Source organism: Phytomonospora endophytica (genome assembly GCF_014202425.1).
Classification (GTDB): domain Bacteria; phylum Actinomycetota; class Actinomycetes; order Mycobacteriales; family Micromonosporaceae; genus Phytomonospora; species Phytomonospora endophytica.
This window is the reverse complement of record NZ_JACHGT010000003.1, coordinates 284,124-510,402: the sequence shown is the minus strand read 5'-3', so window position 1 is coordinate 510,402 and position 226,279 is coordinate 284,124. Positions and strand designations below refer to the sequence as shown.

General features: G+C 70.0%; 224 protein-coding genes and 3 pseudogenes (2 of these 227 only partly in view). 126 read left to right on the top strand and 101 right to left on the bottom strand.

Features of this window, described 5'->3' with window-relative positions; translation table 11 throughout:
* On the bottom strand, nt 1-1,016 hold the 5' portion of the coding sequence (locus HNR73_RS08700; RefSeq protein WP_184786778.1) for an elongation factor G. 952 nt of this gene lie to the left of the window's left edge; 1,016 of the gene's 1,968 nt are visible here — the first part of the coding sequence; it begins with the start codon at nt 1,014-1,016; the stop codon falls past the left edge of the window.
* A gap of 401 nt (nt 1,017-1,417) precedes the next feature.
* Between HNR73_RS08700 and HNR73_RS08695 the strand changes: the two genes are divergently transcribed.
* The 19 genes from HNR73_RS08695 to HNR73_RS39600 all read left to right on the top strand — a co-directional run bounded on the left by HNR73_RS08695 (nt 1,418) and on the right by HNR73_RS39600 (nt 27,406).
* Nucleotides 1,418-3,115 carry a phage tail sheath C-terminal domain-containing protein gene (locus HNR73_RS08695; RefSeq protein ID WP_184786777.1) on the top strand — a complete coding sequence of 566 codons (1,698 nt, stop codon included), beginning with the start codon at nt 1,418-1,420 and terminating at the stop codon, nt 3,113-3,115.
* 9 nt (nt 3,116-3,124) lie between these two features.
* Nucleotides 3,125-3,514: a hypothetical protein gene (locus HNR73_RS08690; protein WP_184786776.1), complete on the top strand. Its 390-nt coding sequence runs from the start codon at nt 3,125-3,127 to the stop codon at nt 3,512-3,514.
* A 6-nt stretch (nt 3,515-3,520) separates the two neighbouring features.
* Entirely contained in the window at nt 3,521-4,792 is a 1,272-nt protein-coding gene (locus HNR73_RS08685) for a hypothetical protein (RefSeq protein WP_184786775.1), read from the top strand.
* Nucleotides 4,789-5,466, top strand: coding sequence for a hypothetical protein (locus tag HNR73_RS08680; protein ID WP_184786774.1), 678 nt, complete (start codon nt 4,789-4,791; stop codon nt 5,464-5,466). The genes HNR73_RS08685 and HNR73_RS08680 overlap by 4 nt, the downstream gene beginning before the upstream one ends.
* Nucleotides 5,466-6,434 carry a contractile injection system protein, VgrG/Pvc8 family gene (locus tag HNR73_RS08675; protein ID WP_184786773.1) on the top strand — a complete coding sequence of 323 codons (969 nt, stop codon included), beginning with the start codon at nt 5,466-5,468 and terminating at the stop codon, nt 6,432-6,434. The genes HNR73_RS08680 and HNR73_RS08675 overlap by 1 nt, the downstream gene beginning before the upstream one ends.
* Entirely contained in the window at nt 6,431-7,081 is a 651-nt protein-coding gene (locus HNR73_RS08670) for a phage baseplate assembly protein V (protein WP_184786772.1), read from the top strand. The genes HNR73_RS08675 and HNR73_RS08670 overlap by 4 nt, the downstream gene beginning before the upstream one ends.
* Complete coding sequence (locus tag HNR73_RS08665) at nt 7,081-7,554, top strand: GPW/gp25 family protein (RefSeq protein ID WP_184786771.1); 474 nt, start codon at nt 7,081-7,083, stop codon at nt 7,552-7,554. The genes HNR73_RS08670 and HNR73_RS08665 overlap by 1 nt, the downstream gene beginning before the upstream one ends.
* A gap of 82 nt (nt 7,555-7,636) precedes the next feature.
* Nucleotides 7,637-9,349, top strand: a complete 1,713-nt coding sequence (locus HNR73_RS08660; protein WP_184786770.1) for a baseplate J/gp47 family protein — start codon at nt 7,637-7,639, stop codon at nt 9,347-9,349.
* Nucleotides 9,349-10,614, top strand: coding sequence for a hypothetical protein (locus tag HNR73_RS08655; RefSeq protein ID WP_184786769.1), 1,266 nt, complete (start codon nt 9,349-9,351; stop codon nt 10,612-10,614). Before HNR73_RS08660 ends, HNR73_RS08655 begins: the two co-directional genes overlap by 1 nt.
* 9 nt (nt 10,615-10,623) lie before the next feature.
* Nucleotides 10,624-11,121, top strand: coding sequence for a hypothetical protein (locus tag HNR73_RS08650; RefSeq protein WP_184786768.1), 498 nt, complete (start codon nt 10,624-10,626; stop codon nt 11,119-11,121).
* An 11-nt stretch (nt 11,122-11,132) separates the two neighbouring features.
* Nucleotides 11,133-12,092, top strand: a complete 960-nt coding sequence (locus HNR73_RS08645) for a hypothetical protein (RefSeq protein ID WP_184786767.1) — start codon at nt 11,133-11,135, stop codon at nt 12,090-12,092.
* 1 nt (nt 12,093) lies between these two features.
* Nucleotides 12,094-13,878 (top strand): hypothetical protein, encoded by a 1,785-nt coding sequence (locus HNR73_RS08640; protein ID WP_184786766.1) that lies wholly within the window; start codon nt 12,094-12,096, stop codon nt 13,876-13,878.
* Complete coding sequence (locus tag HNR73_RS08635; protein WP_184786765.1) at nt 13,875-14,768, top strand: hypothetical protein; 894 nt, start codon at nt 13,875-13,877, stop codon at nt 14,766-14,768. The genes HNR73_RS08640 and HNR73_RS08635 overlap by 4 nt, the downstream gene beginning before the upstream one ends.
* Nucleotides 14,765-16,264 (top strand): hypothetical protein, encoded by a 1,500-nt coding sequence (locus HNR73_RS08630; RefSeq protein ID WP_184786764.1) that lies wholly within the window; start codon nt 14,765-14,767, stop codon nt 16,262-16,264. The genes HNR73_RS08635 and HNR73_RS08630 overlap by 4 nt, the downstream gene beginning before the upstream one ends.
* On the top strand, nt 16,261-19,509 hold the full coding sequence (locus HNR73_RS08625) for a hypothetical protein (RefSeq protein WP_184786763.1): 3,249 nt from the start codon (nt 16,261-16,263) through the stop codon (nt 19,507-19,509). The genes HNR73_RS08630 and HNR73_RS08625 overlap by 4 nt, the downstream gene beginning before the upstream one ends.
* Nucleotides 19,506-24,671, top strand: a complete 5,166-nt coding sequence (locus HNR73_RS08620; protein ID WP_184786762.1) for an RHS repeat-associated core domain-containing protein — start codon at nt 19,506-19,508, stop codon at nt 24,669-24,671. The genes HNR73_RS08625 and HNR73_RS08620 overlap by 4 nt, the downstream gene beginning before the upstream one ends.
* A gap of 111 nt (nt 24,672-24,782) precedes the next feature.
* Nucleotides 24,783-25,553 (top strand): CPBP family intramembrane glutamic endopeptidase, encoded by a 771-nt coding sequence (locus HNR73_RS08615; RefSeq protein ID WP_184786761.1) that lies wholly within the window; start codon nt 24,783-24,785, stop codon nt 25,551-25,553.
* A 15-nt stretch (nt 25,554-25,568) separates the two neighbouring features.
* Nucleotides 25,569-26,801: a sensor histidine kinase gene (locus HNR73_RS39605; RefSeq protein ID WP_184786760.1), complete on the top strand. Its 1,233-nt coding sequence runs from the start codon at nt 25,569-25,571 to the stop codon at nt 26,799-26,801.
* A complete protein-coding gene (locus HNR73_RS39600) occupies nt 26,765-27,406 on the top strand; it encodes a response regulator transcription factor (protein ID WP_184786759.1) in 642 nt (213 codons plus the stop codon). The genes HNR73_RS39605 and HNR73_RS39600 overlap by 37 nt, the downstream gene beginning before the upstream one ends.
* A gap of 479 nt (nt 27,407-27,885) precedes the next feature.
* Here the strand turns inward: HNR73_RS39600 and HNR73_RS08600 are convergent, their stop codons facing one another.
* Nucleotides 27,886-28,068, bottom strand: coding sequence for a hypothetical protein (locus tag HNR73_RS08600; protein ID WP_184786758.1), 183 nt, complete (start codon nt 28,066-28,068; stop codon nt 27,886-27,888).
* Nucleotides 28,068-28,874, bottom strand: coding sequence for a hypothetical protein (locus HNR73_RS08595; RefSeq protein WP_184786757.1), 807 nt, complete (start codon nt 28,872-28,874; stop codon nt 28,068-28,070). Before HNR73_RS08595 ends, HNR73_RS08600 begins: the two co-directional genes overlap by 1 nt.
* Nucleotides 28,875-29,153: 279 nt before the next feature.
* Between HNR73_RS08595 and HNR73_RS08590 the strand changes: the two genes are divergently transcribed.
* Nucleotides 29,154-29,795 carry a mycothiol-dependent nitroreductase Rv2466c family protein gene (locus HNR73_RS08590; protein WP_184786756.1) on the top strand — a complete coding sequence of 214 codons (642 nt, stop codon included), beginning with the start codon at nt 29,154-29,156 and terminating at the stop codon, nt 29,793-29,795.
* Here the strand turns inward: HNR73_RS08590 and HNR73_RS08585 are convergent, their stop codons facing one another.
* The 4 genes from HNR73_RS08585 to HNR73_RS08570 form a co-directional block, all read right to left on the bottom strand.
* Nucleotides 29,796-33,122 (bottom strand): hypothetical protein, encoded by a 3,327-nt coding sequence (locus HNR73_RS08585; RefSeq protein ID WP_184786755.1) that lies wholly within the window; start codon nt 33,120-33,122, stop codon nt 29,796-29,798.
* A gap of 16 nt (nt 33,123-33,138) precedes the next feature.
* Complete coding sequence (locus HNR73_RS08580) at nt 33,139-33,639, bottom strand: DUF2398 family protein (RefSeq protein ID WP_184786754.1); 501 nt, start codon at nt 33,637-33,639, stop codon at nt 33,139-33,141.
* Between the two features lie 32 nt (nt 33,640-33,671).
* A complete protein-coding gene (locus tag HNR73_RS08575; protein WP_184786753.1) occupies nt 33,672-34,652 on the bottom strand; it encodes a DUF2397 family protein in 981 nt (326 codons plus the stop codon).
* Nucleotides 34,653-34,714: 62 nt separating this feature from the next.
* Nucleotides 34,715-35,653: a COX15/CtaA family protein gene (locus HNR73_RS08570; RefSeq protein WP_184786752.1), complete on the bottom strand. Its 939-nt coding sequence runs from the start codon at nt 35,651-35,653 to the stop codon at nt 34,715-34,717.
* A gap of 251 nt (nt 35,654-35,904) precedes the next feature.
* On the opposite strand from HNR73_RS08570, the gene HNR73_RS08565 reads away from it, so the two are divergent.
* Genes HNR73_RS08565 through HNR73_RS08530 form a run of 8 tightly spaced genes read left to right on the top strand, consistent with a single transcriptional unit; the run spans nt 35,905 to nt 42,613 of the window.
* Nucleotides 35,905-36,642, top strand: coding sequence for a helix-turn-helix transcriptional regulator (locus HNR73_RS08565; RefSeq protein WP_239121956.1), 738 nt, complete (start codon nt 35,905-35,907; stop codon nt 36,640-36,642).
* The gene (sufB, locus tag HNR73_RS08560) at nt 36,639-38,072 is read left to right on the top strand and encodes a Fe-S cluster assembly protein SufB (protein ID WP_184786750.1); all 1,434 of its coding nucleotides are present in this window, start codon (nt 36,639-36,641) and stop codon (nt 38,070-38,072) included. Before HNR73_RS08565 ends, sufB begins: the two co-directional genes overlap by 4 nt.
* 57 nt (nt 38,073-38,129) lie before the next feature.
* Nucleotides 38,130-39,317: a Fe-S cluster assembly protein SufD gene (gene sufD / locus HNR73_RS08555; RefSeq protein WP_184786749.1), complete on the top strand. Its 1,188-nt coding sequence runs from the start codon at nt 38,130-38,132 to the stop codon at nt 39,315-39,317.
* Nucleotides 39,317-39,673: a non-heme iron oxygenase ferredoxin subunit gene (locus tag HNR73_RS08550; protein ID WP_184786748.1), complete on the top strand. Its 357-nt coding sequence runs from the start codon at nt 39,317-39,319 to the stop codon at nt 39,671-39,673. Before sufD ends, HNR73_RS08550 begins: the two co-directional genes overlap by 1 nt.
* Nucleotides 39,674-39,691: 18 nt before the next feature.
* Complete coding sequence (gene sufC / locus HNR73_RS08545) at nt 39,692-40,468, top strand: Fe-S cluster assembly ATPase SufC (RefSeq protein ID WP_184786747.1); 777 nt, start codon at nt 39,692-39,694, stop codon at nt 40,466-40,468.
* A 2-nt stretch (nt 40,469-40,470) separates the two neighbouring features.
* On the top strand, nt 40,471-41,775 hold the full coding sequence (locus HNR73_RS08540; RefSeq protein ID WP_184786746.1) for a cysteine desulfurase: 1,305 nt from the start codon (nt 40,471-40,473) through the stop codon (nt 41,773-41,775).
* On the top strand, nt 41,775-42,233 hold the full coding sequence (sufU, locus tag HNR73_RS08535) for a Fe-S cluster assembly sulfur transfer protein SufU (protein ID WP_184786745.1): 459 nt from the start codon (nt 41,775-41,777) through the stop codon (nt 42,231-42,233). Before HNR73_RS08540 ends, sufU begins: the two co-directional genes overlap by 1 nt.
* On the top strand, nt 42,230-42,613 hold the full coding sequence (locus HNR73_RS08530) for a metal-sulfur cluster assembly factor (protein ID WP_184786744.1): 384 nt from the start codon (nt 42,230-42,232) through the stop codon (nt 42,611-42,613). Before sufU ends, HNR73_RS08530 begins: the two co-directional genes overlap by 4 nt.
* Nucleotides 42,614-42,661: 48 nt before the next feature.
* On the opposite strand, the gene HNR73_RS08525 is transcribed toward HNR73_RS08530, so the two are convergent.
* Nucleotides 42,662-43,345, bottom strand: coding sequence for a DNA alkylation repair protein (locus HNR73_RS08525; RefSeq protein ID WP_184786743.1), 684 nt, complete (start codon nt 43,343-43,345; stop codon nt 42,662-42,664).
* A gap of 64 nt (nt 43,346-43,409) precedes the next feature.
* On the opposite strand from HNR73_RS08525, the gene HNR73_RS08520 reads away from it, so the two are divergent.
* The gene (locus HNR73_RS08520) at nt 43,410-44,120 is read left to right on the top strand and encodes an acVLRF1 family peptidyl-tRNA hydrolase (RefSeq protein WP_239121957.1); all 711 of its coding nucleotides are present in this window, start codon (nt 43,410-43,412) and stop codon (nt 44,118-44,120) included.
* Here the strand turns inward: HNR73_RS08520 and HNR73_RS08515 are convergent.
* Complete coding sequence (locus tag HNR73_RS08515; RefSeq protein ID WP_184786741.1) at nt 44,117-44,860, bottom strand: nucleotidyltransferase domain-containing protein; 744 nt, start codon at nt 44,858-44,860, stop codon at nt 44,117-44,119. The genes HNR73_RS08520 and HNR73_RS08515 overlap by 4 nt on opposite strands.
* A 94-nt stretch (nt 44,861-44,954) precedes the next feature.
* Between HNR73_RS08515 and HNR73_RS08510 the strand changes: the two genes are divergently transcribed.
* Nucleotides 44,955-45,542, top strand: a complete 588-nt coding sequence (locus HNR73_RS08510) for a TIGR03086 family metal-binding protein (RefSeq protein WP_184786740.1) — start codon at nt 44,955-44,957, stop codon at nt 45,540-45,542.
* Nucleotides 45,543-45,941: 399 nt separating this feature from the next.
* On the opposite strand, the gene HNR73_RS08505 is transcribed toward HNR73_RS08510, so the two are convergent.
* Nucleotides 45,942-46,655, bottom strand: coding sequence for a M23 family metallopeptidase (locus HNR73_RS08505; RefSeq protein WP_184786739.1), 714 nt, complete (start codon nt 46,653-46,655; stop codon nt 45,942-45,944).
* 336 nt (nt 46,656-46,991) lie between these two features.
* Here HNR73_RS08505 and HNR73_RS08500 point away from each other — a divergent pair, with 336 nt between their 5' ends.
* Entirely contained in the window at nt 46,992-48,617 is a 1,626-nt protein-coding gene (locus HNR73_RS08500; protein ID WP_184786738.1) for an ABC-F family ATP-binding cassette domain-containing protein, read from the top strand.
* 495 nt (nt 48,618-49,112) lie between these two features.
* On the top strand, nt 49,113-52,361 hold the full coding sequence (locus tag HNR73_RS08495) for a TIM-barrel domain-containing protein (protein WP_184786737.1): 3,249 nt from the start codon (nt 49,113-49,115) through the stop codon (nt 52,359-52,361).
* 25 nt (nt 52,362-52,386) lie between these two features.
* Here the strand turns inward: HNR73_RS08495 and HNR73_RS08490 are convergent, their stop codons facing one another.
* Both HNR73_RS08490 and HNR73_RS08485 read right to left on the bottom strand, forming a co-directional pair.
* Complete coding sequence (locus HNR73_RS08490) at nt 52,387-53,169, bottom strand: endonuclease/exonuclease/phosphatase family protein (RefSeq protein WP_184786736.1); 783 nt, start codon at nt 53,167-53,169, stop codon at nt 52,387-52,389.
* Between the two features lie 17 nt (nt 53,170-53,186).
* Nucleotides 53,187-54,524 carry a hypothetical protein gene (locus HNR73_RS08485; protein WP_203685797.1) on the bottom strand — a complete coding sequence of 446 codons (1,338 nt, stop codon included), beginning with the start codon at nt 54,522-54,524 and terminating at the stop codon, nt 53,187-53,189.
* A gap of 135 nt (nt 54,525-54,659) precedes the next feature.
* Between HNR73_RS08485 and HNR73_RS08480 the strand changes: the two genes are divergently transcribed.
* The 3 genes from HNR73_RS08480 to HNR73_RS08470 all read left to right on the top strand — a co-directional run bounded on the left by HNR73_RS08480 (nt 54,660) and on the right by HNR73_RS08470 (nt 57,834).
* Entirely contained in the window at nt 54,660-54,887 is a 228-nt protein-coding gene (locus HNR73_RS08480) for a helix-turn-helix domain-containing protein (protein ID WP_184786735.1), read from the top strand.
* 154 nt (nt 54,888-55,041) lie between these two features.
* A complete protein-coding gene (locus HNR73_RS08475; protein ID WP_184786734.1) occupies nt 55,042-55,800 on the top strand; it encodes an enoyl-CoA hydratase/isomerase family protein in 759 nt (252 codons plus the stop codon).
* Between the two features lie 129 nt (nt 55,801-55,929).
* Complete coding sequence (locus HNR73_RS08470; protein WP_184786933.1) at nt 55,930-57,834, top strand: ABC transporter ATP-binding protein; 1,905 nt, start codon at nt 55,930-55,932, stop codon at nt 57,832-57,834.
* A 56-nt stretch (nt 57,835-57,890) separates the two neighbouring features.
* Here HNR73_RS08470 and HNR73_RS08465 read toward each other — a convergent pair whose 3' ends face one another.
* From HNR73_RS08465 to HNR73_RS08455, 3 genes are all read right to left on the bottom strand, one after another.
* The gene (locus tag HNR73_RS08465; protein ID WP_203685799.1) at nt 57,891-59,084 is read right to left on the bottom strand and encodes a hypothetical protein; all 1,194 of its coding nucleotides are present in this window, start codon (nt 59,082-59,084) and stop codon (nt 57,891-57,893) included.
* Between the two features lie 81 nt (nt 59,085-59,165).
* The gene (locus HNR73_RS08460; RefSeq protein ID WP_184786733.1) at nt 59,166-60,296 is read right to left on the bottom strand and encodes an LVIVD repeat-containing protein; all 1,131 of its coding nucleotides are present in this window, start codon (nt 60,294-60,296) and stop codon (nt 59,166-59,168) included.
* A gap of 79 nt (nt 60,297-60,375) precedes the next feature.
* Nucleotides 60,376-60,951, bottom strand: coding sequence for a TetR/AcrR family transcriptional regulator (locus HNR73_RS08455; RefSeq protein ID WP_184786732.1), 576 nt, complete (start codon nt 60,949-60,951; stop codon nt 60,376-60,378).
* 107 nt (nt 60,952-61,058) lie between these two features.
* Between HNR73_RS08455 and HNR73_RS08450 the strand changes: the two genes are divergently transcribed.
* Genes HNR73_RS08450 through HNR73_RS08440 form a run of 3 tightly spaced genes read left to right on the top strand, consistent with a single transcriptional unit; the run spans nt 61,059 to nt 63,097 of the window.
* The gene (locus HNR73_RS08450; protein ID WP_184786731.1) at nt 61,059-61,706 is read left to right on the top strand and encodes an HAD family hydrolase; all 648 of its coding nucleotides are present in this window, start codon (nt 61,059-61,061) and stop codon (nt 61,704-61,706) included.
* A gap of 41 nt (nt 61,707-61,747) precedes the next feature.
* Nucleotides 61,748-62,170 (top strand): VOC family protein, encoded by a 423-nt coding sequence (locus tag HNR73_RS08445; protein ID WP_184786730.1) that lies wholly within the window; start codon nt 61,748-61,750, stop codon nt 62,168-62,170.
* A gap of 57 nt (nt 62,171-62,227) precedes the next feature.
* Complete coding sequence (locus HNR73_RS08440) at nt 62,228-63,097, top strand: carbon-nitrogen hydrolase family protein (protein WP_184786729.1); 870 nt, start codon at nt 62,228-62,230, stop codon at nt 63,095-63,097.
* 223 nt (nt 63,098-63,320) lie between these two features.
* On the opposite strand, the gene HNR73_RS08435 is transcribed toward HNR73_RS08440, so the two are convergent.
* The gene (locus HNR73_RS08435; protein ID WP_184786728.1) at nt 63,321-64,178 is read right to left on the bottom strand and encodes an alpha/beta hydrolase family protein; all 858 of its coding nucleotides are present in this window, start codon (nt 64,176-64,178) and stop codon (nt 63,321-63,323) included.
* 262 nt (nt 64,179-64,440) lie between these two features.
* Between HNR73_RS08435 and HNR73_RS08430 the strand changes: the two genes are divergently transcribed.
* The 3 genes from HNR73_RS08430 to HNR73_RS08420 all read left to right on the top strand — a co-directional run bounded on the left by HNR73_RS08430 (nt 64,441) and on the right by HNR73_RS08420 (nt 68,454).
* Nucleotides 64,441-66,876, top strand: a complete 2,436-nt coding sequence (locus tag HNR73_RS08430) for a M4 family metallopeptidase (RefSeq protein WP_184786727.1) — start codon at nt 64,441-64,443, stop codon at nt 66,874-66,876.
* Between the two features lie 157 nt (nt 66,877-67,033).
* Complete coding sequence (locus tag HNR73_RS08425) at nt 67,034-68,104, top strand: MalY/PatB family protein (RefSeq protein ID WP_239121971.1); 1,071 nt, start codon at nt 67,034-67,036, stop codon at nt 68,102-68,104.
* Nucleotides 68,101-68,454, top strand: a complete 354-nt coding sequence (locus HNR73_RS08420; RefSeq protein WP_184786725.1) for a hypothetical protein — start codon at nt 68,101-68,103, stop codon at nt 68,452-68,454. The genes HNR73_RS08425 and HNR73_RS08420 overlap by 4 nt, the downstream gene beginning before the upstream one ends.
* Before the next feature lie 59 nt (nt 68,455-68,513).
* Here the strand turns inward: HNR73_RS08420 and acnA are convergent, their stop codons facing one another.
* A complete protein-coding gene (acnA, locus tag HNR73_RS08415) occupies nt 68,514-71,249 on the bottom strand; it encodes an aconitate hydratase AcnA (RefSeq protein WP_203685801.1) in 2,736 nt (911 codons plus the stop codon).
* 158 nt (nt 71,250-71,407) lie between these two features.
* Here acnA and HNR73_RS08410 point away from each other — a divergent pair, with 158 nt between their 5' ends.
* The gene (locus tag HNR73_RS08410; RefSeq protein ID WP_184786724.1) at nt 71,408-71,785 is read left to right on the top strand and encodes a VOC family protein; all 378 of its coding nucleotides are present in this window, start codon (nt 71,408-71,410) and stop codon (nt 71,783-71,785) included.
* 52 nt (nt 71,786-71,837) lie between these two features.
* Here HNR73_RS08410 and HNR73_RS08405 read toward each other — a convergent pair whose 3' ends face one another.
* Both HNR73_RS08405 and HNR73_RS08400 read right to left on the bottom strand, forming a co-directional pair.
* Nucleotides 71,838-72,824: an aldo/keto reductase gene (locus HNR73_RS08405; protein ID WP_184786723.1), complete on the bottom strand. Its 987-nt coding sequence runs from the start codon at nt 72,822-72,824 to the stop codon at nt 71,838-71,840.
* Nucleotides 72,825-72,934: 110 nt separating this feature from the next.
* Entirely contained in the window at nt 72,935-74,413 is a 1,479-nt protein-coding gene (locus HNR73_RS08400; protein ID WP_184786722.1) for an aminopeptidase P family protein, read from the bottom strand.
* An 833-nt stretch (nt 74,414-75,246) separates the two neighbouring features.
* Here HNR73_RS08400 and asnB point away from each other — a divergent pair.
* The 3 genes from asnB to HNR73_RS08385 are packed head-to-tail and all read left to right on the top strand — an operon-like array spanning nt 75,247 to nt 77,914.
* Nucleotides 75,247-77,199 (top strand): asparagine synthase (glutamine-hydrolyzing), encoded by a 1,953-nt coding sequence (gene asnB / locus HNR73_RS08395; protein ID WP_184786721.1) that lies wholly within the window; start codon nt 75,247-75,249, stop codon nt 77,197-77,199.
* A gap of 53 nt (nt 77,200-77,252) precedes the next feature.
* On the top strand, nt 77,253-77,522 hold the full coding sequence (locus tag HNR73_RS08390; protein ID WP_184786720.1) for a ribbon-helix-helix domain-containing protein: 270 nt from the start codon (nt 77,253-77,255) through the stop codon (nt 77,520-77,522).
* Nucleotides 77,519-77,914: a hypothetical protein gene (locus HNR73_RS08385; RefSeq protein WP_184786719.1), complete on the top strand. Its 396-nt coding sequence runs from the start codon at nt 77,519-77,521 to the stop codon at nt 77,912-77,914. Before HNR73_RS08390 ends, HNR73_RS08385 begins: the two co-directional genes overlap by 4 nt.
* Here HNR73_RS08385 and HNR73_RS08380 read toward each other — a convergent pair.
* Nucleotides 77,911-78,291 (bottom strand): thioesterase family protein, encoded by a 381-nt coding sequence (locus HNR73_RS08380; RefSeq protein ID WP_184786718.1) that lies wholly within the window; start codon nt 78,289-78,291, stop codon nt 77,911-77,913. The genes HNR73_RS08385 and HNR73_RS08380 overlap by 4 nt on opposite strands.
* A 47-nt stretch (nt 78,292-78,338) precedes the next feature.
* Here HNR73_RS08380 and HNR73_RS08375 point away from each other — a divergent pair, with 47 nt between their 5' ends.
* On the top strand, nt 78,339-79,100 hold the full coding sequence (locus HNR73_RS08375; RefSeq protein WP_184786717.1) for an SIR2 family NAD-dependent protein deacylase: 762 nt from the start codon (nt 78,339-78,341) through the stop codon (nt 79,098-79,100).
* Between the two features lie 22 nt (nt 79,101-79,122).
* Nucleotides 79,123-80,178 carry a phosphatase PAP2 family protein gene (locus HNR73_RS08370; RefSeq protein ID WP_184786716.1) on the top strand — a complete coding sequence of 352 codons (1,056 nt, stop codon included), beginning with the start codon at nt 79,123-79,125 and terminating at the stop codon, nt 80,176-80,178.
* Here HNR73_RS08370 and HNR73_RS08365 read toward each other — a convergent pair.
* Genes HNR73_RS08365 through HNR73_RS08355 form a run of 3 tightly spaced genes read right to left on the bottom strand, consistent with a single transcriptional unit; the run spans nt 80,105 to nt 82,148 of the window.
* Nucleotides 80,105-81,394: a PH domain-containing protein gene (locus tag HNR73_RS08365; protein WP_184786715.1), complete on the bottom strand. Its 1,290-nt coding sequence runs from the start codon at nt 81,392-81,394 to the stop codon at nt 80,105-80,107. The genes HNR73_RS08370 and HNR73_RS08365 overlap by 74 nt on opposite strands.
* A 26-nt stretch (nt 81,395-81,420) precedes the next feature.
* Nucleotides 81,421-81,918: a PH domain-containing protein gene (locus HNR73_RS08360; RefSeq protein ID WP_184786714.1), complete on the bottom strand. Its 498-nt coding sequence runs from the start codon at nt 81,916-81,918 to the stop codon at nt 81,421-81,423.
* Between the two features lie 23 nt (nt 81,919-81,941).
* On the bottom strand, nt 81,942-82,148 hold the full coding sequence (locus HNR73_RS08355; RefSeq protein WP_184786713.1) for a hypothetical protein: 207 nt from the start codon (nt 82,146-82,148) through the stop codon (nt 81,942-81,944).
* 197 nt (nt 82,149-82,345) lie between these two features.
* Here HNR73_RS08355 and HNR73_RS08350 point away from each other — a divergent pair, with 197 nt between their 5' ends.
* The 6 genes from HNR73_RS08350 to HNR73_RS08325 all read left to right on the top strand — a co-directional run bounded on the left by HNR73_RS08350 (nt 82,346) and on the right by HNR73_RS08325 (nt 88,036).
* Nucleotides 82,346-83,425: an AAA family ATPase gene (locus HNR73_RS08350; RefSeq protein ID WP_184786930.1), complete on the top strand. Its 1,080-nt coding sequence runs from the start codon at nt 82,346-82,348 to the stop codon at nt 83,423-83,425.
* Between the two features lie 49 nt (nt 83,426-83,474).
* Complete coding sequence (locus HNR73_RS08345; protein ID WP_184786929.1) at nt 83,475-84,413, top strand: DUF58 domain-containing protein; 939 nt, start codon at nt 83,475-83,477, stop codon at nt 84,411-84,413.
* Nucleotides 84,410-85,360, top strand: coding sequence for a VWA domain-containing protein (locus tag HNR73_RS08340; RefSeq protein WP_184786712.1), 951 nt, complete (start codon nt 84,410-84,412; stop codon nt 85,358-85,360). Before HNR73_RS08345 ends, HNR73_RS08340 begins: the two co-directional genes overlap by 4 nt.
* 94 nt (nt 85,361-85,454) lie before the next feature.
* Nucleotides 85,455-86,159, top strand: a complete 705-nt coding sequence (locus HNR73_RS08335; protein WP_184786711.1) for a beta-ketoacyl-ACP reductase — start codon at nt 85,455-85,457, stop codon at nt 86,157-86,159.
* Nucleotides 86,160-86,249: 90 nt separating this feature from the next.
* Nucleotides 86,250-87,017, top strand: coding sequence for an enoyl-ACP reductase FabI (fabI, locus tag HNR73_RS08330; protein WP_184786710.1), 768 nt, complete (start codon nt 86,250-86,252; stop codon nt 87,015-87,017).
* Nucleotides 87,017-88,036 carry a ferrochelatase gene (locus tag HNR73_RS08325; RefSeq protein ID WP_184786709.1) on the top strand — a complete coding sequence of 340 codons (1,020 nt, stop codon included), beginning with the start codon at nt 87,017-87,019 and terminating at the stop codon, nt 88,034-88,036. Before fabI ends, HNR73_RS08325 begins: the two co-directional genes overlap by 1 nt.
* A gap of 58 nt (nt 88,037-88,094) precedes the next feature.
* Here the strand turns inward: HNR73_RS08325 and HNR73_RS08320 are convergent, their stop codons facing one another.
* Genes HNR73_RS08320 through HNR73_RS08310 form a run of 3 tightly spaced genes read right to left on the bottom strand, consistent with a single transcriptional unit; the run spans nt 88,095 to nt 90,405 of the window.
* Nucleotides 88,095-88,580, bottom strand: a complete 486-nt coding sequence (locus tag HNR73_RS08320) for a GNAT family N-acetyltransferase (RefSeq protein ID WP_184786708.1) — start codon at nt 88,578-88,580, stop codon at nt 88,095-88,097.
* Between the two features lie 41 nt (nt 88,581-88,621).
* A complete protein-coding gene (locus HNR73_RS08315; protein ID WP_184786707.1) occupies nt 88,622-89,551 on the bottom strand; it encodes an SDR family NAD(P)-dependent oxidoreductase in 930 nt (309 codons plus the stop codon).
* Nucleotides 89,552-89,607: 56 nt separating this feature from the next.
* Nucleotides 89,608-90,405, bottom strand: coding sequence for an Rv1486c family protein (locus HNR73_RS08310; RefSeq protein WP_184786706.1), 798 nt, complete (start codon nt 90,403-90,405; stop codon nt 89,608-89,610).
* 89 nt (nt 90,406-90,494) lie between these two features.
* Here HNR73_RS08310 and HNR73_RS08305 point away from each other — a divergent pair, with 89 nt between their 5' ends.
* Genes HNR73_RS08305 through HNR73_RS08295 form a run of 3 tightly spaced genes read left to right on the top strand, consistent with a single transcriptional unit; the run spans nt 90,495 to nt 92,856 of the window.
* Entirely contained in the window at nt 90,495-90,929 is a 435-nt protein-coding gene (locus HNR73_RS08305; RefSeq protein ID WP_184786705.1) for an NfeD family protein, read from the top strand.
* Nucleotides 90,926-92,026 carry an SPFH domain-containing protein gene (locus HNR73_RS08300; protein WP_239121958.1) on the top strand — a complete coding sequence of 367 codons (1,101 nt, stop codon included), beginning with the start codon at nt 90,926-90,928 and terminating at the stop codon, nt 92,024-92,026. The genes HNR73_RS08305 and HNR73_RS08300 overlap by 4 nt, the downstream gene beginning before the upstream one ends.
* The gene (locus tag HNR73_RS08295; protein WP_184786928.1) at nt 92,023-92,856 is read left to right on the top strand and encodes a TrmH family RNA methyltransferase; all 834 of its coding nucleotides are present in this window, start codon (nt 92,023-92,025) and stop codon (nt 92,854-92,856) included. The genes HNR73_RS08300 and HNR73_RS08295 overlap by 4 nt, the downstream gene beginning before the upstream one ends.
* 491 nt (nt 92,857-93,347) lie before the next feature.
* Here the strand turns inward: HNR73_RS08295 and HNR73_RS08290 are convergent, their stop codons facing one another.
* On the bottom strand, nt 93,348-94,310 hold the full coding sequence (locus HNR73_RS08290; RefSeq protein ID WP_184786703.1) for an N-acetylglucosamine kinase: 963 nt from the start codon (nt 94,308-94,310) through the stop codon (nt 93,348-93,350).
* A 147-nt stretch (nt 94,311-94,457) separates the two neighbouring features.
* On the opposite strand from HNR73_RS08290, the gene ngcE (HNR73_RS08285) reads away from it, so the two are divergent.
* On the top strand, nt 94,458-95,891 hold the full coding sequence (gene ngcE / locus HNR73_RS08285) for an N-acetylglucosamine/diacetylchitobiose ABC transporter substrate-binding protein (RefSeq protein WP_184786702.1): 1,434 nt from the start codon (nt 94,458-94,460) through the stop codon (nt 95,889-95,891).
* Nucleotides 95,892-96,008: 117 nt separating this feature from the next.
* On the opposite strand, the gene HNR73_RS08280 is transcribed toward ngcE (HNR73_RS08285), so the two are convergent.
* Genes HNR73_RS08280 through HNR73_RS08265 form a run of 4 tightly spaced genes read right to left on the bottom strand, consistent with a single transcriptional unit; the run spans nt 96,009 to nt 99,802 of the window.
* Nucleotides 96,009-96,935: an ABC transporter substrate-binding protein gene (locus tag HNR73_RS08280; RefSeq protein WP_311677292.1), complete on the bottom strand. Its 927-nt coding sequence runs from the start codon at nt 96,933-96,935 to the stop codon at nt 96,009-96,011.
* Nucleotides 96,936-96,942: 7 nt separating this feature from the next.
* Nucleotides 96,943-97,764 carry an ABC transporter ATP-binding protein gene (locus HNR73_RS08275; protein ID WP_184786701.1) on the bottom strand — a complete coding sequence of 274 codons (822 nt, stop codon included), beginning with the start codon at nt 97,762-97,764 and terminating at the stop codon, nt 96,943-96,945.
* On the bottom strand, nt 97,761-98,810 hold the full coding sequence (locus HNR73_RS08270; RefSeq protein WP_239121960.1) for a FecCD family ABC transporter permease: 1,050 nt from the start codon (nt 98,808-98,810) through the stop codon (nt 97,761-97,763). Before HNR73_RS08270 ends, HNR73_RS08275 begins: the two co-directional genes overlap by 4 nt.
* Complete coding sequence (locus HNR73_RS08265) at nt 98,807-99,802, bottom strand: FecCD family ABC transporter permease (protein WP_184786700.1); 996 nt, start codon at nt 99,800-99,802, stop codon at nt 98,807-98,809. The genes HNR73_RS08270 and HNR73_RS08265 overlap by 4 nt, the downstream gene beginning before the upstream one ends.
* Nucleotides 99,803-100,083: 281 nt before the next feature.
* Here HNR73_RS08265 and HNR73_RS08260 point away from each other — a divergent pair, with 281 nt between their 5' ends.
* The 5 genes from HNR73_RS08260 (at nt 100,084) to HNR73_RS08240 (ending at nt 105,212) form a co-directional block, all read left to right on the top strand.
* Entirely contained in the window at nt 100,084-101,052 is a 969-nt protein-coding gene (locus HNR73_RS08260; RefSeq protein WP_184786699.1) for a MurR/RpiR family transcriptional regulator, read from the top strand.
* A 63-nt stretch (nt 101,053-101,115) separates the two neighbouring features.
* Nucleotides 101,116-101,868 (top strand): sugar isomerase domain-containing protein, encoded by a 753-nt coding sequence (locus tag HNR73_RS08255; RefSeq protein WP_184786698.1) that lies wholly within the window; start codon nt 101,116-101,118, stop codon nt 101,866-101,868.
* A gap of 24 nt (nt 101,869-101,892) precedes the next feature.
* Nucleotides 101,893-103,344 (top strand): N-acetylglucosamine/diacetylchitobiose ABC transporter substrate-binding protein, encoded by a 1,452-nt coding sequence (ngcE, locus tag HNR73_RS08250; RefSeq protein WP_184786697.1) that lies wholly within the window; start codon nt 101,893-101,895, stop codon nt 103,342-103,344.
* A gap of 39 nt (nt 103,345-103,383) precedes the next feature.
* Nucleotides 103,384-104,310: a carbohydrate ABC transporter permease gene (locus HNR73_RS08245; protein WP_184786696.1), complete on the top strand. Its 927-nt coding sequence runs from the start codon at nt 103,384-103,386 to the stop codon at nt 104,308-104,310.
* 11 nt (nt 104,311-104,321) lie between these two features.
* Nucleotides 104,322-105,212 (top strand): carbohydrate ABC transporter permease, encoded by an 891-nt coding sequence (locus HNR73_RS08240; RefSeq protein ID WP_203685805.1) that lies wholly within the window; start codon nt 104,322-104,324, stop codon nt 105,210-105,212.
* Between the two features lie 596 nt (nt 105,213-105,808).
* On the opposite strand, the gene HNR73_RS08235 is transcribed toward HNR73_RS08240, so the two are convergent.
* The 3 genes from HNR73_RS08235 to HNR73_RS08225 form a co-directional block, all read right to left on the bottom strand.
* On the bottom strand, nt 105,809-106,903 hold the full coding sequence (locus HNR73_RS08235) for a C45 family autoproteolytic acyltransferase/hydrolase (RefSeq protein WP_184786694.1): 1,095 nt from the start codon (nt 106,901-106,903) through the stop codon (nt 105,809-105,811).
* Between the two features lie 11 nt (nt 106,904-106,914).
* A complete protein-coding gene (locus HNR73_RS08230) occupies nt 106,915-107,922 on the bottom strand; it encodes a phosphotransferase (protein ID WP_184786693.1) in 1,008 nt (335 codons plus the stop codon).
* Nucleotides 107,923-108,056: 134 nt separating this feature from the next.
* Nucleotides 108,057-108,833: a PadR family transcriptional regulator gene (locus HNR73_RS08225; RefSeq protein ID WP_184786692.1), complete on the bottom strand. Its 777-nt coding sequence runs from the start codon at nt 108,831-108,833 to the stop codon at nt 108,057-108,059.
* A gap of 317 nt (nt 108,834-109,150) precedes the next feature.
* On the opposite strand from HNR73_RS08225, the gene HNR73_RS08220 reads away from it, so the two are divergent.
* The 3 genes from HNR73_RS08220 to HNR73_RS08210 all read left to right on the top strand — a co-directional run bounded on the left by HNR73_RS08220 (nt 109,151) and on the right by HNR73_RS08210 (nt 114,483).
* Nucleotides 109,151-109,345, top strand: a complete 195-nt coding sequence (locus HNR73_RS08220) for a hypothetical protein (RefSeq protein ID WP_184786691.1) — start codon at nt 109,151-109,153, stop codon at nt 109,343-109,345.
* Between the two features lie 302 nt (nt 109,346-109,647).
* Complete coding sequence (locus HNR73_RS08215; protein WP_184786690.1) at nt 109,648-113,976, top strand: S8 family serine peptidase; 4,329 nt, start codon at nt 109,648-109,650, stop codon at nt 113,974-113,976.
* Between the two features lie 87 nt (nt 113,977-114,063).
* Nucleotides 114,064-114,483 carry a BP74-related protein gene (locus tag HNR73_RS08210; RefSeq protein ID WP_184786689.1) on the top strand — a complete coding sequence of 140 codons (420 nt, stop codon included), beginning with the start codon at nt 114,064-114,066 and terminating at the stop codon, nt 114,481-114,483.
* 54 nt (nt 114,484-114,537) lie between these two features.
* Here the strand turns inward: HNR73_RS08210 and HNR73_RS08205 are convergent, their stop codons facing one another.
* Nucleotides 114,538-115,434, bottom strand: a complete 897-nt coding sequence (locus tag HNR73_RS08205; RefSeq protein WP_184786688.1) for an SGNH/GDSL hydrolase family protein — start codon at nt 115,432-115,434, stop codon at nt 114,538-114,540.
* 74 nt (nt 115,435-115,508) lie between these two features.
* On the opposite strand from HNR73_RS08205, the gene HNR73_RS08200 reads away from it, so the two are divergent.
* Nucleotides 115,509-115,970 (top strand): PPOX class F420-dependent oxidoreductase, encoded by a 462-nt coding sequence (locus HNR73_RS08200; RefSeq protein WP_184786687.1) that lies wholly within the window; start codon nt 115,509-115,511, stop codon nt 115,968-115,970.
* Here the strand turns inward: HNR73_RS08200 and HNR73_RS08195 are convergent.
* Nucleotides 115,967-116,776 (bottom strand): DUF3097 domain-containing protein, encoded by an 810-nt coding sequence (locus HNR73_RS08195; protein WP_203685807.1) that lies wholly within the window; start codon nt 116,774-116,776, stop codon nt 115,967-115,969. The two genes, HNR73_RS08200 and HNR73_RS08195, sit on opposite strands and share 4 nt — an antisense overlap.
* Before the next feature lie 83 nt (nt 116,777-116,859).
* Between HNR73_RS08195 and HNR73_RS08190 the strand changes: the two genes are divergently transcribed.
* Both HNR73_RS08190 and HNR73_RS08185 read left to right on the top strand, forming a co-directional pair.
* Nucleotides 116,860-118,173, top strand: a complete 1,314-nt coding sequence (locus tag HNR73_RS08190) for a M14 family zinc carboxypeptidase (RefSeq protein ID WP_203685809.1) — start codon at nt 116,860-116,862, stop codon at nt 118,171-118,173.
* 48 nt (nt 118,174-118,221) lie between these two features.
* On the top strand, nt 118,222-118,725 hold the full coding sequence (locus HNR73_RS08185; RefSeq protein ID WP_184786685.1) for a hypothetical protein: 504 nt from the start codon (nt 118,222-118,224) through the stop codon (nt 118,723-118,725).
* A gap of 9 nt (nt 118,726-118,734) precedes the next feature.
* Here HNR73_RS08185 and HNR73_RS08180 read toward each other — a convergent pair whose 3' ends face one another.
* Nucleotides 118,735-119,733, bottom strand: a complete 999-nt coding sequence (locus HNR73_RS08180) for a pirin family protein (protein ID WP_184786684.1) — start codon at nt 119,731-119,733, stop codon at nt 118,735-118,737.
* An 86-nt stretch (nt 119,734-119,819) separates the two neighbouring features.
* Here HNR73_RS08180 and HNR73_RS08175 point away from each other — a divergent pair, with 86 nt between their 5' ends.
* Complete coding sequence (locus tag HNR73_RS08175) at nt 119,820-120,785, top strand: pirin family protein (protein WP_184786683.1); 966 nt, start codon at nt 119,820-119,822, stop codon at nt 120,783-120,785.
* Nucleotides 120,786-120,798: 13 nt separating this feature from the next.
* Entirely contained in the window at nt 120,799-121,125 is a 327-nt protein-coding gene (locus tag HNR73_RS08170; protein ID WP_184786682.1) for an FKBP-type peptidyl-prolyl cis-trans isomerase, read from the top strand.
* A gap of 59 nt (nt 121,126-121,184) precedes the next feature.
* Here the strand turns inward: HNR73_RS08170 and HNR73_RS08165 are convergent, their stop codons facing one another.
* The 3 genes from HNR73_RS08165 to yczE form a co-directional block, all read right to left on the bottom strand.
* A complete protein-coding gene (locus HNR73_RS08165; protein WP_184786681.1) occupies nt 121,185-122,549 on the bottom strand; it encodes a serine hydrolase domain-containing protein in 1,365 nt (454 codons plus the stop codon).
* Nucleotides 122,550-122,559: 10 nt separating this feature from the next.
* Entirely contained in the window at nt 122,560-123,543 is a 984-nt protein-coding gene (locus HNR73_RS08160) for a tyrosine-type recombinase/integrase (RefSeq protein WP_184786680.1), read from the bottom strand.
* A 1,100-nt stretch (nt 123,544-124,643) separates the two neighbouring features.
* Complete coding sequence (gene yczE / locus HNR73_RS08155; protein ID WP_184786679.1) at nt 124,644-125,312, bottom strand: membrane protein YczE; 669 nt, start codon at nt 125,310-125,312, stop codon at nt 124,644-124,646.
* A 58-nt stretch (nt 125,313-125,370) separates the two neighbouring features.
* Between yczE and yczR the strand changes: the two genes are divergently transcribed.
* The 4 genes from yczR to HNR73_RS08135 are packed head-to-tail and all read left to right on the top strand — an operon-like array spanning nt 125,371 to nt 128,129.
* Nucleotides 125,371-126,798: a MocR-like transcription factor YczR gene (yczR, locus tag HNR73_RS08150; RefSeq protein ID WP_184786678.1), complete on the top strand. Its 1,428-nt coding sequence runs from the start codon at nt 125,371-125,373 to the stop codon at nt 126,796-126,798.
* 38 nt (nt 126,799-126,836) lie between these two features.
* Nucleotides 126,837-127,376: a TetR/AcrR family transcriptional regulator gene (locus HNR73_RS08145; protein WP_184786677.1), complete on the top strand. Its 540-nt coding sequence runs from the start codon at nt 126,837-126,839 to the stop codon at nt 127,374-127,376.
* Nucleotides 127,376-127,705, top strand: coding sequence for a DMT family transporter (locus HNR73_RS08140; RefSeq protein ID WP_184786676.1), 330 nt, complete (start codon nt 127,376-127,378; stop codon nt 127,703-127,705). Before HNR73_RS08145 ends, HNR73_RS08140 begins: the two co-directional genes overlap by 1 nt.
* Nucleotides 127,698-128,129, top strand: a complete 432-nt coding sequence (locus HNR73_RS08135; RefSeq protein ID WP_184786675.1) for a DUF5360 family protein — start codon at nt 127,698-127,700, stop codon at nt 128,127-128,129. The genes HNR73_RS08140 and HNR73_RS08135 overlap by 8 nt, the downstream gene beginning before the upstream one ends.
* On the opposite strand, the gene HNR73_RS08130 is transcribed toward HNR73_RS08135, so the two are convergent.
* Nucleotides 128,062-128,826: a dioxygenase family protein gene (locus tag HNR73_RS08130; protein ID WP_184786674.1), complete on the bottom strand. Its 765-nt coding sequence runs from the start codon at nt 128,824-128,826 to the stop codon at nt 128,062-128,064. The genes HNR73_RS08135 and HNR73_RS08130 overlap by 68 nt on opposite strands.
* An 84-nt stretch (nt 128,827-128,910) precedes the next feature.
* On the opposite strand from HNR73_RS08130, the gene HNR73_RS08125 reads away from it, so the two are divergent.
* Nucleotides 128,911-129,477, top strand: a complete 567-nt coding sequence (locus tag HNR73_RS08125) for a MarR family winged helix-turn-helix transcriptional regulator (protein ID WP_184786673.1) — start codon at nt 128,911-128,913, stop codon at nt 129,475-129,477.
* On the opposite strand, the gene HNR73_RS08120 is transcribed toward HNR73_RS08125, so the two are convergent.
* Nucleotides 129,385-130,593: a low temperature requirement protein A gene (locus HNR73_RS08120; protein WP_184786672.1), complete on the bottom strand. Its 1,209-nt coding sequence runs from the start codon at nt 130,591-130,593 to the stop codon at nt 129,385-129,387. The genes HNR73_RS08125 and HNR73_RS08120 overlap by 93 nt on opposite strands.
* A gap of 83 nt (nt 130,594-130,676) precedes the next feature.
* On the opposite strand from HNR73_RS08120, the gene HNR73_RS08115 reads away from it, so the two are divergent.
* The 3 genes from HNR73_RS08115 to HNR73_RS08105 all read left to right on the top strand — a co-directional run bounded on the left by HNR73_RS08115 (nt 130,677) and on the right by HNR73_RS08105 (nt 132,471).
* Complete coding sequence (locus tag HNR73_RS08115) at nt 130,677-131,162, top strand: HIT family protein (RefSeq protein ID WP_184786671.1); 486 nt, start codon at nt 130,677-130,679, stop codon at nt 131,160-131,162.
* An 83-nt stretch (nt 131,163-131,245) separates the two neighbouring features.
* A complete protein-coding gene (locus HNR73_RS08110) occupies nt 131,246-131,800 on the top strand; it encodes a P-loop nucleotide/nucleoside kinase family protein (protein WP_184786670.1) in 555 nt (184 codons plus the stop codon).
* Nucleotides 131,797-132,471: a GOLPH3/VPS74 family protein gene (locus HNR73_RS08105; RefSeq protein ID WP_184786669.1), complete on the top strand. Its 675-nt coding sequence runs from the start codon at nt 131,797-131,799 to the stop codon at nt 132,469-132,471. The genes HNR73_RS08110 and HNR73_RS08105 overlap by 4 nt, the downstream gene beginning before the upstream one ends.
* On the opposite strand, the gene HNR73_RS08100 is transcribed toward HNR73_RS08105, so the two are convergent.
* The 3 genes from HNR73_RS08100 to HNR73_RS39585 all read right to left on the bottom strand — a co-directional run bounded on the left by HNR73_RS08100 (nt 132,454) and on the right by HNR73_RS39585 (nt 134,342).
* Nucleotides 132,454-133,215 (bottom strand): metallophosphoesterase family protein, encoded by a 762-nt coding sequence (locus HNR73_RS08100; RefSeq protein WP_184786668.1) that lies wholly within the window; start codon nt 133,213-133,215, stop codon nt 132,454-132,456. The two genes, HNR73_RS08105 and HNR73_RS08100, sit on opposite strands and share 18 nt — an antisense overlap.
* Nucleotides 133,216-133,278: 63 nt before the next feature.
* Entirely contained in the window at nt 133,279-133,515 is a 237-nt protein-coding gene (locus tag HNR73_RS39590) for a PspC domain-containing protein (RefSeq protein ID WP_239121973.1), read from the bottom strand.
* A gap of 74 nt (nt 133,516-133,589) precedes the next feature.
* On the bottom strand, nt 133,590-134,342 hold the full coding sequence (locus HNR73_RS39585) for a class I SAM-dependent methyltransferase (protein ID WP_239121961.1): 753 nt from the start codon (nt 134,340-134,342) through the stop codon (nt 133,590-133,592).
* Between the two features lie 61 nt (nt 134,343-134,403).
* Between HNR73_RS39585 and HNR73_RS08090 the strand changes: the two genes are divergently transcribed.
* The 6 genes from HNR73_RS08090 (at nt 134,404) to HNR73_RS08065 (ending at nt 139,547) form a co-directional block, all read left to right on the top strand.
* The gene (locus HNR73_RS08090) at nt 134,404-135,441 is read left to right on the top strand and encodes a S66 family peptidase (RefSeq protein WP_184786666.1); all 1,038 of its coding nucleotides are present in this window, start codon (nt 134,404-134,406) and stop codon (nt 135,439-135,441) included.
* Nucleotides 135,442-135,484: 43 nt separating this feature from the next.
* A complete protein-coding gene (locus HNR73_RS08085; RefSeq protein WP_184786665.1) occupies nt 135,485-136,159 on the top strand; it encodes an MBL fold metallo-hydrolase in 675 nt (224 codons plus the stop codon).
* Nucleotides 136,160-136,984 carry an aldo/keto reductase gene (locus HNR73_RS08080; protein ID WP_239121962.1) on the top strand — a complete coding sequence of 275 codons (825 nt, stop codon included), beginning with the start codon at nt 136,160-136,162 and terminating at the stop codon, nt 136,982-136,984. It begins immediately after the preceding gene.
* Nucleotides 136,985-137,037: 53 nt separating this feature from the next.
* Nucleotides 137,038-137,865 (top strand): aldo/keto reductase, encoded by an 828-nt coding sequence (locus HNR73_RS08075; protein ID WP_308441916.1) that lies wholly within the window; start codon nt 137,038-137,040, stop codon nt 137,863-137,865.
* Nucleotides 137,866-137,988: 123 nt separating this feature from the next.
* Entirely contained in the window at nt 137,989-138,339 is a 351-nt protein-coding gene (locus HNR73_RS08070) for a YciI family protein (RefSeq protein WP_184786664.1), read from the top strand.
* Nucleotides 138,336-139,547: an RNA polymerase sigma factor gene (locus tag HNR73_RS08065; RefSeq protein WP_184786663.1), complete on the top strand. Its 1,212-nt coding sequence runs from the start codon at nt 138,336-138,338 to the stop codon at nt 139,545-139,547. Before HNR73_RS08070 ends, HNR73_RS08065 begins: the two co-directional genes overlap by 4 nt.
* 12 nt (nt 139,548-139,559) lie before the next feature.
* Here the strand turns inward: HNR73_RS08065 and HNR73_RS08060 are convergent, their stop codons facing one another.
* The 3 genes from HNR73_RS08060 to HNR73_RS08050 all read right to left on the bottom strand — a co-directional run bounded on the left by HNR73_RS08060 (nt 139,560) and on the right by HNR73_RS08050 (nt 142,170).
* Complete coding sequence (locus HNR73_RS08060; RefSeq protein WP_184786662.1) at nt 139,560-140,495, bottom strand: sigma-70 family RNA polymerase sigma factor; 936 nt, start codon at nt 140,493-140,495, stop codon at nt 139,560-139,562.
* 10 nt (nt 140,496-140,505) lie between these two features.
* Nucleotides 140,506-141,699: an NAD(P)/FAD-dependent oxidoreductase gene (locus HNR73_RS08055; protein WP_184786661.1), complete on the bottom strand. Its 1,194-nt coding sequence runs from the start codon at nt 141,697-141,699 to the stop codon at nt 140,506-140,508.
* Between the two features lie 96 nt (nt 141,700-141,795).
* Nucleotides 141,796-142,170, bottom strand: a complete 375-nt coding sequence (locus HNR73_RS08050; RefSeq protein ID WP_184786660.1) for a winged helix-turn-helix transcriptional regulator — start codon at nt 142,168-142,170, stop codon at nt 141,796-141,798.
* Nucleotides 142,171-142,230: 60 nt separating this feature from the next.
* Between HNR73_RS08050 and HNR73_RS08045 the strand changes: the two genes are divergently transcribed.
* Nucleotides 142,231-142,590 carry a Cif family virulence factor gene (locus tag HNR73_RS08045; RefSeq protein WP_184786659.1) on the top strand — a complete coding sequence of 120 codons (360 nt, stop codon included), beginning with the start codon at nt 142,231-142,233 and terminating at the stop codon, nt 142,588-142,590.
* Between the two features lie 38 nt (nt 142,591-142,628).
* On the opposite strand, the gene HNR73_RS08040 is transcribed toward HNR73_RS08045, so the two are convergent.
* Both HNR73_RS08040 and HNR73_RS08035 read right to left on the bottom strand, forming a co-directional pair.
* Entirely contained in the window at nt 142,629-143,438 is an 810-nt protein-coding gene (locus tag HNR73_RS08040; protein WP_184786658.1) for a class I SAM-dependent methyltransferase, read from the bottom strand.
* Between the two features lie 53 nt (nt 143,439-143,491).
* The gene (locus HNR73_RS08035; RefSeq protein ID WP_184786657.1) at nt 143,492-144,400 is read right to left on the bottom strand and encodes a GNAT family N-acetyltransferase; all 909 of its coding nucleotides are present in this window, start codon (nt 144,398-144,400) and stop codon (nt 143,492-143,494) included.
* Between the two features lie 114 nt (nt 144,401-144,514).
* Between HNR73_RS08035 and HNR73_RS08030 the strand changes: the two genes are divergently transcribed.
* On the top strand, nt 144,515-145,603 hold the full coding sequence (locus HNR73_RS08030; RefSeq protein WP_184786656.1) for an NAD(P)/FAD-dependent oxidoreductase: 1,089 nt from the start codon (nt 144,515-144,517) through the stop codon (nt 145,601-145,603).
* A gap of 13 nt (nt 145,604-145,616) precedes the next feature.
* On the opposite strand, the gene HNR73_RS08025 is transcribed toward HNR73_RS08030, so the two are convergent.
* Genes HNR73_RS08025 through HNR73_RS08015 form a run of 3 tightly spaced genes read right to left on the bottom strand, consistent with a single transcriptional unit; the run spans nt 145,617 to nt 147,367 of the window.
* Complete coding sequence (locus HNR73_RS08025; RefSeq protein WP_184786655.1) at nt 145,617-146,096, bottom strand: MarR family winged helix-turn-helix transcriptional regulator; 480 nt, start codon at nt 146,094-146,096, stop codon at nt 145,617-145,619.
* Between the two features lie 53 nt (nt 146,097-146,149).
* On the bottom strand, nt 146,150-146,563 hold the full coding sequence (locus HNR73_RS08020) for a YjbQ family protein (RefSeq protein ID WP_184786654.1): 414 nt from the start codon (nt 146,561-146,563) through the stop codon (nt 146,150-146,152).
* A 21-nt stretch (nt 146,564-146,584) separates the two neighbouring features.
* A complete protein-coding gene (locus HNR73_RS08015) occupies nt 146,585-147,367 on the bottom strand; it encodes an alkaline phosphatase family protein (RefSeq protein WP_184786653.1) in 783 nt (260 codons plus the stop codon).
* Nucleotides 147,368-147,480: 113 nt separating this feature from the next.
* Here HNR73_RS08015 and HNR73_RS08010 point away from each other — a divergent pair, with 113 nt between their 5' ends.
* Nucleotides 147,481-148,302: an SDR family oxidoreductase gene (locus tag HNR73_RS08010; protein WP_184786652.1), complete on the top strand. Its 822-nt coding sequence runs from the start codon at nt 147,481-147,483 to the stop codon at nt 148,300-148,302.
* Here HNR73_RS08010 and HNR73_RS08005 read toward each other — a convergent pair.
* A complete protein-coding gene (locus HNR73_RS08005) occupies nt 148,299-149,255 on the bottom strand; it encodes an NAD(P)-dependent alcohol dehydrogenase (RefSeq protein ID WP_184786651.1) in 957 nt (318 codons plus the stop codon). The genes HNR73_RS08010 and HNR73_RS08005 overlap by 4 nt on opposite strands.
* A 91-nt stretch (nt 149,256-149,346) precedes the next feature.
* On the opposite strand from HNR73_RS08005, the gene HNR73_RS08000 reads away from it, so the two are divergent.
* Nucleotides 149,347-150,021: a TetR/AcrR family transcriptional regulator gene (locus HNR73_RS08000; protein ID WP_184786650.1), complete on the top strand. Its 675-nt coding sequence runs from the start codon at nt 149,347-149,349 to the stop codon at nt 150,019-150,021.
* Between the two features lie 156 nt (nt 150,022-150,177).
* Here HNR73_RS08000 and HNR73_RS07995 read toward each other — a convergent pair whose 3' ends face one another.
* On the bottom strand, nt 150,178-150,870 hold the full coding sequence (locus HNR73_RS07995; protein ID WP_184786649.1) for a dienelactone hydrolase family protein: 693 nt from the start codon (nt 150,868-150,870) through the stop codon (nt 150,178-150,180).
* Nucleotides 150,871-150,938: 68 nt separating this feature from the next.
* On the opposite strand from HNR73_RS07995, the gene HNR73_RS07990 reads away from it, so the two are divergent.
* Complete coding sequence (locus HNR73_RS07990; RefSeq protein WP_184786648.1) at nt 150,939-151,502, top strand: ArsR/SmtB family transcription factor; 564 nt, start codon at nt 150,939-150,941, stop codon at nt 151,500-151,502.
* Between the two features lie 402 nt (nt 151,503-151,904).
* On the opposite strand, the gene HNR73_RS07985 is transcribed toward HNR73_RS07990, so the two are convergent.
* Nucleotides 151,905-153,005 (bottom strand): coiled-coil domain-containing protein, encoded by a 1,101-nt coding sequence (locus HNR73_RS07985; RefSeq protein WP_184786647.1) that lies wholly within the window; start codon nt 153,003-153,005, stop codon nt 151,905-151,907.
* Nucleotides 153,006-153,200: 195 nt separating this feature from the next.
* Here HNR73_RS07985 and HNR73_RS07980 point away from each other — a divergent pair, with 195 nt between their 5' ends.
* Nucleotides 153,201-154,094 (top strand): aminoglycoside phosphotransferase family protein, encoded by an 894-nt coding sequence (locus HNR73_RS07980; protein ID WP_184786646.1) that lies wholly within the window; start codon nt 153,201-153,203, stop codon nt 154,092-154,094.
* A 3-nt stretch (nt 154,095-154,097) separates the two neighbouring features.
* Here HNR73_RS07980 and HNR73_RS07975 read toward each other — a convergent pair whose 3' ends face one another.
* Nucleotides 154,098-155,000 carry an aminoglycoside phosphotransferase family protein gene (locus HNR73_RS07975; protein WP_184786645.1) on the bottom strand — a complete coding sequence of 301 codons (903 nt, stop codon included), beginning with the start codon at nt 154,998-155,000 and terminating at the stop codon, nt 154,098-154,100.
* A 9-nt stretch (nt 155,001-155,009) separates the two neighbouring features.
* Entirely contained in the window at nt 155,010-156,023 is a 1,014-nt protein-coding gene (locus tag HNR73_RS07970; protein WP_203685816.1) for an agmatine deiminase family protein, read from the bottom strand.
* A gap of 514 nt (nt 156,024-156,537) precedes the next feature.
* On the opposite strand from HNR73_RS07970, the gene HNR73_RS07965 reads away from it, so the two are divergent.
* Together HNR73_RS07965 and HNR73_RS07960 are read left to right on the top strand one after the other, a co-directional pair.
* Nucleotides 156,538-157,023 (top strand): hypothetical protein, encoded by a 486-nt coding sequence (locus tag HNR73_RS07965; protein ID WP_184786643.1) that lies wholly within the window; start codon nt 156,538-156,540, stop codon nt 157,021-157,023.
* A 258-nt stretch (nt 157,024-157,281) separates the two neighbouring features.
* On the top strand, nt 157,282-157,842 hold the full coding sequence (locus HNR73_RS07960) for a hypothetical protein (RefSeq protein WP_184786642.1): 561 nt from the start codon (nt 157,282-157,284) through the stop codon (nt 157,840-157,842).
* 40 nt (nt 157,843-157,882) lie between these two features.
* On the opposite strand, the gene HNR73_RS07955 is transcribed toward HNR73_RS07960, so the two are convergent.
* The 3 genes from HNR73_RS07955 to HNR73_RS07945 form a co-directional block, all read right to left on the bottom strand.
* Entirely contained in the window at nt 157,883-159,022 is a 1,140-nt protein-coding gene (locus tag HNR73_RS07955) for a serine hydrolase domain-containing protein (RefSeq protein ID WP_184786641.1), read from the bottom strand.
* Between the two features lie 69 nt (nt 159,023-159,091).
* A complete protein-coding gene (locus HNR73_RS07950) occupies nt 159,092-159,583 on the bottom strand; it encodes a MarR family winged helix-turn-helix transcriptional regulator (RefSeq protein ID WP_184786640.1) in 492 nt (163 codons plus the stop codon).
* A 9-nt stretch (nt 159,584-159,592) separates the two neighbouring features.
* Nucleotides 159,593-160,261: a DUF998 domain-containing protein gene (locus tag HNR73_RS07945; RefSeq protein ID WP_203685819.1), complete on the bottom strand. Its 669-nt coding sequence runs from the start codon at nt 160,259-160,261 to the stop codon at nt 159,593-159,595.
* A gap of 105 nt (nt 160,262-160,366) precedes the next feature.
* Between HNR73_RS07945 and HNR73_RS07940 the strand changes: the two genes are divergently transcribed.
* Genes HNR73_RS07940 through HNR73_RS07930 form a run of 3 tightly spaced genes read left to right on the top strand, consistent with a single transcriptional unit; the run spans nt 160,367 to nt 164,234 of the window.
* Nucleotides 160,367-162,094: an ABC transporter ATP-binding protein gene (locus tag HNR73_RS07940; RefSeq protein ID WP_184786639.1), complete on the top strand. Its 1,728-nt coding sequence runs from the start codon at nt 160,367-160,369 to the stop codon at nt 162,092-162,094.
* Nucleotides 162,091-163,830, top strand: coding sequence for an ABC transporter ATP-binding protein (locus HNR73_RS07935; RefSeq protein WP_184786638.1), 1,740 nt, complete (start codon nt 162,091-162,093; stop codon nt 163,828-163,830). The genes HNR73_RS07940 and HNR73_RS07935 overlap by 4 nt, the downstream gene beginning before the upstream one ends.
* Before the next feature lie 56 nt (nt 163,831-163,886).
* Nucleotides 163,887-164,234, top strand: coding sequence for an MmcQ/YjbR family DNA-binding protein (locus tag HNR73_RS07930; protein WP_184786637.1), 348 nt, complete (start codon nt 163,887-163,889; stop codon nt 164,232-164,234).
* Here HNR73_RS07930 and HNR73_RS07925 read toward each other — a convergent pair.
* The gene (locus HNR73_RS07925) at nt 164,231-164,845 is read right to left on the bottom strand and encodes a rhomboid family intramembrane serine protease (RefSeq protein ID WP_184786636.1); all 615 of its coding nucleotides are present in this window, start codon (nt 164,843-164,845) and stop codon (nt 164,231-164,233) included. The genes HNR73_RS07930 and HNR73_RS07925 overlap by 4 nt on opposite strands.
* Before the next feature lie 54 nt (nt 164,846-164,899).
* Here HNR73_RS07925 and HNR73_RS07920 point away from each other — a divergent pair, with 54 nt between their 5' ends.
* A complete protein-coding gene (locus HNR73_RS07920; RefSeq protein ID WP_184786635.1) occupies nt 164,900-165,904 on the top strand; it encodes a phosphotransferase in 1,005 nt (334 codons plus the stop codon).
* On the opposite strand, the gene HNR73_RS07915 is transcribed toward HNR73_RS07920, so the two are convergent.
* Complete coding sequence (locus HNR73_RS07915) at nt 165,896-166,300, bottom strand: ankyrin repeat domain-containing protein (RefSeq protein WP_184786634.1); 405 nt, start codon at nt 166,298-166,300, stop codon at nt 165,896-165,898. The genes HNR73_RS07920 and HNR73_RS07915 overlap by 9 nt on opposite strands.
* A 102-nt stretch (nt 166,301-166,402) precedes the next feature.
* Between HNR73_RS07915 and HNR73_RS07910 the strand changes: the two genes are divergently transcribed.
* A complete protein-coding gene (locus HNR73_RS07910; RefSeq protein WP_203685821.1) occupies nt 166,403-167,377 on the top strand; it encodes a tyrosine-type recombinase/integrase in 975 nt (324 codons plus the stop codon).
* A gap of 51 nt (nt 167,378-167,428) precedes the next feature.
* Nucleotides 167,429-167,733 (top strand): annotated as a pseudogene (locus tag HNR73_RS07905) (aminoglycoside phosphotransferase); the annotation flags it as partial.
* Between the two features lie 9 nt (nt 167,734-167,742).
* On the opposite strand, the gene HNR73_RS40645 reads toward HNR73_RS07905, so the two are convergent.
* On the bottom strand, nt 167,743-168,522 hold the full coding sequence (locus HNR73_RS40645; protein WP_184786633.1) for a phosphotransferase enzyme family protein: 780 nt from the start codon (nt 168,520-168,522) through the stop codon (nt 167,743-167,745).
* Nucleotides 168,519-169,988, bottom strand: coding sequence for a M81 family metallopeptidase (locus HNR73_RS07895; protein WP_184786632.1), 1,470 nt, complete (start codon nt 169,986-169,988; stop codon nt 168,519-168,521). Before HNR73_RS07895 ends, HNR73_RS40645 begins: the two co-directional genes overlap by 4 nt.
* Nucleotides 169,989-170,159: 171 nt before the next feature.
* Here HNR73_RS07895 and HNR73_RS07890 point away from each other — a divergent pair, with 171 nt between their 5' ends.
* Nucleotides 170,160-171,221, top strand: coding sequence for a hypothetical protein (locus HNR73_RS07890; protein ID WP_184786631.1), 1,062 nt, complete (start codon nt 170,160-170,162; stop codon nt 171,219-171,221).
* Between the two features lie 79 nt (nt 171,222-171,300).
* Here the strand turns inward: HNR73_RS07890 and HNR73_RS41170 are convergent, their stop codons facing one another.
* Nucleotides 171,301-171,411 carry a DUF397 domain-containing protein gene (locus HNR73_RS41170; RefSeq protein WP_375791756.1) on the bottom strand — a complete coding sequence of 37 codons (111 nt, stop codon included), beginning with the start codon at nt 171,409-171,411 and terminating at the stop codon, nt 171,301-171,303.
* 34 nt (nt 171,412-171,445) lie between these two features.
* The gene (locus HNR73_RS07880) at nt 171,446-172,309 is read right to left on the bottom strand and encodes a helix-turn-helix domain-containing protein (RefSeq protein WP_184786629.1); all 864 of its coding nucleotides are present in this window, start codon (nt 172,307-172,309) and stop codon (nt 171,446-171,448) included.
* A 310-nt stretch (nt 172,310-172,619) separates the two neighbouring features.
* On the opposite strand from HNR73_RS07880, the gene HNR73_RS07875 reads away from it, so the two are divergent.
* The 6 genes from HNR73_RS07875 (at nt 172,620) to HNR73_RS39580 (ending at nt 175,037) form a co-directional block, all read left to right on the top strand.
* Nucleotides 172,620-172,817, top strand: coding sequence for a hypothetical protein (locus HNR73_RS07875; protein WP_184786628.1), 198 nt, complete (start codon nt 172,620-172,622; stop codon nt 172,815-172,817).
* 2 nt (nt 172,818-172,819) lie between these two features.
* Entirely contained in the window at nt 172,820-173,014 is a 195-nt protein-coding gene (locus tag HNR73_RS07870) for a hypothetical protein (protein ID WP_184786627.1), read from the top strand.
* Between the two features lie 202 nt (nt 173,015-173,216).
* Nucleotides 173,217-174,038 carry a DddA-like double-stranded DNA deaminase toxin gene (locus HNR73_RS07865; RefSeq protein WP_184786626.1) on the top strand — a complete coding sequence of 274 codons (822 nt, stop codon included), beginning with the start codon at nt 173,217-173,219 and terminating at the stop codon, nt 174,036-174,038.
* Complete coding sequence (locus HNR73_RS07860) at nt 174,031-174,297, top strand: hypothetical protein (RefSeq protein WP_184786625.1); 267 nt, start codon at nt 174,031-174,033, stop codon at nt 174,295-174,297. Before HNR73_RS07865 ends, HNR73_RS07860 begins: the two co-directional genes overlap by 8 nt.
* A gap of 3 nt (nt 174,298-174,300) precedes the next feature.
* The gene (locus HNR73_RS07855) at nt 174,301-174,762 is read left to right on the top strand and encodes a DUF4279 domain-containing protein (RefSeq protein ID WP_184786624.1); all 462 of its coding nucleotides are present in this window, start codon (nt 174,301-174,303) and stop codon (nt 174,760-174,762) included.
* 140 nt (nt 174,763-174,902) lie between these two features.
* A complete protein-coding gene (locus HNR73_RS39580; protein ID WP_260336997.1) occupies nt 174,903-175,037 on the top strand; it encodes a hypothetical protein in 135 nt (44 codons plus the stop codon).
* A gap of 438 nt (nt 175,038-175,475) precedes the next feature.
* On the opposite strand, the gene HNR73_RS07850 is transcribed toward HNR73_RS39580, so the two are convergent.
* Both HNR73_RS07850 and HNR73_RS07845 read right to left on the bottom strand, forming a co-directional pair.
* Nucleotides 175,476-176,243 carry a recombinase family protein gene (locus tag HNR73_RS07850; protein WP_184786623.1) on the bottom strand — a complete coding sequence of 256 codons (768 nt, stop codon included), beginning with the start codon at nt 176,241-176,243 and terminating at the stop codon, nt 175,476-175,478.
* Nucleotides 176,244-176,300: 57 nt separating this feature from the next.
* Nucleotides 176,301-176,474, bottom strand: coding sequence for an epoxide hydrolase N-terminal domain-containing protein (locus tag HNR73_RS07845; RefSeq protein ID WP_203685823.1), 174 nt, complete (start codon nt 176,472-176,474; stop codon nt 176,301-176,303).
* Nucleotides 176,475-176,736: 262 nt separating this feature from the next.
* Here HNR73_RS07845 and HNR73_RS07840 point away from each other — a divergent pair, with 262 nt between their 5' ends.
* Complete coding sequence (locus HNR73_RS07840) at nt 176,737-177,042, top strand: hypothetical protein (RefSeq protein ID WP_184786622.1); 306 nt, start codon at nt 176,737-176,739, stop codon at nt 177,040-177,042.
* On the opposite strand, the gene HNR73_RS07835 is transcribed toward HNR73_RS07840, so the two are convergent.
* Nucleotides 177,039-177,449: an NUDIX hydrolase gene (locus HNR73_RS07835; protein ID WP_184786621.1), complete on the bottom strand. Its 411-nt coding sequence runs from the start codon at nt 177,447-177,449 to the stop codon at nt 177,039-177,041. The two genes, HNR73_RS07840 and HNR73_RS07835, sit on opposite strands and share 4 nt — an antisense overlap.
* A gap of 47 nt (nt 177,450-177,496) precedes the next feature.
* Here HNR73_RS07835 and HNR73_RS07830 point away from each other — a divergent pair, with 47 nt between their 5' ends.
* On the top strand, nt 177,497-178,297 hold the full coding sequence (locus HNR73_RS07830) for an exodeoxyribonuclease III (protein ID WP_184786620.1): 801 nt from the start codon (nt 177,497-177,499) through the stop codon (nt 178,295-178,297).
* On the opposite strand, the gene HNR73_RS07825 is transcribed toward HNR73_RS07830, so the two are convergent.
* The 3 genes and pseudogenes from HNR73_RS07825 to HNR73_RS39575 all read right to left on the bottom strand — a co-directional run.
* Nucleotides 178,294-179,145, bottom strand: a complete 852-nt coding sequence (locus HNR73_RS07825) for an SRPBCC family protein (RefSeq protein ID WP_184786619.1) — start codon at nt 179,143-179,145, stop codon at nt 178,294-178,296. The genes HNR73_RS07830 and HNR73_RS07825 overlap by 4 nt on opposite strands.
* Before the next feature lie 247 nt (nt 179,146-179,392).
* Nucleotides 179,393-180,280, bottom strand: a pseudogene (locus tag HNR73_RS07820) (phosphotransferase family protein); the annotation flags it as partial.
* A gap of 102 nt (nt 180,281-180,382) precedes the next feature.
* A pseudogene (locus tag HNR73_RS39575) lies at nt 180,383-180,817 on the bottom strand (NUDIX hydrolase); the annotation flags it as partial.
* Nucleotides 180,818-180,882: 65 nt separating this feature from the next.
* Here HNR73_RS39575 and HNR73_RS07815 point away from each other — a divergent pair.
* Entirely contained in the window at nt 180,883-181,356 is a 474-nt protein-coding gene (locus tag HNR73_RS07815; RefSeq protein WP_184786617.1) for a GNAT family N-acetyltransferase, read from the top strand.
* Between the two features lie 40 nt (nt 181,357-181,396).
* Here the strand turns inward: HNR73_RS07815 and HNR73_RS07810 are convergent, their stop codons facing one another.
* On the bottom strand, nt 181,397-182,062 hold the full coding sequence (locus HNR73_RS07810; RefSeq protein ID WP_184786616.1) for a spermine/spermidine synthase domain-containing protein: 666 nt from the start codon (nt 182,060-182,062) through the stop codon (nt 181,397-181,399).
* A 74-nt stretch (nt 182,063-182,136) separates the two neighbouring features.
* Between HNR73_RS07810 and HNR73_RS07805 the strand changes: the two genes are divergently transcribed.
* From HNR73_RS07805 to HNR73_RS07785, 5 genes are read left to right on the top strand one after another with little or no spacing between them, the layout of a single operon-like run.
* Nucleotides 182,137-182,889 (top strand): RNA polymerase sigma factor, encoded by a 753-nt coding sequence (locus HNR73_RS07805; protein ID WP_203685826.1) that lies wholly within the window; start codon nt 182,137-182,139, stop codon nt 182,887-182,889.
* Nucleotides 182,882-183,460, top strand: coding sequence for a methylated-DNA--[protein]-cysteine S-methyltransferase (locus HNR73_RS07800; protein WP_184786614.1), 579 nt, complete (start codon nt 182,882-182,884; stop codon nt 183,458-183,460). Before HNR73_RS07805 ends, HNR73_RS07800 begins: the two co-directional genes overlap by 8 nt.
* A gap of 38 nt (nt 183,461-183,498) precedes the next feature.
* Nucleotides 183,499-184,089: a GNAT family N-acetyltransferase gene (locus HNR73_RS07795; protein WP_239121964.1), complete on the top strand. Its 591-nt coding sequence runs from the start codon at nt 183,499-183,501 to the stop codon at nt 184,087-184,089.
* Nucleotides 184,090-184,122: 33 nt separating this feature from the next.
* Nucleotides 184,123-184,923: an aminoglycoside 3'-phosphotransferase gene (locus tag HNR73_RS07790; RefSeq protein ID WP_184786613.1), complete on the top strand. Its 801-nt coding sequence runs from the start codon at nt 184,123-184,125 to the stop codon at nt 184,921-184,923.
* Nucleotides 184,924-184,951: 28 nt separating this feature from the next.
* Nucleotides 184,952-185,296: a hypothetical protein gene (locus HNR73_RS07785; protein ID WP_184786612.1), complete on the top strand. Its 345-nt coding sequence runs from the start codon at nt 184,952-184,954 to the stop codon at nt 185,294-185,296.
* Nucleotides 185,297-185,625: 329 nt separating this feature from the next.
* Here the strand turns inward: HNR73_RS07785 and gad are convergent, their stop codons facing one another.
* From gad to HNR73_RS07755, 6 genes are all read right to left on the bottom strand, one after another.
* Nucleotides 185,626-186,993: a glutamate decarboxylase gene (gene gad / locus HNR73_RS07780; RefSeq protein WP_184786611.1), complete on the bottom strand. Its 1,368-nt coding sequence runs from the start codon at nt 186,991-186,993 to the stop codon at nt 185,626-185,628.
* Between the two features lie 31 nt (nt 186,994-187,024).
* Nucleotides 187,025-188,308 (bottom strand): MFS transporter, encoded by a 1,284-nt coding sequence (locus tag HNR73_RS07775; RefSeq protein WP_203685828.1) that lies wholly within the window; start codon nt 188,306-188,308, stop codon nt 187,025-187,027.
* Nucleotides 188,305-189,195: a DMT family transporter gene (locus tag HNR73_RS07770; protein WP_203685830.1), complete on the bottom strand. Its 891-nt coding sequence runs from the start codon at nt 189,193-189,195 to the stop codon at nt 188,305-188,307. The genes HNR73_RS07775 and HNR73_RS07770 overlap by 4 nt, the downstream gene beginning before the upstream one ends.
* On the bottom strand, nt 189,192-190,217 hold the full coding sequence (locus HNR73_RS07765; protein WP_184786610.1) for an aldo/keto reductase family protein: 1,026 nt from the start codon (nt 190,215-190,217) through the stop codon (nt 189,192-189,194). Before HNR73_RS07765 ends, HNR73_RS07770 begins: the two co-directional genes overlap by 4 nt.
* Nucleotides 190,218-190,312: 95 nt before the next feature.
* Nucleotides 190,313-191,086 carry a 23S ribosomal RNA methyltransferase Erm gene (gene erm / locus HNR73_RS07760; RefSeq protein ID WP_184786609.1) on the bottom strand — a complete coding sequence of 258 codons (774 nt, stop codon included), beginning with the start codon at nt 191,084-191,086 and terminating at the stop codon, nt 190,313-190,315.
* 298 nt (nt 191,087-191,384) lie between these two features.
* A complete protein-coding gene (locus HNR73_RS07755) occupies nt 191,385-192,806 on the bottom strand; it encodes an Hsp70 family protein (RefSeq protein ID WP_184786608.1) in 1,422 nt (473 codons plus the stop codon).
* Nucleotides 192,807-192,953: 147 nt separating this feature from the next.
* On the opposite strand from HNR73_RS07755, the gene HNR73_RS07750 reads away from it, so the two are divergent.
* From HNR73_RS07750 to HNR73_RS07740, 3 genes are read left to right on the top strand one after another with little or no spacing between them, the layout of a single operon-like run.
* The gene (locus tag HNR73_RS07750; protein WP_184786607.1) at nt 192,954-193,763 is read left to right on the top strand and encodes a glycerophosphodiester phosphodiesterase family protein; all 810 of its coding nucleotides are present in this window, start codon (nt 192,954-192,956) and stop codon (nt 193,761-193,763) included.
* Between the two features lie 7 nt (nt 193,764-193,770).
* Nucleotides 193,771-195,138: an MFS transporter gene (locus HNR73_RS07745; RefSeq protein ID WP_184786606.1), complete on the top strand. Its 1,368-nt coding sequence runs from the start codon at nt 193,771-193,773 to the stop codon at nt 195,136-195,138.
* Entirely contained in the window at nt 195,063-195,773 is a 711-nt protein-coding gene (locus tag HNR73_RS07740; RefSeq protein ID WP_373316589.1) for a thymidine kinase, read from the top strand. The genes HNR73_RS07745 and HNR73_RS07740 overlap by 76 nt, the downstream gene beginning before the upstream one ends.
* Here HNR73_RS07740 and HNR73_RS07735 read toward each other — a convergent pair whose 3' ends face one another.
* On the bottom strand, nt 195,774-197,261 hold the full coding sequence (locus HNR73_RS07735; protein WP_184786605.1) for a peptide MFS transporter: 1,488 nt from the start codon (nt 197,259-197,261) through the stop codon (nt 195,774-195,776).
* An 88-nt stretch (nt 197,262-197,349) separates the two neighbouring features.
* Entirely contained in the window at nt 197,350-198,390 is a 1,041-nt protein-coding gene (locus tag HNR73_RS07730; protein ID WP_184786916.1) for a glutathione S-transferase family protein, read from the bottom strand.
* A gap of 318 nt (nt 198,391-198,708) precedes the next feature.
* On the opposite strand from HNR73_RS07730, the gene HNR73_RS07725 reads away from it, so the two are divergent.
* Complete coding sequence (locus tag HNR73_RS07725) at nt 198,709-199,050, top strand: RNA polymerase-binding protein RbpA (RefSeq protein ID WP_184786604.1); 342 nt, start codon at nt 198,709-198,711, stop codon at nt 199,048-199,050.
* Between the two features lie 41 nt (nt 199,051-199,091).
* Here the strand turns inward: HNR73_RS07725 and HNR73_RS07720 are convergent, their stop codons facing one another.
* The 9 genes from HNR73_RS07720 to kdd all read right to left on the bottom strand — a co-directional run bounded on the left by HNR73_RS07720 (nt 199,092) and on the right by kdd (nt 209,170).
* A complete protein-coding gene (locus tag HNR73_RS07720; RefSeq protein WP_184786603.1) occupies nt 199,092-199,613 on the bottom strand; it encodes an FxsA family protein in 522 nt (173 codons plus the stop codon).
* A complete protein-coding gene (locus tag HNR73_RS07715) occupies nt 199,610-200,425 on the bottom strand; it encodes a polyprenol monophosphomannose synthase (RefSeq protein WP_203685832.1) in 816 nt (271 codons plus the stop codon). The genes HNR73_RS07720 and HNR73_RS07715 overlap by 4 nt, the downstream gene beginning before the upstream one ends.
* Nucleotides 200,422-202,032 carry an apolipoprotein N-acyltransferase gene (gene lnt, locus HNR73_RS07710; protein ID WP_184786602.1) on the bottom strand — a complete coding sequence of 537 codons (1,611 nt, stop codon included), beginning with the start codon at nt 202,030-202,032 and terminating at the stop codon, nt 200,422-200,424. Before lnt ends, HNR73_RS07715 begins: the two co-directional genes overlap by 4 nt.
* Before the next feature lie 443 nt (nt 202,033-202,475).
* Nucleotides 202,476-203,882, bottom strand: a complete 1,407-nt coding sequence (locus HNR73_RS07705) for a glutamate mutase L (protein ID WP_184786914.1) — start codon at nt 203,880-203,882, stop codon at nt 202,476-202,478.
* A 14-nt stretch (nt 203,883-203,896) separates the two neighbouring features.
* On the bottom strand, nt 203,897-204,286 hold the full coding sequence (gene kal / locus HNR73_RS07700) for a 3-aminobutyryl-CoA ammonia lyase (protein WP_239121966.1): 390 nt from the start codon (nt 204,284-204,286) through the stop codon (nt 203,897-203,899).
* Nucleotides 204,283-205,038: a lysine 5,6-aminomutase subunit beta gene (gene kamE / locus HNR73_RS07695; protein WP_184786601.1), complete on the bottom strand. Its 756-nt coding sequence runs from the start codon at nt 205,036-205,038 to the stop codon at nt 204,283-204,285. The genes kal and kamE overlap by 4 nt, the downstream gene beginning before the upstream one ends.
* Nucleotides 205,035-206,600, bottom strand: coding sequence for a lysine 5,6-aminomutase subunit alpha (kamD, locus tag HNR73_RS07690; protein ID WP_184786600.1), 1,566 nt, complete (start codon nt 206,598-206,600; stop codon nt 205,035-205,037). Before kamD ends, kamE begins: the two co-directional genes overlap by 4 nt.
* Before the next feature lie 3 nt (nt 206,601-206,603).
* Entirely contained in the window at nt 206,604-208,121 is a 1,518-nt protein-coding gene (locus HNR73_RS07685) for an amidohydrolase (protein ID WP_184786599.1), read from the bottom strand.
* Between the two features lie 2 nt (nt 208,122-208,123).
* Complete coding sequence (gene kdd / locus HNR73_RS07680; RefSeq protein WP_184786598.1) at nt 208,124-209,170, bottom strand: L-erythro-3,5-diaminohexanoate dehydrogenase; 1,047 nt, start codon at nt 209,168-209,170, stop codon at nt 208,124-208,126.
* Nucleotides 209,171-209,306: 136 nt separating this feature from the next.
* On the opposite strand from kdd, the gene HNR73_RS07675 reads away from it, so the two are divergent.
* Nucleotides 209,307-210,752 (top strand): KamA family radical SAM protein, encoded by a 1,446-nt coding sequence (locus HNR73_RS07675; RefSeq protein WP_203685834.1) that lies wholly within the window; start codon nt 209,307-209,309, stop codon nt 210,750-210,752.
* A 91-nt stretch (nt 210,753-210,843) separates the two neighbouring features.
* On the opposite strand, the gene HNR73_RS07670 is transcribed toward HNR73_RS07675, so the two are convergent.
* The 4 genes from HNR73_RS07670 to HNR73_RS07655 form a co-directional block, all read right to left on the bottom strand.
* Entirely contained in the window at nt 210,844-211,230 is a 387-nt protein-coding gene (locus HNR73_RS07670) for a DUF4180 domain-containing protein (RefSeq protein ID WP_184786597.1), read from the bottom strand.
* Nucleotides 211,223-211,666 (bottom strand): helix-turn-helix domain-containing protein, encoded by a 444-nt coding sequence (locus HNR73_RS07665; protein ID WP_184786596.1) that lies wholly within the window; start codon nt 211,664-211,666, stop codon nt 211,223-211,225. The genes HNR73_RS07670 and HNR73_RS07665 overlap by 8 nt, the downstream gene beginning before the upstream one ends.
* 175 nt (nt 211,667-211,841) lie before the next feature.
* On the bottom strand, nt 211,842-212,915 hold the full coding sequence (locus HNR73_RS07660) for an ABC transporter substrate-binding protein (protein WP_203685836.1): 1,074 nt from the start codon (nt 212,913-212,915) through the stop codon (nt 211,842-211,844).
* Between the two features lie 330 nt (nt 212,916-213,245).
* Entirely contained in the window at nt 213,246-213,707 is a 462-nt protein-coding gene (locus HNR73_RS07655; protein ID WP_184786595.1) for an Lrp/AsnC family transcriptional regulator, read from the bottom strand.
* Between the two features lie 337 nt (nt 213,708-214,044).
* Here HNR73_RS07655 and HNR73_RS07650 point away from each other — a divergent pair, with 337 nt between their 5' ends.
* Nucleotides 214,045-215,646, top strand: a complete 1,602-nt coding sequence (locus HNR73_RS07650; protein WP_373316588.1) for a DEAD/DEAH box helicase — start codon at nt 214,045-214,047, stop codon at nt 215,644-215,646.
* Between the two features lie 59 nt (nt 215,647-215,705).
* On the opposite strand, the gene HNR73_RS07645 is transcribed toward HNR73_RS07650, so the two are convergent.
* Nucleotides 215,706-216,878, bottom strand: coding sequence for an amidohydrolase (locus HNR73_RS07645; RefSeq protein WP_203685838.1), 1,173 nt, complete (start codon nt 216,876-216,878; stop codon nt 215,706-215,708).
* 154 nt (nt 216,879-217,032) lie between these two features.
* On the opposite strand from HNR73_RS07645, the gene HNR73_RS07640 reads away from it, so the two are divergent.
* Nucleotides 217,033-217,563 (top strand): GNAT family N-acetyltransferase, encoded by a 531-nt coding sequence (locus HNR73_RS07640; protein WP_184786594.1) that lies wholly within the window; start codon nt 217,033-217,035, stop codon nt 217,561-217,563.
* A gap of 37 nt (nt 217,564-217,600) precedes the next feature.
* Here the strand turns inward: HNR73_RS07640 and HNR73_RS07635 are convergent, their stop codons facing one another.
* Complete coding sequence (locus tag HNR73_RS07635; protein WP_184786593.1) at nt 217,601-218,203, bottom strand: CDP-alcohol phosphatidyltransferase family protein; 603 nt, start codon at nt 218,201-218,203, stop codon at nt 217,601-217,603.
* A gap of 12 nt (nt 218,204-218,215) precedes the next feature.
* Entirely contained in the window at nt 218,216-219,133 is a 918-nt protein-coding gene (gene metF, locus HNR73_RS07630) for a methylenetetrahydrofolate reductase [NAD(P)H] (RefSeq protein WP_184786592.1), read from the bottom strand.
* Nucleotides 219,134-219,337: 204 nt separating this feature from the next.
* Here metF and HNR73_RS07625 point away from each other — a divergent pair, with 204 nt between their 5' ends.
* On the top strand, nt 219,338-221,371 hold the full coding sequence (locus tag HNR73_RS07625; protein ID WP_184786591.1) for a TPM domain-containing protein: 2,034 nt from the start codon (nt 219,338-219,340) through the stop codon (nt 221,369-221,371).
* A gap of 26 nt (nt 221,372-221,397) precedes the next feature.
* A complete protein-coding gene (locus HNR73_RS07620; protein ID WP_184786590.1) occupies nt 221,398-222,114 on the top strand; it encodes a PspA/IM30 family protein in 717 nt (238 codons plus the stop codon).
* A 53-nt stretch (nt 222,115-222,167) separates the two neighbouring features.
* On the opposite strand, the gene HNR73_RS40640 is transcribed toward HNR73_RS07620, so the two are convergent.
* Nucleotides 222,168-222,683 carry a YcxB family protein gene (locus HNR73_RS40640; RefSeq protein ID WP_184786589.1) on the bottom strand — a complete coding sequence of 172 codons (516 nt, stop codon included), beginning with the start codon at nt 222,681-222,683 and terminating at the stop codon, nt 222,168-222,170.
* Nucleotides 222,684-222,841: 158 nt separating this feature from the next.
* Between HNR73_RS40640 and HNR73_RS07610 the strand changes: the two genes are divergently transcribed.
* Nucleotides 222,842-223,933 (top strand): polyprenyl synthetase family protein, encoded by a 1,092-nt coding sequence (locus HNR73_RS07610; RefSeq protein WP_184786588.1) that lies wholly within the window; start codon nt 222,842-222,844, stop codon nt 223,931-223,933.
* Here the strand turns inward: HNR73_RS07610 and HNR73_RS38985 are convergent.
* The gene (locus tag HNR73_RS38985) at nt 223,930-224,238 is read right to left on the bottom strand and encodes a lycopene cyclase domain-containing protein (protein ID WP_239121967.1); all 309 of its coding nucleotides are present in this window, start codon (nt 224,236-224,238) and stop codon (nt 223,930-223,932) included. The genes HNR73_RS07610 and HNR73_RS38985 overlap by 4 nt on opposite strands.
* Complete coding sequence (locus tag HNR73_RS38980; RefSeq protein WP_203685840.1) at nt 224,235-224,564, bottom strand: lycopene cyclase domain-containing protein; 330 nt, start codon at nt 224,562-224,564, stop codon at nt 224,235-224,237. The genes HNR73_RS38985 and HNR73_RS38980 overlap by 4 nt, the downstream gene beginning before the upstream one ends.
* Before the next feature lie 409 nt (nt 224,565-224,973).
* Between HNR73_RS38980 and HNR73_RS07600 the strand changes: the two genes are divergently transcribed.
* The 3 genes in view from HNR73_RS07600 to HNR73_RS07590 are tightly spaced (at most 25 nt apart) and all read left to right on the top strand, a layout consistent with a single transcriptional unit that may run on beyond the window.
* Nucleotides 224,974-225,453 carry a hypothetical protein gene (locus HNR73_RS07600; protein ID WP_184786586.1) on the top strand — a complete coding sequence of 160 codons (480 nt, stop codon included), beginning with the start codon at nt 224,974-224,976 and terminating at the stop codon, nt 225,451-225,453.
* A 25-nt stretch (nt 225,454-225,478) separates the two neighbouring features.
* The gene (locus HNR73_RS07595; protein ID WP_184786585.1) at nt 225,479-226,273 is read left to right on the top strand and encodes a class I SAM-dependent methyltransferase; all 795 of its coding nucleotides are present in this window, start codon (nt 225,479-225,481) and stop codon (nt 226,271-226,273) included.
* A protein-coding gene (locus tag HNR73_RS07590; protein ID WP_239121968.1) for an alpha/beta hydrolase crosses the window boundary here: on the top strand, nt 226,267-226,279 show its start. It continues 752 nt past the right edge of the window; only the first 13 of its 765 coding nucleotides appear in the window; its start codon is at nt 226,267-226,269; its stop codon lies off the right edge, out of view. Before HNR73_RS07595 ends, HNR73_RS07590 begins: the two co-directional genes overlap by 7 nt.

The following is a 226,279-nucleotide window of genomic DNA, read 5'->3' as shown; positions in this document are numbered from 1 at the left end:
CGCCGCCCGGCGGCACCCGGCGGTGTCTCACCGACGGTGTCGCCGATCCGGACATCGCCGAGGCCCCAGAGCTTCGCGATCCGGCCGGCGCGGACCTCATCGGCGCGTTCGTCGCCGCCGTCGGCGAAGACCCGGATCCCGGTCACCTTCGCCTCCTCGCGGGTGCCGAAGCGCAGCCGGTCGCGTGTGCGGACCGTCCCGGTGAAGAGGCGGACATAGGCGATCTTGTCGCCGGTCGGGCCGCGCTCGATCTTGAACACGCTGCCCGACACCGGTGCCTGCGCGTCGCCCGCCGCCGGGGGCAGCAGCGTCCGGATGCCCTCGGTCAGGGATTCCACGCCCGCGCCCGTGACGGCCGAACCGGTGTAGACCGGGTGGACCAGCGAGCGCGAGGTCTGGACGGCGAGTTCACCGTGGACCCGTTCGGGGGTGAGGCCGCCGTCGAGCCAGGCGGCGAGGAAACCGTCGTCGTGGTCGGCGAGGACCTCGGCGTCGGGCACGTCGAAGGGGACGTGCCGGGCCGAGCGGCTTCCGGGCGCGACGGTGGAGCCCATCGCGATGACGGCGGGGCTGAGTTTGGCGGTGATGCCGGCGATGCCCCGTTCGGGATCGGCGCCGCCCCGGTCGATCTTGTTGACGAAGATCAGGGTGGGGATGCGCAGTCGTTTCAGGGTCCGCATGAGCACGCGGGTCTGCGGCTGGACGCCCTCGACGGCCGAGACCACCAGGACGGCACCGTCGAGCACGCTCAGGACGCGTTCCACCTCGGCGATGAAGTCGGGGTGCCCCGGTGTGTCGATCAGGTTGACGGTCGTGTCGCCCAGCGCGAAGGACACCACGGCGGACTTGATGGTGATGCCGCGCTGCCGCTCCAATGCCATGGAGTCGGTCTGGGTACTGCCGTCATCGACGCTGCCGACGGCGTCGATCACTCCGGCGGCGTAGAGGAGCCGCTCGGTCAGGCTGGTCTTACCGGCGTCGACGTGGGCGAGGATCCCGAGGTTGAGGGTGCGCACTTGGCGTCATGTCCTTTTGGTAGGCCGAATTCGGAACCTGGTGGGACATGTGAGCTGTACGCAACGGAGTTCTCCTCGCCTTGGTGTGAATGCGTTCGGTGGGAGTAGATCAGGACCGCGGGGGAGCGGCAAGCGGATTTCCCGCGTGGCCCGGCCCGGAAGGTGCATGCACGCTCACACTCCCGGCCGATCTTCGGCGAAGCCGCACCGGCTCGGCGACAGCGCTGGTCAGGGGATCGGGTGGGCCGAAAGTACGAGTGCCCGGGGGGCAGAATCCGTTGATCGAGGCGACCCCATCGGGCATCGGGCCCTGCCCGCCCGGTTGTCCACAACGCCATCCTCGCCCCGCTCGGCGGGAGTGACGCTCTAGTCCGAGCATCCCCGCGGAGAGGACTGAAGCGATGGCCACGCTCATCGTGCCGGGAGTGCGGGTCGAGGCCCGCTTCGACATCCTGCCCCCGCTGCCGAGCCCCGCCGGGATCGTCGGCGTGGTCGGCATCGTCGACCGACCGACCGCCGACGGTTCACTCGTCGGCGTCTCCAAACTCGCCGAGCTCCGCGAGGTGCTCGGCCCGGGCACGGCGGTGACGATGCCCGAAGCCGTGCACGCGCTCGGCAACGGCGCGAGCGAAGTCGTCGTCGCCCCGGTTCTGGGGGGAGCCGCCGCGCGGCTGACCCTCAACAACCGCGACGGTGCCGCCGCCGTGCTGTTGCGCTGCCGTTCGGCCGGCGACTGGGCCAACGGGCACCTGGCCGTGGAGGTCCGCGAGAGCACCGACGCCGTCGGCGAGCCCCTCCGCGTGACCATGCGCGTCCTGCGCGACGGCGTCGTCGTCGAGACCCACAGCGACCTGCGGGTCGCGCCCGGTGAGGCCGACGACCTGTTCGGCACCGTCAACCGCGCGTCCGGCCACCTGGTCGCACTCGACCCGGGCATCGCCGGCGCGACCGCCGTCGGCCTCGACCTCACCTTCGATCCCAACGCCGATCCGGTCGAGATCCCGGTGAAGAACGGCGCCAACAAGGTCCTGGCCGTACTCGTCCCGGCCGAAGGCGCCGACCCGACCGGACTGCGCGTCGTGCTGACCGTCCCGTCGAGCGGCATCGCCATCGACGTGCACCAGAACGGGCTCCAGGAGTCCTTCCGGGGCCTGTCCCTCGACCCCGACTCCGAGCAGTACCTGCCGTTCGTCCTCGCGACCCGCAGCGCCTACCTGCGTGCCAGGAGCGCCACCACCCTCACCGGCGGCGACGCCCTCCCGGCCGCGACGGCCGCCCCGCAGCCCTTCGCCGACGGGACCACGCCCGGCGTCGACGCCTACGTGACCGCCATCGACCGGCTCGGCGACGACACCCGCATCGACCTGATCGTCGCCGCGATCGAACCGACCCGCACGACCGCACAGGTCCGCCAGATCCACCAGGCCCTGGTCGCCCACGCCGTCGCGATGTCCGACCAGGGCGCGCCCAGGATCGCGTTCGGCGCGGTCACCGCCGAGGAGCAGAAGAAGGTCGCCGACGTCCGCGACCACGCCTCCGTGGCCCGCAACCGCCGTTTCGTCCTCGTCTCCCCGGCCGGTGCCGCCGGAGCCGTCGCCGGAATGGTCGGCCGCCTCAACCCGCAGGACGCGCCCACCTTCAAAGGCGTCCCGCTGTTCGGCGTCGCCCCGGCGGGCTACCGCGAGAGCGAACTCAACGTCCTCCTCGGCCCGACCGTCAACGCCTGCGTGGTCGCCGACCGCCGGGGCCGGGGCGTCATCGTCCTCAAGGGAATCGACACCACCGGAGACCAGATCTCGGTCACCAGGGTCGCCGACCAGGCCGTGCGCGAGACGAAGGCGATCGCCGAGAACTTCATCGGCAGCCTCAACACCGAGTCCGCGCGGGTCGCGCTCAAAGCCCAGCTGGTCGCCACCTTCACACGGATGGAACGCGCCGGCGCGCTCGTGCCCTCCACCGACGGAACCGACCCGGCGTTCATCGCCGACGTCTACTCCACGCAGCAGGACTTCGCCCAGGGCATCATCCGCATCGACATCGCGGTTCGCCCCGTCCGGGCCATCGACTACGTGTACGCCACGATCCGGGTCAAGAACTAAGGGGACGCCATGCCGACAATCGTCGCCGCCGCAGAGAGCAAGGTGCAGGTCGACGGCACACCGGTCGACGGGGTGCGGGCCATCGACTACCGGACCCAGCAGGCCCGCACCAGCGTCTACGCGCTCGGCAGCACCGAACGCATCGGCGTCGTCGCCGGGGCCCGCTCCGTCGAGGGCCGCCTGCGGGTCGCCTCCACCAGCGACGCGCTGAACCAGCTCGCCGTCGACCAGTCCTTCGCACTGGTCGCCGAGTTCCAGCACGGCGCGACGAAGCTGACCGTCAGCTTCGAGGAGTGCTTCCTCACCGAGAGCGGCTTCGCCCTCGCCGTCGGGGAGTTCGGTGAGGCCGTCTACAGCTTCACCGCCACCAGGGTCACCGAGACCGTCACCCAGGGATAGGCGGACATGGCCAAGGTCAGCGTCGATCTCGCCACCGGCACCGCCACGGTCGCCGGACACGAGATCACCGTCGGCGAGCACCCGGACGGCCTGCGCCTGCACGGCCCGGACGGGCCGGTGCTGCGGGCGCTGAGCTTCGGGCAACGGCGCTTCGCCGTCCGCGCGGCCGAAGGCTGCCCCGACCCGGCCGACGCCCTCGCGCGCTCGGTCGGGTTCCTCGCCCTGGGCCGCGATCCCGAGGACGCCGCCGTCGAGGCGCTCGCACTCTTCTTGGCCGGCGCCCGCGAAGACGCCGGCGGCCCCGGACTGACCGAGGCCGCACTGGCCGTCCTGCGCGTGACCGGATGGACCGCCACCCAGCTCGACGACGCCGGCGCGGCATCCGTCGACGACCTCGCCCGTGGTCTCATACCGGCCGCGCCGGACGCCGACGACGGCTGGACCCGCCTGGAACTGGCACCCGCGACGGTCACCGAGACCCGCGCGGAACTCGCCGCCGACCTGCTCGCCCGAGCGGCTCGCCGCCCGCTCCCCGAGGACTACGGGCGGGAAGTCCGGCGCGGCCCCGGCGAGGAGTACGGGCGGGTCCCGAACGGACCGTCCACTCAGGACACGCGCTTCGGGGCGGCGCCGATGAGAGCTCCGGGTGCCGGGCCGGGCGCGCCCCCGTCCGGATCCGCCGCCGACGCGCCACGGGCGGCGGAACCGTCCACCGCGGACGGGCCCGGCACCCGGCCGGACCGGCCCGGAAGGCCCGGCAGGTACGTGGGCACCACGCCCGCGAACGCCGAAGGCTCGACACGGTCGCCGAAGCCGGACGGCTTCGACGTGCCGCGTTTCCCGGCCGACCCGTTCTCGGCCACCGGACCGGGACACCCGCCGCCGGGCCGGGGACCGTGGCCCGTCCTCCCCGCCACCGAACCACCCGCCGCCCCCGGTGCCGTCGACACCGAACGGGCGTGGCGTCCCGGCCGCCAGCAGGGCGCCGGGCACCGTCCTTCCTGGACGGCCCGCCGCTCGGCCCCGCCCCTGCCGGCGCCGGGCACGTGGACGCCGATCCCGAAGCCCGCCACCGCCCCCGAACGTGCCGGGACCCTCATCACCGGCCCGTGGGCACCCCTCGCCGAAGGCTCCGGCCCGCCGCTGCCCGCCACGACGCCCGACGAGCGGGCGGCGGGCGACCCGGTCCTGCGCCTCGTCGCCGACGACGAGGACCTCGCCGAGCGCCTCGCCCGCGTCCTCCACGACGAGGCCGACCTGCGAGGGATGGCGCCATGACCAGGCCGACGCCCCTGCTCGGCGACCTCACCCTCGACGCCGTCCAGCACATCGAGCACCTCCTCGACGGCGGCCACACCTCCACACCCATCACCGGACTCGACGGCGAACTCCAGCAGCGCACCGGCCGCCCCTCCCACCGCATCGTCCTGCGCGGCGAGATCTTCGGCGCCGACGCCGCCGACCGCCTCGGCGGGATCCAGACCGCCGCCGCCGAAGGCGCCGAACTCACCTTCGCCGCCGACATCGCCACCGCCCTCGAACTCCAGAAGGTCGTCGTCACACGCCTCCACGTCGTCGCCGTCGCCGGGCACACCGACCGCTACGGCTACGAACTCCACCTCGCCGAGAGCCCCGAACTCCCACCGCCGGCCGAACTCAGCGGCTTCGGTGGCCTCGACGGGCTCGGTGGACTCGGCGACCTCGGCTTCGGCGACCTGGGCGGGGTCCTCGACGACATCGGGGAACTCGCCGGGCAGGTCGCCGGAGCCGTCGACCAGGCCATGGCCGCCGTCGAGGCCGTGCAGGCACTCGCCGCCCTCGCCGATCTCGGCCTGCCCGACCCCTCGGGTCTCCTCGCGCCACTGAGCGGACCCGTGACCGCCGTGGGCGAGGCGGCGGCGGTGATGGGCGAAGCGGCCACCGCCCTCGGTGAAGCCTTCGGAGGTTCCTGATGAGCCTCGCGCCCGCCGCCGGCCTGACCCTCGCCGACCTGCGCTACGACGCCCAGCTCGCCACCGTCTCGGTCACCCTCGGCCTGCTGCCCGAGGTGAACCGCTGCCGGGCGGTGCTCCCCGCGAGCGTCCGCTTCGAAGCCGTACCGGGCGATCCCGGCGAAGTGTCCCTCACCGGCCTCGAACTCACCGGCGGCGCCGCCGAGGAGACCGTCCTGACCGGAACCGTCCACCGGGTCCGCCGCGACTCACGCTGGATCCACGTCGACCTCACCGACGCCTCGGGCGCGCTCGCCGCCGCCCGGCCCGCCGCCGGATACACCGGCACGACGGCGACCGACGTGGTCACCGCACTGCTCGGCGAAGCCTCCGCGACGCCCGGCGAACTGCGGATCGACCTGCCCCTGGCCGGATACGTCGCCGACCAGGCGCGCACCGCCGCCGAACACCTCGCACGCCTCGCCGCCCTCGCCGGGTGCGTCGGCACGGTCGCCGGCGACGGCCCCGTCTCCGTCGCGCCTCCGGCGGCGAGCGCCGAGACCGCGCTGCGCCACGGCCGCGACCTGCTGACCTACCGCGTTACCGAGCACGGCCCGCCGACGACGCGGACCGTCCCGGTCGGAGCGGGACCGGCCTCGCCGGAGGAACTGCGGCCGAGCCCGGACTTCCTGCCCGCCGACGCTCCCGAGGCCGCCGCCGACGTCCAGCGCCACGCCGAACCCGTGCTGCGCGTGCCGAGTGCGGCGAGCACGGCCTCCGACGCCGCCGAGTCGTCGGCGTCCCGCCGCTCCCGCCGCCTGTACGCGCGTTGTGTGCTGCTGCCGTCGCTGCGGCCCGGCACGGTCGTGGAGATCGCCGAGTCGCCCGGCGGCGTACTCGACGGTTCGTGGCTGCTCACGCGCGTCACCCACCGCATCACCGCCGGTCGCCCATCGGGGACCGAGATCGACGGGACGGCCGCGTCATGAGCGGTTTCGTCGAGGCCGTGGCGCGGATCGCGCGCCACGAGTCGGCCGCACGGGCGGTGGCCTCCGTCGGGCAGGTCACCGAGGCGCATTCCGGGGACGCCGATCACGCGGTCACCGTTCGCCTGCGCGACACCGGGCTTGTACTCGCGAAGGTCCCGGTCGCCGTCGGGATCCTCGGCCACGCCGCCATTCCGGCCGTCGACGACCTGGTTTTGGTCGTGTTCTGCGAAGGCGACCGCAACGCCCCCGTCGTCGTCGGCCGCCTCTACCACCCGGGCCTCAACCCACCGGATCACGCCGACGGGCAGGTCGTGCTGAGCCTCCCGGCGGGGGAGACCGAACCGAAGGTGCGGGTCCTCGTCGAACCCGGCGAGAACCGGGCCGTCGTCGAGATCGGCGGCGAGGTCCGCGCCGAGATCACCGACAAGGTCGTGCACCTGCGCATCGACGACGAACTCTCGGCGAAGGTCGACTCCGGTGGGGGAGGGCGCGTCGAGCTGTCGGCGGGCGGCTCCTCGCTGACCTTGAAGAAGAACGGCGACGTCACCCTCAAGGCGGCCGGGAAGCTCGAACTCTCCGGTACCGAGGTGGCCGTCAACGGCACGGCGAAGGTCGCCGTCAAGGGCGCGATCGTGGAGTTGAACTGATGGCCGACACCGACCTGCTGGTCCTGCCCCACTTCGTCGCCCACGACGCGAGCGACGCCGACCTGTCGACCGTGCCCCGGATCGCCGTCCGGGTCCGGCCCGACGGGGGAGTGCAGCCGGGCGGCCGCGCCGAGGTCGCCGACCTCGCCGTCGTCGCCGAGCGCGAGAACCTCGCCCAGGCCTTGATCCTGCGGCTGCTCACCCCCGTGGGGAGCCTCGCCTCGCTAGGGCATCCGGAGTACGGATCGCGTCTGCACGAACTGATCGGCGCACCGCGCGACTCCGCTCGCAGGCACCTGTGCCGGGCCTTCGTGCTGGCCGCCGTGGCCGCCGAACCGCGCGTGGAGCCGGGCGCGGTGGGCTTCGACTTCGATCCGGCGTCGGAAGGCCCGGACTCCCTGGTCTTCACCCTCGTCGTCCAGCCGACGGCCGGCGGCGATCCCCTCGCACTGAACTTGGAGGTGGGGGCATGAGGAACGACGCGCCGGTGGCCCGCGAGACGGGCACGGCCCGAAGGCTCGCGGACGACGAACGCCCCGAGAAGGGCGGAGCGGCATGAGCTACGTCCCGCGCGCCTACCCCGACATCGTCCGTGACCTGCTGACCACGCTGACCGGCGGTGTCGTCCGCGAGCAGATCACCGTGCCCGCCGGCGACGAGCCCGTCCTGGTCCTCCAGCAGCTCGCGCAACGGCCGGTCCGCCGGGTCTCTCACCTGACCGGACGGATCACCGCCGGGAAGGGCGCCAACGCGCGCGAGATCGACTACCGCTTCACCCCGGCCGACTTCGAACTCGTCGGCGGCGAGGGCGGTGAGCCCGACGCGATCGCGTTCCGCCCCGGCGGCCGCAGGCCCGTCCCACTGTCCACGGTGGTCGTCAACTACTACCCGCTGGTCGCGTCGCCCGCGCCTCTCACCGACCTCAACGTCGGCTCGGTGACCCGCACCCTCCTGGAGAGCGTCGCCCGCGAACTCGCCGAGCAGTACGAGCACCTGCGCCTGGTCTACGAGTCGGCCTTCGTAGACTCCGCGACCGGCACCTCCCTCGACCAGGTCGTCGCCCTTGTCGGCGCACAGCGGCTCCCGGCGGGTTTCCCGGTCGTGACCTTGCGTTTCACCCGCGCCGCCGGGGTCCTCGGGCAGGTCACCGTCCCGGCGGGCACGGCGGTCGTCGACGCCGCGGGAAACCGCTACCTCACGACCGCCGCCCTCACCCTCGAACCCGGTGAGCCGGAGCGCTCGGTGCAGGCACGCGGCGAGACGCAGGCGACCCCGGTCGTCGCGGCCGGCGCGCTCGACCGTCCCGCCGTGCTCATCGCCGGCGTCGGCCAGGTCACCAACCCCGAGCCGGCCCGCGGCCTCATCGCTCCCGAGTCCGACCCCGACCTGCGCCGCCGTGCCAAGGCCGCCCTGCACGGCGTGGTCCGCGGCACCACCGACGCGCTCCTGTTCGCCGTCCGCTCGGTCCCCGGCGTCAAGGACGCCACCCTCACCGAGGCGCCCGGCGAGGTGACCTTGACCGTCGTCTACGAACAGGACACCGCCGAGGTCCGCCGCCAGGTCCAGCTCGCCATCGACGACACCCGCGCCGCCGGGATCCGCGTCCACAACGGAGCCGCCGAACCGCTCACCGTCGGCGCCCGGATGCGCCTCACCGTCGCCGGCAAGACCGCGCCCGTCGGCTCCGAACTCGCCGAACTGAGCACGGGAGCCGTCGACCGGATCACCACACTGCTGCGCGGCATCGCGCCCGGCGGGAAGATCCGGCGCGCCCAGCTCGCCGGGCAGGCCCTCGCCGACCCGCGCGTGGTCGACGCCGAGATCACCCTCCTCCCCGAGGGCGGCGCCGAGACCGACGAACTCCAGCTCCCCGAAGGTGTCACGGTCAAGGCCGGGAACGTCGAGGTCACCGGGGTCGAAGCCGAGGAGGCCACCGCCGGAAGCGCGACCAGCGCCGTCGCCGACGTGTTCCTGCCGCTCCACCTCAACGCCGGCGTCACCGCCGCCGAGGCCGAGACCGCGATCACCGCCGCCGTCGACGCCCACCTCGCCGGGCGCGCGCCCGACCAGCCCCTCACCGTCGACGGCCTGCTCGCCGCCGCCCGCGACGACACCCGCTACGCCGTCGTCCGCACCGAGGTCACCGTCACCGTCACCGACGCCGACCGCTTCCTCCAGCTCACCGACGGACAGGGCTCCTTCGCCCCGCAGACCGGGCAGGCCACGGCACGCGGAACCGTCACCCTCGACGTGCGAGAGGGGGCGTGATGGCGCACGCCGCCCGCATCACCGCCCGCCTCCCCGCGCTCTACGCCGACGGGGAACTCGTCCGCGCCCTCGTCTCCCACCCGGCCCTGGCCTGCGAGATCACCGACGAGGACGTCCTGGAGATCCGCCGCGCGCACTTCTTCGACGCCGCCCTCGAACTCACCGAGGCCGCCGGGCTCGCCGCCCTCCTCGACCTGCCGCCCGAACCCTGGCAGGACCTCGGCGCCTACCGCTCCTGGGTCCACGCCCTGCGCGAGGCGACCCTCGACCACGGCGCCGTCGGCGTCCGCGCCCTCCAGGTCTTCGTCGAGGAATACCTGTCGCGACTCACCCTCGCCACCGGCGTCCCCGGTCTGTTCACCGCGATTCCCGACCGCGAGAGCGACTGGGACGCCGAACCCGCCACCGACCGCGCGGCCTTCACCGAGAACCCGAAACGCGAGATCGTCGCCCTGCCCGGAGCAGTCGCACCGCTGGCGCGCTTCAACCTGCGCAACGACGGCCTCGACCCCGCGCCCGTGGGTTTCCTGCTCACCGGCCTGGCCGACGGACCCGAGTACGTGCCCGTCCTGGTCAACCTCACCACGGGAAACGCGCTCGTCCACCTCGACGCCGTCCCCGTCGGGCAACGCCTGTGGCTCACCTCCGACGGCCGCGCGGCCCTGGAGAACCACGACGTCACCGACCGCGTTCGCCGTATCGAACAGGTCGAACCCGGACAACCGTGGACCCCCGCCGAGGCCCTGCCCGCCGGACAACCGCTGACCCTCGCCCGCGGCGACAACGACCTCTGGTTCCTCACCGTCGCCCACCACGACTCGCCCGGACTCGACCGCGTCCTGCTCGCCATGGCCGACCTGGAACTCGCCCAGGGCGCCTACGACGCCGCCCGCCTCGACCACGCCCTGTTCGCGCAGGAACCGGCGGTCGCCGTGTCGGCGTCCTGGCACGAGACGACCCCCGCCGCCGTCCGGGTGACCCTCCCGGCGGGAACCCTGCTCACCCGCCATGACGCCGATCCCGGCCTGGCCGTCCGCGAGCAGACCGGCACCGCGCTCGCCGCGGGCCTGGCCCGCCTCTCGGTCGCCGGGGTCGAGACCACCGTCGACCTCGCGCCCTTCCGCGAGACCCAGCCGCAGCAGGCCTACCTGACCGGCCGCGGCCCCATGATCATCCGCGAGGGCGGACCCACCGGAGCCGACTCCCTGCCGGAATCGGGCGGCCTGTTCGACGTGACCCCGTTCGAGGACTCGACCTTCCGCTGAGGAGTGACCATGCGTGCCCGGATGCGCCTTGAGTTGACCGGCCGGCGCGGCGACCTGCTCGCCGTCCGCGAGGCCCGCAACGCCGTGATGCGCGGCGGCGCGCTGCTCGTCGCGGCCCTGTTCACCGGAGCCGAGGACACCGGCCCGATCAGCCACCTCGGCGTCGGGACCTCCGACGCCGCCGAGAGCGACGCCTACGACACCGCCGCCCTCAGCAACGCCGACCCCGCCCTCGAAGGCGAGACGGAGGCGCCGGTACCGCCCAGCGCCTTCACCGTCGTCCCCGACCCGCAACGGCGGCTCGCCCTCGTCCGGGTCCGCGCGACCCTCCCGGAGACCTCCGCGCTGGGCACCATCCGCGAAGCGGGACTCCTGTCGCGGACCGGGGACACGACCGTCCTCTACAACCGGGTCACCTTCGCGCCGGTCAGCAAGGGCGACGACCACGAGCTGACCCTGTTCTGGGAGATCACCTTCCCCTACGGCGACCTGCACGGCCTGGCCTGAGGAGTACTCGAATGCTTGCCACACTCAACGTTCAGATGCAGGGGCACACCCTGGCCTTCCGCGACGCCGAGGTGCACCTGACCAACCAGGCCACCGGCGCCACGATCACCCGCAAGCCGTTCCTGGACGGCAGCCTCGTCGTCCGCGACATCGACCCGGGCGTCTGGCAGATGAAGGTGACCCACCCCAACCTGACCCTGCCCATCGACAACCGGCCCATCCGGATCTTCGACCAGCGACCCCCGACGCTCGTCCCGATCCCCGTCCCGGCCGACCTGTTCCGCGACAGCCCGATCCGCGACATCCCCGACGCCGACGTCGGACCGGTCCAGGCCCTCGCCACGACGGCCCGCGACCGCGCGCTCCCCCTGGGCGGCAAGGCGTCCGGCGAGGTCATCCGCGCCTCCGACTGGAACGGGCTGGTCGGCACCGTCACCGACCTCGCCAACGCGGTCCTGCAACTGGCCGCCCTGGTCTCCCCGCGCGGGCACGACCACCCCGAGATCGCCGAGAAGATCGCCGAGGTCCAGGGCAACCTCCGCCGCTTCGCCGAGTCCTTCGGGCACTCCCTCCTGGAACTCCGCCGCGAGATCGAGGCGGGCACCCTCCACCAGCGGCTCACCGACGTCCTCGCCAAAGGCCAGGCGGGAACCGACCTCAAGGACCGCCTCAATGGCCGCGTCCTCGACCTCCACCGCAGCCTCCAGGGCGACACGGTCCTGTTCAGCCAGCAGCTGTCCTCGACCGGTTCCGACATCATCACCGGGATCCACGAGCTGGCCACCCAGCAGAGCGACGGCGGCACCGCCTTCCTCGCCGACACCCAGGTCAAACAGGTCCTCGCGATGGCCGGCACCTACTTCGACGCGGGCACCCAGACCCGCCAGGAGAGCGAACTCCAGACCTACCGCCAGAGCACCGCCAAGGGCGGCCCGAAGCTCGGCGCCGTCTTCACGATCCCGGCGGCCTGACATGACCACCTCCGCCGACCTCGACCGCCTCCAGGCGCTGCTCACCAGACTCACCCCGGTCGCCGAACGGCAGCGCGGTGAGGTCATCCGCGCCGACGACTGGAACCTCGTCGTCGGCAGCCTCATCGAGCTCGCCCGCGCCGTCCTCGCCGAGGCGGCGTCGCCCGTCGTCGCCGACCACGACCACACCGACCAGGTCCAGCTGTCCTGGCTGGACGGCCGCCTGCGCACCCTCCTGCAGGCCGGACCGCTCGCCGACCCGGCCGCGCTGGCCCGGCTGTCCACGGTGGAGAAGCGGCTGGCCGGTTCGGGCGGCAACCTCGACACCGTCAAGACCGACCTCGACGCCCTGCGCGACCGGATGACCCAGGTGACCACCCGCGACCTCGTGCGCGAGGCCGACGTGACCACGGTCCGCCGGTCGGTGGCCGCCATCGGCGACACCCGCCGCGACATCCTGTCCCTGCGCGAGACGATGACCGCGATCCGCACCGACCTCACCCGCGCCATCGAGGTCGGCCGCGACCTGGAGGTCGACGGCGAACGCGTCAACATTCCCGCGCTCGTCGCCGCCGTGGCCGCCCTCGAAGTCCTCCGCGACCACCTGACCCTGCCCGACGGCCGTCCCCTCGACGCCGCCGAACTCGAACGCAGGCTCACCGAGCTGACGAACACCCTCGTCACCGAGGAAGAACTCGACGAGGCCCTCGAACCCTTCCGGCGGCCCGTCCCCGACGACGTCCTCGAAGGCGTCAAGGCCGACGTGCTCACCTCGACCCTCGCGCAGGTCAACCCGAAGATCGACGACCTGCGCACCGAGACCGCGTCGACCATCGACGAGCGCCTGTCCGACCTGGACGGACGCATCGGCGAGTCCGTCGACGACCGGCTCCCACAGGTCCGCGACCAGATCCTGGTGAGCGTGCGGGAACTCGTCGACACCGCCGTCCACGACGAGGACACCGCCCTGCGCGGACACCTCGAACAGCGCCTGACGGCGACGGCGAACGGGCTGCGCACCGAACTCGGCGGACGTGTCGACGCCGTCGAGGACGGCGTCCTGCCCACCGCCTCGGCGGAGGCCACCCGGCAGCTCGACCAGCGCCTCCCGCCGGTCCAGACCGCCGTCGTGAACCTCGGCACCCGCACCGGGAAGGTCGAGTCCGACGTGAGCGGGCTGACCGCCCACAACGGCACCCAGGACGCCGCCATCGGGAAGCTCGGCAACGACGTCGGCTCGCTGTCCGGCCGCGTCGACCGGGAGGTTCCGGCGGCGATCGCCACCGCCGACGCCAACGCCCAGGCGCGCATCTCCGAGGCCGCCGGGAAACTCAAGAACGACCTGACGGCCTTCTGCGACCAGCGGATCGGCGAGCGCCTCGACGACGTGCTGAACCAGCTGCGCGGCGAGGTCCGCGAGATCGTGCGCGACGAGATCGGGCCGGTCCGCGACGACCTCCGCAAGTACACCGACGAGCGCATCCGGGCGCGCTTCGAGCAGCTGCCCGACGACATCCTCGCCGTCTTCAAGGCCGACTTCGCCCGCCAGGGCCCGCTGTACCAGCTGATCATCGAACGCAAAGGTCTGCGGTCGGCCGCGCCCGACCCCGCCCCCAAACCGGCCACCGCGACCGCGCTCTCGGCGAAGACGTCCACAAAGGACGAAGCCGCTACGCCCACGACCGCGAAGAAGACCTCCCGGCGCAAGAGCGCCACCACCGACGACGGCGCCGCGCCCGCGAAGCGGACCTCCCGGCGCAAGCGGGACGGCGAGGAGTCCGGATGATCCGCGACCTGGAGGTGCGTCTCGCCGAGATCCTCGGCGAGCGCCTTCCCGCGCCCTTCACCGGCCGTGTCGAGGCCGCCCCCGCGCCGGGCGCGCCCGGCACCGAGCCGCGCGTGGTCGTCGCGGCGGTCAGCGCCGAACGGGTCGTCGGCCAACTCGGCGGCGACGGGCCGCGCATCGTGGCCGGATCATCGCTCCCGCGCCGGGTCCTGCGCCTGGCGTGCGTCCTCACGGCCGTCGTGGAACCCGCCGACGACGCCGGGCGGGAACAGCAGATCGCGGGCCTCGACGCCCTCGGCTACGCCCTCGACGACCCCGGCCTGCTCAAGGCCCTCGATCCGCCGCCCGCCACCGACCCCGGCTTCCAGCTCGACCGCCTCGACCTGACGGGCCTGTCGGCACCCACCGACCCGGCCGACGGACCGGTCACGGCGACCGTGGCGGCGCTCGGATCCTTCTGGCCGACGGGAACCACCGGGGCCTCGGGACCGCAAGTCGTCGAGATCCGCGTGCGCGCCGGGCTCGCCCCGGTCGAACTCGTCCTGCCACCCGACCCGTTCACCGCGGGCGGACCGGCGGGGACGATCACCCTGCGGGTCGGCGGCGTCGGCACCCTGCGCCTGCGCGAGACCGGACCGGCGACCGAGGACTTCGGGAAACTCGCGCTGCGGCTCGTCGCGGCGGGCGGGAAACCCGGCGCGGGCGCCCTCTCCGGCGGCACCGCCGGCGCCCAGCCGGGCGTCCGCCTCGTCGACCTGAGCGGCGGACTGGCGTCGGTGACCTACACGCCTCCCGCCGACGCGGCACGCGACTTCCTCGTCGTGTCCCTCGCCGACGCCGACGGCGGTACCTCCACCGAACTCGGCCGCGCGCTCCTGGAGGTCCGATGACGGTCTTCACGGTCGCCGGGGAGGTCTCCGCCCGCGAGGTCGACGTCATCAGCCTGCCCGTGGACGTCGGCAACGGCGTCGACCTCGGCTACGACTGGGGCGCGGTCCCCGGCACGGACGCGGCCGAGGTCACCGCCGCCGCGCTCACCATCACCTCCGCGCCGGGGGAGGAGTCGCTGAGCCTGCCCGTCACCGCCGACGGCGACGGGCTCATCATCACCCCACCGGCCCACGTGGACGTCAAGACCCTCACCCTCGTCGGCCTGTACCGCCTCGACGGCGAGGACAAGATCACCGTCCGCTCCGAGGCCGACCTCGCCGGGCGCCTCGCCGTGCGCGTCGAACCCGCGACCGGCGGCGGCTTCGCCGCCCCCGCCTACAGCGTCCCGCCCGTCTGGGGCCACGACCTGATCCCGGCGACCCTCACCGGCGCGAGCATGGGCTACTCGCCCTACCCCGCGCTGCGCCTGCCCACCGGACTCCGCGCCAAACGCCTTCGCCTCAGCCTCGTCACCGGCGACACTCCCGAGGAGTTCGAGGAGCGGCCGTTCGGCGTCGACCGGATCCAGGGCCTCCTCGTCCGCCCGCCCCGCGACCTCACCGTCACCGGACCCGGCGGAACAAAAGTCCTCGACGTCCCCGGCGAGACGCCCGCCGGGCGCCGCTTCGACGTCGACCTGACACCCGAGGCACAGAAACTGCTGTCCACCGCGCTCGCCGCCGGGCAACCCCTCACCGGCGCGTTCACCGTGCGCGGAGCGGCCGGTTCGAAGGTCCGCCTGACCGGCGGGAAAGTCCACGGCGACCTGATCAGATCCTTCCCCGGAGTACGCGGTACGACCCTGCGCGGCGAGGCCGTTGTCCCGGCGGAGTTCGCCGCGACGGTTCCCGGCGACGTCCGCGGCGACCTGACCGTCGCCTACCTTGGCCTGCGCGTCCACACCGAACCGTCCGACGCGTTCCCGGCACAGCAGGGCGGGATCGCCGGACCTGTCCTCACCCCCGACGGCCTCCCCGTGACGCGTGCGTTCCCACCCGCCGGGATCGGCCAGCACCCCCTCGCGCTCGTCGGGCTCATCGGCCGCGCCACCGGCGACTGCGCCATCACCCTCACCGTCACCCGCCCGAACGGTGAGCCGCTCGGACCGGCCGCACAGGCCCAGGTCCCCGCCGCCGAACGCGTCGGCACCACCTGGATCACCCTGCCCGCACCGGTCACCGTGACCGAACCGGCCGCCCTCACCGTGACCGTCACCCGCGGACGTTTCCTGTGGGCGGCCGGAGACCGGCCCCTGGCCCGCCTCGTCATCGCCGACCCGGCCCCGCCCGCCACCCCCGTCACACTCGGCGCGACCGTCCTCGCCGCCGTCGACGCCGACGGGATCCACCTGCCCGCCCACCCGCTGCCCCCGAACCTCGCGGCCGGCGCGCCCCTCGCCTCGGACCTGTTCGTCCAGGTCGACCTCTCCGACGTGGTGATGAGGTACCGACGATGAGTCTCCTCGACGACCTCCAGAACATCGACCTCGGCGACATCCTCGACGCCCGCGCCGGGATCAGCGCCTCCGTTTCCGGCGGCGAGGTCCAGGTCATCATCGACGGCGGCGCCGTCACCAGCGCCCTCGGCCCGCTCGGCGAGCAGGTGACCGCCGTCCTCGACGCGCTCGACGACCCCGCCGGTCTCATGGCCCCGCTGATGACGGTCCTCACCGAACTCCTGCGAGGGCTCGGCGACACCGAACTGCCCGTCGCCGAACTCGCCCGCGCCATCGCCGAGGGCACCGGCGTCGTCGTCTCCTTCATCGGCGGCTTCGCCGAGAACCCCATCGGCGCGGCGGGCGTCCTCGGCACCGCCCTCCCGGAGGCGTTCGGGACCCTCAACCGTCTCGCCGACGGTTACCAGCTCGCCGGTGTCGACGCCTTCGGGGCCTTCGACGCGCTCACCGCCCGCGCCGAAGCCGGGATCACCGACCCGGCCGAGCTCATCCGCCTCATCATCGACGTCCTCGCCCCCTTCCCGCGCGAGGCACTGGAAGCGCTGCGCGAAGGCGCCTCCGCCGTGCTCGGCGCCGTCGCCGGCATCTCCCTCCCGGCCACCCGCACCGTCGGCATCACCGCCCGCCTCGATGCCGTCGCCGTCGCCGCCGCGACCGGGGACGCGGCCGCCGTCGCCCGCGCCATCACCGAACTCGACCGCGTGCGCGCGCAGGCGATCGACGCCGTCCGCGCCGACCTCGCCGCCGTCACCGCCGCGATCGACCGGATCCCCGTCCTCGACCTCGCCGGAGCCATCGGCACCGCCGGCCAGGCCCTGGCCGGTGCCGAGAAGACCGTCCTCGAACTCTTCGACGACTGGCGCGGGGACATCGCCACCATCCGCGGCTTCATCGAGGCCATCGACCCGGCCGCCGCGATCGCCCAACTGGACCCGCTCGTCGACAGCCTCGAAGCATTCCTGCGTGAGAACTTCGAGGCCCCCATCGCCGGGATCGCCACCGCCGTCGCCGGACAGATCCACGCCCTGTTCGCCCACATCCCCGTCCGCCCCGTCCGCGAGACGATCCGCACGGCCCTGCACGACGCCGCCCAAGCCGTCGAGGACACCGACCTCGACGCCCCCGCCGAACAGATCCGCGCCGTCCTCCGCGACCTCCGCGACCTCGTCGGCCAGGCCGACCTCGGCGAGCAGATCCAGGACGCGCTCGGCGAGGCCACCGGCGCCCTCACCGGCGCCGTCGACGGCGTCATCGCCGCGATGGAACAGGTCAAGGCCGCCATCGACCTCATCGCCGAACCCGCCGCCGAGATCCTCGACCGCGCCGTCGCCGCCGTCCACGCCTTCGCCGACGCGGTCGGCGTCGTCGCCGGCGCCGTCGACTCCCTCGACCTCACCGCGGCCGCCGACGAGGTGATCGCCAAGATCCGCGAGATCCGCGAGGCCGTCGAAGGCGCCATCTCCGAGGTGCCCCTCCCCGAACCCGTACGGCCGCTGATCACCCAGCTCGTCGAGCAGCTCGAAGCCCTCGACCTCGACGGCGACCTCGCCGGCAACCCCATCATGAAGCCGATGCTCGACGTCGTCGCGAGCCTCCAGCTCTCCGACACCCTCGGCGGCATCGTCCACGAAGGACTCAACGCCCTGCGCGAGGCGGTCGCCAACCTCGTCCCCGCCCGGCTCATCGCCGACATCGAAGCCGAGATCGGCGCGGCGCTCGACGTCGTCACCGGCTTCGACCCCGCGAGCCTCCTCGGCGAGGCCGGCGGATTCATCGACGGCATCGCCGAACAGGTCGAATCCCTCGACCTCGAAGCCGTCGGCGCCGCCGCCCACGCGCCCTTCGCCGAACTCCTCGCCGGCTGGGACCGCCTGCGCCCGAGCGTGCTCCTCGAACCGGTCATCACCGCATACCGCGACGCCCTCGACGCGATCCCCATGCCCGAACCCCAAGAAGCGGCCGCCACCGTCGGCGCACAGGTCAACACCGCCGCCGACAAGGCCGGGCGCGCCGCCACCGCCCCACTCGCCGAGGTCGTCCCCGGCGCCGAACCCCCGCCCGCACAAAGCCCCGCACCGCGACGGCCCACCGTCCCCACCGAGACCGAACTCGCCGACCTGCGCCCCGGCGACGTCATCCGCCTCTTCGGCTACCTCCCCGCCAAACTCCGCGAAGCCCTCGCCGCCCTCGACGCCGGACCCGCCGGACAAGCCCTCGACGCCCTCGACGCCCTCATCGGCGGCCTCGCCCGCGACCTGCGCGCCGCCGCCGTCGAACTCGCCGCCGTGGAGAACCGCATCGACGCCGGCCTCGACGCGCTCGTCGCGCCGCTGGCCGCCGCGCACGTCCGCGCCCAGGTCGCCCTCCAGGCGAACCTCTCCGGCGCCGAGCTCACCGTCTCCCTCAACGGCGTCAACCGCAGCGGACCGGCCGCGTTCCGCGCCGAGATGTCCGTCCACACCGGAGAGGCCCGCGGCCGCGTCGCCCGCACGGGGAGCAGGCACGCGCCGATCTCGGCGAAGCTCAACACCATCGCCGCCGGCCTGGAGACCTCACCGCTCGCCGACCTCACCGGAGGCGTCGACGCACTCCTCGCCGCGCTCGACCCCGAGCCCCTCGCCGTCGAGGTCGACGAACTCGTCTACGCCATCGTCCAGCTCGCCCCGGTCCTCTTCGAGGCGGTCGGGCCGGCCGTCACCTCCGCCGTCGAGCGAGCCAAGGCGCTGTTCGGTGCCCTCAACCCCACCGCACTGGCCCAGCGGATCCTGCTCGCGGCCGTGCGCGCCCTCCAGGAGGAGCTCGCGGTCTTCGACCCCGCCGTCCTCGCCGCCGAACTCGACGAGGTGCACCAAGCCGTCCGCGCCACCGTCGCCGCCTACGACCCGGCGATCCTCGCCACCGAACTGATCGGTGTGCGCGACGAGCTCGCCACCGCACTGCGCGGACTCGATCCCGCCGCCCTGCTCGGCGACCTCGGGGGACTGACCACCCTCATCGAACGCGCCGCCGACGCCGTCCCCACCGACATCCTCAGCGGTTTCCCCGACCAGCTCACGGCCCTCGACGAGGCCTTCGGCGCCGTCGACTTCGACGCCGTCCTCGCATCGGTCGCCGAACTCGGACCGGAACTCCTCGAAGCCTTCGCGCACGCCCTCGACGGCGTGCGCAACGAGATCGTCGCCCTCCTCGAATCGCTCAGGTACGCCACCGCGAGCATCGAGGCCCACGCGGAGGTGAGCACGTGATCCGCTACAGCACCGACGTCCCGGGAACCACGCTGCGGCTGGCCTTCATCCGCGCCGAGGACGACGGGCGCCTCCTCGAACTGCGCTGCGGAGACCGGATCCACGCCCGCTGGGACGGTGAGGCGCTGATCCTCGGCGACGAGCTCGCACGCGTCTCCTCACGACCCGAACCCGACGGCTTCACCCGCACCGTCGAGACCGCCGAACGAACCTGGACCGAGCGCTACTCCTGGGACGCCGACGGGCACATCGTCCACGTCGACGGTGTCGACGTGCGCCGAGACGAGCGAGGGCGCATCACCGCCTGCGTCGACACCGACGGCGGCGACACCTGGCGCTACGGCTACGCCGGGCGCCACCTCTCGGTCATCGACTCCCCGGGCGGCACCCGCCACCTCACGCCGGGCGAGGACGGACGTCCACTCTGGACGCGGACCGACGGGCGGCGGCACCGCCTCGACTACGACGCCGACGGGGCCCGCGCCGCACAGGCGCCGGAGACCTGGCATCACGACGACGCCGGCCGTCTGTGGACCGTCCTGGCCGAGGACGGCACCGTCACGGCGACCTACCTGTGGGACGGCGCGGCCTGTCTCGGACGGATCGACGGACCCGCCGACCATCCACTGTCGACGGTGTACTCGCTGGACCCGGGTGGGACGCCGGTGCGCGTCATCGGCCGCGACGGCTCGGTCCGCGTGCCCCGCGACGCCTTCGGCGAAGGCCTGCTCGCCCACGCCGGGACGCCCGGCCTGTTCGGCGGAGCCGTCCATCGGGGACTCGTGCACCTGCCGGCCCGGGCGCTCGATCCCCTCGCGGGCGCGTTCTGCGCCGCCGACCCCTATGACGGCGGAACCGGTGACCCCCGCCGCGCCGAGGGCTACGACGGCGAACTGCCCGTCGAGACCGCGACCGGGCCCTACGCCGTCTGTCGCCACGACCCCGTCGGCCGCACCGACCCGAGCGGCGCGATCTCCTGGTGGCTCCCGCTGTCGGACTTCACCTGGGGCCTGCAGAACAACATCGTCTCGACCTTCGGGCTCGACTTCACCGTCAACTGGTGGATCAGCCTTCTCGGCTGCCAGCCGGGCCGCTGGTTCAACTTCGCGGGCGCCAGCACCTCCGACCGGATCGGCGCCTACGCCCTCCGCCGCGACGGGATCCTCGCCAGCGACCGCTCCTTCACCTTCGCCCACAACTGGTTCGTCAACGACGTCGGCCTCCAGCGGGTCACCAAGACCGAGCTGTTCGATCCGGTGGAACCCTTCGCGCCCGCCTGCTACGGCACCGTCCTGCGCCTGGCCCGAACGGCGGCCTCCGGACCACCGCCGATGCTGCTGTCCGGTGATGCGACCTTGAGCCGGTCGCCGCTCACCTGGAACCGAGGCGGGGGACCGGGCACGCCCGCGATACCCGGCTCGGCCGCCTCGGTCTTCCTCGACGGCGGGGTCTTCTTCTCCCAGCCCGACGACACGCCCTGGCGCGCCCACACCGACGCGACCCTCACCGAGCTGTTCCCGATCGGCGCCCCGGCCGCCGGGAGCCTCGCCGCCGGGACCGTGGAAGCCCCGATCACCGGCGCCGACGGCCTCGCCGCCGCCCGCGCCGAGCAGTACGGCGTCGCCGACCTCGCCGCGCTGCAAGCCGCGACGCCCGTCGCGAGCTTCGGTCTCGGCACCCTCGACGCGACCGCCCGCACGGTCTCCTTCGACGGAGCGACCACGGGCAGTCCACGGCCCGGGAACATCCGGCCCGGGCAGGTCGTCCTCGTCGCCGGCACACCCGAGGTCGTCACCAACGTCACCGTCACCTGCGAGTTCGACCGCGCCATCACCGACCTCACCGGCACACTCACCCTCACCCAGGTCGTGACGACCGGAAACGCCTACGACGCCGCCGTCCTCCCCGACGGCACCCTCGCCGTCGCACCGACCGTCGGCGCGGGAGCCACCCGGACCCAGTTCCCGCGCTTCACCGCCGGCGAACTCGTCCGCGTCGACTGGACCCACGCCACCCAGCCCGGACCCGACGAGTTCGCCCTCACCACCGTCGACGGCGGTCACCTGACCCTCACCGGCGGGCGGGCACCCGTCCCCGTCGACGCCACCGCCGTGACCGTCACCCGGCTCACGCCGATCGCCGGGCCGAACGGCACCGTGGCGCAGGGCCGCAACGGGCGGCACCTCGCCGGAGAGTTCGCCGACATCGACCTGTGGCGCGGAGACCAGGCCGACGCGTGGTCGGCCACCGCGACGACCCTCGCCCTCAGCGACGCCACCGGCTCCCGTCCCGTCCGGATGAAACCGCCGCCGCCTCCGACCACACCGCCGACTCCGCCGCCCGTCCCGGACTGGCGCCTCACCTTCGGCGCGGTCCCGTCGGCCACGGGCGCGGTCATCGTCACCGTCCCGCCCGCCCCGGCCAGAACCGGCTACTACGCGACGGCGAGCACCGACGACACCGCCACCCGGATCGCCGACCCGAGCGGCGGCACCGAACCGACCGGAGCGAACCTCGTCATCGTCACCGGCTTCGCGCCCGGGGAGACCCCTGTGGCCACCGGCCGCTCGGAGAGCGGCCACAGCCGCACCGCCGAGGCCGACGAGGACTTCGAGACCGACAAGTACCAGGGCCTCGCCGATCACGAACTGATGCACACCGTCCAGTCACAGCGGCTGGGACCGTGGCTGCTGGCGTGCTTCCCGCTCGCCCTCTTCGAGCTCGGCCGGATCGCCCCGGCGCTCCGCGACTTCGACATGCCCGACTACTCGGCCTTCGGAGAGGCGACCATCTCGGCCCCGGAGCCCGGCAAACGGATCCTGAAGGTCGACAACGCGGCCGGAGTCACCTACGGCAAAGGTGACGACGTGCAGATCTGGACCACCGGACAGCCCACCATCGCGACCCTCGGCGAAGCCTTCGGCGGTGGGTTCACCGTCATCGTGAAAGACGTGGCCGACGGTCCGGTCGGCATCCGCAAGGTCAACGTCAGCACCGGCCTGACCACCTACCGCGCCTTCTACGAGGCCCTCAGCATCCTGACCCACACCGGGATCATGAGCCTGGTCAGCGGCACGATCTGGGGCGGTCTGTTCTACCTGATCGGCCGCGGCGGGGAGATGCTCCACCTGCTGCGGACCACCACGAAGTGCGACGCCGACGTCGACCCGTCGGACTCGAAGATCCTGGTGCTGAAACCGGGAGGCGACGACAAGGAGAAGGCGGAGACGCTCGCGAAGTTCCGCAACATCCCCCGGGTCCTGCTGAAGAAGGGCGACGACTCCGTCCTGCGCGAGGTCGCCACCGCCGACCCGCCGACGCTCGTCCTGGCCGCCCCGGTGAACATGTCGGGCCGGATCACGGTCTCCACCGACACCACCCACGGGTCGATCTGGGACGACGTGGACTACTTCCCGGCATCGGTGCCCGACCCGGCCCGGCCCGGAACGGTGAAAATCGAGAAGGTCGGCGACAAGACCCTCACCCTGCACATCCACGACCGGGTCATCGTCGAGTTCGCCGACGCCGTCGGCTCGAAGGACTCCAACTCGGTCCGCACCTACGTCTCCCACGTCCGTGCGGACGGCCTCGTCGAGCTCCAGGACCCGCCGTTCGTGAACAAGCAGCCAGCCGCCGTGGGCCGGATCGCCAAGATCGCGTCCACCGACGGCGCGGGCTGGGCCGACAGCTGGCTCCTCGAACGCATGGGCATGGACTGGATGAAGTGGATCTACGACCCCTACGGGCAGCTCACCCAGCGCACCAACCCGGAGCACAACTCCGCCGGGGAGATCGTGGCCCGCGTCTTCCGCTACCTGATCGGCGGCAAGTCGTGGAGCTTCGTCCCGCCGGTCTTCGGTTACTACTGGTGGGACAATGCCTTCAACCAGCCCAGCAACGGCTACAAGTCCAGGATGGAGCAGGAGGCCTCGCAGGAGAGCGGACGGCTCTACAGCCCCGAGGGGCGCCTGCGCGTCGAACCGAAGGTGGTCGGCGACATCGGCCGCTACTGGTACTTCATCTCCAGCAACGGCAACCCCCTCGTGGCCGGGTTCCAGAACGGCCCGGGCGTCACCGCGCCGCAGGTCCCGACGGTGATGCCGCTGGTCACCGACGAGACCGGGACGACCTCCCCGCCGTTCAACAAGGGCGCGACGGTGCCCGCGCAGACGCCCGTCGCCGGTGCTCCGCCGAACCCCGGCGGCTGTGTGCCCGACGTCTTCTACGTCAAGACGGCCGTCACCGGCGAACCCACCGGCGCCGCCCGGGCCTTCCAGTTCACCGACCAGGGCGCGATCCCGCTGCTGCCGGCGACCGCCTTCAACGCGGGCCTCCACGTGGCCTTCTGCCGCCCGGGGAAGCACCGCATCACCCTCGTCGACGGCTTCTCCGACACCGACAGTGAGACCAAGGCCCGCGACGCCCAGGACCGCGGCATCCAGCGCGTCTTCTATGAGCGCCAGATCGACGACGTCGCCGTCGTCATCGGCGGTCTCCCCGTCGCCGAAGGCGCCACCGTGCGCCTCCTCGCCGGTCAGCGCGCGCCCATGACGGTCACACCGGGCGGTCCTGGACGCAAGCACGCGCTGACGGTCGTGCGCCCGGCCGACGGGCCGATCCGCACCGCCGACGACGGCGACACTCTCATCGCCGCCGCGGCCACCCCGCCCGGCACACCCGCGCCGGCCGAGATCAGCCGCCGCTACCGGCCCGGCCCCGAAGGCGTCCACACCGACGGCGGCCTCGCCGGCCGCCGCGTGCACCTCGACCGCGACGTGCACATCCCCGTGCGCGTCTTCGCCGTCGAGGTCTCCACCACGCTCATACTGCGCTCGGCGACGGTCATCGACCCGGCCGACCCCGAGGCCGGCAAGGTCACCACGATCCACCCCGGTGCGCCCGTATTCCTGATCCTCCCGGTCACCACGACCGGAGCCCCGACCGTGTCGCCCGCCAACGCGGTGACCATGACGACGGAGCCGGTCGACGTACCGCCGGAACTCGCGCCTTTCGTCGGCGACGGCACGATCCTCCGGCTCACCTTCGAGGCACCGTCCGCCGCCACGCCCTTCACCATCGGCGTCGCGGCCTCGATCCCGGGCGCACCCGACGAGGCACCGGTCGCACTCGTCACCGAAGGCCTCACCCTGGAGACCACCTGACCACCGGGGTGTACCCAGGTACACCCCGACCGGGCAGCCCGGTCCAATGTCGACCACCGTTTCACCGGGCATCGTCGAGCCGTCCCCCTCCCGACGGCGAAAGCGAAGCCCATGCACAGCCTCCACACCCCGGTCCGCGCGCCACTCACCCGCGTCCTCCTCCCGGCGACGGTGTTCTTCACCGTCGCCCTCCTCGCCTCCGGCGCGCTGGCCGCTGAGCAACCCGTCACCGGAATCCCCGGCGAGGTCATCGAGCTCGTCCAGTTCGGCCCGGCGCTGGCCGTCGGCGCCGTCGCCCTGATCTGGCGCCGCCGGATCAAGACCCTCCTCGCCGGGACGTTCACCGGCCGCGCCCGCCCGGCGGTCCTGCTCACGGCCCCGCTGATCATCGCCGCCGCCGCGGGCGCCTACGCGGTCCCGCGCGGCGGCATCGGTGTCGATTCCCCCGAGCACTCCTTCGCGCTGATCGTCGTGGCGCAGTTCATCGGCGCCTGCGGTGAGGAGATCGGCTGGCGCTGCTGGCTCCAGCCCCTCCTGCGCACCAGGTACGGCGTGCTGACCTCCTCGATCACCGTCGGCCTGCTGTGGGCCGCCTGGCACGTGCAGATCTTCGCCCAGGACCCGCTCTACGCCGCCGCCTTCGTGCTCGGCGCCGTGTCGATGTCCGTCGTCCTCGGCGTCGCCCTCGACCGCAGCGGACAGCGGCTCCTGCTCGCCGGCGCCTTCCACACCCTCATCAACCTCGGGATGCTGCTCGTCATGGACGAGGAGTCCGGCGCGGTCGCGCCCATGGCGCTGTTCGGTGGATCATGCCTGTTCGCGGCCCTGATCTGGGCCCGGAAAGCGCGGGCTAGCATCCACGGGTCCACCGCACGGTCTTGAAGAAGGCGGGGAGGAATGTCGCCGGTCCGCGCACTCGGCCGCTGCGTGCTGCGCAGCTGGCTGCTGATCGCCGCCTGGGCCGTCGGCGCGGTCGTCGTGCTCGCCGTCCTGCTGCTCCCGGTCGGCCTCGGCCTGCTCCTCCTCCCCGCCTCCGCCGCCCGCCTGCGCGCCCTGTCGGACCGGGCCCGCGTCTGGGCCCGGCCCGTCCGCGAACCCCCGCCCCTCAATCCCGACCGGAACCTCACCCGCAGGAGACAGGCCGGGGCGATCATCGGCGCCGAGTCCTTCTGGCGCGACCTCGTATGGGCCGCGATCGAACCCGCCGTCGGCGGCGCGCTCGTCGCACTCCCGCAGAGCCTCGTCCTCTTCGGCGTCTTCGGCGCCTTCGTCCAGCCCTTCATCTGGCGCGCCATCGACGACGGCAACTGGTACGCCTTCATCCCCGTCAACAGCACACCGACGATGCTCGCGGCCCTCGCCCTCGGGCTCGCCTTCATCGCCGCCGGCCTCCGCCTCGCCGAACCGGCCCTGCGCCTCCACGGACGCTGGACCCGCCTCCTGCTCGCCGCGCCCCGCTCGGCCCAGCTCGCCCGCCGCGTCGAGCAGCTCACCGGAACCCGCACCGACGCCCTCGACGCCCAGGCCGCCGAACTCCGCCGCATCGAACGCGACCTGCACGACGGAGCCCAGGCCCGCCTCATCGCGCTCGGCATGACCCTCGACAACGCCACCCGCCTGCTCGACACCGACCCCGAGGCGGCGCGCGGCCTCCTGCTCGACGTCCGCGCGACCTCCTCGCGGGCCCTGGCCGACCTGCGCGACCTCGTCCACGGCATCCACCCGCCGGTACTGGCCGACCGCGGCCTCGTCGACGCCGTCCGCTCGCTGGCGCTGGACAGCTTCCTCGACGTCGAGGTACGCGCCGACCTCGAAGGCCGCCTCCCCGCGCCGCTGGAGTCGGCGGCCTACTTCGCGGTGAGCGAGGCCCTCGCCAACGCGGCCAAACACTCAGGCGGCCGGAACGTCACCGTCGCGATGACCCACGACGGGGAGATCCTGCGCGTGACCGTCACCGACGACGGGCACGGAGGTGCCGCACTCGACGGGGGGACCGGGCTGTCGGGGGTGCGGCGGCGGTTGGGTACCTTCGACGGCACCCTCGTCCTCCAGAGCCCGCCCGGCGGGCCCACCACCGTGACCATGGAGATCCCGTGCGCGTCGTCCTCGCCGAAGACCTCTTCCTGCTGAGGGACGGGCTCGTCCGGACACTCCGCGAGCACGGCTGCGAGGTGATCGCCGTCGACAACGGCCCGGCGCTGCACCGCGCGCTGGCCGAGGAGGCGCCCGACGTCGCGGTCGTCGACGTGCGCCTGCCGCCGACCTTCACCGACGAGGGGCTCCAGGCCGCGCTGGCCGCGCGGAAGGCGCGTCCGGGGCTGCCGGTGCTGGTGCTCTCGCAGTACGTCGACCAGCTATACGCCCAGGAACTGCTCGGTGGCGGTGAGGGCGCGGTCGGGTACCTGCTGAAGGACCGGGTGACCGACACCGCCCAGTTCATCGACGCCGTGCGGCGGGTCGCCGCCGGCGGCACGGTCATGGACCCGCAGGTCATCGCGAAACTCCTGTCGCGCGGGGACGCGCGCGGCACGATCGGCGGCCTGACCGCCCGCGAACGCGACGTGCTGGAGCTGATGGCCGAGGGCCGCTCGAACGCCGCGATCGCCGCGGCGCTCCACGTCAGCGAGAGCGCCGTCGCCAAGCACACCGCGGGGATCTTCACCAAGCTCGGCATCGGCGCCTCGGAGGACGACAACCGGCGGGTGCTGGCGGTCCTGGCCTACCTGCGCCACTGAAGCGTCCACTTGGTGTGGACGTTGACTTCGATACCCGTCCCACCGCGCCCCGCGGCATCGTGCGGGGCAGCGACACCTACGGCACGACCGCGGTCATCGCCGTCGAGACCGCCCGCCGCCCCATCGCACACCCCGCGCCAAGCCCGGAGTGCTCGCGTCCGCCCAAGCCCCCCACCCGACCGCCTTCCTCGGCCTCCTCGCCCCGCACGGGATCGAGTGGACCGTCGAGGAGCCGTCGGCGACTTGCCGACGAGCTCGCGGGCATGCCCGCACACCCGAGAGCCGAGGCCGCCGGGGCGTCGGACGGGGATGCCGTGAATCGTCGCCGTTGCGACTGTGTTCCGTCCCGCCGGCCGACACTGAAGTAGTCTCCATCACCGCCGACTTCTGGTTCGACCCTTCCTGAGGGAAACCAGAGGTTGGAGGCGCTGAACGGGAGGGAAGTCGCTCTGAGGCTGGGTGAGGCGACTTCCCATGCTCTACTTCTCCGCGATGATCTTCTGGAAGAAGAGGGTTGCGCCGGCCGCCGCCGTGCCGGCGACCAAGAGGGCCGAGAACGGGTCCCGGTTGGACAGGTAGGAAGTGAGTCCGGCGGCCCCGGCGGTGAGGAGCGCGAGGAGGACGATGAGTGCTGAGCGCGGTGTGATCAGAGGGCTGTCCATCAGCGTTCTATCTTGGCGGGCTCGGTGCCGGGCGTGACGGCGAAGGGCGGCAGCAGGCGATAGCTGTTGACGTAGCTGTACCCCTCCGGACTGAGTGCGGCCGTGCGGCGATATCGGTGTTTGGTGAGGATTCCGTGTTCGAGGAGTTCTGTGAAGCCTCGCTCGGCTGTGTCGGCTGACCAGCCGTACCACTGGGGCATCTTCTCTGTTGGTAGTTCGAAGCCGGGTCTCTCCGCGAGCGCTACGAGCAGCATCGCGAGTCCGGGGAGCTTGAGTTTGTCGCACCAGCCGGCGGTCCAGTACTTGTGCGGGAGTTGAAGGAAACGGTCTGGTGCCGCGTTCCCGTCTGGGCGATCGTAGGCATGTCCGGTTCCGTCTTCTCTGAGTAGCGTGATGCGGATCTTGCGTTCGCGTCCGCTGCGGGCGCGGGTGATGAGCTTGCGTTCGCTCAGGCGAGTGAGGATTTTGGTTGTGGCGCTGGAGGCAGAGGAGGGTTCTGCCGTCTCGCTGGCTCCGAATGCTCTCGCCCAGACCTTGAGGGGGTGCGTCGTGCTCCAACCGTCTTGGCCATCGCCGTTGCTCGTCGCACCGATGATCAGGAGGTAGGCCTGAAGGGCGCGGAGATCTCGGTTCTTCACGAACGCGGCCAGAGGACCGCGCCGGTCCTGCCGCCTTACCGCTCGCTGGCTCGGAGCCTGGACGAAGGTCTTGCGGACAGGAGTGGAGGTGCGGCGGGCACGATCGAGGAGGGCAGATCGAGTATCGGCCGTCGTGGCGGCCGGCTCGTCTTCGTGGGCGTCATCCATGACAACCATTGAGCCGCATCCTGGCGTGCGCGGCAAATGGTCGTAGCTCTCAACAACTGCCGCCGCAGCGGGTGTGTGGAAAACCATGTGAATCCATGTGAGTCCAAATGCGAGACCCCATGAAACAACCCCCGCCGAGTGCCGCGTGACATGCCGGAGCCATGCATCGCGGCGGGTGGTTCTGGACTGGCGCTCAGCGGTTGGCTGCAACCTTGCTGGGATCGGTGGCCGCCGCGAGTGTGTTCTGCCAAGGCAGTCGACTGAAGTAGTCTCCATTCCATGTCTGTGCATGAAACCCGAGACCAAACCGCCGACTTCTGGTTCGACCCCATCTGCCCCTGGGCCTGGATGACGTCCCGCTGGGTGCACGAGGTCAAGCGGCAGCGGCCCGAGATCACCGTGAACTGGCACGTCATGAGCCTCGCCGTCCTCAACGAGGGCCGTGACCTGCCGCCGGAGTACCACGACGCCGTCGTCGTCCGGGGCTGGTACTCCGTGCGCGTCCTCATCGCCGCGGCGAAGGCGCACGGTGACGAGGTCCTCGGCGACCTCTACACCGCCCTCGGCACGCGCATCCACCTCAACAAGGAGGAGATGAGCCGCGAACTGCTCGAAGGCGCCCTCGCCGACGTCGGCCTGCCGAAGGAACTGGCCGAGGCCGCCTACAACGAGGACAACGACGAGGCCCTGCGCGCGTCGCACGCCGAGGGCATCGGCCTCGTCGGCGAAGACGTCGGGACGCCCGTCATCGCCGTGGCCGGCGCCGACGGCGCGCGTGTCGCCTTCTTCGGCCCCGTCGTCACCCCGGCGCCGAAGGGCGAGGCCGCGCTGCAACTGTGGGACGGCACGCTCATGGTCGCCGGCATCCCCGGCTTCTACGAGATCAAACGGACCCGCACCCAGGGCCCGATCTTCGACTGATCACCCGGCGGTGCGGGTGCCGTTCCAGCGCAGCCGCACCGCCACCGCGTCGTCCCCGCCCCCGAGGACCTCATAGGCGTCCAGCTCCCGCAACGTCCCGACGTGCCCCCACAACCCGGGCCCGGCGGCGAGCAGGTCGACGTCGAGCACCGCCAGCAACGGCAGCACCTTCTCCACGGTCTCCTCGTCGAGGCCGTCGAGCGCGACCAGCCGCGCCGACCCGTCGGCGCCGGACACGTCGTACAGCGCCGCCAAGGCGCACAACCCCAGTTCCAGCGGGTCGCCGACCGCGTCGAGCCGACCCCAGCCGCGCGGATCCAGCGCGGCCCGCACGCTCGCCGCGCACGGCCGCGCGTGTCCGGCGACGAGCCCGGCGATGATCCCGCGCAACTGCGCCTCCTGCGAGGCATCGCGCTTCGCCCGCAGCAACGCCAGCGCGGTCGCGTGCTCCGGCGCGGTCCACGTGACGGCCCCGTCGCCCGTCCGCTCCAGGATCGCCGCCAGCCGCGCGAGCACGGCGTCGATGAAACCGACCCGTTCGGCCATGTCCCCGGCGAGCCGCCCGTACCAGCGGTCCAGCCGAAACTCCCGGTCGGCGACCTGATCGGCCCGCGCCTCGACGGCCGCACCGAGCCCGTCGGCGTCGTGCACCTCCACGGTCACGATCCCGTCGGCGCGCCCGACGGTCACCGGATGCCCGGCGAGCACCGCCCGGTGCCGCTCGACGACCGCGCGGAACTGGCTCTCGGCGGTCCCCGCGTCCTCCGAAGAACCGCCCGGCGCCTCATCCCCGTCGATACCGAGCCGCTCGGCGACGAGCCGCACCTCCGCCACCGCGACACCGACCGCCTCGGCCCGCGACTCCAGCACCGACCGCGCCACGTCGAGCGCGGCACGCGCACGCGCCAGCGCGTCACGGCGGCATCCGTAGGCGTCGACCAGGTCCGACGGCGGCGGCCAGTGCGATTCCCCCGCCCGAACCGCGCGGTACCCCGCCTCGGCGGTCGCGCGACGCTCCCGCAACCACTCCCAGGCCGAATCACGCGAGGCATAGGCGCCCACCCGCGCGGCGAGCCGGGACGCCGACTCCGCGGCCGCCGCCACCCGATCGGCGAGCCGCTCGGCGTGCACGGCCCGCTCGGCGAGCGCGGCCACGTCGGCCCGCGCCGGATCGGCCCCCTCCCGCAACGCGGCGGCAGCGGACCTGGCACGCGACTCCGCGTCCCTCGCGGCGGCGACCTCCGCGTCGAGACGCTCGGCCTCCGCGCGCGCGGCCGCGAGCCGGGCCGAGGCCCGCCACAGCCGCTGCGGATCCGGTGCGCCCGCGAGCAACTCGCCGAGCCCGCCGCGATCCCGCCGAACCCGCTCACCCACCGACGTCACCGCGCCCAACTCGGCGCCGAGAGCCGCGATGCGCTCATCTATCCGTTCCAGCCGACGGGCACGCGCGTCGGCGCGATTACCGGCACCGATCATCTCGGCGCGAGCCTTGCGCGCCACCCCGCGCACCGGCCCGAGCCGCCAGCGCCCGTCCAGACCGAGCCAATGCGCCGCCGCCGACTCGCCAAGCCCGATCCCGCGCAACATCCCCGCGAGCCGCGCGTCACCCTCATCCAGCGGCCGCAACACATCCGCCAGACTCGCCCCCGCCACCGGTTCACCCACCGCCACCGACACCCCACGCGCGTACGGATCGCTCACCCGCGTGTCCCCGACGAGCCGCGCGTCCAGCAACCCACTCGCCTGCAGCGCGGCCTCCAGTCCGGCCTGCCCCGCCGGACTCACACCCCGCGCGAACTCCACCCGCAGATGCCACGGCGCCACCCCACGCCCCGACTCGGGCGCCGAGACCGCGGCGCGCTCGGTGGCCGCCTCACGCAGCGCCTCCGTCAGTACCGCCAGCCTCGCCCGGGCGGCCTCCTCGTCGGCGGCGAGCCGCGCCAACACCGGCGCAGCCACCGCCTCCGGCGCACCGGCCGGATCGAGCCCAGCCGACTCCGCCCACGCCGCCCGCTCCGCGCGATGAGCGCGCTCGCCCGCGGCCAACCGCACCTCGGCGGCCTTCACCCGCCGATGCGCCTCCACCGCCCGCGCCTCGAACTCGCCCGTGCGACGCGCGGCCTCATGAGCCACGGCCCGTGCCCGCGACCACGCCTCCTGCCCGTCCCGCAGCGCACGCGCCTCCGCCGCCAGCCGCGCCAGATCGCCCGCCGCCGCCCGCACCACCCGCCGCCACCGTTCGAGCGACGGTCCCAGCGCCGCCGGACTCTCCCCGTCCGGCTCGGGCGGTGAACCCGGCAGAACCGGCCCGGACCCGAGCGAACCCGCGAGAGAGACCGTGCGCTCCCAGGCCGCCCGCAAAGCCGCGAGCTCACCGAGGACGAGCGCCGTCTCACCACTGTTCCAGCCACCGATGCGGGCATCGAGATCCCGCACCACCGACAACTCACGCCACCGCGCCCGCAACTCCCCGTCGCCACCCGTCACCGAAGCCGACCGCATCCGCTCGGCCGACTCCCGCGACGCGCACTCGGCACGGGCGACATCGGCGCTCGCCGCAAGCATCCGGCGCTCGGCCTCCCCGTGGGCCGACCGCGCCGACCGCAGACGACCGGCCCGCTCGGCGAGGAGCGCGCGCAGGTAGACGTGATGGGCGGAGGTGATCTCGCCGACGGCCGCGCAAACGTTCGTGACGCGGTCGAGCGCGGTCCGGGAGGCCCGCAACTCGGCCAGCGCGTCGGCGCAGGCCTCGACACCGACGGGGTCGAGTGTCGGCAGGACCGCCCGGACCCCTCCCGCACCCGACAACCGGTCCGGCTCCCGCAGCCCGCGCAAGGCCGACACCACATCACGCAAACGCTCGGCGGCGGGCCCGAACACCGACGCGACCCGCGCCAGATAGTCGGCCGGGTCGTCGAAGACCGCGCCCGCCCCGACCAGCCCCGGCAGGTCGGTGGCGCCCGGACGGCGCGCCGGGTCGTGCAGTGGCAGCGAGTCGCCGACCGGCACCGGCGTCGCGAAGAAACGCGCGCGGCCCATCGTCACGGCCGCGCCGAGGACGTGGACCTCACCGCCGCGGGTGAACTCCAGCCACACCACCCCGGTCCCGCCGGCCCGGCGTGGATCGGCGTCGAGGGGCAGGAACAACGCACGCAGCACCTCCGACGCGCGCGCCCCGCCCCGGAGCAGAAGCCGCCCGCCCCCGCAGGTGAGGACCTCGTCCAGCCCGGCGAGGCCGTGCACACCGGCCCGGCTCAAGCGCCACCGGTTCAGCGGGCCGAGCCTTTCGACGCCCCGCACCGGCCTCGCGATCTCGTCGACGCTCATCGCCCGCCCCTCTCGGTCAGCACACCACCGCGCCCGCCAGCGCCGCGTCGATCCCCAGCAGCGCCTCGGCCGCCGGATCGAACGCGTACGCGGCCGGATCACCGTCCACCTCGAACACCACGCCCCAGTCGCGCAGCACGGCCAAAGCCGCGACCAGCGACGCCCGCCACCGCTCGGGCCCCTCGGCGCCGACGTCGATTCCCGCCTCGACGGCCACGGCGGTCACCCGCGCGGCGAGCTCGGTGACGGGCAGCCGCGAAGGCGCGGCCGACAAGACCACGGCGGTCAGCACCAGACACGCATAGACACGCGGCGACAACGGCACACCGTCGGGGCCCTTCAGGCCCGCCGTCCCCGCATCGACGAGACGCAGAAAGCCCCGGCCCACCCGCAAACCGCGCCCGGACGCCCGCAACCGCTCGTCCACACCGGCCGTGAAGGCACTCAGCGGTTCGAACAGGTCATGCCCGGCCGGGACCAGCGGTGTCACGGAGAGGGCATCGACGAGCGCGGTCACCCGCGCATCCCCTCGCGCCCGCCCGCCGCCCATCACAAGGCCCCCGGGTCCTCAGCCGGCAATACCGACAACCGAAGCTTGAAACCATCCAACGTCAACGTCCCGTCCACACCGAACAAAGACGTCGACGAGCCAGGAGAGTGCAACAGCTGCAGCTCCAGACCACACGACTCATCCGCCACATAGCCATCCGACCCCGGCGACGTCCGCGCCAGCGCACGACCCACCAACCCCACCAACAGCACGAACGCCGACGACGAAAGACGCCGACGGGCAAGGTCAGCACAAGCACCCTGAAGCTCCACCGACGGCGGCGGCGAACGAAACCGCTTGAGAGGCATGGGGTCGGGCTGCGGTCCCGCCGCGGTGTCCGGTCCCCGGCCTGGGCGGGCGAAGGTTTCGCCGCGCCCGGCGTCGCGGGTGGGGGACTGGTCGTCCCCGGCGTGGTGGGCGCGGGACTCGTGGTTCCCGCTTGTGCCTACGTCGGTGAACCCGTCGTGTGCTTCGGTGTCGAAGGTTCCGGGTCCCGGAAGAGGCGTGGGGAGACCGATCGTCGCCGCGTACAGCGCGACCGCCTCGGCATCCGAACACTCATCGAAACGACGCGCCAGTTCCAGCAAGCCCTCGCGATCGACCGGTTCGGTCACCGGCTCAGGCGCCGCCGTGACACTCGTCCGGCACACCTCGCGCCACACCCGGCCGCCCAGCTCCGACAGGCCGAAACGAACCGCGCCCGCCCGGTACTCCGCGACAGTCCGCACCTCGGCACTCCGCGAAACGTCGCCCCACCCGACCAGCTCCACCAGCCGCGACTCCACAATGGCCCGGTCCGCGCCCAGCGCCTCGGCGACCTCCGCCGCCGTCCGCGAACACTCCGGCTCCTCGGCCAGCACACCCAGGATCGCTTGATACGCCACGGAATCGGGCACCAGGAGAAAAGCCAGACCGGTGAGCGCGTCCGCGCCACCGCCGGTCACCCCCGGCGGCGTGGCCCCCACAACCTCGCCGTCCATGGACTGAAATTAGCGTCCACCAGCGACGACGCAGAGGGAAATGCGAATCTTCGTCGGGTCGCTTATCCGACGGAGAGTTCCGCAGGCGTCGTCGCCGGCCGCGGATCGGGCACCGGCGCGTGCGGCGACTCGGCGAGATCACGCACCCGCGTCCGGAACAGCAGCAGCAAGGCCGCGATCCACAGCACCGCCGCACCCAGCATGTGCGCGCCGACCAGGATCTCCGGCAGGTTCGTGAAGTACTGGACATAGCCGATCGCGCCCTGCGCGAGCTCGACAGCGATCAGCCAGTACCCCGCGCGGACCACGGTGGCCGGCGCCTTGAGCGCCTTGAGTGCCAGCAGCATCGCCACCGACAGTCCGATCAGCAGGAACACCATGTCGGCGTGCAACTGCGTGATGAGATGCCCGTCGATGTTCAGGCGCGGGGTGTCGGGGTCGCCGCCGTGCGGTCCGCTGCCGGTCACCATCGTGCCGACCAGGATCGTGGCCGCCGCGGCCGCGACGATCGCCCACGCGCCCAGCCGGATCGGTGTGGGCACGATCAACCGGGCCGGGCCGTCGGGCTCGCCCGAGCGCACCCAGAATGCCACCGCCGCGACGAGCACGACGATCGTGGCCAGGAAGTGCCCGGCCACCGTCCACGGGTTCAGGCCCGACACGACCGTGACCATCCCGATGATCGCCTGGATCGGGATCCCGACGAACAGCATCAGCGACAGCTTCAGCAGCGACTTCCGCCGGGGCTTGCGCAAGATCGCGGCGAGCACGCCCACACCCGCGATGATCCCGACGACGACGCCGAAGAGCCGGTTCCCCCACTCGATCGCGCCGTGAATGCCCATCTCGGCGGTCGCGTGAAAGGATTCGGGGGAGCAGTTCGGCCAGCTCGGGCAGCCGAGCCCCGAACCGGTCAGCCGGACGGCCCCGCCGGTGATGACGATGGCGACATTGGCGATGATGTTGATCAGCGCGATACGCCGGACCCACGTAGGTGACACAACGCCACAGGCTACGGGGCCGGGCGAGCCGCGCCGAGCGCGGGTAGGGGTGAACTTCTACGTCGGGTCGAAATCAGCGATCCGGGGTGAGGGTGCGACGGTCCGAGGGCGGGAAAGCCTTCCCCTCCGGGCGCCCGAACGGGCGACAGGGTGATGACCGCCCAGGTCAGAGCCGGTAAGGGTGCCCTTCGTGATCGCCTTCACGGGACCCCTCCATGGCGTGCTCGGACGAAATAGGTAACACTTGGGTTGTGGAATTCGACCTGGCGATCGAACGGACGGGGAGCGGCTGTGCCACCCCCGACGGTCGCACGCGCCAGCGAGTCGCCCAGCTGCTGCTCGAACGAGGGCACGCCACGGCCGCCGAACTCGCCGCCGTTCTCGGTCTGACCGCCCACGGGGTGCGCAAGCACCTCGACGCGCTGACCGTCGACGGTCTGGTCGAGGCGCGCGAGCCGTCGGCCACGGCGGGCCGCGGTCGCGGCCGTCCGGCGAAGGCCTACCGCCTCACCGACGCCGCGCGCGACACGTTCCCCCACACCTACGACAACCTCGCCGCCGACGCCCTCCGGTGGATCTCCCGCACCTCCGGGCCCGCGGCCGTCGGCGCTTTCGCCGCCGAACAGGTCGCCCGCCTCGAAGAGCGGTGCCGCACCGCGATGGACGGCGCGGGCGAGGACCCCGTGGCCAGGGCGACCGCCCTGGCCGACGCCCTCTCTCACGAGGGGTACGCTGCCTCGGCCTCGGCGATCGCCACCGGCGGGCAGCTGTGCCAGCACCACTGCCCGGTCGCGCACGTCGCCGCGGAGTTCCCGCAGCTGTGCGAGGCCGAGACAGAGGTGATCGGCCGACTGGTGGGTACACACGTACAGAGGCTGGCCACGATCGCCAACGGCGACGGCGTGTGCACCACGCACATCCCCGCCCAGGCGGGCCGGCCTACCGCAGGCAAATCCAGTGTCGACAACTTGAGGACGCGAGAATCATGACGGAGACGACCAGCCCGGCCCCGCTGAGCCAGGACGAGGTACTGGCCTCACTCGGTAACTACGAGTACGGCTGGGCCGACAAGGACGACGCGGGCGCCTCGGCGCAGCGCGGCCTGTCCGAAGCGGTGGTCCGCGACATTTCCGCGAAGAAGAGCGAACCGCAGTGGATGCTCGACCTGCGGCTCAAGGGACTCAAGCTCTTCGGCCGCAAGCCCATGCCGAACTGGGGCTCGGACCTGTCGGGGATCGACTTCGACAACATCAAGTACTTCGTGCGCTCCACGGAGAAGCAGGCCGCCTCGTGGGAGGACCTGCCCGAGGACATCAAGAACACCTACGACCGTCTGGGCATCCCCGAGGCCGAGAAGCAGCGCCTCGTGGCCGGTGTGGCCGCCCAGTACGAGTCCGAGGTGGTCTACCACAAGATCCGCGAGGACCTTGAGGAGCAGGGTGTCATCTTCCTCGACACCGACACCGCCCTCAAGGAGCACCCGGAGCTCTTCAAGGAGTACTTCGGCACGGTCATCCCGGTCGGCGACAACAAGTTCGCCGCGCTGAACACCTCGGTGTGGTCGGGCGGCTCGTTCATCTACGTCCCGCCGGGCGTGCACGTCGACATCCCGCTGCAGGCCTACTTCCGGATCAACACCGAGAACATGGGCCAGTTCGAGCGGACCCTGATCATCGTCGACGAGAACGCCTACGTGCACTACGTCGAAGGCTGCACCGCGCCGATCTACAGCTCCGACTCGCTGCACTCGGCGGTCGTCGAGATCATCGTGAAGAAGGGCGGCCGCTGCCGCTACACGACGATCCAGAACTGGTCGAACAACGTGTACAACCTGGTCACCAAGCGCGCCGTCGCCGAGGCGGGCGCGACCATGGAGTGGGTCGACGGCAACATCGGCTCCAAGGTGACCATGAAGTACCCGGCGGTCGTCATGACCGGCGAGCACGCCAAGGGTGAGGTGCTCTCGGTGGCGATGGCCGGTGAGGGCCAGCACCAGGACGCCGGCGCGAAGATGACCCACGCGGCGCCGCACACGTCCTCCTCGATCATCTCCAAGTCGATCGCGCGCGGCGGTGGCCGCACGTCCTACCGGGGCCTGGTCCAGGTCAACGAGGGCGCGCACCACGCCAAGAGCACCGTCAAGTGCGACGCGCTGCTGGTCGACACCATCTCCCGCTCCGACACCTACCCGTACGTCGACGTCCGCGAGGACGACGTGCAGATGGGCCACGAGGCGACCGTCTCCAAGATCTCCGACGACCAGCTCTTCTACCTGATGAGCCGCGGTCTGACCGAGGACGAGGCGATGGCCATGATCGTGCGCGGCTTCATCGAGCCGATCGCCAAGGAGCTCCCGATGGAGTACGCCCTTGAGCTCAACCGCCTCATCGAGCTTCAGATGGAGGGCGCGGTCGGCTGACCCGCCCGCGCGAAGACCTTGCCTGAAGAGACGAATTCGACCGGAGTAGACACGAGCATGACCACGAACGCGTTGGCGCGCCCACATTCGCACGGAGCAGAGGCCGCTTCGGACGTAGTACCGCCGAAGACCAAGTCCCAGTTGCTGCGGTCCTTCGACGTCGCCGACTTCCCCGCGCTCAACGGGCGCGAGGAGGACTGGCGCTTCACCCCGCTGCGCCGCCTGCGTCACCTGCACGACGGCGCCTGGACCGCGGCTCCCGCCGGCCCCGTCCACGAGTACGGCGACGCCCCCGAGGGCGTCACCATCACCCGTGTGGCGAAGGACGACGCCCGCATCGGCAGCGTCCTGGTGCCCTTCGACCGGATCAGCGCGCAGGCCTACACCGCGGCCGAGGAGGCCCTCGTGGTCTCCGTCGCCCGCAACGCGGTCGTGACCGAGCCGGTCGTGCTGCGGATCGAGGGCAAGGGCGCCGAGGGCGCGAGCTTCGGCCACACCTTCCTGGAGATCGGGGAGTCGGCCGAGGTCACCATCGTCCTCGACCACGCCGGTTCGGTAACGCTCGCCGACAACGTCGAGATCGCCGTCGGCGCCAACGCCAAGGTCACCGTCGTCACGGTCGCCGACTGGGCGCCCGACGCCGTGCAGGTCCAGCACCAGAAGGCCCGCATCGGCCGCGACGCGACGCTGACCCACATCTCGGTGAGCCTCGGCGGCGACCTCGTCCGCCAGTACGTGTCGGCCGAGTTCGCCGGCCCGAACGCCGCCATCGACGCCTACGGCATCTACTTCGCCGACAGCGGCCAGCACCTGGAGCACCGCCAGCTCGTCGACCACGGCGTGCCCGACTGCCGCAGCAACGTCAACTACCGGGGCGCCCTTCAGGGCGCCGACGCGCACACCGTGTGGGTCGGTGACGTGCTCATCCAGGACGTCGCCACCGGCACCGAGACCTACGAGATCAACCGGAACCTGGTGCTCACCGACGGCGCCCGCGCCGACTCGGTGCCCAACCTGGAGATCGAGACCGGCGAGATCCTCAGCGCCGGCCACGCCAGCGCCACCGGGCGCTTCGACGACGAGCAGCTGTTCTACCTCCAGTCGCGCGGCATCCCCGAGGAGTCGGCCCGCCGCCTGGTCGTGCGCGGCTTCTTCGCCGAACTGCTGGAGAAGATCCCGGTCGAGCCGATCCGCGTCCGCCTCCACGACAGCATCGAGGAGCGCCTGTCGAAGGTCGGCATCTGATGGACACCACCGAGACCTTCATCCGGGTGTGCGCGCTGAGCGACCTCCCGGTCGGCACGGCGGTGCGCGCCGAGATCGACGACACGCCGATCGCGCTGGTGCACACCGACACCGAAGAGGTGTACGCGATCTACGACGAGTGCTCACACGCCGCGGTGGCACTGTCCGAAGGGGAGATCGAGGGCTGCACCCTTGAGTGCTGGCTGCACGGCTCCCGCTTCGACCTGCGGACCGGTGAACCCACCGGCCTGCCCGCCACGGTCCCCGTCCCGGTCTACCCGGTCGAGATCCGCGACGGAGACGTTTACCTGAGCACGGTTCCACACAACGGCCCCGCCGCCGCGGGCGACGAGTAATCAACAGGAGCAGTACACATGAGCACCCTTGAGATCCGCGACCTCCAGGTGTCGGTCAACACCGGCGACGAGGACAAGGCGATCCTGGCCGGTGTCAACCTGACGGTGAAGTCGGGCGAGACCCACGCGATCATGGGCCCGAACGGGTCGGGCAAGTCGACCCTGGCCTACTCGATCGCCGGTCACCCGAAGTACACCATCACCGGCGGCAGCGTCCTTCTCGACGGCGAGGACGTCCTGGCCATGAGCGTCGACGAGCGCGCCCGCGCCGGCCTGTTCCTGGCGATGCAGTACCCCGTCGAGGTCCCCGGCGTGTCGGTGTCGAACTTCCTGCGCACCGCCAAGACCGCCATCGACGGCGAGGCCCCCAAGCTGCGCACCTGGGTCAAGGACCTCCAGTCGGCCATGGCCGGCCTGGAGATGGACCCCGAGTTCGCCACCCGCAGCGTCAACGAGGGCTTCTCCGGCGGTGAGAAGAAGCGCCACGAGATCATGCAGCTCGAACTGCTCAAGCCGAAGATGGCCATCCTCGACGAGACCGACTCCGGCCTCGACATCGACGCGCTGCGCATCGTCAGCGAGGGCATCAACCGCGTCAAGGAGAACAACGACCTCGGCGTGCTGCTGATCACCCACTACACGCGCATCCTGCGCTACGTCAAGCCCGACTTCGTGCATGTCTTCGTCGCCGGCAAGATCGTCGAAGAGGGCGGCCCGGAGCTGGCCGAGCAGCTGGAGGCCGAAGGCTACGACCGCTACGTCAAGGGCGCGGGCGCCGCGAAGGTCGGAGCCTGACCATGACCACACCCGGAGCGGCGGTCGCGACGGAGCCCGGCATCGCGGTGCCGAGGCTGGACGTCGCGGCGATCCGCGCCGACTTCCCGATCCTGGATCGGGAGGTCAACGGGCACCGGCTGGTCTACCTCGACTCGGCGGCCACGTCGCAGAAACCGCTCCAGGTCGTCGAGGCCATGCGGGACTTCGCGTTGACGCACAACGCCAACGTGTCCCGTTCGGTGCACACGCTGGGCACCGAGGCCACCGAGGGTTACGAGGGCGCGCGGGCGAAGGTCGCGGCCTTCATCGGCGCGGCCCGGCCCGAGGAGCTGGTGTTCACCAAGAACTCCACCGAGTCGGTGAACCTGGTCGCCTACGCGATGCTGGCCGCCTCGCTCGACCCGAAGGCCGACCCGCGGCTGCGGCTCGGCCCCGGCGACGAGGTCGTCATCTCCGAGATGGAGCACCACTCCAACATCGTCCCGTGGCAGCTGCTGTGCGAGCGGACCGGTGCGACGCTGAAGTGGTTCGGGATCACCGAGCACGGCCGTCTCGACCTGTCGAACCTCGACGAGGTCGTCACCGAGCGCACCAAACTGGTGTCCTACGTGCACCAGTCGAACCTGCTCGGCACGGTCAACCCGACGGTCGCGGTGGCGCAGCGGGTGCGCGAGGTCGGCGCGCTGCTGATGCTCGACGCGTCCCAGTCGGTGCCGCACATGCCCGTCGACGTCGTCGAACTGGACGTGGACTTCCTGGTCTTCACCGGGCACAAGATGCTCGGCCCGACCGGGATCGGCGCCCTGTACGCCCGCCACGAACTGCTGGAGGCGATGCCGCCGTTCCTCGGCGGAGGCTCGATGATCGAGACGGTCGCGATGACCGGTTCGACCTACGCGCCGCCCCCGGCGAAGTTCGAGGCCGGTACACCGCCGATCACCGAGGCCTACGGTCTCGGCGTGGCGGTCGACTACCTCCAGCGGGTCGGCATGGACGCGATCAAGTGGCACGAGAAGGAGCTGACGGCCTACGCGCTGGACGCCCTGGTGACCGTCCCGGGTCTGCGGATCATCGGGCCCGAGGTCGCCGTCGGCCGCGGCGGATGCGTCTCCTTCCACCTCGACGGGATCCACCCGCATGACGTCGGGCAGGTCCTCGACGCCGAAGGTGTCGAGGTGCGAGTCGGACATCACTGCGCAAAACCGACGTGTGTTCGTTTCGGGGTACCGTCGACGACCCGTGCGTCGTTCTACCTGTACAACACCACCGACGAGGTGGACGCCCTCATCACGGCGTTGGACAAGGTACGGAAGGTCTTTGGCTGATGCGGCTCGACGAGCTTTACCAGGAGATCATCCTCGACCACTACAAGCGGCCGCACGGCCGCGGCCTGCGCGAACCCTTCGAGGCCGAGGCGCACCACGTCAACCCGACGTGCGGTGACGAGATCACCGTGCGGGTGCACCTCGACGGCGGGAAGGTCGCCGACGTCTCCTACGACGGCGTCGGCTGCTCCATCTCGCAGGCCTCGGCGAGCGTGTTGTTCGACCTGCTCAACGGCAAGGCCCTGGCCGAGGCGATGGTGACGCTGGAGGCGTTCACCGAGCTGATGGTCGGCAAGGGAGAGGTCGAACCGGACGAGGACGTGCTCGAAGACGCCGTCGCCTTCGCGGGTGTGGCGAAGTACCCGGCGCGCGTCAAGTGCGCACTGCTGTCCTGGATGGCGTTCAAGGACGCGGCCGCCCGCGCGACCGCTGCCGATGAGAGCGGAGAGAGTTCATGAGTGAAGAAGTGCTCGACCAGACCGCCCCGGCCGAGACGCCGGAGGGCGGCGTGAAGAAGGCGGCCGCCGAGGACGTCACCGAGGCCATGAAGGACGTCGTCGACCCCGAGCTGGGCATCAACGTCGTCGACCTCGGCCTCGTCTACGGTGTCCACATCGACGACGAGAACGTCGCGACCCTCGACATGACGCTGACGTCGGCGGCCTGCCCGCTGACCGACGTGATCGAGGACCAGACCCGTTCGGCGCTGTGCTCCGGCCCGGGCGGCGGCCTGGTCGCCGACATGCGCATCAACTGGGTGTGGATCCCGCCGTGGGGCCCCGACAAGATCACCGACGACGGCCGCGACCAGCTGCGCGCCCTCGGGTTCAACGTCTGAGGCCGAGAAGATCCCCCTGAACCGCCCGGCGTACGCCGGGCGGTTCTCTCATGCCCCGATGTTCTTGAGGGCCTCGCGCTTGGACAGCGGCGACAGTTCCGTCCGCGCGACGAACGCGCGGACGGCGGCGGGATCGGTCTTGGCGTACTGCCGCAGGATCCAGCCGATGGCCTTGCGGATGAAGAAGTCGCCGTCGCCGGCCCTTCGTTCGCAGTAGCGGTAGAGGCGTTCGGTGTCGGTGGCGTCCTGGTAGTGCATCTGGTGCAGGATCGCCACGCGCGCCTGCCACAGGTCCGGCGACTCGATCCACTCGTCCATGACGCCCACGAGCGACGGCTCGGCGGCCACCAGTGGCCCGGCGACGCGCGTGGCGAGCCCGTCGACGGTGTCCCACCACGAGTCGGTGACCACCAGGTGCCGCAAGGTCGGCACGAACGTCTCCGACAGGGCCTTCACCCGCTTGATGAGCAGATCCACCGCGAAGTACCGGTACTCCCGCTCGGGCAGCTCCCAGCAGGCCAGCGCGATCCCCGCGACGGCCCGCTCGTCATAGGCGGGCGCCCCGGCCAGGACCTCACGCGTCAGGACCCGCCGCAGGGGCGTGGGGATGCCGAGGTAGGCGAACTTGCCGCGCATGTACGCCGACATCGCCGCCGCCTTCTCCGCGTCGGCGGCGGGCGCGAACACCGCCGTGAGCCGTTCGATCAATGCGCTGGTGTCGCGTGGGTCCATGAGGCTATCCTCGCTGAGCCGTACGACACGGCACCCGGCGAACAAGACAGAAAGGCGGTCGGCGATGTCGAACTCCCGGCCGGCCACCGGCGGCGGGCGCATGATCAGCGTGCCCCCCGAACGTCTCGTGCGCTGGCTCAACGGCTTCATCGGCCGCCACGGCCCCAGCGCGATCGAACAGAGCCTCGACGGCATCACCCTGACCGCCGCCGACGGCGCCGTCGCCGCCTGCGCCCTGCCCCTCGGCGAACGCTTCGAAGACGAGATCGAACCCGAGGCCCTCGTCGAGACCTTCGTCGAGCGCGCCTCGGCCGAACACCTCGTCGCCGTGCTCGTCGTCCGCAAGGGCGCCTTCGCGATGGGCGTCTTCCGCGGCGCCAAACTTCTGGCCTCCAAAGTGGACACCACCTACGTGCAGGGCCGCACCGCCGCGGGCGGCTGGTCCCAGCAGCGCTACGCCCGCCGCCGCGAGAAGCAGGCCAAGCAGGCGCTCAAGAAGGCCACCGACGCCGCCGCCCGCGTCCTCATGCCCTACCTCGGCGAGATCGAGTGCGTCGTGGCCGCCGGCGACCGCCGCACCGTCGCCGACGCGCTCGCCGACAAGCGGCTCGAAGCGTTGCGGCACAAGATGGTCCCGCTCGTCATGGACGTCGGCGAACCCCGCCTGGCGACGCTCAAGGACACCCCGCGGCAGTTCCGGGCCGTCCAGATCCACCTGACCGAGCCGGAGCCGGGTCCCGAAGCGGACGGCGAGAGCGAGGAGCTCGCGGACTAGGCGAGCAGGCGCTCGATGCCCCGCAGCATGAGGCCGCGAGCCAGTTCCGCCCGTTCGGCGCGTTCGGCCCCACTGAGGACGACCGTCTCGCCGCGGCGCCGGGCGGCGATCTGGGCGGCCAGTCCGGCCGGCACGTCGAAGTGGCCGAGGCGTTCGATGGCCTCGCGTTTGGTGATCAGGCGGCCTTCGGTGACCGTCGCCTCGACCCTGGCGAGGGTGATGAGGCCGAGGTCGACGTAGACGTCCTCCAGCCACGCCTCGCGCCGGTGGACCGCCTTCGACCAGTAGCCGCGCAGTTCGTCGAGCGCGGCGGCCCGGATGGCCGCGTCGTCCAGGCCTGGCAGGAGCCCGGCGGGTGGCGGACCGTGCACGACGATGCCGTCCTGCAGTACCTCGGCGCGGGCGATGCCGCTGACGGCACGGGAGTAGAGCTCCCCGTGACCCCAGTAGGGGTGCTCGCGGGTGAGATCGGCCGCGTCGTCTTTCAGGAGGTACGCGCAGTGCAGTTTCCCCGCGACCGCGTCGGCCTCGATGGCGGCCAGGTGAACGGCGGTGAGGCGATCCCGTGCGGCATCGTCGATGCCTCCGATGACGGCGAGTACATCGATGTCGCTGATCCCCGGCCGGTAGTCGCCGAAGGCCAGTGAGCCGCCCACATAGAGGCCAACGAGGTCGACGGCGTCGCGGATGCGCTCGGTGACGCGCGCGACGACCGGGACAGGGGTGAGACGTTGATCCATGGCCTCATCCTCCCGGTTCGCCCGAGCGTGTCGAAAACCGCGGGCCGGTTCCGACCAGGTGGTGAAACCGGAGCAACCCCAGGAGGAGACCGTCATGACCGTTCACGCCGACCACACCGCCGCCATCGACCTCGTCGCCCGTGCCCTCGACCAGGCCGGGGAGGTCCTCGCCGGGGTCGAGCCCGGCCAGGCCGCGCTGCCGACGCCGTGCGCGTCCTGGAACGTCCGCGACCTCGTCGAGCATCTCGTCGACGAGGTCGGTCAGTTCGCGGCCGTCACCGCCGGTGGGACCCGCGGTCCGAACCGTCCCCTCACCGGCGACGACTGGACGGCCGCCTACCGCGAGCAGGCGGACGCGCTCTTGGCCGCATGGCGCTCGCCGGGCGCCTTCGACCGTGTGATCGTGTTCCCCTTCGGGGAGCTGCCCGCCGCCTGGACCATCGACCAGCAGGTGGCGGAGCTGGTGATCCACGCGTGGGATCTCGCCAAGGCGAGCGGCCAGCCGACCGAGCTCGACCGCGAACTGGGGGAGCACGTGCTGGGATGGGCGCCGGGAGTCCTCACCGGTGAGGTGCGCGGGTCGGAGGCCGACGGAATGCACATCGGTCCGGAGGTCGCCGTGGACGCCGAGGCGCCCCTCTACGACCGTTTGGCGGCTTTGGGCGGTCGCGATCCGCGGTGACGGGGGAGTGGCGCGGCTTCCGGAGTGCCGGGCCCCATTTCTCGCGCGGACGCGGAATGAACCCGAAGCGCATATCGAAGTCCATCACTTTGTTGCGGCTCGGCGACTCCGTCACCGTGAGTAGAACGTTTCCGGGCGAACAATCACTTTGCGTGATCATGGAGCCTTCGGGATCGTCCCGCGTTTCCGCACAATGACGCGATCGAGTCCCCAGTGGATCGTCGAAACGGAGCGGCTTCCTTTCGCGACGATCACCAGAACAGTGCAGAATCGGTATCTGTTGATCGCAAACAGACGTATGACGCGCAAATACACTCCGCGCAAAGGATTGGCGGCGGCACCCGAGGGTGCCGCCGCCCATTCATTGTCGTCAGGGTCCAAAGAGGGGATTTCTCGTACTCAGAGGTCGACGCCGTGCTTCTTCAGGAAGGGGACCGGGTCGACGGGAGTTCCGTCGACGTGGACCTCGAAGTGCAGGTGCGGTCCGGTCACATCACCGGTCGAACCCGCCTGCCCGAGAACCTGGCCCGACTTCACCTTCTGACCGACCCGCACGTCGACGTTGGAGAAGTGCCCGTACAAGGTCTGGATCCCACCGCTGTGCTTGATGGTCACCGACAGGCCGTAACCGCCGTTCTCGCCCGCCTGGACGACGGTGCCGTCGAAGGCGGCGTAGTTGTCCTCGCCCTCGTCGGCGGCGAAGTCCGTGCCGTCGTGCTGCACACCGGCGCGCCAGGCGCGCGGCCCGAAGACGTCACTGATCAGCGCCTTCGAGGGCAGAGTCCAGTGCGGCTTGGCCGCCTCCTCTTCCTTCTTCTTCTCCTCGGCGGCCTTGCGCTCGGCCGCCTCCTTCTCCTCCTGCTCCTTGGCCGCCTTGTCGACGGCCTGGTCGGAGGCGTTGTCCAAGCCCCGCTCCTTGTCGCGGGTGACCTGGTCTTCGAGGTCGCGTGTGCTGTCGATCGCGGCTGTGGGGTAGCCGTTGTCCACACTGTCGTCGCCGGCCGTGGCCACGTTGTACCCGGTGAGAACGACCGCCGCGCACATCAGCGCGGCGAACGCGACCCGGGGGGCCTGGAGGCGAGCCTTGGGGGTGAGGCGGAGTGAACCGCGCAACTTCCTTGCGAGGTGTTTGCGATCAAAAGACATAACCCGCTGAACCTAGCGACCACGCAGCGCAGCGAACCGGACACGAAGTCGGCTTCGGGTCGAGACCCGGCATCAAAGGGCCGCACGCAGGAGTTTCTCGGTCCGGACGGACCGTTCACCTCCTCCTCCCGGTGGACGTTGGTGGCACCTTCAGCGCTTTGGTTACACTCGACGCATGCTCCGCCGTTGCGAAGACTGACCGACCCCAGCCGACCGTCATCCCGTGTTGAGCCCTGCTCCACGCGGTCGGCAGATGTCTCGCGTCCACGGTCAGTCCCATTCGTCCGAAAGTGAGCACTTTCCATGATCTCCGTCACCGGCCTCGAACTGCGGGCCGGCGCCCGCATCCTCCTCGAAGACGTCAGCCTGCGCGTGCAGCCCGGCGACCGCATCGGCCTCGTCGGCCGCAACGGCGCCGGCAAGACCACGACGCTCAAGGCGATGGCGGGGGAGGGCACGCCCTACGCGGGCTCCTTCGAGCGGCGCGGCCCCTTCGGCTACCTCCCGCAGGACCCGCGCACCGGCGACCTCAGCGTCTCCGCCCGCGACCGCGTCCTGTCCGCCCGCGGCCTCGACACCCTCATGGCCGACATGAAGAAGGCCGAGACCGCGCTCGCCGAGGTCGTCGACGACGCCGAGCGCGACAAGCTCCTGCGCAGGTACGGCAACCTCGAAGACCGCTTCGCCGCGATCGGCGGTTACGCGGCGGAGTCGCAGGCCGCGCGGATCTGCGCCAACCTCGGCCTGCCCGACCGGATCCTCGCGCAGGCACTGTCGACCCTGTCGGGTGGTCAGCGCCGCCGCGTCGAGCTGGCGCGGATCCTGTTCGCCGACACCGCCGACGGTGAGGGCACGCTCCTGCTCGACGAGCCCACCAACCACCTCGACGCCGACTCCATCACCTGGCTGCGGGACTTCCTCGCCGGTCACAAGGGCGGGCTGATCGTGATCAGCCACGACGGCGACCTGCTCCAGGCCGTGGTCAACAAGGTCTGGTACCTCGACGCCAACCGGTCCACCGTCGACATCTACAACGTCGGGTGGAAGAAGTACCTGGAGCAGCGTGAGGCCGACGAGCACCGCCGCCGCCGCGAACGGGCCAACGCCGAGAAGAAGGCCTCGGCGCTGACCGCGCAGGCCGAGAAGATGCGTGCGAAGGCGACGAAGGCCGTCGCGGCCCAGAACATGCTGCGCAGGGCCGAGCGTCTCACCGCCGGACTGGAGGACGTGCGCGTCGCCGATCGCGTGGCCAAGGTCCGTCTGCCCCAGCCGGCGCCGTGCGGGAAGACACCGCTGACGGCGGAAGGGCTGTCGAAGTCCTACGGGTCGCTGGAGATCTTCATGGACGTCGACCTGGCCGTCGACCGGGGCTCGCGGGTGGTGATCCTGGGCCTCAACGGTGCCGGTAAGACGACGCTGCTGCGCATGCTCGCGGGGCTGCTCGAACCCGACACCGGCGAGGTGATCCCCGGGCACGGCCTGCGGATCGGGTACTACGCGCAGGAGCACGAGACCCTCGACGTCGACCGGACGGTGCTGGAACTCATGCGCTCGGCCGCGTCGACCTCCGGGAGCGACCTGCCGGACACCGAACTGCGGAAGATCCTCGGCGCGTTCCTGTTCACCGGGGACGACGTGGACAAGCCCGCGGGCGTGCTGTCCGGTGGCGAGAAGACGCGACTGGCGCTGTCGACGCTGGTGTGCTCCGGCGCGAACGTGCTGCTGCTCGACGAGCCGACGAACAACCTCGACCCCGCCAGCCGTGAGCAGGTGCTCGACGCGATCGGGCGTTTCCCGGGCGCGATCGTGCTGGTCACCCACGACCCGGGCGCCGTGGCGGCACTGCGGCCCGAGCGGGCGATCATCCTGCCGGACGGGGTGGAGGACACGTGGAGCGAGGACCTGCTGGAGCTGGTGGAACTGGCTTGAGGGGCCGGGGCCGGAATGGGGCCGGGTTCGGCGAGGGCTGAGGCCGGGTTACGGGCTGGGCCTCGGGCTCGGGGCGGCTCCGGAGCTCGGGTGGCCCGGTGGCTGAGAGCGCTGAGCCTGCGTGCTGAGCTGGGAGAATGAGTTGATGAGGGCCGGGCGGCTTTGCTGCCCGGCCCTCATCGTGTTTCGCCGGGAAGTGTCCGGACGATAAGCCTAAGTTATGTCCGCCAACAGTTTCGGACGGGAAGCCAACTACAGGTCAAGACCGCGACGGCGAACTGCGGCTCGCGCCACCCGGCCGCACCATGGCGGGTGCCGCCGGCCCACCCCCGCCACCCGCTCCCTGCGCGTTCGGTCCCGACCGCGCACGCTTTCACGCCGTCGCACGCCGCGATCGCGCGTGGTCGCTGCGCGGTCCTAGGCGCCTCGCCGTTCCCGCGATACAACCGTTCCGACATGAACCCTCGTTCGATGACGTGGAAACGGTGGTCTCCCATGGCACTCTTACTCCGCGAGCGTGGCCGGCGCCCGCATCGGCGTCGCCGTTCGGCGGCGCGTCTCTTCCGTACCGCTCGTGGCCTCAACGCCGCCCGTGCCGTGGCCGCGGCGGCTCTGGTGGTCGTCTTGGCCGTCCCGGCGGCGGTCGCGGCGGCCGAGCCTCCCGGTGACGGGCAGCTCGGCGACGTCACCGGCTTCTCGGCCGACGGCGCGGTCTTCACCTTCTCCAGCGGTACGGCCAAGGCCCGTGTGGCCTTCGACCTCGACGATCAGTTCCGGCTCCAGGTGGCGCCGGACGGTGTGTTCACCGACCCGGCGAACACCCCACCGCAGGATCCTTCGGCGCCGTCGGCGAACATCGTGATCAAGACGGACTACCCGGCACCCGCGGCGTCCCATACCGAGACGGACGACGCGTACGTCCTGGCCACGGCGTCGGTGCGGGTCGTGGCGCACAAGAGTCCGCTGACCTTCGAGGTCTTCCGTTCCGACGGCACTCCGGTGTGGCGTGAGACCTCGCCGGTGTCGTGGGCGGCGGGGGACGGCGGGTGGCGCACCACCCAGCATCTGGCGCGCGGGCCGCGGGAGCAGTTCTTCGGCGGCGGCATGCAGAACGGGCGCTTCAGTCACCGCGGTGAGACGATCCGCATCACCAACCCGGACGGCTGGGAGGACGGCGACGTCCCCAACGCCTCGCCGTATTACATGAGCACGGCCGGGTACGGGGTCCTGCGCAACACGTTCGCCTCGGGTGAGTACTCCTTCGGGGAGCCCTTGTCGACCACTCATGACGAGGATCGTTTCGACGCGTACTTCTTCGTCGGGGACCTGAAGACCTCGCTGGACCGGTACACGGCCTTGACGGGCCGGCCGATGATGCCGCCGGTCTACGGGATGGAGCTGGGCGACGCCGACTGCTACCTGCACAACGCCAACCGGGGCGAGCGCACCCCGGAGGACGCGGTGGCGGTGGCGCAGGGCTATGTGGACAACGACATGCCGCGTGGCTGGATGCTGGTCAACGACGGTTACGGCTGTGGTTACGAGCGCCTGGACTGGATGGGTGATGAGCTGCGCGAACGCGATATCCAGCTGGGTCTGTGGACCGAGGACGGTCTGCCGGATCAGGAGTACGAGGTGGGCACGGCGGGGCTGCGGGTCCGCAAGCTGGACGTGGCGTGGGTTGGTGACGGTTATCGTCACGCGCTGAGTGGTTGCGAGGAGGCACACGGCGGTATTGAGGACTACTCCGACGCTCGCGGTTATTCATGGACGGTGGCGGGCTGGGCCGGTACGCAGCGGTGTGCGGTTCAGTGGACCGGGGACCATGCGGGGTCGCTCGACGCGATCCGGTGGCAGATCCCGGCGATCCACGGTTCGGGCCTGTCGGGTATCGCCTACAGCGCGGGCGACATCGACGGGATCTTCGGTGGTTCGGCCGAGTCGTACGTGCGCGACCTGCAGTGGAAGGCGTTCACTCCGGCGTTGATGAGCATGTCGGGCTGGGCGGCGTCGGACAAGCAGCCGTGGGCCTACGGCGAGCCGTACACCGACATCAACCGTGATTACCTGCGGCTTCGGGAGCGGTTGCTGCCCTACCTGTACACCTATGCGGCCGAGGCGCATGAGACGGGCGCGCCGATCAACCGTTCGCTGGTGCTGGAGTATCCCGACGACCCGAACACGTGGGGCGAGAAGGCGGCCTATGAGTTCTTGGCCGGTGAGGACTTCCTGGTGGCGCCGGTGTACGAGCGTGGGTCGACGCGTGACGGGATCTATCTGCCGGAGGGCACGTGGGTCGATTACTGGAGTGGCCGGCTGTACGAGGGTCCGGTGACGGTGGACGGTTATCACGCGCCGCTGGATCGGTTGCCGTTGTTTGTGAGGGCCGGTGCGATCGTGCCGATGTGGCCGGAGGGGACGAACAACCACGCCGACGTCGATTCCGGTGATCGCTTGACGCTGGACGTCTATCCGCGTGGCGACAGTGAGTTCGTGTTGTACGAGGACGATGGTCTGACCAGGCGGTACGCGGGCGGCGAGAGTTCTCGGCAGTTGTTCGAGGTGTCGGCTCCGGAGTCGGGCCGTGGGACGGTGACGGCGACGATCGGTGCGGTGTCGGGGTCTTTCGAGGGTCAGGCGGGTTCGCGGCCCTATGAGCTGACGATGCACACGGGCGATGCTCCGGTGCTGGCGCAGTTCGGGCGTTCGGTGCTCAAGCGGTACACGGATCGGGAGGCCTATGAGGCGGCGTCGACGGGGTGGTTCTTCGGCGACGGTGTCGCGCGGGTGAAGACTCCGTCGGTCGGTGCGGCGAAGTCGGCGACGGTGACGTTGCGGGGTGCGAGTGCCGTCGGCGGTGCCCACCCCGAGGCCGACGCGGTGTCGACGCGGGTGGAGTTCCCCGACTTCGCGCCGGGTGGGCAGGAGCTGACCGCGAGGGTCTCGTTCACCAACGAGACCGGCGGGACTCTGCGCGGGGTGCGGTTGGGGCTCGACCTGCCGGAAGGCTGGACGTCGAGCCCGGGGACGCGGACGCTGCCGAAGGTGCGCGACGGTGAGACCGTGACCGCGGGGTTCACCGTGGTGCCCGGGGACACCCCTGGAGTGTCCACGGTGGTCGCGGAGGCCGAGTACTCGGCGCGGTTGCGCGAACGCCGTGTGGAGTCGTCTGTGGACACGCTGGTGCCGTTCGCGGGCTTGTCGGCGGCGGTGAACAACACCGGGGTCTCCGATGACGCCGACACCACCGCGGCGAACCTGGACGGCGGCGGGTCGAGCTTCTCGGCGCAGGCCCTGGCCGCGGCCGGTCTGGTGCCGGGGGAGGAGTTCGCCTTCGGTGGTGCGACCTTCACGTGGCCGTCGTCGGCGGGCGGCGGGAGCGCCGACAACGTGACCGGTGCCGGCCAGTCGGTTCTGGTGTCCGGTTCGGGTTCGAAGCTGGCGTTGCTGGCGACGGGCACGGGCCAGAACGCGGGTGGTCCGCTGACCGTGCGCTACACCGACGGGACGAGCGAGACGCTGTCGATGTCGGTGCCGAACTGGTGCTGTCTGCCGACCGGGGACACGCAGGTGGCGGTGCGGGTGAAGGGTAAGAACACCGCGGCGGGGCCGGGTCAGTATCCGACGGTCGAGTACCGGATCTACTACCTGCCCTTCGAGGTCGATCCGGCCAGGACCGTGCAGGCGATCACCTTGCCAGACAACGCGACGGTGCACGTGTTCGCGGTGGCGGTCGGGTGGTGACGGCCGGTTCGTGATCGGAGTGGTCTCACCGGGGGTGCGGTTCGGTGCTCCCGGTGAGACGCAGGTCGACGGCGAGGGGGCGATGGTCGGAGGCGCTGGTGCGGGGGATGGTGGTGGAGACGGCGGCGTATTCGGGGGTGGCGAAGACGTAGTCGATGCGGCGGACGGGCCACATGGACGGGAAGGTTCCGCCGGGGGCGCGGGCGAGGAGCCAGGTCAGCCAGCGGGGTCCGGTGTGGACGGTGGCCCAGCCGTCGTTGAGGACGTCGCGGACGGGTATGAGTTCGGAGCGTCCGGGTGGGGCGTTGAAGTCGCCGGTGAGGATGAGCGGTGCGGGGGTCTCGGTGCGGACGGTGGTGATGAGTTCGCCGATGACGGCGAGCTGGCGGGCGCGTCCGGCGCCGTCCCAGGGGAGGTGGTTGAGGTGGGTGTTGACGATGTGGAGGGGCCCGTCGGGGGTGTCGAGGAGGGCGTGGAGGGCGCCGCGGTCTTCTTCGGTGTCGCGGGTGGGGAGGGTGATGAATCGGTGGGTGAGGACGGGGAAGCGGGTGAGGACGGCGATGCCGTAGCCGCCGTTTTCCCGGGGGATGGTGGGGCCGAAGAGGGGTGTGGCGCCGAGGGCTTCGGCGAGTTCGGCGGGTTGGTCGGCCCAGTTGGAGCGTTCGCCGTAGTGGGCGTCGGCTTCTTGGAGGCCGGTGATGTCGGGCTTGAGTGCGGTGAGTGCGGTGGTGATGCGGTCGAGGCTGGGGCGTTTTCGGATGTCGGTGCCGTGGTGGATGTTGTAGGTGGCGACGCGGAGGCTGGACATAGGCGCAGGTTAGCGGGCTACCAGGGGGAGAGGAGGACGGCTTCGACGATTATGCCGGTGGCGGCGCCGGTGGCGGCGAGGAGCAGGGGCAGGCGTCCTGGTGGGCCGCCGGGTGTGGCGGGTGCGGTGGCGGCGAGGGTGAGCCAGGGGAAGAGGGGGAGCCAGGCGTGTTCGACGCCTCCGCGGGTGAGGCCGGCGGCGATGGAGAAGATGACGGCGGCGGTGGCGCCGATGAGGAAGGGCCAGCCGGGGGTGTTGCGCATTTTTCGGGCGCTGGCGACGATCGCGGGTCCGGTGACGATGATGAGGACGACGAGGCTGAGGGCCGCCCACCAGAGGCCGGGGCGTTGGTATTCGATGCGGTTGGTGTAGTCGTGGTAGGCCATGCGCAGGCCGGTCATCCAGTTGAAGCCGATGAGCTGGGCGAGGAGTAGGGGGGTGAGGGCGCCCAGGCCGGTGGCGATGTTGTGGAAGGGGCGGCGGCGGGCGAAGTTGAGGAAGACCAGGGACAGGCCCATCCAGGCGGCGGCGTAGGAGAACATCGTGGCGGCGCCGAGGAGGAGGCCGGCGGTGAGGGCCCAGGTGATGGCGGGGATGCCGCGGGTGGTGCGGCGGCTGGCGTGGGCGCCTGCGGCCATGGTGGCGGCGAGGATGGTGGCGGTGATGCCGTCCATGCTCACGGCGACCCAGATGGCGTAGGGGGCGAGGATGAGGAGGGGGGCGTAGCGGCGGGCGGCGGGTTCGCCGACGGCGTTCTTGGCGGTGATGAGGGTGAGGGGGACGGTGAGTGTGGACAGTGCGGTGAGGGTGATGCCGAGTCCGAGGCCGGTGCCGAGGAGGGGTGTGAGCAGGGCGAGGAGGAGGAGTGGGCCGGGTGGGTGGCCGACGGAGGCGGCGGTGAGTTGGTCGTCGAGGCTGGTGAAGGTGGCGAGGAAGTCGCCTGGTCCGTCCACGTTGGAGAGGTTGGGGAGGTAGCCGTCGGTGCCGGCGAGGGGGTTGCGGAGGCCGTCTTTGCCGTCGAGGAGGGCGAGGGCGAGGGTCCAGGCGAGGGCGGAGATGTAGGCCAGGCCGAGGATCGCGGGCCAGCGGACGCGGGTGAGTCGGGGGCGTGACGCGGTGTAGACGACGGCGGCGGCGATGAGGGGGGCCAGAATGCTCTCCGGCTTGATTGCAATTCGGTAACGGCCGAAGAAGGGGGCGGCGGCTGTTCCGAGGTCGTCGGCGTAGGCCACGGCGAGGGCTGCGGTGAGTAGGCCGATGAGTACCAATCCGAGCCAGATCGCCAGGTCACGAAGCTGGGCGCCGGTCTGTTCGCGTATTGGGTGTAGGGAACGTTCGCCCGGTCCGGTCGTCACGGGCTCATACGGTATCGGGTTGCCGACAAGGACCGTGTATGGGTTGGGTGGAAATCTAATACTGGCGCATGATCGCCGGGCGCGGTCTAATAGGTGAGACCGTCAACCGCTCACCGTGAGTTGTGAGGGAAAGAAATGGCAGCCACCGACACCAGCACTACCAACGACAAAGGACGCCGGATCGTCGGCGCGGAGCGTGCGACGCTTGCTCGAAACCTGGTACAGCGTTACAGCCAAGGTGAAAGCATTCGTGCGCTGGCGTCTGCGACCGGTAGGTCGTACGGGTTCGTGCACCGTGTGCTGACCGAGTCGGGTGTCCAACTGCGTCAGCGCGGCGGTGCCCGCCGTCGCAAGCAGGCGTAGCCCGATAGCACACGGTACGGTCTGGTGTCAGTCGACGTGCACTTCCGGGGTTTTCCCCAGTGGCAACGTGGGGCGTTCTTTTTGGTTCCTTGTTTTTCCGCCGTCGTTACATGTCGGCGCATAAAACCGGGTTCTATTACGGGGGAGGCTACGTGTGACTGAGATCGAGGCCGTTCGTTTCACCGTGGACGGGCCGGTAGCGCGAGTTGAGCTCTACCGGCCCGCGTCGCTCAACGCGCAGACCCCGCGGATGTGGGATCGCCTGCGTGAGATCGGGCGTGAGCTGCGCGGTGATGTGCGGTGTGTGGTGGTGACCGGTGCGGGTCCGTCGTTTTCGGCGGGCCTCGACCGTGCGGTGCTGGCCGGTGGACTGGCCAAGGAGCTGGTCGCGATGCCCGGTGAAGAGGGCGATGCGCGCATCGGTGAGTTCCAGGAGGCGTTCTCCTGGCTTCGGCGGCCCGACCTGTTGAGTGTCGCGGTGGTACGGGGGCATGCGATCGGGGCGGGGCTGCAGCTGGCCTTGGCCTGCGATTTTCGGGTGCTGAGCGTGGACGCGAAGTTGCGGATGCCCGAGGTGAGTCTCGGGTTGGTGCCCGATCTGGGCGGGACGAAGCGCCTGGTCGAGCTGGTGGGCTATGGCCGTGCGCTGGAGTTGTGCCTGACGAGTCGTGCCGTCGGTGCCGGTGAGGCGACCGCGATGGGGCTGGCGACGCTGGCCGTCGAGGACGCCGAGTTGGAGGGCACCGCCGAGGACCTGGTGGCGGCGTTGCTGTCGGCGCCGCGTTCGGCGGCGATCGAAGCCAAGGCGTTGCTGCTGGGTGCGGTGACGGCGAGTCCCGCCGAGCAGCTGGCCGCCGAGCGGGCCGCGCAGCTGCGGCTGCTCGCCGAGTTGACCGGTGAGGCTCGAAGCTAGGGTCGTGTCCATTCACACCCTTCACTTTCACCGAAATATTTCGACGCCTTTCGAAATTGTCACGGGGGACGACTCACCTCAAAGGTTGGAACAACTGTGGCGATGATGGGCGGACGCGGATTCCCGATGATGGTGCGGCATGACCGCAGCAAAGTCGACGGGGTCAAGCTCTCCAAGGGGACGATGCGGCGAATCCTGCGTTTCGCCGCGCCCTACCGCGGCAAGATCACGATCTTCCTGGCGACCGTCGTGCTGTCGTCGAGCATCGGTGTGGCCACGCCCGTGCTGGCCGGTGACGTCATCAACGCCATCACCGGTGGCGGGTCGGCCTCGGCGGTGGCGCGCATCGCGGTGATCATCGCGATCCTCGCCGTCATCGACGGGGGACTGTCCCTGGTGGACAGGTGGTTCTCGGCGCGAATCGGTGAGGGCATCATCTTCGACCTGCGTCGCGGGATCTTCGGCCATGTTCAGCGCATGCCGTTGCAGTTCTTCACCCGCACCCAGACCGGGGCGCTGGTGTCACGGCTCAACAACGACATCATCGGCGCGCAGCGGGCTTTCACCACGACGCTGTCGGGCGTGGCCAGCAACACCATCGCGGTGTCGCTGACGCTGGCGGTCATGTTCAGCCAGAGCTGGCAGATCACGCTGATCTCCCTGGTGCTGCTGCCGGTGTTCGTGTTCCCCGCGCGCTACTTCGGGCGCAAACTGGCCGCCTTGACCAAGGAGAGCTTCGACCTCAACGCCGGCATGAACGCCCAGATGACCGAACGCTTCGGTGTCGGAGGCGCACTGCTGGTCAAACTCTTCGGGAGCCCCGCCAAGGAGGCCGAGGCCTTCGCCTCGCGCGCCGGGCGGGTCCGCGACATCGGTGTCACCTCGGCGATGTACGCGCGGATCTTCTTCGTCGCCTTGACCGTCACCGCCGGTCTCACCCAGGCGCTCACCTATGGACTTGGCGGGTGGCTCGCGTTCAACCAGGCCATCTCCGCCGGGACCGTGGTGACCCTCGCGCTGCTCCTCACGCGCCTCTACGGGCCGCTGACGGCGTTGTCGAACGTCCGCGTCGACGTGATGAGCGCCCTGGTGAGTTTCCAGCGCGTTTTCGAGATCCTCGACCTCGACCCGCCCATCAAGGACGCCCCCGACGCCGTCGACGTATCGCGCGGTGCCGGGCGGGTGGAGTTCCGTGACGTCCACTTCCGCTACCCCTCGGCGTCGGAGGTGTCCCTGGCCTCCCTGGAGGACGTCGCCACCCTCGACCAGTCCCGCAACGAGCCCGTCCTCAACGGCGTCACCTTCACCGTCGAACCCGGCCAGCTCGTCGCCCTCGTCGGCCCCTCCGGCGCGGGCAAGACCACCACGTCGATGCTCGTCCCGCGCATCTACGACGTCACCGAAGGCGCCGTCCTCGTCGGCGGCGTCGACGTCCGCCACGCCACCGCCGCCTCACTGCGCGCCGAGATCGGTGTGGTCACCCAAGACGCCCACCTCTTCCACGACACCATCCGCGCCAACATGGCCTACGGACTCGACGACGTCGCCGACGACCGCCTGTGGGAGGCCCTCGAACGCGCCCAGATCGCGCCCCTCGTGCGCGGCCTCCCCGACGGCCTCGACACCGTCGTCGGCGAGCGCGGCTATCGCTTCTCCGGTGGTGAGAAGCAGCGTTTGGCGATCGCGCGGTTGTTGTTGCGGTCTCCGGGTGTGGTGATCCTCGACGAGGCCACGGCCCATCTCGATTCGGAGTCGGAGGCGGCGGTGCAGACCGCGTTGGCCGAAGCCCTCGCCGGTCGCACGGCCCTGGTCATCGCTCATCGCCTGTCGACGGTCCGTGATGCCGATCAGATCATCGTTTTGGCCCGGGGCGAGGTCGCCGAGCGTGGGACGCATGATGAGCTCGTCGCCGTCGGCGGGATCTACGCCGACCTGTATCGCACCCAGTTCGCGCGCACTGATTCCCCCGCGCGGCCGGAGGATCCCGATCCGCTCACGGTCGCCGCTCCGGGTGCCTCGGCGGTCGAGCTGTAGGAAGCGGACCGCGGCGGTGGTGGTCCACCGCCGCGGTCCGTGTCAGGTTCGGGTCGTCACAGGCTCGATGCGCGGGTCGCCCAGACGTAGCGCTTGCCGGGGTACTCGCTCAGCGACCACATCATGTCGCGTGGCCCGTCGTAGGAGACGTCCTCGCAACCGATGGGGAGGGTGTCGTAGGCGATGTTGACCGTGCCGGCCGGGGGCTTCCATTTGATGCGGTCGCCGGCGTTGCCTTCGCCGTCGCTGGTCGACACGTGGAAGGTTCCGTTGACGGCGGTGGCGCCCTGCATGCTCGTGAAGTTCACCAGGTGCGCCTCATTGGCGCGGGCGTAGCCGTCGGATCCGGTGACCAGCAGCCTGTTGGTGTAGTCGATGGGGACCCGTGCGAGGCGGGTGCCCGTGCCGGGGCTGGCGTATTCGGCGATGACGAGACTGTCGGGCGTGCTCGTCCGGTCGAGGGACACCGCCGAGAAGCGCAGCTTGGCGTAGCCGCCGGTGGCGCTGTGGGTGTAGGCGGCGGTCTGTGGGAGGACGTAGGCGTAGTTGTAGGCGTGGTAGGTGCCGTCGGACTGGCGGCCGATCTTCGACTCGTCGCCGGTGGACACCTGCCAGAGGTGGTCGAGGTCGAAGACTCGCAGGCCGTTGAAGGTGTCGGCGACGTAGAGCATGTTGCCGTACCAGGCGATGCCGCCGGCGTGGATCCGCACGGGCGCGAAGCTCGGTTGCCCGCCGACCGTCGTGGGCTCGACGAGGAGGATGTGCCGGTAGTTGGGCGTGACCGGGTCGGAGAGGTCGACGACGGTGATCCGTACGCCTTTGTCGGTGCCGGTGGAGGCTGTGCTGTACCAGCTGGCCAGCAGTACCCGTCGGTCCTCATAGGTTCCGGCGCCCAGCGCGTCGGCGCTGGTGGTGATGCCCTGTGGCATCCATTCGGCGGTTCCGGCGTCGCCGGGGTTCCAGCAGAACGACGCCACCCGGTGTTGCGCCGGGGCGCTGCAGGCCGTGGCGGTGCGGTTGCCGGAGTCGACGACGGTTTGCGTCGACACGTTCGGCAGGGCCGCGTCGAGACCGGAGATCAGTGAGGCCGGGGTGCGGGACAGGCTGAAGCGGAAGTTGTTCGCCGTCAGTACCGAGGAGATCGACGGGTCGGCCGAGGCCGGGACCGGGGCGGTGATCGACGCGAGTGCCGTCGCGGCGATCGTGAGCAGGGCGGCTAAGCCGCGGCGGGGGATAGAGGCGGTGGTCATGGGCACCTCCGTGTGCTCGTGGGGTGACTGTGGAGGTTAACCGGGCGGGGCACATATTCGATACAACCGGCCCAATGGGGTTCAACCGGCGCTGATCGCGTAGACGAAGCGCTGTCCGGGATGTTCGCTGAGTGACCAGAGCCGTTTGTCGGGTCCCCAGTAGGAGAGGTCTTCGGGGCCGGGCGGGAACACGTCGTGTTCGGTGACGGTCTTGCCGCCCGGGGTCCAGGAGGAGAGGTCTCCGCCGTTGCCGTCGCCGTCGCTGGTGGCGAAGAGGTAGCGGTCGCCGACGTGGGCGACGCCCTGCATGCTCCCGATCCCGACGACGTGGATCTGTTCGCAGCGGACGAAACCGTCGTCGCCGCGCGCGGGCATGCCCTCGGAGCCCAGGGGGATGCGCGCCAGGCGGGTCCCGTCGCCGGGTTCGGCGAACTCACCGGCGAGCAGCGCGTCCGGGCCGCCGGTGCGGTCCACCGACAGGAACGAGAAGCGCAGGCCGGGTTCACCGTCGTCGGTGGAGTGGCGGAACAGTCCCGACTGGCCGAGGACGTAGGCGTAGCCGTAGCCCTGGTAGGTCCCGTCGGGCTGGAGGCCGAGGAGTTCGGGGGAGTCGCCGTCGACGCGCCAGATGTGGGAGAGGTCGAACACGCGGATCCCGCGCCAGGTGTCGGCGACGTAGAGACGGTCGCCGTACCAGGCAAGGCCTCCGGCGTGGATGCGGATCGGGGTGAAACTCGCGCCGTGGTCACCGTGGGTGGGAGCGGCGAGGATGACGTGGCGGTAGACGGGCGCGGCGGGGTCGGCGACGTCGATGAAGGTGATCCGCGCGCCCTTGTCCTCTTCGCCGCCCGAGGCGGTGTCGTACCAGGAGGTGATGAGGACCTCGCGGCCCTGGTAGGAGCCGTCGGCGGTGGCGTCGGCGCTGGTGGTGATGCCCTGTGGCATCCATTTGCGGGTCGCCGCGTCGTCGTCGTTCCAGCAGAAGGACACTTCGCGGCGCTCCACCGGTGCTTCGCAGGCCCGGCCGGAGCGGTTGGCGCCGTCGAGGACGCCGCCGACCGAGGCGTTGGGCAGCTTCTCGTCGAGTTCGCCGAGCAGTTTCGGGTCGGCGGGTTCGTAGGAGAACTTGTAGCGGCCGGGTTTCGGTGCGGCGGCGTGGGCGGGGGAGGGGGTCTGCGCGATGAACGCGCCACACGTTACGGCGAAGAGCACCAGTATGGTGACATTCCACAATCTATGCGACACAGTTCCACAATGTAGTGTCGATCATGGACTCGGCGGGGGTGAACCGTCAGCTCCGGCGGCGCACCGCTTCCTCGATGAGACCGAGGATCGGCTCGATGTCCTTGGCGTCGCGGCCCATCGCCAGATGCAGCACGAGGCCGTCGTAGGCGAGTTCGAGGAACTGCTGGATGACCTCGATGGGGCGGTCGGCGCGCAGGACCCCGGCCTCGCGCTGGCGTTCGAGGCGCATCCGGGTGGCCTCGGCGATGGCCGCCGAGCGTTGTTCCCAGCGGGCGGCGAACTCCGGGTCGGTGCGCAGGCGGCGGGAGACTTCGAGCTGGCTGCCGAGCCAGCCGGCGGTCTCGGGTTCGTGGGCGCGTTCGGCGAGGTCGCGCATGACCTGGACGAGGCCGTTGTCGGCGACGGTCTCGACCATGGTGGCGGCGTCGTCTTCGGCGACGGCGAGGAAGAGGGAGTCCTTGTCGCGGAAGTGGTGGAAGATGGCGCCGCGGGACAGGCCGATCTCCTGTTCGAGGCGGCGGACGGTGGCGCCTTCGTAGCCGAAGCGGGCGAAGCAGGTGCGTGCGCCGGCCAGGATCTGGCGGCGTCTGGCGTCCAGATGGTCTTGACTCACCCTCGGCACAGTTGCGTTCCCCTCCCGCCGTCGACCCGTGTCGTAGATCGTTCCACTAAGTGGACACCGATGCAATCCGTACGTACGACTTGCCCACCGTCTGTCAGCCTCGCGGCGTGACCTTGCTGCTGATCGACCTCGATAACACCCTCATCGACCGGGACGCGGCCTTCCGGACGGGTGTGCGCGAACTGCTGGTGGCGCACGCTCTGCCGGTGGGCGACGTCGACTGGGTGATGGAGGTCGACGCCTCAGGCTATACGCCGCGTCCGACGGTCGCGGCCGCCGTGGCGGCGCGGTACCGGGAGACGGGACTCGGGCGTGACGAGATCCTGGAAATGTTGTTCCAGGGGGCGCGCGAGCACGCCCGGATCACGTCCGGGACACGGGCGGCGCTGATCGCGGCGGCCGGGGCCGGGCACCGGGTCGTGATCGTCACCAACGGGATGGTCGGACAGCAGGAGGCCAAGATCCGCAACGCCGGGCTCGACGCGCTCGTCGACGGCTGGGTCGTCAGCGAGGGCGTCGGTGTCAAGAAGCCCGCGCCCGGGATCTTCCGCGCGGCCGCCGACCTGGTCGGCGCGTCACTCGACGGTGCCTGGGTGATCGGCGACCGCGACGACGCCGACATCGCCGGAGCGCACGCGCTGGGTCTGTCGAGCGTGTGGCTGAGCCTGGGGCGGGACTGGACGATCACCGAGTTCGCGCCGACGGCGACGGCCCGGACCGTGGCGGAGGCCGTCGGGAAGGCCGTCGCCGGGTGACAATGGGGGCCGGCCCGTACACGCCTTCGGGAAGGACCGCAGTGAACTGGACCCTGGAAGTCGTCATCCTGCCCGTGTCCGACATCGACCGCGCGAAAGAGTTCTACACCGAACGTCTCGGCTTCGTCCTCGACCACGACTCCCACTTCGGCGACGCCGGCCGCGTCGTGCAGGTGACCCCGCCCGGTTCGGGCTGCTCGGTGGTGTTCGGTTCCGGTCCGGGCCTGCCCGAGATGGAGCCCGGTTCGATCAAGGGCGTTCAGCTCGTCGTCAACGACATCCGCGCCGCGCACGCCGAACTCACCGCACGCGGTGTCGACGTCAGTCCGGTGCAGATCGCCGCCCCGGAGGGCTTCCGGTCGGCGGAGGAGTCGGACACCGAGCTGAACAACGTGGGTTTCGTGAGCTTCGCCGACCCCGACGGCAACGAGTGGGCGGTGCAGGAGATCAGTGGGCGGCCGTAGGCGCCTCGACCGCGCCGGTCTCAGGAAGGTCCCGGCCGGCCGTGTCATCATCGGCTCATGACTGCAGATGAGCGACTTCCGCAAGCTCCGGTGACGGACCTGCGGGTGGCCGCGGCGCAGGCCGCGTCGGTTCCCGGTGACCTCGTCGCGAACGTGGCCAAGGCCGCCGACTTCGTCGACCGCGCCGACAACGAGGGCGCCGACCTCGTCGTGTTCGGTGAGTTGTACCTGCCCGGGTATCACCCCGAGAGCCTGGCCGCCGATCCCGATGGCTGCGACGTCGAGGCCGACGGCGAGGGCCTGGTCGCCGATCCGCGGCTCGACCCCTTGCGGCAGATCGTCCAGCATCACCACGTCAGCGTCCTCATCGGTGCCAGCGTGCGGCGAGCCGGGAAACGCCACATCTCGCAGCTGCTGGTCGACAAGTACGGCCTGGTCCACGACGCCTACCACAAGCAGCAGGTGTGGGACGAGGAGCGACGGCTGTTCACCGCCGGCACCGACGGTGGTTCGGTCCTGCTCGGCGACTGGCACCTCGGGCTCGGGATCTGTTACGACGCCTGCTTCCCCGAGCACGCCCGCGCGGCGGCCGTCGACGGGGCGCACGCCTACGTCGTGGGCGGCGCCTACCTGGCCGGCGGGGGACACCGGCGCGACCTGTACCACGCGGCCCGCGCGCTGGACAACACCTTCTACACCGTCTTCGCCGGCGCGGTCGGTGGGGAAGACCCGTGGCGTTTCGGGGGAGGCAGCGCGATCTACGACCCGGAAGGGCAGGTCCTGGCCCACGTCGATGAGGACACCGAAGGTCTCGCCGTCGCCGACCTCGACCCGCAGCGACTGTCCGAGACCCGCGCGGAGCACACGATGCTCGTCGACCGCCCGGGAGATCTCGGTGGCCGGAACGTGACGAAGGCACCCATGTAGGGCGGGATTCGAACCTGATTTTTGGGGCGGCTCACGGTCGCCCCAAACCATCTACTCAGGTTCGGATGATAACCCTAGATTATGTCCACATCGGCGCGGAAACCGACACGACGAAAGCAAAGACCAGCCACAAAAAGGCGTCCCGGCGAGTTGATCTTGCCAGAGGGGGAGACCGGAGCCGTGTCGCGGCGAGGGACGGCCCCACGCGGGCCGTCGTTTGCTTTTACAGGGCGGCGGCGAACTTGGCCACGCGTGCGGCCAGGGGGGCGGCCGCGCGGGCCCACAGGAAGTGGTCGAGTCGCGCACCGGCCTCGCCGGTGGTGTAGTGATGCGCCGCGACGTTCGTCCCGGTGAACTTCGCGACCAGGTGGTCGATCGTCACCGGCGGCGTGAACTGGTCGTCGTCGACGGTGATCGCCTGCACCGGCACCCGGACACCGGCCAGCCCCAGGTCGGGATCACGCCCGTCGACGGACACGAACCGCCCCTTGTGCACGGTGTGGGCCCAGTCGCGGATCACGCCGTGCGTCTGGCGGCCGGCGAAACCCGCGCCCGGCCAGTGGCCCAGGACCTTCGCGGTGGTCCGCAGCGTCGTGGCCATCGTGTGCACCATCGGCCCGCGCCACCCGTACAGCGCGTGGTAGGGGATCCCGCACGCCACCAGTGTCAGCCCCCGGACCGGCGACTCCGGCGCACCGGCCAGATACAGGCTCGCGACGTGACCGCCGAGGCTGTGCCCGAGCAGCATCAGCGGGCGCTGACCGTCGGGGCCGAGGAAACCGTGATCGACCAGGTGGTCGATCACGACGGGCACGTCGGAGACGAGTTCGGCGTAGCCGTAGCGCTGGTCGCGGGACGCCCGCGGGGTGCTGGAACCGGTACCGCGCAGGTCGGCGACGGCGACGTTGAGGCCCTGCTCGGTGAGATCGGCGGCGAAGCGGCGGTAGTAGCCGGCCGGGACGCCCATCGCGGGCAGGACCAGCACGGCCGGGCCCTCGCCGGGGGAGGGGTGGCGGTGGACGCCGAGACGCTGCCCCTCGTGGGGGATGTAGTCCTGGACGTAGGCCTGGGCTTCGGTCACGACCGCAATCCTACCGGCGGGTAACGAGTCGGCCCAGGCCGCCGCCGCCCGAGCGGCGGTATGACAATCGTTCCCGGCAGCGATCTGGGATCACGCGCGTGAGCTGCGGTAACACTGCCGTGACCATGGACTTAACGAACGTTCGGTATTCGCTGACTCACGTACCGCTGTCGATCATTGACACATTGGTGCCTTTCCGACACATTGCGGTGTTACCGGCCCGCTGTCCGGGTCGGCACTCCAATGAAGGAGACGGTCCAATATGAGACGCCTGCTCGTGGCGACCGCCGCGCTCGGATTGTGCGCCGGGGTCGCCTTAACCTCGGGCACCGCCCACGCCGACCCGAACCCGGTTCTCCCCTCCTCGCAAGCCGACGTGCTGGCCGTCGCGGCCCACTCCGCCGACGCCTACGTCAACTCCCGTGCCGCCGAACTGTTCGTCAGTCCGGCCGACACCTTCACCCGAGTCAAGGCCGAACACTCCCTCGGCCTCAACTTCATCTCCTACGGCCGCAGTCACGCCGGCATCCCCGTGGTCGGCGGCGACTTCGTGGTCGTGACCAACGACGTCGGCACCGTGGAGTACACCTCCGTCGCGCAGACCTCGACCCTCAAGGTCGACACCGACGCGAAGCTCTCGGCCCGCGAAGGCACCGCCAAAGGCGCCGACGCCAAAGCCCGCCTGGTCGTCTTCGCCCACGGTGAGCGGCCCGCGCTGGCCTGGGAGAGCGTCGTGTCGGGCACCGACGACGAGGGCGCGCCGATCCTGCGCTTCGTCTACGCCGACGCCGACTCCGGGGCGAAGCTGGCCTCCTATGACCTGGCGATGGCCGGGACGGGCAACACGTACTACAACGGCCGCGGTGGCCAGGTGCCTTTCGGGACGACCTCTTCGGGTGGCTCCTATGTGATGCGCGACCCGGCCCGTCCGGGTGTCTCGTGCGCGCAGCAGGGTGGTCAGCCCTACACCGACGCCGACGACGTGTGGGGCAACAGCACCGGCACGAACCTGGTGACGGCCTGCGTCGACGCGATGTACGCGCTCGGCCAGGAGTGGGACATGCTCTCGGGCTGGCTTGGCCGCAACGGCATCAACGGTTCCGGCTCGGGCTACCCGATGTACGTGGGCCTCAACCAGGTCAACGCGTTCTGGAACGGCAGCTCGGCCACGTTCGGGCACTCCCAGGACAACCAGCGCCAGCTGACGCCGCTCGACATCGTGGCGCACGAGCTCGGACACGGGATCTTCCAGACGACGCCGGGCGGTTCCAGCGGCGGTAACGAGACCGGTGGTCTCAACGAGGGCACCGGGGACATCTTCGGCGCGCTGACCGAGTGGTGGGACAACCAGCCCAACGCCGAGCCGAACGACCCGCCGGACTACCTGGTCGGTGAGGAGGGCGGTCTGCTGTCTCCCGGCACGCCGATCCGCAACATGCCCAACCCGGGTGCCGAAGGCGACCCGAACTGCTGGTCGACGTCGATTCCGAGCACCGAGGTGCACGCGGCGGCCGGTCCGATCAACCACTGGTTCTACCTCACCGCCGAGGGCACGACCGCCGGTGGCGCGGGCAAGCCGGGCAGCACGACGTGCAACGGCACCACGATCCCGAGCGGTATCGGCGTCGATGACGCCGGCCGGATCTGGATGGGCGCGCTGAACGGGAAGAACTCGTCGTGGACCTACGCGCAGGCGCGTCGTGCGGCGCTGAACTTCGCGGCGACCTCGCCGGTCTTCGCGACCTGCACCGAGTACGACGTGGCCAAGGCCGCGTTCAACGGTGTGAGCGTGCCCGGCACGACCGACCCGGTGTGCAACAAGACCCCGACCCGCGACTGGGACCTGGGCGTCACCCCGGCGAGCGGGAGTGTGGCTCCCGGTGGGACGGCGACGGCGACGGTGTCGACGACGACGTTGTCGGGTGCGGCGCAGAACGTGAACCTGAGCGCGTCGGTTTCCCCGGTGGACGCGACGGTGACGGCGTCGGTGTCGCCTTCGTCGGTGACGTCGGGTGCTTCGGCGACGTTGACGGTGACGACCACCGCGGCGACGCCGCAGCGGGTGTACACGGTGACGGTGACCGGTGTTGGTGTGACGGGTACGAAGTCGAAGACCTACGCGCTGACGGTGACCGACGGTACGGGTCCGACGGTGGTGTTCGAGGACGACTTCACCACGAACAAGAGCTGGACGCGGAACTACGCGGGTACCGATACGGCGACCTTGGGTCTGTTCGAGCGTGGTGACCCGGCGGCGACGAGTTACTCGGGTACGACCTTGCAGCGCGCGGACTGCGCGAGTGAGACGCAGTGTCTGGTGACGGGTGCGACGGCCGGTGCCGATGCGGGTGCGAACGATGTCGACGGTGGTCGTACGTCGATCACGTCGCCGGCGATCGTGGTTCCGGCGGGTAAGCCGGCGACGGTGTCGCTGTCGTACTACCTGGCGCACTTGAACAACTCAAGTTCGGCCGACGGGCTGACGGTGACGATCAGCGCGACCGGTGTGGCGACGAAGACGGTGTTGACGGTGGCCGGTGCGGCGACGAACCGCGCGGGTGCGTGGGCGTCGTTGTCGGCGGTGAGCATCAATGAGTTCGCCGGTACGACGATCCGGATCACGGTGGCGGTGACCGACGCTTCGACGGGCAGTCTCGTCGAGGGCGCGGTGGACAACGTCCGGGTGGTCTCGGGCTGACTTTTCTCCCTTCCCGCGATCACCGGGTGCCCGCTTCGGCGGGCGCCCGGTGATCCTTTTCGATGTTTCGATGTCCTGGCAGGATGGGCTGGTGACCGATCCCCTCAGTGATGTCTCCCTGTCCGAACTGCGTTCCCGGCAGAGCGTGAAGTGGCGCATGTACGAGCCGGACGTGCTGCCCTTGTTCGTCGCCGAGATGGACTCGGCGCTGGCACCGCCGGTGGCGGCGGCGCTGACCGCCGCGGTCGAGCGGGGTGACACCGGTTATCCGCATCCGGGTCGCTTCCCGGCGGCGTTCACCGCTTTCGCCGAGCGCCGGTACGGGTGGGTGGTGCCGTCGGAGCCGGTTCTGGTGGCCGATGTGATGGTGGGGTTGATGGCGGCCTTGGACGAGGTGTGCGGGCCGGGGGACGCGGTGGTGGTGTCGACGCCGGCGTATCCGCCGTTCTTCCGGAATCTGGAGTTGTCGGGGCGGCGGCTGGTGTCGAGTCCGCTGAAGGTGTCGGCGGAGGGTTTCGCGCTGGATCTGGATCGTCTCGAAGCGGATTTCGCGTCGGGGGCGAAGGCGTATCTGTTGTGTAATCCGCATAATCCCTGTGGTCTGGCCTACAGCCGTGCGGAGCTGCTGGCGGTGGCGGGGCTGGCGGAGAGGTACGGGGTGCGGGTGGTGGCCGATGAGATTCACGCGCCGTTGACGATGCCGGGTGTGGGGCATGTGCCGTTCGCGTCGCTGGACACCGAGGCTTCGGCGTTGGCGTATACGGCGGTGTCGGCGTCGAAGGCGTGGAACCTGGCGGGTTTGAAGGCGGCGTTGCTGGTTTCGGGTGCGGCTTGTGCGCGGCCCGCCTCGGCGCGGGATCTGGAGGAGCATGTCGGGCACTTGGGTGTGCTGGGTGGGACGGCGGCTTTCGAGGAGGGGGAGGAGTGGCTGGACGGTCTGCGGGCGGCGATCGCGGTGAACGCGGCGTGGCTGGGGGCGGAGTTGGCGCGGCGGCTTCCGGAGGTGGCGTACTTCCCGCCGAGGGCGACGTATTTGGCGTGGCTGGACTTTCGGGCGCTGGGTCTGGGTGATGATCCGGCGGAGGTGCTGCGGGAGAAGGGGCGGGTGGCGTTGGTTCCGGGGCTGGATTTCGGTGCCGAGGGGGCGGGTTTCGCGCGGCTGAATCTGGCGACGTCGCCTGCGATCCTGGCTGAGGGTGTTGACCGGATAGTCAAGGCCGTGCGGTGAGCGGACCCGGTGGCAGCGGCTGGCCGTTGGGGGATCCGCCGCCGGGGACGGCGGCGGGGGTGCGTTCGGCGCTGGTGCGGTTGGCGGTGACGCGCGGGAGGGTCGCGCAGGCGATGTCGGCGGCGGTGGCGGCCGGTGAGCCGGTGCGGGATCTGGAAGGTCTGGCGCACGAGATGCTGGTGTCGACCGATGCCGAGATCCGGCGGGTCGGTGCGCTGGCGCTGGGTCAGCTGGCGCCGCGTGGTATCGACCGGGAGCGGGCTTTGCGGGTGCTGCGGGGGTTGCTGCTGGATCCGTCGATGGGTGCGGTGGCGGGGGAGTCGCTGGGGCAGGTCCTCAATCACGGGTAGTGGGCATGGGAAAGGGGGCGGCGCGTCGGCGCCGCCCCCTTTTTCTTCGTCGTCGGGTGTTACTTCGCGATCAGGGACCGCAGGACGTACTGGAGGATCCCGCCGTGGCGGTAGTAGTCGGCCTCGCCGGGGGTGTCGATGCGGACGACGGCGTCGAAGGTGACGTCGCCGGCGCTGACCTTGACGGTGGCGGGGATGCCGCCGTCGTTGAGGTCGGTGACTCCGGTGATGTCGAAGGTCTCCTCACCGGTCAGGCCCAGGGAGGTCGCGGTGGCGCCTTCGGGGAACTGGAGCGGGAGGACGCCCATGCCGATGAGGTTCGAGCGGTGGATGCGCTCGTAGGACTCGGCGATGACGGCGCGCACGCCCAGCAGGGAGGTGCCCTTGGCGGCCCAGTCGCGCGAGGAGCCCGAGCCGTATTCCTTGCCGGCCAGGACGACCAGCGGCGTGTCGCCGGCGGCGTAGTTCTGGGCGGCGTCGTAGATGGTGGTGACCGGTCCGCCCTCGACGGTGAAGTCGCGGGTGAAGCCGCCTTCGGTGCCCGGCGCGATCTGGTTGCGCAGGCGGATGTTGGCGAAGGTGCCGCGGATCATGACCTCGTGGTTTCCGCGGCGTGAGCCGTAGGAGTTGAAGTCGCCGGGGGACACGCCGTGCTCGGTGAGGTACTTGCCGGCGGGCGAGTCGGCTTTGATGGATCCGGCCGGGGAGATGTGGTCGGTGGTGACGGAGTCGCCGAGTTTGGCCAGGACGCGGGCGCCGGTGACGTCGGTGACGGCTTCGGGTTGTGCGGGCATCCCGTCGAAGTAGGGGGCTTTGCGCACGTAGGTGGAGTCGGTGTCCCACTCGAAGGTGGCGCCGGTGGGGATGGGCAGCGAGGTCCAGCGCTCGTCGCCGTCGAAGACGCCGGCGTAGTCGGAGAGGAACATCTCGCGGCCGATCGAGGAGTTGACGATCGTGGAGATCTCGTCGTGGGAGGGCCAGATGTCGGCGAGGTAGACCGGCTTGCCGTCGGTGTCGGTGCCCAGTGCCTCGTTGTCGAGGTCGAAGTCCATGGACCCGGCGAGGGCGTAGGCGACGACCAGGGGCGGTGAGGCGAGGTAGTTCATCTTGACGTCGGGGTTGATGCGGCCTTCGAAGTTGCGGTTGCCCGACAGGACGGAGGTGACGGCGAGGTCGGCGTCGGCGATGGCGGCCGAGATCTCGGTGGGCAGGGGCCCGGAGTTGCCGATGCAGGTGGTGCAGCCGTAGCCGACGAGGTTGAAGCCGAGCTTGTCGAGGTAGGGGGCCAGGCCGGCGCGCTCAAGGTAGCCGGTGACGACCTGGGAGCCGGGGGCCAGGGAGGTCTTGACCCAGGGCTTGCGGGCCAGTCCCTTGTCGACGGCGTTCTTGGCCAGGAGGGCCGCGCCGATCATGACGTAGGGGTTGGAGGTGTTGGTGCAGGAGGTGATGGCGGCGATGACGACGGCGCCGTGGTCGAGTTCGAAGGCGGTGCCGTCTTCGAGGGTGACCGGGGTGGGGCGGTGAGGGCGGTTGCCGTTGGCGGTGACCGCGGGGGCGTCGGAGGCGGGGAAGCTTTCCTTGCCGGTCTCCTCACCGTCGGAGACGTAGTTGCCGACGTCGTGGCGCCAGGTGGGCTTGGACGCCGACAGGGAGATGCGGTCCTGGGGGCGCTTGGGGCCGGCGATGGAGGGGACGACCGTGGACAGGTCGAGTTCCAGGTATTCGCTGTAGGAGGGCTCGACGGACGGGTCGTGCCACAGGCCCTGGGCCTTGGCGTAGGCCTCGACGAGGGCGATCTGCTCGTCGCTGCGGCCGGTGAGGCGCAGGTAGGAGACGGTCTCGTCGTCGATGGGGAAGATGGCGCAGGTGGAGCCGAATTCGGGGCTCATGTTGCCGATGGTGGCGCGGTTGGCCAGGGGCACCGAGGTGACGCCTTCGCCGTAGAACTCGACGAACTTGCCGACGACGCCGTGGTCGCGGAGCATCTCGGTGATGGTGAGGACCAGGTCGGTGGCGGTGGCGCCGGGCGGGAGGGCCCCGGTGAGCTTGAAGCCCAGGACGCGGGGGATGAGCATGGAGATGGGCTGGCCGAGCATGGCCGCCTCGGCCTCGATGCCGCCGACGCCCCAGCCGAGGACGCCGATGCCGTTTTCCATGGTGGTGTGGGAGTCGGTGCCGACGCAGGTGTCGGGGTAGGCGACGACTGAGCCGTTCTCGTCGCTGCGGGTCATGACGACGCGCGCGAGGTGCTCGATGTTGACCTGGTGGACGATGCCGGTGCCGGGGGGCACGACCTTGAACTCGTCGAAGGCGGTCTGGCCCCAGCGCAGGAACTGGTAGCGCTCGCGGTTGCGTTCGTATTCGCGGATGACGTTGCGTTCGAAGGCGTCGGCGCGGCCGAAGTAGTCGACGATGACCGAGTGGTCGATGACGAGTTCGGCGGGGGCGAGGGGGTTGATGCGGTCGGGGTCGCCGCCGAGGTCGCGGACGGCTTCGCGCATCGTGGCCAGGTCGACGACGCAGGGGACGCCGGTGAAGTCCTGCATGATCACGCGGCCGGGCGTGAACTGGATCTCGACGCTCGGGGCGGCCTTGGGGTCCCAGGAGGCGAGTGCGCTGATGTGGTCGGCGGTGATGTTGGCGCCGTCTTCGGTGCGCAGGAGGTTTTCCAGCAGGATCTTGAGGCTGTAGGGGAGTTTCTGGTGTCCGTCGACGGCGGACAGGTTGAAGATTTCGAACGCCTGGTCGCCGACGTGGAGCTGGGTTTTGGCGCCGAAGCTGTCGAGGCTGGCCACTGGTACTCCCTCGAATGGTTGTTTGGTGATCGTGGTCAAGTTTGCCGTAGGGGGTGGTGCGGGGGTGCGGTAAGGGTTGGTTCGCCTCCACCCTACTACAAACCGTACGTTCGTCTTGCTATGGTCTCGGTGTTGTACGCCGCACGGATGGAGACACCATGAGTTCTTACCGCATCGACCATGTTCAGCTCGCGTGCCCGGCGGGCGCCGAGGACGCCTCGCGGGCCTTCTTCACCGGCCTGCTGGGGATGACCGAGCTGGTCAAGCCGCCGGTCCTGGCCGCGCGCGGGGGCTGCTGGTTTCGCGGGCCCGGTGACGGCGGGATCGAGATCCACCTGGGCGTCGAAGCCGACTTCGCGCCGGCCCGCAAGGCCCACCCGGGTCTGCTGTGGCCCGGTCTCGACGAGCTGGCCGCGCGGCTTGAGACCGCCGGTTATCCGGTGACCTGGGACAACGAGTCGATCGTCGGGCGGCGGCGGTTCCACACCAGTGACCCGCACGGCAACCGCCTGGAGTTCCTCGCTCCCGACGCGTGAACCCCGTCACAAGGCCCCGGTCGCGTGGAGCGGCCGGGGCCTTGCGGTGTGGTCAGCGGCGGCGGTTGGCGGCCAGGACGTTGTAGGGGTAGATCTTCGGTTTGTCGCTGGCCTGCGACAGGCGCGTGAACTGTTCGGGCGACAGTTCCCACCCGGCGGCTCCGGCGCAGTCGCGGTACTGCGTCATGGAGCTGGGTCCGATGATGGGCGCGGTGACGGTGTCGGCCTGGATCAGCCAGCGCAGCGCGACCTGCGCGATGGTGCGCCCGGCCTCTTCGGCGACCTCGCCGAGGACGTCGAGGACCGACCAGGTGTGCTCGTTGGCGTAGTCGTCCCAGGCCCCGGCGTTCTCGGCCAGGCGGGTTCCGTCGGCGGGACCGTCGCCGCGCTGGTAGCGGCCGGTCAGCCAGCCTTCGCGCAGGGGAGCCCAGGGGACCACGCCGATGCCCTCGTTGCGCGCGACCTCGACCAGCTCCCACTCGGTCTCGCGGTCGAGGAGGTTGTAGAGCGGCTGGAGGGCGACGTAGCGCTCCAGGCCGTGGCGGTCGGCGAGGTCGACGGACTTCTGCAGCTGCCAGCCCGACAGGTTCGAGGCGCCCAGGTAGCGGACCTTGCCGGACTTGACCAGGCCGTCGAGGGCCGAGAGGGTCTCTTCGAGCGGGGTGGCGTCGTCGAAGACGTGGGTGTAGTAGACGTCGATGTGGTCGGTGTTCAGGCGCTTGAGGCTCGCCTCGACGGCCGACAGGATGTGCTTGCGGCCCAGGCCGGCGTCGTTGGGAGCCTCGCCGGTGCGCCCGTAGACCTTGGTGGCGATGACGAGGTCGTCGCGTCGGCGGCCTTTCAGCCAGCGCCCGACGACCTCCTCGGCGGCACCGGCGCCGTAGGCGTCGGCGGTGTCGACGAAGGTTCCGCCGTCGGTGGTGAAGGCGTCAAGGAGGGCGTGGGCGTCGGTTTCGGCGACCTTGCCGCCGAAGAAGGCCGAGCCCATCGCCAGTTCACTGACTTTCAGGCCGCTGCGGCCCAGATAGCGCTGTTCCATGGGGCGCACGTTAGGACCTGGAGCGCGCTCCAGGTCAAGTGCGCCAGGAGCGCCCGTCGGTGATGGACGGGCGCTCCTGGCGACTCGGATGGTTTCGCGCGGCGGCCGAATCAGCCCGGCAGGCGGGCTCCGGCGTCGCGCTGTTCGGCCAGCCACGACTCGACCTCGTGCGACTTGCGGGGGAGCCCGTCGGAGAGGTTCTTCGAGCCGGTGTCGGTGACGAGGATGTCGTCTTCGATGCGCACGCCCAGGCCGCGCAGTTCATCGGGGACGAGTTCGTCGTCGGCCTGGAAGTACAGGCCGGGTTCGACCGTGACGACGTGACCGGGCTTGAACTCGCCGTCCTGGTAGTGCTCGCGGCGGGCCGAGGCGCAGTCGTGGACGTCGAGGCCGAGCATGTGCCCGAAGCTGTGCAGGGTCCAGCGGCGGTAGACCTGCGAGTCGGGGTCCATGGCCTCTTCCACCGAGGACGGCAGCAGACCGAGGTCGGCGAGGCCTTCGGCGAGGACGCGCATGGTGACCTGCTGGATCTCCTTGTAGATCAGGCCCGGGCGGATGGCGTCGATGCCGGCCTGCTGGGAGGCGTAGACCAGGTCGTAGACCTGGCGCTGCAGGTCGGTGAAGGTGCCGTTGACCGGGACGGTGCGGGTCACGTCGGCGGTGTAGAGATGCTCGTTCTCGACGCCCATGTCCATCAGCAGCAAATCGCCGGGCGTGGTCCGGCCGTCGTTGGTGATCCAGTGCAGCGTCGTGGCGTGCGAACCGGCGCCGACGATCGAGGAGTAGCCGACGTCGTTGCCGTCGTGGCGGGCGCGCAGCTGGAAGATGCCCTCGATCAGACGTTCGGACACACCCCGGTCGGAGGGGAGGACCCGCGCGACGTCTTCGAAACCACGGACCGTGGCGTCGATGGCGTCTTGGAGCTGGGCGATCTCCCACTCGTCTTTGATGGCGCGCAGCTCGGAGAGGATCTCGGCGAGTTCCTTGTCGCGTTCGCCTTCGCCGGTGGCGGCGATGGCCTTGTCGACGGCGGCGTCAAGGCCGCGCAGGACGCGGGCCTTGGCGTCGTCGAGGGCGGCGAGGACGGCTTCGAGTTCGGCCAGGTCGCGGCATTCGATGCCGAGGAGGGTGGCCTTCTCGTCGAGGGAGAGCTGGCGGCCGACCCACAGTTCGCCGTATTGGGCGCTGCGGAAGAACTCGTCGGTCTCGCGGGACTTGCGGGGCCGGCGGTAGAGGACGGCGTCGTGGCCGCCGCCGTCGGTGGGGTGGAGGACGAGGACGGACTCGGGGTCGTAGTCGCCGGTGAGCCAGGCGAAGTCGCTGCCGGGGCGGAAGCGGAAGAAGGTGTCGTTGGCGCGGCGGTGCTCCGCGCCGGTGGGGATGACCAGGGTCTCGCCGGGGAAGGCGGCCGAGAGCTGGTCGCGGCGGCGGGCGTGGTTGCGGGCCTGGGCGAGTTCGCGCAGGTCGGGGATGGTGCTGTCACCCCAGCCGGTGCGCATGAACTCCAGCAGCTTCGGCGGGAAGCCGGGGTCGTGCTTGCGTTCGCCTTCGACTCCCTTGGCGGGAACGGCGTTGTCCTCAGCGGTCATGCGGGGTGTCTCCATTCACACGAAACCATTGCGCCATTGCAATATTACTGCGCGCGCCGCGCTGTCACCTCGACGGTATCGCCTGTACCCGGCCGGTGGGGCAAAGGTGCAGGGGGAGGTGGGGAAGGTCGCGTGCGGTGGGCGGGGTGAGCGTGCGGCGGGCCCAGGCTTCGGGCGATGACGTGTCCCGGCCGCTTCTCTGTTCGGTGTCACACCGCCCGAGGGCCGGGCCGGGCTCGGTCGGTCGGGGTGATGCCTGCGCGGTGGCGGAGTGAAAGGACCGAGTCCTCGGGTTCCGCGTCGGCCGTCCGGCACAGGTCACGCCGGCCGCCCATGTCGGCGGCCACTTAGGTGACGAGGTCAAGCCGGGAGGCAGGCCCTGCGACGGAGGGCCGGCGGGCCGGGCAACGGTCACCTTCTCGGCCGGGCGCCGTCACGGCCCTTCGCCCCTGGGCGGCGCGGGTCTTCGCGGTGGCGCGTCACGCCTCAGGTGCCGGTCGGCGAGCGCCCGTGTGGTGGGCGGGAGTGGTGTGGGTGCGTTCGTGCTCGGCCGTGGTTCGCGGCCGGTGGTGCGGGTGGGTGATGTGAGTCGTTGAGCCCGCCCGCCTCTTCTCGCGGTGTCTCGCGGGTGTGGCTGGCGGTGCCTGGCTTGGGTGTCTTCGCGCCTCTCCGCCCCGGCCTGCTCGGCCCGGTTGCGTCCTGTTCGGTCCGCTCGGTGGTGGGTGGTGGTGGTTGCATGCGCGGCCGGGGCTTGGTCCCGCTGGACATCTCGGTAGTCTCGACGGAGTCTGTTGACCTGAGATCAACCGCCGTGAAGGGATTACACGTTTTCCATGTGCGGACTCCTTACCTTCATCAGCGCCCACGGGACGGCGAGCCTGTTCAAGGGCCCGATCGGGGATGCCGTCGAGCACCTCCACCACCGGGGACCTGACGAGACCGGCGTGGAACTCATCGACGATGACGCCGTGCTGTCGCACAAGCGCCTGTCGATCATCGACGTGGCCAGCTCCCATCAGCCGATGTGGTACGCCGACGGCCGGTATGTGATGACCTTCAACGGCGAGATCTACAACTACAAGGAACTGCGCGCCGAGTTGATCGCCAATCACGGTGCGACTTTCGCCACCGACGGCGACGGTGAGGTCATCCTGGCCGGGTATCACCACTGGGGCCCGTCGGTGACGACGCGGCTGCGGGGCATGTTCGCGTTCGTGATCTGGGACCGCCGCGACCGGCGCGCCTTCGGCGCCCGTGACCCTTTCGGTATCAAGCCGATGTTCTACCTGCAGACCAATGACGGGGTGTTCTTCGCCAGCGAGAAGAAGGCGCTGATGCCTTTCGTCGACTCGCGTGACATCGACGAGGTCAACCTCTCGCACTATCTGACGTTGCAGTATCCGCCGGAGCCGGGCACGATGCACCGCGCGGTCAAGCGCATCGGCTCGGGCTACCAGGTCGTGTTCGATCCGGGCGCGCCCAATGAGCGGGCCGCTGCGGTCACGTCGGCGCGTTACTACCGCGCCGACTTCCAGCCGCGTCCCGTGGATGATCCCAAGCGTCTCTACGACGAGATCCTCGACGTGCTGCGCGAGAGCGTGCGTATCCACATGCGCTCCGACGTGCCGGTCGGCGCGTTCTTGTCCTCGGGCATCGACTCCACCGGGGTGGTCGCTCTGGCGCGGGAGTTCAACCCCGAGATCTTGACCTTCACGATGGGTTTCGACGTTCCCGGGCACTACAACGAGCTCGACGTCGCCCAGGAGTCGGCGCGCGCGATGGGCGTCACCTCCATCGGCACCAAGATCGGTGCCCGGGAGATGATGGAGGAGCTGCCGCGCATCGTGTGGCACCTCGACGACCCGGTGGCCGACCCGGCGCTGGTGCCGTTGTATTTCGTGGCGAAGAAGGCCGCCGAGTACGTCACCGTCGCCATCGGTGGTGAAGGCGCCGACGAGTTCTTCGCCGGCTACCCGATCTACCGTGAGCCGCTGTCGCTGAAAGGCGTGCAGTCGCTGCCGCAGTCGATGCAGTCGGGTCTTAGGGCGGTGTCGAAGGTCATCCCCGAAGGCGTCAAGGGCAAGAGTTTCCTGGAGCGCGGGACCACGCCCCTCGAAGAGCGTTTCGTCGGCAACGCCAACATCTTCGGTGAGGCCGAGAAGCAGCTGCTGATGCGGCGTTACAACCCCGAGGTGCGCTACACCGACGTGACCGGGCCGGTCTACGCCGAGTGCATGGGTCTCGACCCGACCACGCGCATGCAGTACGTCGACATCTACACCTGGCTGCGCGGCGACATCCTCGTCAAGGCCGACCGCATGTCGATGGCGCATTCGCTGGAGGTGCGCGTCCCCTTCCTCGACCCCGAGGTGTTCAAGGTCGCCGCGAAGGTCCCGCTCGACCAGAAGGTTCCTTCGCGCATCGCCGGGCAGACCAAGCACGCGCTGCGCATGGCCCTGGAATCGGTGGTGCCGCCGGCGATCGTCAACCGCGAGAAGATGGGCTTTCCCACCCCGACGCGCGTGTGGCTCAAAGACGAGATGTTCGAGTGGGCCGACCACATCCTGGCGACCTCCAACGCCGGGGAGTACCTCGACCTCAACTACGCCCGCAAGCTCCTGCGCGACCACAAGGCCGGCGTCGCCGACAACTCCCGCAAGGTCTGGACGGTCCTGGTGTTTTGCACCTGGTTCGCGATCTTCGTGGAGAAGTCCCTCGACCCGGGTATCCGCCGCGCCAACTCCCAGCTCGCCCACAAGCCCGCGGTCGGCTCGGTGGTGGCCTGATGGGACGACATGCGGCTGGCGATGACGAGTATGCGTGGACTACCGTGTCGGGTATGCAGAGCAACAGTCAGCGGATAACCGTGACGATGCCGGCAGACCAGGCCGACCAGCTCAAGCGACTCGTCGACGCCGGCGGCGCCGACTCGGTTTCCTCCTATGTCGCCGAAGCGGTGAAGGCACGTCTCGACCGCGACCAGGGGCTGGCCGACCTGCGTGACCTGTTCGACCGCAAAGGCACCGGCCCCGGCGCCGAACACCTCGCGTGGGCACGCGAACTCCTCGGCGTCGACGAGGCCGGCGACCCCCAGGGTGCCGTGTCGTGATCGGGGGCCGCATCCTCGACTCATCGGCCATCATCGGCTTCGCCGCCAGCCGCCCCTACCCGCAGGCGGTCGTGTGGACCGCGGTGGAACAGGGCATGGTCCTGGCGGTCCCCTCCGGCGCGCTCACCGCCGCCTGGTCGCACGCGCCCCGACGCGACCGCGACGCCCTCACCGTCCTGCTCGGCCTGCCGGTCACCGTCATCCTCGACCTCGACCACCGCGCCGCCAAGGACATCGGCCTGCTGCTGTCGCGCACGAAACAACACGGGAACCTCGCCTCGGGCCACGTCGCCTGGTGCGCGCAACGCCGCCGCGGCTGGCCCGTCGTCACCGGCGAACCCGGAGCCCTCCTCGAAATGGACTCCTCACTGGAGATCGACCGCCTCCCCTAACCCGCGGCCTTGCGCACGAACCTCTCCCGGTCGACGACCACGCGCTCCACCGTGCCCTCGGCGACCACCGCCACCCCGTCGGAGACCCGCACCGAGAACACCAGCCGGCGCTCCTCGGCCGACACCACCCGCGCCGTGGCCCACACACGCCCGCCCACCGGCGTGGGCGCCAGATGCGCCAGGTCGACGCGCGTGCCCACCGTCGTGCGGCCCGGGGCCAGCCGCCCCACCGTCACCGCCACACACGCCGCCTCCGCCAACGCCACCACCCGGGGAGTGCCCAGCACCGGCACGTCACCCGAACCCAGCGCCTGCGCGGTATCGGCCTCGGTGACGATCAGCTCCACACCGGACTCCTGGCCCGCCACGATGTCCATGCCCACCAGCCTAGGCGAGCCTCGCACGCGCCCGGTAGCGTCGCGGCATGACCATGAGCGCCTTCGCCGGGCTCCTCAAGGCCGCACCGTCGGTGACCGTCTTGACCGGGGCCGGTATCTCCACCGACTCCGGCATCCCCGACTACCGCGGCCCACAAGGCGTGTGGACCAAGGACCCCGACGCCGCCAAGTACGTCACGCTCGACACCTACCTCGCCGACCCGCAACTGCGCCGCGAGTCCTGGCTGCGCCGCCGCGACCACCCCGCCTGGGACGCCCGGCCCAACGCCGCCCACGCCGCCCTGGTCGCCCTGGAAAAACGCGGACAACTCGACGCGATCATCACCCAGAACATCGACGGCCTCCACCAAAAAGCCGGCAGCGACCCCGCCAAGGTCATCGAGATCCACGGCACCATCTTCGGCGTCGACTGCATGACCTGCCACGAACGCACCACCATGCGCCAGGCCCTCGACCGCGTCGCCGACGGCGAACCCGACCCCGCGTGCCTCGCATGCGGCGGGATCCTCAAATCGGCCACCATCTCCTTCGGACAAAACCTCGACAGCACCGTCCTGCACGCCTCGGTCGCCGCCGCACAGGCCTGCGACCTGCTCATCACCATCGGCACGTCCCTCACCGTCCACCCCGCCGCGGGCCTGGTCGACGTGGCCCTGCGCGCCGGGGCGCGCGTCGTGATCTGCAACGCTGAACCCACCCCGTACGATGCGGTGGCGCACGCGGTCGTGCGCGATCCGATCGGCGAGGCGCTGCCCTCGGTGGTCGCGGCGACCGAAATCGACGAGTAGCCCCTTATGAGGATGGACGCGCATGACGGCCGACAGCGGTGAGCCGACCGGAACGACCCCGCCGACCGGCCTCGCCAAACGGCGCGCCATCGGCATCGCGGCCTGGGTCGCCGGATTCGTCCTCTACAGCTTCGCGCTGGGACTGCCGACCACCGACCCGGTCTTGGCGTTCCTGTGGCTGTGGGCACTGACCTACGCCTGGAACAGCCACTACCCGCTGCGCAGGCACCTGCGCTTCCTGCGCGACTGGTTCCCGATGATCCTGCTCCTGCAGGTCTACAACGTCTCCCGCGGCTTCGCCGACGACGGATTCGTCCCCCACGCCACCGAACTGATCGCCTTCGACACCTGGATGTTCGGCGGGAACGTCCCCACCGTCTGGCTCCAGCACCACCTCTACGACCCCGACCACGTCCAATGGTGGGACGTCCTGGTCAGCGTCGTCTACTTCTCCCACTTCGTGGCCGCCCTCATCGTCGCGGTCCTGCTGTGGCTGCGCGCCCGCCCCGAATGGGGCCGCTTCATCCGCCGCTGGTTCTTCCTGATGTTCTTCGGCCTGGTCACCTACTTCCTCTACCCGGCCGCACCCCCATGGTGGGCGGCGAAGTACGGCATGATCGAACCGATCGAACGGATCTCCACCCGCGGCTGGGACCTCATCGGCCTCCACGGCGCCGGGAACATGCTCAACCAGGCCCAAATCGGCCTGTCCAACCCCGTCGCGGCGATGCCCTCACTGCACACCGCCTTCGCCCTGCTCGTCGTGGCGTTCTTCTTCCCGAAAGTCCGCACCCGCTGGATCCCGCTCCTGGTCGTCTACCCCCTGGCGATGACCTTCACCCTCGTCTACAGCGGCGAGCACTGGATCATCGACGTCCTCGTCGGCTGGATCTACGTCGGCATCACCTTCGCCGTGGTCGGCTACGCCGAGAAATGGTGGCGCCGCCGCAAACAGCGCCGCGCCGCAGCCGCCGCACAGGCACGCGGCGAAGACGACGGCGAGGTCAGCCGGGAGGAACCGGACGGTTCTGCTGTGAACGCCGGACCAGATCACGTGCCAGCGTCACCGCCTCACTGAGCGGACGGTGCCGGGCGGCGGTGCTCACCGAGATGGTCCCGGCCAGATCGACATGGACGGTGGCCAGCGCCAGCAGGCGCTGCCACCGGCCCTGCGTCACCCGCACCGACAGGATCCGCCCGTAGGGGACGAACGCCTCGGTCGGGCTCCACCGGCCCGAACGCACGGCGTAGTGCTCATCGGTCAGGCACACCCCGAAGAACCGCCACCGCAGCGGCGCCCGCCACCGCGCCCGCCGCGGCAGACCCCGGTAGACCAGACCGTCGATGTCGGCGCCCGGCAGGACCGCCGCGGTGATCACCGCGGCCTCCGCACGCGTCCCGACCGGCAGGAGACTACGCCCGCTGAACGCCTCGGTACCGGCGTTCGTCGCCGAATAGGCCGCACTGGCCACATGCGCACGCACCCAGCCCACCGGGCGCCACAACAGCGGCGAACGGATCGTCACCGCCGTCACCCGCCGCAACGGCAGCGTCTGCTGGCGCTGCTCGAACAACCCATGCCGGATGCGCAACCCGTCATCGGTCACCGAACCGGTGAAGCCGTAGTTGACGAAGGCCTCTTTCACCGGCTGGAACAAGATCCCCGCCACGGCCGTGAACATCCCCGCCAAGCCCAGAATCGACAAGTCGGGGTCGATGGCGAACAGCCACACCGTCACCGCCACCGCGATCGGCAGGAACAGGATCTGCGGCGTCATCAGCTGCGCGGCCAGCAAACGCCTGGCCGGGACCATCACCAACGGCGCGGCGGCCGCCACCGGCTCCAACACGGCCTCACCGTCATCGGCCGCGGCCGCCTCCGGCCGTGAGGCGGCCAGCAACTCCCGCCGCAGATCCCGCGCACGGCCCAGCGTCAAATACGACAAGGGCGCCTCGGTCTTGGCGCCACCGGCGACCTCAAGACGCAACTCCGCCAGCCCCAGCAACCGCGCCAGCAACGGCCGCACCACATCGACGGCCTGCAAACGCGCCACCGGAATCGTCCGCCGGCTCCGCGTCAAGATCCCATCGGCGATCCGCAACTCACCGTCGGCGACCTGATAACCCGTCACGTACCAGCCGATCCACGACCAGATCAGCCCCAGCACACCGAACGCGGCCACGATCATCGCGCCCCGCTCCAGCCCCAGCCGCGCGAAACCCTGCCAGGAGATCGCCGCGATCACGAACCAGAAACTCCGCACGCCCTTCACCAGCGGCGTCAACGGATGCATGCGGTCCATCCCCGCCGCCGCGGGCTTCACAGCCCCTCCGTGCGGGCACCCGACACGTCGGCGAGCCGATCGCGCAGCGCGGTCGCCTCGGCCGGTGCCAGACCCGGAACGGTGGCGTCGGTGGTCGCCGCGGCGGTGTGCAGTTTCACCGTCGTCAACCCGAACAGGCGCGAGGCCGGGTCGGCGGTCAGGTCGAGGTACTGCAGACGTCCATAGGGGACGATCGACAGGCAACGGGTCCAGATGCCGTGCCGGACCAGCAGGTGCTCACCGGTCTCGGCGTAGGCCCACACACGCACCGCGCGGACGATCGCCACGACACGCGCGGCGATGAGGACCAGCGCGCAGGCGGCGACGAGGATCCCGAAACGGGCGCCCCACCACCACGTCGACAAGACGGCGGCGACCACCGTCAGCGGAATCGCGCCCAGCGCGAGGTTGATCAGCCGAACCCACACCAGGCGCGGGTCGACCGGCCGCCAGTCGACTTCGCCGTCACGGCCGTTCCAGATCGGGTGCTCCACACCGCGAGCCTAGCGATGACGCGTCACGGCCCGAACGGTGCGACGTCGAGGGGAAACCCGCGAGCCGACAGGAACGCCCCCAGACTCTCCCGGTGCTCAGCACAGGCCAGCCACGTCTTACGGCGGGTCTCGTCATGGATCTTCGGGTTACGCCAGCGCAACGCGAAGACGGCCGGGCGGCGGCAACCACGCGCCGAGCAGACGGCGTCTTGAGTTTCGGAGGAGTCCATCACCGCGAAGCCTAGAACAGGCGCGGTGGGCGCGAAGACGTCGGGCGGCCACGGGGGAAGCCGCCCGACGTGAGGCTCATGTTACAGGGCTCACCTGAGGGCTTGTCCAGACCCGGGCGCGTAAAAGTTCGCCACTCGCCGACTGTCGTTAGGATCGTCGGCGACGGGTGTTGGAGGTGCAGGTGGCTACCGAGGCCATGACACAAGACGAGGCGGGTCGTACGACCCCCGCGCAGGACGCGGCTTCCCTGGAGAAGGCCCTCTTCGAGGTCAAGAAGGTGATCGTCGGGCAAGACCGGATGATCGAGCGGATGTTCGTGTCCCTGCTCGCCAGGGGCCACTGCCTGCTCGAAGGCGTACCGGGCGTGGCCAAGACCCTGGCGGTGGAGACACTGGCCAGAGTCGTCGGCGGAACGTTCAGCCGAATCCAGTTCACGCCCGACCTGGTCCCCTCCGACGTGGTGGGAACCAGGATCTACCGGCAGTCCAGTGAGAAGTTCGACGTCGAGCTCGGCCCGGTGTTCGTCAACTTCCTGCTCGCCGACGAGATCAACCGCGCACCGGCGAAAGTCCAGTCGGCGCTGCTGGAGGTCATGGCCGAGGCGCACGTCTCCATCGGCGGCCAGACCCACAACGTGCCCGACCCGTTCCTGGTGATGGCCACCCAGAACCCCATCGAGCAGGAAGGCGTCTACCCGCTGCCCGAAGCGCAGCGCGACCGCTTCCTCCTCAAGATCATCGTCGGGTATCCCACCGACTCCGAAGAACGCGAGATCGTCTACCGGATGGGCGTCAAGGCACCCGAACCCGAACCGGTCTTCACCCCCGACGACGTCCTGCGCCTCCAGCGCAAGGCCGACGAGGTGTTCGTCCACAACGCCCTCGTCGACTACGCCGTCCGCCTGGTCATGGCCACCCGCAAACCCGCCGAGTACGGCCTGTCGGCGGCCGCCGGACTCATCCAGTACGGCGCCAGCCCCCGCGCCTCCCTCGGCATCGTGCGCGCCACCAGGGCCCTGGCCATCCTCCGCGGACGCGACTACGCCCTCCCGCAAGACCTCCAGGACATCGCCCCCGACATCCTCCGCCACCGCCTGGTGCTCTCCTACGACGCGCTCGCCGACGGCGTACCGGCCGAAGAGATCGTCAACATGGTCCTGGCGACCGTCCCGGCACCGACCGTGGCGCCCCGCCAGGACGCCAACGCCCGCCCGGTCACCGCCCCGGCGGGCACCGGCTGGGTCGGCCCCGGCGAACCCACCGGACGGCCCCTGTGACCGGCGGGCGCGCGGAGTGAGCCGCGCCGGCCTGTCGGTGTTCGGGCGCATGCGCCGCGACGGCACCACCGGGCACCCATCGGCCGGGCCCGGCGGCCGCGACGAGTTCGTGCTGGCCAAACTCCAGCTGCTCATCACGAACAAACTCGACGGCCTCCTGCACGGCGACTACCTCGGCCTGCTCCCCGGCGCCGGCAGCGAACCGGGGGAGTCGCGCGAATACCGGCCCGGCGACGACGTCCGGCGCATGGACTGGCCCGTCACGGCCCGCACGACCCACCCCCACGTGCGCACCACCATCGCCGACCGCGAACTGGAGACCTGGCTGGCCGTCGACATGTCGGCCAGCCTCGACTTCGGCACCGCCCGCTGCCTCAAACGCGACCTCGCGCTGGCCGCCGTGGCGGCCATGTCGCACCTGACCGTCCGCGGCGGCAACCGCATCGGCGCCGTCGTCGGCACCGGCGCCACACCCACCCGCATACCGGCCATGCCCGGCCGCAAAGGCGCCCAGGTCCTCCTCAAAAAAGTCCACGACACGCCCAGGGCCGGCACCGGCGGCCGCACCGACCTCGCCGCCCTCATCGACACCCTCAACCGGCCCCCACGCCGCCGCGGCCTGGCCGTCGTCATCTCCGACTTCCTCGCCGCCGACGGCTGGCAGCAGCCCCTGCGCAAACTCGGCGTCCGCCACGACCTGCTCGCCATCGAGATCGTCGACCCCCGCGAGCTGGAGCTCCCCGATGTCGGCGTCCTCGAACTCGTCGACCCCGAGACCGGCGCCGTGCACGAGATCCAGACCGCCGACGCGCGCCTGCGCGAACGCTACCGACAAGCCGCAGCCGCTCAGCGCGCCGGCATCGCCGCCGCCCTGCGCAAAGCCGGCGCCGGGCACCTGCGCCTGCGCACCGACTCCGACTGGCTGCTCGACATCGTGCGATTCGTGGCCGCCCGCCGCCACGCCCGCACCGGAGGGACCACCCGATGATCCGTCTGCTTCAACCGATCTGGCTGCTGGCACTGCTGCCCGTGCTGGCCCTGGCGGGGGCCTACATCTGGGCCCAGCGCAGACGCCGCGTCACCGCCGTGCGCTTCTCCAACCTCGAACTGCTGCGCGACATCGCACCCAAAGGCCTCGGCTGGCGCCGCCACGCCGCCGCCGGAGTCCTCATCGCCGCACTGGCCGTCCTCGCCGTCGGCATGGCCCGGCCCTCGGTCGACATCCAGGAACCCAACGAACGCGCCACGGTCGTGCTCGCCATGGACGTGTCGCTGTCGATGATGGCCGACGACGTCGCACCGACCCGCATGGAAGCCGCCAAGGAGGCCGCCAAGAAGTTCGTCACCAGCCTCCCGAAGAACTTCAACGTCGGCCTGGTCTCCTTCGCCAAGTCCGCCAACGTCGTCGTCTCGCCCACCAAGGACCGCGCTCAGCTGTCCACGGCCATCGACGGTCTCGAAATGGCCGCCGCCACCGCCACCGGGGAAGCCGTCTTCGCCTCCCTCCAGGCCATCCAGTCCGTGCCCCCGGAAGGTGCCCAGGGACTGGCGCCGGCCCGGATCGTGCTGCTGTCGGACGGATACCGCACCGCCGGGCGCTTCGTGGAGGAGGCCTCGGCCGCCGCGCTGGCCGCGAAGGTCCCCGTCTCGACGATCGCCTTCGGCACCGACGAGGGCGTCGTGGAGATCGAAGGCCAGGTCACCAAGGTCCCCGTGGACCGCAAGGCGCTCGCCCAGCTGGCCGAGGACACCGAGGGCCGCTACTACGAGGCCGTGTCGGGAGACGAGTTGTCGGAGGTCTACGCCGACATGGGCTCCTCGATCGGCTACCGGACCGTCGCGCGGGAGATCGCGCAGTGGTTCATCGGCTTCGGCATGCTCGCCGCGATGGCCGCGGCCGGCATGAGTCTACTGTGGACTTCGCGCATTCCGTGACGTCCCCGTCCCGGGTGGGGGCGGTTGCCGACCACCCCCATCGCGTACGATCATCGCCGACCGTCTGCGGCCACAACACCGAGGAGAAACCGCCGTGCCTAGAACCGTCCTCGTGACCGGCGGAAACCGCGGGATCGGTCTTGCCATCGCCCAGGCCTTCGCCAAGCAGGGCGACACCGTGGCGGTCACCCACCGCGGCAGCGGAGCCCCCGAAGGCCTGTTCGGCGTCGAATGCGACATCACCGACGGCGCCGCCGTCGACGCCGCGTTCACCACGGTGGAGAAGGAACTCGGCCCCGTCGAGGTCCTCGTCGCCAACGCCGGCATCACCGACGACACCCTCCTGCTGCGCATGAGCGAGGACCAGTTCACCAGCGTCATCGACACCAACCTCACCGGCGCCTGGCGCTGCGCGAAGCGGGCCTCGTCGAAGATGCTGCGCGCCAAATGGGGCCGGATGATCTTCATCTCCTCGGTCTCGGGTCTCTACGGCAACGCCGGGCAGACCAACTACGCCGCCAGCAAGGCCGGACTGGTCGGCCTCGCCCGGTCCATCACCCGTGAGCTGGGCAGCCGCAACATCACCGCCAACGTCGTGGCCCCCGGCTTCGTCGAGACGGACATGACCGCCGCACTACCCGAAGCGCAACGCGACGGCTACCTCAAGGCCATCCCCGCCGCGCGCTTCGGTAACACCGACGAGATCGCCTCGGCCGTCCGCTGGCTCGCCGCCGACGACGCCGGGTACGTGACCGGCGCGGTGATCCCCGTCGACGGTGGCCTCGGGATGGGCCACTAGCCGCGCACCCCCCATACTGACTGCGTAGGCGCGGCAGGTGGGCGAAGACCCCTTGCTTCGCCGAAAAACGACCGTACGAAGGGAACACACGTGACCGGGATGCTTGAAGGTAAGCGTCTGCTTGTGACCGGCCTGATCACAGAGCAATCGCTGGCATTCGGGGTGGCCAAGCTCGCCCAGGAACACGGTGCCCAGGTGATCCTCACCGGGTTCGGGCGGATGTCCCTGGTGGAGCGCATCGCCAAGCGGCTGCCCGCGCCCGCCCCCGTCCTCGAACTCGACGTGACCAACGCCGAGCAGCTCGACTCGCTCGCCGACCGCGTCAAGGAGCACGCCGACGGTCTCGACGGGGTCCTCCACTCGATCGCCTACGCGCCGCCCAGCGCCCTCGGCGGCGGTTTCCTCACCGCCCCCTGGGAGGACGTCGCCACCGCGCTGCACGTCTCGGCCTTCTCCTTCAAGTCCCTGGCCATGGCCACCTTGCCGCTGCTGAGCAAGGGCGCCGGCATCGTCGGCATGGACTTCGACGCCTCGCAGGCCTGGCCGGTCTACGACTGGATGGGCGTGTCCAAGGCGACGCTGGAGTCGACCTGCCGTTACCTGGCACGCGACCTCGGGCCCAAGGGCATTCGCGTCAATCTCGTCGCCGCCGGCCCGGTGCGCACGCTGGCCGCCAAGTCCATCCCGGGGTTCGAAGCCTTCGAGGAGGCGTGGACGGGCCGCGCACCTCTCGGCTGGAGCCTCACCGACTCCGAACCGGTCGCCAAGGCCTGCCTCGCCCTGCTCTCCGACTGGTTCCCGGCCACCACCGGCGAGATCGTCCACGTGGATGGCGGGTTTCACGCGGTTGGGGTCTGATGACCTACGACGCTTTGCTCCTGGTCTCCTTCGGGGGACCCGAGGGGCCCGACGATGTGCTGCCGTTCCTGCGTAACGTCACGCGGGGCCGCGGCGTGCCCGACGACCGTCTCACCGAGGTCGCCGAACACTATTACCACTTCGGCGGCGTCTCGCCGATCAACGCCCAATGCCGGGCGCTGATCGCGGCGCTGCGCGGCGAACTGTCGGTGCACAACCTGCACCTGCCGGTCTACTGGGGCAACCGGAACTGGCCACCGATGCTCGTCGAGGCGCTCCAGCGGATGCGCGCCGACGGCATCAAACGGTCGCTGGCCTTCGTGACCAGCGCCTACGGCTCGTACTCCTCCTGCCGCCAGTACCTCGACGACATCGCCGCGGCCCGCGCGGCGGTCGGCGTCGACGCGCCGATCATCGACAAGATCCGCCACTACTTCGACCACCCGGGCTTCATCACGCCCTTCGTGGAAGGCGTCAAGGCGGCCCTGCCGCACATGCCGTCCAACACGAAACTGGTGTTCACCTCGCACTCGATCCCCTTGTCGATGAACGAGGTGTCGGGCCCCGCCGGAGCCCGCTACACCGAACAGCACGCCGAGGTCGCGCGCATCGTGGCCGAGACCGCCGCCCCGGGAGTCGACTACGATCTGGTGTGGCAGTCGCGGTCGGGTCCGCCGGAGTCGAAATGGCTCGAACCCGACGTCAACGACCACCTCGCCCTTCTCGCGCAGGGCGGCACCGAGGGTGTCATCGTCGTCCCCATCGGGTTCACCTCCGACCACCTCGAAGTGATCTGGGACCTCGACAACGAGGCCGCCAAGACCGCCGAGCACCTCGGCATGGCCTTCACCCGGGTGGCCACCCCCGGCACGCACCCGGCGTTCGTGTCCATGGTGCGCGAACTGATCGCCGAACGCACCCAAGGCGCCCCGGCGCAGCACCTCGGCAAGATCCAGACCTTCGACAACACCCCCGACGGCTGCTGCCCCGCGCGGCGGCCGCCCATCCCCTCACGCTGACGTGACAACGGCCCGGGTCGAGTCGACCCGGGCCGTTCGTTTCGCTGCCGACAGCCTTTCAGGCCGCGAACTCCCGCAGGTCACGACGGTAGGACAGGCCTTTCGGGCCGGGGATCCCGTCGGTGGAGAACCCCGTGCGCGTCAGCACCCCCTGCGAGGCGGTGTTGGTGACTCCCGTGCCCGCCCGCAGCGACGTCAGGCCGTAACGGTTCGCGGCCAGCGTGCACAGTTCCCGCACGGCGGCGGTCGCCAGGCCCTTGCCGGTGGCCGCTTCGGCCAGCCGGTAGCCGAGTTCGGCCTCGCCGTCCTCGGCGTCGACGAGGTTGAAACGGCCGAGGATCGTGCCGTCGTCGTCGGCCAGGACGTGGAAGAAGCAGGTCCCGGTGGCCTGTTCGGCCAGCAGGGCGGCGTGGCGGTCGGCGAATTCGGTGAAGTAGTCGTCGCCGCGGTCGGGGATGGTCTCGGCGAAGAACGCGCGATTGGCCTTCTCGAAGGCGAGGACGGCCGGTGCGTGGTCTTCGCGGAGCAGCTGGAGTGCGGGCATGATCGCGAACCTACCGGGGGAGGTTCGCGGGGCCGAGCGATTTAGGCGCCGAGGCCGGTGAGGGCGGCCGACAGGGCCCACAGGCGCGCGGCGGAGGCGCGGTCACGAGCCCAGGGTTTGACGCCGCCGGTGAGCATGTCGTCGTCTTCGGCGGGGCGGGCGAGGTCGCAGTCCTGGCAGTAGGCGCCGCCGTGATCGTCGAGGTAGGGGCTGGTGGCGGCCCACACAGCCGTGGCGGCGCCCTGCTCGGGTGTCTTGAAGCCCGTGGGGAGCGAGCCGTCGGGGGTGATCCACCCGAGTTCGCTCTGGGTGTCGTGGGGGACGTGGCGCTGGAGCGGGGTGAGGATGCTGCCGGGGTGGACGGCATAGGCGTGCGAGCCGGTGGGCAGGAGCCGGTCGAGGTGGAGGGCGAACAGGGCATTGGCGGTCTTGGCCTGCCCGTAGGCCTCCCACTTGTCGTAACCGGTGGTGAAGTGCGGGTCGTCCCAGCGGATGCCGGACAGGAAGTGTCCCGATGAGGCAACGGCGACGACGCGGGCGTTGTCGTTCAAGGCGGGGAGGAGGCGGTTGACGAGGGCGTGGTGGCCGAGGTGGTTGGTGGCGAACTGGGCTTCCCAGCCGGGTCCGACGCGGGTTTCGGGGCAGGCCATGATGCCGGCGTTGTTGATGATGATGTCGATGCCGCGTCCGGTGGCCAGGAAGCGTTCGGTGAAGTCGTCGACGGAGTTGAGGTCGCCCAGGTCGAGGCGGTCGACGTCGGCGATGCCGCCCAGGGCTTCTGCGGCGGTTTGGGGCCTGCGCGCGGGGACGACGACGTGCGCACCGGCGTTGGTGAGGGCGCGGGTGGTCTCCAGGCCGAGGCCGGAGTAGCCACCGGTGACGACGGCGAGCTTCCCCGACAGATCGACACCGGCGAGAACCTCGCCAGCGGTGGATTCGTGACCGAAACCGGAGTTCTGCTGCTGGATCATGGGCCCGACGCTACGAGCTGGAGTGCGCTAGAGGTCCAATCCCTGTGACCGGCGCCTCAGCCGACCGGGGCGTTGCACGCGGCGGTTAGCGCCTGACGGCACGCCGCCCCGAGGGGGCGCAGGGCCGCGTCACGGGCACCGGCCTCGTGGACGTTGACGGCACCACCGGGCGCGTCGCCTTCGGCGATGGCCAGGACGCGTTCGAGGACTCCGGCGCGCGCGTAGAGGCGGCGGGCGCGCTGGTCGTAGCCGGGCGGGAGGTCCATGCCGTGCTCACTGCGGCGCAGCTGGGTGAGGGCGACGCCGAGTTCGGGACGCCAGCGGGCGACGTCGAGGGCGACGAGCCTGCCCGTGGCGGTGTGCAGGGCTTCGGCGAGTTCGCTTTCGGCTTCGCCGGGGGAGACCGGTGGGACGGGTTTGACGGGGCCGCATTCGTAGACGCGCCAGGTCACCGACTGCCATTGGTCGCCGGAGCCGGAGACGTGGGTGGTGATCTCGGGGACGAGTCCGACGGTGCCGGCGATGACGGCTTCGCCGGTGCCGAGGGCGGCGGCGGTGAAGTCGCCTTTCACGGGGAGTCCGCGTGGGTCGCCGGGGGCGGGCAGGACGAGGCGGATGTCGTCGGGGTGGATGCGGGAGAAGAGCGTGGGGGCCTCGGCGAGCGACACCGGATGCCAGCTGTCGGGGATGTCGGCGACGACGTGTTCGATGTCATCACCGCCGTCGATCTCCTCGACGACGGCGTCGACGACCGCGTCGTAGGGGACGAGCCCGGTGCGCCAGGAACGCAGCCACGGCACCAAACGCGCCGACGGGCGGATCGTCAATCCAGTGTGGGGGGACGGGACCGGCATCTGCCCAACTTAACGGTTCGGTTCGACGGGGAGATCGGCCGCGGTGGCCCAGGTGGGCGAGACGAGCGTGAACATGCCAGGATTTACAGATGGCCCCCTTCATCTGGCTGATCATCGCGGTCCTGCTGGCCGTCGCCGAGATGTTCGCGCTCTCCTTCGTGCTGATCATGCTCGCCGCCGGTGCGCTGGCAGCCGCGGGCGCCGCGGCGCTGGGCGCCGACCCGTTCATTCAGGTCGGTGTTTTCTCGGTGGTGTCGGCGTTCGCGTTGTTCGTGGTCCGTCCTTTCGCCAAGAGGATGATGAACGACCGGACCGGTCCCGACGCCGAGATCGGCCTGGCCGCGCTTGAGGGATCACCGGCGCTCGTGCTGGAAAAGGTCGATGACCAGCACGGACTCGTCAAGATCGGTGGAGAAGAATGGACGGCGAGGGTGTATGAGGACGGGCAGGTCCTCGAAGCCGGTGAACGTGTCCACGTCGTGGAGATCAGAGGTGCAACCGCAATGGTATGGAGGCAACAGTGAGTGACGCCGGCCAGATAGTCGTCTGGCTCTTCCTCGCCGTGATCGGCCTGTTCGTGGTCGTGACGCTGGCGAAGGCCATCCGGATCGTCCCGCAGCAGCAGGCGTACGTGATCGAGCGGCTCGGCCGCTACAAGAAGACCCTCGGCGCGGGCCTGAACTTCCTGGTGCCCATCGTCGACGCGGTCCGCGCGAAGGTCGACCTTCGCGAGCGGGTGGTCAGCTTCCCGCCGCAGCCGGTCATCACCTCCGACAACCTGGTCGTGTCGATCGACACGGTCTTGTACTACCAGGTCACCAACCCCACCGACGCGACCTACTCGATCGAGAACTACCTCCAGGGCGTCGAGCAGCTGACGGTGACGACGCTGCGCAACGTAGTCGGTTCCCTCGACCTGGAGAAGGCCCTGACCAGCCGCGACGACATCAACCGGGTCCTGCGGGGCGTCCTCGACGAGGCGACCGGCAAGTGGGGCCTGAAGGTCACGCGGGTGGAGATCAAGGCCATCGAGCCGCCCCCGAGCATCCGCGACTCGATGGAGAAGCAGATGCGCGCCGAGCGCGACCGTCGCGCGGCGATCCTCAACGCCGAGGGCGTCAAGCAGTCGCAGATCCTGTCGGCCGAGGGTGAGCAGCAGGCCGCGGTGTTGCGCGCGCAGGGTGAACGTCAGGCGCGGGTGCTCCAGGCCGATGGTCAGGCCAAGGCCATCAAGCAGGTCTTCGAGGCGATTCACGCCGCCAAGCCCGATGAGAAGCTGCTGGCCTACCAGTACCTGCAGACCTTGCCGCAGATCGCGGCCAGCCCGTCGAACAAGATCTGGATGATCCCGGCGGAGCTGACGCGGGCCCTGGATTCCTTCTCGGGCGCGCTGGGCAACCTCGGCGGGACCTTCGGTGGCGGCGAGTCCGCGCCGGCGAAGTCGGACAAGACCGAGGAGCCCGCGGCCGGACCGGCCGCCGACGACGAGGGCGAGCGCGCGATCGAGGCCTCGGCGGTGCCGATGGCGTCGACGGGGCTGCTCAAGCCGCCCGCGACGGCCGATCCGGTCCACCCCGAGGCCGCTCCGGCTCCGGCCGCGAACGAAGGCGAACGGAAATAGCCGCGTCGACGCACGCCGAGCCGGTCACCGCCGCGAGCGATGACCGGCTCGGCGATTACCGGGCCTTGACCGATGTCGCGCTGCGTACGAGGTTCGAGCAGCCGCACGGGTTGTTCATCGCCGAGGGCGAGTTGGTGATCCGGCGGGCGTTGCGGGCGGGGTACCGGATGCGCTCGATGCTCGTCGACGCCAAACGGGTGGAGCAGGTCGCCGAGCTCGCGGCGCATCCGTTCGCCGAGGGTGCGCCGGTCTATGCCGCGACGCAGGGGGTGCTGGAGTCGATCACGGGTTTCCATGTGCATCGTGGTGTGCTCGCGTCGTTTCATCGCAGGCCCGTGCCGAGTGCGGCGGAGGTCTTGGCGGACGCGCGACGGGTGATCATCTGTGAGGATTTGAACAACCACACCAATATCGGCGCGTTGTTCCGTGGTGCGGCCGGGTTGGGGATGGACGCGGTGTTGCTGTCGCCGACGTGCGCCGATCCGTTGTACCGCCGGGCGGTGCGGGTGAGTATGGGCGAGGTGTTCGCGGTGCCGTACGCGACTTTGGGTCCGTGGCCGGACGCGCTCGACGAGGTCCGCGCGGCGGGTTTCACGGTCTTGGCGTTGACGCCGGCCGACGACGCCCTGCCGATGCAGCGGTTGACGTCTGAGCAGCGCGCGAAGGCGGCGTTGCTGTTCGGGGCGGAGGGTCCTGGCCTGACGGGCGCGGCGATGGGCGCCTCGGATGTTCGGGTGCGCATTCCGATGCGGGGTGGGGTGGATTCGCTGAACGTGGCGGCAGCCGCGGCGGTCGCGTGCTGGGAGCTGACGCGCGAGGATCCGTTGTAGCGGGAGGGGTGTTCGCGCTCCGCGCTGGCTGGTGCCGCCCGGGTGGTGTGTGGGTGGCGGGACTGCGGCTGGGACAACGTTCGCCCGCGCACGCCGGGAGTCCCGCTAAGGACGACTGTCACTTCGCGGCCCGCTCAGACCGGGGACCCGGCCGCGTTTCCCCGCTTTCGCCGGGATCCGGCACCGGCGGCCCGGTCTAGGGCGTGCTGCTTGGCGGTCTACCTCCGCTGGGTACTCGCCCGCAGCCGCTTCCCGATAGGCGAGTCTCGCTTCGCGGCCCGCCCATCGAGGGCCCGGCACCGGCGGCGGGCCGAGCCCGATCCCATGCCTGTCAGGCGCCAAGGGCGAGCCCTCGCTTCGTGGCTCCCGCAGGCCGGGACCCCGCAACGGTCGCGTGGGCGAGTCTCGCTTCGCTTCCCCGCCGCCCCCGGGAACCCGCCCGCGTTCCAGCACCGCGCAGAACCCTCCCCGCGCCGGGGCCTTGACCCGCCCTAACCTCCCGCGGTGAACACTCCGTGCGCCGCCACCGCGTCCGGCAGGTACGGGTATGCGGCGAGCCACGCGGCGCCGGCGGCGCCGTCGCGAGCGGTGTGCAGTGGCGCGGTGGGGAATCGTGCGGTGAGTTGTGTGCGGACGCCGATGCCGACGCGGGTTGTCTCGGTGAGGAGGCTGCCGCCGAGGACGATGGGGGTGTCGGCGCCGGTGTGTCGCACTGAGGCGATGGTCGTGGTGAGGAGGGTGGCGGCTTCGTCGAGGAGGGCGGTGGCCTGGGGGTCGCCGTTGTCGGCGGCGGTGGTGACGAGGCGGGCGTATGCGGCGAGTTGCAGGGGTGGGCGGTGGGCGATGACGTCGATGAGTTCGCGCGTGGCGGGTCTGGTGGGTCCGGGCCAGGCGGCGGTGATGACGGCTTCGGCGAGGGGCCCGGTGGGGAGGTGTCCGTCGAGGACTTTGAGGGCGACGCGGGCGGCTTGGCGGCCGAGCCAGTATCCGGATCCTTCGTCGCCGAGTAGCCAGCCGTAGCCGTCGGCGCGGCCGGTGAGGTGGCGGTCTTCGATGGCGGCGGCGATGGCGCCGGTGCCGCCGATGGCGACGGTTCCGGTGGGGGCGGGTGTCGCGGCGGCGAAGGCGACGGTGAGGTCGGTGTCGATGGCGACGGGCGCGTCGATGCCGAGGCCGGTCCAGACCTGGGACAGCTGTGCGCGGTTGGCGGGGTCTTCGTAGGGTTGCCCGCCGGCCAGGCCGAGGTGGAGGGCGCGGATCCGGGCGGGGTCGTGGTCGCCGATCGCGGCGGCGGCGGCCTCGCCGATGGCCTTCAGGGAGGCGGGCAGGCCGTGGGATGTCGGGTTGCCGCCGGGCCCTTGAGCGGCGCCGACGCGCTCGCCGTCCAATGTGGCCAGTAGTGCTCGGGTGGACGTGCCGCCGATGTCGAAGCCGAGCACCAGATCCTTGTGCATCGGGCGATCGTACGCGCGGAGGTGTCGCCGGGCTGTTCGGTGGGTGTCGGCGAGGCGGCCGTGTGTGTACGTTGGGCCGCTGTCGGGGTAATTTACCCTCCCAGTCGTGAATTCGTGTCACGCGGTGACGCTCGAAGGAGAACGTCGGTGCCCCCCAAACCGCCGTCAGGCAGTACCCGTCGTCAGATGCTGGGCCGCGGCGCGGCCGTCGCGGCAGTCGCCGGTCCCGCGGCGGGCTGGCTGTCGGGGTGTTCTCCCGCCGAAGAGGAGGGTTCGGCCCCGCTTCCGTTGAGCAACAACGGCGGACCGTCCAATCCGTTCAACGTCGACGGGACCCGTGCCCTCGACGTGGTCATCTTCGACGGCGGTTACAGCGACCGTTACGCCGCCGAGGGCCACGAGGTCATCTACCACAACCGGTATCCCGAGGCGCCCATCGAGCACATCGCGGTCACGCAGATCAGTGAGGTCCTCAATCCGCTGCTGGTCGCCGGCCGCCCGCCGGACGTCGTCAACAACTCCGGTGCCCACCAGGTTCCCGCCGAGCGGCTCTTTCACGACGGTGCTCTCACCGACTTGACGTTGCTGCTCGACGCGCCCTCCTTCGACGATCCCGACGTCAAGGTGCGCGACACTCTGCGGCCCGGGATCGTCGACGACGGGTCTCTCGGACCGTCGGGGCAGCGGCGCATGCACATGCTCTACTACGGCTACACCGCTTTCGGCCTGTGGTACGACAAGGCCCTGTTCGATGAGCGGCAGTGGAAGGTCCCGGCGGGCTGGGGCGAGTTCATCGATCTGTGCGGCACGATCCGCAGCCAGGGCGTCTCCCCGTTCGTCTACCAGGGCCAGTACCCCTACTACCTCCTCGAACCGTTCATGACCCTCGCGGTGCGCCACGGTGGTGTCGACATCGCCGAGGCCATCGACGACCTCGAACCCGACGCTTGGAACAACGACTCGGTCCGCGCGGCCGCGCAGGCCCTCTACGATCTCGGCGCGGCCGGGTACATCCACAACAAGGCCGCCTCGGCCACCCACACCGAGGCCCAGGATCTGTGGAACGCCGGGGAAGCGGCGTTCGTGCCCTGCGGGACGTGGCTGGAGAACGAGCAGCGCGACAAGACTCCACCCGATTTCCAGATGCAGATCATGGCCATGCCCGCCCTCGAAGGCAGCATCTCTCCGGGGACGGTCTGCGCCAGTGGGACCGAGGCGTTCATCGTGCCGGCGCTGGCCCGCAATCAGGCCGGTGGTCTGGAGTATCTGCGGATGATGCTGTCGAAGGAGGGGTCGAAGCAGTTCACCAGCCGGGTGTCGTCGCTGACGTGCGTGGCCGGTGCCGAGGAGGGCCTCGACGCGCCGGGTGTGCGTTCGACCAATGAGCTGCTGAAGTCGGCCGGTGAGGACCTCTACGCGTTCTATTTCGACAAGCGTTACCGGACTTTCGCCGACGACGTGGTGGGTCCGGCGATCCGCAAGCTGCTGGTCAACTCGCTCAAGCCGGACCGTTTCGTGGCCGACATGCAGGAGGCGACCGACCGGCTGCGCAAGAGCGGCGCCAAGCAGAACCTCGTGTGACGGCCGATGTGACACGGCGGGTGCCGGTCCCCGGTGAGAGGGGACCGGCACCCGCCGTGCGCCGTTCGCGGTGTCCAGGCCCCCACCTCGGGCCAGGCTCGTGTCGCGTGGTGGCGGCTATGTCAGTTTCGCGGCGAGGTCGTCGAGGATCATGTTCGCGGCGGTGACGCCGATCCCGGTCATCCAGATCTCGTCGTTGACGGTGTAGGCCTTGCCGTTCTCGACGGCCGACATGCCCTTCCACAGGGAACCGTCGGTGACCTCTTCGAGGGCGGCGGTGGCGTCGGCGCCGTAGGCGCAGTAGAACAGGACGTCGCCGTCGGCGTCGTCGATCTTCTCCTGGGAGACCTTCGCGAAGCGCTTGTCGTCGGCGCCGTTGAGTTTCTGGAAGTCGGGCCGGTCGAGGCCGGCGTCGGCGACGACGATTCCGGAGAAGGAGTCGGGTCCGTAGACGCGGATGTGGTCGGGCATGAACCGGACGATGCCGACTTCGAGGTCGGCGGCGCCGTCGATGTCCTCGCCGACGGTCTCGGCGCGGTTCTCGTAGGCGCCGAGCAGGTCGGCGGCGGTGTCCTTCTTGCCGAGGGCCTCACCGTCGAGGAGGAAGTTCTCCTTCCAGGTGATGCCGACCTTCTCGGTGAACACCGTGGGGGCGATGGCGGAGAGTTCGTCGTAGAACTGTTCCTGGCGGAACTTCGTGCCGAGGATCAGGTCGGGGTGGAGGCCTTCGATGGCCTCCAGGTCGGGTTCGGTGAGGGTGCCGACGACCTGGACGGTGCCGACGGCGTCGCCGAGGTAGGTGGGCAGTCCGGTCTGGTCGGCGACGGCCGCGCCGACCGGGGTGATGCCGAGGGTGACGGCGGTGTCGAGCTTGTCGGTGTCGAGGACGACGACGCGCTGGGGCGTCAGCGGGACCTCGGTGGTGCCCATCGCGTGGGCGACCGGGTGGGTGTCGCCGGTCTGCTGACCGGCGGGCGGGTCGCTCTTCCCGCAGGCGGCGAGGCTCAAGGCCAGGCCTGCGGCGACCAGCACCGTGCGAAGCACCGGACGGCTACGAATGAGTGGGTTCTCCTGTCGTGATGTGGGGTATCACCAGCGGTTTGCCGGTGACGGGGCAGGCGACCACGGCGCAGCGGAGCCCGAAGACGGCCTCCACGTTCGCCGCGGTGATCACCTTGTCGGGTGACCCCTGCGTGATGACGCGGCCGTCGCGCATGGCGATGACCTCGTCGGCGTAGCGGGCGGCCTCGTTGAGGTCGTGCAGGACGGCGACGATGGTCCGGCCGTCTTCGGTGTTGAGGCGCCGCAACAGGTCGAGGACCTCGATCTGGTGGGCGAGGTCCAGGTAGGTCGTGGGTTCGTCGAGCAGGAGCGTGTCGGTGTCCTGGGCGAGGATCATGGCGATCCACACGCGCTGCCGCTGCCCGCCGGAGAGGGTGTCGACGGGCCGTGCGGCCAGGTCGGCGACTCCAGCCAGGGACAAGGCCCGGGCGACGGCCTTTTCGTCGGCGGGTGACCATTGCCGCCACCAGCTCTGGTGGGGGCTGCGGCCGCGCGCGACGAGGTCGGTGACGCTGACGCCTTCGGGGACCAGGGGGCTTTGCGGGAGGACGGCCAGGCGCCGGGCGAGCCGGCGGGTGGGGATCTGGTGGACGTCGGCGCCGTCGAGGGTGACGGTCCCGGCGAGGGGCTTGTGGAGGCGGGCGATGGTGCGCAGGAGCGTGGACTTGCCGCAGGCGTTGGGTCCGATGATGACGGTGAAACGGCCGGCGGGGATCTGTGCGTCGAGGCCGTCGATGACGACGCGGCCCCGGGGCGGTTTGCCGTAGGCGACGGTGAGGCCGTGGACGGCCAGGCGCGGTTCGGGGTTCATGTGGACGTGCCTTTCGCTCCACGGCGGATCAGCAGCAGGATCAGGTAGGGGCCGCCCAGGACGGCGGTGACGACACCGGCGGGCAGGGGAGTGGCGAAGAGGTTGCGGCCGAGGAGATCGGCGACGACCGTCAGCAGCGCCCCGGTGAGGGCCGCGGTGAGCAGGGGCGGGCGTTCGGTGCGAGTCAGGCGCCGGGCGACCTGCGGGGCGACGAGGGCGACGAATTCGATGGCGCCGACGTTGGCGGTGGCCACCGCGGCCAGGGCGATGCCGATGGCGGCCAGGCCGACGCGGCGGCGGGTGACGTGGACGCCGAGGCCGCGGGCGGTGTCGTCGTCGAGGGCGGTGGAGTTCATCGCCGACGACGCCCACAGCAGTGCCGGGAGGAGCACGGTGATCGCCGCGGCGATCATGGCCGTCTCGTTCCAGCCGCGTCCGCTCAAGGTGCCGATGATCCAGATCTGGGCGCGCTGGGCGTCGATGGCGTCGGCGCTGATGAGGAACATCTGGGTGACGGCCCGCAAGGCCACGGCCACGGCGATCCCGGCCAGGACGAAGCGGTTGGCGCCCATCCCGCCGCGCCCGGCTATCGCGAAGACCAGCAGCGCGGCGAGGAGTGCCCCGGCGAGGCTGGAACCGACCAGGACGCCTATGCCCAGGCCGCCGGTGAGCGCGATCGTGGCGGCCAGCCCGGCGCCCTGGGTGACGCCGATGACGTCGGGACTGGCCAGCGGGTTGCGGGCCACCGACTGGATGAGCGACCCGGCCAGCCCGAAGGCCGCCCCTGCCACGACGGCCAGGACCGTGCGCGGCAGGCGGAGGGTGTTGACGGTGACCTGGTAGCCGGTGTCGGCACCCAAGACGGTGTCGAGGACGTCGGGGAAGGCCACGAAGGTCCGCCCGAACGACAGCGACGCGGCCACGGCCGCGGCGAGCGCGGCCAAGAGCAGCATGGTCACCGCGATGGATCGTCGGCGCAGCAGGAAGGAGGCGCCCGACACGCGGATGAGCGTGCGGCCGGTGGGGCGCAGCGTAGGGGCGCTCACGCGGCGACCAGCCGTGCCCGGCGGACCAGGACGATCAGCAGTGGCGCGCCGATGACGGCGGTGACGATCCCGGCCGGGACCTCGCCGGTGGGCAGGACGACCCGGCCGATGACGTCGGCCGACAGCAGCATCACCGGCCCGAGGATCAGCGACAGGGCCAGGATCCACCGGTGGGCGCCGCCGACGAGGGCGCGGGCCAGGTGCGGAATGGCCAGGCCGATGAACCCGATCGGTCCGGCCGCGGCGACCGCCGCGCCGGTCAGCAGCGCCACGGCGAAGGCCCCGGCGAGGCGGACGCGGGCGACTTTGTGGCCGAGGCCCGCGGCCATGTCACCGCCGAGGACGAGGGCGTCGAGTCCGCGCGCGAGCCAGGCCGCCAGCAGCAGCCCGGCGATGAGGAACGGCGCGACCTGCAACGCGATCTGCGGGGTCCGGCCGGCCAGGGAACCCGCGACCCAGAAGCGGTAGCCGTCGAAGGTCGTGGCGCTGGCGGCGAGGATCGCGTAGACCGCGCCGCCGATGGAGGCGTCGAGGGCGGCACCGGCCAGGGCCAGCGTCACCGGGCTGGCCCCGTCGCGGGACCGCGCGGCGACGAGGTAACCGGCCATCCCGGCCACCAGTGCCCCGGCGATGCCGAACCAGACGTACTGGGTGAGCAGGCTCAGCCCGAACACCGACATCGCCAGGACCACTCCGAGACTCGCCCCGGCCGACACGCCCAGGATCCGCGGGTCGGCGAGCGGGTTGCGCGTCAGGGCCTGCATGATCACGCCCGCCACGGCCAGGCCCGCGCCGACGACGAGACCCACGACGGTGCGCGGCACCCGCAGCGAGCGGATCACCTCGGCGTCGGGAGCGTCCGGGTCGAACAGGGCCGCCAGCGCGTTGAGCGGATTTATCGCCCGGGCACCCACGGTCAGTGACAGAACGACCACGGCGAGCAGTAGAACCGATGCCGACAGCAGCAGGGCACCACGCCGTGCACCGGGCATTGGTAACTCCTTTTTTCGCCGCCGGCCAGATCCAGTAAGGCGCACCTTACTTCCTGCCGACGGTGATGGCCCGTGGGCTGACCTCGGTAATCGCCCAGACCACAATCGACACGAACTGTTCGGCGATCAGTGACGAGCGCATGAACGCACCGTTACGAAAAGTCTCGGCTGTGAAAAGATTTCCCGCCCGCTATTGACGATCGCCTCAAGAAGGTAAAAGTTCTTCTCAAGCCGGATCGTGCTTCACGTCACCGGCAAGGCGCAAAGGAGCGTTGCACACCATGACCGAGCACGAAACCGAAGCGGGTCCGGCCACCACGGCCGACGACCCCACCGGCGGCGTGCTGGTCCGCATCCGCACCGCTCAGCACGAACTCACCGGAGCCCTGCGCAAAGTCGCCGAACAAGTACTCGCCGACCCCGCAGGCGCCGCTCGCAGCACCATCGTCGAACTCGCCGAACGCTCCGGCACCTCACCGGCCACCATCACCCGCTTCTGCCGGGCGCTGGGCTTCGACGGATACGCCGCCCTGCGCGTGGCCATCGCCACCGCCTCCGGCCGCGCCGCCGCCTCCAACGGCTGGACCGTCGACATCGGCCGCGAGATCGCCCCCGAAGACCCCCTCGACCTCGTCTTGGGCAACATCCTCGCCGCCGGCGTCGCCAGCCTCCAGGACACCGCCGCCCTCATCGACATCACCGCCGTGGCCAGCGCCGCCGACGCCATCAGCCGCGCCGGCCGCGTCGACGTCTACGGCATCGGCGGCAGCGCCCTCGTCGGCGCCGAACTCCAATCGGGCCTCCACCGCATCGGCATCCCCATCTGGGCCTGGCGCGAAGTCCACGACGGACTCACCAGCGCCGCCCTCCTCGGCGAAGGCGACGTCGCCATCGCCGTCTCCCACTCCGGCTCCACCGTCGAGACCATCGAGATGCTCGCCGAAGCCTCCAGCCACGGCGCCCTCACCATCGCCGTCACCAGCTACCTCGCCGCGCCCATCACCGACGTCGCCGACATCGTGCTCACCACCTGCACCCAGGCCCGCAGCTTCCGCGCCGACGTCCTGGCCGCCCGCCACTCGCAGCTGCTCGTCCTCGACCTGCTCTACGTCGCCGTCGCCCAGCGCACCTTCCGGCGCACCAACACCTTCTTCGCCTCCACCTCGCGCGCCGTCGCCGCGCACCGCACCGACCGGCCCCTCAACGGAGACCCACCGACACCGCGGGACCCCGTGCAAGACAACTCTTAGGTATCTGTAACGTTCAACGACCCCCACACCCCACCCCCCTCGACCAGAAGAGGAGCCCCGCCCATGAGCGTCGACGCCAACGCCTACGTCGAGGCACTCGACAAGGTCCTCAAGACCGTCATCGCCACCCAGACCGACAAGGTCTCCCAGGCCGCCGAACTCATCAGCGCCTCCCTGAGCGACGACGGCGTCCTCCAGGTCTTCGGCACCGGCCACTCCGAAGCCCTCGCCATGGAACTCGCCGGACGCGCCGGCGGACTCGTCCCCACCAACCGCGTCGCCCTCCGCGACCTGGTCCTCCTCGGCGGACACCCCGCCGCCATCCTCGACGGCGGCCTCCTCGAACGCGACCCCGCCTACGCCCGCGAGCTCTACACCCTCACCGGCGCCCGCCACGGCGACGTCTTCGTCATCGCCTCCCAGTCGGGCATCAACGGCTCCATCGTCGAATTCGCGCTCACCGTCGCCGAACACGGCCACCCGCTGATCGCGATCACGTCCACCGACCACAGTGCCAAGGTCCCCCCGCGGCACCCCTCGGGCAAACGACTGCTCGACATCGCCGACGTAGTGCTCGACAACTGCGCTCCGTACGGCGACGCGCTACTGCCACTGCCCACCGGCGGTGCGGTCTGCGCCGCCTCCTCCATCAGCGCGGCGCTGCTCGCGCAGATGGTCGTCGCCGAAGTCGTGCGGCGACAGCTCGACGGCGGTGAGGTGCCACCCGTGTACCTATCCGCGAACGTCCCCGAAGGGGACGCCCACAACAACACCCTCGAGTCGCGGTACGCCGGACGCATCCGGCGCACCGCGTGACCCGAACCCAGGAGAGACAACACCATGGCATCTGAAACCACCCCCAACGAGGCCGGCGACCTCACCCGCCGCTCCGTCCTCAAGACCTCGGCGGCCCTCGGCCTCCTCGCCGTCCCCGCCGTAGGCCTGCTCAGCGCCTGCGCCTCCGGAGGCGACGACGGCGGCGACGACGTCGAGGCCAGCGGCGACGCCAAGAACCCCTTCGGCGTCGACCCCAAGAAGCCCCTTGAGGTCGTCATCTTCCCCGGCGGGTTCGGCAAGGACTACGCCGAGAAGCAGAAGACGGTGTACAACACCAACTTCCCCGAGGCCGTCGTCACCATCAACGCCATCGAGGACCTCCGCGCCGAGCTCGCCCCGCGCTTCCAGGGCAAGACCCCGCCGGACATCCTGCAGAACGAGGGCGCCAACAAGATCCCCCACGGCGAGCTCATCGCCAACAACCAGTACCACGACCTGCAGCCCCTGCTGGACGCCCCGACCCTTGACGACCCCAACGTCAAGATCAAGGACATCCTGTACCCGGGCGTCGTCGAGTCGGGGACCTTCAAGACCACCGACGGCTCCTCGAAGTTCTTCGTGCTGAAGTACACCTACTCCATGTGGGGCCTGTGGTACTCCCAGCAGCTCTTCGACGAGAAGAAGTGGACCGTCCCCACCACGTGGGCCGAGCTGATGACCCTGTGCGCGCAGATCAAGAAGGACGGCGTCGCCCCCTTCACCTACACCGGCGTGCACACCTACTACATCCGCGACATGTTCGTGACGCTCGCCTGCCGCCACGGCGGCACCGACGTCATCAAGAACATCGACAACCTTGAGCCCGACGCGTGGAACCACCCGTCGGTGCTCGCCGCCGCCGAGGCCCTCTACAGCCTCAAGAAGCAGGGCTTCATCCTCGGTGGCTCCGAAGGCCTCGACCACCGCCAGTCGCAGGCCCGCTGGGTCAAGCAGGACGCGGCGTTCATCCCGGTCGGCGGCTGGCTGGAGAACGAGGAGAAGGACATCCTCAAGAAGGAGTTCGAGATGCGCCTGATGGCCGTGCCGCCGCTCGACGGCTCGGTCAACCCCCAGGCCATCAACGCCGGTGCCGGCGAAGGCTACGCCGTTCCCGCCGACGGCAAGAACGTCCAGGGCGGCCTGGAATGGCTCCGCGTCATGCTGTCGGCCAAGGGCCGTGAGGCCTTCGGTGCCGACGCCGGTACCCCGACGGTCGTCAAGGGCGCCAAGGAAGGCCTCCCGCTGGAGGACAAGCCCGGCCTGAAGTCCATGGTCGGCCTGCTGGAGTCCAACGGCGACTTCGCCTTCCAGGCGATGATCGGCGACTGGTACCCGCAGTTCGGCGACGGCATCTGGGGCCCGGCCCTCGGTGAGCTGATGTCCAACGCCAAGAACGCCGCGGAGTTCGTCGAGGCCTGCCAGAAGGGCGCCGACGCCATCGCCTCCGACGACTCCATCGAGAAGCAGAAGCGCTAGGTCAGCGAAGAGGACAAGGGCTTAAGGACGAAGACGGTCATGAAGCAACGCAAAGGCCTGTTCATCACGTCGTTTCTGGTGCTGCCGGTGGCGCTCTACGCCATCATGGTGATCTCGCCGTTCCTCCAGGCGTTCTACTACTCGATGACGAACTGGACGGGGACCAACCCCAACTACAAGTTCGTCGGCCTGGACAACTTCAAGCGACTGTTCACCAACGAGTTGTACTCGGTGTACCTGATCCCGGCGTTGAAACACAACGCCTTCCTGCTCATCGCGATGCCCGTGATCGTCATCGCCCTTGCCCTGTTCTTCGCGTTCATGCTCAACGTGGGCGGACGCAGCAGGGGAAGCCGTATCCGCGGAGTCGGCGGATCGAAGTTCTACAAGATCGTGTTCTTCTTCCCACAGGTCCTCTCGGTGACCGTCGTGGGCGTGCTGTGGGGCGCGATCTTCCGTTCCGACGAATACGGCTTCCTCAACAGCATCCTGGCCCTGGTCGGCATCCCGACCAAGCCCAGCGGCTGGCTCTCCGACCCCGACATCGTGCTCCTGCTGGTCATGCTCGTCATGATCTGGAGCTCGGTGGGTTTCTACCTCGTCTACTTCTCGGCGGCGATGAGCTCCATCCCCACCGAGATCTACGAGGCCAGCATGCTCGACGGCGCCAGCCGGGTCCAGACCTTCTTCAAGGTCACCCTGCCCCTGCTGTTCGAGTCGGTGCAGACCGCCTGGATCTACCTGGGCATCATCGCCCTCGACGCCTTCGCGCTGGTGTTCGTCATGACCCCCGAACAAGGCGGGCCGAACCACTCCAGCGAAGTCCTCGGCGGCGTCATGTACCACTACTTCAGCAGCAGCAAGGCCGCCGTCGCCTGTGCCGTCGGCGTGGTGCTGTTCTTCTTCACCTTGACGCTCGTGATGGTGTCACTGCGGGCAACCCGGCGTGAGCGGGTCGAGTACTGATGGGAGCCACGATGCAGACCGACACCCGCGCGCCGGAGAAGGGCACCGCCACCACCGGAACGCGCAAGCAGCCCAAGAGCGGTGGCGTGCTCAACGTCTTCTCCCACGGCTTCCTCGCCTTGTGGGCGATCATGATCATCGTTCCCCTGGCGTGGGTCGTGATGACCGCGTTCAAGAGCGACGACGAGATCTTCACCGACCCGCTGGGCCTGCCTTCCCAATGGCACTGGGAGAACTTCACCCGCGCCTGGGAGAAGGCCGGTATCGGCGACTACTTCCTCAACACCGTCCTGGTCGTCGGCGGCGGTGTCGCCCTGACCATGCTGCTGGGCTCCATGGCCGCCTACGTCCTGGCGCGCTACGAGTTCAGGCTCAACAAGTTCTTCTACCTGATGTTCGTCGCCGGAATGATGTTCCCGGTCTTCCTGGCCCTGGTCCCGCTCTACTTCATCGTGGACAACCTCGGCCTGCTCGGCACCCACTTCGGCCTGATCCTGGTCTATACGGCCTATTCGCTGCCGTTCACGGTGTTCTTCCTGGCGGCGTTCTTCAAGACCCTCCCGCACGGAGTCGCCGAAGCGGCGATGATCGACGGTGCCGGACACTACCGCCTGTTCTTCCAGGTCATGATGCCCATGGCCCGCTCGGGACTGGTCTCGGTGGCCATCTTCAACATCATCGGGCAATGGAACCAGTTCCTTCTGCCACAGGTGCTGATGCCCGGCGAAGGCAACAACCTCCTCGCCGACGGCATCGCCAGCGTGGCGGTGTCCCAGCGCTATGACCCCGACTTCTCGGGTCTGATGGCCTCGATGGTGATCGCGATGATCCCCGCGTTCGTCGCCTACGTCATCTTCCAGCGCCAGATCCAGGCCGGACTGACCGCCGGCGCGATCAAGTAGGTCCTCTTCCCCGGCGGCGCCGGGCGGCCACTGTGGATGGCCGCCCGGCGCCGTTTGCGTGTGGGGGACGGGGACGGTGAGTTCTCGCCGCCGCTTCACGGCCGCGCACGTGAATACGGACCCGCCCCGACCCGGCTGAGCGCCGTGCCGACGTGTCCACCGGTGGCCGCCGCCTTTAGTCCGGCCGCCGTGCCGCGCATGGCCGGGAGCCCATGATCGGTGTGGGGTGCGCGGCGGGCACGAGCCCTGTGCCGCGTGACCTTTCGGCGAGCGCCCCGCCTGACTCCACCGTCGTCTTGCGCCGGCCTCTGGCTTCACGACCGGCGTGAGTGCGGGATCTCCCGCCAATCCCGCACCCATGAGCCTTCCGCGAGCCCGCAGCGGTCACCGGCTCCCAGCGATCGTGGATCGCTGGGAGCCGGTGACCGCGTCGAAGACGGGGGAAGACGACGGCGCCGGTCATCGCTGAGTTCACCGGCGTCCCGGCCGAGCTGCGGCCTGTAGAGACCCGCGAGGAGGCATCCTCTTCTGCCGCCACCGCGCCGCCAGGCCACGAGCCCTCCCGCCCGCCCCACACCCTTCCCCACAGCGGTCCTCTACAACGCCACCGTCGTGTACTCCGACTCGCACGGCGGTCCGGCCGTGTAGGCCAGTTCCCGCGTGTCGACGTCGATCACGACCGACAGCGCGGTGTGGATCCGCTCGTGCGGGGCCTGCGTCGCGATCGGGTGGCGGCACAGGGCGTTGGCGCCGTTGACGTGATCGCGCAGGCGCTCGCCGATGCCGGCCGGGTCGACGGGGCCGGTGCCGAGGAGTTCGGTGAGGCGGTCGTTGCGGTCGTAGGTGGTGGGCGGCCAGTGGCGCCAGGTCTCGGTGACGCCCAGGGAGGCGGGGTCGGTGAAGTGGTTGGCGTGGACGAGGACGCCGTGGCAGTCGATGCGGTTGGCGGCCACGGGGGACAGTTCGATGTCGGCGACGGCCTCGGGTCCGCCGACCATGAAGTTCGCCGAGTTCGACACGGTCTTGTCGCTCAGGCCGGTGGTGAGGTGGCCGACGGCCTCGTCGACGGTGTCGCTGTGCAGGGCGCGCCAGGTGCGCAGGTGGAAGGGGATCCCGGCGCGGGTCCAGTCGTCGGAGTCGCTGGTGAGTCCGTTGACGCACAGGGCGATGCCGGCGTCGTTGACGCCGATTTTGATGCCGGCGATGCCGGCTTCGGTGAAGCCGAGGATGGTGCGGCCTTCCTCTTCGACGCGCAGGAGGGCGCAGCGCACGTCGGGGAACCAGTCCCAGTTCTGGCCGATGCGCTGGCGGCCGTCGGTGGCGGCGTCGCGCAGGATCCCGAAGGAGGTGCACTCGTCGATGTCGTGGGCGACGCCGGCGGCGCTCCAGGCGCTGTAGAGGACCTCGTAGCGGGCGTTGAGCCACGCGATCGTGGTCAGCGGCTGTCGGCTGCCCTCGGCGATGCCGTCCATCATGGCCCGGTAGTCGGGGTCGGCCTTGGTGAAGACCTCCAGGAACACCTCGGCGCGCGCGCGGATCTCGTCGTCGCCGAGTCCGGCGTCGTCGTGGAGTCTTCGCGTGTAGAGGGCGATGTTGTCGGCGATGTCGGCGGCGAGCGCGCGGCCGTGGGTCAGGCCCTTCTCGTACGGGGTGCCGGTGAGGGTCAGGTGCGGGAGGGGGGTGGTGGTCATGGCGGCCAGTGTTACACGGTGAGGGCGGTCATGACCTCGTCATATCTGGCCGTCCACCACTGGAGCAGCGCCGCCTGTCCGGCCAGGAGGTGGTCGGAGGCGGGGTTCTTGCGCAGGTAGTGCCATTCGACGATCCAGTTCTCGGTGAGGCGTTCCCACCACAGGCGGTGGACGCCGTCGGCGATGGCGGGGGCGCCGATGTCGAAGACGCGGCGGTATCCGGCGACGAAGGTCTGGGCGCGTTCGAGGTCGAAGCCGCGTTCGTCGCCGTAGGTGAAGAAGAAGGTGGCGGCGCGGACGAGTTCGCGGGCGTAGGGGCCGATGCGCAGGCGGTCCCAGTCGAGGACGGCGATGACGTCGTCGGTGCGGTCGAGCAGGACGTTGTGGGGGTGGAAGTCGCCGTGGACGTAGCCGGCCATGGTGGTGGGGATCTGTGGTGGGTAGCGGTCGGCCAGGCGCAGGAGCATGCCGCGTTTCATGCGCAGGGTGCGTTCGGCGAGGCGGTCGAAGTCGGTGTTGCCGTTGCGGCTGTCGACGACGTCGAGGAGGCGGTCGATGTTGGTCAGCGCCTGCACGGCGGGTGCTGCCGAGGCCTGGTAGGGGTGGGGTGGTGTGGGCAGGGTGCGGCGGAGGGTGCCGTGGATGCGGCCGAGGGTGGCGCCGAGTTCGGCGCAGCGTTCGATGGTCATCGACAGGCCGGAGCGGTGGACGCCGGTGACCCAGGGGAAGACGCCGTATTCGTGGCCGGAGATGAGGATGGTGTCGGTGTTGTGCTGGGTGAGTACGGGCAGTGGTACGGGGACGCCGACGGCGGCCAGGGCACGCAGGACGCGGATCTGGAAGGCGAGCTGGGGGCCGCGCACGTCGAGGAAGAGTTTGAGGACGTAGCTGCCGGTGTCGGTGTCGACGCGCCAGTTCTTGTTCATCATGCCGGTGGCCACCCGGTGGATTTTGTGCACCCTGCCCAGTCGCCATTGGGCGATAACGGTGGCCGGGGGCGGCGCGGAGGTCAACACCATGAGGTCACGGTATTCGGTCGGGGCGCGTGGGTGGGCACCGGAGGCGGTCTGATTCGTCGTGGTGGTGCGCGAAACAGGCCCGGTGTGCGCGGTTTCGCGCGGGCACCGGGCCTGTGTGGTGGTGCGGGCCGGGGCTAGTCGACGGTGTCGTCGCCCTCGTCGTCGGTGTCGACGCTCGGCGGGGTGGCCGGCTCGTCTTCGGCGAGGATGCGGTAGAGGCCGCGGCGGGCCTCGCCGAGCAGTTCGCGTGCCTTGCCGAGCTGGCCGGGTCCGCCGGCGGCGGCGACCTGCTGGGCGGCGGTCACGACCAGCCCGATGAGGCGCTGGTATTCGACGGCCTCGTCGTCGACGGAGGACTGGAGGTTTTCCCACGGGTCGCGCAGGCGGTCGGGGTTGGCCTCGGTGTAGGTGCGTCCTTCGTCGGTGAGTTCGAAGGTGCGTTTGCCGTCGATGTCGACGGCCCGGACGAGTCCCTCGTCTTCCATCTGCTGGAGGGCGGGGTAGATCGAGCCGGGGCTCGGGCGCCACATGCCGCCGCTGCGGCTGGCCAGTTCCTGGATGAGCTGGTAGCCGTTGCGGGGTTCCTCGACGAGGAGGCTGAGGATCGCCGAGCGGACGTCGCCGCGCCGCATGCGGGGGCGGCCGCGCCTGCCGTGTTGCGGTCCGAAGCCCCAGGGGCCGGGGGGAGGCATGGGCACTCCCGGCGGCATGGGCGGGAGTGGTGCTCCCGGGGGCATGGGCGGCATGGGGACTCCCGGGGGGAAGCCGCGCATGTCGCGGTCGTGGCCGCGGTGGTGTCCGTCGCGTCCGCGTCCGCGGTGGCCGCGCTCGGAGCGGCGGTGGGCCCGGAGTCGTTCGCGGGGGTCGAAGCCGGGGCCGTTGAACCAGTGTTCTTGGTGATGATCGGTCATCGGAATGCTCCTGTCTATCGAAGTAACTCAACGATATATCGAAAGTGTTCGGGCGGCAAGGGTGACGGCGGTCATGGACCGACCTTTGGCCGGTGACCAGCGGCGCCAGGGGCAAACGGCGGAGACGAAAACGACCACACGGCCGAGTCGGCCGCGAAAGACGAGCGGGGGAGTCCGCACTGCCCGTAACGGCCTCACTTGCGGACCCGACGGCACTGCCCCCACCGGCATACCCCCAGCTCACAGCCCCACCGGGAGCGTCAATCACCTGTCCGGCCGGTGCCGCCGGTGGCGCGGGTGCTCTACCGTCGGTTGCTATGAGTTATGAGCAGTACGGAGGCGGCTACGCCGGGCGCCAGGAAGTCACCGTGTCGGCCGGGACGGCCTTCAAGATCGGCTTCTTCGGGGCCTTCGGCGCCATGGTCGCCGGGATCATCCTCTCGGTCATTTTCTTCGTCGTCGGCCTGCTGCTGGCCGCCGCCGGCGTCGGGTTCCTCAACGAGCTCGGCTGATCGTCGCGGCTGCTCAGCCACTACGGCAACGAGCAGCCGAGGACGCACTAGCCGTTCGGTCGGTTCCATAAACCCTTTGGCGTATCCTGTCCTGGCGTAAAGACGCCACTACAGACCCATTGCCTCTCGGTGTTCGCATAGACGACGATCGTCGGCGAACCGGAATACGCGGGCGACCCAACCCGCGTTCCCGGCACACAACCGAGAAGGGAGCCGTCGTGCATAGCCCAACACGGCGATGGCGAACCACGTTAACCCTCACAGCGGCAGTCGTAGCACTGCCGCTTTTCCTGGGTCAGGGGATGGCATACGCCGACCCCGCCGACTCCGCGGCGCAAGCGGTCGCCAAGAAGGTCGACACCCAGGTCCTGTCCGAACTGTCCACCGACGGCCAGACCGACTTCTGGCTCCGCTTCGATGACAACGTCGACCTCAGCGCCGCGAGCCGGGCCGACTCCAAGGAAGCCAAGGGCGCCGCGGTCTACGAGGCCAAGACCTCCTACGCCGACCGGACCCAGAAGGAAGCCCGCGAACTGCTCACCGATCGCGGCATCGGCTTCCAGAGCTTCTGGATCATCAACACCATCAAAGTGACCGGCGACGCCGCACTCGTCGAGGACCTCGCCGTCCTCAGCGGCGTCGAGCGCATCGAACCCGATGCCGTGGTCCAGATCGAGGAGCCCAAGGCCGGCACCGACGAAGCCACCGTCGACGCCGTCGAGTGGAACATCGACAACATCAACACCCCCGCCGTCTGGGACCAGTACGGCGTCCACGGTGAAGGCATCGTCGTCGCCAACATCGACACCGGTGTCGACTACCTTCACCCCGCGGTGAACTCCAAGTACCGCGGCAAGAACGCCGACGGCACCTACAGCCACGACTACAACTGGTTCGACCCGACGGGTGTCTGCGACTCCGCCGCCGCCCCCTGTGACAACCACGGCCACGGCACCCACACCATGGGCACCATGGTCGGCGGCGAAGGCGCCAACACCATCGGTGTCGCCCCCGGCGCGACGTGGATCGCCGCCAAGGGCTGCTCCACCAACGGCTGCACCGAAAGCGACCTGATCGCCTCCGGTCAGTGGATCGTGGCGCCCACCGACGTCAACGGGAACAACCCCGACCCGTCGAAGGCACCGCACGTCGTCAACAACTCCTGGGGCGGCAGCCCGCCCAGTGACGACCCCTGGTACGAGGAGATCGTCCAGTCGTGGGAGGACGCGGGGATCTTCCCGTCGTGGTCCAACGGCAACGACGGCGACCTCGGTTGCAACACCTCCGGATCCCCCGGCAGGTACCCGGTGTCCTACTCCTCGGGCGCCTACGACATCAACAACGCCATCGCCTACTTCTCCGGACGCGGCCCCGGCCGCAACGGCGACGTCAAACCCAACCTGGCCGCGCCCGGCGTGAACGTGCGCTCGGCCAAGCCCGGCGGCGGCTACCAGTCGATGTCCGGCACCTCGATGGCCGCACCGCACACCACCGCCGTCGTCGCCCTCATGTGGTCGGCGGCACCGGCACTGATCGGCGACGTCGCCGCGACCAAGGCCCTCCTCGACGACACCGCGCGTGACACCGAGGACCTCGAATGCGGCGGCACCCTCGACGACAACCACGTGTTCGGTGAGGGCCGACTCGACGCCCTCGCGGCCGTCGAGGCCAGCCCCCGCGGCGGCACCGGATCCCTCTCCGGGACCGTCACCGGCGACGGCACCGCCCTCGCGGGCGCCACCGTCGTCATCGACGGGCCGATGGACCGCACCCTGACCACCGGCGCCGACGGCAAGTACAACGTGTCGGTCGCCTCGGTCGGCGACTACACCATCACCGCCAGCAAGTTCGGCTACGGCACCGAAACGGCGACCGGCACGGTCACCGAAGGACAGGCCACCGTCGTCAACCTCGCCCTCGAAGCCGTCCCCTCCGGCGACGTCGAAGGCGTCGTCACCGACGGCGGCGGACAGGGCTGGCCCCTGTACGCCAAGGTCTCGGTCACCGGCACCGACATGTTCACCTACACCGACCCCGCGACCGGTGAGTACGCGCTGACCCTGCCCAGCAGCCAGCACGTCCTCCACATCGAATCGGTCATCCCCGGCTACACCGCCGCCGACGTACCCGTCGACGCCTCCACCGGAGGCAGCGTCGACGTGGCACTGACCCCCGCGGCGTCGTGCACCACCCCCGGATACGAGTTCGACTACGGCAACCTCGCCCTGGCCGAGCGCTTCACCTCGACCTCCACCCCCGCGGGCTGGACCGTGGTGAACAACAGCACCACCGGCGGCATCCCCTGGGCCTTCAACGACCCGGGCGCCCGCAAGAACCTCACCGGCGGTGACGGCGGCTTCGCCGTCGCCGACAGCGACGAGTCGGGTTCGGGCAAGAACGTCGACACCGACCTGATCTCCCCGGCCTTCAACCTGTCCACGTCGGCGACGAAGGTCTTGACCTTCAACAGCGACCTGAACATGCTCACCCAGGACGTCGCCTCGGTGTCGGTCACCACCGACAACGGCGCGACCTGGTCGAAGCTGTGGGAGTACACCAACGGCCAGGACCGTCGCGGCCCGCGCGTGGAGAGCATCGACCTCTCCGCGATCGGCACCGCCACCGCCGTCAAGGTCAAGTTCCACTACGTCGGATCCTTCGACTGGTGGTGGGAGATCGACAACGTCCAGATCGGCACCCCCGACTGCGTCGCCACCGACGGCGGCCTCGTCGTCGGCAACGTCCTCGACCAGAACGCCGGCACCACCCTCAACGGCGCCAAGGTCACCGACACCGTCTCGGGAGCATCCGCGATCACCGCGGCCACCCCCGACGACACCCAGCTCGCCGACGGGTTCTACTGGCTGTTCACCGACGCGACCGGGCCGCATGACCTGACCGCGTCCAAGAGCGGCTACGTCGCCGACACCAACACCGTCGACGTCGCCAACCACGGCACGACCGAAGCCGACTTCACCCTCGGCGCCGGACGCATCGTGGTCGACAAGACCCAGCTCGACTCCGTGGTCACCCTCGGCGCCGGCTGGACCCACGACGTCACCTTCACCAACACCGGTACCGCACCGGCGACCATCGAGATCAGCGAGAACGGCGGCACGTGGACCGCGTCGGGCGCAGGTGCTCCCTTCACCGTCCTCAACCCCGACCAGAAGGCCGACCTGTCGGCCAAGCCCGCCACCGCACCGGCCAAGCCGGAGTCGACCACCGACTCCTCGGTGACCGCCGATGACGCCTGGGCCCCGATCGCCGACTACCCCGTCGAGGTGTTCGACGCCACCGCCGCCTACGGCGACGGTGTCCTCTACGCCGTCGGTGGAACCGTCGACGAGGCCCAGACCGGTGCCGGTTACAAGTACAGCGACGGTGCCTGGACGCCGATCGCCGAGATGCCCACCGCGCGCAACCAGCCGCAGGCGGAGTACATCGGCGGGAAGCTCTACGTCGCCGGCGGCTGGCTGGAAAGCGGCGCCACGGCCACCCAGGTCGAGGTCTACGACCCCGCCAGCGACTCCTGGTCGACGGCCGCGGCCAACCCCACCGGCCGTGCCGCGGCGGGCCACGCCTCGGTCGATGGTGACCTGTACCTGGTCGGCGGCTGCGCCGACGACCAGTGCGCCATGAGCGACGACGTGGTCAGCTTCGACCCGGGCAGCAACACCTGGTCGACGCACGCCGCCTACCCGGTGCCCACGGCGTTCATCTCCTGCGGTGGCCTCGAAGGCACCCTGGTGTGCGCCGGTGGCTTCGATGACCAGTCCCCGACGACCGGTGCGTACGCCTACGACCCGGCGGCCGACGCGTGGACGGCTCTGCCGAACATGCCGCTGTCGCTGGCCGGTTCGGCGTACTCGGCGGCCAACGGGAAGCTCGTCATCTCCGGTGGCTGGCTCAACGGTGCCGGCACGACCAACGCCACGGTGGCGTTCGACAAGGCCTCCGGTGCCTGGGAGACCCTGCCGAACAACACCGCCCCGCGTGCGCGCACGACCGGCGCCTGCGGATTCTTCAAGGTCGGCGGCTGGCAGACCAACTGGATCGGCACCAACGACGCCGAAACCCTCGGCGGCCTCGACGACTGCGGCGGAAGCGCCGACGTCCCGTGGCTGAAGGAATCGGTCCAGACCGCCACGATCCTGCCGGGTAAGTCCAAGACGGTGAGGGTCACCACCTCGGCGCGCGCCGCCGACGGCGTGACCCAGCCCGGGACCTACACCGCGGGCCTGTCGGTCAAGACCGGCACCCCGTACGGCGCGCTCGCGATCGGCGTGAAGATGCTGGTGGCACCCACCGCCAACCTCGGCAAGCTGGTCGGCACCATCTCGGGTAAGGCCTGTGACGGATCGATCTCGGTCATCACCGGCGCCCAGGTGCAGGTCAAGAACGTCGCGACCGGTGTCCGCACCGATCTCAAGACCGACGCCAAGGGCAACTACGCCTGGTGGTTCGCAGCCGCGAAGTACCAGGTCATCGTCAGCAAGGACGGCTGGGCGGCCGACGTGGCCGTGTTCACGTTGAAGAAGCAGCAGGTCAACACGCTGTCCTTCACGCTGGACAAGCTCGGCTGCACCGCGACGAAGGTCGAGGGCGGCTGGCTCGTCCCACTCGTCTAAGCAATCCCTGACGGGGCCGCCGTCTCCGCACCCGGCGGAGACGGCGGCCCCCGCCTCCATCCCATGCCCAACGCAAGGAGTGCCCCGATGAAAACCCTCACCAAGGCCGCCTTCGCCGCCGCCGCGCTGTCGATCCTGACCGCGGCCGCCGCCTCACCCGCCCAGGCCGCCCCCACCGAGATCATCGCCACGATCCGCGTGCCCAACCCCGACCCGGCCGGCATCGCCTTCGAAGACTTCCACGTCCGCCTCATCGAAGACGTCGACATCCAAGACGCCTACGCATCCCTCGAAGGCCGCAACGACGACCCCGTCCACGGACGCATCGCCGGCAACGCCGACAACCCCGGCTACATCTGGGGCCTCGACCCCAAAGACGTCGCCTTCGCCTCATCCCACATCGGGATCTGCTTCAACGGCATGCCCAGCGCCGTGGCCACCCTCCCCGGCACCATCGAGTACTACTGCCCGGCCGGGTCCTACGTCACCGCCATCACCGAAGCCTGACCCGCGCCCCTGACTCACCGGCCCCGCGCCCACCGGCGTGGGGCCGGGTGCGTCTCACCAGTCGTACCCGGCCTTCCACAACGCCTCCGCCAAGGCCTTCTGCCCGGCCAGACTCGGATGGAAGTAGTCGATCGCCGACACCTCGTCCAACCCCAGTTGCGCACCGAACACCGCGCCACCGTCGAAACGACACGCCGCGTAGTTGGCACACGCGGCCGCCAAGGCCGCGTTGTACTCACCGATCAACGACAGCACCCCCTGCCGACGCTGCTCCACCCCCGCCTCATCCGAAGCGGCATCACCCAGCATCTGCGCGCACAGATCCAACCCCCACACCCACAACGCCCGCTCGTTGTCCCGCCCGGCCTCCCACAACGCGTACAGGTTCGGGATACTCGCCACCAAAACCCGCACATCCGGCGCCGCCGCCGTCAACACCCCCAGCGACCGATCCACATAAGACCCGAACTCCACCGCACCCACCGGCGTGGCATCACAGGCGTCATTGGCGCCGATCAGAATCGTCACGTACTCGGCCCCACCGGCGGCCAACTCCGCCTGCCCCGGCAAGTCGGCGACCTTCGCACCGTTCTCGGCGAAATTCGACGACACCACCCGCTGCCCGGGATGCGCCGCCTCCAGACGCTGGAAATGACTCCCCACCGCCGGATCGGTCCCCGTCGCCCAGTTCGCCTCCACGCACTCACCGATCGTGGCGCACGCGTTGACACCTCGGCTGATGGAGTCACCCAAGGCCGCGATCGACGTCGGCGCATCCGGGTTGGGATCACCGGCATCGACCGGCGGCAGACTCGACGAACCCGGCGGGGGAGTCTCGGCACTACCCGCAGACTCCAACCCACAGCCCGACAACAGCAACGTCACCGCGACGCCCAGCGCGAGGAATGTACGGCGCATCGTGTGGCCCCCAAAGGTCTCGCGTCCCGCCATGGGGATCGACGATAACCCACAGACGCCCCGGGACTAATCTGTGCGCGGTATCCCGACAGAGCTGAGGAGACACGATGGCGACGGCATCGACGACCACGGTGGCCCGCGAAGAACTCCACGACTTCATCAGGCCACGCCACAAGGCACTCCTGTCGACCACCCGCGCCGACGGCCGCCCGCAACTCTCCCCGGTCTCCTGCGGCCTCGACGCCCACGGCCGCATCGTCATCTCCACCTACCCCCAGCGCGCCAAGGCCCGCAACATCCGCAAAGACCCCCGCGTGTCGGTGTGCGTCCTGTCCGACGACTGGAACGGCGCCTACGTCCAAACCGACGGCACCGCCGAAGTCCTCGACCTGCCCGACGCCCTCGACGCCCTCGTCGACTACTACCGCGTCATCTCCGGCGAACACCCCGACTGGGACGACTACCGCACAGCCATGACCCGCCAGGGCAAATGCCTCATCCGCGTCACCATCCAACGCTGGAGCCCCATCTCCACCGGCGGATTCCCCGCCCACCTCAACATGGACTAAGACGCCGTCACGAAGTCGATGAGCTCCTCCACCCGACCCACCAGCGCCGCCTCCAGATCCCGGTAGTCACCCACCGACGCCAGAATCCGCGCCCACGCCTCACCGGTCTCACAACCCCACCCCAGCGCCTCGACCACCCCCTCCTTCCACGGCCGCCCCTTGGGCACCACCGGCCACGCCGCGATCCCCACCGCCGACGGCCTCACCGCCTCCCACACATCCACGAACGGATGCCCACACACCAGCACATGCTCACCCGACACCCGCGAAGCGATCCGCGTCTCCTTCGAACCCGGCACCAGATGATCGACGAGGACCCCCAAACGCCGACCCGGCCCCGGCGCGAACTCCGCCACGATCGCCTCCAGATCGTCCACACCCTCCAAGAACTCCACCGCCACCCCCTCGACACGCAGATCATGCCCCCACACCCGCTCCACCAAAGCGGCATCGTGGACACCCTCCACATAGATCCGGCTCGCCAAGGCGGTCCTGGCCCGCAACCCCGCCACCGCCGTCGACCCCGACGCACTCAGCAACCGGCCTACACCGGCCCCCTTCGGCCGCGCCAAAGTCACCGCCTCACCATCGATGAGGAACCCACCCGGCAACAAAGGAAACACCCGCCTGCGCCCATGACGATCCTCAAGAGTCACTGAATCCTTCCCGCACTCCACCACCAGCCCACAAAACCCGCTGACGGCCTCCTCGGCCACGACCTCGCCGGTCGCCTCCACCACCGGCACGACCCGCCGCCGCGCCCGGCCACCACCGGCCAGAACGTCGTCTCCATAACGCATCCCCACAGTCTCCCAAACCCACCTCGCCATCGACGAGCACCCATCTTTGCTGACACACTCGTCCACACCAGACGAAAAGGAGCACTCCCGTGCAGCACCGGAGACTGTTCACCACCGCCGCCATCGCGGCCTTAACCCTCGCCCTGACCCCCACCACCGCCGCCACCGCCGCACCTGACACCACCCCCTACTACTGGAACATCACCGGCCCCGCCGCCACCCTGACCACCCTCGGCGACCACGACCTCGACATCGCCCACACCGAACCCGACGGCTCGGCCACCGTCATCGCCGACACCGCCACCGCCCGCGACCTCAAGAACCAAGGCCTCGACGTGTCCTTCATCGACACCGTCTACAAACCCGTCCCACCCGGCACCCAAGCCGCCGACACCTACTACGGCGGCTACCACACCACCACCGCCCACGAAACCCACCTCACCCAGGTCGCCGCCACCTACCCCACCCTCGCCACCGTCTACGACATCGGCGACTCCTGGCGCAAAACCCAAGGCCTCGGCGGACACGACATCAAAGCCATCTGCATCACCAAGAAACAAACCGGCGACTGCTCCCTGGCACCGCAGTCGACCAAACCCCGCTTCTCGATGATCGCCCAGATCCACGCCCGCGAACTCGCCACCGGCGAAGTCGCCTGGAAGTTCATCGACCTGCTCACCACCGGCTACGGCACCAACCCCCGCATCACCGCACTCCTCGACACCACCGAGATCTGGATCGTCCCCATCGCCAACCCCGACGGCGTCGACATCGTCGCCACAGGCGGCAACAACCCCAAGCTCCAACGCAAAAACGCCCACACCGGCGGCGGCTGCACCGGCACCTCCATCGGCGTCGACCTCAACCGCAACTCCACCTTCAAATGGGGCGGCGGCGGATCCTCATCCAGCCCCTGCTCCGAGGTCTACCGCGGCGCCACCGCCGGCTCCGAACCAGAAACCCGCGCCCTGGAGAACTGGTTCAAGGCCATCCACCCCGACCAGCGCGGCACCGGCGACACCACCCCGGCACCCTCCACCGCCCGCGACGTCATGATCACCCTCCACTCCTACGGTGGCTACGTCGTCATCCCCTGGGGCTGGACCGCCGCCGACGCACCCAACGACACCGCCCTGCGCACCCTCGGCCAGAACATGGCCGCCTCCAACGGCTACTACGTCGGCAACGGCCCCGAAACCGTCGGCTACACCTCCGCCGGCGTCACCGACGACTTCACCTACGGCGTCCTCGGCGTGGCCAGCTACACCTTCGAAATGGGCGCCGACTTCGGCACCTGCGGCGGCTTCACACCCGCCTACTCCTGCATCAACTCCCAAATCTGGCCCGGCAACCGCGACGCCCTCCTCACCGGCGCCGAAGCCGCCGACAGCCCCTACAACTAGCCCCCACCCGCCCGCCGGCACCCCCGGCGGGCGGGCACAATGCACACCGTGACCGCCAAACCGGCCCCCGGCCGCCTCATCCTCACCGGCCTCGCCACCTGGCTCATCCTCGCCGTCATCGCCCCACCACTGGCCAGCGGACGACTCCCCAACCCACCCGTCCTCGCCCGCGACACCACCCCCGGCCACCCCATCGCCCTCACCACCGGCGACGGCATCGGCGACTGGATCACCTTCTACACCGACATCCTCACCGTCACCATCGCCTGCGGCCTGCTCGCCCTCATCGCCGCGACCGCGATCATCGCGATCCACCCCGGGATCGGCCGCTTCGCCGCACCGGTCGTGTTCCCCCTGGCGATGCTGTGGCCCGCCCGGCCGCTGATGGCCGTCATCGACCCCGACAACGCCGACTGGCCCGGCGCCTACCTGTCCGGTGGTGCCCTCGTGGCGCTCCTGGCCTGCCACTTCCTCGCCGGCAACGCCTACGCCACCTTCATCACTCTGCGCACAAAGCCCTCCACCGCACAAGCGGTGGAGGGCGTGAACTAGGGGAGTGTCTCAGCCCGTCAAAGGCTCACCCTCGCCGTCACCGTGGACATCGGCGTGCGCCGCCGGGATCGACCCCAGCCGGCCCGCCTGGAAGTCCTCGAAGGCCTCGACGACCTCGGCCTTGGTGTTCATCACGAAAGGCCCGTACATCGCGATCGGCTCCCGAATGGGCAGCCCGCCCAGGATGTACACGTCCAGCGCGGAGTGCCGCGAGTCCTGACGCTCATCGGCCGCGATCGTGATCGAGTCCCCGGCACCGAACACCGCCAGCTGCCCCGCACCGATCGGACGCGCCTGCGCTCCCACACTCCCGTCACCGGCCAGGACATAGGCCAGCGCGTTGAAGTCGGCGCGCCACGGCAAGGTCAGTGACGCCCCCGGCGCGATCGTGGCGTGCACCAGCGTGATCGGCGTGTACGTCGAACCCGGACCGGCGTGACCGTCGACCTCACCGGCGATGACCCGCACCAGCGCGCCACCGTCGCCCGAACTCAGCAACGCCACCTTCTCACCGGTGATGTCCTGATAGCGCGGCGCGGCGAACTTCTTGTCCCGCGGCAGGTTCACCCACAACTGCAGCCCGTGGAACACCCCGCCGGAGGCCACCAGATGCTCCGGGGGAGTCTCGATGTGCAGGATCCCCGCACCCGCCGTCATCCACTGCGTGTCACCGCCGCCGATGAGGCCACCGCCCCCGTTGGAGTCGGAGTGCGCCATCTCCCCGTCGATCATGTACGTCACCGTCTCGAAACCCCGGTGCGGGTGCCACGGCGTCCCCTTCGGCTCACCCGGGGCGTACTCGACCTCACCCATCTGGTCCATGTGCACGAAAGGGTCGAGCGCGCGCAGGTCGACACCGGCGAAGGCCCGGCGCACCGGGAAGCCCTCGCCTTCGAAGCCTTTCGGCGCCGTCGTCACCGACACCACCGGGCGCGCCCGGTCGGTCGAAGGGTCGAGCGTCCTCACCCGGGGGAGGGCGAGGGGGTTCTTGGCGGTCACGGCCGGCATGACGATCCACCTCCACGAAATGTTGTTACGTCAGCAACTCTAGCAAAGGATGCTGACACGTCAACTATTCCCGTACCCTCACCCCCATGAGCAACCTCGACCAACACCCCACCGAAACCACCTGCGGCGGAACCCAACACACACCCACCACCCCCACCCTCGAACTCATCCACGGCCACAACGTCGCCCTCGGCGGCACCCGTCACACCACCGTCCACCGCACCCTCCCCGACCGACAACGCCGCATGATCGGCGCCTGGTGCTTCAACGACCACTACGGCCCCAACCCCACAACCACCACCCCCATGGACGTACCCCCACACCCACACACCGGACTACAAACCGTCTCCTGGCTCATCCAAGGCGCCATCAACCACAACGACAGCGCCGACCACCACCAAACCTTCACCGCAGGCGAACTCGCCATCATGACCGCCGGCCACGGCATCACCCACTCCGAACAAACCCTCACCACCCACCCCACCACCCACGGCTACCAACTCTGGACCGCACTACCCGACAACACCCGCAACACCACCCCACACTTCGACCACCACCCCCACCTCCCCGCAGACGACACCACCACCCTCATCCTCGGCACCCACAACGGCACCACCAGCCCCGCACCCACCTACACCCCCCTCATCGCCCTCCAACTCCAACTACCACCCCACACCACCCACACCACACCCCTCGAACCCGACTTCGAACACGGCATCACCACCGCCACCGGCCACGCCACCATCGACCACACACCCCTCCCACCCGGCCCCCTCCTCTACCTCGGTACCAACCGCAAAAGCCTCACCATCACCACCCACGACCAACCCACCACCCTCCTCCTCATCGGCGGCCAACCCTTCGAAGAACACATCGTCATGTGGTGGAACCTCATCGCCCGCGACCACGACGAGATCACCACCGCCCGCACCCAATGGCAAAACCACGACCCCCGCTTCGGCACCGTCACCGGCTACACCGGAAACGGCCAAAGACTCACCGCCCCACCCATGCCCACCACCCGACTCAAACCCCGCGGCCGCACCCGTTGATACCGTGAACCACATGGCACTAGAGATCACCGACCACCACGTACCCACCGACGGCCCCGAAGCCAAAGCCGGAGACACCGTCGCCGTCCACTACACCGGCACCCTCCACACCGACGGCACCCAGTTCGACAGCTCCGCCGGAGCCGCACCCATCACCTTCACCCTCGGCGCCGGCCAGGTCATCCAAGGCTGGGACCAAGGCCTGCTCGGCATGCGCCCCGGCGGCAAACGCACCCTCGTCATCCCACCCGAACTCGGCTACGGCGACCAGGGCTTCCCCGGCGCCATCCCGCCCAGCTCCACCCTCGTCTTCGACGTCGAACTCGTCGCCATCAAGTAACAACGCACACCAAAAAGGGCCCGGCGGGGTGTGTCCGCCGGGCCCTTCGCCCTATCCGCCTAAACCCACCCCGCCGAATCCACCCCACCCGGCACCACACCCGCCGGACCATACGGCTCCCGCGTGTACACGAACGTCCCCACATCCAAATGACTCACCACACCCACCCCATCACGCACCACCCGCAAAACCTCACCGGTGTAATACCCGTCAAGACCCGTCCACGTCCCATCCCCGTTCGGCCGGAACCGCGCCCCACGCCCACCAGACCGCCCCAACGAGAACAACTCCAGCCACCCCTCCCGCAACAACCGCACCCCCGACGGCGCCGCACCCCAATACCAAGGCCCCACCACCTCCAGCAACCCCGGATCCACACCCACCTCCGGCGACCACTCACCAGGCATCGGCGGCTCCAACTCACCCAACGCCGACAACAACGACGCCGCCACCCCCGACTTCTCCGACGACGTGCAGTTCATCAACGCCACCGCACCCGACGACCACTCCCGATCCACCACGATCCCCGCCAAATACCCCGGCACCGAACCCCCATGCCCCACCAGCCGACGCCCCCCAGAACGCCACAACTGCACACCCAGCCCATACCCACCCGTCCACGCGTCCCCATCAGACACACCCACCGGCTCACACATCTCCGCCAGCGTGTCACCCGACAACACCCCACCGGTATCACCCGACAAGAACACCGCCCACCGCGACAAATCCGCCACCGTCGACCACAACTGACCCGCCGGACCCATCGCACCCAGATCCTGCACCGCCTCGGTCAGCACCACATCCGCCCACGGATGCACCGCGAACCCCCTCGCGAACGCCCCCGACGGCTCCAACACCGTCCGCGACATCCCCAGCGGCCCCAGCAACTCCGCCCCCAGAACCTCCCACCACCCCGCACCCCGCACCCGCTCCACCAGCTCGCCCAGCAACGCGTAACCCGGGTTCGAGTAATGGAAACCCCCACCGGCACGCGACACCACCGGATCAGCCGACAAGCGCTCGTGCATCTCCTCGCGATCCACGCCCGGCACCCGCTCCCACCAAGATCCCGGCAACTCCGCAACGACACCGCCGGTGTGCGCCAGCAACTGACCGACCGTCCGGTCGCCGACCGCCGACCCCGGCACATGCTTGTCCAGCGAATCGGACAGATCCACCAGCCCCTCGTCGCGAAGCCGCATCACCAGCACCGCCACCATCGTCTTCGTCAACGACCCGATCCGGTACTGCGTCCCCACATCGGGAACCACACCCTCGACACGCCCCCGCGCCCCCGACCACGCCAGCCCACCACCACGCGAAACACCCGCCACCAGCGAAGGCATCCGCCCCACCGACTGAGCCTCGGCCACGACCCGCTCGAACCGCCGCGCCGTACCGTCCAGCACACCCTGAGAAGACATGCCGGACACCCTACCCGCGATCACCACCGGTCAACCGGCCCACGAAACCGTAGGTCGGGTTCGCCCGCGCCGCCTCCCGCAACTCCCGCGCCGTCGCCTTGATGTACCCCTGCGACGCCGCCAAAGACCGATGCCCCAGCAACTCCATGATCTCGGTCGCCGAAGCCCCCGACTGACCCAGCTTCGTCGCGAACGTATGCCGCAACGCGTGCACCAAAGCCCCACGCTCCACCCGGTCATCGATCCCCGCCGAGCGATACGACTGCTTCACCAGATACTGCAACTGATTCCGCGTCAACGCCTCACCACGATGATCCACCCACAACGGCGACCGCGGCGGAAGCGGCGAACGCTCACCCGGCAACCGCGCCGCCCGCGTCGACAAGTACTCCGCCAGCAAACGCTCCAACGGCACATCGACCGGAACGACCCGATCGGCATCACCCTTGCCACCACGGACCACCAAACGCTGCTCGCCTTCGGCGCCGGCCAGGTTCCCGACCGACAGGCCCAGCAGCTCCGCCGTGCGCAGGCCGGTGAGGAGAAGCGTCGCCACGACCGCGAGGTCGCGTTCCAGCCAGGGATTGCGGGCCTTGCGGGCGCCGGCGGCGATCGCCGACAGGAGGCGCTCGGCGGCGTCCTCGCCGCGCAGGGGCTTGGGGGAGCGGTCGGGGAGTTTGGGCCGGGCGACTCCCGACATCGGGTTGCCGTCGAGGATCCCGTCGCCGACGCAGAAGGCGAAGAAGGTGTTCCACGTCGACCAGGCCCGCGCGATCGACGACTTCGCGCGGGTGGAGGCGTAGTCGGCGAAGGCCAGCCGCAGGACCCGGGGAGTGAACAGGGAGCAGGGGAGGGGAGTGGTGGTCTTCTGCTGCTCGGTCACGATCCGTGCGATCGCGGTGAGGTCGCGCCGGTAGGCCGCGACGGTGTGGGGGGAGTCCTTACGCGGAGCCCGCGAAATGAAGAAGGCCTCCACCGCCGACTCGAAAAGCATGCGTCCCTCCACGGGAGATGGTGACGGGGCTGACGACACGGCGACAACGGGTTGGCAACGGAACGACGAGGTAAGAATGGTGCAGGGGTGTGACATTCCGGATGGCGGGGTGGGGTTCGGAGGCGGGGGAGCGGGGGAGTAATGGATCTTGCGAGGGGTCTCTGTGCGGCCGGCCGGTCGCGGGGGATCGGTCGAGGGCGCGTTCCGTTCGACGGGGCGGGTCGTTGCACCGCTAGTGCGTAGAGCAGCCACCCTAACGACGTGGCGCGAGGTGGAGGCGCGGCCGGGGACCGCGGTCGGTGGGGAAGTCCCGTCGGCGAGCGAAACTCACCTCTCCCCCTCTCCCCTAGGTCAACATCGTAATTTCCACATAAGGGTAGTTATGTGGAAATTGCGGCAATTTTCGGGTCGAGTGTCCGTTTCGACTCCTTGGCCGGAGCGGCCTTCATGAGAGGTCCAGTGAGGGCCGCGAGTGAACCGTCCCTAGGGGGATCAGCACGGTCCGCAGGGTTCTCGGGCGCTCTGAGGGTCGGGGAGTGCGATTCGGGCATCGCCACGGCGATCAAAGCGGAGCCGCGAAATCCGAGTCAGCGTCACGTCCAGGCCGCACCGGCTCGCGATAACGCGCGGCGGACCCGTCTGGGGTCCATCGTGAGATCCGCTTGGCCACCACGGCTGTCGTCGAGCCTTCGGCGCGGCTGCGTCTCGACGGCCGGGCCCGCACGTACTCTGTCCGTCGTGGAACGCACGGAGTTCACCGGAACCCTCATGGGGCATCACGCGCACGCCGGTGACCCCTCTCGGCCCTCCTCGATTTACGTTTGATAATCACCATTATGTCAATATGTAAAGTTGCGGGCCCTCCCCGCACTACCAAGCTCCCACGCGCCTCTTGACCGCTCAGGGCCGTACAGGCCCTTCTTGTTGGCACCGAACGGTGGACGGGTGCGCGTTCGTGGCGCGATTGGCCGCCAAGGCCGGAAACCCCGCCCGTGCCGGGCCGATCCGCCCAGAGGTTCTCCGGTGCCGGCGCTCCAGAACGCACGGCCGATGTGTCCTCTCCGGCGCCGTCTCCTTGACCCCTCTTGATCTTGACTCGTTCAAGATGCACCCCGCGACGCCTTCCGTCCCCCCGTCGCCACCGCCTCTCCCCCACGCGGCCGGTATGTGAACCGCGGCATGAAGTACTGCGTGATCGGCCCGATCGCCAGGGCGTAGAGCACCGTCCCCACACCGACCGTCCCGCCGAGGAGCCAGCCGACCACCAGGACGCTCAGCTCGATGAGCGTTCGGGTGAGCCGGATGGAACGTCCCGTGGCGGCGGCCGTGCCGGTCATCAGCCCGTCCCTCGGCCCCGGCCCGAGCCGGGCTCCGACGTAGACGGCGATCGACAGTCCGTTCAGGACGATCCCGCCGACCAGGAGCGCGGCCCGTACGTACAGGTCCTCCCTCACGGGGATGACGGCGAGTCCGAGGTCGAAGGCGACGGCCAGGACGGCGATGTTGGCCACGGTCCCGATCCGGGGTCGTTGCCGGAGCGGGATCCACAGTAGGAGAACGAGCACGCCGACGAGGGCGCTGACGGTCCCGAAACTGAGCGGAACGTGCCTCTCGACGCCTTCGTTGAGCACCGTCCACGGGTTGAGGCCCAGGGCGGCGCGGATGGTCGCGGCGGTGCTGATGCCGTAGAGGGCCAGGCCCGCGAAGAGCTGGGTGAGGCGCCTGGCCGGCTGTTGGTGGAGGGGAACGTAGGTGAGCGGGGTGGCCATTGGACCGAGTCTGTAGCGTGATTGGCCTGGGATGCTGGGCCAATTCGAGGAGAGTGGCATGGCCGGTGTGGGAGCGCGACGTCTGGCGGGGATGCTGCCGTCACCGGCGGGGCCCGGTCCGGTCTACCGGCACTGGGCCGAGGCGATTGGCGGGCTGGTGCTCGACGGGCGCATCGGGCTGCACGTACGCCTGCCCGCCGAGCGGGAACTGGCGGCGGCGCTGGGAACGAGCCGCACGACGGTGACGGCGGTGTACGACCTGTTGCGGGCCAATGGTTTCGCGCGGAGCCGCCGGGGCGCGGGGACGTGGACGGCGTTGCCGGAGGGCCGTTCGGCGCGGGTGGCGCGGCGGCTGTTGGGGCCCGACGAGGTGGCGATCGACTTGGCGCGGGCCGCGCCCGGCCTGCCGGAACCGCTGCTGGCCGAGGCCCTCGCCGAGGTCGGTCCGCGTCTGGCCGAGCGGGCGCGGTCGGCGGGCTATCACCCTTTCGGGCTGCCGGAGCTGCGGGCGGCGGTGGCCGAACGCTTCACCCGGCGCGGATTGGCGACGACACCGGAGCAGGTGCTGGTGACCTCCGGGGCGCAGCACGGACTGTCGCTGGTGCTGGGTCTGCTCTGCGGTCCCGGTGACCGGGTGCTGGTGGAGAACCCGACCTACCCCAACGCGCTGGAGGCGATGCGGCGGGCGCGGTTGCGGCCGGTGCCGGTTCCGGTGACCGACGCCGGATGGGACGTGGAGATCGTGGAGTCGACCTTGCGGCAGGTCGTGCCGAGGCTGGCGTACCTGATCCCGGACTTCCAGAACCCGACCGGCCGCCTCATGCCCACCGAGGAGCGCCTTCGGGTGTTGCGGGCCGCGGCGGGTGCCGGGACGTGGCTGGTGATCGATGAGGCGATGGCGGAGCTGGCGCTCGACGTGGAGGCCCCGGCGCCGACGGCCTCGCTGGCGGGTGGCGCGAAGGTGGTGACGGTCGGGTCGATGAGCAAGACGCACTGGGGCGGGTTGCGGATCGGGTGGGTGCGGGCTTCGGCGCGGCTGGTCTCGGAGCTGGCGGCGCAGCGGGTGGCCGTGGACATGGGCGGTTCGGTGCTTGATCAGTTGCTGGCGCTGGTGTTGCTGGAGCGTGGCGAAGGGCTGCTGCGGGAGCGTCTCGCGGGTTTTCGGGAAGGGCGGGCGGCGTTGACCGAGGCCCTCGTCGAGCATCTGCCGGGGTGGTCGTGGCGAGTGCCTGCGGGTGGGTTGTCGTTGTGGGTGGATTTGGGTGAGCCGGTGGCGTCGGTGGTGGCCGATGGTGCGCTGGGGCGTGGGGTGCGGATCGAGGGTGGTGGTTTCTTCGGGGTGGATCCGGGGGTGTTCGAGCGGCGTCTGCGGATTCCGTACACGTTGTCGCCGGGGGTGTTGCGGGAGGCGGTGCAGCGTATGGCGGGTGTGCTGGCCGATGGTGGGGTGGCGTCGGTGGTGGGGCGGGGGCATTGGATCGCCTGAGCTAGGCACTGTACCGTCCAGACGGTATAGTGCTGCGTATGTCCGATACTCGAACGCGGCTTCTGGACGCCGCGACACAAGTGATGTTGACCGGTGGGGCGCAGGCCCTGACCCTCGACGCGGTCGCGGCCGCCGCCGGGGTGTCGAAAGGCGGGCTCCTCTACCACTTCCCCGGCAAGCAGGCGCTGGTGGCGGGGATGGTGGAGCGTTTCGTCGGGCAGTTCGACGCGGCCCTGCGTGTGGCGGGCGACTCCCCCGGTGCGGCGACCCGCGCCTATCTGGAGGCCACGATCTCCCCCGGTGCTTCCCGTGCGGGCGCCGAGGCCGACGCGGTGACGGCGGCGTTGTTCGCCGGGGCGCTGGTCGACCCTGAGGCGTTGGTCCCGCTGCGCGCGGCCTACGAACGGTGGCAGGCGAGGCTGGCCGACGACGGCATCGATCCGGTGGTGGCCACGGCCGTGCGGCTGGCCGTCGACGGGTGGTGGCTGGCGCGGCTGGTGGGCCTGGCTCCCCCGGCGGCCGGTCTGCATGAGCGGGTGCGGTCGTTGCTGCTGTCGATGACCGAAGGGGGCGAGTGATGGCGTGGGGTCTGCTGGGAGTCGCGGTGGTGACCGAGGTGGTGGCCACGCTGTCGTTGCGTGGGATGGCCGGTGGTGGGAAGGGCTGGCTGGTCGCGGTCGTGGTCGTGGGGTACGTCGTGTCGTTCAGTGTGATGGCGCTGGCGTTGCGGTCGCTGAACGTGGGGGTGGCGTATGCGATCTGGTCGGGTGTGGGGACGGCCGGGGTGTCGCTGGCGGCGGTGTGGTTGTTCGGTGAGCGGCTCAACGCCGTCGCGGTGGGCGGGATGGCGCTGATCGTGGCGGGTGTGGTGGTGCTGGTGTCGTCGGGGGCGACGTCGCATGGCTGAGCGCTGGGTGAAGCGGTGCATGCTGGTGACCGATCTCGGTCTGCTGGCGTATTGGGTGGCGACGGCGACGCGGTTGATCGCGCCTTATCCGGCCGAGGTGCTCGTCGACTGGAACTGGTCGTTTCTCGGGCTCGACGTGATGGTGAGTGTGACGGGCTTGGCGGGGTTGTGGTTGCTGCGGCGGGGAAGCGATGTGGGGCGTTGGCTGATGCCGGTGTCGCTGGCCTTGACGCACGCGGCGGGTCTGACCGCGCTGAACTTCTGGGTTCTGCGCGGTGAGTACGCCCTGGGGTGGTGGTTGCCGAACCTGTGGCTGGCGGTGTTCCCGGTGGTGGCGCTGGTGGTCCTGTGGCGGTCTAGTCGAACTGGAAGGAGCGTTTCGCCAGCCCGTACCAGTATCCGTCCACGACGGCCTTCTGGCTGAGGGGTTTGTCCTCGCTGGCGCCGAGCGCGACGAAGAGGGGTGCGTAGTGCTCGGTGCGGGGGTGGGCGATGCGGGCGGCGGGTGCCTTGTGCTGGAAGTCGATGAGGGCGTCGATGTCGCGGGTGGTGACGGCGTGGTTGGTCCACTCGTCGAATTCTTTCGACCAGGCGGGTGCGTCGCCGGCGGCGGCGGGGTCCATTTCGCGGAGGTTGTGGGTGGTGAAGCCGCTGCCGATGATGAGGACGCCTTGGTCGCGCAGGGGTGCCAGGGCGCGGCCGAGTTCGTAGAGTTCGCGGGGGTCGAGGGTGGGCATGGAGATCTGCAGGGTGGGGATGTCGGCGTCGGGGTACATCTCGACGAGGGGGACGTAGGCGCCGTGGTCGAGGCCGCGTTCGGGGTCGTCGTGGGCTTTGCCGCCGAGGAGTTTGCGGATGTCGGCGGCGAGTCGGGGTGCGCCGGGGGCGGGGTAGGTGACGTCGTAGTAGTGCTGTGGGAAGCCCCAGAAGTCGTAGACGAGGGGGATGGTGCGGGTGGCGCCGATGGTGAGGGGTTGGGCTTCCCAGTGGGCGGAGACGATGAGGATGGCTTCGGGGGTGGGGAGGTCGGTGGACCAGTCGGCGAGTTGGCGGGTCCAGAGGGGGTCGTCGGCGAGGGGTGGGGCGCCGTGGCTGAGGTAGAGGGTGGGTGTGCGGGTCATGGGGTGCTCCGGTTTGGTTGAGGGTTCAAGTGTGAGCCTAACGCGGGTTGGTTGAGAGTTCAAGTTTTGGGTTAGGGTGGCGGGATGACGCGATGGCTGGATGAGGACGAGCAGGAGTTGTGGCGGGCTTACCTGTGGAGCTCGCGTTTGCTGTTCGAGGCGCTCGACCGGCAGTTGCAGCGGGACGCGGGTCTCCCCCACGCCTATTACATGATCTTGTCGGCGTTGTCGGAGGCGCCGGGGCGTGAGTTGACGATGACGGAGCTGGCGGGGACGGTGCGGGGTTCGGCGTCGCGGTTGTCGCACGCGGTGGCACGGCTGGAGGAGTCGGGGTGGGTGGCGCGTGAGCGGCTGGCCGGTGACCGTCGTACGACGGTGGCGCGGTTGACCGCCGAGGGGCTGGCGGTGGTGGTGGCGGCCGCTCCGGGGCATGTGGAGACGGTGCGGCGCTTGTTGTTCGATCCTTTGGGTGAGGGGCAGGCCGAGGAGCTGCGGTCGGCGTTTCGGGCGGTGCTGGGGCGGCTGGATCCCGAGGCGGGGTCGCCGGCGGCGCGGTGGTCAGGCCGTGCGGGTGCGGCGGTGGGCTCCGGTGACCTCGATGGCGACCAGGACGGCCAGGATCGCGCCGGTGGCCACGGCGGTGAGGGGTAGTCCCGCGGTGGGTGCCAGTGCGGTGGCGGCCAGGACGGCGAGGGCTCCGGCGGCCAGGAGGCGGACGCGGACCCAGTCGCAGTTGGCTTCGGCGATGGAGTCGAACAGGGCCGACATGCCCAGGAAGACCGCGGCGGGGACGGTGATGGCGCCGCCGAGGATCCAGGCGGAGGGCCGGGTGTGGTGGCCGGCTTCGGCGATGTGCTCGGCGGCCAGGGCGAGGCCGGCGCCGACGGCGGCGACCGCGGCGAAGACGAGGAGGTGCCCGTAGCCCCACAGGTACTGCTGCCAGCGTTTCCCGGCCGGTGCGGTGTTGGTCTGGTAGTCGAAGTAGAGCCACCAGATCGCGAAACAGGTGACCAGGCCGCCGCCGGCCAGGACGAGGAGTTCGATGAGGTGGCCGCCTTTGTCAAGGCCGGCGGTGATGGCCATGGTCGCGGCGGTGATCGTCTCGCCGAGAACGATGATGGTGAACAGGCCGTAGCGTTCGACGAGGTGGCCGGTGTGGCCGCCGGTGCGCGCGTCCCACCCGGCGAGTGCGGGTGTGGCGATGTCGAAGGCGAACCAGATGATCCAGGCGGGGATGATCCATGCCTTGGGGACGGCGAGGAAGGCGATCCAGCCGAGTTGGCATATGCCGTTGAGGATGATCGTGCGGGTGGCGACGGTGCGGAGGGGGTCGGTGGTGTGGCGTCGGGCGCGGATCCATTGGGCGATGTAGGCGGTGCGCATGACGACGTAGGAGATGACGGCGACGCGGAAGTCGAGGTTGGCCATGGCGGGGATGCCTGCGGCGAGGCCGAGGGATCCGGCGATTTGGACGATGGTGAGCAGGCGGTAGGGGACGTCGTCGGTGTCGAAGAAGTTCGCGAACCAGGTGAAGAGCATCCAGGCCCACCAGATGGCGGCGAAGGTCATGAGGTAGGCGACGGTGCCGGTGGGTGTGTGGTCTTCGGTGATGGCGTGTTCGAGGTTTTTGGCGGCTTGGGCGACGGCGACGACGAAGGTGAGGTCGAAGAGGAGTTCGAGGCTGGTGGCGGGTCGGTGGCCTTCGCCGGGGTCGCGGCGGGTCATGGTGGTGATCCAGGGGCGGCCGGGTCGGGCGTGGGCGGGCATCGGGCGTCCTTTGTGGGTCACGGTTGGGTGTCGGAGCATGGTCAGGATAGGCGTATGGGCGCCGGTGCGATTGAATTGGCGCGATGAGTGCCGTGACTGGTTGGGATGAGGTGTCGGCCGCCGCGGGTGTGGCCGGTGCGTGTTTCGTGTGCGAGTTGGTGGCCGGGAATCCGGACTTCGCCCACCATGTGGCCTATCGGGATGCGGCCACGATCGTGTTCTTGAATCGTTTTCCGTGGTGTGAGGGGCATGTGCTGGTGGCGCCGGTGGCGCATCGGGAGCATGTGGTGGGTGATTTCTCGATGGAGGAGTTCGCGTCGTTGCAGCGGGTGTTGTACGCGGCGGGGCGGGCGTTGGGCGAGTATGTCGAGGCCGATGGGTTGCGGGTGTCGGTGACGGGTGCGTCGGGGCATGTGCATTGGCATGTCAAGCCGGGTACCGGGGATGGGCCTGAGGAGCCGGTCGTGGTCGATGAGGCGGCGTTGGCGGCGTTGGCGCACAAGATGAGGGCGCGGATCAGGTGGTTGCTGGCCGCCGGTGGGGCCAGTGTTCCGGTAGTGCGACGGTGATGGTGTCGGGTGGTCCGGCGAGGTAGGCGGCGGCTTTCGGGCGGGTGATCTCGTTGAGGCGCGGCCTCGATTATGGTGGCCGGATGCCGATTCTTGTGGTGGTCACCGGTCCCCCGGCGGCGGGTAAGTCGACGTTGGCGGCGCGTCTGGCCGATGATCTGGGTTTTGTGCTGCTGGCCAAGGACGCGTTGAAGGAGGCGATCGCCGAGGGGTGGGGTGTGTCCACTCTCGATGAGAGTCGCCGGGCGGGGGCGGCGGCGGTTCGGGCGTTGTACGCGATGGGTGCCGAACTGTTGGGGCGGGGTGTTTCGGTGGTGATGGAGTCGGCTTTTCATCGTGGTCTGGCCGAGGCGGATCTGGTGGGGTTGCTGGCGTTGGCCGAGGCGGTCGTGGTCGATTGCCGTGCTCCGCGCGCGTTGTGTCTGGAGCGGTATGTGGCCCGGGCGGGGTCTGTGGAGCGTCATCGGTGTCATTTCGATGCCGAGCGGGTCGCGGCGGGGGCTTTGGACTGGGGTGTGTGGGAGCCGTTGGATCTGGATGTGCCGACCTTGCGGGTCGATACCACTGAGGGGTATGTCCCGGCCTATGACGACGTGGTCTCGTTCACGACGACGGGTGTCGTACCGTTGAGCGCATGACGACGCTGCGACTGGCCGATGAGCTGATGCTGATCGCCTACGACGATGAGAAGGGCAACAACCGGGCCACCGGTCTGGATCTGGGGCTGGCCGGGGCGCTGCTGCTGGAGTTGGCGCACGCCGAGCGCATCGACGTCGACGGTAAGAAGATCGTGGTGGTCGATGCCGCGCCGATCGGCGAGGAGTTCGCCGACGAGGCGCTGGCGCTGATCGCCGCCGACAAGCCGCGCAACGCCCAGGCCTGGGTGACGAAGCTGTCGAAGGGTTTGGCGGCGAAGGTCCGCCAGAGGCTTCTCGACGCGGCGATCCTGCGCGAGGAGAAGCACAAGTTCCTCGGTGTCATCCCCTACCGCTACTACCCGGCGGTGAGCATGACCGCTGAGAACGAGGCCCGTGAGCGTCTGTCGCGCGCGGTGGGCAACGGTGTCGCGCCCGACGCGCGGACGGCCGCGCTGGCGGGGCTGGTGCGGGCGACGTCGCTGCACAAGGCGGCACTGCCGGGCCTGTCGGGTGGGGACGCCAAACGCGCGATCAAGACGGTGGCGGAGAACGGGTGGGCCAATGAGGCCACCCGTAAGGCCATCGAGGCGACCCAGGCGGCGGTGACCGCGGCGATCATGGCGGCCGTGACGGCCAGCACGGTCGCGGCGGCATCAAGCGGCGGGGGCTGAGCCGCGCCCGTCGGCGGGCGCGAACACCTCCAGGGCGTCGACGTCGCTGTAGCGGCCGCGGAGGTACTCCCCCGTCCAGTCCTCGACGCCCGCGTAACCCGATCCGGCGATCACCTCGGCGCACACCGCGTCGGCGTCGAGGGGTGTGCGCCGTAGCGTCACCCCGGGCCCGAGGAGGGCCCAGTAGGCGCCGGGCGGGCCGTAGGGCATGCCGACCGAGCCGGGGTTGACCACGGTGCGGTTGGCGGCCAGACGCGTGAACGGCATGTGGGTGTGCCCGCACACGATGGTGGTGACGGTGCCGGGCAGGTCGGCGAAGACCTCGATGTAGCGTGCCGGGCGCGAGTCGACCAGCAGCATCTCGGTGTCGTCGCGGGGTGTGGCGTGGCAGAACAGCACCTCCCCCAGCCCGTCGACGTGGCGGGTGAGGGTGGTGGGCCACGACCGCATCCAGGACCGCTGTTGGCTCGTGAGCCGCGCCGCCGCCCAGGGGCCGATCTCGTCGGGAAACACCGCGGTCGTGCCGGGGTACCAGTCGGCGAGTTCGCGGTCGGCGTTGCCGCGGATGTAGGAGACGCGTTCGCCGAGTGCGGCGAGGCGGTCGAGGACGGCGGTGGGCTGGGGGCCTGCGGCTACGTCGCCGGTGATGATGATGTGTTCGGCGTTTTTCACGTCGGGTTCGGCGAGGACGGCGTCGAGGGCGGGGAGGACCCCGTGGATGTCGGAGAGTACGGCGATGGTCATGCTCGCAGCCTGCCCGCGGGTGCGGGCGGGCTGCGAGCCGGTTCGCTGCGGGCGAACGGGTGATCAGGCGGTGACGGTGGTGGTCTGCTTGTCTTCGCTGGGGATGAGGATCCACAGGGCGAGGTAGATCAGGACCTGGGTGCCCGGCAGCAGGAGTGAGGCGATGGTCAGGACGCGCATCGTGGTCGGGGTGGTCCCGAAGCGTTCGGCCAGTGCGGCGCACACGCCAGCGATGACGCGTCCCTGCGTGGGGCGGGTGAGGTTTTCATCAGGTGGTGCTCCCTTCCGGTCTGTGTCAATCGTGGCCGGGCCGGGGGCCGGTGGCGTCGTCCTGGGGGTGGGCGGTGCCCTGAGGATTCCCTGACGCGGGGTGCCTAGGGGTCGCGGCGCCAGGCGGTGACGGTGAAGACCGGTTCGGGGCGGGCGCGGTGTTGGTCGGGCAGCAGGCGCATCGCCGTGGCGGCTTCGTCGACGGCGTCTTGGGTCAGGCCGGGTGTCCATTGGAAGTGGCGGCCCGATTCCAGGTGCGCGGTGAACCCGGCGGGGGTGCGGCCTTGCCCGGTGCCGGTGAAGGTGGCCGTGGCGTGGGGGTGGACGCCCAGGGGTGCCAGGACCTCGGTGAGGCGCTGGGGGTCGTCGCCGGTGTCGGGGGGCAGGGCCACGGTGGCGTGGAGGCGGTTGACGATGACGTCGATGTCGCTGCCGACGTCGTGGCCGGCGTTCTTGTCGGTGGTGGTGGCGAAGATCCCGCCGGGGGCGAGGACGCGGGCGGCTTCGCTGGCCACGGCGTCGGCGAGTGCGGAGGGGATCAGGTGGAGCAGCCAGGAGCAGATGGCCGCGGTGAGGGACCGGTCGCCGAAGGGCAGGGCGGTGGCGTCGGCGCGCAGGGCGTTTCCGGGGAGGCGCCGGTCGGCCAGGGCGAGCATTCCGGCGGAGGCGTCGACGACGCAGACGTGGCGGTGGGGGGTGGCCAGTTCGGCCGAGACGATGCCGGTGCCGCCGCCGAGGTCGGCGATGGTGCCGGTGGTGGGGAGGAGGGTGTGGAAGGCGGTGGCGGCGGCGCGGGCGCGTTCGATGCCGCCGCGGGTGGCGTCGTAGACGGCTGCTTCGGTGTCGTAGTCGAGCATCGGGGGTCCCCTGGTCCTTTTCGGCGCGACAGCGGCGTCGATGTTTGGTTAGGGTCGCGTCATGATTGATCACCACTATCCCCCGCCGTTGCGGGCGGGCGACAAGATCGCGGTGCTGTCGGCGGCCGCTGGGCTGCCGGGTGTGCTTCCTCTTCCCTTCGATTTGGGTCTGGAGCGGTTGCGGGCCTTCGGTCTCGAACCGGTGGAGTATCCCACCACGCGTGTCATGGGGGCTTCGGCGGCCGATCGTGCGCGGGACGTCAACGCCGCCTTCGCCGATCCCGAGATCAAGGGTGTGCTGGCCAGTATCGGCGGTGACGACCAGCTCACCGTCATTCCGTATCTGGACGCCGCGGTGATCGCGGCCAACCCGAAGCGGTTCTTCGGGTACAGCGACAACACCAACCTGCTGGACTTCTTGTGGCGGCAGGGGGTGGTGGGTTTCCACGGTGGTTCGGTGATGGTGGAGTTCGGGCGTCCGGTGGGCATGCACCCGGTCACCGAGGCGAGCCTGCGCGCGGCGATGTTCGCGCCGGGCGAGTACGTGCTGAGCGAGTCGGGGTCCTATGGCGACGTCAACCGTGACTGGGCTGATCCGGTGACGTTCACGCTCGAACCGGACAGTGAGGCCGCGCCGCCGTGGGAGTGGCATGGGCCGCCGCGGGTCGTGGAGGGCATCACGTGGGGCGGGTGCCTGGAGATCGTGGAGATGCTCCTGGCCGCCGGGCGCGTCGACGACGGTGCCTTCGGTGATGGTGGGGTGCTGCTGCTGGAGACGACCGAGGAGCTGCCGTCGGCGGATGTGGTGTTTCGTTGCGTGCGCAACATCGGTGAGCGGGGTCTCCTCGACCGTTTCGACGCGTTGCTGCTGGCGCGGGCCAAGGCGTGGTCGTTCGAGGCGCCCAACGATGTCGGTGTCAAGCGCGCCTACCAGTCCGAGCAGGCCGAGGCGGTGCTGCGTGCGGTGGCGCCTTACCGGCCGGACATGCTGGTGGTGACCGGTGTCGACTTCGGTCACACCGATCCGCAGGTCGTGCTGCCTTACGGTGGACGGGTGCGCGTCGACGGATCGGCGCGCGCGATCACCGTCACGTACTGACACGACACGAAGGGGGCCCGCCGTGGGGTTTGCGGAGGTCGCGGTGGGGGTATTCGTGTGGCGCTATCCCGTTCTCGATGTCAACTGCACGTTGATCACCGGAACCGAGCGGGCGGTCCTCGTCGACACCCTCTCCGGCCCGAGCCAGGGCCGGGAACTGGCCGCGGGGGTCCGGAAGGTCACCGCTTTGCCGGTGGTGGTGGTCAACACCCACGCCCACTTCGATCATTGTTTCGGTAACGCCGCCGTCCGCGACGCCCTCGGCGTCACCGACTTCTACGCCCACCCCTCGGTCGCCGAACGCCTCGGTGGCCACGACGCTCATTCCCTGGCGGAGATCGCGGCCGCCTACGGGCACCTCGATGAGGTGATGGCAACAGAACTGCCCGGTATCGAACTCCACGCCCCGGGCCGTGACGTGACCGGCGAGGTCCGTCTCGGCCTGGGGGGACGTTCGGTGCTGCTGAGGCACGTCGGGCACGCCCACAGCCCCGGCGACGTCGTCGTCTTCGCCGACGATGTCGCCGTCATGGGCGACATCGTCGAAGAAGGCGCCGAACCGCAAACCGGTGACGCCGACCTCGACGGGTGGACGCGCGCTCTCGATGCGCTCGCCCCGCGCCTGCCGGGCATCGTGGTTCCCGGCCACGGCGCCCTCGTCGACCCTGAGTTCGTCACCGCGCAGAGCCGCCGGCTCACCGACCGGAAGGAAACCTAAGTGACCGAGACCGTCGCACTCAACAACGGACGGCTCATGCCCCTGGTGGGGCTGGGCACCTCCCGCGCGGGGGACGACGACTCCCTCGCGCGTTTGGTGGCCACGGCCGTCGAGGCCGGGTACCGGCTCATCGACACCGCCGCGGTCTACGGCAACGAGGCCGGGGTGGGACGCGGCATCAAAGACGCGCGCGTCGCCCGCGAAGACCTGTTCGTCACCACCAAGGTCTGGAACGACGCCCACGGCCGCGACGCGACCCTGGCGGCCTTCGAGGCGTCCCTGGAACGCCTCGGCCTCGACTACGTCGACTTGTACCTGGTGCACTGGCCGGTCCCGTCGAAAGACCGCTACGTCGAGACGTGGCAGGCACTGGAGGAGATCGCCGCGCGGGGCCAGGCGAAGTCGATCGGTGTGTCGAACTTCCAGATCGGTCACCTCGAACGCCTCGCCAAGGAGACCGGGACGGTCCCGGCGGTCAACCAGATCGAACTCCACCCCTACCTCACGCAGGTCGCGCTGCGCGGCCACGACGCCGTCAACGGGATCGTCACCCAGGCGTGGAGTCCCCTCGACAAGGCCCGTGGTCTGATGAATGACGCGACCTTGACCGAACTCGCCGGGCGCTATGAGCGCTCCATCGCCCAGATCGTGCTGCGCTGGCACGTCCAGTCGGGCATCGCGATCATCCCCAAGACCTCCACCCCGGCGCGGCTGGCCGAGAACATCGCCCTGTTCGACTTCACCCTCGCCGAGGACGACATGGCCCTCATCGACGCGTTGAACGCCGACCTGAGGCACGGACCCGACCCCGACGTCCACGCATGATGGCATCCTGACAACAACGATCATCCAGCGAGAAGCGAAGGGGTTGGGCACCTGTGGACGTACCCGGCATCACCTTGAACAGCGGCACCGTCATGCCCCAGCTCGGCTTCGGTGTGTGGCAGGTCGGCGACGACGAGGCCACCACGGCCGTCGCCGAGGCACTGCGCGCCGGTTACCGGCTCATCGACACCGCCGCCGGCTACTCCAACGAACCCGGCGTGGGACGGGCCCTGGCCGACTCCGGCATCGCCCGCGGTGAGCTGTTCATCACCACCAAACTCGCCAACCCCGACCAGGGCCGCGACGCCGCGCTGCGCGCCTTCGACACGTCTTTGGCCAAGCTCGGCCTCGACCACGTCGACCTGTACCTGATCCACTGGCCGATCCCGCACCGCGACCGTTACGTCGAAACCTGGCGGGCCCTCGAAGAGATCCACGCCGACGGCCGCGCGAAGGCCATCGGTGTGTCGAACTTCCAGATCGGCCACCTCGAACGCCTCGCCAAGGAGACCGGGACGGTCCCGGCGGTCAACCAGATCGAACTCCACCCGCAACTGTCCCAGGCCCAGCTGCGCGAATACCACGCCGACCACGGCATCGCCACCGAAGCGTGGAGCCCCCTCGGGCAAGGCGGGGATCTGCTCACCGACCCGGCCTTGACCGCCATCGCCGAAGCGCACGGCGTCACCGTCGCCCAGGTCGTGCTGCGCTGGCACCTGCAACTGGGCAACATCGCCATCCCCAAGTCGGTCACGCCCTCACGCATCGCCGCCAACATCGACGTCTTCGGTTTCGCGCTCACCGACACCGACCTCGCCACCATCACCGCCCTCGACAGCGGCCGCCGCCTGGGACCCGACCCCGACACCTTCGGGAAATGACACGACCGGCGACGGTGGCGCAGGAAACTTCTCCGCCACCGTTGTCGATCCCGCCTTCGCCGGCACGTCAACACCGTGAACACCACGGCGACACCCGCCGCGGCGAGGCAAGGAGAGACGGCCATGAAGTACGCACTGCTCATCTACGGCAACGAGAAGAACTGGACCGAAGCCGACGACGCCACCCGTGAGGCGGCCATGGCCGCCCACGGCCGCTTCGGGGACCTGCTCACCGAACGCGGCGCCATGCGCGGCGGTGAAGAACTCGAAAGCTCCGAGGCGGCCACCACCGTCCGCACCGACGGCACCGGCGGATTCGTCCTCACCGACGGCCCCTACGCCGAGACCAGCGAACAACTCGGCGGGTTCTACCTCGTCGAAGCCGCCGACCTCGACGAAGCCGTCGAATACGCCAAGGCCCTGCCCGGCGACATCGTCGAAGTCCGCCCGATCGTCGAGTACCACGGGCCATGACCCACCCGGCCGAGCAGGCGTACCGCGACCACTACGGGCGCCTGCTCGCCCTCCTGGCCGCCGAATACCGCTCCCTCGACACCGCCGAAGAGGCACTCGCCGACGCCTACGCCAAAGCCGTCGCCGGATGGCACGGCCACACCGTCCCGGCCAACCCCGCCGCGTGGCTGCTCACCGTCGCCCGCCACGCCGCCACCGACCGGCTGCGCCGCGACGCCACCGCACGCCGCAAAATGCCCCTGCTCATCACCGGCGACGACGACCAACCCCGCACCGACACCGGACCCGTCCCCGACGAACGCCTCCGCCTGGTCTACACCTGCTGCCACCCCGCCCTGGCGCCCGCCGCGCGGATCGCGCTGACCCTGCGCTACGTCACCGGCCTGCGCACCCGTGAGATCGCCCGCCTCTTCCTCGTCGGCGAGGCCACCATGGCCGCCCGCCTCACCCGCGCCAAAAAGAAGATCGCCGCCGCCGGAGTCCCCTACCGCGTCCCCGCCGCCGCCGACCTCCCCGCACGCCTGGCCACCGTCCTGCACGTGGTCTACCTCGTGTTCACCGAGGGCTACCGCGCCACCGAAGGACGCGCCTTGACCCGCGTCGAACTCGCCGACGAGGCGATCCGCCTGGCCGGCGTCATCGCCGAACTCACCCCCGGCGAACGCGACGTGGCGGCCCTGCGCGCCCTGATGCTCCTCCAGCACGCCCGCCGCGACGCCCGCGTCGACACCGACGGGCGACTGGTGCGCCTGTCGGAACAAGACCGCTCGGCCTGGCACCGCGACGAGATCGCCCACGGCCTTGCCCTGCTCGCCCAGGCCCTGCGCGGCACCGGCGAGAGCCGCTACCTCCTCGAAGCCCAGATCGCCGCCGCGCACGCCACCGCGGCCACCGCCGCCGACACCGACTGGGCCCGCATCGCCGGCCTCTACGCCCGCCTCGAACAACGCACCGGCTCACCCGTGGTCCGCCTCAACCGCGCCGTCGCCGTCGCCGAGTGGCAAGGACCGGCCGCCGGACTGGCACTCCTCGCCGGACTCGACACCGCACTCGCCGGACACCACCTCCTGCCCGCCGCGCGCGCCGAACTCCACGCCCGCCTCGGCGAGCACGCCGCCGCCCGGGCGGCGTTCGACGCGGCCATCGCACTGGCCGGCACCGACACCGAACGACAGTGGCTGACCGGCAGGCGAGCATCGCTGGGCTGACACCACGGTGGTTCACCACGCGGCGATAAGCGGCGCTCCCGGCCGGCATCGCCGCCAGGCGCGCGTGAGGCGGGTGAGCCGAGTAGGGGCGGCGATCCCGCGCACCATGGCGATACGCCCGGCGACAAGGTCGAAGGTCACCGCGCCGGCGACCTCGCCGCCGGATACGAACAGGATCGCCGGGGCATCGTTGACCAGGGCGTAATGCACCGCCGGGCGGCCACCGGCGAACCGGCGTTTCGCCGGTGTGGGCGTGAACCCGGCCCGCGCGATCGCCGCGATGCGCTCGGGGGTGTCGTATCGCAGGAGCGCCGCGGTCAGGCCCGCGCCGTCGGAGACGGCCGTGGCGTCGTCGGTCAGCATCGCCACCAGCCTCCCGGTGTCGCCGGAGGAGGCCGCGGTGAAGAACTCCTCAACGATCCGGCGGGCCGATGCCGGGTCGACTCGCCCGCCCCGGCGCCCGGCGGTGACACGGTGCCTTGCGCGGTGCAGGTGCTGCTGACTGGCCGACTCGGTGACGTCGAGGATTCGTGCGATCTCGGCATGGCCGTAGGCGAAGGCCTCACGCAGGACATAGACCGCACGCTCCACCGGCGACAGGCGCTCCAGGAGCGTCAGCACCGCAAGCGACACCGATTCGCGTTGCTCGGCGGTGTCTGCCGGGCCGAGCATCGGGTCGCCGTCGAGGAGCGGTTCGGGCAGCCAGGCGCCGACGCTGCGTTCACGGCGGGCCCGGGCCGAACGCAACCGGTCGAGGCACAGGTTGGTGACGACTTTCGTCAGCCACGCCTCGGGCACCCTGATCTGCGACCGGTCGGCCGACTGCCAGTGCACAAACGCGTCCTGCACGGCGTCTTCGGCCTCGGCGGCCGAACCCAGCAGCCGGTAGGCCAGGGCGGCCAGCCGGTCGCGGCCGGCCTCGAAACGATCCGTGGCGGTGTCGTCCACGCCGCACACCCTAGGCGGACACGCCGCCGGCTCCGGCGACCGGTTGCTCCTGGGTCGTCCGGCGCGTGCGTGTGGGCAACCCGAAGGTCGGGTGCGACACCGTCCACAGCGAGACCCGGTTGATGCCCTCTTTGACCAGCGCGGCGGCCCGGCCGCCCACGTAGCGTGGTGTGGCCCGCGCCTGAGCGTCGACGGACTGCAGGATCGCGTCGCGCCGCCCGAGAGTGATGTGGTTACCGGAGTAGGCCAGCGCGGTCTCGTCGATCCTCCCGCCGGTCAAGCGCCCCATGATCGCGTTGACGGCCTGCCGCGCGGTGTACCCGGCCGAACCGCACGACATCGGCATCGGCAGGCCGTTGTCGCCGATGGCGTGGACGCTGTCACCGGCGGCGTAGACGTCCTCGTGTGACACCGACCGCATCACGCGGTCGACGATGATGCGGCCGTCGGCGGTGACGTCGAGGCCACCGGCGGCCGCGATCGGGCCGACGGTGAACCCCGCCGCCCACACCGTGGCGTCGCAGGCGTGCACCGACCCGTCTGCGCAGCGCACCCGATCGGCCTCGACCGCCGTGACCTCGGCGTGCTCGACGACGGTCACCCCCAGCCGCGTGCAGGCCCGGCGCAGATGACCGCGGGCCCGAAGCGACAGGCGGGCGCCGAGTTCGCCGCGGGCGAGCAGCGTCACCGACAGACCCGGCCGGGACTCGGCGAGTTCGGTGGCGGTCTCGATGCCGGTCAGGCCGTCGCCGACGATGAGGGCCTTCCCGGCCGTGCCGAGGGCGTCGAGGCGGTCGCGCAGGCGCAGTGCCGAGGGGCGGGCGGCGACGTTGAAGGCGTGTTCGCGCACGCCCGCCACGCCGTGGTCGGCGACGTGGCTGCCGAGTGTGTAGAGGAGGGTGTCGTAGCCGAGTTCGGCTCCGCCGCCGCTGTCGGCGACGGTGACGGTCCGGCGGTCCGGGTCGAGGGCGGTGACGCGGGCGACGCGCAGGCCGATGGCGGTGCCGGCGAAGACGTCGGCGAGTTTCTTCGAGGCGAGGGTCCGGCCGGCGGCGAGCTGGTGGAGGCGCAGCCGTTCGACGAAGTCGGGTTCGGCGTTGACGACGGTGATGGCGGTGTCGGCCGGCGACAGTCCGCGGGCGAGGTTCCCGGCGGCGTAGGCGCCGGCGTAACCGGCGCCGAGTACGACGATGTGGTGCTTCATGTGCTGCTCCTGTCCTTGTGCCGTGGCTTTCGTGTCTTGAGCGGGGCGGCGGCGCGAAAGCTGACAGGAAGCGCGTGTGGCGTGGGCCACAGGGCGTCAGGGGGTGGTCTGGTGCCGGGTTCCCCAGTCCCACAGGGTCTGCAGCACCGGCGCCAGGCGCCTGCCGCTGTCGGTGAGCTCGTAGGACACGCGTACCGGGAAGCCCGCGGTCGCCTCCCGTCGCAGCACACCGCGGGCGCGGAGGTGCCGCAGCCGCTCGGTGAGAACCTTGTCGGACAGGCTCGGCAGCCGCGCGGCCAGGTCGCTGTAGCTTCGCGCGCCCGACAGCAGTTCGCGCACGACGAGGGTGGTCCAGCGGCCCGACAAGACGTCCATCGCGACCTCCACCGGGCAGTCGGGGGCAGGCGCGGTGACCCGCGCCAGCGGGTGCGGCGGGAGCCCGGGTGCGTGGCTTTCGCTTTGGTGAGCCATGGCGGCGCCTCCTAACGTCGTGGTCGCAAGCACCCATGACACCAGACTCTTGGAGCCGAGATGACCATGCCCCTGGCCCGCCGTGCCGCCGACGTCCCCGCGGTGTTCGCCGCCCGCTTCAACAGCGGCGACATCACCGCCGTCGCCGAACTCTACGAGACCGGTTCGGTCATGGGAGGCCAAGACGGCCGGGCCGTCGACGGCGACGGGCGCCTGTCGATCCTGGGCGGGCACATGGCCCTGGGCGCGGCGATCACGGTGGCGCCCCGGAAGGTCTTGGAGGCCGACGGGATCGCGTTGCTGGTCGTCGACTGGGTCATCGGTGAGGACCTGGTGCGCGGTACGGCCACCGATGTCGCCAGGCGCGGCGCCGACGGGTACTGGCGCTACGCCGTCGACAACCCGTTCGGGACCGCCTGAACCGGGCGCGCGAGGACCGCCCGCGCGCCCGGACGGTCTCAGGTGTTGCGGGCGGTGACCAGCAGGTGCGAACTCGCGCCGAGCAGTGAGGGTTCACGCTCGAAGGCGCGCAGCCCGTCGAGGAGGCGCGTGCGGGAGTCGTCTTCGTCGAGGAGGGCCTCCAGCCGCGACACCAGCCACGCCGCGCCTTCCACGGCGTAGGTGTCGGGGGTGAGGCCGGCGGCGGCGAATTCGGCGTCGGCCTGCTCGGGGCGGTGGGCGTAGGCGGTGGTGAAGACGGTGTCGAGACCGTAGTCGCGGGGCCGCAGTTCACCGGTCGCGGCGACCTTGTCGAGCATCGCCGGTGCCCCGTCGAGGGTCAGCAGGTCCCAGCGCAGCCCGTCGAGCCAGGGCGCGAAACGGCCGATGACGGCGGCGACGATCAGCCCGCCGGGTTTGGCGACGCGGCGGGCTTCGCGCAGGGCGGTGACGCGCTCTTCAGTGGTCTGGAGGTGGTAGAGCGGGCCCATCAGCAGCACCGCGTCGAACGACGCGTCGGGCAGCGGGAGGGCGCGGGCGTCGCCGATCCGGGCGTCGACGCCGGGCAGTGCCGCGGCGACGGCGACCTGGGAGGCGATCGGGTCGATGAGGGTCACCGCGTGGCCGTCACCGGCGAGCCAGGCGGCGTGGACGCCGGTGCCGCCGCCGACGTCGAGGACGGTCGCGGGCGCTTCGCCGATGAGGCGGCGCAGGATGTCGCGGGTGCGCAGGAATTCCAGGCGGCCGGTGGCCGAAGCCGTCAGCCGGGTCCGTTCACCGCCGCGTTCGTAGTATTCGTGGACTTCGGGGGCCACCGTCGAATCGGTCATGGCGACATGGTCGCCTCATGGGCGTGTCGCGCGCATCCCGATATCGCCTCGCCTCACCCGAACCAGTGGGCCCGGTCGATGGCGTAGACGACGCGGGCACCGCCGTCGAGGTCGCCGCCGCGGCGGAAACCCGCGCGTTCCAGGGCGCGCCTCGCGGGGCGGTTCCCGTCGGCGGGGAAGGCCACGATGTGTCCGGTGCCGGGGTGGGCGGGGATGACGACCTGGCGCAGGTAGGACCACAGCAGCGTCGCGCCCAGGCCGTGGGAGACCACGTCGGGGTCGGCCAGGAGGAACCCGATGCGCACCGCCCCGGCCAGGGCCTCGACGTCGGCGAGGCCGGGCTCGTCGGCCAGGGCGTGTTCGGCGTATCCGGCGGCGCGCCCGTCGGCCAGGACGATGTGCCCGGTGGCGTGCTCGGTGACCGCCGAGTCCGCCCAGGGCGCGATGTGCGGGACGGCGCGCCAGGTGAGCAGCTCGCCGGTGTCGGCGGGGGTGACCGGGCGGAAGGTGAAGGCGACGCCGGGGACGGTGTCGGCGACGGGGACCTGGCCGGCCACGGCCGACGGCAGGCATGTGCGGCCGGCGGTCTGGGGATCGACCCAGCGGTAGTCGTCGTGTTCGACGTCGATGAGTTCGACGTGGGCGTCTTCGCCGACCTCTGTGTAGAAGCGGGCCCAGCCGTCGGACAGGTCGATGGGGTGGATGTCGGCGCCGTCGATGCCGGCTTCTTCCTTGAGTTCACGCAACGCGGCCGGTTCGACGGCCTCGCCGGGCTGGCGGGCACCGGCCGGTGGGGTCCAGGCCCAGGGCCCGGCGTAGTCGGGGCCGTGGTGGGCGCGGTGGAGGAGCAGGTATTCGAAGCGGTCACCGCCGATCGGGCGGCGAACGACGATGGTGGCTCCGTGGGGTTCGTCGGCGGCGATTTCGAGGCCGTCCCAGGTGGTCGCTGCGGCGGTCGTCATCAACCAAGCCTAAACGAGGGGCCGGGGTGGCGCACATCACGAACCATTGCTGTTCGTGGCACGAACTAATACGGTTCGTAGGGCGAATCAATCTATTAGGGAATGTGATCTGACATGAACGCGACAGTCGCGGTGATCGGCGGCGGATACGGCGGATCGGCACTCGCCAAAGCCCTCGACGACCACGCCGAAGTCACCCTCGTCGACCCCAAGGACGCCTTCGTCCACTCCGCGGGAGCCCTGCGCGCCCTCGTCGACCCCACCTGGGCGCACAACATGTTCTTCCCCTACGACACCCTCCTCACCCGCGGCACCCTCATCCGCGACCGCGCCGCCTCCGTCGACCCGCAAGGCGTCACCCTCGCCTCCGGGACGCGCCTCGACGCCGACTACATCGTCCTGGCCAGCGGCTCCCGCTACCCCTACCCCGCCAAAATGGACACCGACGACCACCACGAAGCCCTCGGCCGCCTCCGCCACACCCACGGTGAACTCGCCGAAGCCGCACGCGTCCTCATCGTCGGCGCCGGACCCGTCGGCCTCGAACTCGCCGGCGAGATCAGCGCCGCCTGGGCCGACAAGACCGTCACCCTTCTCGACCCGGCCGAAACGCTGCTGCCCGCCTTCGCGCCCCAACTGCGCCGGGACCTGCACCGCCAGCTCGACGAGCTCGGTGTGCGACTGCGCCTTGGCACCAGCCTCACCCAACAGCCCCCCGGCCAACCCGGACAGGCCAAGACCTTCACCGTGGCCACCACCAGCGGCCCGATCACCGCCGACATCTGGTTTCGCGCCTACGGCGTCGACGTCAACGGCGACTACCTCGGCGACGGCCGCCTCACCGCCCGCAACGCCCGCAGCCAGGTCCACGTCACCGAACACCTCACCGTCGACGGCCACCCCACCGTCTACGCCATCGGCGACATCACCGACCTCGCCGAGGCCAAGATGGCCGGATACGCCATGCAGCACGCCGAAGTCGCCGCCGCCAACATCCTCGCCCAGATCAACGGAAAGACCCCGCAGGCCACCTACCGGCCCGCCGCGACCCCCTCGGTCCTGCTGCCACTCGGCCCGAAAGCCAGCGTCGGCCAGTTCCCCGGTGACGACGGCCCCCTCATCCTCGACGCCGCCACCGTCAGCGCCTACAAGGGCACCGACCTGTTCACCGGCCGCTTCCACGACCTGTTCGGCACGAACTGAACGACCAGACCCCTCAACTCGGCGAACCGGTACGCACCGGTTCGTCGAGTTCCATGAAGACCTCCGGCGCCTCATTGCCCGTCACGATCCGGCCGAGCAACTCCGCCAGCGCCTCGCGCTCGCCGTCGGCCAGACCCGCCGACAGTTCCTCCACCTTGCGGCAGGTCGCGGCGTAGAAGTCCTCGGCGAGGACCTCACCCGGCCCGGTCAGCGCCACCCGCACCGCCCGCCCGTCGAGCGGGTCGGGCTCACGCCGCACGTACCCGAGCTTCGCCGTCCGGTCGACCAGGCCCGTCAGGCTCGACTTGGCCAGCCCCAGCATCCCGCCGAGCTCGCTCATGCCGTAAGGCTGGGGCATCAATACGCACAGGAGCTGCCCCTGCTGGGGGGTCAGCCCGTATTCGCGGCCCGAGGCCGCGTAAGCGGCGTTGACCAGGAACGTCGTGCGCACCATCGCGGTCACGACGCTCATCTTCTCCTCGGGCCTGCCCATGGAGGAAGAATAGCGCGAATGATTCGCGTACCGAACAAATAAAGAACGCGGCCTCAGCCCAGGAATGACAGCCGGACCGTGCGCTGTGGATTGTCGGCGTTGGTGTCGATCAGCACCACCGACTGCCACGTCCCCAAGGCGATCCGCCCGGCCACGACCGGCAGGGTCGCATGAGGGGAGATGAACGCCGGCACCACATGGTCGCGGCCGTGCCCGGGACTGCCGTGCCGGTGCCGCCACCGGTCGTCGGTGGGCAGGAGGTCGTCGAGGGCGGCGAGCAGGTCGTCGTCGCTGCGGGCACCGGTCTCCATGACCGCCACACCCGCCGTGGCGTGTGGGACGAACACGTTGAGCAGGCCGTCACGGCCGGGTGCGTGCTCGTTGAGGAACGCCGCGCACTCGACGGTGATGTCGAGCGCGACAGGCGCCGAGCCGGTGGTGACGCCGATGGTGATGGTGGTGAACATGCGCCCCTCCGGTCAGGCAGATCAAGCCACGCCGAGGGCCGACAGTACCAAAACGGGGATGTCGGCGTGCTCGTACACGCTGCCGTTCACCAGGCCGGGTCCACGGCCGGCGACCCACGCGGTGCGCTCCAGGTCGGAGTCGCCGCCGTGCCCGCCGCCGTCGACGTGCCCGTGGTCGGTGACCGCCAGGACGGTCCAGGTCTCGTCGGCGAAGGCCGGGCGGGCGGCGACGGCGGCCAGGACCTGCCCGACACGGGCGTCGGTGTCGGTGATCTGCGCGTTGTACTCCGGGCCCGTCCCGACGTGGTGGCCGACCTCGTCGACGGCACCGAAGTAGACGAACGCGACGTCGACGTCGCTCGATGACAGGACCTCGCAGGCGTGGTCGGCGACGGCCTGGTCGGTGTAGGGGTCGCCGCCGGCGGGTTCACCGGGACGCGGGTCGGGCGTGTACGCCACGGTCGGCCGGAAGATCGGGCCACCGGAGTCGCCGGTCAGCAGCGGGGGCCACGCCGCGGCCCCGTAGGTGCTCAGCCCGGCCTTGTCGGCCCGGGCCAGGAAGCACGGGTGCTCGCCGAGGCGGTGGCCGGTGAGGTCGTTGCCGAAGATGTTGTGATCGTCGGCGTGCACGCCGGTGGCGATCGTCGCCCAGCACGGGCCCGAGATCGTCGGGTTGATCTCGCGGATGCGCGTCGGCGCGAGGAAACCTTCGGCGGCGATCGCGTCCAGGTGCGGCGTCGGCGACGACAGCAGCCGGTCATAGCGGATTCCATCGAGTCCGAACACGAGTACCCGTGCGGTCATGGTTGCTCCCGGGGGTGTGATGCGTGGCGCGACGATCTTCGCACGGCACCGGGCGGTGGTCCAGACCACGTCGCGTTGACCTCGACCACGGTTGGGGATCTACCGTCGCCGACATGACCGTCTATCTCGTCACCGGCGCCTCCGGCCGCGTCGGCGCCCACGTCCTGTCGGGCCTGTCCGCGGCCGGGCACGAAGTCCGCGCGCTCGTCCGCGACACCACCGCACTCCCGCCCGACGTGGAAGGCCACGCCGGGGACCTCTCCTCACCGGCGTCGATGGAGGCCGCCCTCGACGGCGTCGGCGCCGTCTGGCTGATGTGGCCCGGCATACCGGTCGTGCCCGAGGTGATCGACCTGGTCACCACCCGCGCCAAACGCGTGGTCTACCTGTCCACCGACGTCACCGACCTCGCCGAAGACGACACGCCCACGTCCTTCCACCAGGACGTCGAACGCCGCATCCGGGCCTCGAAGGCCGAGTGGACCTTCGTGCGCGCCATCGACTTCGCCGCCAACGCCCTGGCCTGGGCGGAACAGGTCCGCAGCGGTGTCGTCCGCTGGCCATACGCGCGGGCCGCCCGCTCCCTGGTGCACGAACGCGACATCGCCGAGGTGGCCGTTGCCGCCTTGACCACCGACGGGCACCACGGCGGCAAGTACGTCGTCACCGGCCCGGAGTCGATCACCCATGAACGCCAGGCCGCGATCATCGGTGAGGCCACCGGCCGCGACGTGCGCTTCGAGGAACTACCGCCCGACATCGACGTCTTCGCCGCCAGGTGGGGCGACCGGGCCTTCGCCGCGGCCCGCCTGGCGGCGTGGAAGTCGTTCACCGAGACCCCCGAGCGCGTCACCGACACCGTCGAACGCGTCCTCGGGCGGCCCGCACGGACATTTCGCACCTGGGCCGAAGACCACGCCGGCGACTTCGCCTAGATCGCGATCACCTGCTTGCCGCGCACACCGCCGTCCTCCAGGGCGCGGTGGGCCACGGCGACCTCCGACAACGGCCGGACGGTGTCGACGACGGGCCTGATCGACCCGTCGCCGACCAGGACCGCCAGCTCGTCGAGCAGTTCACGACGCGGATCGCCACTGAAGAACCGCACCCGCCGCGAACCGTGCACCACCGAGGCGAACAGGTACCCGACGTCGCGCAGGATCCGCGAGGCGTCGAAGGCCACGGCGACCATCCGCCCGCCCGGCGCCAGCAGCCGCCGAAACTCCGGAAGCCGCCCGCCGACGGTGTCGAACACGACATCGAAACGGCCCAGATCCCCCGGACCGGTGACGGCGTAGTCGAGAACCTCATCGGCGCCCAGCCCACGCACGAAATCACCGGTCCGCGCCGAGGCCAGGCCCGTGACGTGCGCACCGAAGACCTTCCCGAGCTGCACGGCGAGGCTGCCGACACCACCGGCGGCACCACGCACGAGCAGACGCTCCCCGCCACGCAACGCCGCCTTGTCGCGCAGCCCGGTCAGCGCCGTGGTGCCACCCGCCAGCAAGGAGACCGCCTCGATCGCGTCGAGCCCCGCCGGGATGGGCGCGACACGCCCGGCGTCGACGGCGACGAACTCCGCGGCGGTGCCCATCCGCCCGCGCGGCAGCACACCCCACACGTCCTCACCGGCGCCAACACCCCGCACACCCGGCCCGAGGGCCTCGATCCGCCCGGCGAAGTCGATGCCCACCGCCTTCGGGAACCGCCGCCCGGTCAGCAACCGCAACCGCCCCGCCCTCGCGAACAACTCACCACCGTTGACGCTCGCCGCGCCGACCCGCACCAGAACCTGGCCCTTGCGCGGCGTGGGCACCGGCGCCCGCCCGACGTAGATCACCTCCGGCGGGCCGTAGGAGTCGTAGAAGGCCGCGCGCATCATCGCCATATCGATCGGTCCCGTCGCTAGTCAAAGGCTTGCGCGCCCACGCTAAACCCAAAAACGGAACAGGCCATCCGGTTGCGTTAAAGTGAGAGACATGCGCGCACGCCCCTCCCGGAAACAGCGCACCGACGCCCGCGACAACCGCGAACGCATCCTCACCGCCGCCGGCGAGGTCTACCGCACCCACGGCATCGACGCACCCGTCACCACCATCGCCCGCCACGCCGGCCTCGCCGTCGCCACCGTCTACCGCCACTTCCCCGGCCGCGACGCACTCGCCGCGGCGGTGTTCACCAAAAACCTCGGCACCTGCCGCGAAGCCCTCGACGACGCGCTCGCCGACCCCGACCCGTGGCGCGGGCTGACCGGCGTCATCGCCACCGTCGCGGCCGAACGGGTCACCGACTCCGGCTTCACCGGGGCCTACCTCGCACGCAACCCCGACGCCGTCGAAGCCCACACGCTGCGCGACCGCGCCGAGACCGCCCTGGCGACGCTGGTCGCCCGCGCGAAGGCGACGGGAAGGCTGCGCGCCGACTTCCACCCCGCCGACATCGGCCTCGTCCTCGCCGCGGCCGACGGACTGCGCGGCGGGTCACCGGCCTTCTCGGTCGCCGCGTCACGAAGACTCCTGGCCTACCTGCTGCAGTCTTTCGCCGCGGAGAACGCCGCGCCCCTGCCGCCACCGGCGGGCATCGCGGTCAACAGGCTCCTCGGGACGGCGTGGACCGCGACCAACGATCGCGCGAAGACCGGCGCCAAGGGGTGATCCCGGTTTGCACGGCGTCGGCTGAGGTGGCCGGTGTCGAAGGCACCGAGGGCGGCATCGTCACGTACCGGCTGGGAGTCGTCTGCCGCGGCGTCACGCCCGGCTCGGGCACGGCGAACGCACCGGCCCGGCCATGCCGCGCACCGATGACTGGCTCTACCGCACAGCGCACCAGTCTGCGCGGCCTGCGACCTTGAGACTCCCGGCCGACCGGTCGCCCATTGACCGGTCGGCCGCTTCGTGTCCTAACGACCCGGTGGAGTGTTCACCGGATCCTTCCTTTGTGGAGGCGAGGAAGGCCTGCACCCGCTCCATGAGCAGCGCGGCCGCCTGCGGGTCGTATGCGTCGAGTGAGGAGTCTGCGAAGAGATGCTGGTCGCCGGGATAGACGAAGAGCTCGGCGACCGGTGTGGAGTCGGCGAGTTCGCGCGCGGCCGGTAGGTCCTCGTCGAAGAACTCATCGCCTTCCTTGCCGTGGATTTGCACCGGCAACCCTTGCGGCCAGGTGTCCCCGTACTCGGTGACGGGCATGCAGGAGTGCATGAGCAGCGCCCCACGGGCACCGGGTCGGGTTTGCGCCAGCCGCTGGGCGATCGTCACGCCGAAAGAGAAGCCGGCGTAGACGAGTCCGGGGGCGAGCTGGTCGGCGGCGGCGATACCGCGTTCCCGGATCGCTTCGAAACCGGCATCACGGGCGAATCCGAAACCCTCCTGGATCGTGGCGAACGTGCGGCCGTCGAACAGGTCGGGGGTGTGCACGGTGTGCCCGGCCTGGCGCAGGTCCTCGGCGAAGGCCCGTACTCCGTCGGTCAGGCCCTGGATGTGGTGGTACAGCAGTACTTCGGCCATGTCAGTGGTCTCCCCATGCTCATTGAACGACTTTCTTGGAACGTTCTGCGATGGTAGTCTGTTTAGTCATGACCGACAACTCCCCTGACTACGAGCTGGCCGATCGGATGGCGCTGTCCACGGCTGACCAGGTCAAGGCCATCGGTCATCCGCTGCGCACCGCGATCCTGCAGCTCCTCCACGAACGGGCCGCGACCATCACCGAGCTCGCCGTCGCGGTCGATCGCCCCAAGAGCACGATCGCGCACCATGTGGGCGTGCTCAGCCGCAACGGCCTGCTCCAGGTAGTACGCACCCGGAAGGTTCGGGCGATCGAGGAGCGCTTCTACGGGCGCACCGCGCGCATGTTCCACGTGACAGCCGAGCCGTCACCCGCAGGTGAAGAGATGCCGGGAGACTTCAACGACTTCGAGGTGGCCGCACGTGAGTCGGCCACGGCGTTCGAGCAGCGAAAGCTCTGGGGCTTCATCCGGCATGCGCGCATCTCGGAGGATCAGGCCTCTCAGTTCTGGGACCGGATGGCCGAACTGGTCGATGAGTTCGACCGGACGCCGAGGTCCGGCGACACCGTGTACGGATTCGCCATCGGCATCTACCCCACCGACCACCCCAGACTCCCGACGGCGGAATGACGCACCGACCCCGAGCCCAGGACGGCCAGCCAGGCGGGCGGCGAGGATTCTTTGCCCCTGAACCACGGTGGCGTCCCGCGATGCGTCCTCTTCGGGCTGTTGCCCGCTAACCAGGACCTCTACCTTGCCGCCGGTGACATGTTCGTGCGGCGGCTTGGAGCCGGTCGAAGGGATCGTCCAGGAACGTACCCAAGTAGCGAACCGTCGTCTCCTCGACGGCGAAACCAAGCCGGTTGGCCATAGCCACGCCGCTCGGCCGGCGCCGTCGGGGAAGAAGAACCGCTTGAGGTCGGCCACCGGTGGCGCTCCACCCACGGACGGCGTGAACGCGGCATTCGCCGTCGTCGAGACTCCTTCGGACAACGGCCGGCCCCGCACACCGAGGCCGGCCCGTCGTCGGGTCTAGGAGCCCTGTTCCTTCTTCTCCAGCCTCTCCCGCTCCGCGAGTGCCGCCCGCTCCCGCAACTCCGCGGTCACCGCCCGCTCCAGCAGCGCGGCGTTCTCCGCCCGCGCCGCCGACAGGCGCTCGCGGTGATCGTCGAGGCGGTCGTCGAGCTGCTGGGCCCGGCGCACCTGCTCGGCGGCTTCGGCACGCGCGCGTTCGGCCTCCGTCGCGGCCGCGGTGACCCGGGCATCGGCGGCCGACCGGACCTCGGCCAGATCCCGCTCGTGACCGGCCTTCGCGTGCTCGATGGCACGATCGTGCGCGGCGGTGGCCTCGGCCAGTGCGGTACGCGCCCGGTCGGCGTCCTGCCGGGCACCGGCGGCCTGGGCGACGGCCTCGGTCGCGCGGGCCTCGGACCGGTCGGCGGCGGTGGCGGCCATGTCGCGTTCGGCCTGCGCGGCGACCACGGCACGCGCCGAGGCGGCCCGGGCGGTCTCGGCGCGGTCGGCGGCGGTGACCGCCTCGTCGCGTGCGGCCTGCGCGGCGGCGGCCAGTCCCCGGTCGCGTTCGGCGTCGGTTTCGGCCCGCTCGGCGCGAACACCCGCGTCGGCGGCACGGCTTTCGGCCGCGTCACGTTCGGCGGCGACGCGCTCGGCCTGTTCGGCGGCCGCGCCGGCGGCCAGACGCGCCTGATCGAGTTCGGCACGCAAAGCGGTGAGTTGCTCCTCGTGGGCCCTGGCGGTGCTGGTCGCCTCGGTCTGGGCGTCGCGCAGGCGCCGGAAGGCGTCTTCACGGTCGGTCTTGGCGGTGGCGACCTGGGCGGCGGCCTCGGCCTTCACCGCACTGATCTTCGCTTCGACCCCGGCGGGGCTCATCTCGTCGGCCAGTACTCGCGCCAGGGGTTCGATCGCCTGGGCGAGGCCGGTCTCCATGCGGTCGTAGAGGTCTTCGGCGCGGGCCAGGGCGCCTTCGAGGCCGGGGGAGGCCCGGCGCAGGTCCCGATCGCGTTTGGCCGCGCCCTGGCAGGTCCCTTCGGGGCAGTACTGGCGTGGCCGCCCGCGCCCGGCCCGCTGAGGAACGATGGCGCCGCAGTGCTTGCAGAGAATGTCCGTTTTCACGTGAGCAGCCTAACAGATTTATTGAATTACTGGAAATACTAAATCAAACATACTTAATGGGCGTGTCGCTCCGGACTGCCATAACTCACGGGAATGAAGATTCCCGCAAGTAATCACGCTCGGATCGGCCACCGGAAACCCACTTGCCCCACGAGCCCCACCACTGGCAGGCTCCGCCACGTGCCGGAGACGAAAATGCATGACGACGAAGTGGACATCGACGCCGCCCTCGTGGCGCGGCTCCTCACCGCGCAGTTCCCCCGATGGGCCGGCCGGCCGCTCCGGCCCGCAGCGTCGGGTACGGACAACATCACCTATCGCCTCGGCACCGACCTCGCCGTGCGCCTCCCCCGCACCCCCGGGACACAGCACCAGGTCGGACTCGACGGCACCTGGCTACCCCGCCTGGCACCCCACCTGCCACTGGCCGTCCCCGAACTGCTCGCCCTCGGCGAACCCGGCGAGGGCTACCCCTTCAACTGGGGCGTCTACCGCTGGCTCGACGGGGAGGACTTCGACCTGGCCCGCGTCGACCCCCACCAGGCCGCCGCCGACCTCGCCGGCTTCGTCCACAGCCTCCAGGCCATCGACGCCACCGGCGCACCCGTCCCCGCCGACGACCCTTTCGAACGCGGCACACCACTCGCCCCACGCGACACCCTGTTCCGTGAGGCCCTCGACGAACTCCGCGACGAGTTCGACACCGGCCTGCTCCTCGCCTTCTGGGAACGGTCCCTGGCCGCGACCCCATGGCAGGGCCCGCCGGTGTGGATCCACGGCGACCTCATGAGCGGCAACCTCCTCATGAACAGCGGGCACCTGTCGGCCGTCATCGACTTCGCCACTCTGCGCGCCGCCGACCCGGCCGGCGACCTCCTGGCCGCCTGGTACGTCTTCGACGCCCAGACCCGGCAGACCTACCGCTCCGAACTCGGCGTCGACGACGACACCTGGGCACGTGCACGCGGCTGGGCCCTGTCGCTGTCGCTGATCGCCATCCCCTACTACCGCAAACGCTTCCCCGACCAGGTGAGCGACTCGCCCGCCCTGATCGCCGAGGCCCTCGCCGACTTCGTCGCCGAAGGCTAGGGGCTACGGTCCGGTCAGCACGCCGATGATCTCCCGGCAGGCCGCCGGGTCCCAGGTCAGGCCCGCTCCCGTCGACCACAGGAAGTAGTCGACGGCCCGCACCAGAGTCCAGCCGCGCGCCTTGCCGCCGTCGAGTCCGGCGAGCTCGACGAAGCGGTCGAGGCGCGATGCGACCTCGTCGCGTCCGGCGAACCTGTTCCACAGCAGCGGGCCCAGCGCGAACTCCGGATCGCCGATCACGCCACGGGGGTCGATGGCCAGCCACGGCTCCCGGCCGGCGGCCAGCACATTGCGGTAGTGCAGGTCGTGGTCGACGAGCACTCCCCCGGCGCCCGCCGCCAGTACGCGGCAGGCCTCGCCCGCCTCGTCGAGGAGACCGCGTGGCAAGGGGCGCCCCAGCGCCTCCCACTCATCCACCCACCGCTCGGGCCAGACCCGGACGTGCTCGGCCAGCTGCGGCAGCTCGCCCGGCGAGGCGGTCACCGACAGGCGGCGCAGCAGCCTCGCGGCGGCCTCGACGGCGGCGGCGGGTTCGAGGTCGTCGAGGGACCGGTCGGCGTTGAGCCGTTCCAGCAGCAGCGCGCCACGCGAGGCGTCGGTGGCGGCGAGCCGGACCGTGCCGCGCTCGTCCCACTCCGCCAGGGCGGCGATCTGGTTGTCCACCTCGGATGATGGGCGCGACACCTTCAACGCCAAGGCATCCCCGTCGGCCGACCGCACCGGGATCATCACGCCCACATGACCGTGCCTGGAGGTGCCGTCGACGCGCAGATCCCAGCGGTCGAGCAGGTCGGCGGCCAGGTCGGGGAAGGCAGCGAGCCATTCCGGGCCGCCCGGACGCGCGGCCGTGTCGCGCGCGAACGCCGCCGGGACCAGCGCCGCCGCGTCTTCACCGCGTCGGGTCATCGCCGCAATCTAGCCGACGGGAAGTTGCTGGGTCGAGCAGTGGACGCCTCCGCCGCCTTCACCGAGGGTGTCGACGCCGACCTGCACGATCTCGCGTCCCGGGTACAGCTCGGCGAGGATGGCCGCGGCGTCGGCGTCGGCCCGTTTGTCGCCGAACCGTGGGGCGATGACGCCGCCGTTGACGACGTAGTAGTTGACGTAGCTGGCCAGGAAGTCCTCACCGCGGCGCCCGATGTCGACCGGTTCGGGCAAGGCGACGATGTCGAGGCGCCGGCCTTGCGCGTCGACGGCCTCGGTGAGCACACCGTGGGCCTGGTCGTAGGCGGCGGTCCACACATCGGGCGGTGTCTGCTCGTCAGGGGTGCTCATGACGACGACACCGGGCCGGGCGAAGCGCGCCAGGGCGTCGATGTGGAAGTCGGTGATGTCGTGACCGGCGACGCCGTCGACCCAGATCACCGTGGTGACGCCGTAGAGGTCTTTGAGGGCGGCTTCGATGTCGTCGCGGGTCTTGCCCGGGTTGCGGTTGGCGTTGACCAGCGAACTCTCGGTCGCCATGAGCGTTCCGGCGCCGTCGACCTCGATCGAGCCGCCTTCACCCACGATCGGCGCCTGGATGCGGGCGATGCCCGCCTCGTCGAGGATCGTGCGGGCGACGCGGGCGTCGTTGTCGTGGAACTGTTTGCCGCCCCAGCCGTTGAAGTTCAGGTCGATCCCGGCGACACCGTCGGGCCCGAGGACGAAGTTCGGGGCGGTGTCGCGCGCCCACAGGTCGTCGACGGTCGCCGGCAGGACGTCGACACCCGAGCCGCACGCCTTCGCCGCCGCCGCGACGTCGCGTTCACCGGCGAGCAGGACGACCGGTTCGAACTCGGCGATGGCCCGTGCGATACCGGCGATGTCGGCGCGGACGTCGTCGACGTCGGACTCCCAGATCCGCCGCGTCGGCCACGACATGTAGGTCAGCTCGTGCTCGTGCGTCTCGTCGGGCATGCGCCACGCCGACGCGTCAGCGTCAACCACCACCGGACTCCGATCCCCACTCTCACAGGCCGCCAGTGCCGCCGCGGTCCCCGACAGCAGCGCCGTGGACAAGAACTCACGCCTTCGCATCCGCACGGCACCACTCCCCCACCTCGCGACGCCCCGTCGGTTCACCCTAGGACGGGACGGAACCGGTGAAGGCCGAAAATACTGGATCAACGCCACCGGGGAGGTAGGACAGAGGTAGCGGGAGGCGGTTTTGGGGGCGCTGTGGGCATCTCAGGGCGTTTTGCCTGGTCAGGGCGGCGGAAGGGAAGCCTGTGGCCTGGCTTTGGGTAGCTCGTGGTGAGAACGGGGCGAGCATTGCAGCAGCGCACCGTACCTTGGAGCGGACCGTGCAGCTGGACGACCGGATCGTGCAGCGTGAGATCTGTGGTCTCCATGTCAGCCCAAGTGCTGCGGCAGTGTCAGCGGCTCGATCGCCTGGCCGGTCCTCTGCGTCCGTCAACGAAATCGGGCTGCGCTGGATCGGAGTGTCGGGCAGCATGGCGGGGTGCCGGATCTGCTGTGGGACGACGTGCGGGACTTCTTCGACCCTGACCTGATGGGCGCTCTGCCGGATGTGTGCGTGGCGGGTGCCTCGGTCGAGGACTGGCAGGCCGTGTTCGACCTGGTCCAGTCGAGCGGTTGGACATGGGAGTACTCAGCAGGCGGAATCGCCGCACCGCTGCCGACTGCCGCAGAGGTGCTGTCTCGGCCCGCCGACGCCGAGGCGGTCGATCTGCGGGTGTGGCCGGTGCCGCACGTACTGGTGATCTTCCGGCCGTTCTCCGACGAGGAGATCGACTTCGACGTCGACCTTCGTGAGCTGCGAGGGCAGGCAGGAGTAGACACCCTGTGCGGATTCCTGAGCGCGATCGGTCGTCGGCTGGGCAAGCCCGTGACCATGACCGCCGAGGGCCACTATGGGCCTCCGGTGCTCGGGTTCGACCCAGATGTCGACCGCGTGGTGCTGCTGGCGCATTCCCGCCTCAGCTGAATCGCTGCCGAGACCCTCATGCCGACGCGGCAGATCTCACAGGACCGCAGGCCGACGCCTGGCCAGTGGGCCCGCGGAGGGCTCTCCGAGACCGCCAAGGCCCATCCGCTGCAAGCAATCTACGCCGAACGGCCCGCCCGAGCTGAAGTCGATCCCTGCAACCCGCCGCACCGGTAACCTCCGCTCAGGAATGCGTTCAAGGCGACCGCGACGAAAGGACCCGACAGCGGTGAAGGAACCAGAAGGTGGAGCCCAGGGATGAAGGCCGTGACTTTGGGCAGGAAGGCCGCCGCCGCCGTCGCCGCGATCCCGGGCGTCATGCTCCATCCGGGACTGTCCGATGCGGAGTTCATGGTCATCGAGGCCCGGTACGGCTTCGCGTTCGCCGATGACCATCGCGCCTTCCTCGCCGCTGCGCTTCCCGTCGGCGATGGGTGGGTCGACTGGCGAAACGGCGACGAGGAGACGATCCGAGACCGCCTCGCCTGGCCGGTGGAGGGCATCTTGTTCCACATACCCGGGGCGCTCGGATTCTGGTACCCGACCTGGGGCGAGCGTCCCCAGCGGGAGGCCGATGCTCTGGCCATCGCCCGGGAGCATCTCGCCGGCGTGCCCGGCATGGTGCCGGTCTACTCGCATCGCTTCCTGCCCGCCGGTCCGGGCGGTGGCGGACATCCCGTGCTCTCCATGCACGCCGGCGACATCATCGTGTACGGCGACGACCTCGTCGACTACATCGGCCGAGAGTTCGGCGTGCCCATCGATCATCGCGCGGAGGGGACGCCGACGGTGGAGTTCTGGCGTGACCTGGTGAGCTAGCCGGTCTGCGGGCCCGTGCGAGACCCGCTCCACCGCGAGATCACCCCATGCGTTTCGACGTCCGCCCCGCCGCCCGCACGATCGCCGCGGTCAGTGCCTGGTGCTCGGGTGCGTAGAAGGCCGGGGTGCATCGTCGGCGCGTGTAGCCGTAGGCGACGCCGGAGCGCGGGTCGGCGAAGCCGAGGCTGCCCGGTGTGCCGCTGTGGCCGAAGGCGTCGCCGCCGAGGGCCGGGTACTGCGCCAGGTTCTCGAAGCCGACGTTGAAGCGTGCGGGCATGCCGCTCACCAGGTCGTTCCCGGTGGACTGGACGGCGGTGAACACCGCGACGGTCCTCGGGTCGAGCAGTCGCAGGGCCGCGTCGTAGAGGCCGGCGAGTCCCTGGGCACTGCCGACGCCACCGGCGGAGAACTGCCCGAGGGCGCGCATCCGGCGGTCGTTGGCGACCAGCGTCGGATCGGTCGGTTCCTCGGCGTCGAGGTTGTAGGCGATCGCCGCGACGCTGCCCGCCCCGGGCCAGCCGGACCACAGCTCGGCCTCCTGTTCGGGGGTGAGCACCCAGGGCTTGATCTCACGGAAGCGTTCTTCGAGCTCGGCGGGCAGTCCGACATGGAGGTCGAGACCGAACGGCACGCGGAGGCGTTCCTCGTAGTGTTCCCGCAGGCCGCGTCCGGTGGCGCGGAGGACCACCTCGCCGATGAGCGCGCCGACGACGTAGGCGTGATACCCGTAGGCGGTCCCGGGTTCCCAGTACGGCGCTTGCGCGGCGACGCGGACGGCGATGGCCCGGTCGTCGGCGAGTTCGGCGGGGGTGAGTCCACCGTCGACGCCGGGTACGCCTGCTTGGTGAGCGAGGAGCTGTCGGAGGGTGAGGCGGTCTTTGCCGTGCGCGCCGAACGCCGGCCAGTGGGAGGCGACGGTGTCGTCGAGGTCGAGGACGCCGTCTTGGACGAGTAGGGCGACGGTGAGATAGGCGGCGCCTTTCGTGGCGGAGTAGACGCCGGTGAGGGTGTCGCCGTTGATGTCGTCGCCGGTCCACAGGTCGACGACGAGGCGGCCGTGGACGTAGGCGGCCAGTTGCGCGTCGGGTGGAGTGTGCTGTCCGGTGGTGAAGTCGGTGAAGGCGTCGCGGACGTCGGCGTAGCCTTCGGCGACGGTTCCCTGGATGTGTGTGGTGGTCACGGGTTCGTGCTCCGTTCTCGCATCGCGGTGGTCACCGCTTTGACGAGCCGGGTGGCGCCGATGTGACCGTCAGACGGTGTCGCCGAGTGATTCCAGGAGCAGTTTCAGGGTGGCGGCGAGTTCGGTGCGTCCGTTTTCGGGGAGTGCCGCGAGGAGGCGTTCCTCGGTGGCGAGGTGGTCGGGCAGGGCGCGGTCGATGAGGTCGCGGCCTTCGCCGGTGAGGGCGACTTCGACGACGCGGCGGTCGTCCTGGGCGGCGGTGCGGGTAACGAGGCCGCGTTCTTCGAGGCGGTCGAGGCGCTGGGAGATGGCGCCGGAGGTGACCATGGCGGCGCGCATGAGTTCGGCGGGTGTCAGGTGCGGGTCGCCCGCGCGGCGCAGGGTGGCCAGCACGTCGAAGGATGATCTGTCGAGGCCGTGCGCGGCGAAGGTCTTGCCCTGTTCGGCGGTGACCAGGCGCGCCAGGCGTGTCAGCCGTCCGCAGACCGCCATCGGGGAGGCGTCGAGGTCGGGTCGGCGTTCGGCCCATTGTTCGAGGATCTTGTCGACATGGTCGGTCACGTCCACAGCCTAGAGGTGCGCTTGGTGCCGAAGGGAGCGGCGGCGTGTGCTCAGTGCCAGCAGTGTCAGCCAGGTCAGGGCGATGGCGACGGTGAGCCGCTGGAGGAGTCCGCCGAACTCGACGAGGCCGGGTTGTTGTGCGAAGGCCGCGCCGGAGGCGAAGAACGCGATGAGGAAGCTCGTGGCGGTCACGGCGGTGTAGACGGTCCACGCGATGCGGCGCTCGGTGATGAAGCGTGCGGTCATGATGGTGCAGAGCACGGGGAATCCGAGGAAGACCGGTAGTGCGAACAGGTCGTGCAGGGTGCCCGTGGTGGTGGGATCGGTGACCGCGTCGGGGGTGCCGGGCGGGTATCCGCTGACCGGGTCGGTGATGAACAGCCCTGAGCCGATCATGCCAAGGCCCCATCCGGCGAGCAGGACCGGTGCCCACAGGCGGCCGCGTCCGGGTTTCAAGGCGGGACGCAGGCCGGCGGCGTAGACGGTGTAGAGGATGCCGCAGACGATGAAGTTCGCCGTCTGGGTCCAGCCGTGTTCGCCGAGCGCGAGGGAGCTGATGGGGTGGCGTAACGGGTCGTAGTCGGCGCGGGTGGCGCCTGCGACGGCGGCGGTCAGGGCGAAGAGGGGTCCGCCGACGGCGCCGCACAGCAGCGCGATCCGGACGTGCGCGTCCTTCATGCTCGTCAACTTTAGTTGACACCACGACTCGCGTCAACCAGGGTTGACTTGTGAAAGTGTTCACAAGGCCGTCGCTCACCGTGTTCAGGTAGCGTCGCCCGCATCATGCCGATCACGCCCCTCGCCCACCCCGGCACCCCCGACGCCCGCGGACCGGCCCGCTACCTCTGGTGGCTGGTCATCCGCCAGCCCTGGCGCGTCCTGCGCGGCTCCTTCTTCGGCACCGTCTGGATGGTCGGTTTGACCCTGCCGCCCTACCTGACCTCGCGCGCCATCGACGACGGCCTGCGCGCCCGCGACACCGGCGCGCTCCTGACGTGGACCGCCGCGATCGTGGCCGTCGGCGCCACCAACGCGCTGCTGGGCATGATGCGCCACCGGACGATGACCTTCATCCGCATCGACGCGTCCTTCCGCACCGTCCAGGCCGTCGTCCGCCACGCCACCCGCCTCGGCGCGGCCCTCCCCCGCCGCCTGTCCACCGGCGAGGTCATCGCCGTGGGTTCCACCGACGTCAACCGCATCGCGCAGGTCTTGACCTTCGTCGGTCCCGGCGTCGGCTCGGTCATCGCCTACTTCGTCGTGGCGATCCTGCTGTTCAACGTCTCGGCACTGCTCGCCGCGATCGTCCTCGTCGGCGTCCCGGCGATGGTGCTGCTGGTCAGCCCGATGCTGCGCAGGCTCCAGCGCGTCGAAACCGAATACCGCGAACAGCAGGGTGTGCTGACGGCCCTGGCCGGCGACGTCGTATCGGGCCTGCGCGTCCTCAGCGGCATCGGCGGCAAGGAACTGTTCGCCTCCCGCTACCGGCAACGCTCGGCGGCACTGCGCGACGAGGGCTACCGCGTCGGGTCGGTCGCCAGCTGGATCCACGCCTGCGCGGTGGGCGCACCCGCACTCTTCCTCGCCGCCGTCATCTGGCTCGGCGCGCGCACCGCCGCCACCGGCGACATCACCGTCGGCGAGCTCGTCGCCGTCTACGGCTACGTGGCGATGCTGACCACGCCGGTGTACTTCTTCATCGAGACCAGCTACGACTTCACCCGCGGCCTGGTCGCCGCCCGCCGTGTCACGACCGTCCTCAACCTCGAACCGGACGTGACCGAGGCGCCGTCGACCGTTCCGGTCCCGGCGGGCCCGGCCGATCTGCACGACCCGGTCACCGGCCTGACCGTGCCCGCGGGGACGCTGACGGTCGTCGCCGCCGACGAACCCGCCGAGGCGCTCGCCCTCGCCGACCGGCTGGCGCGCCTGACCGACTCCGACGCGACCTGGGGTGGGGTGCCGCTGTCGGGGATGCCTTTCGCCGAGCTGCGTTCCCGGGTCGTCGTCGCCGACAACGACGCCTACCTGTTCGCCGGGTCGGCGCGCGACACGCTCACCCCGCCCGGTGAGCACACCCCCGAGGCGATCGCCGCGGCGGTGCACACCGCGTCGGCCGAAGACGTCCTCGACGCGCTTCCCGACGGTCTCGACACCGCCGTGGGCAACCAGGTCCGTACCCTGTCGGGCGGTCAACGGCAGCGGCTGCGGCTGGCGCGCGCGGTCCTCACCGACGCCGACGTGCTGATCCTGATCGAGCCGACGTCGGCCGTCGACAGCCACACCGAGTCGGTCATCGCCTCTCGCCTGCGCGCCTTGCGCGCCGGGCGCACCACGGTCGTGGTCAGCACCTCCCCGCTGTTCCTCGACCTCGCCGACGTCGTCGCCCACGTCCACGACGGGGCGGCTGCCACCGGCGACCACGAGACCCTCCTGCACACCAGCCCCGCGTATCACGCCCTCGTCGACCGGCGCACCGGCGACGACCAACCCGCCGAGGCCGGCCGATGACCAGCACCCGCCTGCCCGTCGCCGACCGCCGCGACGTTCGCCGCGCCACCTGGCGCCTCCTGTCCGGCGACCGCCGGGCGCTGACCACCGTGCTGGCGCTGTACTGCGCGGCGGCCGCGGCGGGCCTGGCCGGACCGTGGATCGTCGGCCGCATCATCGACCAGGTCGAGTCGGGCACCACCACCTCCACCATCGACGTCCTGGCCGCGACCGCCTGCGCCTTCGTGATCACCCAGGTCCTGTTCACCCGCGCCGCCCGCTACGCCGGGCACCGTTTCGGGGAACGCGCCCTGGCGCGCCTGCGCGAACGTTTCCTCGACGATGTCCTCGACCTGCCCGTGGCCACCGTCGAGCACGCCGGTACCGGCGACCTGATGACCCGCGCCTCCTCCGACGTGGCCACCGTCGGCAACAGCGCCCGCGACGCCCTCCCGGAGATCTTCCTCGGTTTCGTGCAGATGGTGTTCATCGCCGGGGCGCTGTTCGTCCTCGACCCGATCCTCGGGCTGTGCGCGCTGATCTCGCTGCCGGCGCTGACCCTGGTCACCCGCTGGTACCTGCGCCGCGCCCGCGACGCCTACCTCGCCGAAGGCGCGGCCAACACCGAACTCGCCGAAGACCTCGCCGCCACCGCCGAAGGCGCCCGCACCGTGGAGATCCTGCGGATGCGCGCCGGGCGGATCACCGGCAACGACGAACGCATCGGCGCGGCATTCGCCACCCGGGTGCGCACACTGTGGCTGCGCAGTGTGCTGTTCCCGAGCATCGACATCGCCCACACCCTCCCGGTGGCCGCGACCCTGCTCATCGGCGGTGCCCTCTACCTCAACGACCAGGTCTCCCTGGGCACCGTCGCGGCGGCCACCCTGTACCTGTGGCAGCTGGTCGAACCGATCAACGCCGTGGTGATGTGGATCGAGGCCCTGCAGGCCGGCAGTGCCGCCTTCGCGCGCATCGAAGGCGTCGGGAAGGTCCCGCCGGCCACGCCCCCGTCGGGACGCGTCCCGCACGGCGACCTCCTCGACATCGACGACGTCCACTACGCCTACCACGCGGGGCACGACGTCCTGCGCGGTGTGAGCCTGTCGGTCCGGCCAGGCGAGCGGCTGGCCATCGTCGGCCCGTCGGGTGCGGGCAAGTCCACGCTCGGGCGGCTGCTGGCGGGAATCGACGCGCCGTCGGCCGGGCGCATCACCATCGGCGGGGTCGACGCCACCGACCTCGACGCGACCGAACTGCGGCGCCGCGTCGCGCTGGTGACCCAGGACCACCACATCTTCCTGGGCACCCTGCGCGACAACCTCGCCCTCGCGGCGCCCGACGCCGACGACGCCCGCATGTTCACCGCGCTGGAGGCCGTCGGCGCGACCTGGCCGGCCGACCTGCCCGCCGGGCTCGACACGATGCTCGGTTCGGGCGGGATGCAGCCCGACGCCTCCCAGTCCCAGCAGCTCGCCCTGGCCCGTCTCGTCCTGGCCGACCCGCACACCCTCATCCTCGACGAGGCGACCTCCATGCTCGACCCGCGCGCCGCCCGCGACGCCGAACGGTCCCTCGCGGCGGTCCTGGAAGGCCGCACCGTCATCGCCATCGCCCACCGCCTCCACACCGCCCACGACGCCGACCGCGTCGCCGTCATGGAGAACGGTGTGGTCACCGAACTCGGCAGCCACGACGAACTCGCCGCCGCCGGCGGGACCTATGCCTCACTGTGGCGGTCCTGGCACGGGGGCTAGTCCAGGTGGGGGCGTAAGGTGCCGGTCGTGGCCGTGGAAGCAGCAGGGAGTCTGACGTGATCACCTTCGACGACATCCGCCGGATCGCCGCCGGCTATCCCGAGACCGAGGCGTCGACGCACGTCCACCGGCCGAGCCTGCGTGTCAAGGGCAGGTCCTTCTGCGGGATCGAGAAAGGCGGCGCGACGGTGGTGTTCTCCGTCGGCCGCGACGAGGCCGCCGCCGCTGTCGCCGACGCGCCCGGTGTCTACGAGGAGGTCTGGCGCAAGGCCGCGACCATGACCTTCGTGGGCCTGCGCGTCGAACTCGACAAGGTCGGCCGCGACCGCATCACCGAACTCGTCGGGCAGGCCTGGCGCCACAAGGCGCCCAAGCGGCTCGTGGCCGCCTACGACGCCGGCTAGACCGCCGCCGGGGCCTTGCGCGGCCCGCGCAGCATCCACGCCGCCAGGACACCGCCGACAAGCCCGAACAGGTGCCCCTGCCAGGAGATGCCGGACTGCCCGGGCAGCACACCCCACACGATCGAGCCGTACACGAACAGCACGACCACCGCCACGGCGATGTCGAGCAGCCGCCGGTCGAACAGACCACGACCGATGACGTAACCGAAGTACCCGAACACCACGCCACTGGCACCGACGGTCACCGTGTACGCCGGCGCCGTCAGCCACACGCCGATCCCACTGACCAGCACGATGACCACCGTGGCGAGCACGAACCTCCCCGGCCCGCGCAGCGCGGCCAAAAAACCCAGCACCAGCAGCGGGACCGTGTTGGCACCCAGATGGTCGAAACCGGCGTGCAGGAACGGCGCCAGAACGATCCCGGTCAGCCCGTCGACATCACGCGGGACGATGCCGAGGGCGTCCATGTCGGCCGGGAGGACATAGTCGACGGCCTCCAGCACCCACAACAAGGCCGTGGCGATCAGCAACCCGACGATCCCCGACAGCGTCCCGGCGGGCAGACGCGGACCCGGCTGGGGCACGACGGGCGTGGGAACGTCATTCATGTCCCCTACGGTAGACACTCCGCACCAGCGCCCCCACGCCGAGGAGCAACCGCCGTGCCCGAGTCGCCGACCGCCGAGATGATCGCCCGGGCCTTCGCCCTCGGCACCCCCGACGGCGCCCCGGGCCACGTCGCCGGCGCCTACTCACACACCATGTGGCGGCTGCGCACCGACACCGGCGAATACGCCGTGAAGATCTTCGACCGGACCGTCGACCACTCCCGCGGCGAGGACTTCGCCCGGCGCATGGCCGAAGCGGTCACCATCGAACTCGCCGCCATCGCCGCCGGTGTCGACGCGCCACGACCGATACCCGACATCGACGGTGACCACATCAGCGCGGCGGCCGGCGGCGTACTCGCCCGCGTCCACACCTGGGCCGACGGCGAACCCGTCACCGGCCGACCCGACCCGCCGTTCGCCGCACGCGTCGGCCGGGCCCTGGCCACGATCCACCGGCTGCCCATCACCTGCCCCCACGCACAGGCCGAAGGCCTGTGGACCACCCACGACGACGCCCACATCGCCGCGCTCGCCGCACGCGCCGGCGCCGCGAGCGAGTCCTGGGCCGGTGACCTCGACCGCGCCAGAGGCCCCTGGCAGGACATCCGCGACCTCGCCGAAACCCGCCGGGGACGAACCTGGCCGCTCATCTCCACCCACCGCGACCTCGGCCCGAAGAACGTCCTGCGCGCCCCCGGCGACCGGCCCGTCATCGTCGACTGGGACGTGTCCGGGCCCTGGACGGCCACCGAGGAACTCGCCGCGGCGAGCGTCGAATGGGCCGGAGTGAAGACCGGCGCACCCGACCCCAAGGCCGCGGCCGCACTCGTCGAGGGCTACCTCGACGGCGGCGGCGACGCCGGAATCGACGGACCGGAAGTCTTCGCGTCCTGGCTGATCAAACACGCCAACTGGACCGAGATGCACATCCGCCACGCCCTCGACCCCGCCGCGCCCCGCCGGGAACGCTCACGCGAAGCCGTACCGGGACTCCTCACCGAACTGTCCCGGTACGTCGCCGGGGTCGGCGAATGGACCCGGTGGCTGTCACGGTGAAGACGTGAACCACTCCAGGTAACGCGACTGCCCGAACGTCCGCGCCGTCGCCCGCGCCGAAGGCGTCCCCGCGTCGGCGTCGGCACCGGCGTCGAGGAGCGTGCGCACCACCTCGGTCTCGGCCTTGAACACCGCGCCGGCGAGCGGACTCTGACCCCGCTCGTTGAGCGTGTTCGGGTCGGCACCGTGCTCCAGCAGCATCCGCACCGCAGAGACGTGACCGTGATAGGCCGCCAGCATCAACAGCGAATCGCCCTTGTCGTTGGCCAAGTCGACGGGCACATCATCATCGACATAGGCGGCCAGCCGCGCGGTGTCGCCCGTCCGCGCCATGTCGAACACCGCACCGTCGCGCTCGGCGAGCTCCCGGTCGTGCGGCGCCTGCGAGTCTGCCATGACCCGATCCTGTCAGAGCCACACCGCCGAGCGGGCATCGTCGGGCAGAGCGGCCCCGTGTGTCCCGCCCGGCCCGGCCCCGCCTGGCCTAGGCTGGGCGGCGTGTCGTCCATCGTGGAGCTACCCCGGCAGCGTGACGCGGCGGTGCACGCCGACCCGTACACGACCTACCTCGACGCCCTCGACAGCGCCGAATCGCGCCGGTCGATGAAAGGCTGCCTCGACCGCATCGCGCGCCTGATGACCGGCGAGGACGACGGCACCGGCGCCGGACAGCCCTGGCACCTGCTGCGCTACGAGCACACCACCCGCATCCGCACCATCCTGTGCGAACAAGGCTGGTCGGCCGCCTACGTCAACAAGCACCTCGTCGCCCTGCGCCGGGTCCTGAAGGAAGCCTGGCGGCTCGGACTGACCTCCGCCGAGGACTACCAGCGCGCCGCCGACCTCGCCACCGTCGAACAGCACCGCCTGCCCCACGGCCAGCACGTCCCCGGCGAAGTCCTCGGCGCCGCCCTCGCCGCCTGCGACGCCGACGAGTCCCCCGCCGGGCGCCGCGACGCCGCCCTCCTGGCCGCCCTGTACTCCACCGGATGCCGCCGCGCCGAACTCGCCGCGCTCGCCGTCGGTGACTACGACGGAGCCGCACGGTCGTTTCGTGTGACGGGCAAACGCAACAAGCAGCGCATGGTCTACCTGACCTCGCAGGCCGTGGCGCGGCTGGAGGCGTGGCTGGCGGTGCGCGGGAAGGCACCGGGCGCGCTGTTCGGGCCGATCAACAAGGCCGGACGGCTGCGCCTGCGCGACGGCGCCGTGGCGGCGATGTCGGGACAGGCCGTCGCCGACATTCTCACCCGCCGCCTCACCCAGGCACAGGCCCCGTCGCGGAGCCCGCACGACTTCCGCCGCACCTTCATCGGCGAACTCCTCGACGCCGGTGTGGACCTGGCGACCGCCCAGGGCCTCGTTGGGCACGCCTCACCGGCCACCACCGCGCGTTACGACCGCCGGCCCGAGCGGCAGCGCCGCGCGGCCGTCGACCGCCTGACCCTGCCGGAGGCGAAACCCTTGCGGTGACGGTGCCGGCGGGGCTGCCTGTGTCGCATGACCCGCACCGAGGCACACGTCATCTGGCCGCACGGTGACCTGCACCCGGCCAACGTGCTCACCGCCGACGGCTTGTTCTGCGGCGTCATCGACGTCGGGGACCTCCGCGCCTTGCCGCCGCCTGGATCCTGTTGCCCGACGGCGCCGCCGACCGGGCCCACCACGATCCCGCGACGCTGCGCCGGGCCAGGGGCTGGGCGCTGATGCGCGCACTGGCCGGCATCTTCATCGGCGACGCCGGCGAGCATGGTCGTCTCGGCGGGGAACCCACCTCGGGCCCGCCCGCTCACGCGTCACTGCGGCGTCTCATCGCCACGGCTGGCTGAACGGGCGCCTCAAGCGGCGAGCAGGACCTCGTTGAGGACCGGCGAAACATGCGCCAGGTAGTCGATGTCGCGGCGGTACAAGGCGTCGTGCCCGTCGGCGATGTGCGAGGCGAAGGCGGCGTCGCCTTCGGCGGCCCGGGCGTGCATCCACGACACCAGGGCGTCCAGGCGGGTGATGGCGGTGCGGACGAGGATGTCGCGGTCGTGGCCGGTGAGGCCGTAGGCGTCGGCGAACACGCGCAGCCGGCGGGCCTGCTCGCCGGTCCCGGCGCTGCCTTCGGGGCCGTCGGGGTCGGTCAGCGGTACGAAGCGGTAGGCGGCGTAGGCCAGGTCCCACACGCGCGGCCCGGGATGGGCGGTGTCGAAGTCGATGAACGCGACGGGTTGCCCGTCGCGGTAGACGCAGTTGTAGGGCGCGAGATCGCCGTGGCAGACGACCTCGACGGGTTCGCGCACCGGGAACATCCACACCGCCTCGCCGGGCGGGGTGAACGTCGCCGTCGCGTCGTGCAGGCCGCGGATCAGCCGCGCGGCGGCGGTCAGTCCGCGGTCGGAGTACACGTGAGCGGGCAAGGGATAGTGCGCGACGTCCCCCGCCATGAAGTCGAGGATCTCGCGGCCCTGATCATCGACGCCGTGCACCCGGGGCGCCCCGGCATAGCCCTCCCCGGCCAGGTGGCCGAGGAGGGCGTGCACCGCGGGGGTGTGGGGGCCGGTGGGTCGCCGCACGGTCGACGCGACCCGCACGACCTCGTTGACCCCACCTCCGGTGAGCGGCTCTTCGGTCACGACGCGATTATGACCGGCGTGAAGTCCGGGTCTGCCATCGCCTCGTCGAGCGGGAAGATCGGCCGTTCGACACCGACGTGTCCCAGACGCACGATGTCCTGGTCGACGCCGCCGGGCGTCAGGCCCATGATCCAGCCTTTCGCCGCGTCGAACAGGTCGGGGACCAGGTAACCGATCTTGACGACGGTCGCGTCGACATCGGACGGGTCGAGACCGAGCTCGGTGAAGTCGGCGATGTAGTGATACGGCTTGCGGCGGGCGGTCAACACCGCGTGGACACCACCGCTGGTGACCACGGCGATGTCGCCGCCGGTCGGGTCGCCGCGCAGGATCGAGGTGACCTCGCCCGACAACTCCACGCTCGCGCCGCCGTCGTAGCCGAGGTCGCCGCCGACGCGCACCGTCACCTGCGCGCCGAGACCGGCCTCGACGCAGGCGGCCATGGCGTCGGGGGCCACACACGACGCCCAGATCGCGCTGGCCTCGCCCGCGGCGAGCGCGGGGTGGGCTAGGAGGCGGGTGAGGGTGTAGGGGACGTCGCCGGAGCCGCCGGCGGTGGGGTTGTCGCCGGAGTCGGAGATGAAGAAGGGGCGTTCGTCGGCGGCGAGGGCGGCGCTGATGGCGCTGTCGGCGTCGGCGGAGGTGGTGGAGAAGGCGAAGTCGCCGCGGGCGGCCCACCACGCGGCGGCGAGTTCTTCGGCCTTGGCGGCGATGAGTTCGGTGTCGGTGCCGGAGACGACGACGGCGGCGCGGCAGCGGGGTTCGTCGGCCCAGGCGTAGCCGATCCAGATGGCGGCGTCGATGACGCCGTCGAGGGCCTCGATGGCGGGGAGGCGGCCGTAGAGGCCCTTGGCGGGTTCGTCGCGGGTGCAGGCCTTCTCGCCGGGGAGGAGGACGGGGACGGTGACCCAGGCGCGGTGGGGGCGGACGCCGCCGTCGAGGCATTCGACGAGTTTGTCCTGTGCGCGCTGGATGGTCAGCGGTGAGTCCTCGTGGGGTGACATGCGGTGGGAGGTGAGCAGGTCGACGTTGTCGACGAGGCGGCGGGAGACGTTGCCGTGGGGGTCCATCGACGCCGAGACGAGGACGCCGGTCCCGACGACGGCGCGGACGCGGGCGGCGAGGTCGCCTTCGGCGTCGGGGACGTCTTCGACGCTCATGGCGCCGTGGATGTCGAGGTAGACGCCGTCGAGGGGTGCTTCGGCGTGGGCGGCGGTGAGGCCTTCGATGAGTTCGGCGCTGGTCTCGCGGTAGAAGCCGGCGGTGACGGCGCCGCCGGGCAGCGCGCGGGCGTGGACGAGCGGGACCCACTCGACGTGCTCGGCGAGCGCCTTGTAGCGGCCGAGGAGTTCCTCGCCGCGCACGACGGTGAAGTCGGCGTGGCCCGCGCGGTGGGGGGAGAAGGTCGAGGACTCGATGTGGATGCCGCCTACGGCGATGCGCCAACGCTTGGGGGTGGTGATCATGGTTTGGGACCTTACCTCCGTGGCGGGCGTGAGGGAAGAGTTATAGGCAGGGGGCCTGCGTAATGTTGGGCCGCCTGCCTTCGGTTGACTCCGGAGGTGCTGGACATACCCAGGACTGTCGGAGCCTCGGCGTACCTTCAGCGCAACAGTGCCAACACGGAGGGCTCAACGATGAGTTCACGTCAGTATCGGAGCGCGTTGGAGCGCAAACGAAAGGAACAGTCGGCTGCGGAGAAGAAGGCGGGCGACTTCAAGAAGAAGGAGGCAGACAAGCGCCTTGCCGCAGCGAGGGCGCGCGCCGCCGCAGCACGGTTCTCCGGTAGTTCCGCCGCAAGCAAACTGCGTGAGGCCACCAGACACGAGGACGACGCGAACAAAGCGTTGAAAGAGGCCGCACAGTGGCAGCAGAAGGCGGCCACACTGGGCAAGGACTCCGCGGACTTGGAAGTCCGCCTGGCCAAGGCTCTAGCGACTGAGGGCCTGGCTGCGGAGCGAAAGCGGGCGCAGGAGCTTCAGCTCGCCGAACGCCGCGCGGCGATGCAACGAGCCGAGATGACGCGTCGACTTGAGCAGACCGAATCGATCGTTGAGGGAGTACTTGTGCATGTCCCGGCACCGAAACCAGAGAAGCTCCGGGGCTTGCTGCTTGGGGCGTCCTCGGAGGGCGAACTGCGAGTGGCACGTGAACAGGCCCGGATCCGCTCCGTGGTGGAGCGGGCTAACCACAGGGATCTGATCCAGATGGATGCCAGGGCTTCGGCGACCGCCGTCGACCTCCTCGACGGCATTCTCCGATTCCGGCCGCACGTTGTTCACTTCTCTGGACACGGTGACGAAGATGGTGCCCTGTTCTTCGAGGAGGACACCGACATCGCCCCAAAGGACACGGCAGTCACACCGCGTGTGTTCGCCGCCGCGATGGCCGCCACCGACACTCCGCCGATCCTGGTTCTCCTGAACGCCTGCGACTCAGCTGTTCAGATCGGCGACCTGGTGCGGGATATCGTGCCGTTCGCAATCGGGATGTCCGACGAGATCATGGACGGGGACGCCATCACCTATGCCGCCAACTTCTACGCTGCGGTGGCGAACGGCCACTCCATCCGTTCAGCTCATGCGGCTGGACAAGTCGCATTGGAGTTGGCTGGCCTGACCGGAGCGAAGCTCCCTGTCCTCGCATGCGCGGCGGGACTCGATCCGGCAGCTGCAATCCTGGTCAAGCCAGCAGAGTGATTCGTCGGCACTGGGCGTGAGAGCTCGCTGAGCTGTGCCAGAGCCCTCGCCGGAGCGAGGGCTGTTTGTTCGGTACTTGTCAGCGAGTAACCGTTCGCAGGAACCCTCGCCACTCGTCGGCCGACATTGCAAGGATCGGCGACCCCTCAGCTATTTTGCTGTCGCGAACCTCGAACCGCCCCAAGTTCACGCGGGCCTCGACGCACTGACCGCCCTGACCGCCGCTACGGGTCGACTTGCGCCACGGGGAAGTACCCACCTGGAAACTCCTCTACGGGGATCGCATGATCTCGGATCACGTTGAGGACCTCACGATACGCCGCGACGGCTGAGGCGACCTCCACGTATCGGCACCCGTCAAGACTCTCCAGGTAGACCACGTCGGGGTCGAGCGAGTCGTCGAACTCAAGGATCGTGAACGGCCCCGAATCAGGCGCCGGGTGGTCCCCGCGAGCCAACGGCAACACCCGCAGGTCGACCTGCGGGAGGCGGCCAAGTTTCGTGAGCCGGTCGCGTTGAGCGGCAAGGACTTCAGGCCCACCGACGGGCCTCAGCAACGCGGCCTCACCTAGGACGATCGTCGTTGCCCCAGCGTGTTTGCCAACCCGATCCCAGTAGTCCCGCTGCCTGCGCTGACGAAAACTACGCGCGACATCGATACTTCCCTTGTCCGACAAGGGATGCTGCCGGTACAGCGCTGTGGCATAGCTGTCCGTCTGGCACAGACCCGTCACCAGTCCCGGATCGAAGATGAGCAACCGGTCAGCCGTCTGCTCCATCTCAGCGAACAACCCGAAGCCTTCACGAACGCCCTGCCCGTACTCCTCGTACCAGCCAGGCTCGTCGGCCGCTCGATACATGCGCTCCAACTCCGACGTCACCGCAGTGTCCGCCCCGTACAGCCGGGCGAGACCGCCGATCACTGTGAACGGCATCGACGTGGGTTGCCCGTTCTCGATCCGGTTGAGCGTCCGCCGCGACTTGATCCGGCCTGAGCGCTCAACGTCGTACGTGCTGAGGTTCGCGTGCTCCCTCAGCCTGCGGAGTCGCTTGCCCAACTGCCTGCGCGTCAGAAGTGGACCGGCCATCGCCACATGATGCCCCACTCGCGCCCCAGCGTAGGAGGCCTACGCACCCTGCTTTCCCAGGGCAATACGCCCCAGCTGATCGCCCTACCGTGTCGGGCGGCTTGCTCCGTTGTCCCAACGTCACACCAGCCGTAACGTCCGGGGCGTACCGGCAGCGTCACGTTGTGAGACTGACGCGGAGACAGGTTGGCACGTCGAGCACCACGCGCCGAAAGGTTCTCGGCGACCGGTATAGGGACGGCCTCTGTTCGCTGACCTCCGGACCGTGCAGAGGCTGTTCCTCCAATCCGGCAACTCGCAGGGAGGGCGTGTGGCCACCAGGTTTGTAAAGACGATCATGTGGACCGTCCTTGCGGGAGTGTTCGTCGGCCTGACGTGGTTCAGCAGCTTCGGTTCCGGCCTGTTGTGGGCAGCATGCGGAGTGGCGCTCACGGTCGTTGCGGCCGGTCTCGCCGGACTCGTCGCCTGGAACATGCCCGACCCTCCCGACATATCAGAGGAGAAGTGACCATGGCCGTGGTCGTGGATTGGAGCGCGATCGCAAGCGCTCACGTCGAGCAGACGACGACTCACAACACCGACGCCGGCGAAGCGCAGACCCTCGGCACCGGGATCTGCGCCGACTGTCTGCGGTCCTTCCCCGGCGGCCCAGCACGCATGGCGGAGATAAAGCGACGAGCCGGATGGGTCGACCATGAGCGCTGAGCAGTCGCCCGCCGCACTGTGGGCACGCTGGCGGAAGCACACGCAGGCTGTCCACCCCTACAAGGTGTGCATCGAGAACTGCCCCGAGGGGTGGCCATGCGAGACCCGACGGGAAGCAGAAGCGGCGTTGCGGGCGCAGGGCATCGACCCATATGCCGTTCTGCGGCATGAGGTTTCCCTGCCGACAGGCTAAGTTGCCGGAGTGGGTGCGTTCGAGGACTTCCTAGACGGGGCACGGCGAGCGCTTGAGTTGCTCACCGAAGCGCAGGGCTTACTGCGGTCGGCCCGAGAGCGAAACGGTGAGGCCAGAGTCCGCCTCACTGAGGCAGCCGCCGGGTCGGGCAACGACCGTGTGGCCGCGTCGCTGACACGGCTTGAGTCCGTCGGAGAAGCACTCAACCGAGCCGAGGTCGCATCGGTCGGTGGAGGCGACACCTTCCGTGAGTACCTCGTCCAGATCGGCGCCGAAAGCGCCCTGAGCGCCACCGCATCCTCGACCGCAGCCGAACCGCCAGCCGCGGTGAAGCGCAGCCCTCTGCAACTCCAGGACTTCCGCGCAGGCCGGTTCCATCGAGACGCTGTGAAGGCCATCGAGCGGGAGGGTTATCCCCGGAACAAGTCCGGGAAGACCTCGGCCCGCGCGCACCTTTACGACGCCGACGGGCGCGAGGTCCAGCCCACCACGTACAAGGCATACGTGAAGGGCGAGCAACCCGACCGCCCGGAGCTGACACACCCGTTCAACGATGCCGACCGGACCACGACTGCCTGGCATGCCGAAGCCGACATCGCCCAGGCAATCCGCGACGGCGGCATGCCCGAGGCGACGATCTATCTCAACGTGCCGCTCTGCGGCAAGAGCAGCAAGGACAACCCGAACGTTCCCGACCCGCGCCGGTGCTCGGAGAACCTGCGGCACATAATCCCGAGAGACGTGGTTGTCTACGTCCACGTGGTCCCAGAACGCGGCACCGAGAGCCGCAGGCGGATCGTCGGAACCGGAGAGGGGATCAAGGGTGACTGAGGGACCGCACCGTCCCGTACAGGCGGACGCCGACGTGCTCGCCGACCTATGGGAGCGGGTTGACCAACTCGACACACGAGACCTGACGGCGTACGCCCTGGAGCGGGGGCTCACTCCCCCGGCCGAGCCGGAGGGGTACCAGGGGTGGGAGATCGTGATCGCCTACCCGGACCGCGACTACGACAACGGCGTTCTCTACTGGTGGGGGCCAGAGGAAGATCACGGCGAGGAAGACGAGCCGGATGCCGAGGACGGATGACCTGTGCCCGAAGACGTGACGGTGGACGCATTCGAACCAAGTACGAAGTGGTCGGCAGGATCGATCCTCATCACGAGCCGCACGGTGAGTCCCGACGAAATCTCAGAACGCCTGAGGCTCCTGCCGGACGAGCAGTTTGAACGAGGCAGCCTGACCAGCCCTCGCAACCCAAGCAGCGCCCGACGCGACTCCAACCTCTGGGCCCGCAAGAGCGGGCTAGGCAGCGATGCCGACCTCGCTGAGCATGTCGGGGCCCTGGTTCAACTAGTGACCGGATGCCGCGATGAGCTCAGACTCCTGTCCGTCGACTGCGACCTAAAGCTCTTTCTCGGTTTCAGCAGTGACAACGGCCAGGGCGGCTGCGTCCTCCCAGCCCCGCTGCTCGCCGAGATCGGTGCGCTGGGCTTTGACGTCGTTTTCGACCTTTACCACCCACCAGAGGTGTCGGGCGCCTGGACCTGGTGACGGCCTCATTAGTACCGGTGCCCGTCAAACTCGAACGCCCCAGCCGCATCGACGAGAACAGGCTGAGTCTGGACGATGCCGCCCACCTGACTGAAGGCCCCGAAGGCTTGTAACGGCGAGCCGCGCCGGATTTTCGCCTGATGGCCTTCAAGCTGCCGATCTCGACCGCCTCCCTCGCTTCCCTCGCACCGACGGTCTCAACGATCGCAGCGACGTGGCCGGTGCCGGCGCAGATCGTGGACTGCCCGAGCGAACGGGCAAGCGCGATTGCCTGATGCCCGGCGAACTCGCCAGGCCGGTCAGGCCGGAGGTAGACGGCGGTCCAGCCCGGGAAAATGTTCTGCATGACGATGTGGCTCGTGACACCGAGGTCGGTCAGTTCGGTCAGTCGTTCGTCGCAGTGTCCGTCGCACATTCGAGCACGTTCGGCAGTAGGCGCGACAGGGAACCGGGACTCCATCGCATTCGGCCCGTCATAGCCGGCCCGCAGTTCTTTCACAATCTGCATGAGGCGCTCATGGTCGTGGCCGACGGGCGCCCACAGGTCGGTCGCCACACCGAGCAGTCCGCGTTGCTTCCAGCCCTCGACGGTGCACGGGCAGCAGCAGGAGTGGTCACCCAGGACGGCGATCCGATCGGGTTGCCAGTCGTGCAGAGCGAGTCGGAAGAGCACGGCGCGCCAGTTCATCACCCTCAATCGGAACCGTTGGGGCTCAGCGTTCGCGTGGGGAAGTCAGCACAGCTTCGAGTTGGTTGACCGTCCACTTGGCGCCCTTGACCTCGGTCGACACACCTTCGGGTCCGAGGGTGGCGTTCACGTGGCGTTGGTGGTCGCGCGGCGTCATCACGGCTCGAACGTTCCAGTCGACGCGTAGGCGATTGAGTGCCCAGCTCTCCTTGACGATTCGGGTGTGTGCTTCGTAGGCGAGGGCGGACGTCACGGGGTCGACGGCCAGGACCCAGCGTTTCTTCCCCTCGTGTTCCTTGCGGACGGTGCGGTAGCCCCACGGCCAGTTGCCGCCGTGCCAGAGGTCGACGTCCCGGTAGTAGGCGGTCTGCTTGGCGCGCTTGTCCTTGACCGCGTGGCGGTAGTCGGCGGTCATTGACGCTTTGACGCCGGCGACGAGGCGTCCGCGTGGAGTGGAGATGTCCAAGCCGGGGTCGTCCAAGACGATGACGTGCTTGCCGTTCTCCAGGCACCAGCCGACCAACTGGTGCCAGTGGAGGTCGTCGCCGGTGATGCGGTCCTGCGTGGTGACCATGAGGGCTTGCCACTCGTGGACCTTCGGTTCGCGCAGCCACTCCCCCAGCGACTTGCGCTGGTCGAGGTTGATGGCGCCGGAGACGGTGGCGTCTTCGACCATGTGCACGAGGTTGTGGCCGCCGTCAGCGATCGCTTCGCGTAGTTCTGCGTCCTGGCGTTTAAGTGCCGACGATGCTTCGGGGTCGCGGCTGATCCGCTTCGCGGCGAGCAAGTCCATGATCAAGTCCCCTTGGGTCATCCTCCCCCGCGGGGCGTTGACCAGGGGTCGGAACGCCTAGTAGGCGACCAGTTCACCGAGATAGGCCGCCGGGACACCGTAGGACCAGTCCTCGTTGCCCTCGTCGAGGGGCGGGCGGGTGGCTGCCAGGCGGGTGCGCAGGTCGTCGAGGACGGTGTCGGGCACGTGGATCGGGGTGGGCTCCAGGGGGAAGGCCTGCGGTGCGGTCATCGCGTGGTTCCTTCGGTCGGGATGCTGGACGGCCGGGCGGCGGCGCTGACACTCGACGCCTGTGACGATAGATCGTCCCGCCGTTTGGTTCTTGTCCCGTTCCATCGCCGGCCGCTACCCTTGATCCTCGGGTGGCCCCGCGACTGTGCCGGGGGCCGTGAGCAGGCGAAAGGCGGACGGCCATGACGGTGTGGCGATTCCCGACCTAGCCGCCCGCCTGGAGAGTCCGGGATCACGGGCGGCGGGTTCCGGGAGGAACGCGATGTCCCGTACGGACCGGACCAAACCGCTGTGGGTACGCCACGCCGAGCACGACCCGCGGCCCGTCCACGACCACCGTCACGGCCCCTGTGACCTGCCGCCTCGCCCGTCGCGGCTGCTCGACGAGACGCGCTGCCGCTGGGAGCACCCCGGGGCGCTCACCTTCACCCGCCGCTGCTGCTCGGGCTGTGCCGTGCGCGGTTGCATCCGCGAACGGCAGGCGATGACCAAGACCGCCAACCGCAAGGCCCGCTACGCCGGCCGGCGTGCGGTGCGTCGCCACGCGACCGGCGACAACGCCGACTAGGCCAGCAGCAACGGCAGGATCGCCTGGTGTCCGGCCATGAGGGTGCGTTCGGCGACGGCCGTGACCGGCGTCCAGGTCGGCGCTGCCGTGGTCCCGTCGGGTTCGGCGCGCAGAGCGCCACCGGTGACGGTCACGGCGTAGACGAAGAAGACACAGTGGAAGTCGACGTTGCGCCCGACGGTGCGGTGGTCGCTGCCCACGTGCAGCAGCGCCCCGGGCGCCACGTCGAGTCCGGTCTCCTCACGCAACTCCCGCACGAGCGCCTGCTCGGGGTGCTCCCCGTGTTCGACACCGCCGCCGGGGAGCATCCACTCCCCACCGCGTCCCACCTGGACCAGCAGAACCCGGCCGGCGTCGCGCGCCAGACCGTAGGCGGCGACACGCTGAACCTTCCTCGTGAACAGCATCCGTCCAGGGTGCCAGGCCGAAAGACGCGGCGGGTACCGTGGCCGACGTGCTCAAAGTGTCGACGGTGAACATCAACGGAGTCCGCGCGGCGGCGAAGAAAGGTCTCGTCGAGTGGCTGCGCGCCACCGAGGCCGACGTGGTCTGCCTGCAGGAAGTCCGGGCCACCCCCGAGGAATGGCCCGAGGAGGTCCTCGCCGACAGCGGCTGGCACCAGGTCGTCGCCCCGTCGACGGCCGCTAAAGGCCGCGCGGGCGTGGCGGTGCTGTCACGGACCGAACCCAGCGCCTTCAAGGTCGGTTTCGAGTCGGCCGAGTTCGACACCTCCGGCCGCTACGTCGAAGTCGACCTACCCGGCGTCACCGTCGCCAGCCTCTACCTGCCTTCCGGTGAGGTCGGCACGTCCCGCCAAGACGAGAAGGAACGCTTCTGCAAGGAGTTCTACGGCCACCTGGTGAGCCTGCGCGCACGCGCCGAGACCGAGGGCCGTGAAGCCGTCGTGTGCGGCGACTGGAACATCGCCCACGCCGAGATCGACTTGAAGAACTGGAAGACCAACCAGAAGCAGGCCGGTTTCACCCCCGCCGAACGCGCCTGGCTGTCCTCGGTCTTCGACGAGGTCGGCTACGTCGACGTGTTCCGGGGCCTCCACCCCGAAGGCCCGGGACCCTACTCGTGGTGGTCCTACCGCGGCCGCGCCTTCGACAACGACGCCGGCTGGCGCATCGACTACCAGATCGCCACCCCGGGACTGGCGGCCACGGCGACTTTCGCCGAGGTCGAGCGGGCCACCGAACACGCCGCCCGCTGGTCGGACCACGCGCCGGTGACCGTGCACTACGACGTCTAGAGGGCCGCCGCCTCGGCACCGAGCTCGGCGATCCGGTCGTGCCAGGCCGCCAGCGCCGCCGCGGAGCGCTCGCCGGTGCCGGTGTGGGTCAGCAGCAGCCGCGCGCCGCCAGGTCCGGGCGCGAACTCCCAGCGCACGTCACCGGCGGGTTTCCCGTCGGCGTCGAGCCAGTGATAGGTCAGGAAGAACGGCGCTTCGACGGCCGTGACCGGCCCGGGCGGGAAACCGGCGACGGTGAACGCTTCGGGGACCTCGGCGCCGACGTCACCGAAACCCGGTCCGTCCAAGTGCGCCCAGACCTCTTCGAGGCCGCCGCGCAGCTGCCGCTCGAAACGCACCCGCGGGCCGTCGGCGTCGTCTTCGATCGTGCCTTCGTCGAGGCCGAACTCCTCGACGAAACGTTCGTGCGCGGCCGCCGAGGCCGAACCGTCCACGGTGACCTCGACACCGTCGAGGACCTGGGTGGCGGCGTCGAGGCAGGTCTCCCAGCCCGCGGCGAAACTCGCCGCGCCGGGGATGTCGTCGAAAGTCTGGGACAAGGTCAGCAGCGTGCCCGCACCGTCGGGCTCGACGGTCCACTTGAGATGGTCGTCGCCCCAGGTGTAGGCGAACACGCGCGGCGGGTCGAAGGCCGTGACACGCCCGGTCAGCGGCGGCCCTTCCTCACCGGGGAACACGAAGGTGATGGCACCGCCCTCGGCCGGCTCGGCCTCCACGTGGGCGGGAAACCACCGGTCGAGTTCAGCGGTCTCGGTGAGCACCCGCCACACCGCGTCGGCCGGGTGCGGCAGCCGCCGCCGTGTGGTCAGCACTCCGCGTCCATCGACGATCGTGAAGGTCTCGTTCATCCTCGCTCCTCCCAAAGCGGCCACGGTACCGGCACAGGTCGTGGGCCGCAGCCGTTTGGCACCGCACCCCGGGTCTGTCACGATGTCCTGCCGTGACCTTCGAGGAGCGACCGTGACACTGGTGTTGATACCCGGTGGAGTCTGGAACCCGATGTCCGCCGGCGACTTCTGGACCAACCCCGGCGTCACCGGCGACCTCCGCGACGCCGGGCACACCGTCGACGCGCTGCCACCATCGACGGCGCCGCTACCCGGCTTCCCACGGCACCGCGCCGCCTTCACCGCCGCCCTCCACGACAGGCTCACCGGCCAGCCCACGCGCGAAACCCAAAGTCCGCTCGGCGTTGAACGCCAACTCCCCCAAGCGGCCCGTGAACGCGTTGTAGGCCTGCGCGTCGAGCCCGATGTGCACCAGGCAGCACCGCAACCGCAGTTCGGTGTCCACCCCGTACTCGCCCGTCCGGCGCAGATGTGCCCGCACCTCCGCGCCGATGTCGATGCCCGCCCACGACGGGTAGAACGGCCACCAGTACATCAACCACGCCAGGTCGTACAAGCCGTCCCCGTACAGCGAGTTCCCCCAGTCGAGGACCGCGCTGATCCGCCCACCCTTTACCAGGACGTTGCGGTACAGCAGATCCGAGTGCACCAGCTGCCGCACGTCCGGACACGCCCCCGCCATCTCCCGCAACGACTCCGCCGCCTCCTCGAACGGTCCACCGCCCGTCGGCGACGACGCCAGCGCCGCCCGCCACCCCGCGACCCGCGGATGCTCCGGCCCCAGTATCGCCGCCAAGGCCTCCGCCCAGCTGCCGTGCGGCGCGTCCCCGTCCGGACCCCACGTCCCGAAACCCGAACCCGGCACCGAAAGACCCCGCACCGCCCGCGTCACCGCCAGCAACGACGGCAGAACCTCACGCATCCCGTCACCGTCGAGCTCATCGAGATAAGTGCCCCGCGCCCGCCGCGCCACCACGAAATGGCGCTCGCCGGTCATGCCCCGCTCCACCACCTCGGGCACGTCGACGACGCCCCGGGCGAGTGCGGCGACGGCGGCGTCCTTGGCGAAGTCATCGCCGTGGGCGCCGACCTTGGCGATGACGTCGTCACCGTCGAGGGTGAAGGCGTAGGCACGCGACCACTCCCCGGCGCCGAGCAGTGCCGGGGCGGTCGCACGTGGGCCGTAGCGGCCGGTGATGAAGGATTCGGCGTCAAGGTCGGGCGCGTTGCGTGCCATCAGGTCGGCGACGACGTCGGCGAGCTCGGGGGGTTCGAGCCGGTCGAGGCTCTCGAAGTCGGCGGGGTGGACCCAGCGCCGGTCGTCGAGGGTGGCGGTCTCGTAGTCGAGGAGCCCGTCGGCGCTGACGGCGGGCTCGTCGGTGTCGTAGCGGGCGAGGAAGAACGCCTCGGGTCCGGTGAAGCGGACGCCTTTCCACGTCACGTCGCGTTCGACGACGACGTAGACCGGTGAGATCGCGTCGGGGTCGAGGCCGGTCTCTTCGGTGAGTTCGCGGCGGGCGGTGCTGAGGTAGTCCTCGCCGGGGTCGACGCCGCCGCCGGGCGGTTCCCAGAGCATGGAACCGTCGTGGGGGTCGCGCCAGCGCATGAGCAGGACGCGGCCGGACTTGTCGGCGCACACGATCCGGACGGCGCGGCGGAAGCGGGTCTCCATGGGCGACGACCCTACCCGGGGCCCTGGCCGATATTTCGTACAGACGTGCGGGGTAGCGTGCCCGCATGAGCGAGACGACGATCCGTGAAGCGGTGCCCGGTGACGTGCCCGGGCTGGTGGAGTGCAGTGTCGGGTTGTTCGCCGAGGACGGCGGGACGCGCGACGCGACGATGAACGTGGACTGGCCCAGGGAGTTCGGGGCGGAGTCGATGCGTTCGGGGATCGACGATCCGGAGCGGCTGGTCTTGGCGGCGGTATGCGACGGGCGCGTCGTGGGGCACTTGACGGGCAGGGTCGCCGAGCCCGTGGCGATCCGGCCCGTGCGGGTGGCGACGCTGGCGAGCATGTACGTGCGGCCCGAAGCGCGCGACGGTGGCGTCGGATCGCTGCTGGTGGCGGCGTTCAAGGAGTGGGCGCGGGGCAAGGCCGCCGACCGGCTCGCCGTGACGGCCTACGCGTCCAACGCCTCGGCGATCCGCTTCTACCGCCGCAACGGTTTCGAGCCCTTCCACCTGGTCTTGGAGGCGGGCCTCGACTAAGACCGGACCCGGCCGCATACCCGGGCCGGGCCGGTCGGGTTCAACTCGCGCAGGCCACGTACACCACGTCGGCCGGGCCACGCGGCACCGCGACCTCCACCACCCGCACGTCGGCGAAATGCTCCCCCAGCCGCCGCTCGAACTCCACGCTGGCCGCCGCGCTCCAAAACGCCGCCACCCCACCCGGCGACAGACGCGAGATCACCAGCTCCAGCCCCGCCTGGTCGTACAACCGCGCGTTGGCCGGCGTCACCGTCCAATCGGGACCGTTGTCGATGTCGAGGCACATCACGTCGAAGAACAGCTCATCGGGCGCCTGCCGCAACCACGCCAACAGGTCGGCGCACACCACCGTCACATCGGCGTCGCCCACCGCACCGGCCGAGAAGTCCGACAGGTGCGTGCCATGCCAGGCGATCACCGAAGGCTCGCACTCGATGACCGTCACCTCCCCGACCCGCGGGTCGGCGACCGCCTCGGCCAGCGAGAACCCCACCCCGAGGCCCCCGATCAGCATCCGCGCCGAAGCGGCCTTCACCGCGTCGACGGCCGCGCGGATCAGCACCCGCTCCGACTCGCCGTTGCGCGTGTCCATCAAGAACACGCCGTTACTTATGATCTCGAAATGCCCGTCAACCCTGCGCAGGACCAATTCACCCTGCCGACCGTGGACGCGAGACAGAACCACCGCACCGGACCGTGACATAGCTCTCAGCCTACGAGCAGTCCGCCGCACATCCCGACCGCAACCCCACCGAAGGCGACGGTGTTCATATGGCCGTGAGCGGACCCGACGACCCCAGCCATCTCATCACCGCCCTCGGCGATGACCTCGACCACGGCTTCACCGCCCTCTACGACGCCTACCGCACGCCGGTGTTCACCACCGCCCTGCGCGCCACCGGCTCCTGGACCGACGCCGAAGACTTCACCGCCGAGACCTTCCTGCGCGCCTACCGCTCGCTGATCTCGGACAACCCGCCCCCACTCGACACCCTCCGCCCCCGCGCGTGGCTGCTGACCATCCTGCTCAACACCGTCCGCAACGACCGCCGCACCAAGGCCCGCAAACCACCCCCCACCGACATCGACAACACCCCCGAACGCCCCGACACCACCCAAGACCCCGCACGGGCCGCCGAACTCCACGAGACCAACCGCGACCTCGCCACCCGCCTGGCCACCCTCACCGCCAAACAACGCGACGCGGTGATCCTCCGCCACGTCCTCGACCTGCCGATCGAAGAGATCGCCGTCATCCTCGACTGCGCCGAAGGCACCGCCAAATCCCACATCTCACGAGGCCTGACCGCACTGCGCAAACAAGCCACCACCGGCGACACCCCACCCGCCACGGCCACACCGGACCCCGCGCCCACACCACGAACACCGCCACAACCGAAGCCCGCCGTCACCGACACCTACACCCACCCCACCGCGGCCTTCACCACCGCGGTCACCTCCACCCCCACGACCTCCACCACGTCCACCCACACGATCAGTTCACCCGCCAGCGAGGTGCGCCATGCCTGACACCGACCCGCTCACCCCCGACCCGACCATCACCGCACTCGCCTCTCTCAGCGCGAGCCCGCCGGCCGGTCTCATCGACCGCATCGCCGCGCGCTGGACCCGGCAGCCGAGCCCGATCGGCGACGTCGACGTCGCCTACACCGACCGCGGCATCGCCTACCTGCGCCCCAGCGAACTGGGCACCCTCGCCGAAGAGTTCCGCGCCCGTTTCGGGCGGCCCCTGATCCGCACCGAGCACCCACCGGCGGCCCTCACCACCGCCCTGGCGTCCTGCGACGGCACGAAACTCACCTTCGACCTCACCGGACTCACCCCTTTCGCCGTGTCGGTCCTGCGCGCCGCCCAGACCATCCCGCGCGGCCAGATCCACCCCTACGGCTGGATCGCCGAACGCATCGACAACCCCCGCGCCGTCCGTGCCGTCGGCACCGCCCTCGGCCACAACCCCGTCCCCCTCCTCATCCCCTGCCACCGGGTCGTCAAGGCCGACTGCAGCAGCGGCCAGTACATCTTCGGCACCGACACCAAGATCGCACTCCTACGTCATGAAGGCGTCACCGTCGTGTCCTGACCTCGCGCCGAAAGGCGCCCGGCCGCTACGATCGCGCCGTGGACGATCAGCCCCTCACCGGTGAACCCGACATCACCGAACCCACCACCGCCCGCCTGCGCCTGCGCCAGTGGCGCCCCGGCGACCACGCCCCGTTCGCCGAACTCAACGCCGACCCCGAGGTCATGGAGCACTTCCCCTCCACCCTCACCCGCGACAAGAGCGACCGCCTCGCCGAACTGATCGCCGACCGCATCGGCGACAACGGCTTCGGCATGTGGGCCGTCGAAGTCATCGAGACCGGCGAGTTCATCGGCTTCACCGGCCTCAACACGGTCACCTTCGACGCCCACTTCACCCCCGCGGTCGAGATCGGCTGGCGCCTGACCCGCAAGGCCTGGGGCCACGGCTACGCCACCGAGGCCGCCCAAGCCGCCCTCGCGCACGCCTTCGAAGGACTCGGCCTCGCCGAAGTCGTCTCCTTCACCGCCACCTCGAACCTCCGCTCCCAGGCCGTCATGACCCGCCTGGGCATGACCAAAGACCCCCACGGCGACTTCCACCACCCCGCCATCGGCGACCCACAACACCCCCTGTCACTTCACGTCCTCTACCGCATCAGCGCCGGTCAATGGACTAAACGCCGTTGACGAACCGCGCGGGACGTCGTCCACAATGACCCGGTGGATCCCGACCGCGCACTCGTCGACAAACACCTCCGCGACCGCTACCGCGACTACCAGTGGCGGGAAGTCACCGTCGGCCACTCCGGCAGCGTCGTCGCCCACCTGACCGGCCCGGCCGACCTGCACCTCAAATACGGCCCCGACCCCCTACACCCCGACCCCGGCTACGACATCGGCGCCGAATACGACAGGCTGCGGTGGATGGCCGCCCAGGGCCTGCCCGTACCCGAAGTCGTCGAATGCGACGTCTTCGACGGGCACACCTACCTGGTCGCCACCACCGTTTCCGGCCGCGACGCCGCAAGCCCCTGGCCGGCCCACGAGCGCATGCGCGTCATCGACGCCGTCGCCGACTTCGCCCGCGACCTCCACGCCCTGAGCACCACCGGCTGCCCTTTCGACCGCAGCCTGCGCGTCACCGTCCCCAACGCCCGCGTCGCCGTCGCCCTCGGCCAGGTCGACCTCGACGGCGCCGGCCCACAACAGGCCCTGACCGAACTCGACGCGGCCCTGCGCGGCAACGACACCGAAGACCTCGTCCTCACCCACGGCGACTACTGCCTGCCCAACGTCCTCCTCGACCCCGAAACGCTCACCGTCACCGGCGTGGTCGACGTCGGCCGTTTCGGGCTCGCCGACCGCTACACCGACCTCACCACGATGGCCGGAAGCATCGACGGGCCCCTCAATCCCCAGTACACCCGCGAGCACACCGACCGTTTCCTGTGGCGCTACGGTCTGGCCCGCCTCGACGAGGCCAAGGCCGGTTTCTACGGTGTCCTGCGCCGTTTCATGTGAACACCCGGCACCGGCCACGGCCCGAAGCGTGCCGTACCAGCCGGCGTTCCCACGCGGCGGCCAGGACGCTCGCGCCATCCGGGTCGAGGCCGCGAGCGGCTTCGATGACGTCGACGACGTGCGCGCCTTTCGGGCCGAAGAGGCCGGCGACGGGCAGTTCGTGCCGGACGTGAACGCCGAAGGTGGGGATGAAACGCGCCGCGTGACCGGCTGCGAGGTGGGTCTCGCCCTGCCCGACGGTCAGCTCGTGGATTCGCGGTCTGAGCCGGGAGTGGCAAGCCGCAACGCGATGGACACCGCTTCCGCTGCCGTCGTGGTCTCGGCGAGCGTTGGACCCGTGAAGTGGGCGTCTACGGTGAAACCGCCCTTGTGAGGAGTGGCGAGGCAGATGGTGTTGAGGGAGACTTCCCCAGGAGTCGCATCGAGCCGCTGGGGCGGCAGCACGGTGGCGAACCTCAGCGCCCAGTGACTGGTGAAGGCCTAGATATCGCGCAGTTCCTGCTACGCGCAGGCCGCCTCGATCAGCTCGATTTGCTGCACCGCCGTGGCGAGATCACCTCGCGGTCAGATCGAGGCGGCGGGACATGACACATTCGCTACCAGCGGGCCTTGACGACGACGTCACCCAGACCCGCGCCGGTCATGGCCCCAAGACGCTCATCACCGACGCACACGAATCCCTCGGGCAGGCCGTCACTGTGGTCAGTGGTGGAACGTGACCCGCTCGGGTCGCCGTCCCGACGCCAAGGTCTCCACACACGAGCCGATGTCGGCCACGAGCAGATCGGCGCGGTCACGGCTGATGCCGTGCCGGATCAAGATCCGGTGGATGACGGTGTCCTGCCGCGCCGGCGGCAACGGATACGCCGGAATCTGCCAGCCGTGCGCACGCAGCGCCTCCGACAGGTCATAGAGGCTGTAGCCGGGGTCGCCGTCAAGGGTGTACGACACCGCCGGCAACGCCCCCCGCCCGTCATAGAGGAGCGTGAACGGCCCCATCCGCGAGATCTCGTCGGCGAGGTGGGCGGCGGTGTCGGCACAGGCGCGCTGAACACGTCGGTAACCTTCCCGGCCAAGGCGCAGAAGGTTGTAGTACTGGGCGATGATCTCACCGCCGGGGCGGGAGAAGTTCAACGCGAAAGTGGGCATGCTCCCACCGAGGTAGTCGACGTCGAAGACGAGATCCTCGGGCAGCAACTCGGCGGTGCGCCACACGATCCAGCCCACACCCAAAGGCGCCAGCCCGTACTTGTGACCGGAGGTGTTGATGGAGGCGACCCGTTCGAGCCGGAAGTCCCATTCGAGGTCGGGACGCAAGAACGGCGCGATGAACCCGCCCGAGGCGGCGTCGACGTGGACGGGCACATCGGGTCCACCGTCGGCGGCGATCGCGTCGAGTTCGGCGGCGATCTCGGCGACCGGTTCGTAATCGCAGGTGTAGGTGACACCGAGAATGGCGACCACACCGATGGTGTTGTCGTCGACGTGTTCGCGCAGCTGATGCGCGCGCAGACCCGTGGCGTCGGCCTCCAAAGGGACCTGGCGCAACTCGACGTCGAAATAGCGCGCGAACTTCTCCCAGCAGACCTGCACCGGCCCGCAGACCAGGTTGGGCCGGTCGGCGGGTTTCCCGGCCGCCTCCCGCCCGGCCCGCCACCGCCACTTCAAGGCCAGCCCACCCAGCATCGCCGCTTCACTCGACCCCGTCGTGGAACACCCCACGGTCGTGCGGCTGCGGGGACTGTGCCACAGATCGGCCAGCATGTGCACACACCGCGACTCGATCGCCGCGGTCTGCGGATACTCATCCTTGTCGATCATGTTCTTGGCCATGTTCTCGGCCATCAGTTCCTTGACCTGCGGTTCGGACCAGGTCGTACAGAAAGTCGCCAGGTTCTGCGAGGCGTCCCCGTCGAGAGTCAGCTCATCACGCAGAAGCTGATGGACCGCCCGCGGGTCGTTGGGGCCCTCGGGAAGCCGGTACTTCGGCAAGGGCCGGCGACTGAGCAGCCCGGAGTAGACGTCGTCGAAACCTTCGTCGCGGCCACTGGTGACATGGTGCAGCGCCATGATGTCTCCCCCCGGGTCTCCGCAGGTGACGCTACTGCCGGGGCGCGCGCTCGCGGGCGTGTTCGCGCAAAGGAGCCCGGGCGTCATAGCGCACGAACGACGGCACCGCCAAAGCCAGCGCGATGATCCCGGCGACGCACACCAGGCCCCCCGAGATCAGCGACGCACCGGCACCCCACACACCGGCGGTGACACCGGTACGGACATCACCCAGACGCGGCCCACCGGTCACCACGACGATATGCGCGCCCTGCAAACGGCCCTGCATGCCCGACGGCGTCCCCGCCTGAAGCATCGTCGAACGGTAGATGGCACTGACGGTGTCGGCGGCACCAGCGACGAACAACGCCCCCAGCCCGATCCACAACACGTCACTGACACCCAACAGCGCGATCGCCGCACCCCACACCCCGATCGACACGATCACCCCCAGCCCCTGCCGGTTAACACGCGCCACGGCCCCACCCACCAGCGTCACCGCGAAAGCCCCCACCGCCGGCGCGGCGTACAACAACCCCGCCGTGGTCGCATCCCCGTGATACACCCCGTAGGCCAGCGCCGGAAACAACGCCCGGGGCGCGGCGAACACCATCGCGTTGATGTCGACCAGGAAAGTCATCAGCAGGGTCTTGTTCCCCGCCAGGAAACGCAAACCCTCCAGCACCGACGCCAGCCCCGCACGCCGCCCACCGTCACCCGGCGGAAGAGACGGCAACCGCAGCACCGAATAGAACACCGCCGCGAACGACACCACATCAAGGGCGTACGCCCACGCATAACCCCCGGCACCCACCACCACCCCGGCCACCAGCGGCCCCACGATGACACCGAACTGGAACCCGGCCTGACGCAGATTGTTCGCCGCGGCGAGCTTGCCCTTCCCCACCAACTGCGGCAGGATCGCCGACCGCGTCGGCGAATCGACCGCCGCGGCACCCGCCTGCACCGCCACACACACCAACAGCAACCACAGTCGCGTCCCACCGGCCGCCGCCTGAACCAGCAGAACGACACTCACCAGCAGCATCACCGCACCGGTCACCAACGCGAGTTTGCGGCGATCGACGGCATCGGCGATGGCACCACCGTAGAGACCGAACACGATCAACGGCGCCAGCCCCGCCACACCCAAAAGACTCACCGCCAACGCCGAATGCGTCGCCTCCCACACCTGCAACGGCACCGCGACCTGCGTGATCTGCGCACCGATCAGCGACACCACCTGCCCACCGAACAACCGCCGGTAGGGCACCGAATCCCGCAACGGACTCACATCGGGCGCCGCGGCACGCACCGCGCGCCACACACGGTTCACGACCGTCTCCTCGTACGCGTCACGACCGACACCGCCGCGATCACCAGGACACAGCCACCGACCTGGACGAGAGTCGGGCGCTCGCCGATGGCGAGGCCGAAACCGAAGGCGAGGACGGGCTGAAGGAGCATGAGGGAGGCGCCGACGCCGGGGGTGAGGCGTGGGAGGGCGGCGGTGACGAGGATCCAGGCGAGGACCTGCCCGATGAGGGCGAGGGTGGCCAGCCATGCCCAGGCGGCGGGGTCGTCGGGGAGGTGGATGCCGGTGAGGAGTCCACCGAAGATCCCGGCGGTGGCGGCCGCGGCGGTGGTGGAGATCGCGACGGGGGCGATGGTGTGTCCGGCGGCGCCGGAGCGGCGGGTGAGGTGGAGGTATCCGGCGTAGGCGACGCCGGCGGCGGTTCCGGCGGCGATGCCGGTGACGGGATCACCGCCGGGTGCCGATCCGCCGAGGGCTCCGCCGGCGATGGCGACGCCGGTGAGCATGACGGGGATGGTGAACAGGAACCCGGTGGTGGGCCGGGGACCGCCGCCGCGCCAGGCCAGCAGGGGAAAGACGATGACCTGGACGCTGATCAGGACGGTGGCGATGGAGGCGCCGACTTCGGCGATGGACACCGAGAAGAACACGAAGTCGACACCGAGGAGGACACCGGCGGCCAGGTCGGCGGCGACGACGCGGGCCCGGCGTGGGCCGCGTCGGCGGTGTTCGGCGACGGCGAGGGGCACCAGGACGGTCAAGGCCAGGGCGCAGCGCAGGAACGCCGCGGTGCCGGGGTTGGCTCCGGAGAGTTTGATCAGCGCCGCCGAGGCCGAGGTCGCCGCGGCGCCGGTGACGGCGAGGAGGACGGGGTGCGCGCCGGTGGCGGGCACCGTGGTGGCGGTCACCAGCGCCAGGCGGGCATGACGTCGAAGGGTTTGGCGGTCTTGGCGGGGTCGCGTTCGACGAGGTCGCCGTGCTCGGGATCGGTGAGGGCGGCGTCGATGCGGGTCATGGTCGCATCGTCAAGGGTCAGGTCGAGGGCTTTGACGTTGTCGGCGATCTGGGCGGGCCGGGAGGCACCCATGATGGCCGAGGCGACCTGGGGGTTGGCCAGGACCCAGGCGAGGGCGAGCTGGGCGAGGGTCGCGTCGTGGTCGACGGCGATGGGCCGCAGGCGTTCGACGGCGGCGAGGACGGCCTGGGAGATGTAGCGGCCGACGAAGCGCCCACCGCGGGCGTGTTTGGCGCGGCTGTCGTCGGGGGCTGTCCGGCCGGGCCGGTAGCGGCCGGCGAGGACGCCTTGGGCCAGGGGCGAGAACACCATGTGGGAGATCCCGAGCCGGGCGCAGGCGGGGGTGACTTCGGCGTCGATGACCCGCCACAGCATCGAATACTGCGGCTGGGACGCCACCAGGGGGATACGGAGTTCGCGCGCGAGGGCGTGGGCCTGGGTGATCTGCGCGGCGGTCCACTCCGAGACCCCGAGGTAGCCGATCTTGCCGTGGCGGTGGAGGTCGGCGAAGGCGGCCATGGTCTCGTCGAGCGGGGTGGACGGGTCGTGGCGGTGAGCCTGGTAGAGGTCGATGTGGTCGGTGCGCAGGCGCCGCAGGGAGGCGGTGACGCTTTCGGTGATGTGTTTGCGGGACAGGCCGCGGTCGTTGCGGCCCGGCCCGGTCGGCAGGCACACCTTGGTGGCGATGACCAGACCCTCACGGCGCCGGCCGGCCAGCGCGTCGCCGAGGACGGTCTCACCGGCACCGAACTCGGGGGCGCCGTAGACGTCGGCGGTGTCGAAGGTGGTGATCCCGGCGTCGAGGGCGGCCCGGATGCAGTCGCCGGCGTCTTCGGGTCTCCCACCGGTGAGCCAGTTCCCGAAGGTGATGGCGCTGACCTGGAGTCCACTGTCGCCGAGGGCGCGGTGCTGCATGCCGACCACACTTCAGTAAGGGGTTGGATGGGGAGTTGTACATTACCACCGGTTTTCGGGCGGGGGTGGACGGCGAAAACCCCCGCCCGAAGCGTTCACAGGTGCGCGAAGACCGTCAGCCACTCCGCTGGGGAAACATGCCCGACGGGGACCCGCGGGTCGAGCCCGGCACGCGCGAAGGCCGCCAGGACACGCCTGCGCGAATGGACCCCGGCCAGACTCGCCGCCAGCGACCCGCCCCGCCCGGTGAAACCGGTCTCGACCAGCCGCCGCCACGAACGCATCCGTTCCGGCGGCAGCAGCCGACGTTCACGCCTCACCAGGCGCATCACCGCGGCGTCCACGCCCGGAACGGGCCGAAACGCACCCCGCGGCACACTCCCATGAAACGACCAGTCCCACTCCGGCCACGTCGACACCGTCAGCAGCGTCCACCGCCGGTACCCGCCGGTACGTTTCCGCGCGTACTCCAGCTGCGTGACCATCGTCGCCGCACGCAACGCCGGCGCGGCCAGACACCACGCGACGATGCCGGCGGTGACCGAGAACGGAATGTTCCCCACGAGATGGAACTCCTCCCCCGGTGGCGCCACGGTCCGGAAATCGGCGTGGCCCACGGTCACGTTCGGTGGCGCCCGCCGCGCCAGGCGCTCCGCGAGACGCCCATCGCGCTCATAGGCCAAGACACGCCCCGCACCCCGCGCCAAACACCGCGTCAAGGCACCCTCGCCAGGACCGGGTTCGACGACGAGTTCGGTACCCCTCAAACCCGCCACACCGACCACACGGCGCACCACGGAAGGATCGATCAGGAAATTCTGCGAAAAGACACGCCGGCGCTCCACAGCGCCGCGAAAACGGCCGTGCACGGTGGTTCCCGTCTCCCCGCCGATACGCGGGGCAGGAGGGGACGGACCGCGTCGACTGGTGAAGACGACAAGAAAAACACCGTACGGCGGGCCCGTCCACGTCGATGAAGGACGTGGAGACCAGCCCTGGGGCCGCGTGCACGACCGACCCACCCCTCAAGGGGTACCGGGATCGGCCTACTACTACATCGCGCTGACCGCGGGGCCGGTCAGGCGCCGCGAGGACGAGCATGCGGCATGGCCAGGGCCCGCCGCGAATCTGTCACCGCCGAGAACATTCCCATGAACGAATACGCCCCTACTGGCTTCCGTTGTTCAGCGCCACGATCAGCAACCCGATGAACCCGAGCACCAAAATCGCCGCCACCACGATCGTGGCCACCACCGCAGGCTCTTGATGCCACGCCTTCTTCGGCGCCGGCGGCTGCGCCGGACGCTGCTGCACGATCGGCTGCTGCACCACCCGAGGCGGCTGCGGCGCCGGACGCATCACCGGCTGCGGACGCGGCGGAACCGGCTGAATCGGCGCCTGCTGCATCACCGGCGGACGCGGCTGCTGCACCTGCGGCGGCGTCGACACCGGACGATTCGGGATCACCGCCGGACGCGCCGGACCCGACACCGGCGGACCCACCGGACGCGACGGCGCACCACCAGGCCCACCACCAACGGCCAGCACACCCTCGACCACCACGGTCTCCGGCTGCTCGATCGTCCGCGGCGCCACACCCATCTCCTTGTGCAGCAAATGCGCCGCCAAAGGAATACGACTCGACCCGCCCACCAGGAAGATCCCGACCAGATCCTTCGGCGTCAACCGCGCCGCACCGATCGCACGACCCATGCACGCCACCGTCCGCTCCAAATGCGGACGCGCCAGCGCCTCGAACTCCTCACGCGTCAAATGCGCGTCGACGTCCAACGCCGGCAGATGAATATCGGCACTCGCCGTACGCGACAGCATCTCCTTCGCACCACGCACGTCCTCGTACAACATCCGCCGGTAACGCCGGTCCTTGTCATCGACCGGGTTGATCAGCTTCTGCCACGTACCGGCACTGCTCTGCCCGTAGGTCTGCCCCAAATGCTCCACGATCGAGTGATCGAAGTCGAGGCCCCCGACATCATTGAGGCCCTCCTCGCTCAACACCTCGAACCCCGTCTGCGTACGACGCACCACCGTCGCGTCGAAAGTCCCGCCACCCAGGTCATAGATCGCCAGCGACCGCCCCACCGGCACCGACGTACCCAGCACCGTCGCGAAATACGACGCCGCACCCACCGGCTCGGGAATCAACTGCGGCTTCGGCAGGCCCGCGATATGCGCGGCCTCGACCAACAGCGAACGACGCCGCTCGCCCCACCGCGCGGGGTGCGTCATACGCACGTGCTCAGGCTGCCCACCGATCTGGCGCCGCGCCTCGGTGAGGATCTGCTCAAGCACATAGGCCATGAGCCGCGGAACCGGAATCTCCTGGTCACCGAGAAACACCGAACCGTCGTCGATACGCCGTTTCGGGTTGGGCTCGAAACGGGAAGGATCGACGCGCGCGTTGCGCTCGGCGTCACGACCGACGAGCATCCGCCCATCGGGCGCGAGATACACCGCCGACGGCTGCAGCGGCGACCCGTCGAACAGCAACGGGCGCGTCCGCCCGTCGGGCATCCGCAGGATGGCCACCGTATTGGAGGTACCGAAGTCAATGCCGAGCACGCGCATGCGAGATTTCTCCTTCCCCGACCGCACACCATACTGCCTGCCGTCATCACCCCGACGGGTCGGCCATGCGGTCGGACCTGACACACCCGGCGACCAGCACCCTGACATGGCCTTTCACGACTTGCCCCGACCTGGATACTCAAAGGCATGTCCGCCCACAGGCGCAGCAACTACGCCTACCTCGACACACCCCGCCCGATCGCCTTCGCCCACCGCGGTGGAGCCGCACACGGCGACGAGAACTCCAGCACCGCCCTGGCCCGCGCCGTCGAGGCCGGCTACCGCTACATCGAAACCGACGTACACGTCTCCGCCGACGGCGTCCCCGTCCTCTTCCACGACAACACCCTGCACCGCCTGTCCGGCGACGACCGCGAGATCAGCGACGTGCCCTGGACCGACCTGGCCGCCATCCGCGTCAACGGCGAGGCCCTCATCCCCCGCCTCGACGACGTCCTGACCGACTTCCCCGACATCCGCTTCAACATCGACATCAAAAGCGACCAAGCCGTCCACGCGACCCTGGCGACCCTGCGCACCGCCGACGCCTTCGACCGAGTCCTCATCGGGTCCTTCTCCGACGCACGCCTCGCCCGCGTCCGCCGCCTCGCCGGACCACGCCTGGCCACCTCCATGGGCCCCCGCGAAGTCGCCACCTTCAAAGCCGCCACCTACACCGGCCGCCTATGGCCCCGCGCCCGCCTCGGATACACCCGCGGCGCCGTCGCCCTCCAAGTCCCCATCCGATACGGACCCCTGCGCGTCGTCGACAAAAGATTCGTCGCATACGCCCACCGCCTCGGGCTTGACGTACACGTGTGGACAGTGGACGATACCGCCACCATCAACGCACTCCTCGACCTCGGCGTTGACGGCATCATGACCGACCGCCTCGAAGTCCTTCGAGACGTCTACGCCGCCCGCGGCCACTGGCCCGAGCCCACCCCTGGACGGTAAGCCCGCGATGACAGGCCCCACCGAGACGTCCCCGGCCCCCGCCTACGGTCACTCCTCCCGCCGCGAACGCACCGGCTGGTACATCTACGACTGGGCCAACTCGGCGTTCTCCACCACCGTCGTCACCGCGTTCCTCGGCCCCTACCTCACCAACATCGCCAAAGCCGCCGACGACGTGACCGGCACCGACACCGTCGGCCAGATCGCGTTGTTCGGCCTGACCTTCCGCGCCGACTCACTATGGGCGTTCACCACCGCCCTATCGGTCATCCTGCAAGTCCTCGTACTACCCGTGGCCGGAGCCATCGCCGACCGCACCAGCCGCAAAAAACAACTACTCGCCGCGTTCGCCTACACCGGCGCCGCAGCGACCTGCGCACTGGTGTTCCTCACCGGCGACCGCTGGGAACTCGGCGCCGTGCTGTTCATCATCGCCAACGTCTCCTTCGGCGCCAGCGTGGTCGTCTACAACTCCTTCCTCCCACAAATCTCCACCGAAGAAGAACGCGACGCCGTCTCCAGCCGCGGCTGGGCCTTCGGCTACCTCGGCGGCGGCACCCTGCTCCTCCTCAACGTCATCGCCGTCCTCCTCGGCGGCGACGACATGCTCGCCGAGACCGCGCGCTACTCGATCGTGTCAGCGGGCCTGTGGTGGGCCGGTTTCACCACCATCACCATCGCCCGCCTCCAAAACCGCCCCGCGGCCGCCGGCGAAGCACAAGGCTCGGTCCTCACCGACGGGTTCAAACAGTTCTTCCGAACACTCAAAAGCCTGCGCGCCTACCCCAAAACCCTGGCGTTCCTGATCGCGTTCCTCATCTTCAACGACGGCATCCAAACCGTCATCGCCATGGCCGGCACCTACGGACAAGAAGAACTCGGCTTCGAAAACGACGTCCTCATGCCCACCATCCTCGTCGTCCAGTTCGTCGCCTTCGGCGGAGCCCTCGCCCTCGGACGCCTCGCCCGCCGCTACGGCGCCTGGAAAACCGTCCTGGGCAGCCTGGTCGGCTGGGTGCTCGTCCTCATCGCCGCGTTCAACCTCCCCAGCGGCAACGCACCCCTCTTCCTCGCCGTCGGCGCCGGCATCGGATTCATCCTCGGCGGCTCACAAGCACTCTCCCGCTCCCTGTTCAGCCAACTCATCCCCAAAGGCCGCGAAGGCGAATACTTCGGCCTCTACGAGATCAGCGACAAAGGCACCAGCTGGCTCGGCCCCATCGTCTTCGCCGTCACCAACGAGATCACCGGCAGCAACCGCCTGGCCATCATCTCCCTCGTCATCTTCTTCATCATCGGATTCATCCTCCTCATCCGCGTCCCCATGGCCGACGCCATCCGCGCCGCCGGCAACACCCCACCCGAGAAGCTCTGACCACAACGCGCCCCATAAGCTCATCGCCCGTGACGGCGCGACTGAAGTTCTTCTATGGACCCATGGACTGCGGGAAATCAACCCTCGCCCTGCAGATCCACCACAACCACACCCGCTCAGGCAGAAAGGGACTCCTCCTCACCCGCCACGACCGCTCCGGCTCCCCGCGCATCACCACACGCATCGGCCTGGCCAAAAACGCCACCGAACTCACCGACGACCACGACGTCCGCGCCCTGGCCAACACCCACAACGCCGACTACGTCATCTGCGACGAAGTCCAGTTCTACCCCGTCGGCCACATCGAGCAAATGGCCGACCTCGTCGACTGCGACGGCATCGACGTCTACGCCTTCGGCCTGGCCACCGACTTCCGCAGCGTCCTGTTCCCCGCCACCCAACGCCTCCTCGAACTCGCCGACGAGGCCCTCCGCCTCCAGGTCGAAGTGTTGTGCTGGTGCGGATCCGAAGGACAGCTCAACGCCCGCGTCATCGACGGCCACGTCGCCCGAGCCGGACAGCAGGTCGTCATAGGAGACACCGACGACGCCACCGTCCACTACCAGGTGCTGTGCCGCAAGCACTACCGCGCCGGCGAACTCGCCGCCGTCGAGGCCTTCACCGAGGCGAGCTGACTAGTGGATGCCGGCCATGAGCCGGCGAAGGTTCTTGACCATCGCGATCGCGGCCGCACCAAGCAGCACCGACGCACCGCCGAGGATCGCGAAGTACTGCCATTGTTCGATGACGTCGGCCAGGCGCCCCACCTGGCCGCCAATGGCATCACCGACGGCGGTGGCCAGGAACCACAGCCCCAGCATCTGCGCGGTGTAACCCGCGGGCGCGAGTTTCGTGGTCGTCGACAATCCCACCGGACTCAGACACAACTCACCGGTGACCTGCACGGCATAGGCGGCCACCAGCCACAGTGGTGAGACCTTCTCACCACCGACGGCAGCGAGCGCGGCGAACATCATCACGATGTAGGACAGGCCGTTGAAGATCAGGCCGAGCGCGAACTTCGTCGGCGTGGCCAACCGGTGCCCGAGTCTGAGCCAGACGACACCGGCGATGGGCGACCCGATGATGATGAAGATCGGGTTGACCGCCTGCAGCGTCGAGGCGGCGATCTCACCCAAGACCGGCACATCAAGATCGGTGCTGTTCTCCGCGAACAGGTTCAGCACCGAACCGGCCTGGTCATAGATGAGCCAAAAGCACGCGGCGAACACGAACAGCCAGATATAGGCCTTCAACCGCGACCGCTCCACATCGGTGACACCCGGATCGGCGAACATGCGCGCGAAATAGGCCACCGCGATCGCGATCGGCACGAAAGTGAGGATCCCCAAGACGACGTTGACCGTCAGCCACCCCAGCAACGCCAGCACACCTACCACCACGGCGACACCCACCACCGCCAACCCCACCGCCCGCAGCACCCTGCGCGTCTCATGAGACGCCAACGGCTTCACCGCGTGACGGCCGAGCTCACCGAGGGCACCGCGCCCGGCGACATACCAGACCACCGCGATGGTCATACCGACCCCCGCGGCACCAAACGCCAGATGCCAGTCCTGCTTCTGGCTCAAAAACCCGGTCACCAACGGCGCGATGAACGCACCGAGGTTGATGCCCATGTAGAACAGCGAGAACCCGGCGTCACGCCGCGGATCGTCTTGACCGTAGAGGTCACCGACCATCGCCGAGATGTTCGGCTTGAGCAGCCCCGTCCCCAGCACGATCAAGACCAGCCCGAGGAAGAACGTCGGTTTCGCCGGGATCGCCAGACAGTAATGCCCACAAGCGATCACCACCCCGCCCCACAAGACCGACCGGCGCGGCCCAAGGACACGATCGGCGACCCACCCACCGGCCAACGGCGTCAGATACGCCATGCCCGTATAGACCCCGTACAAGGCCGTGGCGTCACCATCGCTCCAGCCCCAGCCACCATTGGCCGGCGACGCCACCAGATACAACACGAGGATGGCGCGCATCCCGTAGTAACTGAACCGCTCCCACAGTTCCGTGGCGAACAACGTCGCCAGCGCTCGCGGATGCCCGAAGAATCCGCGATCGGAACCGGGGTCCGCCGGCGCGGGCGTCCCGACTGTGGCCATGCCGCCTCCCACCCTCAGTCTGGTGATGTTACGACCGTTGCGGGCGGCTTAGCGGCGACTTGACCGGATTGGGGCTGATGGGACTTCGCTATCGGGCGTCTCCCAATGGTGTGTGCCCCGCCGGGACGGTCTCGGCGGCACTCGGCGGTCCCGGTGGTGTCCCGTCCCCGAAAGGCCTGCCACCAAGTGCCTCACGCCCGTGCGGGGTCAGCCACCCCGCCAGGTCCGGGCCGGCCGGGACGATGCCGGTGGGGTTGATGTCGCGATGGACTTCGTAGTAGTGCCGTTTGATGTGGTCGAAGTCGGTGGTGTCACCGAACCCCGGAGTCTGGAACAGGTCACGGGCATAGGCCCACAGCACCGGCATCTCCGAGAGTTTCTCCCGGTTGCATTTGAAGTGCCCGTGATACACCGCGTCGAAGCGCGCCAGCGTCGTGAACAACCGCACGTCGGCTTCGGTGATGGTGTCCCCGACCAGGTACCGGCGCCCTTCCAGACGCGCCGACAACCAGTCCAGCCGGGCGAACAAGCGCCCGTAGGCGTCCTCGTAGGCCGCCTGCGAACCGGCGAACCCACACCGGTACACCCCGTTGTTGACATCGGCGAACACAACGGCGTTGACCTCGTCGATCTCGGCCCGCGCGTCCGGCGGATACAACACCGGCGCACCCTGGCGGTGAAACGCCGTCCACTCCAGCGACAGGTCGATCGTCATCTGCGCGTAGTCGTTGGTCACCACCCGCCCCGTCGACTCCTCCACGATCGCCGGGACCGTGATGCCCCGCTCATAGCCCGGGAACCGCCGGAAGTAGGCCTCCTGGAGCCGTTCCATGCCCAGCACCGGGTCACGCCCGCCCGGATCGAGATCGAAGGTCCACGACCGTGCGTCGTGCGTCGGGCCCGCCACCCCCATCGACAAGACGTCTTCGAGCCCCAGCAGGCGCCGGACGATGATCGCCCGGTTCGCCCATGGGCACGCCCTGCTCACCACCAGCCGGTAACGCCCGGGCTCCACCGGAAACCCGTCACGCCCGTCGGCGGTGACACGGGTGGCGATGTAGCGCTGGTCGCGAGTGAACTCGCCGTCACCGGCGATGTAGGAACCTGTCTTGGTCGGCATGTCCCACATGATGTCACCGGGGGTGTGTCTCGTCACCTTCCCGACACCTGCCCGTTCGGTGTGTCCGGCTCCCGCCGCAGGTCACGACCCTTTCCGCCCCAGTCCACGGCGACCTGCTTTGACCAGGCGAAACACCCTGAGGGTGAACCGTGACCGAAACAGCGTCACAATGGTTTCGGCTAAAGGGTCTCAACGGTGGAGGGGATGCCATCCTTTCCTCGGTGGACGTTCGGGTCCCGAATAGGGAAACATTCAGCTGGCTGCGTCGTTACACCGGACAGATGTCGCAGATGTGGCTGTCAAGGGTTCAGAGGGGAAGCCAGGTTTATGGGTGAGCGCATGCTGCGCGGAAGTCGACTGGGCGCGATCAGCTACGAGTCTGATCGCAACACCGAGCTGGCACCGCGGCAGACCAGGGACTTCGTCTGCCAGCGAGGGCACCGTTTCGAGGTGCCGTTCGCGGTGGACGCCGAAGTGCCATCGACGTGGGAGTGCCGCCTCGACGGCACCGTCGCCCGTCTCGTGGACGGCACCGAGCCGGAGGCGAAGACCGGGAAGCCTCCGCGCACGCACTGGGACATGCTCCTGGAGCGGCGCAGCGTCGATGATCTCGAAGAGATCCTCAACGAACGACTCGAAGAGGTCCGCGCCCGGCGCGGAAAGGCGTAAAGACCGTCAGGTCTTGGGGGCCGTGGATCACCGAAGGTGGTTCACGGCCCTTCGTCCTTCTCGCGCGCGTCGATAACTTCGCCTTCGATGACCTCACCCGAAGGCGCCTCATCGGGCACCCCCGCCTCGGTCCGCACACGCCTGGGCCCGAACAGGTTCTGCGCCCCACCAGAACCCAGACGCGACTCCAGCAGGCGCCGCGCCACCGGCCGCAGCAACGCCCGCGTCGGCGGCAGCACGCACAACAGACCGATCACGTCGGAGATGAAACCCGGCAGCAGCAGACCCACCGCACCCAGGAACGAGATCGTCCCGTCGACGATGTGGTCCCCCGGCGGCCGCCCTGCGGCCTGATCGGCCTGGTAGGCACGAATCGCCTTCGCCCCGAAATACCGCATCAGCGACATCCCGAGCATCGACGTCACCAACGTCGCCAGAATCGCCCAACCCAGCCCGATCCACCGCGCCACCGCGATATAGGCGACCAGCTCACAGATCGCCAGCAGCGAGAAGAACGGGAACCGCCTCCGCCGCCGCGGTGCCCCGGCCGGGCCCGGATTCATTTCCCGCGACCGAACAGCGCCGACAACTGCCGCGCCCGGTGCCTAACCCCCCACGACCCGACCCGCAGCAACGCCTCCCGCACGATCGGCCCGCCCATCTTCGACGCCCCCCGCTCACGCTCACTGAACGTGATCGGCACTTCCACCACCCGCAGGCCGGCCTTCACCGCACGCCACGTCAGATCGATCTGGAAGCAATACCCCGCCGAGGCGACACTGTCGAGATCGAAGGCGTCCAGCGCCGTCAACCGGTAGGCCCGATACCCCGCGGTGTTGTCCCGCACCGGCACACCCAGCAGAATCCGCGTGTACAGACTCCCGCCCCGCGACAGCAGCAAGCGGTGCATCGGCCAGTTGACGACCTTCCCACCCGGCACGTACCGCGACCCGATCACCGCGTCGGCGTCACCGAGGGCGTCCAACAGCCGCGTCAACTGCTCCGGCGCGTGAGATCCATCGGCGTCCATCTCGACCACGACATCGAAACGCTGCTGTCTGGCCCACGCGAAACCCGCCAGGTACGCCATGCCCAGGCCCTCCTTACCGGCCCGGTGCAGCACATGCACCCGCTTATCGGCCTCGGCCAGACCATCGGCGATGTCACCGGTCCCATCGGGACTGTTGTCGTCGGCGATCAGCACATGAGCGGCCGGCACACTCGCCCGCACCCGCTCCACGATCTGGGCGACGTTCTCCGACTCGTTGTACGTCGGAATGATCACCACGACCCGCCCGATGCGCGGATACACATCGGAACGATCCTCGCCCCTGCTGTCGGTATCGGCTTCGGTGGTGTCCGGATGCGCCGTCACACGGCCCCCTCTTCGGTCACGGCTCGGCTTGCCCTGCGACGGCGCACGGTCAGCGCCGCCGCTGCCCCCACGACCCCGGCCGCCACCGCGGACAGGAGCAACTCAGGAAGCATACCGAGGACGTGCGCGGGCGTTGCGCCCTCACCGAGGTCCACACGCCGCACCAGCTCGGCACGCGTGTTGAACCCCGTCGCGTCGTGCACCGTCCCATCGGCGTCGACGAACCCCGACACACCCACCGTCGAGGCCATCAACGCCGACCGGCCGTGCTCCACCGCCCGCAACCGCACCATCGCCATCTGCTGCAGTGCCTCGGCGTTGTTGAAAGTCGCGTTGTTGGTCTGCACCGCGATCAACTGCGCCCCCTCATCGACCGTCTCACGCACCACATCATCGAAAGCGATCTCGTAACAGATCACATCCCCGACCGCCACACCGTTCATCTCCACGATCCCCGGCTCGGTACCCGGCGCGAAGTTCCCCGCGATCTTCACCTTGTCGGTGATCTTCTCCACCAGCGACCGCAACGGCACCTGCTCCACGAACGGCACCAGATTCCGCTTCACGTACCCCACATACGGGGCCCCACCCACCGGCCACACCAGCCCCGAGTTACGCGAACGCCCGTCCTCACCACGCACCAACGCACCCACCAGGATCGGCGCACCGATCGCCGCCACCGCCCGGTCGATCGCCGCCGCCGCGTCAGGATGACGCGTCGGATCGATATCGCTGGAATTCTCCGGCCAGATCACCAGATCGGGCTGATCGGCCGTACCCCGCACCCGCTCGGCCAAAGCGATCGTCGCCTCAACGTGATTATTGAGCACCGCCATCCGCTGAGCATTGAACTCAAGCCCCAAACGCGGCACATTCCCCTGAATCACCGCCACCACGGCGCTACCGGCATCAGGCGTCGACGTCGGCACGAACACCGACGCCCCGAACACCGCACACGCCGCCAGCACCCCCGCACCCACCCGCAGCAGATCCCAACGCCCCCACACCGCCACCAGCAGCAACCCACCGGCCAAAGCCGTCGCGAACGTCACCAACGGCGCCCCACCCAGCCACGCCAGCGACAACAACGGCGAATCGGCCTGACTAAACGCCAGCCGCCCCCACGGGAAACCCCCGAACGGAACCCGATCCCGCAAAGCCTCCGCACCCACCCACAACGCACCCGTCCCCACCGGCCACACCCACACCCACCGGTCGAACACCCCAGACGCCCACGCCGACACCGCCCCCAGCACACCCACAAACACCGCCTGCGACAACGCCAACAGCAACCACGGCCACGCACCCACCTGCGTACCCGTCCAATCCAGCAACGGCACGAACAACGCCAGCCCCGCCAGCAACCCCAACCCGAACCCCGCCCGCGCCCGCCGCCGATGCACCGCCGAAGCCAACCCCGCCACACTCAACGGCGCCAGCCACCACCACCCATACGGCGGAAACGACAACCACAAACCCGCACCCGACACCACCGCCGCCGCCACCGCCGCCCACCACGACAACCGGCGCTGGCGGCCGGTGCCGTGCAGGAGGCTCCACGCGTGTGGTGTGGCGGCCGCACCGGCCGGTTCGGGTCGGTGTTCCATAGGGGTCGTCACCACAGCCGCAGCGCTCCTGTCAGGCGAAGAAGAGGGATCCCAGTATCACCGACCCCGCCTGGCGGCGGCCACCGGGCAAAGCGAAGGGGCGTGGTGTATGCCACGCCCCTTGCGTTCCCAGGCCCTTTCGGCGGGTGATCTTGAAACCGTCGTGCCAGGACCTTCGGACCAATTCGGAACCGACCGGATGCCGACGCCGCAACTGTTGTCTACTGGCCTGTCACCACACGTACCAAATCTCACCTCACGGCGACCGTCTCGCACCGCCCCGCCGACCCCCGCGTGCTGAGCCTGGCCGCCGGCGGTGATGCGGCCGACCACCGCCGATTGCCCAGTCTGCGAAGGAACGAAGCGAGCCGAGCCGCCCCCGATTACGGACACTGGCAACCGTAAGGCGTCCCATGCGGGGCCTGTCAACCGGGTCCGGGAAATCAACCGAAAAATGGCCCACGCCGCGCCTGCAACTCCCGCCACAACAGCCCCAGCGCCGCCACCGGATGACTCTGCGCCAGCAACCCCGCCGCCGCCAGCACATAGCGAACGTCGACCACCACGCCCGCGCCTTCCGGCAACGGCCACCCACCCGAACGATCGGCCACCGCCTCGGCGAGCACATCACGGCCGGCGTTCCCGGCGGCATGCCGCAGCACCCCGCCCGAACCGATCACCAGACCCACCCCGCGCAGGTCCTTCCCGCCCCGAAACGGCCCGTCGAGGCCGTCGAGGCGCTCACCGCGCGCGTGCCTGCGCAACGCCACCTTCATCGCCAACCCCGCCAGTTCCACATCGACGCGCGCACCGGCCTCGTCGTCAGGCAGGAAACCCGGTACCGCCGCCCGTGCCGCCGCGGGCCCTTCCAGGCGGGAAACCCCTTCGGTGTCGAGGAGCCGCTCCGCCGCGGCGGCCTCCACGATCCCCGGCGCGTTCCACCGCACCCCCAGATCGCCTTCCACCGTCCGCGACCGCCATTGACTGCCCGCGACCTCCGCCCGCGGACCTTCCAGTTCCGCGTCGGGCGTCAGCACCGAATACACATCCGTGGTCGCCCCACCCACATCGACCAGCAGCAGATCCCCACGGCCCGGCACGTCTTCGAACCCGTCGGCGAGCAACTCCACCCCCGAAAGCACCGCATCGGGTGTGGCCGCCCGCACCAGCCGCGTGAACTCCTCCCCGGCCGACAGGTGTTTCCCCGCGATCACATGCCTCAAGAACGCCTCACGCAAGGCCCCACGCGCCTCCTGCGGCCGCAGCATCCCGATCCGCGGCAAGACGTTGCCCACCACCTGCACCGGCAGGCCCGCACCCCGCAGAATCGCCTCCACCTCACCGGCGGCGCGCGCGTTGGCCGCCAGCACCACCGGCACCCGAAGACGCCCGTCACGTCCCACCGCCGAGGCGTACTGCCGCGCGTGTTCCAGCAACACCGACGCGTCCCCACCATCGGTCCCACCGGCGAACAGCACCGTATCGGGCACCGAACCCGCCAGGACCTCGAAATCGGCGTCCGACAACACTCCCGCCGCCACGCCCACGATCCGCGCACCGGCCGACAACGCCGCCCGGTGCGCCGCCGTCGCCGTCACCAGGGGTTCGTTACCGACCACCGCGCACGTCAGACCACCACCGGCCGACGAGCACACCCGCAACTCCTCGACGACCACGCCATCACCCACACCCGACAGCACGACATCACGAGCGGCGTACAACCCGTCGAGGACATCGGTGGCGATCGTCGTCGGATGCGCCGCCGTGCCCAGCAGGGCACCCGAGTCCACATCGACCGCCGCGACCTTCGTGTACGTCGAACCCACATCACCGCACACCACCACCCGCACGGCCCGCCCGCCCGTCACGACTTCGGCGGCACCACGACCGTGCCCACCGCGCTCGTGGCCAGCACCGGCGGATCGCACACCTCGGCCGCCGACTCGCCCAGATCCGGGCGGCCCCGGCACACCACGTGCACACTGAACTCGATCGTGCGGCTGCGGGTACCCACCCGTGTGAGCACCGCCGTTGTCTCCACGACGTCACCGGCACGGATCGGTGAGTGGAACTGGACATCACTGTAGGAGGCGAACAGTCCCTCGTCACCGTCGCTGCGGATGCACAACTCCGTGGCCACGTCCCCGAACAACCCCAGCCCATAGGCCCCGTCGACGAGGTTGCCCGCGTAGTGGGCGTGGCTGTAGGGGATATAGCGGCGATGCCGCACGGTCAGACCTTCCACGGCACTCAACCCACCGGCTCCTTCACATCACTGGCCAGAGCATGAACAAGATAAGAGGCCACGTCACCCGGCGTCGTCCCCCGCGAGAAGATCCGGTCCACACCGAGCTCACCGGCCATCATCTCGTCGAAACGGGGACCGCCCACGATCAACAGCGGACGATCCTGCGGGCCGAACGCCTCCCGGAACGCCGCCGACATCTCCCGGGTGTTGTGCAGGTGCGCGTCGCGCTGCGTCACAACCTGACTCACCAGCACCGCATCGGCGCCCTCATCGACCGCCCGGTTCACCAGATCGGGTACCGGCACCTGCGCGCCGAGGTTCACCACCCGAAGCTCCCGGTAGTACTCAAGGCCCTTCTCACCGGCGAAACCCTTGATGTTGCAGATCGCGTCGATGCCCACGGTGTGCGCGTCGGTCCCGATGCACGCCCCCACCACCACGAGCTTGCGCCCGAGGTTCTCCTTGACCGCGTCGTTGACCTCTTTACTCGTCAGCAACGGGTAGTCGCGCTCGACGACCTGGACCTCATCGAGGTTCACCAGATGCTTCGCCGCCCCGTACACCACGAAGAACGTGTGCGACGTACCGATCTGCTTGGCGTGAACCACCATCACCGGGTCAAGGCCCATCTTCGACGCCAACTGCGCCGCCGCGCCCTCAGCGCGCTTGTCATGGGCCACCGGCAACGTGAACGACACCTGCACCATCCCATCGCCGGTGGTGTCACCGTAGGGACGCACGATCCTCGGATTGCTCACGCCCGGCCCTCCAGGATCTCCGTGGCCGGGTTGAAGTACCCGTCCTGGTGCTCCTCGACCCCGTCGAGGCCACGCCCACCATCGGCCGGGCGCTTCATGATCCCGAACGTGCCCACACCGATGGCGTTGAGCAGCCCGTCATCACAGATCCGCTCCAGCAACTCGATCGCCTCACCCAGCACCACCCGCGCGCGCGTGGCGATGAACCCGTCGGCCGGCGGATGAAAGTCCTCGGTCAGCCCACCACAGGCGTTCATCACATACCGCACGTTCTGCAACGCCAGATCCCGGTCGGACAACCACGGCGTCACCACCGCCTCGGTCATCATCCCCACCAGCAAGATCCCCTGACCGGTCATCGCACCCACCAGGTTGAAAAACCCGTCAAGGAGATAACCCCGGAACACATCCCCCGTCATGTGCTTCGTCGGCGGCATCCACTTCAACGGCGCATCCGGGAACAACTCCCGCGCCAGCAACGCGTGCGCCAACTCCAGCCGGAACGAATCCGGCACCTCCGGATTGATCTCGAACGCGTGCCCCAACCCCAGCAACTCATCGGGCAGACCCGCCTCATGAGCGAAGAACTCGTTGAGCAACTGCGACACCGTCACCGTGTGCGCCGCCTCCACCGCATCGGCGGTGGTCAGGTAGTTGTCCTCACCGGTGTTGATGATGATCCCCGCCCGCGAATGGATCTGCCGCGAGAACCGCTGATCCACAAAAGTCCGGATCGGGTTGATGTCCCGGAACAAGATCCCGTACATCGAGTCGTTCAACATCATGTCCAGACGGTTCAACCCCGCCAAGGCCGCGATCTCGGGCATGCACAACCCCGACGCGTAATTCGTCAACCGAATGTAACGCCCCAGCTCAACAGACGTCTCATCCAGCGCCGCACGCATCAGCCGAAAATTCTCACCCGTGGCATACGTCCCCGCGAAACCCTCCCGCGTCGCCCCCTCCGGCACATAATCCAGCAGAGACTGACCCGTCGACCGGATCACCGCGATCACATCGGCACCCGCCCGCGCCGCCGCCTGCGCCTGCGGAATGTCCTCATAGATGTCACCGGTCGCCACGATCAGGTAAATCCACGGCCGCTGCGGCGGATCCCCGATCTCGGCGACCAGCCCGTCCCGCTCCACCCGCCGCGCGTCCACCGCCGCGATCCCCGCACCCACACTCGCCGACGCCAGCTCCCGCGCACGCACCGCCGCGGCCCCCGCGGGCACCTCGAAACGCACCGCACCCGACGCCGCCTTCTGCGCCAGCGCCAGCAGATCACTGTGCCCGTCGGCGGCCAGCGCGTGGAACACCGGCAGCGACACACCATGCCCGATACCCACATCGCCACGCACCGCGTCGACCAGACGGTTCACCCACGGAATCCCGTCGGGATCGGCACCGGCCAAACCCGCCAGCCGCAGCGTCGCCCGCTCCACCGACACCGTCGTCCGGCTCCGCGCCAGGTCCACCACCGGCTGACCCGCCCGCACCGCCAGCCGCCGCGCCCTCGCGACGAGCTCACCGTCCAAATGAAGACGGGTCTGATGTGCCACTGCCTACTCCTCCACGTGAATCGTCCGACCGGAAAGCACCGTACGGTGACAGACCGGCGCCGACACCGGATCCGGCAACTCCGCCGACCGGTGATCCCACACCGCGAACGTCGCCGGCGCACCCGGCGCCAGCACACCCGCCACGTCATCGCCCATGGCCCGCCAACCACCCCGCGTCGCCGCCGCGAACGCCGCCTTCAACGACAACCGCTGCGCCGGATTGTGATGCCACACCGCCGCGGCGATCCCACCCCACGGATCAGTCGGCGTCACCGGCGAATCCGAACCGAACGCCAACGGCACACCCACCCCCGCCAACGACGCGAACGGATTCGCCCCCAGCGCACGCTGCCGACCCAACCGGGCCGCATACATCTTGTCCGTCCCACCCCACGCCGCATCGAAAGCCGGCTGCACACTCGCGTGCAGCCCGAAAGCCACGAAACCCGCGATCAACTGCTTGTCCAGCAACTCCGCGTGCTCCACCCGGTGCCGCATCCCCCGCACCGCCTCCACACCCAACTGCTGCGCCGCCGCGGCCACACCCGTCACCACGTTCGCGATCGCCTGGTCCCCGATCGCATGAAAACCACCCTGCAACCCGTGCCGATGACAATCCAGAATGTGGTTCTCCACATCCTCCGCCGACAGATACGCATGCCCACGCGTCGCCGCATCGGCATAGTCCTCCCGCAACGCCGCCGTCCGCGCACCGATCGACCCATCCGCCGACAAATCCCCGCCACACGCGTGCGCACCCAGATCACGCGCCTTCTCCGCCGCGCACAACTCACCCCAGTAACCCACCACCCGCGGCAGGCCACCCTCGGCCGACACCTTCAGCAACGACGAGAAATCGGCCTCCCCCACCGACGTCCCCTCAGAAGGCATCCCGCACTCGTGAATCGACGCCACACCCAAACCAGCCGCCCGGCGCAACGCCGCACGCTGCCACCCCGCCCGCTGCGCCACCGACATCGACTCCGCCGCCACCGCCCGCGCACGCCGATGCGCGTACAACGTCAACGGCCCATCAGCCGAATACCCCTCCAGACCCGCGATCTCACCGACCTCCGCCCGCAACGCCGACGACGCCAGCCCCTCATGCCCACACACCCGCGACAGGTAACCCCGCCGCCCACCCAGCGCGGAATCGAGCTCCTCACGCGACGGAACCCGCCGCTCCTCCCACGTCGACTCGTCATACCCCTGACCGGTCACCACCGCCTCCCGCGGAAGACCCCGCACGAACGCCGCGACCCGATCAAGAACCTCCACCGCCGACCGCGTCCCCAGCAGCGACAACTCCGTCATCAACACACCCGTCGCCGCCACATGCGCATGCGCGTCCACGAACGCCGGAGTCACCAGCCGACCATCGAGATCCACCACCTCACCGGCACGAGGCGCATCGGCGTCAGCACCCAGCCACGACACCGCCCCCTCATCGTCGACCAGCAACGCCGTGGCCACCGGAGCGGCCGGAGACAGAACATGCCCGTTACGAAAAAGCGTCGTCATGACTACCTAGTCTCAGCCAACCGCCGGTCGAACATCGCACGGACCCCCGGCACCGAACGCACCAGCCGCAACGCCAGATCCGCATGCCCCGGCGTGAACCCGTTCCCGATCAGCATCCGCACATCGGCCGCCAAACCCTCCGCCCCCAACGCCGCCGCCGGAAACGACGTCGCCATCGAAAAGAACACCACCGTCCCACCATCAGACGTCGCCAGAATCGCCCCGTGCTCACACCCCGGCACATCCACACACACCACCGTCACATCCGCCAGGGCCCCCACACCCTCCACCGCCGCCGCCGTCGCCACCGGATCGGTCGCATCCGCGATCACCACCGCATCGGCCAGACCCGACTCCGCCAGCAACTTCGCCTCCGACGGCGTCGGCACCAAACCCGTCACGCGACCCGCCCCCGTGGCACGGGCCGCCGCCAACGACAAGGCACCACTCTTACCCGCCGCCCCCAACACCGCCACATGCGGCGCACGACCGGTATCGGCGATGAACTCCGACACCACCCGCGCCGTCAACGCCGGCGCCCCGCACACATCGAACACCGCCAAGGCCAGATCCGCCGGCAGATCATCGGGCAACACCGCCGCGATCGACCGCGCGAACAACACCGCGTGCCCCCCGGCCGGAACCTGCTCGCCGAGCCCGTCCCAGCCGGCCAGGCCGTCGGAGATCACCAGCGGCGTCAGCGTCAGCGACACCAGCGTCGCCACCCGCTGCCCGACCGACAGTCCCAGTGGGGAGTCCGGGCCGACCTCTTCGACCGTCCCGATCAGCATCCCACCCGAACCGGTGTCCGGATTGTGCATCTTTCCGCGCTCGGCGACGATCCGCAGGACCTCTTGACGGACCTTGTCACCGTCCCCACCGAACTTGACGCTGAGCTGACGGAAACTCGCCGCGTCCAGGTTCAGCCTCTCCACCCGGATCCGCACCTCGTCGGCACCGATCGCGCGGCTCGCGTCCAAGCGCCAGGCCGCCTGGGGCAAAACGCCCGACGGCTCCAAAACCCGATGCAAACCCGCAGGCGAAGACATGAAACCTCCTCGAACACACACGCCAAGATGCCAGCAGCCTAACCGAAGATTCTCCGGCGGGGTAGCTTGACATCAGGAGGGTTTCCGCTAGTAGCCTCTGTCGAATCGCGTATCTCAATGCCGAGGAGGCGTTAACGTGTCGTTGACGGACCCCGCCACAACAGGACCGGCCGAACAGCCGTACCTGTACCGGCGAACCGAACTCGTCGAACCAGACTGGCGACGCTTCCCCGGCTGGCGCGACATCACCACCGAACAGTGGGAAAACGCGCAGTGGCAACGCGTCAACTGCGTCAAGAACATCAAACAGCTCCACACCCTGCTCGGCGACCTCGTCGACGAACGCTTCTACAAAGACCTCGCCGACGACCAGGAACACCTGGCCACCATGTCGATGCTCATCCCGCCACAGATGATCAACACCATGGTCACCCACGACGCCGACACCACCCCCGGCTCCTGGACCGAGGCCTTCTACGCCGACCCGGTGCGCCGCTACATGATCCCGGTGGCCTCCGACCGCCGCCGCGACTGGCCCTCACACCCCTACGCCACCCGCGACTCACTCCACGAACACGACATGTGGGTCGCCGAAGGCCTCACCCACCGCTACCCCACCAAGGTCCTCGCCGAACTGCTCTCCACCTGCCCGCAGTACTGCGGGCACTGCACCCGCATGGACCTCGTCGGCAACTCCACCCCCACCGTCGACAAGCTCAAGCTGACCTTGAAACCCAAGGACCGCTACGACGCCATGATCGACTACCTCAACGACCACCCCGGCGTCCGCGACGTGGTCGTCTCCGGCGGCGACGTCGCCAACGTCCCCTGGAAGAACCTCGAAAGCTTCCTCGCCCGACTCCTCGACGTCCCCACCATCCGCGACATCCGCCTCGCCACCAAAGCACTCGCGGCCCTGCCGCAGCACTGGCTGCAAGACGACGTCGTCGACGGACTCGGCCGGATCGCCACCACCGCCCGCGAACGCGGCGTCAACCTCGCGATCCACACCCACGTCAACCACGCCCAGTCGGTCACCCCACTCGTCGCCAAAGCCGCCCGCGCCGCCCTCGACGCCGGCGTCCGCGACGTCCGCAACCAAGGCGTGCTCCTCCGCGGCGTCAACGACACCCCCGCCGCCCTGCTCGACCTCTGCTTCGCCCTCCAGGGCGAGGCCAACATCCTGCCGTACTACTTCTACATGTGCGACATGATCCCCAACGCCGAACACTGGCGCACATCCCTCGCCACCGCCCAGGCCCTCCAAACCGCCATCATGGGCTACCTACCCGGCTACGCCACCCCCCGCATCGTCTGCGACGTCCCCTTCGTCGGCAAACGCTGGGTCCATCAGGTCTCCCGCTACGACACCGTCAAAGGCGTCTCCTACTGGACCAAGAACTACCGCACCTCGATCGAGATGACCGACCCCGAGGCGCTCACCCGCGAATACCCCTACTACGACCCGATCGACACCCTCCCCGAAGAGGGCCAGGCCGCATGGCGCGAGAACCACGCACCCGCCGACATCGCCGCCGAAGCCAAACAGGCCGCCGCGCTGTCACGAGCCGCCAGCCTCTAGAACACGAAAAGGGCCGTCGCGATCGCGACGGCCCTTTCGCACGCCAACCTAACCCTCAAGTAGAGGTTCAGGGTCACCCTCGACCAGGCGGCTAACGGTTCAACGCCGCACCCACCGCCGCCAGCCGACCCTCAGCCTCCGCCCGGTCGGCCACGAACCACGCCTGCCTACCCCGGTTCGACTCCCGCAGCAGATCCCGCAGCGCATCGCTCTCGGCCACCCACCCCGAGACGTCACCGACCACGACCAGCCCCATCCGGTAGTCGGCGAACTTCCCGAGAACCTGACCGGCCACCCCCGAACGCAATACGAAGAAGTCCGGCTCAAGCCGCTCCACCGGCACCAGCACCCACGACGCCTCCACGCTGTACGCCCCGGCGATCAGATCCACCGCGTCCCTGTCGTTCGCGACCACCTCACCCTCGGCGCCGCACACGAACACCGGGACGCCCCCGATCGATTCCAGACTGTCAGCCATGACGACGCTCCTTCAGCAAAGTGTCGACGAGTTCGAGCAGTGCCGCACAACGGCCCGGACCGCCGTGCACGATGATCCTCAGCACCGCCCGCTCCTCGTCATAGACGTTCTCCACCCGCAACCGCTCGCCGCCCTGCGGCGGGCCGAGCGAGTGTCCGGTGATGGTGTTGGCGAGCCAGGAGACCTCTTCACGCCCGATCGCCTCGACCTGGACGACCGCCGAGACCTCCACCGCGCGGGTCCGCGCGGCCTCCTCGCGTACCGGGGAGGGTGCGGCCGTACCGGTGAACTTCTCAAGGTCGGCACGCGCGATCCGGTACTGCTTGCCGATTCGCGTGGCCTTCAGCTTCCCGTCGCGGACGTAGTTCCGCACCGTCTTGACGTGCAGGCCGAGTAGTTCGGCCACTTGGTCGACGGAGTACAGCGAGGCTGACACGGGACGTCCTTTCGAGCGAGCATGATTCCCTAAGCTTCCGCATGCGACCGTAACATGAGACTGATAGGGAACGATAGAGAGTTATGGCGCCCGCACGGTGCCGTGATCGGTAGGGCGACCACGGCACCGCTCCCCTGCCCTCTCGGTATCGACGGACAAGCCGACACGAACGACCTCAGCCGGTGCGCAGAACGCGAAAACGATCGGGCCGCGCCGGATCCCGGTCGACGACCTGGACCGGCGGCCACGCCCACTGCCATACCCCGATCCCGGGCACACGCGAGAACCGGATCCGCCCGCGCGTGCCCGCGACGTCGACGTGCGGCCACGACGCGGCGATGTCCGCCCGCTCGATCCCCCGCGAACGCATCACATCGGCGAGGACGGCCACCGTGTCGTAGCCCTCGAAGGCGACGAACGAAGGTGCCTCGCCGAGTCGAGCGCGAAGGGCCGTCTCGACGCGAGCCCCGAGAGGCCCCAGACGGTCAGGCAGGTACCGCAGGAACGGGATGGCCGAACCGGCGCCGTCCGGCGATCCGCGCCATGCGGCGAACTCCGGCTGACCGGCCGGAGCCCCGATCACCAGATCGGCCAGGCGCCGGTCACCGCGCACGGATGCCACGACCGACATCGCCGGCTCCGGATGCCCGGCGAGCAGGAGAACGGCCGTCGACCGGTGGCGGACGAGCTCGTCGCACACCTCCGAGGGCGTGAGCGAGGCCAGGTCGAGTTCGACGACGGTTCCGCCTCGCGAAGCGAAATGGTCGGTGAGGACGCGGGTGCCCGACGCCCAGTAGACGCTCGGCTGGGTCACGACGGCGATGTGCCGGTGGCCCGCGTCGAGGAGGAAGTCCGCGTAGACGCGCCAGCCGTGCGACTGCGCCGGACACAGACGGGCGACCCACTCCGTCGGCCGGTCGGTGAGCGCGTCGAGAACCGCCGAGCTGCACAGGAAGGGCAGGCCGAGCACGTCGACCCTCGCGGCCACCGCTCGCGCGACGACACTGTGGTACTCCCCCACCAGAGCCGCCACGCCCAGGCCGGCGAGTTCGTCCACCGCCGCCTCCGCCCGCAGCGGATCGGCCGCGGTGTCCCGCACCACCAGTTCAAGTGGTCGCCCGAGGATCCCTCCGGTGCCGTCGACGTGATCGACGGCCGTTTCGAGTCCGGCCAGCAGATGCCGGCCCGCCTCGACCCAACCGGGTCGACTCAGTGGGGCAAGGGCTCCGATCCGCACTGGTTCCCGCATCCGCATGATCCTGCCGGACGACGTCCACTCGTCCGTGCCGGCCACGTCGGCGACCAGACGTGGAGAGCCTCGACGCCTCCAACGCGCACCCGCTCCCCCTGTCGGCGGGTCACGCTCCCGAAAACCTCAAGATCAACTCGGCGGCCCTTGTTTTTTGTGGAGAGGTTCCTCCCGGCGGAGAGCAGTTCCCGCGCCGCTAAGTGACATAACTCTTCATTATCGTCCGTGAATTGCCAGGAGAAAGAGGCGACCGCCGGTCGCCTCTTTACTTTCGCGCTTGTACGGGCCCTGAGCTGGGCTTTTGCCCTTTTCGCGAGATCGGGCCCCGCCCTAGACGACCTTCTTCGCCCCCGCCAGGTTCGGCACCCGGCCCTCATAGGGAGTCGACAGCACGATGGTCGTGCGGTGGGTGACGCCCGCTTCCGAGCGGATGCGGGCGAGCAGCCGCTCCAGCGCCGTCGGTCCGGACACCCGGACCTTCAGCAGGTAGAAGTCCTCCCCCGCCACCGAGTGGCAGTCCTCGATCTCGGGGAGCGCCGACAGGCGCTGCGGGGCGTCGTCGTCGGCCGCCGGGTCGATCGGGCGGATCGCCACGAAGGCGGTGAGCGGCAGGCCGGCCTTCTCGTAGTCGAGCTGCGCGGTGTAGCCGCGAATGACCCCGCGCTCCTCCAGTCGCTTCACCCGCTGGTGCACCGCCGAAGTCGACAGGCCAACGCGTTCGGCGAGTTCGGTATAGGACATGCGGCCGTCCTCGGTGAGTGCGGCCACGATCAACCGGTCCAGTTCCTCCACAGTGACACGGTACCGGCGCCGCGGCGGATACGCGCGGGCGAGCGCCTTGTGCCCGCTTCTCCCCTCCCCCGCGCTACTGTTCCGGGCGGGCCGGACCACCCCGGAAAGGTGTGTTCCCCCACCCTTGTCCCCCTGCGTGACGGGTTTCGATGGTCTTGCCCGTACACTTCTAATCCGGCCGCCATCGCGGCCGCATTCGATTGGGTATCACCATGCCGGTGGCGCCCAGGGCGCGTACCGAGCATTCCGTCGCAGATCGCATTCAGGCGGTCCTTCCCAGGGGATTGGGAACCGGACGGGACTTTGGCGCGTGCTTGTGATCCCGAAAGGTTCATAGTTGTCTCTCAATACCGACATGCCCTCGTTCACCGACCTGGGCCTGCCGCAGCGTGTCGTCGACGCCCTCGCCGAGCGAGGCGTGACCACGCCGTTCCCCATCCAGGCCGCGAGCATTCCCGACGCCCTGTCGGGTCGTGACATCCTCGGCCGCGGCCGCACCGGCTCGGGCAAGACCCTCAGCTTTGGTCTGCCCCTGCTGACGCGCCTCAACGGGAAGCGCTCGAAGGCCCGCAAGCCGCGCGGCATCGTGCTGGTTCCCACCCGCGAGCTGGCCATGCAGGTGGCCGAGTCGCTGGAGCCTTACGGCAACGTCTTCAACCTCGACATCAAGGTCGTGTGCGGCGGCACCTCGATGCAGCGTCAGATCTTCGCGCTCCAGCGCGGCGTCGACGTTCTCGTCGCGACCCCGGGCCGTCTGCGCGACCTCATGGCGCGCGGTGTGGCCGACCTGTCCGAGGTGGAGATCGCGGTCCTCGACGAGGCCGACCAGATGGCCGACATGGGCTTCCTGCCCGAGGTCACCGAGATCCTCGACCAGGTTCCGGCCGGTGGGCAGCGGATGCTGTTCTCGGCGACCCTGGAGAACGAGATCGACACCCTCGTCAAGCGTTACCTGAACGACCCGGTCACCCACGAGGTCGACCCGTCGGCGGGTGCCGTGACGACGATGGAGCACCACGTGCTCGTCGTGAAGCCGGGTGACAAGGCCGCGGTGACCGCCATGGTCGCCGCCCGGACCGGTCGCACCATCGCCTTCGTCCGCACGCAGCTGGGCTGTGAGCGGGTCGTCGAGGAGCTCAACGCCGGTGGCGTGCGGGCTCTGGCCCTGCACGGCGGCATGAACCAGGCCGCGCGCACCAAGACCCTCGCCGACTTCAAGGACGGCCGTGTGCCGCTCCTGGTCGCCACGGGTGTGGCGGCGCGAGGCATCCACGTCGACGGTGTCGACATGGTTCTGCACATCGACCCGGCGGGTACCGCCAAGGACTACCTGCACCGCGCCGGCCGCACGGCTCGCGCCGGTGAGAGCGGCACCGTCGCGACCCTGGTGCTCCCGCACCAGCGTCGTGGCATGTTCAAGCTCCTTGAGGAGGCGGGCGTCGACGCCGTCCGTCACCGTGTCGAGGGCGCGTTCACGCCGGAGCTGACCAAGATCACCGGTGCCCGGTCGATCGCCGACATGCGCGCCGACGCGGCCACCCGGGCCGTCGAGGACGCCGAGTCGGAGATCGTGGCGCTGACCCGCAAGCTGCAGGCCGCCGAGGACCGCCTCATCGACCTGCAGGACCGCGCGCGTCGTGCCGCCGAGTACGCCGAGGGCGTCCGCAACGGCACGATCACGCCCGAGGTCGAGCGTGAGCACCGTCCGCACCGCTCTTCGCAGGGTGGCAAGGGCGGCTGGGACCGCAAGCCCCGCGAGCAGCGCACGGGCGGCCGGAGCTACGGCGACCGTGGTTCGTCCTCCTACAGCGGCGAGCGCAGTGGTTACGGCAAGCGCGACGATCGCCACCCGCGTGACGGTCACCCGCGTTCGTCGGGTGGTTACCGCGGCCAGGGCGGCCGCAAGGACCGTCCGAGCTACAACGACCGCGCCCGCTAGGGACACGAGTACGTGAGAACGGCCCCCACCTTCCCGGTGGGGGCCGTTTCGTGTCGGGGTCAGGGCTGGTGGCGGTAGACCTCTTCGCCGTCGACGTAGGCGACCTCGACGCGCGAGTAGACGTCGAGGGGGTCGCCGGACCAGACGCAGAAGTCGGCGTCCTTGCCGACGGTGAGGGAGCCGAGCCGGTCGTCGACGCCCATGATCCGTGCCGGGTTGATGGTGAGCGACTCCATCGCGACCTTGCGGTCGAGTCCTTCCTTGACGGCGAAGGCGGCCTGGTGGACGAGGTGTCCGATGGGGACGACCGGGTGGTCGGTGGTGATGGCGATGGTGACGCCCGCGGCGGCGAGGAGGCCGGGGTTCTCGATGGAGCGGTTGCGGACCTCGACCTTGCTGCGGGAGACCATCAGTGGTCCGATGATGACGGGGATGTTCTTCTCGGCGATGATGTCGGCGAGCAGGTGGGCCTCGGTGCCGTGGTCGATGACGAGTTCGTAGCCGAACTCCTCGGCGATGCGCATGGCGGTGGCGATGTCGTCGGCGCGGTGGCAGTGCTGGCGCCAGGGGATCCGGCGGTCGAGGACGGCGACGAGGGCTTCGAGTTTGAGGTCGCGGTCGACGGGCTTGCCCTCTTCGGCGGCGGCGTGCCTGGCCTTGTAGTTGGCGGCGTCGACGAAGGCGCCCCGGATGACCGCGGCGGTGCCGAGGCGGGTCGAGGGGGTCTGCTTCTTCTCGCCGTAGACGCGCTTGGGGTTCTCGCCGAGGGCGGATTTGAGGCCGCTGGGGGCGCGCAGGGCCATCTCGTCGACGGTGCGGCCGACGCATTTCAGGGCGATGGTCTGGCCGCCGATGGGGTTGCCGCTGCCGGGGTTGACGTTGACGGCGAGGACGCCGGCGGCGACGGCGTCGGCGAAGCCGATCTCGGCGGGGTTGATGGCGTCGATGGCGCGGACGTGGGCGGTGACCGGGTCGGTCATCTCGTTGGTGTCCTGCCCGGCCCAGCCCTCGCCTTCCTCGTGGACGCCGAGGTGGACGTGGGCGTCGATGAGGCCGGGGACGATCCATTTGCCGGTGGCGTCGACGATCTCGGCGCCGTCGGGGATGGGTGTGGTCGCGTCGCCGACGGCGCTGATGCGGCCGTCGGTGACGATGACGACGCCGTCGTCGAGGGGTTCGGCGTCGATCGGCAGGACACGACCGCCGGTGAGGGCGAGGATGTGGGTGGACACGTCGGCTCCTGGGTGCGTGGGGATCTTTCGGTCGGGGTCTGTTCTACCCGACGTGCCGGTGGCGTGGTCACCGATCCGGTCGTGGAGTGACGCTGGCGGCCATCGCGTAGCGTGCAGCCGAGACCTGGCGTAGCTGGTGAGGAGCCGTACGTTGATGACGCTGACACATTGGACCCCGGAGGATCTCGCGTCCCGGGTGGACGAGGTCCTCTCGGTGTACGCCGAGGCGATGGGGTATCCGCCGGAGGTCGCCCGGATGCGGCACGGTTTCGTGGTGTCCCATTCGCAGCGTGAGGGGCTGCGGGCCGTGGCGGTGACGGCGGCCGACGATCGGCTGCTCGGGTTCGGCTACGGCTATCTGGGCGGGCCGGGACAGTGGTGGCACGACCAGGTCGGCGAGTGGCTGACGCCGGAGGCGTACCGGCGGTGGATGAGCGACGTGTTCGAGCTGGTCGAGTTGCAGGTGCGGCCGGAGGCGCAGGGGCGTGGGCTGGGTGCGCGTCTGCTGACCGAGCTGCTCGGCGACGCTCCGGGTTCGACGGTGGTGTTGTCGACGCCGGAGGCCGACGAGGCGAAGTCGCGGGCGTGGCGGCTGTACCGGCGCACCGGGTTCGTCGACCTGGCGCGGCATCGGCTGTTCCCCGGTGACGACCGGCCGTTCGCGATCCTCGGGCGCGAGCTCTAGCGCGCAGGGCTCGGCGCGGGGCCGGGTGGCCCCACGTCTAGCGCAGGGCCGAACCGACCACGATGAGCAGCTGCACGAAGCCCAGTGCCCCCAGCAGTGCCCACGCCGTCGTCGCGAGACTGGCGATGCCGGTCGCGAACCCGGCGGACAGGCCGTCGCCGAGAACGACGGCGGCGCCGGCGACGACGAAGCCGACCACGGCGATGATGACGCGCATGTTGCGTTCGCCGAGGGTCTGCATCCCGGGTTCGGTCATGCCGGCGCTGACGGCCTTGGCGCGGACGTACTCGTGCAGCCAGGACAGTGCTCCGGCGACGACCACGACACCGCCCATGGCGCCCAGGGCGTAGAAGGCGCACAGCCAGCCGGCTTCGGCGACGCGGGCGCCGAGGGAGTCGAAGACCTCACCGCGCGCACCGCGCCGTCCGGTGTGGACCGACAGGGCACCGCGCCCGATGTCGGTGCCCGCCGTGGTCAGCACCAGAAGGGCCGCGACGGCGACGAAGACGCCGCCGCGACGGGTGATCAGGGGGGTGACGATGCTCGCGACCACTCCGATCGCGGTGAGGGTGCCCGGTCGTACCCGCATCGCCGACAGCGCTCGGCCGGTCAGGTCTCCCGCGGCCGCCAACGTACTCATGGGATGTGGATATCAGACGGGGGCGACCGAACGCAGGTTTTGCCAGATCTCGCGCGTGGCGGTCGAACGGTTCATGGTGATGAAGTGGATGCCCGGTGCGCCCTCGGAGAGCAGCCGGTCGCACAGTTCGGTGGCGATCTCGACGCCGAGGTCGCGGACGGCGACGGGGTCTTCGGCCACGGCGTGGAAGCGGTCGGCGATCGCGGGCGGGATGTGCGCGCCGGTCAGTTCGGCGATGCGTTCGAGGTTGCGGACGTTGATGACCGGCATGACGCCGGGAACGATGGGGACGTCGCAGCCGGCGGCGACGGTGGCGTCGCGCAGGCGGGCCCAGTCGGCCCAGTTGAAGAACATCTGGGTGATGGCGAAGTCGGCGCCGGCGCGGCACTTGGCGACGAAGTGGCGGATCTCGCTGTCCCAGTCGGGTGAACGCGGGTGGCGTTCGGGGAAGGCCGCGACGCCGACGCTGAAGTCGCCGGACTCCTTGAGGAGACTGACGAGCTCGTGGGCGTGCGTGAAGCCGTCGGGGTGGGCGATCCACTCTCCGCTGACATCGCCGGGCGGGTCGCCGCGCAGGGCGAGGATGTTGCGCACGCCGACCGCGGCGAAGTGGCCGATGAGGTTGCGCAGCTCGGCGACGCTGTGGTTGACGGCCGTCAGGTGGGCCATCGGGAGCAGCGTGGTCTCGGTGGCGATGCGCTCGGTGGTCTCGATCGTCTTGGCGCGGTTGCCGCCGCCGGCTCCATAGGTGACCGACACGAAGGACGGCTGCAGCGGTTCGAGCTCGCGCAGCGCCGTCCACAGTGTCTTCTCCCCCTTGTCCCCGCGTGGCGGGAAGAACTCGAAGGAGAACGTGGGCTCGGGTGCGGCGACCAGGTCCCCGATCGCGGGGGGCTGGCCGGGCATCACCGACGGGGCACCGAGTGTCACCCCCCGAGCCTAACGGGCCGTGTTCTTTACCAGGGCCGGTGGTGGAGGGTCGGTCACAGAATGGGATGGGCCGCGCGGCACACGGTCCACCCATTCTCCCTTGCTCCGCACTGTGCAGTGTGATCACCCGTTTGGCCATACTCGGCTGACCGAATTGTTAGTCTCATTCGGAATTGTCCGCTCTCGTGCGGGTGAAGGGGAGCTATGACGCTGCGGGGGCTGCTTCGGCCGGTTGTGGTGGGTCTGCTCGTCCTGCTGTCGACGGCGCCCGCCGGCGTCGCGGCCGCCGAGGAGCCAGTGACGCTCGACTCCGGCCAGATCACCGACAAGGTCGGCGCACTGGGCTCGCGTAAAGGCGAGGTCACCACCGCGCTCGACAAGCTGAACACCGACCAGGGCGTGCAACTCTTCGTCGTCTACGTCGGCGACTTCTCCGGGCGCAACGCCCAGACCTGGGCCGATGAGACGGCGAACCGCAACGGCCTCGGCCGGCGGGACATGCTGATGGCCGTGGGCACCTCGGTGCGCCAGTACGCCGTCTCGGTCGACACGGACTTCCCGCTCACCGACGCGCAACTCGACACCGTCGCGCGGGTCGCGATCGAACCGTCGCTCCAGCAGAACGACTGGGCCGGCGCGGCAATCGGCGCGGCCAACGGCTACAACGCCACCCTCTCGGGGAAGCCCGTACCCGGCGTGGCGGTACAGCCCGGTGAGGCCGATCCCGGCGGCGGAGGCGGTGGCAGCGCCTGGCTGTGCCTGGTCGTCGTCCTCGTCCTCGTCGCCATCGCGGTGGCCGTCTGGTGGTTCGTGCGCAAGCGGAAGCAGGCCGCCAAGGGCGGCGGCGCGGCGACCGCCGACCTCACCGGCGTACCCCTGCCCGAACTCGACAAGCAGGCCAGCCAGCTGCTCATCGACACCGACGACGCCGTCCGCACCAGCGAGCAGGAGCTCGGCTTCGCGACCGCCCAGTTCGGCGAGGAGGCGACCGCGCGCTTCAGCGAGACCGTCACCGCCGCCAAAGAGCACCTCAACGTCTCCTTCCGGCTGCGCCAGCGCCTCGACGACTCCGAACCCGAAGACGACGCCACCCGCCGGCAGATGCTCACCGAGATCATCGGCCGCTGCCAGGAGGCCAACACGCGCCTGGACGCCGAGGCCGCCGACTTCGACCGGCTGCGCGACCTCGGCAAGCGCGCGCCGGAGGCGATCGGGGAGCTGGAGGGCACGACCCAGGCCCTCGCCAAGAGGCTCGAAACCGCGAAGGCGACCCTCAACGAACTCGGCACCCGCTACCCGGCAGGTGCGGTGGCGACCATCGCCGAGAACCCCGCCCAGGCCGCCGACCGGCTCGCCTTCGCCGATGAGCAGCTCAACCTCGCCGGAAAGGCACTGGGCACCGGCGACGGGAACAAGGCCGCCGTACTCGTGCGAGCCGCCGAGGAGGCCGTCGGGCAGACCGGGCAACTCCTCGAAGCCGTCGAGAGGCGCGTGGGCGAGCTGCGGGACGCCGAGACGGGTCTGCCGGCCCTGCTCACCGAGACCGACAACGACCTCGCCGAAGGCCGCGCGGCCGTCGCCGCCGGGCGCCAGGGCGCCGGGCTGGCCGAGTCACTCGCCCGCACCGAGAGCGTGGTGGCGAGCGTGCGTCAGGAGATGGCGTCGGGTTCCTTCGACCCGCTCGACGCCGTGCGGCGTCTCGAAGAGGCCGACGGGGCCCTCGACAAGGCACTCGCCGACGTCCGTGACCTTGAGGCCCGCCAGCAGCGCGCCCGCGCCAATCTCGAACAGGCCGCGCTGGCCGCGCGCAGCCGGATCGCGGCGGCGGAGGACTTCATCAACACCAACCGCGGCGGCGTCGGCTCCGAGGCCCGTACGAGGCTCGCCGAAGCGCGCCGCCAGTACGAGCGGGCCGTCGAGCTCAGCTCCACCGACCCGATGGCCGCCCTGGCCGCGGCGCAGCAGGCCGACCAGCTCGCCGCCTCGGCGCGCGACCTGGCCGAGAACGACGTGCGCGGCTACCAGACGCCTTCGATGCCCGGTGGGGGCTTCGGCGGTGGCGGCGGAGGCGGCGGAAGCTCCACCGCGGCCGTGCTCGGCGGGATCCTCATCGGCGGTCTCCTCGGTGGAGGCGGCGGCGGGGGCCGGGGCGGTTCGGGCGGTGGCCCGCGGATGACACCGGGCAGTTTCGGCGGCGGCGGCACACGGGGCCGCCGTGGCGCCGGTGGACGTTTCTGAGCACTCGACGAACAAGGGATGAGGACATGGGTGAGAAGCAGACGATCTTCGGGCGCGTCGCGCAGCTGGCGAAGGCCAACATCAACGCCCTGCTCGACTCGGCCGAGGACCCGGAGAAGATGCTCGACCAGATGATCCGGGACTACTCCAACAACATCAGCGAGGCCGAGCAGGCCGTCGCGACCACGATCGGCAACCTGCGCCTGGCCGAGGACGACTACAACGCCGACGTGCAGGCGGCCAAGGAGTGGGGCGCGAAGGCGGCGTCGGCCAGCGCCAAGGCCGACGAGCTGCGCACGAGCGGCAAGTCCGAGGACGCCGACAAGTTCGACAACCTCGCACGGGTCGCGCTCGGGCGCCAGATCGACTCCGAGAAGGAGGTCAAGGCCGCCGAGCCGAACATCGCCTCCCAGCGCGACGTCGTCGACAAGCTCAAGTCCGGGCTGGAGCAGATGAAACTCAAGCTGACCGAGCTCAAGGGCAAGCGCGACAGCCTGGTGGCCAGGCAGAAGTCGGCCTCGGCGCAGAACAAGGTCAACGACGCGATCAAGAGCGTCAACATCCTCGATCCCACGAGCGAAATCAGCCGCTTCGAGGACAAGATCCGCCGCGAGGAGGCCCAGGCCAGGGGTGCGCAGGAACTGGCATCGTCCTCGCTGGACGCGCAGTTCGAGAGCCTCGACAAGCTCGGCGACGACGCCGAGATCGAGGCGCGCATGGCCGCGCTCAAAGCGGGCTCGTAGTGGAGCGGCCCGCCCGGCACGCCGGTGCCGGGCGGGCCGGTTCACCAAAGGGCCTAGGAGGTCACGCCGCGGCGGGCGGCGGCGAAGCGCCGGAACTCCTCGGCGTCGTCCGGCACGAAAGCGGCCTTGGGCAGGCTCCACGCGTGGCCGGGAAGGTCGACGCGGTGCAGGAGCCACATGTCGGGGTACTCGGTGATCGTGCCGATGAGCCGCCAGGACACGCTGGAGTCCTCACTGGGGGTGGCCGCGCTCAGCCGCTCGTCGGTGAGCACGTAGGTGACCGGTTCGGTCGTGCGGAGACGGGCGGCGACGGCCTTGCCGATGGACGCCACGACGTTGACCCACAGGAACACGTGGAACGCGCCGACCCCGATGAGCATCGGTCCGGCGAAGCGCGCGACGGTCTCGACGCCGGTACCGTCGCCGGGGTCGAGCGCCAGGGCGGCGATGCCACAGGCGGTGAGCGTCGCCGCGTTGAGGAGCAGCCTTCCCCGCTGTGCCCGGCTCATGCGGCGCAGGGCGCGCTTCATCAGCCGCGGATCGGGCCGGTGGTGGAGGGTGATCTGCACCGAGGCTCCCTAGCGGGGACGGACGCGGCGGACCGCGCCGGTGTGTGAGGGCGGCCTCATTCCACCCGCCGCCGCTCCCCCGGTCAAATCCGTGACCCGCCTTTCATCCACGCGCCACCCGGTGGTTCCCCCGTGATCGCAACGGCTAGCGTCAATACGTGACCAACGCAGGCGCCGGCCGGCCTTCCTCCCCCCTCGACACCGCCAACCTGGGCGCGCGTGTCGAGAAGGCCCTCGACGAGTTCCTCGCCCGGCAGCGGCCGCGGCTCACCGACATCGACGGTGCACTCCTGCCCGTGGTCGAGGCCCTCGAAGGCTTCGTCCTCGGTGGCGGCAAGCGCATGCGCCCGGCCTTCGCCTACTGGGGTTACCGGGGCGCCGGCGGCGCCGACGGCGAGCGCCTCGTGGCGTGCGTGGCCTCGCTGGAGCTGCTGCAGGCGTCGGCGCTGATCCACGACGACCTCATCGACGGTTCCGACACCCGGCGCGGGGACCCGTCGGTGCATCGCCGTTTCGCCGGTCAGCACGTCGCCAACGCGTGGTCGGGGTCGGCTGCGGAGTTCGGCGCGGCCGCGGCGATCCTGCTGGGCGACCTGTGCCTGTCGTGGTCGGACGAGCTGTTCTGTTCGGCGGGGCTTCCCGTCGAAGCCGTGATGCGGGCACGTCCGGTCTTCGACGCGATGCGCACCGAGGTGATGGCCGGGCAGTACCTCGACGTTCTCGCCCAGGCGTCGCGGGACACGACGCTCGAACGCGCCGGGAAGGTCGCGCGGTACAAGTCGGCGAAGTACACCGTGGAGCGGCCACTGCTCATCGGCGCCGCCCTCGCCGACGCACCGGCCGAGCTGTCGGCCGCCTACTCGGCCTACGGCCTGCCTCTCGGGGAGGCCTTCCAGATGCGAGACGACGTGCTGGGGGTGTTCGGCGACCCGGTCCGCACCGGCAAGCCCGCCGGGGACGATCTGCGTGAGGGCAAGCGCACCTACCTGATCGCCGCCGCCTACGAATCCGCCGACCCGGCGCAGCGCTCGCTGCTCGACGCCAGGCTGGGTGATCCCGGCCTCGACGCCGAGGGTGTGGCCGCGCTTCGCCAGGTCATCGACGACACCGGGGCGCTCGCGCGCACCGAGGAGCGCATCGACCGGCTCGCCGCCGAGGCGGCGTCGGCGCTGGCCGCCGCCGAGGTCGACGACGCGGCCCGGCCGGTCCTGGAACACCTGGCGACCGCCGCGATCCAGCGCGCCCTCTAGGGGCCGGTCTCGCGGCGTTCGCGCCACATCCACACCGACAGGGTGGACAAGACCAGGGCGAAACCGAAGCCGAGGTCTTCGACGGGTGCGTGGAAGACGCGCAGGCCGAGGATCGTGTCGGGCCGGTAGTTGAAGACGCCCGTCGAGGTCAGGATCCCGTTGGACAGCAGCTGGAACACCAGCACGATCGGGTAGGTCAGCCACCACGTCAGCCTGGTGAGCAGGCGCGTGCGCAGGACGAACAGGTCCAGGGCGGCGGCGGCCAGCATCATGGCGACGGCGAGGACGGTATAGCCCGGGCTCACCGTTCGGCCTTCCCGAGCCGTCCCAGGACCGTGCGGACGGCCTCGAAGCCGAGGATCGCGCAGACCGGGACGACGACGAAGAACAGCACCTCTTCGAGGGGGACCCCGCCGGGCAGGTACGCGCCGATCACCGCGTCGCCGTCGAACCACCACCAGCCGGCGAGGATCGCGGCGGTGTCGATGAGCAGGAACGGGATCGCGACCAGGGCGATCGTGCGCAGGACTCGCCGGTGGCGGGCCAGGACGCGTGTCTTCAGGACCGGTTCGAGCCAGCCAGCGCAGACCAGGCAGCCCAGGAGGACACCGAGATAGATGAGTTGCCGCACGACTACTCACTCCACCGTTCGGCGGAGGCGGGCTCATCCATCACGTTGATTCCCGTTCTTTTGGCGCCACGGCAGCGACCTAAGCGCGCCCCGCTCGTTGAACTCAGTGTCGCGCAAGGACGGGAATGCGCGGAGAGGCGGGGGACGGTGGGCACCCGCGCGGCGCCGGCCCGGTGCATCTGAGGGGATTGCACTGGACCAGGCGACGCAGGTGCCCACCACAACCCTCTCTCCGTGGGTGAACGTTCTGCGGCAACGTCAGTTACATACCTCCTGTCGGTCCACTCGCGCCTGTCGCGAGTGGACCGTCGCATATCACGGTCGCCGTGCCTGCACCCTCGATCCTTCTCACCCCAGGTACTCCTCCCGGCCCGTGGACGCACTTTTCATCCATGCTGGAAGGACCCTCGTGAGACCTTTGCGCACCTTGACCAAGGAGTTCCGCGTCGCAGGCCGGTCCCTGCGCTACGACCTGCGCGGCCGTCGCGGCTCCATCCGCCTCCTCGGCACGATCGTGCTGCTGGTCGCCGCCACCGCGGTGGTCATCGCCACCGGCCTGCTCGGCAGGCTCACCGGAGGCGACACTCCCGGCGACCGGGCCGAGAACGGCTCCGGCCACAGTGGCCAGCCCGCCGGGCTCGCCGAGCAGTACCTCAACCCGCAGGCCAGTGCCGGTTTCCCCTATCTCGGATCGCCCGCGCCCTCGCCGTCGCGGTCCTCGTCTCCGTCGGCCTCGCCGTCGGGACACAAGCCGACCCTCGGCCCCCGGCCGACCGAGACGTCGCACACCCCCTCGCAGTCCCCGAGCGCCGACCCGTCGGGGTCACCGTCACCGTCGGAGTCGCCGTCGCCTTCGGACCCGCCACCGAGCAGCGCACCGGCGAACTGACGCGCACGACGGTAGGTTGTGGACCATGACGACCGCCTACACCGACCGCACGAAGCTCCGGACCGGGGCCTACGCCGACGAGCGTCCCTTGGAGACACGCCGGGCGATCTATGAGTACCGGCGCCCGCGGCTGGACCTGGTCGGCGAAGTCGTCCATCGCTTGCGCGACATCCCCGCCGGGGTCGTGGCCGACGTCGGCTGCGGCTCCGGCGCCTACACGAAGGCGCTGCGGGAACGGCGTTCCGACCTGACCGTGCTCGCCGTGGACTTCTCCCCCGGCATGGTCGGCCACGCCGGGGGGCCCGGGTTCGTCGCCGACGCGATGGCGTTGCCGCTGGCCGAGGACTCGTGTTCGGCCGTCCTGGCCCTGCACATGCTCTACCACGTGCCCGATCCGGCGGCCGCCGTCGCCGAGTTCGGGCGCGTACTGCGTCCCGACGGCAGCTGCCTGATCATCGGTAACGGAGCCGACGACAAGATCGAGTTCATCCGGCTCTGGCGGCAGGCACTCCGCGATGTGCTCGGCGGGGATCCCGAGGGCGACATCTTCGGCTCGTCGATCCTGCGCTTCGGTGACATGGACGCCCTGGCCCGGGAGGTCTTCCCGAGCGTGGAGCGCGTCGAGTACTTCGGCGGCACGATCGTCCCCGACCCGGCGCCCGTGATCGCCTTCATCGACTCCACGCGGCATCTCAACGACCACCCGGAGTTCGACGCCGTCCGCGACCGCGCCGCCGAGATCGTCACCGAAACCGTCGCGCGCGAAGGCGCGTTCACCTTCACCAACCACCTCGGTGTGATCCGGGGTCTGCCTTGCTGAGCCGGC

Bases quoted from the DNA above. Each gene is read 5' to 3' on its own strand.
- HNR73_RS08165 (WP_184786681.1), bottom strand. From the start codon at position 122,549: ATGTCTTCTCAGGGTGTGCTGGACGGTACGGCGCGGCGGTTCGAGCGG.
- HNR73_RS08120 (WP_184786672.1), bottom strand. From the start codon at position 130,593: ATGCCCGCCCACGCCCGACCCGGCCGCCCCTGGATCACCACCATGACC.
- HNR73_RS08315 (WP_184786707.1), bottom strand. From the start codon at position 89,551: ATGATCCAGCAGCAGAACTCCGGTTTCGGTCACGAATCCACCGCTGGC.
- HNR73_RS08525 (WP_184786743.1), bottom strand. From the start codon at position 43,345: ATGGACCCACGCGACACCAGCGCATTGATCGAACGGCTCACGGCGGTG.
- HNR73_RS07685 (WP_184786599.1), bottom strand. From the start codon at position 208,121: ATGACGACGCTTTTTCGTAACGGGCATGTTCTGTCTCCGGCCGCTCCG.
- HNR73_RS08170 (WP_184786682.1), top strand. From the start codon at position 120,799: ATGGCACTAGAGATCACCGACCACCACGTACCCACCGACGGCCCCGAA.
- HNR73_RS08200 (WP_184786687.1), top strand. From the start codon at position 115,509: ATGGCGACGGCATCGACGACCACGGTGGCCCGCGAAGAACTCCACGAC.
- HNR73_RS08005 (WP_184786651.1), bottom strand. From the start codon at position 149,255: ATGGCGATGATGCGCGCGGCCTTCTACGACTCCTACGGCCCGCCGGAG.
- HNR73_RS07940 (WP_184786639.1), top strand. From the start codon at position 160,367: ATGCCGATCACGCCCCTCGCCCACCCCGGCACCCCCGACGCCCGCGGA.
- HNR73_RS08615 (WP_184786761.1), top strand. From the start codon at position 24,783: ATGCACAGCCTCCACACCCCGGTCCGCGCGCCACTCACCCGCGTCCTC.
- HNR73_RS08065 (WP_184786663.1), top strand. From the start codon at position 138,336: ATGACCCACCCGGCCGAGCAGGCGTACCGCGACCACTACGGGCGCCTG.
- sufD (WP_184786749.1), top strand. From the start codon at position 38,130: ATGACCACGAACGCGTTGGCGCGCCCACATTCGCACGGAGCAGAGGCC.
- HNR73_RS07980 (WP_184786646.1), top strand. From the start codon at position 153,201: ATGCATGACGACGAAGTGGACATCGACGCCGCCCTCGTGGCGCGGCTC.
- HNR73_RS07825 (WP_184786619.1), bottom strand. From the start codon at position 179,145: ATGAACGAGACCTTCACGATCGTCGATGGACGCGGAGTGCTGACCACA.
- HNR73_RS08370 (WP_184786716.1), top strand. From the start codon at position 79,123: ATGACGGCCGACAGCGGTGAGCCGACCGGAACGACCCCGCCGACCGGC.
- HNR73_RS08235 (WP_184786694.1), bottom strand. From the start codon at position 106,903: ATGACCACCACCCCCCTCCCGCACCTGACCCTCACCGGCACCCCGTAC.
- HNR73_RS07840 (WP_184786622.1), top strand. From the start codon at position 176,737: ATGTCCCGTACGGACCGGACCAAACCGCTGTGGGTACGCCACGCCGAG.
- HNR73_RS08520 (WP_239121957.1), top strand. From the start codon at position 43,410: ATGTCGAACTCCCGGCCGGCCACCGGCGGCGGGCGCATGATCAGCGTG.
- HNR73_RS08490 (WP_184786736.1), bottom strand. From the start codon at position 53,169: ATGTCCAGCCTCCGCGTCGCCACCTACAACATCCACCACGGCACCGAC.
- ngcE (WP_184786697.1), top strand. From the start codon at position 101,893: ATGGCATCTGAAACCACCCCCAACGAGGCCGGCGACCTCACCCGCCGC.
- HNR73_RS08245 (WP_184786696.1), top strand. From the start codon at position 103,384: ATGAAGCAACGCAAAGGCCTGTTCATCACGTCGTTTCTGGTGCTGCCG.
- HNR73_RS07835 (WP_184786621.1), bottom strand. From the start codon at position 177,449: ATGCTGTTCACGAGGAAGGTTCAGCGTGTCGCCGCCTACGGTCTGGCG.
- yczR (WP_184786678.1), top strand. From the start codon at position 125,371: ATGGCCGGTGTGGGAGCGCGACGTCTGGCGGGGATGCTGCCGTCACCG.
- HNR73_RS07670 (WP_184786597.1), bottom strand. From the start codon at position 211,230: ATGGCTGACAGTCTGGAATCGATCGGGGGCGTCCCGGTGTTCGTGTGC.
- asnB (WP_184786721.1), top strand. From the start codon at position 75,247: ATGTGCGGACTCCTTACCTTCATCAGCGCCCACGGGACGGCGAGCCTG.
- HNR73_RS08480 (WP_184786735.1), top strand. From the start codon at position 54,660: ATGGCAGCCACCGACACCAGCACTACCAACGACAAAGGACGCCGGATC.
- HNR73_RS08365 (WP_184786715.1), bottom strand. From the start codon at position 81,394: ATGCATCCGTTGACGCCGCTGGTGAAGGGCGTGCGGAGTTTCTGGTTC.
- HNR73_RS39580 (WP_260336997.1), top strand. From the start codon at position 174,903: ATGGCCTTCAAGCTGCCGATCTCGACCGCCTCCCTCGCTTCCCTCGCA.
- yczE (WP_184786679.1), bottom strand. From the start codon at position 125,312: ATGGCCACCCCGCTCACCTACGTTCCCCTCCACCAACAGCCGGCCAGG.
- kdd (WP_184786598.1), bottom strand. From the start codon at position 209,170: ATGTCTTCGCCTGCGGGTTTGCATCGGGTTTTGGAGCCGTCGGGCGTT.
- HNR73_RS08655 (WP_184786769.1), top strand. From the start codon at position 9,349: ATGGCGCACGCCGCCCGCATCACCGCCCGCCTCCCCGCGCTCTACGCC.
- lnt (WP_184786602.1), bottom strand. From the start codon at position 202,032: ATGGAACACCGACCCGAACCGGCCGGTGCGGCCGCCACACCACACGCG.
- HNR73_RS08355 (WP_184786713.1), bottom strand. From the start codon at position 82,148: ATGGACTCCTCCGAAACTCAAGACGCCGTCTGCTCGGCGCGTGGTTGC.
- HNR73_RS08205 (WP_184786688.1), bottom strand. From the start codon at position 115,434: ATGGCGGGACGCGAGACCTTTGGGGGCCACACGATGCGCCGTACATTC.
- HNR73_RS08040 (WP_184786658.1), bottom strand. From the start codon at position 143,438: ATGACCGATTCGACGGTGGCCCCCGAAGTCCACGAATACTACGAACGC.
- HNR73_RS08125 (WP_184786673.1), top strand. From the start codon at position 128,911: ATGACGCGATGGCTGGATGAGGACGAGCAGGAGTTGTGGCGGGCTTAC.
- HNR73_RS07945 (WP_203685819.1), bottom strand. From the start codon at position 160,261: ATGAAGGACGCGCACGTCCGGATCGCGCTGCTGTGCGGCGCCGTCGGC.
- HNR73_RS08380 (WP_184786718.1), bottom strand. From the start codon at position 78,291: ATGGACATCGTGGCGGGCCAGGAGTCCGGTGTGGAGCTGATCGTCACC.
- HNR73_RS07625 (WP_184786591.1), top strand. From the start codon at position 219,338: ATGACGCTGCGGGGGCTGCTTCGGCCGGTTGTGGTGGGTCTGCTCGTC.
- HNR73_RS07765 (WP_184786610.1), bottom strand. From the start codon at position 190,217: ATGCAGCACCGCGCCCTCGGCGACAGTGGACTCCAGGTCAGCGCCATC.
- HNR73_RS08325 (WP_184786709.1), top strand. From the start codon at position 87,017: ATGACCTACGACGCTTTGCTCCTGGTCTCCTTCGGGGGACCCGAGGGG.
- HNR73_RS08310 (WP_184786706.1), bottom strand. From the start codon at position 90,405: ATGCCGGTCCCGTCCCCCCACACTGGATTGACGATCCGCCCGTCGGCG.
- sufU (WP_184786745.1), top strand. From the start codon at position 41,775: ATGCGGCTCGACGAGCTTTACCAGGAGATCATCCTCGACCACTACAAG.
- HNR73_RS07960 (WP_184786642.1), top strand. From the start codon at position 157,282: ATGAAGGCCGTGACTTTGGGCAGGAAGGCCGCCGCCGCCGTCGCCGCG.
- HNR73_RS08685 (WP_184786775.1), top strand. From the start codon at position 3,521: ATGGCCAAGGTCAGCGTCGATCTCGCCACCGGCACCGCCACGGTCGCC.
- HNR73_RS08145 (WP_184786677.1), top strand. From the start codon at position 126,837: ATGTCCGATACTCGAACGCGGCTTCTGGACGCCGCGACACAAGTGATG.
- HNR73_RS07995 (WP_184786649.1), bottom strand. From the start codon at position 150,870: ATGGCCGAAGTACTGCTGTACCACCACATCCAGGGCCTGACCGACGGA.
- HNR73_RS08130 (WP_184786674.1), bottom strand. From the start codon at position 128,826: ATGACCCGCACACCCACCCTCTACCTCAGCCACGGCGCCCCACCCCTC.
- HNR73_RS07990 (WP_184786648.1), top strand. From the start codon at position 150,939: ATGACCGACAACTCCCCTGACTACGAGCTGGCCGATCGGATGGCGCTG.
- HNR73_RS08100 (WP_184786668.1), bottom strand. From the start codon at position 133,215: ATGACCATCGCCGTACTCTCCGACATCCACGGGGTCCTCCCCGCCCTC.
- HNR73_RS07915 (WP_184786634.1), bottom strand. From the start codon at position 166,300: ATGGCAGACTCGCAGGCGCCGCACGACCGGGAGCTCGCCGAGCGCGAC.
- HNR73_RS08070 (WP_184786664.1), top strand. From the start codon at position 137,989: ATGAAGTACGCACTGCTCATCTACGGCAACGAGAAGAACTGGACCGAA.
- HNR73_RS08575 (WP_184786753.1), bottom strand. From the start codon at position 34,652: ATGGACGGCGAGGTTGTGGGGGCCACGCCGCCGGGGGTGACCGGCGGT.
- HNR73_RS08305 (WP_184786705.1), top strand. From the start codon at position 90,495: ATGGCCCCCTTCATCTGGCTGATCATCGCGGTCCTGCTGGCCGTCGCC.
- HNR73_RS08400 (WP_184786722.1), bottom strand. From the start codon at position 74,413: ATGACCGCTGAGGACAACGCCGTTCCCGCCAAGGGAGTCGAAGGCGAA.
- HNR73_RS08160 (WP_184786680.1), bottom strand. From the start codon at position 123,543: ATGCTTTTCGAGTCGGCGGTGGAGGCCTTCTTCATTTCGCGGGCTCCG.
- HNR73_RS08030 (WP_184786656.1), top strand. From the start codon at position 144,515: ATGAACGCGACAGTCGCGGTGATCGGCGGCGGATACGGCGGATCGGCA.
- HNR73_RS08320 (WP_184786708.1), bottom strand. From the start codon at position 88,580: ATGCCCGCACTCCAGCTGCTCCGCGAAGACCACGCACCGGCCGTCCTC.
- HNR73_RS07880 (WP_184786629.1), bottom strand. From the start codon at position 172,309: ATGGCCGGTCCACTTCTGACGCGCAGGCAGTTGGGCAAGCGACTCCGC.
- HNR73_RS08630 (WP_184786764.1), top strand. From the start codon at position 14,765: ATGACGGTCTTCACGGTCGCCGGGGAGGTCTCCGCCCGCGAGGTCGAC.
- HNR73_RS07895 (WP_184786632.1), bottom strand. From the start codon at position 169,988: ATGATCACCACCCCCAAGCGTTGGCGCATCGCCGTAGGCGGCATCCAC.
- HNR73_RS08020 (WP_184786654.1), bottom strand. From the start codon at position 146,563: ATGTTCACCACCATCACCATCGGCGTCACCACCGGCTCGGCGCCTGTC.
- HNR73_RS08375 (WP_184786717.1), top strand. From the start codon at position 78,339: ATGACCATGAGCGCCTTCGCCGGGCTCCTCAAGGCCGCACCGTCGGTG.
- HNR73_RS07735 (WP_184786605.1), bottom strand. From the start codon at position 197,261: ATGGCCACAGTCGGGACGCCCGCGCCGGCGGACCCCGGTTCCGATCGC.
- HNR73_RS08215 (WP_184786690.1), top strand. From the start codon at position 109,648: ATGGCATACGCCGACCCCGCCGACTCCGCGGCGCAAGCGGTCGCCAAG.
- HNR73_RS08230 (WP_184786693.1), bottom strand. From the start codon at position 107,922: ATGGTGTTGACCTCCGCGCCGCCCCCGGCCACCGTTATCGCCCAATGG.
- HNR73_RS08405 (WP_184786723.1), bottom strand. From the start codon at position 72,824: ATGGAACAGCGCTATCTGGGCCGCAGCGGCCTGAAAGTCAGTGAACTG.
- HNR73_RS08105 (WP_184786669.1), top strand. From the start codon at position 131,797: ATGACGACGCTGCGACTGGCCGATGAGCTGATGCTGATCGCCTACGAC.
- HNR73_RS08690 (WP_184786776.1), top strand. From the start codon at position 3,125: ATGCCGACAATCGTCGCCGCCGCAGAGAGCAAGGTGCAGGTCGACGGC.
- HNR73_RS08595 (WP_184786757.1), bottom strand. From the start codon at position 28,874: ATGGATGACGCCCACGAAGACGAGCCGGCCGCCACGACGGCCGATACT.
- HNR73_RS08425 (WP_239121971.1), top strand. From the start codon at position 67,034: ATGTACGAGCCGGACGTGCTGCCCTTGTTCGTCGCCGAGATGGACTCG.
- HNR73_RS08010 (WP_184786652.1), top strand. From the start codon at position 147,481: ATGACCGTCTATCTCGTCACCGGCGCCTCCGGCCGCGTCGGCGCCCAC.
- HNR73_RS08345 (WP_184786929.1), top strand. From the start codon at position 83,475: ATGCGCCGCGACGGCACCACCGGGCACCCATCGGCCGGGCCCGGCGGC.
- HNR73_RS08175 (WP_184786683.1), top strand. From the start codon at position 119,820: ATGAGCAACCTCGACCAACACCCCACCGAAACCACCTGCGGCGGAACC.
- HNR73_RS08680 (WP_184786774.1), top strand. From the start codon at position 4,789: ATGACCAGGCCGACGCCCCTGCTCGGCGACCTCACCCTCGACGCCGTC.
- HNR73_RS08660 (WP_184786770.1), top strand. From the start codon at position 7,637: ATGAGCTACGTCCCGCGCGCCTACCCCGACATCGTCCGTGACCTGCTG.
- HNR73_RS07925 (WP_184786636.1), bottom strand. From the start codon at position 164,845: ATGAATGACGTTCCCACGCCCGTCGTGCCCCAGCCGGGTCCGCGTCTG.
- HNR73_RS08530 (WP_184786744.1), top strand. From the start codon at position 42,230: ATGAGTGAAGAAGTGCTCGACCAGACCGCCCCGGCCGAGACGCCGGAG.
- HNR73_RS08465 (WP_203685799.1), bottom strand. From the start codon at position 59,084: ATGACCACCGCCTCTATCCCCCGCCGCGGCTTAGCCGCCCTGCTCACG.
- HNR73_RS08515 (WP_184786741.1), bottom strand. From the start codon at position 44,860: ATGGATCAACGTCTCACCCCTGTCCCGGTCGTCGCGCGCGTCACCGAG.
- HNR73_RS08275 (WP_184786701.1), bottom strand. From the start codon at position 97,764: ATGAACCCCGAACCGCGCCTGGCCGTCCACGGCCTCACCGTCGCCTAC.
- HNR73_RS08625 (WP_184786763.1), top strand. From the start codon at position 16,261: ATGAGTCTCCTCGACGACCTCCAGAACATCGACCTCGGCGACATCCTC.
- HNR73_RS08035 (WP_184786657.1), bottom strand. From the start codon at position 144,400: ATGACGACCGCCGCAGCGACCACCTGGGACGGCCTCGAAATCGCCGCC.
- HNR73_RS08540 (WP_184786746.1), top strand. From the start codon at position 40,471: ATGACCACACCCGGAGCGGCGGTCGCGACGGAGCCCGGCATCGCGGTG.
- HNR73_RS08140 (WP_184786676.1), top strand. From the start codon at position 127,376: ATGGCGTGGGGTCTGCTGGGAGTCGCGGTGGTGACCGAGGTGGTGGCC.
- HNR73_RS07635 (WP_184786593.1), bottom strand. From the start codon at position 218,203: ATGAGTACGTTGGCGGCCGCGGGAGACCTGACCGGCCGAGCGCTGTCG.
- HNR73_RS08050 (WP_184786660.1), bottom strand. From the start codon at position 142,170: ATGGCTCACCAAAGCGAAAGCCACGCACCCGGGCTCCCGCCGCACCCG.
- HNR73_RS08390 (WP_184786720.1), top strand. From the start codon at position 77,253: ATGCAGAGCAACAGTCAGCGGATAACCGTGACGATGCCGGCAGACCAG.
- HNR73_RS39585 (WP_239121961.1), bottom strand. From the start codon at position 134,342: ATGCTCGACTACGACACCGAAGCAGCCGTCTACGACGCCACCCGCGGC.
- HNR73_RS08340 (WP_184786712.1), top strand. From the start codon at position 84,410: ATGATCCGTCTGCTTCAACCGATCTGGCTGCTGGCACTGCTGCCCGTG.
- HNR73_RS08600 (WP_184786758.1), bottom strand. From the start codon at position 28,068: ATGGACAGCCCTCTGATCACACCGCGCTCAGCACTCATCGTCCTCCTC.
- HNR73_RS08260 (WP_184786699.1), top strand. From the start codon at position 100,084: ATGACCGAGCACGAAACCGAAGCGGGTCCGGCCACCACGGCCGACGAC.
- HNR73_RS08635 (WP_184786765.1), top strand. From the start codon at position 13,875: ATGATCCGCGACCTGGAGGTGCGTCTCGCCGAGATCCTCGGCGAGCGC.
- HNR73_RS07890 (WP_184786631.1), top strand. From the start codon at position 170,160: ATGAGTTCACGTCAGTATCGGAGCGCGTTGGAGCGCAAACGAAAGGAA.
- HNR73_RS07720 (WP_184786603.1), bottom strand. From the start codon at position 199,613: ATGAATCCGGGCCCGGCCGGGGCACCGCGGCGGCGGAGGCGGTTCCCG.
- HNR73_RS08225 (WP_184786692.1), bottom strand. From the start codon at position 108,833: ATGACCGATCATCACCAAGAACACTGGTTCAACGGCCCCGGCTTCGAC.
- HNR73_RS08350 (WP_184786930.1), top strand. From the start codon at position 82,346: ATGACACAAGACGAGGCGGGTCGTACGACCCCCGCGCAGGACGCGGCT.
- HNR73_RS08670 (WP_184786772.1), top strand. From the start codon at position 6,431: ATGAGCGGTTTCGTCGAGGCCGTGGCGCGGATCGCGCGCCACGAGTCG.
- gad (WP_184786611.1), bottom strand. From the start codon at position 186,993: ATGGCGCTGCACCATGTCACCAGTGGCCGCGACGAAGGTTTCGACGAC.
- HNR73_RS08045 (WP_184786659.1), top strand. From the start codon at position 142,231: ATGACCATGCCCCTGGCCCGCCGTGCCGCCGACGTCCCCGCGGTGTTC.
- HNR73_RS07845 (WP_203685823.1), bottom strand. From the start codon at position 176,474: ATGACCGCACCGCAGGCCTTCCCCCTGGAGCCCACCCCGATCCACGTG.
- HNR73_RS07870 (WP_184786627.1), top strand. From the start codon at position 172,820: ATGGCCGTGGTCGTGGATTGGAGCGCGATCGCAAGCGCTCACGTCGAG.
- HNR73_RS08000 (WP_184786650.1), top strand. From the start codon at position 149,347: ATGCGCGCACGCCCCTCCCGGAAACAGCGCACCGACGCCCGCGACAAC.
- HNR73_RS08495 (WP_184786737.1), top strand. From the start codon at position 49,113: ATGGCACTCTTACTCCGCGAGCGTGGCCGGCGCCCGCATCGGCGTCGC.
- HNR73_RS07975 (WP_184786645.1), bottom strand. From the start codon at position 155,000: ATGACCCGACGCGGTGAAGACGCGGCGGCGCTGGTCCCGGCGGCGTTC.
- HNR73_RS07730 (WP_184786916.1), bottom strand. From the start codon at position 198,390: ATGTGGGACATGCCGACCAAGACAGGTTCCTACATCGCCGGTGACGGC.
- HNR73_RS07745 (WP_184786606.1), top strand. From the start codon at position 193,771: ATGACAGGCCCCACCGAGACGTCCCCGGCCCCCGCCTACGGTCACTCC.
- HNR73_RS08650 (WP_184786768.1), top strand. From the start codon at position 10,624: ATGCGTGCCCGGATGCGCCTTGAGTTGACCGGCCGGCGCGGCGACCTG.
- HNR73_RS08180 (WP_184786684.1), bottom strand. From the start codon at position 119,733: ATGCCGGCCGTGACCGCCAAGAACCCCCTCGCCCTCCCCCGGGTGAGG.
- HNR73_RS39605 (WP_184786760.1), top strand. From the start codon at position 25,569: ATGTCGCCGGTCCGCGCACTCGGCCGCTGCGTGCTGCGCAGCTGGCTG.
- HNR73_RS08645 (WP_184786767.1), top strand. From the start codon at position 11,133: ATGCTTGCCACACTCAACGTTCAGATGCAGGGGCACACCCTGGCCTTC.
- HNR73_RS08640 (WP_184786766.1), top strand. From the start codon at position 12,094: ATGACCACCTCCGCCGACCTCGACCGCCTCCAGGCGCTGCTCACCAGA.
- sufC (WP_184786747.1), top strand. From the start codon at position 39,692: ATGAGCACCCTTGAGATCCGCGACCTCCAGGTGTCGGTCAACACCGGC.
- HNR73_RS08550 (WP_184786748.1), top strand. From the start codon at position 39,317: ATGGACACCACCGAGACCTTCATCCGGGTGTGCGCGCTGAGCGACCTC.
- HNR73_RS08500 (WP_184786738.1), top strand. From the start codon at position 46,992: ATGATCTCCGTCACCGGCCTCGAACTGCGGGCCGGCGCCCGCATCCTC.
- HNR73_RS08115 (WP_184786671.1), top strand. From the start codon at position 130,677: ATGAGTGCCGTGACTGGTTGGGATGAGGTGTCGGCCGCCGCGGGTGTG.
- HNR73_RS08255 (WP_184786698.1), top strand. From the start codon at position 101,116: ATGAGCGTCGACGCCAACGCCTACGTCGAGGCACTCGACAAGGTCCTC.
- HNR73_RS07850 (WP_184786623.1), bottom strand. From the start codon at position 176,243: ATGGACTTGCTCGCCGCGAAGCGGATCAGCCGCGACCCCGAAGCATCG.
- HNR73_RS07800 (WP_184786614.1), top strand. From the start codon at position 182,882: ATGCCTGACACCGACCCGCTCACCCCCGACCCGACCATCACCGCACTC.
- HNR73_RS07935 (WP_184786638.1), top strand. From the start codon at position 162,091: ATGACCAGCACCCGCCTGCCCGTCGCCGACCGCCGCGACGTTCGCCGC.
- HNR73_RS08135 (WP_184786675.1), top strand. From the start codon at position 127,698: ATGGCTGAGCGCTGGGTGAAGCGGTGCATGCTGGTGACCGATCTCGGT.
- HNR73_RS08090 (WP_184786666.1), top strand. From the start codon at position 134,404: ATGATTGATCACCACTATCCCCCGCCGTTGCGGGCGGGCGACAAGATC.
- HNR73_RS08015 (WP_184786653.1), bottom strand. From the start codon at position 147,367: ATGACCGCACGGGTACTCGTGTTCGGACTCGATGGAATCCGCTATGAC.
- HNR73_RS08290 (WP_184786703.1), bottom strand. From the start codon at position 94,310: ATGCACAAGGATCTGGTGCTCGGCTTCGACATCGGCGGCACGTCCACC.
- HNR73_RS08265 (WP_184786700.1), bottom strand. From the start codon at position 99,802: ATGCCCGGTGCACGGCGTGGTGCCCTGCTGCTGTCGGCATCGGTTCTA.
- HNR73_RS08220 (WP_184786691.1), top strand. From the start codon at position 109,151: ATGAGTTATGAGCAGTACGGAGGCGGCTACGCCGGGCGCCAGGAAGTC.
- HNR73_RS07750 (WP_184786607.1), top strand. From the start codon at position 192,954: ATGTCCGCCCACAGGCGCAGCAACTACGCCTACCTCGACACACCCCGC.
- HNR73_RS08585 (WP_184786755.1), bottom strand. From the start codon at position 33,122: ATGAGCGTCGACGAGATCGCGAGGCCGGTGCGGGGCGTCGAAAGGCTC.
- HNR73_RS08025 (WP_184786655.1), bottom strand. From the start codon at position 146,096: ATGGGCAGGCCCGAGGAGAAGATGAGCGTCGTGACCGCGATGGTGCGC.
- HNR73_RS08665 (WP_184786771.1), top strand. From the start codon at position 7,081: ATGGCCGACACCGACCTGCTGGTCCTGCCCCACTTCGTCGCCCACGAC.
- HNR73_RS08510 (WP_184786740.1), top strand. From the start codon at position 44,955: ATGACCGTTCACGCCGACCACACCGCCGCCATCGACCTCGTCGCCCGT.
- HNR73_RS08590 (WP_184786756.1), top strand. From the start codon at position 29,154: ATGTCTGTGCATGAAACCCGAGACCAAACCGCCGACTTCTGGTTCGAC.
- HNR73_RS08240 (WP_203685805.1), top strand. From the start codon at position 104,322: ATGCAGACCGACACCCGCGCGCCGGAGAAGGGCACCGCCACCACCGGA.
- HNR73_RS07725 (WP_184786604.1), top strand. From the start codon at position 198,709: ATGGGTGAGCGCATGCTGCGCGGAAGTCGACTGGGCGCGATCAGCTAC.
- sufB (WP_184786750.1), top strand. From the start codon at position 36,639: ATGACGGAGACGACCAGCCCGGCCCCGCTGAGCCAGGACGAGGTACTG.
- HNR73_RS08410 (WP_184786724.1), top strand. From the start codon at position 71,408: ATGAGTTCTTACCGCATCGACCATGTTCAGCTCGCGTGCCCGGCGGGC.
- HNR73_RS08695 (WP_184786777.1), top strand. From the start codon at position 1,418: ATGGCCACGCTCATCGTGCCGGGAGTGCGGGTCGAGGCCCGCTTCGAC.
- HNR73_RS08675 (WP_184786773.1), top strand. From the start codon at position 5,466: ATGAGCCTCGCGCCCGCCGCCGGCCTGACCCTCGCCGACCTGCGCTAC.
- HNR73_RS07640 (WP_184786594.1), top strand. From the start codon at position 217,033: ATGACGCTGACACATTGGACCCCGGAGGATCTCGCGTCCCGGGTGGAC.
- HNR73_RS08430 (WP_184786727.1), top strand. From the start codon at position 64,441: ATGAGACGCCTGCTCGTGGCGACCGCCGCGCTCGGATTGTGCGCCGGG.
- HNR73_RS07815 (WP_184786617.1), top strand. From the start codon at position 180,883: ATGAGCGAGACGACGATCCGTGAAGCGGTGCCCGGTGACGTGCCCGGG.
- HNR73_RS07755 (WP_184786608.1), bottom strand. From the start codon at position 192,806: ATGCGCGTGCTCGGCATTGACTTCGGTACCTCCAATACGGTGGCCATC.
- HNR73_RS08055 (WP_184786661.1), bottom strand. From the start codon at position 141,699: ATGAAGCACCACATCGTCGTACTCGGCGCCGGTTACGCCGGCGCCTAC.
- HNR73_RS07595 (WP_184786585.1), top strand. From the start codon at position 225,479: ATGACGACCGCCTACACCGACCGCACGAAGCTCCGGACCGGGGCCTAC.
- HNR73_RS08110 (WP_184786670.1), top strand. From the start codon at position 131,246: ATGCCGATTCTTGTGGTGGTCACCGGTCCCCCGGCGGCGGGTAAGTCG.
- HNR73_RS08470 (WP_184786933.1), top strand. From the start codon at position 55,930: ATGGTGCGGCATGACCGCAGCAAAGTCGACGGGGTCAAGCTCTCCAAG.
- HNR73_RS08440 (WP_184786729.1), top strand. From the start codon at position 62,228: ATGACTGCAGATGAGCGACTTCCGCAAGCTCCGGTGACGGACCTGCGG.
- HNR73_RS07620 (WP_184786590.1), top strand. From the start codon at position 221,398: ATGGGTGAGAAGCAGACGATCTTCGGGCGCGTCGCGCAGCTGGCGAAG.
- HNR73_RS07810 (WP_184786616.1), bottom strand. From the start codon at position 182,062: ATGTCACGGTCCGGTGCGGTGGTTCTGTCTCGCGTCCACGGTCGGCAG.
- HNR73_RS07660 (WP_203685836.1), bottom strand. From the start codon at position 212,915: ATGCGGGAACCAGTGCGGATCGGAGCCCTTGCCCCACTGAGTCGACCC.
- HNR73_RS08210 (WP_184786689.1), top strand. From the start codon at position 114,064: ATGAAAACCCTCACCAAGGCCGCCTTCGCCGCCGCCGCGCTGTCGATC.